Annotated in this window: 155 protein-coding genes, 6 tRNA genes and 1 other annotated feature; of the genes, 134 read left to right on the top strand and 27 right to left on the bottom strand. The window is 50.3% G+C overall.

Going from position 1 to position 181,204, the window contains the following annotated elements:
• Positions 1-212 precede the first annotated feature (212 nt).
• Complete coding sequence (locus HMPREF1493_RS00885) at positions 213-1,577, bottom strand: PFL family protein (RefSeq protein ID WP_035427056.1); 1,365 nt, start codon at positions 1,575-1,577, stop codon at positions 213-215.
• Positions 1,578-1,766: 189 nt separating this feature from the next.
• Between HMPREF1493_RS00885 and HMPREF1493_RS00880 the strand changes: the two genes are divergently transcribed.
• Positions 1,767-2,864 carry a LacI family DNA-binding transcriptional regulator gene (locus tag HMPREF1493_RS00880; protein ID WP_035427053.1) on the top strand — a complete coding sequence of 366 codons (1,098 nt, stop codon included), beginning with the start codon at positions 1,767-1,769 and terminating at the stop codon, positions 2,862-2,864.
• A gap of 645 nt (positions 2,865-3,509) precedes the next feature.
• Positions 3,510-5,981, top strand: coding sequence for a phosphoketolase (locus HMPREF1493_RS00875; protein WP_035427052.1), 2,472 nt, complete (start codon positions 3,510-3,512; stop codon positions 5,979-5,981).
• Positions 5,982-6,831: 850 nt separating this feature from the next.
• Here HMPREF1493_RS00875 and HMPREF1493_RS00870 read toward each other — a convergent pair.
• Positions 6,832-8,376 (bottom strand): Mur ligase family protein, encoded by a 1,545-nt coding sequence (locus tag HMPREF1493_RS00870; RefSeq protein WP_051485200.1) that lies wholly within the window; start codon positions 8,374-8,376, stop codon positions 6,832-6,834.
• Positions 8,377-8,592: 216 nt separating this feature from the next.
• Between HMPREF1493_RS00870 and HMPREF1493_RS00865 the strand changes: the two genes are divergently transcribed.
• Positions 8,593-8,669 (top strand) — tRNA-Met (locus tag HMPREF1493_RS00865).
• A gap of 120 nt (positions 8,670-8,789) precedes the next feature.
• Here the strand turns inward: HMPREF1493_RS00865 and HMPREF1493_RS00860 are convergent.
• Positions 8,790-9,476: an alpha/beta hydrolase gene (locus HMPREF1493_RS00860; protein WP_035427050.1), complete on the bottom strand. Its 687-nt coding sequence runs from the start codon at positions 9,474-9,476 to the stop codon at positions 8,790-8,792.
• Positions 9,477-9,723: 247 nt separating this feature from the next.
• Here HMPREF1493_RS00860 and HMPREF1493_RS00855 point away from each other — a divergent pair, with 247 nt between their 5' ends.
• The 3 genes from HMPREF1493_RS00855 to HMPREF1493_RS00845 are packed head-to-tail and all read left to right on the top strand — an operon-like array spanning position 9,724 to position 12,650.
• Complete coding sequence (locus tag HMPREF1493_RS00855) at positions 9,724-10,785, top strand: FecCD family ABC transporter permease (protein WP_035427047.1); 1,062 nt, start codon at positions 9,724-9,726, stop codon at positions 10,783-10,785.
• Position 10,786: 1 nt separating this feature from the next.
• Positions 10,787-11,548 carry an ABC transporter ATP-binding protein gene (locus HMPREF1493_RS00850; RefSeq protein WP_035427046.1) on the top strand — a complete coding sequence of 254 codons (762 nt, stop codon included), beginning with the start codon at positions 10,787-10,789 and terminating at the stop codon, positions 11,546-11,548.
• Positions 11,549-11,588: 40 nt separating this feature from the next.
• Positions 11,589-12,650, top strand: coding sequence for an ABC transporter substrate-binding protein (locus tag HMPREF1493_RS00845; protein ID WP_198013745.1), 1,062 nt, complete (start codon positions 11,589-11,591; stop codon positions 12,648-12,650).
• 87 nt (positions 12,651-12,737) lie between these two features.
• Here HMPREF1493_RS00845 and HMPREF1493_RS00840 read toward each other — a convergent pair whose 3' ends face one another.
• Positions 12,738-13,178 carry a hypothetical protein gene (locus tag HMPREF1493_RS00840; protein ID WP_035427043.1) on the bottom strand — a complete coding sequence of 147 codons (441 nt, stop codon included), beginning with the start codon at positions 13,176-13,178 and terminating at the stop codon, positions 12,738-12,740.
• A complete protein-coding gene (locus HMPREF1493_RS00835) occupies positions 13,168-13,560 on the bottom strand; it encodes a hypothetical protein (RefSeq protein WP_035427041.1) in 393 nt (130 codons plus the stop codon). The genes HMPREF1493_RS00840 and HMPREF1493_RS00835 overlap by 11 nt, the downstream gene beginning before the upstream one ends.
• Before the next feature lie 191 nt (positions 13,561-13,751).
• On the opposite strand from HMPREF1493_RS00835, the gene HMPREF1493_RS00830 reads away from it, so the two are divergent.
• Positions 13,752-14,687: a TDT family transporter gene (locus HMPREF1493_RS00830; RefSeq protein ID WP_035427039.1), complete on the top strand. Its 936-nt coding sequence runs from the start codon at positions 13,752-13,754 to the stop codon at positions 14,685-14,687.
• Between the two features lie 136 nt (positions 14,688-14,823).
• On the opposite strand, the gene HMPREF1493_RS00825 is transcribed toward HMPREF1493_RS00830, so the two are convergent.
• Entirely contained in the window at positions 14,824-16,272 is a 1,449-nt protein-coding gene (locus HMPREF1493_RS00825; protein WP_035427037.1) for a HEPN domain-containing protein, read from the bottom strand.
• 898 nt (positions 16,273-17,170) lie between these two features.
• On the opposite strand from HMPREF1493_RS00825, the gene HMPREF1493_RS06805 reads away from it, so the two are divergent.
• From HMPREF1493_RS06805 to HMPREF1493_RS00800, 3 genes are read left to right on the top strand one after another with little or no spacing between them, the layout of a single operon-like run.
• Positions 17,171-20,200 carry a hypothetical protein gene (locus HMPREF1493_RS06805; protein WP_051485199.1) on the top strand — a complete coding sequence of 1,010 codons (3,030 nt, stop codon included), beginning with the start codon at positions 17,171-17,173 and terminating at the stop codon, positions 20,198-20,200.
• Positions 20,201-20,202: 2 nt separating this feature from the next.
• Complete coding sequence (locus tag HMPREF1493_RS00805) at positions 20,203-25,452, top strand: DEAD/DEAH box helicase family protein (protein WP_035427029.1); 5,250 nt, start codon at positions 20,203-20,205, stop codon at positions 25,450-25,452.
• A gap of 2 nt (positions 25,453-25,454) precedes the next feature.
• Positions 25,455-27,260: a nuclease-related domain-containing DEAD/DEAH box helicase gene (locus HMPREF1493_RS00800; RefSeq protein ID WP_035427027.1), complete on the top strand. Its 1,806-nt coding sequence runs from the start codon at positions 25,455-25,457 to the stop codon at positions 27,258-27,260.
• 513 nt (positions 27,261-27,773) lie between these two features.
• Here HMPREF1493_RS00800 and HMPREF1493_RS00795 read toward each other — a convergent pair.
• Positions 27,774-28,565, bottom strand: a complete 792-nt coding sequence (locus tag HMPREF1493_RS00795) for an alpha/beta fold hydrolase (protein WP_232215475.1) — start codon at positions 28,563-28,565, stop codon at positions 27,774-27,776.
• A gap of 213 nt (positions 28,566-28,778) precedes the next feature.
• On the opposite strand from HMPREF1493_RS00795, the gene pepF reads away from it, so the two are divergent.
• The 4 genes from pepF (at position 28,779) to HMPREF1493_RS00775 (ending at position 32,296) form a co-directional block, all read left to right on the top strand.
• Complete coding sequence (gene pepF / locus HMPREF1493_RS00790; RefSeq protein WP_035427024.1) at positions 28,779-30,572, top strand: oligoendopeptidase F; 1,794 nt, start codon at positions 28,779-28,781, stop codon at positions 30,570-30,572.
• 140 nt (positions 30,573-30,712) lie between these two features.
• Entirely contained in the window at positions 30,713-31,081 is a 369-nt protein-coding gene (locus HMPREF1493_RS00785) for a VOC family protein (protein ID WP_035427021.1), read from the top strand.
• Between the two features lie 2 nt (positions 31,082-31,083).
• Positions 31,084-31,647, top strand: a complete 564-nt coding sequence (msrC, locus tag HMPREF1493_RS00780) for a free L-methionine (R)-S-oxide reductase MsrC (RefSeq protein WP_035427019.1) — start codon at positions 31,084-31,086, stop codon at positions 31,645-31,647.
• Positions 31,648-31,747: 100 nt separating this feature from the next.
• Positions 31,748-32,296 (top strand): NADPH-dependent FMN reductase, encoded by a 549-nt coding sequence (locus HMPREF1493_RS00775; protein WP_035427017.1) that lies wholly within the window; start codon positions 31,748-31,750, stop codon positions 32,294-32,296.
• A 420-nt stretch (positions 32,297-32,716) separates the two neighbouring features.
• Here the strand turns inward: HMPREF1493_RS00775 and pbp4b are convergent, their stop codons facing one another.
• A complete protein-coding gene (gene pbp4b / locus HMPREF1493_RS00770; RefSeq protein WP_035427015.1) occupies positions 32,717-34,714 on the bottom strand; it encodes a penicillin binding protein PBP4B in 1,998 nt (665 codons plus the stop codon).
• Between the two features lie 487 nt (positions 34,715-35,201).
• Between pbp4b and HMPREF1493_RS00765 the strand changes: the two genes are divergently transcribed.
• The 4 genes from HMPREF1493_RS00765 to HMPREF1493_RS00750 all read left to right on the top strand — a co-directional run bounded on the left by HMPREF1493_RS00765 (position 35,202) and on the right by HMPREF1493_RS00750 (position 40,079).
• Entirely contained in the window at positions 35,202-36,116 is a 915-nt protein-coding gene (locus tag HMPREF1493_RS00765; protein WP_035427014.1) for a MurR/RpiR family transcriptional regulator, read from the top strand.
• A gap of 35 nt (positions 36,117-36,151) precedes the next feature.
• Entirely contained in the window at positions 36,152-37,042 is an 891-nt protein-coding gene (gene murQ, locus HMPREF1493_RS00760; RefSeq protein ID WP_035427013.1) for an N-acetylmuramic acid 6-phosphate etherase, read from the top strand.
• A 256-nt stretch (positions 37,043-37,298) separates the two neighbouring features.
• A complete protein-coding gene (locus HMPREF1493_RS00755) occupies positions 37,299-38,786 on the top strand; it encodes a PTS transporter subunit EIIC (RefSeq protein ID WP_035427012.1) in 1,488 nt (495 codons plus the stop codon).
• Positions 38,787-39,023: 237 nt separating this feature from the next.
• Positions 39,024-40,079 carry a MupG family TIM beta-alpha barrel fold protein gene (locus HMPREF1493_RS00750; RefSeq protein WP_035427010.1) on the top strand — a complete coding sequence of 352 codons (1,056 nt, stop codon included), beginning with the start codon at positions 39,024-39,026 and terminating at the stop codon, positions 40,077-40,079.
• Between the two features lie 610 nt (positions 40,080-40,689).
• Here HMPREF1493_RS00750 and HMPREF1493_RS00745 read toward each other — a convergent pair.
• From HMPREF1493_RS00745 to mgtA, 3 genes are all read right to left on the bottom strand, one after another.
• A complete protein-coding gene (locus tag HMPREF1493_RS00745; protein ID WP_035427009.1) occupies positions 40,690-41,397 on the bottom strand; it encodes an NAD(P)H-dependent oxidoreductase in 708 nt (235 codons plus the stop codon).
• A gap of 107 nt (positions 41,398-41,504) precedes the next feature.
• The gene (locus HMPREF1493_RS00740; RefSeq protein ID WP_035427008.1) at positions 41,505-42,275 is read right to left on the bottom strand and encodes a nitroreductase family protein; all 771 of its coding nucleotides are present in this window, start codon (positions 42,273-42,275) and stop codon (positions 41,505-41,507) included.
• 22 nt (positions 42,276-42,297) lie between these two features.
• Positions 42,298-45,222: a magnesium-translocating P-type ATPase gene (gene mgtA, locus HMPREF1493_RS00735; protein WP_035427006.1), complete on the bottom strand. Its 2,925-nt coding sequence runs from the start codon at positions 45,220-45,222 to the stop codon at positions 42,298-42,300.
• 602 nt (positions 45,223-45,824) lie between these two features.
• Here mgtA and HMPREF1493_RS00730 point away from each other — a divergent pair.
• Together HMPREF1493_RS00730 and rihC are read left to right on the top strand one after the other, a co-directional pair.
• Complete coding sequence (locus HMPREF1493_RS00730) at positions 45,825-46,745, top strand: ribokinase (RefSeq protein WP_035427005.1); 921 nt, start codon at positions 45,825-45,827, stop codon at positions 46,743-46,745.
• Between the two features lie 70 nt (positions 46,746-46,815).
• A complete protein-coding gene (gene rihC, locus HMPREF1493_RS00725) occupies positions 46,816-47,802 on the top strand; it encodes a ribonucleoside hydrolase RihC (RefSeq protein WP_035427004.1) in 987 nt (328 codons plus the stop codon).
• Between the two features lie 122 nt (positions 47,803-47,924).
• Here rihC and HMPREF1493_RS00720 read toward each other — a convergent pair whose 3' ends face one another.
• The 3 genes from HMPREF1493_RS00720 to HMPREF1493_RS00710 all read right to left on the bottom strand — a co-directional run bounded on the left by HMPREF1493_RS00720 (position 47,925) and on the right by HMPREF1493_RS00710 (position 51,998).
• Complete coding sequence (locus tag HMPREF1493_RS00720; protein WP_035427003.1) at positions 47,925-48,899, bottom strand: AEC family transporter; 975 nt, start codon at positions 48,897-48,899, stop codon at positions 47,925-47,927.
• A gap of 1 nt (position 48,900) precedes the next feature.
• Positions 48,901-50,541 carry a malolactic enzyme gene (locus tag HMPREF1493_RS00715; RefSeq protein WP_035427001.1) on the bottom strand — a complete coding sequence of 547 codons (1,641 nt, stop codon included), beginning with the start codon at positions 50,539-50,541 and terminating at the stop codon, positions 48,901-48,903.
• A 737-nt stretch (positions 50,542-51,278) separates the two neighbouring features.
• A complete protein-coding gene (locus tag HMPREF1493_RS00710; RefSeq protein WP_232215474.1) occupies positions 51,279-51,998 on the bottom strand; it encodes a spermidine synthase in 720 nt (239 codons plus the stop codon).
• A gap of 207 nt (positions 51,999-52,205) precedes the next feature.
• Here HMPREF1493_RS00710 and tatA point away from each other — a divergent pair, with 207 nt between their 5' ends.
• From tatA to ispF, 7 genes are all read left to right on the top strand, one after another.
• Complete coding sequence (tatA, locus tag HMPREF1493_RS00705) at positions 52,206-52,415, top strand: twin-arginine translocase TatA/TatE family subunit (RefSeq protein WP_035426996.1); 210 nt, start codon at positions 52,206-52,208, stop codon at positions 52,413-52,415.
• Between the two features lie 50 nt (positions 52,416-52,465).
• Positions 52,466-52,945: a transcription elongation factor GreA gene (gene greA / locus HMPREF1493_RS00700; protein ID WP_035426995.1), complete on the top strand. Its 480-nt coding sequence runs from the start codon at positions 52,466-52,468 to the stop codon at positions 52,943-52,945.
• Positions 52,946-53,011: 66 nt separating this feature from the next.
• The gene (lysS, locus tag HMPREF1493_RS00695; protein WP_035426994.1) at positions 53,012-54,592 is read left to right on the top strand and encodes a lysine--tRNA ligase; all 1,581 of its coding nucleotides are present in this window, start codon (positions 53,012-53,014) and stop codon (positions 54,590-54,592) included.
• Positions 54,593-54,779: 187 nt separating this feature from the next.
• Positions 54,780-57,410 carry an ATP-dependent Clp protease ATP-binding subunit gene (locus tag HMPREF1493_RS00690; protein ID WP_035427085.1) on the top strand — a complete coding sequence of 877 codons (2,631 nt, stop codon included), beginning with the start codon at positions 54,780-54,782 and terminating at the stop codon, positions 57,408-57,410.
• A gap of 244 nt (positions 57,411-57,654) precedes the next feature.
• Positions 57,655-58,734: a DNA integrity scanning diadenylate cyclase DisA gene (gene disA / locus HMPREF1493_RS00685; protein ID WP_035426993.1), complete on the top strand. Its 1,080-nt coding sequence runs from the start codon at positions 57,655-57,657 to the stop codon at positions 58,732-58,734.
• Positions 58,734-59,537, top strand: a complete 804-nt coding sequence (gene ispD, locus HMPREF1493_RS00680; RefSeq protein ID WP_051485198.1) for a 2-C-methyl-D-erythritol 4-phosphate cytidylyltransferase — start codon at positions 58,734-58,736, stop codon at positions 59,535-59,537. The genes disA and ispD overlap by 1 nt, the downstream gene beginning before the upstream one ends.
• Positions 59,538-59,539: 2 nt before the next feature.
• Positions 59,540-60,028, top strand: coding sequence for a 2-C-methyl-D-erythritol 2,4-cyclodiphosphate synthase (ispF, locus tag HMPREF1493_RS00675; protein WP_035427083.1), 489 nt, complete (start codon positions 59,540-59,542; stop codon positions 60,026-60,028).
• 1 nt (position 60,029) lies between these two features.
• Here ispF and HMPREF1493_RS00670 read toward each other — a convergent pair whose 3' ends face one another.
• On the bottom strand, positions 60,030-61,586 hold the full coding sequence (locus HMPREF1493_RS00670; protein ID WP_286127384.1) for an ATP-binding cassette domain-containing protein: 1,557 nt from the start codon (positions 61,584-61,586) through the stop codon (positions 60,030-60,032).
• 327 nt (positions 61,587-61,913) lie between these two features.
• Between HMPREF1493_RS00670 and cysS the strand changes: the two genes are divergently transcribed.
• The 62 genes from cysS to HMPREF1493_RS00360 all read left to right on the top strand — a co-directional run bounded on the left by cysS (position 61,914) and on the right by HMPREF1493_RS00360 (position 111,754).
• On the top strand, positions 61,914-63,395 hold the full coding sequence (gene cysS / locus HMPREF1493_RS00665) for a cysteine--tRNA ligase (protein ID WP_035426987.1): 1,482 nt from the start codon (positions 61,914-61,916) through the stop codon (positions 63,393-63,395).
• Positions 63,396-63,397: 2 nt separating this feature from the next.
• On the top strand, positions 63,398-64,438 hold the full coding sequence (gene rlmB / locus HMPREF1493_RS00660) for a 23S rRNA (guanosine(2251)-2'-O)-methyltransferase RlmB (protein WP_035426985.1): 1,041 nt from the start codon (positions 63,398-63,400) through the stop codon (positions 64,436-64,438).
• A gap of 51 nt (positions 64,439-64,489) precedes the next feature.
• Positions 64,490-65,068 (top strand): NYN domain-containing protein, encoded by a 579-nt coding sequence (locus HMPREF1493_RS00655; RefSeq protein WP_035426983.1) that lies wholly within the window; start codon positions 64,490-64,492, stop codon positions 65,066-65,068.
• 519 nt (positions 65,069-65,587) lie between these two features.
• Positions 65,588-65,663 (top strand) — tRNA-Thr (locus HMPREF1493_RS00650).
• Positions 65,664-66,045: 382 nt separating this feature from the next.
• Positions 66,046-66,129: transfer RNA gene (locus HMPREF1493_RS00645), tRNA-Tyr, on the top strand.
• 1 nt (position 66,130) lies between these two features.
• Positions 66,131-66,206: transfer RNA gene (locus HMPREF1493_RS00640), tRNA-Thr, on the top strand.
• A 19-nt stretch (positions 66,207-66,225) separates the two neighbouring features.
• Positions 66,226-66,302, top strand: a tRNA-Met gene (locus tag HMPREF1493_RS00635).
• 106 nt (positions 66,303-66,408) lie between these two features.
• Positions 66,409-67,614, top strand: coding sequence for an elongation factor Tu (tuf, locus tag HMPREF1493_RS00630; protein WP_035426981.1), 1,206 nt, complete (start codon positions 66,409-66,411; stop codon positions 67,612-67,614).
• Between the two features lie 184 nt (positions 67,615-67,798).
• Positions 67,799-67,948 (top strand): 50S ribosomal protein L33, encoded by a 150-nt coding sequence (gene rpmG / locus HMPREF1493_RS00625; protein ID WP_012809261.1) that lies wholly within the window; start codon positions 67,799-67,801, stop codon positions 67,946-67,948.
• 18 nt (positions 67,949-67,966) lie between these two features.
• Positions 67,967-68,042 (top strand) — tRNA-Trp (locus HMPREF1493_RS00620).
• 71 nt (positions 68,043-68,113) lie between these two features.
• Positions 68,114-68,476 (top strand): preprotein translocase subunit SecE, encoded by a 363-nt coding sequence (gene secE, locus HMPREF1493_RS00615; RefSeq protein WP_035426979.1) that lies wholly within the window; start codon positions 68,114-68,116, stop codon positions 68,474-68,476.
• A 3-nt stretch (positions 68,477-68,479) separates the two neighbouring features.
• Positions 68,480-69,025 (top strand): transcription termination/antitermination protein NusG, encoded by a 546-nt coding sequence (gene nusG / locus HMPREF1493_RS00610; RefSeq protein ID WP_012809259.1) that lies wholly within the window; start codon positions 68,480-68,482, stop codon positions 69,023-69,025.
• Positions 69,026-69,121: 96 nt separating this feature from the next.
• Entirely contained in the window at positions 69,122-69,550 is a 429-nt protein-coding gene (rplK, locus tag HMPREF1493_RS00605) for a 50S ribosomal protein L11 (RefSeq protein WP_012809258.1), read from the top strand.
• Between the two features lie 157 nt (positions 69,551-69,707).
• Positions 69,708-70,415: a 50S ribosomal protein L1 gene (gene rplA / locus HMPREF1493_RS00600; RefSeq protein ID WP_035426977.1), complete on the top strand. Its 708-nt coding sequence runs from the start codon at positions 69,708-69,710 to the stop codon at positions 70,413-70,415.
• 224 nt (positions 70,416-70,639) lie between these two features.
• Positions 70,640-70,779, top strand: a sequence feature (ribosomal protein L10 leader region).
• 51 nt (positions 70,780-70,830) lie between these two features.
• Complete coding sequence (gene rplJ / locus HMPREF1493_RS00595) at positions 70,831-71,352, top strand: 50S ribosomal protein L10 (RefSeq protein WP_035426975.1); 522 nt, start codon at positions 70,831-70,833, stop codon at positions 71,350-71,352.
• Positions 71,353-71,484: 132 nt separating this feature from the next.
• Positions 71,485-71,865 (top strand): 50S ribosomal protein L7/L12, encoded by a 381-nt coding sequence (gene rplL / locus HMPREF1493_RS00590; protein ID WP_035426972.1) that lies wholly within the window; start codon positions 71,485-71,487, stop codon positions 71,863-71,865.
• 882 nt (positions 71,866-72,747) lie between these two features.
• Positions 72,748-76,263 (top strand): DNA-directed RNA polymerase subunit beta, encoded by a 3,516-nt coding sequence (gene rpoB / locus HMPREF1493_RS00585; RefSeq protein ID WP_035426970.1) that lies wholly within the window; start codon positions 72,748-72,750, stop codon positions 76,261-76,263.
• Between the two features lie 5 nt (positions 76,264-76,268).
• The gene (locus HMPREF1493_RS00580) at positions 76,269-80,699 is read left to right on the top strand and encodes a DNA-directed RNA polymerase subunit beta' (RefSeq protein ID WP_035426968.1); all 4,431 of its coding nucleotides are present in this window, start codon (positions 76,269-76,271) and stop codon (positions 80,697-80,699) included.
• Positions 80,700-80,884: 185 nt separating this feature from the next.
• A complete protein-coding gene (locus tag HMPREF1493_RS00575) occupies positions 80,885-81,268 on the top strand; it encodes an ArsR/SmtB family transcription factor (RefSeq protein ID WP_035426967.1) in 384 nt (127 codons plus the stop codon).
• Between the two features lie 29 nt (positions 81,269-81,297).
• Positions 81,298-81,972 (top strand): hydrogenase nickel incorporation protein HypB, encoded by a 675-nt coding sequence (gene hypB / locus HMPREF1493_RS00570; protein WP_035426962.1) that lies wholly within the window; start codon positions 81,298-81,300, stop codon positions 81,970-81,972.
• A gap of 47 nt (positions 81,973-82,019) precedes the next feature.
• Positions 82,020-85,025, top strand: coding sequence for an FAD-dependent oxidoreductase (locus tag HMPREF1493_RS00565; protein WP_035426961.1), 3,006 nt, complete (start codon positions 82,020-82,022; stop codon positions 85,023-85,025).
• A gap of 23 nt (positions 85,026-85,048) precedes the next feature.
• Entirely contained in the window at positions 85,049-85,393 is a 345-nt protein-coding gene (locus tag HMPREF1493_RS00560; protein ID WP_035426960.1) for a hydrogenase maturation nickel metallochaperone HypA, read from the top strand.
• A 165-nt stretch (positions 85,394-85,558) separates the two neighbouring features.
• Positions 85,559-85,930 (top strand): 30S ribosomal protein S12, encoded by a 372-nt coding sequence (gene rpsL, locus HMPREF1493_RS00555; RefSeq protein ID WP_035427082.1) that lies wholly within the window; start codon positions 85,559-85,561, stop codon positions 85,928-85,930.
• Between the two features lie 38 nt (positions 85,931-85,968).
• Positions 85,969-86,439 carry a 30S ribosomal protein S7 gene (gene rpsG / locus HMPREF1493_RS00550; RefSeq protein WP_012809249.1) on the top strand — a complete coding sequence of 157 codons (471 nt, stop codon included), beginning with the start codon at positions 85,969-85,971 and terminating at the stop codon, positions 86,437-86,439.
• 24 nt (positions 86,440-86,463) lie between these two features.
• Complete coding sequence (fusA, locus tag HMPREF1493_RS00545) at positions 86,464-88,560, top strand: elongation factor G (RefSeq protein ID WP_035426958.1); 2,097 nt, start codon at positions 86,464-86,466, stop codon at positions 88,558-88,560.
• A 43-nt stretch (positions 88,561-88,603) separates the two neighbouring features.
• A complete protein-coding gene (gene rpsJ / locus HMPREF1493_RS00540) occupies positions 88,604-88,912 on the top strand; it encodes a 30S ribosomal protein S10 (RefSeq protein ID WP_012809247.1) in 309 nt (102 codons plus the stop codon).
• A 465-nt stretch (positions 88,913-89,377) separates the two neighbouring features.
• Positions 89,378-89,911: a low molecular weight protein-tyrosine-phosphatase gene (locus tag HMPREF1493_RS00535; protein WP_502685346.1), complete on the top strand. Its 534-nt coding sequence runs from the start codon at positions 89,378-89,380 to the stop codon at positions 89,909-89,911.
• Between the two features lie 357 nt (positions 89,912-90,268).
• Positions 90,269-90,889 (top strand): 50S ribosomal protein L3, encoded by a 621-nt coding sequence (gene rplC / locus HMPREF1493_RS00530; protein ID WP_035426957.1) that lies wholly within the window; start codon positions 90,269-90,271, stop codon positions 90,887-90,889.
• Positions 90,890-90,928: 39 nt separating this feature from the next.
• Positions 90,929-91,555, top strand: a complete 627-nt coding sequence (rplD, locus tag HMPREF1493_RS00525) for a 50S ribosomal protein L4 (protein WP_035426955.1) — start codon at positions 90,929-90,931, stop codon at positions 91,553-91,555.
• Positions 91,555-91,854, top strand: coding sequence for a 50S ribosomal protein L23 (rplW, locus tag HMPREF1493_RS00520; protein WP_035426953.1), 300 nt, complete (start codon positions 91,555-91,557; stop codon positions 91,852-91,854). The genes rplD and rplW overlap by 1 nt, the downstream gene beginning before the upstream one ends.
• A gap of 138 nt (positions 91,855-91,992) precedes the next feature.
• A complete protein-coding gene (gene rplB, locus HMPREF1493_RS00515; RefSeq protein ID WP_035426950.1) occupies positions 91,993-92,829 on the top strand; it encodes a 50S ribosomal protein L2 in 837 nt (278 codons plus the stop codon).
• Positions 92,830-92,850: 21 nt separating this feature from the next.
• A complete protein-coding gene (gene rpsS, locus HMPREF1493_RS00510) occupies positions 92,851-93,111 on the top strand; it encodes a 30S ribosomal protein S19 (RefSeq protein ID WP_035426948.1) in 261 nt (86 codons plus the stop codon).
• 14 nt (positions 93,112-93,125) lie between these two features.
• Positions 93,126-93,488 carry a 50S ribosomal protein L22 gene (rplV, locus tag HMPREF1493_RS00505; RefSeq protein WP_012809240.1) on the top strand — a complete coding sequence of 121 codons (363 nt, stop codon included), beginning with the start codon at positions 93,126-93,128 and terminating at the stop codon, positions 93,486-93,488.
• A gap of 2 nt (positions 93,489-93,490) precedes the next feature.
• Positions 93,491-94,201: a 30S ribosomal protein S3 gene (gene rpsC / locus HMPREF1493_RS00500; protein WP_035426947.1), complete on the top strand. Its 711-nt coding sequence runs from the start codon at positions 93,491-93,493 to the stop codon at positions 94,199-94,201.
• Positions 94,201-94,626 (top strand): 50S ribosomal protein L16, encoded by a 426-nt coding sequence (gene rplP / locus HMPREF1493_RS00495; protein WP_035426946.1) that lies wholly within the window; start codon positions 94,201-94,203, stop codon positions 94,624-94,626. Before rpsC ends, rplP begins: the two co-directional genes overlap by 1 nt.
• Positions 94,626-94,841 (top strand): 50S ribosomal protein L29, encoded by a 216-nt coding sequence (gene rpmC, locus HMPREF1493_RS00490; protein ID WP_035426945.1) that lies wholly within the window; start codon positions 94,626-94,628, stop codon positions 94,839-94,841. The genes rplP and rpmC overlap by 1 nt, the downstream gene beginning before the upstream one ends.
• A 17-nt stretch (positions 94,842-94,858) precedes the next feature.
• Positions 94,859-95,125 (top strand): 30S ribosomal protein S17, encoded by a 267-nt coding sequence (gene rpsQ / locus HMPREF1493_RS00485; RefSeq protein WP_012809236.1) that lies wholly within the window; start codon positions 94,859-94,861, stop codon positions 95,123-95,125.
• A 110-nt stretch (positions 95,126-95,235) separates the two neighbouring features.
• On the top strand, positions 95,236-95,604 hold the full coding sequence (rplN, locus tag HMPREF1493_RS00480; RefSeq protein ID WP_012809235.1) for a 50S ribosomal protein L14: 369 nt from the start codon (positions 95,236-95,238) through the stop codon (positions 95,602-95,604).
• 11 nt (positions 95,605-95,615) lie between these two features.
• Positions 95,616-95,933 (top strand): 50S ribosomal protein L24, encoded by a 318-nt coding sequence (gene rplX / locus HMPREF1493_RS00475; protein ID WP_035426943.1) that lies wholly within the window; start codon positions 95,616-95,618, stop codon positions 95,931-95,933.
• Positions 95,934-96,237: 304 nt separating this feature from the next.
• Positions 96,238-96,798, top strand: coding sequence for a 50S ribosomal protein L5 (rplE, locus tag HMPREF1493_RS00470; RefSeq protein ID WP_035426941.1), 561 nt, complete (start codon positions 96,238-96,240; stop codon positions 96,796-96,798).
• A gap of 125 nt (positions 96,799-96,923) precedes the next feature.
• A complete protein-coding gene (locus HMPREF1493_RS00465; RefSeq protein WP_012809232.1) occupies positions 96,924-97,109 on the top strand; it encodes a type Z 30S ribosomal protein S14 in 186 nt (61 codons plus the stop codon).
• An 89-nt stretch (positions 97,110-97,198) separates the two neighbouring features.
• Positions 97,199-97,597 carry a 30S ribosomal protein S8 gene (gene rpsH / locus HMPREF1493_RS00460; RefSeq protein WP_035426940.1) on the top strand — a complete coding sequence of 133 codons (399 nt, stop codon included), beginning with the start codon at positions 97,199-97,201 and terminating at the stop codon, positions 97,595-97,597.
• Positions 97,598-97,624: 27 nt separating this feature from the next.
• Positions 97,625-98,161, top strand: a complete 537-nt coding sequence (gene rplF / locus HMPREF1493_RS00455) for a 50S ribosomal protein L6 (RefSeq protein WP_035426938.1) — start codon at positions 97,625-97,627, stop codon at positions 98,159-98,161.
• A 68-nt stretch (positions 98,162-98,229) separates the two neighbouring features.
• On the top strand, positions 98,230-98,598 hold the full coding sequence (rplR, locus tag HMPREF1493_RS00450; RefSeq protein ID WP_035426936.1) for a 50S ribosomal protein L18: 369 nt from the start codon (positions 98,230-98,232) through the stop codon (positions 98,596-98,598).
• Positions 98,599-98,607: 9 nt separating this feature from the next.
• Positions 98,608-99,129 carry a 30S ribosomal protein S5 gene (gene rpsE / locus HMPREF1493_RS00445; protein ID WP_035426935.1) on the top strand — a complete coding sequence of 174 codons (522 nt, stop codon included), beginning with the start codon at positions 98,608-98,610 and terminating at the stop codon, positions 99,127-99,129.
• Positions 99,130-99,131: 2 nt separating this feature from the next.
• A complete protein-coding gene (gene rpmD, locus HMPREF1493_RS00440) occupies positions 99,132-99,317 on the top strand; it encodes a 50S ribosomal protein L30 (RefSeq protein WP_012809227.1) in 186 nt (61 codons plus the stop codon).
• A gap of 11 nt (positions 99,318-99,328) precedes the next feature.
• Positions 99,329-99,775, top strand: a complete 447-nt coding sequence (gene rplO / locus HMPREF1493_RS00435; RefSeq protein WP_035426932.1) for a 50S ribosomal protein L15 — start codon at positions 99,329-99,331, stop codon at positions 99,773-99,775.
• Positions 99,775-101,055, top strand: a complete 1,281-nt coding sequence (gene secY, locus HMPREF1493_RS00430) for a preprotein translocase subunit SecY (RefSeq protein WP_035426931.1) — start codon at positions 99,775-99,777, stop codon at positions 101,053-101,055. Before rplO ends, secY begins: the two co-directional genes overlap by 1 nt.
• Positions 101,056-101,122: 67 nt before the next feature.
• Entirely contained in the window at positions 101,123-101,749 is a 627-nt protein-coding gene (locus HMPREF1493_RS00425) for an adenylate kinase (protein ID WP_035426929.1), read from the top strand.
• Complete coding sequence (gene map / locus HMPREF1493_RS00420) at positions 101,746-102,534, top strand: type I methionyl aminopeptidase (protein WP_035426927.1); 789 nt, start codon at positions 101,746-101,748, stop codon at positions 102,532-102,534. The genes HMPREF1493_RS00425 and map overlap by 4 nt, the downstream gene beginning before the upstream one ends.
• Before the next feature lie 113 nt (positions 102,535-102,647).
• Entirely contained in the window at positions 102,648-102,866 is a 219-nt protein-coding gene (gene infA / locus HMPREF1493_RS00415) for a translation initiation factor IF-1 (protein ID WP_012809222.1), read from the top strand.
• Positions 102,867-103,012: 146 nt separating this feature from the next.
• The gene (gene rpmJ / locus HMPREF1493_RS00410) at positions 103,013-103,126 is read left to right on the top strand and encodes a 50S ribosomal protein L36 (protein ID WP_002563183.1); all 114 of its coding nucleotides are present in this window, start codon (positions 103,013-103,015) and stop codon (positions 103,124-103,126) included.
• Positions 103,127-103,141: 15 nt separating this feature from the next.
• Positions 103,142-103,510, top strand: coding sequence for a 30S ribosomal protein S13 (gene rpsM / locus HMPREF1493_RS00405; RefSeq protein ID WP_035426925.1), 369 nt, complete (start codon positions 103,142-103,144; stop codon positions 103,508-103,510).
• A gap of 14 nt (positions 103,511-103,524) precedes the next feature.
• Complete coding sequence (rpsK, locus tag HMPREF1493_RS00400; protein WP_012809220.1) at positions 103,525-103,926, top strand: 30S ribosomal protein S11; 402 nt, start codon at positions 103,525-103,527, stop codon at positions 103,924-103,926.
• A 17-nt stretch (positions 103,927-103,943) separates the two neighbouring features.
• A complete protein-coding gene (rpsD, locus tag HMPREF1493_RS00395) occupies positions 103,944-104,537 on the top strand; it encodes a 30S ribosomal protein S4 (protein WP_012809219.1) in 594 nt (197 codons plus the stop codon).
• Between the two features lie 24 nt (positions 104,538-104,561).
• Positions 104,562-105,503, top strand: a complete 942-nt coding sequence (locus tag HMPREF1493_RS00390) for a DNA-directed RNA polymerase subunit alpha (protein WP_035426922.1) — start codon at positions 104,562-104,564, stop codon at positions 105,501-105,503.
• 33 nt (positions 105,504-105,536) lie between these two features.
• Positions 105,537-106,022: a 50S ribosomal protein L17 gene (rplQ, locus tag HMPREF1493_RS00385; RefSeq protein ID WP_035426920.1), complete on the top strand. Its 486-nt coding sequence runs from the start codon at positions 105,537-105,539 to the stop codon at positions 106,020-106,022.
• A gap of 73 nt (positions 106,023-106,095) precedes the next feature.
• Complete coding sequence (locus HMPREF1493_RS00380) at positions 106,096-107,808, top strand: ABC transporter ATP-binding protein (protein WP_051485197.1); 1,713 nt, start codon at positions 106,096-106,098, stop codon at positions 107,806-107,808.
• Positions 107,801-108,577 (top strand): energy-coupling factor transporter transmembrane component T family protein, encoded by a 777-nt coding sequence (locus HMPREF1493_RS00375; RefSeq protein ID WP_051485196.1) that lies wholly within the window; start codon positions 107,801-107,803, stop codon positions 108,575-108,577. The genes HMPREF1493_RS00380 and HMPREF1493_RS00375 overlap by 8 nt, the downstream gene beginning before the upstream one ends.
• Positions 108,578-108,705: 128 nt before the next feature.
• Entirely contained in the window at positions 108,706-109,602 is an 897-nt protein-coding gene (truA, locus tag HMPREF1493_RS00370; protein WP_035426919.1) for a tRNA pseudouridine(38-40) synthase TruA, read from the top strand.
• Between the two features lie 198 nt (positions 109,603-109,800).
• Positions 109,801-110,541 carry a hypothetical protein gene (locus HMPREF1493_RS00365; protein WP_035426918.1) on the top strand — a complete coding sequence of 247 codons (741 nt, stop codon included), beginning with the start codon at positions 109,801-109,803 and terminating at the stop codon, positions 110,539-110,541.
• A gap of 172 nt (positions 110,542-110,713) precedes the next feature.
• Entirely contained in the window at positions 110,714-111,754 is a 1,041-nt protein-coding gene (locus tag HMPREF1493_RS00360) for a glycosyltransferase family 2 protein (protein ID WP_035426917.1), read from the top strand.
• A gap of 107 nt (positions 111,755-111,861) precedes the next feature.
• Here HMPREF1493_RS00360 and HMPREF1493_RS00355 read toward each other — a convergent pair whose 3' ends face one another.
• Positions 111,862-113,028 carry a glycosyltransferase family 2 protein gene (locus HMPREF1493_RS00355; RefSeq protein ID WP_035426916.1) on the bottom strand — a complete coding sequence of 389 codons (1,167 nt, stop codon included), beginning with the start codon at positions 113,026-113,028 and terminating at the stop codon, positions 111,862-111,864.
• A gap of 73 nt (positions 113,029-113,101) precedes the next feature.
• Between HMPREF1493_RS00355 and HMPREF1493_RS00350 the strand changes: the two genes are divergently transcribed.
• The 3 genes from HMPREF1493_RS00350 to nrdG all read left to right on the top strand — a co-directional run bounded on the left by HMPREF1493_RS00350 (position 113,102) and on the right by nrdG (position 117,393).
• Positions 113,102-114,091, top strand: a complete 990-nt coding sequence (locus HMPREF1493_RS00350) for a glycosyltransferase (RefSeq protein WP_035426915.1) — start codon at positions 113,102-113,104, stop codon at positions 114,089-114,091.
• Between the two features lie 423 nt (positions 114,092-114,514).
• Entirely contained in the window at positions 114,515-116,737 is a 2,223-nt protein-coding gene (gene nrdD, locus HMPREF1493_RS00345) for an anaerobic ribonucleoside-triphosphate reductase (protein ID WP_035426914.1), read from the top strand.
• A gap of 113 nt (positions 116,738-116,850) precedes the next feature.
• Positions 116,851-117,393 (top strand): anaerobic ribonucleoside-triphosphate reductase activating protein, encoded by a 543-nt coding sequence (gene nrdG, locus HMPREF1493_RS00340; RefSeq protein ID WP_035426913.1) that lies wholly within the window; start codon positions 116,851-116,853, stop codon positions 117,391-117,393.
• 69 nt (positions 117,394-117,462) lie between these two features.
• Here nrdG and HMPREF1493_RS00335 read toward each other — a convergent pair whose 3' ends face one another.
• A complete protein-coding gene (locus HMPREF1493_RS00335) occupies positions 117,463-118,410 on the bottom strand; it encodes a DMT family transporter (RefSeq protein ID WP_035426912.1) in 948 nt (315 codons plus the stop codon).
• Between the two features lie 201 nt (positions 118,411-118,611).
• Between HMPREF1493_RS00335 and HMPREF1493_RS00330 the strand changes: the two genes are divergently transcribed.
• The 12 genes from HMPREF1493_RS00330 to HMPREF1493_RS00270 all read left to right on the top strand — a co-directional run bounded on the left by HMPREF1493_RS00330 (position 118,612) and on the right by HMPREF1493_RS00270 (position 134,262).
• Complete coding sequence (locus tag HMPREF1493_RS00330; RefSeq protein WP_035426911.1) at positions 118,612-119,496, top strand: DegV family protein; 885 nt, start codon at positions 118,612-118,614, stop codon at positions 119,494-119,496.
• 35 nt (positions 119,497-119,531) lie between these two features.
• Entirely contained in the window at positions 119,532-120,725 is a 1,194-nt protein-coding gene (locus HMPREF1493_RS00325; RefSeq protein ID WP_035426910.1) for an iron-containing alcohol dehydrogenase, read from the top strand.
• Positions 120,726-120,818: 93 nt separating this feature from the next.
• A complete protein-coding gene (locus HMPREF1493_RS00320) occupies positions 120,819-121,277 on the top strand; it encodes a PTS sugar transporter subunit IIA (RefSeq protein WP_035426909.1) in 459 nt (152 codons plus the stop codon).
• 150 nt (positions 121,278-121,427) lie between these two features.
• Positions 121,428-122,000, top strand: coding sequence for a DJ-1 family glyoxalase III (locus tag HMPREF1493_RS00315; RefSeq protein WP_035426908.1), 573 nt, complete (start codon positions 121,428-121,430; stop codon positions 121,998-122,000).
• Positions 122,001-122,003: 3 nt separating this feature from the next.
• On the top strand, positions 122,004-123,347 hold the full coding sequence (locus tag HMPREF1493_RS00310) for a Y-family DNA polymerase (RefSeq protein WP_035426907.1): 1,344 nt from the start codon (positions 122,004-122,006) through the stop codon (positions 123,345-123,347).
• Positions 123,322-123,558, top strand: coding sequence for a hypothetical protein (locus HMPREF1493_RS00305; RefSeq protein ID WP_156921365.1), 237 nt, complete (start codon positions 123,322-123,324; stop codon positions 123,556-123,558). Before HMPREF1493_RS00310 ends, HMPREF1493_RS00305 begins: the two co-directional genes overlap by 26 nt.
• A 49-nt stretch (positions 123,559-123,607) precedes the next feature.
• Positions 123,608-124,231: a hypothetical protein gene (locus HMPREF1493_RS07070; protein WP_035426905.1), complete on the top strand. Its 624-nt coding sequence runs from the start codon at positions 123,608-123,610 to the stop codon at positions 124,229-124,231.
• 54 nt (positions 124,232-124,285) lie between these two features.
• Positions 124,286-124,987 (top strand): ABC transporter ATP-binding protein, encoded by a 702-nt coding sequence (locus tag HMPREF1493_RS00295; RefSeq protein ID WP_035426904.1) that lies wholly within the window; start codon positions 124,286-124,288, stop codon positions 124,985-124,987.
• A gap of 2 nt (positions 124,988-124,989) precedes the next feature.
• Positions 124,990-128,322, top strand: a complete 3,333-nt coding sequence (locus tag HMPREF1493_RS00290; protein WP_035426903.1) for an FtsX-like permease family protein — start codon at positions 124,990-124,992, stop codon at positions 128,320-128,322.
• Between the two features lie 80 nt (positions 128,323-128,402).
• Positions 128,403-131,447 carry a DUF4422 domain-containing protein gene (locus HMPREF1493_RS06800; protein WP_051485195.1) on the top strand — a complete coding sequence of 1,015 codons (3,045 nt, stop codon included), beginning with the start codon at positions 128,403-128,405 and terminating at the stop codon, positions 131,445-131,447.
• 54 nt (positions 131,448-131,501) lie between these two features.
• Complete coding sequence (gene ligA / locus HMPREF1493_RS00280) at positions 131,502-133,619, top strand: NAD-dependent DNA ligase LigA (RefSeq protein ID WP_035426902.1); 2,118 nt, start codon at positions 131,502-131,504, stop codon at positions 133,617-133,619.
• A 274-nt stretch (positions 133,620-133,893) separates the two neighbouring features.
• On the top strand, positions 133,894-134,262 hold the full coding sequence (locus HMPREF1493_RS00270) for an arsenate reductase family protein (RefSeq protein WP_035426900.1): 369 nt from the start codon (positions 133,894-133,896) through the stop codon (positions 134,260-134,262).
• 150 nt (positions 134,263-134,412) lie between these two features.
• On the opposite strand, the gene HMPREF1493_RS00265 is transcribed toward HMPREF1493_RS00270, so the two are convergent.
• Positions 134,413-135,378: a zinc dependent phospholipase C family protein gene (locus HMPREF1493_RS00265; RefSeq protein WP_035426899.1), complete on the bottom strand. Its 966-nt coding sequence runs from the start codon at positions 135,376-135,378 to the stop codon at positions 134,413-134,415.
• A 105-nt stretch (positions 135,379-135,483) separates the two neighbouring features.
• Between HMPREF1493_RS00265 and HMPREF1493_RS00260 the strand changes: the two genes are divergently transcribed.
• On the top strand, positions 135,484-136,062 hold the full coding sequence (locus tag HMPREF1493_RS00260; protein ID WP_035426898.1) for a manganese efflux pump MntP: 579 nt from the start codon (positions 135,484-135,486) through the stop codon (positions 136,060-136,062).
• Between the two features lie 44 nt (positions 136,063-136,106).
• Positions 136,107-137,393 (top strand): ABC transporter substrate-binding protein, encoded by a 1,287-nt coding sequence (locus tag HMPREF1493_RS00255; RefSeq protein WP_035426897.1) that lies wholly within the window; start codon positions 136,107-136,109, stop codon positions 137,391-137,393.
• Between the two features lie 117 nt (positions 137,394-137,510).
• Here HMPREF1493_RS00255 and HMPREF1493_RS00250 read toward each other — a convergent pair whose 3' ends face one another.
• Positions 137,511-139,604 carry a glutamine synthetase III family protein gene (locus HMPREF1493_RS00250; RefSeq protein ID WP_035426896.1) on the bottom strand — a complete coding sequence of 698 codons (2,094 nt, stop codon included), beginning with the start codon at positions 139,602-139,604 and terminating at the stop codon, positions 137,511-137,513.
• A gap of 260 nt (positions 139,605-139,864) precedes the next feature.
• Between HMPREF1493_RS00250 and polA the strand changes: the two genes are divergently transcribed.
• Both polA and rnhA read left to right on the top strand, forming a co-directional pair.
• Entirely contained in the window at positions 139,865-142,588 is a 2,724-nt protein-coding gene (gene polA / locus HMPREF1493_RS00245; RefSeq protein ID WP_035427073.1) for a DNA polymerase I, read from the top strand.
• 34 nt (positions 142,589-142,622) lie between these two features.
• The gene (rnhA, locus tag HMPREF1493_RS00240; RefSeq protein WP_084058256.1) at positions 142,623-143,135 is read left to right on the top strand and encodes a ribonuclease HI; all 513 of its coding nucleotides are present in this window, start codon (positions 142,623-142,625) and stop codon (positions 143,133-143,135) included.
• 101 nt (positions 143,136-143,236) lie between these two features.
• Here the strand turns inward: rnhA and HMPREF1493_RS00235 are convergent, their stop codons facing one another.
• Positions 143,237-144,094 (bottom strand): DegV family protein, encoded by an 858-nt coding sequence (locus HMPREF1493_RS00235; protein ID WP_035426894.1) that lies wholly within the window; start codon positions 144,092-144,094, stop codon positions 143,237-143,239.
• 204 nt (positions 144,095-144,298) lie between these two features.
• Here HMPREF1493_RS00235 and nhaA point away from each other — a divergent pair, with 204 nt between their 5' ends.
• Positions 144,299-145,666: a Na+/H+ antiporter NhaA gene (gene nhaA / locus HMPREF1493_RS00230; RefSeq protein WP_035426892.1), complete on the top strand. Its 1,368-nt coding sequence runs from the start codon at positions 144,299-144,301 to the stop codon at positions 145,664-145,666.
• Between the two features lie 37 nt (positions 145,667-145,703).
• On the opposite strand, the gene HMPREF1493_RS00225 is transcribed toward nhaA, so the two are convergent.
• Positions 145,704-145,973, bottom strand: a complete 270-nt coding sequence (locus HMPREF1493_RS00225; RefSeq protein ID WP_012809184.1) for a hypothetical protein — start codon at positions 145,971-145,973, stop codon at positions 145,704-145,706.
• 72 nt (positions 145,974-146,045) lie between these two features.
• Here HMPREF1493_RS00225 and HMPREF1493_RS00220 point away from each other — a divergent pair, with 72 nt between their 5' ends.
• From HMPREF1493_RS00220 to HMPREF1493_RS00135, 18 genes are all read left to right on the top strand, one after another.
• Positions 146,046-147,437, top strand: a complete 1,392-nt coding sequence (locus HMPREF1493_RS00220; RefSeq protein ID WP_051485194.1) for an aspartate aminotransferase type Ic — start codon at positions 146,046-146,048, stop codon at positions 147,435-147,437.
• Between the two features lie 88 nt (positions 147,438-147,525).
• Positions 147,526-148,302, top strand: coding sequence for a tetratricopeptide repeat protein (locus HMPREF1493_RS00215; RefSeq protein ID WP_051485193.1), 777 nt, complete (start codon positions 147,526-147,528; stop codon positions 148,300-148,302).
• Between the two features lie 9 nt (positions 148,303-148,311).
• Complete coding sequence (locus tag HMPREF1493_RS00210; RefSeq protein ID WP_035426890.1) at positions 148,312-148,623, top strand: STAS domain-containing protein; 312 nt, start codon at positions 148,312-148,314, stop codon at positions 148,621-148,623.
• 74 nt (positions 148,624-148,697) lie between these two features.
• Positions 148,698-149,321 (top strand): Sec-independent protein translocase subunit TatA/TatB, encoded by a 624-nt coding sequence (locus HMPREF1493_RS00205; RefSeq protein WP_035427065.1) that lies wholly within the window; start codon positions 148,698-148,700, stop codon positions 149,319-149,321.
• Positions 149,322-149,339: 18 nt separating this feature from the next.
• Complete coding sequence (gene tatC, locus HMPREF1493_RS00200) at positions 149,340-150,128, top strand: twin-arginine translocase subunit TatC (RefSeq protein ID WP_035426889.1); 789 nt, start codon at positions 149,340-149,342, stop codon at positions 150,126-150,128.
• Between the two features lie 33 nt (positions 150,129-150,161).
• Positions 150,162-152,675 (top strand): DNA topoisomerase I, encoded by a 2,514-nt coding sequence (locus HMPREF1493_RS00195; protein ID WP_035426888.1) that lies wholly within the window; start codon positions 150,162-150,164, stop codon positions 152,673-152,675.
• Positions 152,676-152,863: 188 nt separating this feature from the next.
• The gene (gene tmk, locus HMPREF1493_RS00190) at positions 152,864-153,523 is read left to right on the top strand and encodes a dTMP kinase (protein ID WP_035426887.1); all 660 of its coding nucleotides are present in this window, start codon (positions 152,864-152,866) and stop codon (positions 153,521-153,523) included.
• 7 nt (positions 153,524-153,530) lie between these two features.
• Entirely contained in the window at positions 153,531-154,700 is a 1,170-nt protein-coding gene (locus tag HMPREF1493_RS00185) for a DNA polymerase III subunit (RefSeq protein WP_035426885.1), read from the top strand.
• Positions 154,679-156,232, top strand: a complete 1,554-nt coding sequence (locus HMPREF1493_RS00180; RefSeq protein WP_035426884.1) for a PSP1 domain-containing protein — start codon at positions 154,679-154,681, stop codon at positions 156,230-156,232. The genes HMPREF1493_RS00185 and HMPREF1493_RS00180 overlap by 22 nt, the downstream gene beginning before the upstream one ends.
• A complete protein-coding gene (locus tag HMPREF1493_RS00175) occupies positions 156,232-156,660 on the top strand; it encodes a 6-pyruvoyl trahydropterin synthase family protein (RefSeq protein ID WP_035426883.1) in 429 nt (142 codons plus the stop codon). The genes HMPREF1493_RS00180 and HMPREF1493_RS00175 overlap by 1 nt, the downstream gene beginning before the upstream one ends.
• A 93-nt stretch (positions 156,661-156,753) precedes the next feature.
• Complete coding sequence (locus tag HMPREF1493_RS00170; RefSeq protein WP_035426882.1) at positions 156,754-157,794, top strand: glycoside hydrolase family 5 protein; 1,041 nt, start codon at positions 156,754-156,756, stop codon at positions 157,792-157,794.
• A complete protein-coding gene (gene rsmI / locus HMPREF1493_RS00165; protein WP_035426881.1) occupies positions 157,794-158,669 on the top strand; it encodes a 16S rRNA (cytidine(1402)-2'-O)-methyltransferase in 876 nt (291 codons plus the stop codon). The genes HMPREF1493_RS00170 and rsmI overlap by 1 nt, the downstream gene beginning before the upstream one ends.
• Positions 158,670-158,748: 79 nt before the next feature.
• The gene (gene metG / locus HMPREF1493_RS00160; RefSeq protein WP_035426880.1) at positions 158,749-160,359 is read left to right on the top strand and encodes a methionine--tRNA ligase; all 1,611 of its coding nucleotides are present in this window, start codon (positions 158,749-158,751) and stop codon (positions 160,357-160,359) included.
• A gap of 2 nt (positions 160,360-160,361) precedes the next feature.
• A complete protein-coding gene (gene rsmA, locus HMPREF1493_RS00155; protein ID WP_035426879.1) occupies positions 160,362-161,306 on the top strand; it encodes a 16S rRNA (adenine(1518)-N(6)/adenine(1519)-N(6))-dimethyltransferase RsmA in 945 nt (314 codons plus the stop codon).
• The gene (locus HMPREF1493_RS00150; protein WP_035426878.1) at positions 161,299-162,318 is read left to right on the top strand and encodes a TatD family hydrolase; all 1,020 of its coding nucleotides are present in this window, start codon (positions 161,299-161,301) and stop codon (positions 162,316-162,318) included. The genes rsmA and HMPREF1493_RS00150 overlap by 8 nt, the downstream gene beginning before the upstream one ends.
• A 21-nt stretch (positions 162,319-162,339) precedes the next feature.
• Positions 162,340-163,011, top strand: coding sequence for a response regulator transcription factor (locus HMPREF1493_RS00145; RefSeq protein WP_035426877.1), 672 nt, complete (start codon positions 162,340-162,342; stop codon positions 163,009-163,011).
• An 84-nt stretch (positions 163,012-163,095) separates the two neighbouring features.
• Positions 163,096-164,058, top strand: a complete 963-nt coding sequence (locus HMPREF1493_RS00140; protein ID WP_232215473.1) for a sensor histidine kinase — start codon at positions 163,096-163,098, stop codon at positions 164,056-164,058.
• Positions 164,055-164,303, top strand: coding sequence for a hypothetical protein (locus HMPREF1493_RS00135; RefSeq protein ID WP_035426875.1), 249 nt, complete (start codon positions 164,055-164,057; stop codon positions 164,301-164,303). The genes HMPREF1493_RS00140 and HMPREF1493_RS00135 overlap by 4 nt, the downstream gene beginning before the upstream one ends.
• Here HMPREF1493_RS00135 and HMPREF1493_RS06925 read toward each other — a convergent pair.
• Positions 164,289-165,290: a GNAT family N-acetyltransferase gene (locus HMPREF1493_RS06925; protein ID WP_084058253.1), complete on the bottom strand. Its 1,002-nt coding sequence runs from the start codon at positions 165,288-165,290 to the stop codon at positions 164,289-164,291. The two genes, HMPREF1493_RS00135 and HMPREF1493_RS06925, sit on opposite strands and share 15 nt — an antisense overlap.
• A 152-nt stretch (positions 165,291-165,442) precedes the next feature.
• On the opposite strand from HMPREF1493_RS06925, the gene HMPREF1493_RS00125 reads away from it, so the two are divergent.
• The 5 genes from HMPREF1493_RS00125 (at position 165,443) to HMPREF1493_RS00105 (ending at position 171,569) form a co-directional block, all read left to right on the top strand.
• Complete coding sequence (locus HMPREF1493_RS00125; RefSeq protein WP_232215472.1) at positions 165,443-166,273, top strand: ABC transporter ATP-binding protein; 831 nt, start codon at positions 165,443-165,445, stop codon at positions 166,271-166,273.
• The gene (locus HMPREF1493_RS00120; protein ID WP_035426874.1) at positions 166,263-168,368 is read left to right on the top strand and encodes an ABC transporter permease; all 2,106 of its coding nucleotides are present in this window, start codon (positions 166,263-166,265) and stop codon (positions 168,366-168,368) included. The genes HMPREF1493_RS00125 and HMPREF1493_RS00120 overlap by 11 nt, the downstream gene beginning before the upstream one ends.
• Before the next feature lie 135 nt (positions 168,369-168,503).
• Entirely contained in the window at positions 168,504-169,067 is a 564-nt protein-coding gene (locus HMPREF1493_RS00115; RefSeq protein WP_035426873.1) for a PTS sugar transporter subunit IIA, read from the top strand.
• Between the two features lie 42 nt (positions 169,068-169,109).
• Entirely contained in the window at positions 169,110-170,171 is a 1,062-nt protein-coding gene (locus HMPREF1493_RS00110) for a nucleoid-associated protein (protein WP_035426872.1), read from the top strand.
• A gap of 156 nt (positions 170,172-170,327) precedes the next feature.
• The gene (locus tag HMPREF1493_RS00105; RefSeq protein WP_051485192.1) at positions 170,328-171,569 is read left to right on the top strand and encodes a coiled-coil domain-containing protein; all 1,242 of its coding nucleotides are present in this window, start codon (positions 170,328-170,330) and stop codon (positions 171,567-171,569) included.
• A gap of 368 nt (positions 171,570-171,937) precedes the next feature.
• Here the strand turns inward: HMPREF1493_RS00105 and HMPREF1493_RS00100 are convergent, their stop codons facing one another.
• From HMPREF1493_RS00100 to HMPREF1493_RS00080, 5 genes are all read right to left on the bottom strand, one after another.
• Entirely contained in the window at positions 171,938-173,686 is a 1,749-nt protein-coding gene (locus HMPREF1493_RS00100; protein ID WP_035426871.1) for an ABC transporter ATP-binding protein, read from the bottom strand.
• Positions 173,674-175,374 (bottom strand): ABC transporter ATP-binding protein, encoded by a 1,701-nt coding sequence (locus tag HMPREF1493_RS00095; protein ID WP_198013747.1) that lies wholly within the window; start codon positions 175,372-175,374, stop codon positions 173,674-173,676. The genes HMPREF1493_RS00100 and HMPREF1493_RS00095 overlap by 13 nt, the downstream gene beginning before the upstream one ends.
• Before the next feature lie 94 nt (positions 175,375-175,468).
• The gene (locus HMPREF1493_RS00090; RefSeq protein WP_035426869.1) at positions 175,469-176,950 is read right to left on the bottom strand and encodes an ABC transporter ATP-binding protein; all 1,482 of its coding nucleotides are present in this window, start codon (positions 176,948-176,950) and stop codon (positions 175,469-175,471) included.
• Positions 176,947-177,654 (bottom strand): energy-coupling factor transporter transmembrane component T family protein, encoded by a 708-nt coding sequence (locus tag HMPREF1493_RS00085; RefSeq protein WP_232215470.1) that lies wholly within the window; start codon positions 177,652-177,654, stop codon positions 176,947-176,949. Before HMPREF1493_RS00085 ends, HMPREF1493_RS00090 begins: the two co-directional genes overlap by 4 nt.
• Positions 177,651-178,274 (bottom strand): MptD family putative ECF transporter S component, encoded by a 624-nt coding sequence (locus HMPREF1493_RS00080; protein WP_035426868.1) that lies wholly within the window; start codon positions 178,272-178,274, stop codon positions 177,651-177,653. The genes HMPREF1493_RS00085 and HMPREF1493_RS00080 overlap by 4 nt, the downstream gene beginning before the upstream one ends.
• 204 nt (positions 178,275-178,478) lie before the next feature.
• Here HMPREF1493_RS00080 and HMPREF1493_RS00075 point away from each other — a divergent pair, with 204 nt between their 5' ends.
• Positions 178,479-179,450: a helix-turn-helix domain-containing protein gene (locus HMPREF1493_RS00075; RefSeq protein ID WP_035426867.1), complete on the top strand. Its 972-nt coding sequence runs from the start codon at positions 178,479-178,481 to the stop codon at positions 179,448-179,450.
• Between the two features lie 166 nt (positions 179,451-179,616).
• Positions 179,617-180,903 (top strand): ATP-binding protein, encoded by a 1,287-nt coding sequence (locus HMPREF1493_RS00070; RefSeq protein ID WP_035426866.1) that lies wholly within the window; start codon positions 179,617-179,619, stop codon positions 180,901-180,903.
• Positions 180,904-181,204 lie beyond the last annotated feature (301 nt).

Below are 181,204 nucleotides of genomic sequence, written 5' to 3'. Positions count from 1 at the left end.
ATAAATTTAGTATCTACGGAACACACCTAAGTCGGATATTCTGCTCATTGCGGGCATATTACACACCTAATGACGATAATCTGCATGTTTGTGGCTTTCTGCGTCATGTATACGTCTTTTTAACAGATTATCCGACTTAGGTGTGTTTTGAACTGCCTCCTATTTCTCGTGTCCAAGAAATGGGAGGCAGTTCAGAAGTGGAGGCTCTCTTTCTAGTTCTTGAGTGAATTAAGCGGAGCGGGAAAGCGACCGCCTCGGTGGGCAAGCACCGTACCCGCAAACTGGTTGACCGGCATGATGGGCGCGGATCCAAAGAGGCCACCAAACTCCAGGACGTCGCCCTCGTTGTAACCGATAGCTGGGATAACACGGACCGCCGTGGTCTTGGTGTTGATGACGCCAATAGCCATCTCATCTGCGATGATGCCCGCAATGGTTTCCACGGAGGAATCGCCAGGAATAGCAATCATGTCCAAGCCAACGGAGCACACTGAGGTCATTGCCTCGAGTTTCTCGAGCGAGAGCGCACCGTCTTGAGCTGCGCGAATCATGCCTGCATCCTCGGAGACCGGGATGAATGCGCCGGACAGGCCGCCAACGCTTGACGACGCCATGACGCCGCCCTTTTTGACAGCGTCATTGAGCAGGGCAAGTGCGCAGGTGGTTCCGGGGCCGCCGCATTCGCCAACGCCGATGAGCTCCAGAATCTTAGCGACGGAATCGCCAGCTGCAGGGGTAGGTGCAAGACTCAGGTCTACGATGCCCTTCTCGACACCTAGACGCCTTGAAGCCTCGCGGCTCATCAGCTCGCCTGCGCGGGTAATCTTAAATGCGGTCTGCTTGATCTTCTCGGCAACGTCCATGAGGTTTGCGGAGTCGGGAAGTTCAGCGAGGGCTGCAGCCATGACACCAGGACCAGAAACACCCACGTTAATGACGGCGTCTGCCTCTCCGCTGCCGTGGACCGCGCCGGCCATGAAGGGGGAGTCCTCCACCATGTTGGCAAAAACGACCAGCTTAGCGGCACCGTAGCACTGAATGTCGGTGGTGCGACGAGCGGCTTCGAGCACGGTTTTGGCCATGAGCAGGACAGCGTCCATGTTGATGCCCGCGCGCGTAGAAGCGACGTTTACCGAGGAACAGACGCGCGACGTGGTGGCCAACGCCTCGGGGATGGATGCGATGAGTCGGCGGTCGGCGTCGCCAAGGCCCTTGTGGACCAGTGCCGAGAAGCCACCCAAAAAGTCGATACCTAGTGTCTCGGCCGCACGGTCCAGTGTGTGGGCCAGCGGGGTCAGGTCTTGCGCCGAGGTACATGCCGCAATCTGTGCGATTGGCGTGACGGAAACGCGCTTGTTGGCAATAGGGATGCCGTACTCGCGCTCCAGGTCCTCGGCCACGGACACCAGGTGTTCGGCCTTGCGCGTGATGCGGTCGTAGACCTTCTGGCACATGCGATCCAGGTCCTCGTCTGCGCAGCTATTGAGCGAGATGCCCATCGTGATGGTGCGCAGGTCAAGGTTTTGCTCGCTGACCATGGCGAGGGTTTCGGCGATTTCCTGTGGAGTAATGTTCATGCGCGTCCTCTCGGAATGCGGTTGTCGTGCGAGCGCCGGGGCGCAGGTGCAGCTTGCGTGCGGTATCGGGGTCCAGGTGCGGTTGTCGTGTGGAGACAAGGCTTGGCTTTTGGCGGACGACCAGCCGCAGGGGTTTCTCGACTATTATACTTAAGCAACAACGACAAACGGGGCAAGTTGCGAGGTAACGTGGCAGAAAAAGTCACCCTAAAAACGATTGCGCGCGAGGTGGGGCTGTCGCCCGCCACGGTTTCGCTGGTGCTGAACGGCCGGCCGGTGCGCGTGAGCGACGAGAACCGCCGTCGCATCCTCGACGTTGCCCGTCGCGAGCACTACATTCCCAACCAGATCGCACGAAGCCTGGTCACGCAGCATACGCAGACGCTGGGGCTGATCGTGCCGAATATCGAGAGCCGGTTTTTCTCGTCGTTTGCAAAGATGCTGGAGATGAAGTGCCGCCGTCGCGGATACGCGCTGTTCATCACTAACTCGGATAACAGCACGTCAAACGATGCGGACCTTGTGCGACTGCTGGTCAATCGCGGCGCCGACGGCATCTTTATCATCACGTCCGACGAGGTAGAAGCCTCAAAGCAGCTCATCGCCGACTTGGAGCAGCTGCCCGTGCCGTACGTCATGGTGGACCGAACCATCGACGCGCTCGACTGCGACAAAGTCACGTTCAACAACGAGCTTGGCGGCTATCTGGCCACAAAATACCTGCTAGATCACGGTCATCGCCGGATCGCGTGCATGGTCAACACCGCCTCCAACACCGGCTGCGCGCGCCTCAATGGTTACGTTCGCGCTCTTGGCGAGAAGGGCCTGGAGCTGGATCAGTCGCTTGTACTGACCAGTGATTATTACATTCCTGATGCGTATCTTGCAGCTCAGCAGCTGATTCGCGTGAAAGCTACCGCGGTTGTTGCGACGTCGGACAACATTGCGTTGGGCTTGCTGCGCTATCTTTACGAGCGTGGCTTGCATGTTCCCCGCGACTATTCTGTTGTCGGATACGATAACAGCATTTCAGACGCACTGTTTGAGCCAGCGCTGACCTCGATTGAGCAAAATGTTGATGAGCTTTCTGACGCCGCGCTTTCGATTATGTTTCGTCGTCTGGGCGAGCATGGGGCGGATGTTGGCGCCGCAGGTTATGTTGCTGCGAAGGGTGACGAAGCAGGTCAGAAAAACGCAGATGATACGGTGGACGATAGCACTTCAATCCAAATAATCCTTGAGCCGCGCATGATTGAGAAGAATAGCGTGCGTGTTTTGGGTCGCTAATCAAAATTCTGCATAATTACACTATTAAATTCATTTCTATGAATACGTAATTTTTGGCCTCAAAATTATGTGCCGAAAAAGGTAAAAAACCCGTTTAGTTGGAAATGAAAAATGAAAATTAGCTGATTTATCTCCAACTAAGACGATTTTTTACCGCACCAAAAACTTTTATCTGGCCAAACGTTGTATGCAGAAAAATGAAATCTCCAACTAAACGCATTTTTTACCACTTGGGCACCATTTTGGGCAAATTTCGGCATCGTGGGTACTGTTGGGTACTGTTGGGGGATCGTTTTGCTGATCGAAAGACGCCTTAAAAGCCTCCCCAGAAAGAATTTTCCAGAAATCTCATCTTGATAAAACGTTTTATCACTTAGAGTAGTATTTGAAACATAGCCGAAGCATCATACTGTTATGTATGTGTTGTTATGTTCGCTCTAGCTCTCGTCGCAAGGCGGGAATGTCCGCTCTAAAAGCGGTGTACCTGCGCAGAAATGCGCACGTACTTTGCGTGCACAGCACAAAATGTGGCTACACGTACGCTTTCACGGACGGCGAACAAAACAAACGCTCAGGTGATGGAAGCAACGAGGTTGCCTAACCTGCGTAAACGCGCAGGCGGCAGCCCAAGAAAAGGAGGAGCACATGGCTCAGCCCGTGTACGGCACACCTTGGCAGACCCTGAATCAGCCTGTATCTGAGGACGAGCTTGCCGGCGTCGATAGGTATTGGCGCGCAGCTAACTACCTGTCTGTTGGTCAGATTTATCTTCGCAGCAACCCTCTTATGAAGGACGGTTTCTCTCGCGAGGACGTTAAGCATCGCCTGGTTGGCCACTGGGGAACCACCCCAGGCCTGAACTTCCTGTTTGGCCACGTCAACCGCTTCATCCGCGACCATAACCAGAACACCATCTTCCTCATGGGCCCTGGTCACGGTGGACCTGCAGGTACCGCACAGTCCCTGCTCGACGGCACTTATCGCGAGACCTACCCATTCATCACCGACGATGAAGAGGGCCTCCAGAAGTTCTTCCGCCGCTTCTCTTACCCAGGCGGAATTCCTTCCCACTACGCACCTGAGACTCCAGGCTCCATCCATGAGGGCGGCGAGCTGGGCTACACTCTGTCCCACGCTTACGGCGCTGTCCTGGACAACCCATCCCTGCTGGCAGTCGCTGTTGTCGGCGACGGCGAGGCAGAGACCGGCCCACTTGCAACTTCTTGGCAGACCAACAAGTTCATGGACCCACTGACCGATGGTATCGTTCTTCCAATCTTGCACCTCAACGGCTACAAGATTGCTAACCCAACCATCCTTGCTCGTATTTCCGACGGTGAGCGCGACGAGTTCTTCCGCGGCATGGGCTACCACCCTTACAACTTTGTTGCAGGCTTTGACGATGAGGACCACGCATCCATCCACCGTCGTTTCGCAGCTCTTCTCGAGGCTGTCTTCAACGAGATCTGCGCTATCAAGAGTCGCGCAGCCGCAGGTGACGCATCCCGTCCTTACTACCCAATGATCATCTTCCGCACCCCTAAGGGTTGGACTTGCCCTCCTTACATTGACGGCAAGAAGACCGAGGGCTCTTGGCGCGCACACCAGGTTCCACTGGCATCCGCTCGCGACACCGAGGCTCACTTCCAGGTCCTTCGCGACTGGATGGGCTCCTACAAGCCAGAGACTCTCTTCACCGAGAAGGGCGCAATCCGTCCAGAGGTTACCGCTTTCATGCCTAAGGGTGACCTCCGCCTCGGCGCTAACCCTAACGCAAACGGTGGCGCAATCCGCCGCAACCTCGTCCTTCCTGACGCAAAGAAGTACGAGATCCCAGTTGCCGAGAAGGGCCACGGCTTTGGTGCCACTGAGGCAACGCGCGTTCTTGGCGAGTACACCGCTGAGCTCATCAACAGCAACCGCTCCGAGTTCCGTATCTTTGGACCTGACGAGACCGCTTCCAACCGTCTGCAGCCTTCCTTCCAGGTAACCGACAAGCAGTGGTTCGGCGGCTTCAACGACGACTTTGAGAACGACGAGCACATCTCCCCAGTTGGTAACGTTATCGAGCAGCTTTCCGAGCACCAGTGTGAGGGCCTGCTTGAGGGCTACACTCTGACCGGCCGCCACGGTATCTGGTCCAGCTACGAGTCATTCGTTCACATCATTGACTCCATGATCAACCAGCACGCTAAGTGGCTTGAGGCTACCGTCCGCCACATTCCATGGCGCAAGCCTATCTCCGCTCTCAACCTGGTCCTTTCCAGCCACGTTTGGCGCCAGGACCACAACGGATTCTCTCACCAGGATCCTGGTTTTGTTGACATCATGCTCAACAAGAGCTTCAACAACGATCACATCACCAACATCTACTTCCCAGCAGACGCTAACCTCCTGCTTGCGGTTGGCGAGAAGTGCTACACCTCCACAAACTGCATCAACGCAATCTTCGCTGGTAAGCAGCCTGCTCCAACGTGGGTAACCCTCGACGAGGCTCGTGAGGAGCTTGCAGCTGGTGCTAAGGAGTGGAAGTGGGCTTCCAACGCTGAGGCTGGCGAGGAGGACATTGTTCTCGCGTCCTGCGGCGACGTCCCAACTCAGGAGCTCCTGGCAGCCCTTGACATGCTTGGCAAGCTGGGCATCAAGGCCCGCTTCGTCAACGTTGTTGACCTGCTCAAGATTCAGAACGCTTCCGAGAACGACGAGGCTCTCTCCGATGAGGAGTTCACCAAGCTCTTCTCCGCAGACAAGCCAGTTCTCTTCGCGTTCCACGCTTACGCTGGTTCTGTCCGCCGCCTGATTTGGGACCGTCCAAACCACGACAACTTCAACGTTCATGGCTACGAGGAGCAGGGTTCCACCACAACTCCTTACGACATGCTGCGCCTGAACAACATGGACCGTTGGGCACTTGCTGCTGACGCTCTCCGCATGATTGACGCTCAGAAGTGGGCAGATCAGATTGACGAGTGGGAGAAGTTCCGCACCGAGGCCTTCGAGTTTGCTGTCGAGAAGGGCTATGATCACCCAGCATTCACCGACTGGTCTTGGCCAGACGCTTCCGATGCTGATCAGGCTATCTCCGCAACTCAGGCAACCGCCGGCGACAACGAGTAACACGTCGCGACCGCGAGCGCCGCACGGCGCAACCGCGCTAGCTGCGAGCGACGTGCGTGCTACGTACGAGCCGCGAGCGCCGCGCGTGCTAGCTGCGCAAACGTGCCTTCCGCCCGGTATCCACTTCGTGTGGGTACCGGGTTTTCTTGTGCAAAAGCGCTGCTAGCAGACGGGGTTTCTCGCCAGGCGGGCGGCGCGCGCGGTGTGCGTTCAATGCGCCCGGGTATGCGCTCGACGCGCGCCTGATTTCTGCAAAGAATCTGTAAATTCTGCCTGAAAACGTAAAAGAAACTGTGGATTTGCCTGATTTCGTCAAAGAATCTGTATCTGAAATACAGATTCTTTGCACTTTTCAGGCGCGCTTTGAAGTATGTCCGAAGCTGATTTCGAAAGCCCCTTCATGAGAGCTCTCATGGAGCCTGATTCTCTCGCCTTGTTTGAGTAATTTGGGACGTAACTGCGCCCGCGCACCCAGGTGGTAAAAAATGCGTTTAGTTGGGGAATACAGGTTTCTGCATACAACGTTTCCCCAGATAAAAGTTTTTGAGGCGGTAAAAAATCGTCTTAGTTGGGGATAAATCGACCAATTTTAAGTTTTCATCCCCAACTAAACGCATTTTTTACCTTTTTCGGCACATAATTTTGAGGTCAAAAATTACGTATTCATAAGAATGCATTTTATTACACAAATATGCAGAAATCTGATTAGCGAACTAAAGAACGCACACTATTCTTCTCAATCATGCGCGGCTCAAGGATTATCTGGATCGAAGCACCATCGTCCACCAACTCACCTGCGCTTTTCTGACCCGCTCCGTCAACCTTTGCAGCGACACCCGCGTCGCCGCCGTTACTCGCGGTCCGTACGGCCAGCACGCTCGTCCAGCTTGGCGCGGACAGCGGCCTTGAACGCGGCAGCATCCGTCATCCACGGAACGTGCTTGCCGCCGATAATGTTGAACGGCTCGTCTCCCTTAGCCAGCAGATACACCAGCACCGGGCGAGGGTCGTCGTAAGCTGCGGAAACTGCCTCGTAAATGGCGTCATAGCGGTCAAGGATAATCTTGTGCGCGGCGCCCTCAGGCGTGGCCTCGGCCATCTGCGCGCAAATCACCGCAGGATCTTCCATGTTGCAGTCCTCGGTGGTGTAAATCATCAGGTCCGCCCACTTGGCCGCTTCTTCAGGCAGCTCCTGGCGACGGTTGTACGCCTTACCGCCTACGGCTCCCATGACTACATAGCGGCCATAACCAGGGAATTCCTTGGACGTTGACGAGAAAAGCTTCTGGTAGGAAAGCTTGTTGTGGGCGTAGTCGACCAAGCCCGTGACCTTGTTATCGGGCGAGCTCAGCAGCTCCATGCGACCTGGCACCTTAACGTTCATCAAAGGAAGCACAGCGTCCTTCTCGCGAATGCCCAGGTAGTCGGCAACGGTGATTGCCGCAAGAGCATTCTCCACGTTAAAGAGGCCGGACATAGGCAGCGCGGCGGCGCTGGTCCAGGTTGGCGCGTGTACGGTAAACGTGACCATGCCCTGGTGAGGGGTAATGTCGTCCGCCCAAACGGTAGCGTCGGAATCGGTTGTAGAGAAAGTTAAGACCTTCTCGCACCTCTGTGCCCGCTTCATGACCTGGTCAAACATCATGGTGTTCTTGTTGATGACGGCCACGCGAGCAAGATCAAAAATCTTCAACTTGCTCTCAAAGTAATCTTCAAAAGTAGGGTGTTCAACAGGGGAAATGTGATCGGTTCCAATGTTTAGGAACACCGCGACGCTCAGATTGAGGCCAACCGTACGGTCGTACTTGAGTCCCTGGCTGGAAATCTCCATGTCAACGTAGGGGAGGCCAGCGTCCGCGGCGTGCTTGAGATGGCGCCACAGCTCAGGAGCCTCGGGCGTGGTGTTGTGCGCCGGCTGAGTGTCTTTGCCGTCAAACACCTCAATACCGCCAATCACGCCGCACTTGGAGTACGGCTCGTCGCCGTCAAGAATAGCGCGCAGCATATACGAGCAGGTAGACTTGCCTTTTGTACCCGTAATGCCGATGGTGGTGAGCTTCTTGTCGGGATGTCCCGCAACGCCTGCGGCCGCGTAGGCCATGGCAAGGCGCACGTCATGCACGCAAATAGCGGCTACGTTTGGCGCCACTGACTGCAGATCTTCCGCAAGCGACTGCTGGCAGAGGTACGCAACAGCCCCAGCCTCCACCGCGCTTGCCAGATACGCTGGCGAGAAGTGCGCACCCTTGCAGACAAACAGCGAGCCAGGGGTGACCTCACGAGAATCGCTTGCAACATCGGTAAGCTGTACGTTTTGATCCACCGCGTCAAGATTCGCGGTGGTGTACTCGATGTTCTTGCTGGTAAAGAGCGCCAGGAGCTCGTGTAATGTCATCCTCAAAAGTCCTTCTATAGCTGTTTGGCGCAAGCACAGCGCCCCAAAGACAGTATAAATAGTTTAGCCGTCTGACCCCACTTGTGCTGGCGACAGTGCAACTTTCTTGGCTTTTGTACGCAAGCCTTATACCTTTATGGCGAGAAAATCGTCAATCTTGCTTGACGTAGAGAGTGCTGCGAGGTATAGTACTTGTTCGCGCATAAGCGCATGCATTGCGGGGTGGAGCAGTCTGGTAGCTCGTCGGGCTCATAACCCGAAGGTCGTAGGTTCAAATCCTGCCCCCGCGACCATAAGAATTTCAAGCCCGCCCTCGGCGGGTTTTTTGTTAGCAATCACCACCGCTCAGACGGCTGTTTTAGCAGGCAGTTGGGCAAGCCATCAACGCTGCATCCGCACAGGAAAACGGTCCTTTACGCATCAAATCCAAACTGCAGCAATCGTTGCAACCTCAGCTCAAGACCCTTGTGATGATCGTAAGAATCCAGCATACGTTGATACTTCGGGGCAGTAGGAGCCAGCTTTTCTACCAGCACATCTGTTGTCTGCCTCACTGAGCGCAGGGGCTCAGGATGGTTTTTACCTTCGTTTTCACCACTAGCAATACACCAGCGAATGTCCGAACGCACATGGCTTGTATTAAAAGTTTCAACAAAATTAGGGAACCACGTGCTTGGGCTTGCCAGAAGATACTGGTCAAAGCGGCAGGTAGTCTGCATCTCAAAGAGGCTGCACAGACCCGACAAAGAGTAGCCTAGCAAGGTAAGAGGACATGTATCCTCTGCGGTATGAGTAGCAAGAGCAGCGTACTTCTCGACAGCAGGAAGTACAACGTCAGAAAGAAATTCTCTTCCAAATCCTCCAAAATTAGGAGCTTCTGTTCGCACGCTTGCCGCTGGCCAAGGGGAATAGCAATCTTGATTAGACGGCGCGGTAATGACAAGGCATTGGGGGAGCTTGGTCGCGTCAAGTTTCCCGGAAGCAAGAAGCGCAGCTATCTTGGGCATCAGCAGGGAACCATGGAGAACAACAAGGAGACCAGGAACCGCGGAGCGTTCTCCGATAGTGATTGTATTGTCTGGCAGAGCTGATAAATCCATGAAGTTCCTCGTCTGACCTCGTCTGTTATTGCCTGTTGGTGCCGGCGTCGTCTCGCAGTAGCCGCCTCGCGGAGAGCATCCCACAGAGGGATGTAGGTATTTTAAGCATTTCTCAACTCGCAGTCTTCTCACAACTCAAAATGTAAGATATAGTTAACTTTCAAAAAAATTCCGCTGCTTCTGTGTAACGTGCATTGTACGTTGTACGTTGCGCGCAAAAAGCAGCGTCACTTTAGAGGGGTATCGTATGATAAGAAAAGCCGGGCCGTTCCGTCTTTTCATGGGAGTTCTCGTCGCAATTCTGGCGGCGAGCATCGTAATAACTTCAACGATGGGTGCCATCGGCGTGTCTTTGCAAGACGCATACGCCGTTTTGATGCATCATCTTTTTAACATGCCACTGCCGGAGGCTCTAGCAGCCGGAGGACCTGTCGAGAAGGTCGTCTGGTCGCTACGTTTTCCTCGCATCATCTTGGGAGTGGTAGCCGGAGCTGGCCTTGCGCTTGCGGGCGTTGTCATGCAGGCATCAGTTCAAAACACCTTGGCGGAACCGTATATTTTGGGCATTTCATCAGGAGCTTCGTGTGGAGCAACCTGTGCCATCATGCTTGGAGCTGGCGCGGTAAACATTGTGGGACTTTCTTCGGTTCCGCTGTTCTCGTTTATTGGCTCAACAATTGCCACGATTGGCGTTCTGTTGCTGGCATCTACCGGCGGACATATGACATCATCAAAGCTTGTCCTCTCGGGCATGATTTTGAACGCCCTGTTCACGGCGCTGTCTAATTTCATCATTACAATCGCAGCCAACGCCGAGGGCATGATGGATCTGAAGTTTTGGACCATGGGTTCCTTGGCACGAGCAAGCTGGGGAAATGTTGGCGTTTCTGTTGTCGTAGTACTTCTCGTCAGCGTGTTTTTCCTCACGCAGTTCCGCTCCCTTAACGTGTTGTTGATGGGAGACGAGGCCGCTACAACGCTTGGTCTCAACACCAATTTGTGCAGGTGGGCATACTTGACCATTTCCGCACTCATGGTTGGCACGCTTGTTTCATCAGTGGGAACCATCGGTTTTGTTGGCCTTATCATTCCGCATATTGCGCGCTCGTTTGTTGGGTCCGATCACCGAAGACTGGTGCCAACTGCGCTGGTACTGGGAGCTATTTTTATTCTCTGGGCAGATGCCTGTGCTCGTACCGTCCTAGGCAACGCCGAAGTTCCTATTGGCATTCTGACCGCTGTTGTAGGCGCACCATTCTTTGTCTACATCATGGTTGCCCGCAACTACAGCTTTAGGGATGGTGAGTAACATGCGTCTTGAAGTGCAAAATGTTTCGGTCACCATTCACAACAAGCCGATTGTAAAGGACGTCTCGCTTAACGTGGCAGACGGCGAGTTTGTGGGCATTCTGGGTCCCAATGGATCGGGCAAGTCCACGCTTTTGCGTGCGATTTACGGCCTTGGTCGGAGCTATGATGGCCAGATTTTGTGGGACGGACGAGACGCCACTGAGATATCGCGACGTGACTTTGCCCGCAAAGTTGCAGTTGTAAGCCAGTTTAACTCGCTGTCCTTTGACTTTACCGTTCGCGAGATTGTGTCGCTGGGACGCAGTCCTCATCAGTCGGCGCTGTCAAAAGAATCCGATCACGACGAGTCAATCGTTTCTGACGTTATTCAGAAAGTTGGCCTTTCTCGCTTTGAAGACCGCTCTTTTGCCACGCTTTCAGGTGGCGAGAAACAACGTGTCATGTTGGCTCGTGCGTTGGCTCAAGAACCAGAGTTTCTGGTGCTTGATGAGCCTACTAATCACCTGGATATTACGTACCAGATTGATATTTTGCGCCTTGTTCGCAATCTTGGTATCAGCTGCCTGGCTGTTTTGCATGACATTGTGATGGCAGCTCATTATGTCGACCGCCTGTATTTCTTAAAAGAGGGGACTATTGTTTCTGAGGGAACACCTGAGGACATTGTGACCCCTGAGCTGCTTGCTGATGTGTATGGCGTTGAGGGTGCAGTGAGGCCATCAACTGCTGGAAACGGTATCAGCATTGATTACGTGTATTAATCGCCTGTTGAGTATCAACAGATGAATGAAAGGATATCCGATGGATTCTCGTGTAAGTTCAAATCTCTTTACGAGAAGGAATTTTTTGAGCATTGCGGCAGGGTTTGCTGCAACTGCTGCTGGACTGAGTCTTACTGCGTGCAACAATGCACCGTCTAGCCCATCTACCCCTGCTACAGAAGAAAAGAAATCAGCCAATACAAGCTATCCCGTATCGTTCAAGCTCTATGACGGTGACGGCAATGAGTTTGAGGCAAAGTTTGATAAGGCTCCTGAGAGTGTTGTTACCTTGACAGACTCCGCAGCCGAGATTCTGCTGCGTCTGGGCCTTGGTTCCAAGATTATTGGCACTATCAAGCCTGATGCGCCAATGCCTTCAGACATTGCTGACGAGTATGCGAAAATCAAGCAGCTGGGCGATAAGAAGAGCCTCTCGCGCGAGGTTGTTGTTGCCGCTAATCCAAACCTTATTGTGGGACGCTCACGCCTCTTTACTTCAAAGGACCAGACTTCTCCAAAGGACTACGCTGACCTGGGAATTTCTGTCTATACACAGCTGGCATCTTCTGAGCAGGGCGATCCAACGCTTGCCGGAATTATCTCTGATATTAAGAACCTCGGATCTATTTTTGACGTTCAGAGCAATGCCGACACCTATACCGCTGACCTGCAGAAGCGCCTTGATGCCATTAACGAGCGCGTTAAAGCACACGAGAAAGACGCAAAGAAGACCGTGCTGGTTATGGCTAACCTCAAGGACGGCACGTTTGGTCTCTTTGGCGGTAGCGAGAAGAGCCTTGAGTTTACTATCATCGACCAGCTTGGAGCTACTCCTGCTACAACCCAGTCTGCAAACGGCCTGACGTATGAGAATCTGATTAAGTTCAACCCTGACGTCATTATTTACGTCACCGCAGAGCGCAACAAGGCAACTGACGCCGCAGCTAAAGACACCCTCCTGGGCGAGAGCTCCCTGCAGAACGTCCCAGCTATTGCCAACAAGAGCATCGTAGAGATTCCATACTCAGAGTACATCGATTACTCGCCACGCGCATTCGATTCTGCCGAGAAGATCCTTGAGGCTCTGTATCCACAGAAATAGACGTATTTAAAGATACGGCACCATTTGAACATGCGTACTGCAGAGACCAAGCAGGAACTTTGTTTCCTGCTTGGTCTTTTCAAAGTTTTAGTTGCCTGATATGTTACTAAAGATTAAAGCACCACCAACCGCTGCAATTCCTGCAATTCGTAGAACTGGAACCTGGATCTCAATCCAAATACATCCGAAAAGAAAAAGCACCAAGACTATAGGAAGAATAAAGACTAGAAGTCGATGACATCTTTCGACTTCATATGTCCCCCAAATTAAGCGAAAGATTCCATATAAGATAACAGCGCAGAGAATCGTCAATATGACAAACCATATGAAGTATTGAGTCCAATCGCCTTGTAATAGGATGTCGACGTATTTCTGTCCTACTACGCTTTGGTTAAATGTACGTAGGGTTATCAGGTAGATTATCGCAATGATTGCGTATACTATCACACCACCTATTGCGAATTTTACTTGATTATCTTCCCACTGTTCTTTCAGTATTTCTGATACTTCTGAGAGCTTACTTTCCATGTTTCTCCTCATTGACATCCATCTGGGTTTTTTTGTTCTCACAGTAGTCATCATAGATAATATGTTTTTCGATAACTGAGTTATAGGCGTCCCAAAGAATAAAAAAAACTCCGACGGCAATGATTAAATAGCCTAAAAGAATGGTAAGGACAATCGTGCAAATAGTTGATATTTCGAAAAATTCAACAGCTCTATTCATGAACTGCAATAAACCGCCTACAATACCGCTGGTTAAAGTGACAAAGACCCACCAATAGAGTTTTGATGCAATCATTTCGAGTGTGCGATCTGCTGAACGTATTTTACGCCCTTCAGTCAGCAAGTCGTCATCGTTAAGTGTCCGTAGGTGTTCAAGGTATTTTAGGTATCCGTAATCTTTCATTTCACTACCTTCTAAAAATACTATGATTCTTTAAAAGTATAATATATTCATAATTATTTATAAATCATAGTAATTGATACTTCATAATTTCTTGATAGATATATGTATGTATCATTTTGTTTCCTGCTTGGTCTTATCTATATACTATTGAAAGCGGCAAAAGAAATTCCTAAACAGACAGAAGAGTCCTTATGAACTATGTCCAAAAAGTTCCCGTTGCTATTTGTGGTGTTGCATTAGGTTTTGCGGCACTTGGAAATCTTTTTAAGGCTTCTTTTGAAGGTCTTTATCTCGCCTGCGGCATACTCTCTATTGCTCTTTTGGCTCTCTATACCCTCAAATTTATGGTGTCGACCAAAGTTGTATTGCGAGAGCTTTCAGATCCAATTGGACTTTCAGTTGCTGCAACATATCCGATGGCAGTTATGCTGATTTCGGTGTATTTGAAGGCTGATATTGGTGATGCAGCACAATTATTTTGGTTTGCAGGAATTGCGTTGCATATACTGTGCATAGCTTTCTTTACTTCTCGATATATTGCAAAATTTAATTGGGAGAATGTGCACGCCAGCTGGTTCATTGTGTATGTAGGCATTGTTGTTGCAAGTGTTACAGCGCCGGCGTTCAACTTTGAAACAAGTGTTGGCACGGTTGCATTTTGGTTTGGATTTATCTGCCTTGTGGTGCTTTTGATAGTTGTAAGCATAAAGTATGTTAAATATGGACCAGTACCTGATTCTGTTGAGTCACTCGCTTGCATTTATGCAGCTCCAACAAGTCTTTGTGTTGCAGGATATATTCAATCTATTACGCCAAAGTCTGTACCGTTTCTTTTGGTTATGCTGGCAATCGCTTCAATTATTTATGTAGTTTCTTTTGTGTGGTGCATCAGGTGTCTTACAAAACCATTCTTTCCCAGTCATGCCGCGTTTACTTTCCCTTTTGTAATTTGTATCGTTGCGCGTACGCAGACGTCAGCATACCTGACTGAACTCGGTCAGCCTCTTCAATGGCTCGACGGAATAGCTACTGTTGAAACGGTACTTGCAGCAGGACTTTGTATTGTTGTGCTTGTACGCTTACTTGCATTTGTGCGTAATCAGACTTTGGTGTGCTGCCATAAATAGCGTTGTGTCAATAGTTTTACGCCCTCAACTATTTATATAAGGTCTGCTTTGTACAAAACAAATTCGATATTTTGACGTTTTCCTGTTTAACTTTATGTATGTACCTATTTGGTGCAAAGTCGTTTAATTCTTTTACTTAGTTGGGTTTGTTTTGATTAACCGAGTACATTTTTCTTGCATATTGATGAATTTCTGTATGACAGAAAAGAGATGTTTGGAAGCACTTGAGGATGGTTTCTGGAGCTATACCCAAGTGCAGCATAATTGCGCCGTAGCAAAGAACCTTAGTTGCCATGATAAGGGAATAAAGTTCTTCATCAGAAATCATATTTGATTTTTCCAATTCTGATGTTTGATGTATATAGGCATTGCGACTTCTGCGAAGATCTTTAAGGAAACGAGTTTTATCAGGAATAATGTAGTCGGCAAATGGACCTAGTTTTTTTACGAGAGAGTTTGCATAGTAGTTAGCTGGAGGGATGTTGTTATTAACCTTTTGAAGAATCCAGCGGATATCTTCATCATCCTCAAAGCACTTCTCTATCTGAGCTTTAATTCTTTGAAGCCGATTATTTGCTATATCTTGAGTCTTTTCTCCTACGCGGGAAATGGCTTCAAAGGCACCTGAAACCGTAGTAAACATTGGATTAAGCCAGTTGATTTTACTATTGTTGTGGATGCCAATTAGTGTTAGCGCAGCACGCTTTGCATCACCATCTAGGTGTAGCCAACTTTCTAAGAAGTTTGTATGCAATTGTGAAACAAAGCTATAGGGTAGAGGCATGTGATCCAATTGGGCTTCACTAGGTTTTTCCTCTCCTATTATCAAAGGGAGGTAGTAGAGTGCATTTAAACCATCCTCTGTTTTAATTTCTATCTCGTCGATAGAGCATCTAAATCCCATACAAAAAGTGAGCATTTGCCACACTGGATAAACCCACCGATTCATAGCGGTATTAAGTGGTGTTGTGTGATCAGCGAGTTCAATGTGCAGATACACATCACTTCTTATACTAAATTCCTGTAAAGGGATATGACCACCTTTTTCGATCAGTACTGGTTGTAGGGATATGTCTACGTTTTCGTTTTTAAATAGGGGCAATTTCTCAAAATCATTGATGCACCAAGTTCCGCTGGTGCTTATCCATTCATTATTTTCGAATGTGCTTGTGATGTTGTTAAAGTCTGCTCCTGTCCAGTTCCAGAGACCAGAGACTTGAAGTGTTAAACTCTGGACATTTGGATTTGGTGAAATAAAGTCAGTCTTACATACCAATGCAGAGGTGGCTGTCAGATTTTCCCGTTTGGTCCCTGGTGATGAAAATCCGGGACCAGGTGTTGATAATTCTGTAAGGGTAATTCGTTCACCCGTTTGACAAAGACCAAAGGCCTCGGGTGCCTCGATTGGATCAGTTCCGTATGTGATCACCCCATTAACGGGAGGTTTTTCAAGAAGGCATCCTATAGGAATAGTGAGTTCAAGCCTTTTTCCGGTAAAGCGGGCGGTTCCTTGAACTCCTTCGTCGGGAGAGCTGGTGTTTTTGTTCAATATCCAAAGTGCTGATGAAAAATCCCTACTCTTCAATTTGCCTTAGCATCTCCTGTCATCTGAGCTAATGTATCGTTTTTCTAATGGTGAAATCTATATATATATTTAGTTATATTTACCCATAAACTAGGTATATAAGCTGGAGTTCTTAGAGTCATATACATAAGTATGCTCGAGAAAATTAAGAAGAAAGAGCAGTTAACAGTGGAATCCAATGGACAGCATACTATATGTTCTGGCTTTATCGAGAGCTTTGACTTACGGTATCCAACACGGATTCTAGAGACACTTCTTCAAGATTGTACTACCGGTCGCAATATTATCTGGGTAGATAACGAATATGAAGTACTCGGTGAAGGATATATGGGTGACGACGAGATTACTGTCGCGAAGATCACCGGTCTCTCCTCAGGTTTTCTAAAGCTACGCACAATTATTCTTTCCATAAGTGATAAGACGACAATAATACGACCTACAATTTCATACCGCACATACTAGTCACTCATAGAAACTCCTCTGGAATTGTCGCAAGCGACTTGCATGTTTTCGGCATTAAGGGAAGGTTTCCAACCTCTCTACCCACTCCATTTTTAAGCGCCCAATGTCAAAATCATCAGCTGAAATGCATTAATTTATCGACCATTCCAATGGAAGTACATCGGCGGCGAGATGCTTTGGTCGTAAAATGTTTATATTGCATTTTGATACCTACCGAAAGGGTAGATCATGGAATACAGCGAGCTCGTCACCCAGGATGCATCAGAGGCGGAGATTCAGCGATTTCTTTTAGATAGAGAGCAGATCGCCTTTACGGTTCGTATTTCGAAAAACCTAAAAAGGCTGCTTCTGATGTCGCCAGCATGAGAGGTATGAGTTTTTCAGCGTTTGTTCGCAATTGTATGATCAAAGAACTCTCAAAAAGAAGCTGATAGCGATGGAAAACTTGCGAAACAAGGCGAAGCAGCTTGCAGAAATGCCGCTCGATGACACGAATATAAGCGTCCGACTCACCCGGTCCCTGTCAAGAGCCGGCTACAAGACGCTTGAAGAGGCTTTCGACGAAGACGAGTCTATAATTAAAGACGTTGTTGGCAAGGCCTTCAGCGAGTTCACAAAACTCGCCGATGCCTACTTTGACGATCCTATGCGCTTCGTGTCGCTCATGTCTCAGGAACGCCAAAAGCCTGTAGAACACTCTATCCAATCCGCACCGGAGAAAACAAACAAGACAGCGCCTAAACGGGTTGACAGAAAATCGTGGGATTGCAGGTACAACTACGTCCATGAGTCTTCTTTAAGTACTCCTCATGGCGAATTTCTGAAGTCGAACCAGCAAAAAGCAAAGGCTGTGTTTGACGACTTATGCGACCGCTACGATACAGTACTGGTCCACCAAGCGTTCCCGGCATTCTCAGTCGAGCTCGAGGATATTAGAGAATCATTCCTGAAGCTCTTTTCGGGTTACAAAGCCCATCCCGGAAAGGTCCTCGACATTTCCGAGCAGTTCCTCCCCGATCTCTTCCTTATCTTTGTGGCAGATCTCGCCAGGGACTCCTTCGCTGATGACAACCTGTGGGGCAACTTCTCAAAAACTTTGCCCTTGAGCCAAAACATCCTAAACGACTTAAAGAGACGATTTGTCTACTTACTCAAAAAACGAGGCATGCCCTTGTACGCCCAAGGAGAAGCTGCTGCCTACTACTTCTACACGGCACTGCTGCACGGCGGTCTTTCTGGAGAGTCTTGGGAAGACCTGTGGAAGTGTTCCCTCATGCCCCTGGCAAAAGAATTGAGGAGCGGCTCCGTCGGGTTCGGTGGTGAAATCGACGGAAACGCAATTTTAAAAGAGCTGAAGCGTGATGGCGGTAAGTACGCCCCGAAAAAAGAATCCGTAATCAGAATCTTACAGAAGGCTCCCGACTTCACAATCGCCCCTCTTTTTGAAGCCGCGCTTAAGGCGGCAGCGCAGATCGAGACAAACAGGCTCTCCAGGAGCGAATATGTCCTCATGGAAAGCTTTAACCTCCCAGAGGCCGCAATCGTCACGCTACACGAAGTGGCAGAGAAGAAATCTAGTAGCAGCTCAAGTGCAGCTCGCGGTGCCAGCAGAGGACAAGCAAATACTCTGAAACAGTATGTCAGCCTGCCTTCCGCCGACCTCTGCCTCAATCTCGAGCAAGGTGTCGTCTCGGTTAAGTGGGCGAAGAAGCAATACCCACCCACCTTCCTTGGAGACAAAATCGACTTCTACATCGGCGGCGTCAAGCTCCACGAGCAGCGCTTCGAGATGAAGCTGAACAAGTGCATCCTCGACGACGTGGAAATCGTAGTTCAGCCCCAGGCAAGATATGATCTCGAGCTGCGACTCATGAAGCGAACTGAGGGGGATGGGTGCTCCTTCGAGCAGAAGAGCTCGCTTGAGCAGTCCTTCCAGCAAAGTAAGCCTGGATGCTTTGAGTTCATCCGCGGCATCGATGGAACTTACCACCTCCGAAGCCGAAACGACAAAATCACGAGATGCAGGCGCATCGCCTACGTGTTGAAAGACGGCTTTTACATCGTCTCGGGAACGGGAATGACCCCGGTTGAAAAGTATGAGTCTGGCGAAGACTGGAGCGGAACGTCCGTATTCGTTTACGACGTCGATCCGGGAGCTTCGGGCTCAATCTTCAAGAAGATGTGCGCAAAGGACGACGAAGAGGTCGCCGTCTGGAAGGAGTCCTACCGCGTCCACATCAACAAGCACCGAATCATCGGCGAGACGCTCGGAGGCCTCGACCTGTTCGGCTACGTGTATTGCAGAGACGGAGACAACGCCGGCTTGCCTAAAATCACCATCGAGGCCGCCGACGGCGAGACTGCATTCAGGGACCTTGACATCATATGCACTTGCAACGGAGAACCTTTCTACGTACCACGCGAAGTGGTTTGGGAAGACGACTTCGGCGCCTCGAGGACTAGAAAGATTGCTCTGCCTCTTGAGCGCGCTTCAAGGATTAACTGGCATTCGGAGGAGGTTGAGATTGTCGCCCGACAAATCTCGGATGGCGGCAAGGTCGTATTTAGGTACCGTTTCGCGATTGTTCCGATACAACAGTTCAGACTCGTTGAGGCGCATGCCGAAAATGGCATCGTGGTCGCTAGCTACTCCTTCAACTCAAGGCTCAACATCAGGGTCACTGATCCCGATGGAACAGTGACGGAAGTTCGCGCTCGAGGGGACTACTCCAAGAGGATGCTGCTCAAAGACGAGTTCCTTCCCCTCACGATTGAGTCCGAGGACGGATCGCGCCGCGTAGACGCAAAACTCGCGCTCGCCGCTTTAGACGTGAGCATCCCCGAGGAAATTGCCGCAATCTCGCGGAAACGTCCCGTCTGCCTTGCTGACGCCATCTCGCTAGGAACTAGCAAGGGGGAAATCACCATTCGGGCTACCGGATGGAGATACAACAGGGTCATCTACGTTCTTGCCGGCCTCAATGCGATATGCATCAAGGAGTTGAAGCAGCCAGCCGTGATTTCCTTCAACCTGTTCGCTGCCCCAAAGATGTTCGTCCCTAACAGCACCGAACCAAGGGACATTAACATGATGCTCTCAGTAGGCTACGGAGACAAGGAGACTCCCGGCGGTGTCGCGTTGGCTTGGACCGACGCGCAGTTGCTCAGGTGCATGGAGGGCATAGGCGTTAAGGACTACCAACTGGTGTCCAGGGACGGGTCCCTCTACCTCAGATTCGACAAGCCGGTCCTTAGCAATGCTAGTGTTCTGTTTAAGCGCACCGGGCGTCGTGCGAAGGACTTGGTTGAGGTTCTGCTCGCCAAGGACTCATCCGAGCTGACGATTCCGGATGAAGTCGCGTATTTGATTCGCACCCAAAAAGAAGTCACAGCGGTCTTCGCTCCCAAGCCGAGAATGGGAAAACCGCGCTATGAGTATTCATTTGAAGTTCCACTGAAAGGTTAGCCATGTCAGAGAAGAAGCAGTTCAATCCCATTAAAACTGCGAGGACCATAGAGGATCTGTATCGCGAGTACATAGCGACCACGATCCATTTCGCAGACCCTGACCTTCAGTCCCAGCTGGAGACAATCCTCGGAAAAAGGAGATTTCTCGCCAAAGGCCCGTTTCTCGAGGCCGCTCCTCCGTACAGGCTTGCGTCTAGCGTGAGACAGCTCGTCGACGAAGGCGTACTTTGCGAGAGCATGCTAAAGCTCGGCGGCTTCGACGCGGACAGGCCTCTCTACGTACATCAGGAGCGCGCGATCAGGAAGGCCGTCAGCGGTCGAAACTATGCAGTGGTCACCGGTACCGGTTCAGGCAAGACCGAGTCCTTCCTGTTTCCTATTGTGAACGACATTTTAGCGGAGTTCGAGGAAAAGGGACCATCCAGCGGCATCAGGGCCATGATTCTCTATCCCATGAATGCCTTGGCAAACGACCAGCTCAAGCGACTGAGGCAGCTTCTTGCCGGTACGGACATCACCTTCGGTCGCTACACCGGAGACACGGAAACCTCTCCGGAAAAGGCAATCAAGAAGTGGGAGAGCGAGAACCCTGGCCAGGAAAAGCTCCGCAACGAGATCATCTCGCGTGAGTCAATTCGTGAAAACCCGCCCAACATCCTCCTGACCAACTACTCGATGCTCGAGTACTTGCTCCTGCGTCCCGATGATGCCCCTCTGTTCGGAAGCGTTTTCGGTGCCAACTGGCGCCATATCGCAATCGACGAGGCCCATATCTACACCGGCGCGCTTGGTACCGAGATCGCGTACCTTATCAGAAGGCTCAAAGCCCGAATTGCGTCCGAGGTTGGATCTATGCCGAAGCTCCATTGCTACGCCACATCTGCGACCATCGGCTCCGACGAGGATGTGCCGAACGTGGCGAAATTCGCCCAAGAACTGTTCGGCGAGCCGTTCTCGTCGGACCCGTCCAACCTTGATGTCATTACCAGTGAGAAGGACTCTCCCGTGTCCGCGCTCGACGACTCCCCGTGGGGAGCCCTGCCCCTTCAAGTCTGGAAGCAGCTCCGCGAATGCATAGGATACAATCCTGACGAAATGAGAAGCCTTCTTACCGACGTGTTGAAGTCGGCCATCCCGTCCGAGAAACTGCAGATTTTGGCCGACTTCGAGTCACCTCTGCTAGGCCTAGGCAAAATACTCCTTGGCGAGGCCTCCACCATGGCGCTCGTAAGAACTATGTCCGAGGCCCTTCTCGACCTTACGGATATCGACGAGATGAAAAGCATAGGGATTAAGGGGATGAACGGGTCGGACGACGACATCGAGGTCCTGTCCTCGATGGTGGAGGTTCTCTCCTGGGCGCAAAGGTCAGAAGACGTCCCCATTCTGACAAGCCGCTACCACTCATTCCTGAGGGCGCCCGAGGGCATATTCCTGAACCTGAGGGACAGGAAGCTCATCGAACATAAAACGACGGTCGAAAGGTCGCCCGAGGGCTACGAGGTCCCAGTCTACGAGACGTCGGTATGCCGTCATTGTGGCCAGGCTTACGTCCTGGGACAGGAGGCATCCATAAGCGATACCAACCCGAACCCATGGCTCAATCCGAAGCATCAGGGGACGAACGCTGACGATGAGTTTATTCCCCGTGACTACTATCGATTGATTCCACAAGGCGAAGAGGCGGACCCGGACGAGACCGTCCAGTGGCTCTGCCCTACCTGCGGCTCCATCGGCATGGAAAAAGACGATATCGGGCATAGGTTCGAACACGAAGCATGCGAACGAATCCCCATCGCTTACAACAGCGCCAGCGAAGATGACGCGAGATGCAATCATTGCGGCTACACGAGCCGTGTCGCGATTCAGCCAATGAGAGTGTCGCCCGAAGCGGCTGGAAGCGTCGTGTGCTACGACCTCGTCAGAGACATCCCGTCCTTCAAGGCCGGATCCGAGCCCAAGCAGAAAGGAAGGTTTGCCAAAGCCGAAAAGAAGCATGGCGGAAACGTCATCTGCTTCTCCGACAAGCGCCAAGACGCTGCGTTCTTCGCGCCTGCTATGAAGCGTACTTACGGAAACATCACCATCCGACAGCTTATCCGCGAGGCCGTCGAAGCCAAGTCTCCGTCTGGCGAGGGCTGCTCTCCTACCCAGGTGTGCAACTGGATTGCCGAAACGGGCTTCAAGCGATACTCCGGCTTCATGGGCGTCGGCTCAAAGGAAGACCAGGCCTTGGCCTGGGTAATCGACGAGCTGATGGCTGAGGATTCCAGGAACAGTCTGGAAGGCCTCGGCGTCGTGAGAGTCGAGCCAACCTCTTTTGTCGACGACCTCGAGGATGAAAACATTGCAGGAGTACTCGAGGAGGATGTCTTCAATCTCTCCGGCGAGTTCCCATGGCTCACCATCTTCGACTACAGGCTTTTCCTGGTCATGAGCCTGGAAACGCTTCGCGAGAGGGGTGCCATCGAGGTGCCCGTCGGAGTCAACAAGTATCGCACTAACCACCTCGCCCGCGCGAACGACGTCGTTTACGGCGGTGAAGGCGCCGGCAAAAACGACATCAAGTTCGTGGGAAGCACCTCTGCCACCATCGACAACAAGAGGGCGACTTTCATCAGGAAGTATGCGCGCAGGGTCTATGGCGTCGAAGTCTCTAGAGAGCAGGTTCGAACGATACTGAAGAAACTCTTCGATTTCCTGACCGATTACCTCTCCTTACACTTCGAAGCAGAGGGATACATGGTCGGAAACAAAGATCGATTCCAGCTGAACAAGGACATCTGGAAGATGTATCCGCACAAGGACAGCGACGTGGTTTTCCGATGCGACACCTGCGGCTGCGAGTCGCATTTCGACACGAACGGCGTGTGCATGACGAACAAGTGTGAAGGGCGCCTGGAGAGGATGACTTTCGCCGAGGCTAAGGCAAAGGACCGTTTCTACAAGGAGGTCTACTGCGAGGAAGCTCTTCCAATCGAGATTGAAGAGCACACTGCACAGCTCTCGTCCGAGAGAGCGAGGCTTGTCCAGAGCAGGTTCATCGAGGGCGACGTGAACGTTCTCTCCTGCACTACCACTTTCGAACTCGGCGTCGACGTCGGTGACTTGAGGGCCATCTTCATGAGGAACGTTCCGCCGTCTACCGCGAACTACACTCAGAGGGCCGGTCGAGTGGGACGTCGCGCGGGAATGCCAGGCTACGCCCTCACCTTCTGCAGGCTCCGTCCGCACGACATCGCTCATTTCAACGATCCGAGGAGAATCATCGCCGGAGACACCTGGGTTCCGTACTGCTACATGGAGAACACGGAGATCGCCATCAGGCACATCTTCGCAGTGGCCATGTCCGAGTTCTTCCGCCACATGCGAGATGATGAGGGTCAGGACTACTCTCTCGTTTACGATGACTTTATGTCCCTCAAGGATGACGAGCCTCGCGGTCTCAAGCAGCTCTCAAGCTTTCTGGAGGACCACCCGGAGACCATCTCCCGCCAGTTGGAAGTCATCTTCCCTTCTGGTGGAAGCGTTTCCGAAAGCCTGGGCGTCAACGATTGGAGTTGGATCAAGGAGCTCGTCTCCGCCGAGTTTGGCCGACTAACCAGGACCCACGGCATCAAAAGGTCGGACTTCTTGCGCATTGAGGATGCTCTTGGAAAATCCACCGACAGCTTCGAGCGCAGCAAGCTCGAAAAGTCCAAGGGAGCTCTCGAGAAGGAGAAGACCATCTCCATACTCGCGGAGAACGGTATCCTCCCGAAATATGGTTTTCCGACCGATTTGGTAGAGCTTCACCTCGGAGAGTTTGATCATAGTAAAAAGGAGGAGAGTCTCCGGCTTCAAAGGGGTCTCAGGCAAGCGATTAGCGAGTACGCCCCTGGTTCGGAGATCGTCGCAGGCGGCAAGCTTTGGCGTTCTACCGGAATCCGCAAGAAGAAGGGGCACGAGCTGATCACGCGCTCCTTCGGAAAATGCGAATGCGGCGCTTTCGTATGGCCAATCGACAACCTCAGTTACGAGGGCGAGTGCCCCGTATGCCACAAGACTGTCCAATTGCGCAAGAAAATGCTCATCCCTTCGCTTGGCTTCGAAGGGGAGGAGATGGAGAAAGGTATCGGACTCAGGAAGCCTCGATTCACGGGCTACTCAAAGATCTATTTTAGCCAGCACTCCATCAACGAGGTCTCACCCTCAAGCTACTCTTTCCCCGGCGGAACCGTCGAGGCCAGGTTTTCAGGCAATGGACAGCTTTGTGCGGTGAACAGTAATGGCAAAGCCGGATTCCAAATCTGCCAGTACTGCGGCGCAGCAGCAGGTTTCAAGGAAGACGTCGTACACGCGACGTATTGCAAGAAGGACAATCCCGTCCCTTCGTATAACCGCATAGACGCCCTCGGAACCGCTTTCGTTAGCGATGTGATTGAACTGGTGCTCGACATCGACGGCGCTCCTGCTGCCGACGAATATGGCTGGGAGTCAGTCATGTGGGCCATCTTCACAGCTGCTGCCAAGCTGCTAGACATTCCTCAGACGGAGCTCGGCGGAACCCTGTACGAGAACGACCACGGAACGATGTCTCTGCTCATCTACGATGACGTCCCGGGAGGAGCGGGCCATGCAAGGCAGTTGAGTGAGATGGTCGAAAAGCTCATCCAAGCAGCTTACGATGTCGTGGACGGACATTGCGGTTGCGGAGAGGAGACCTGCTGCTACGGATGTATCGCGAACTACTACAACCAATCGAAGCAGGCTGACCTGTCTCGCGGCGCTGCAAAGCAAATCCTCGGCACACTACTTTCGAGTCGAGGGGGTCAAGTAGAGGCAAGCACCAAAGATGAACGCCCCTCGGACGCAGAGGAAAAATCTCTAGATGTCATTGAGAGCCGAGGGATTGAAGTGTGCCCGGAGTTCACTAACGTCGACTACTCCTCTACTGGAATGCAACGCATCTGCGAAGATGCCCAAGCGGGATCCGAGGACGGGCAGCGATTGCTGGCAGAGCTTGCCAAGATTTGTGGTGACGAGTTCGAGGAGCTTCCAGAGCCCAATGTCGTTTTCGGCTTCTTGGATGACGAGTTCGTCGCACTGCTCGCTTGGGAGGGCCGTCGAGTCGCGGTAATCGAACAGTCGGAGTTCGACCACATCCTCGAAGTGACTGGCAGAAAGTCCGCAGAGATATCTGGATGGACTCTCGCGCTGGCCGAGCAAACGACATCAAACGAACTGATTGAAATACTTAAGGAAGGATAGACATGACCGCAAGGATATATCCAACCGACGGTCCAAGGGATTTTGAGGACAGCAGCCACGAGGACGAGATTTACTACGCGCTAAGGGACAGGCTGTCCGAAGACTACATCGTCATCCATTCGTTTAAATACAGGAAGAAGTTCAACCGCGGCTTCGAAGAGAGGGAGAGCGATTTCGTCGTCTATCACAGGGAACTGGGAATTCTGTGCATCGAGGCCAAGGCCGGCAGGAATATCGTATATCGCGATTCCGAGTGGTTCTACAATGGTGGAAGAACCAAGTTCAACCACGACCCATACGACCAGGCCGCTGACGCAATGTACCGAATGAGGGAACGAATCAACTCAGAGAAGGACGGCGGCCTCGGCATCAAAGAGTGCTCCATCCTCTCTGCCGTCTGGTTCCCCGATATGAACAGCTCGCAGCTGAGTTCCCTCAATCTTCCTCCGCATGCGCTTGCGGACTTCACGCTCACGCACGAGGACACCCTCAATCCCGATAAGAAAATCAAGGAGATCTTCGGCGCCTGCTCTAATGGGAAATGGAACTCTTACCGACACGACTATTGTCCCGCAAGCTCCACCAGACTCTCCGAAGCTGAGGAAAAGTCCATACTGGACAAAGTCTTGCTTCCCAGCTTCAACATCGTGGAGATGCCTTCCGTTAGGTTTGACAGGACAGAGAGAAAGTTCTTGCAGCTGCTGGACTCCCAGGCACGCATCCTTGATTTCCTTGTCGACCAAAGAAGTGCTGTCATTAACGGAGCGGCCGGCACCGGCAAGACCTTGCTAGCGATCGAGCGAGCCAATCAACTTGCCTCCGAAGGCAAAAAGTCACTCTTCTTGTGCGTCAACAGGCTTCTCAAGGAGGATGTAGCCAAGAGAATCCGAGAGAAGGGCCTTTCGGACTACGTGGACGTCATGACGGTATCGGGTCTTGCCAAGGCAAAAACAGGCTCTTTCGATGACTACAGGGGCTTGTCCAAATGGCTCGACACATGCCCGGACGAGTCAAAGATTCGAAGCAGGCATATCATCATCGATGAAGGACAGGACTTCGGCATGAGGGCGATTGCGGATGCCGGCGTACTTGAGTCTCTGTACTTGCTGAACTCCATGCACGAAGACGGTTCCTTCTACGTGTTCTATGACGAAAGACAGCTTATTCAGGGAGTGGACCTCCCCGATCTGATTCGCGAAGCTGACTGCAAGATGACCCTGTACGTCAACTGCAGGAACACCAGAAGCATCTCCGACTGCTCCATCAATGGACTTAACAGAAAGATTAAACATAGGCTCAGGGACGAAGCCGTCTCGGGAGAGCCTCCGAGATTCATATTTGAAACTGACCCAAAAAAAGTTGAGGACCAGATAGACAAGATGATCCAATCCTCAAAGCAGGATGGCATCAAGGCCGAAGACATGGTCGTCTTGACGTGTTCAACCATCCGCAATTCCAAGCACAAAGCAAAGATCAGAGTCGACCGCAGTGATAATCAAATGAAAGCCTGGGGAACCTCCAAGGTTCCCGTCTATACCTGCAGGGAGTTCAAGGGTCTCGAGGCTGATGTAGTGTTCCTGATCGACGTCGACAAGGCTGTTTGGGAGCAAGACAGCGAATATCAAGCTCCTCCAGGATTGCTTTTCTACACTGGCGCGTCGAGAGCGAAGTTTCAACTGGTCATTGCGGTTGAAATGACCGAGGGGGAAGCTGCGGACGTGGCCGACATCTTGGACGGTGTAGACAATCGTCACAGAAGAAGACCATACCTTAAGCTGGAGAACATTTTGAAAAAGAGCTTAGGTTGATAGCCTGTAGAGGAGGGTTTGTAGAGACTGTTCTACCCTGCCTCGCTCAGGATTTATAACGTGGCTTGGAAGCGCAATCACACCTCCAAGCTACGTTGCGAAAATTCGTTGCCTGTCACGCCTTCTAAATGGAAAAAACGAAACTCAATCTGGCTGAGTTTAGTTTGACTTTCGTTTTTTTGTCCCAGTGTTGTCCCAGTAACGTGTCGCCATGTACCATAATATGCCGTCACGTCCAAATGGCGATACAAACTAGAGCAATCTATGAACCAGGTGAAAAAGTTGATTTATTGAGTGGGAATAGCGGAAACTGGCTTCTGAACTCGCGTTTTGATGCTGCTGAGTACCGCCTGATGCTGTTTCGACATCGCCATAGAGTAAAGCCACCAGCGAAATAACGGGAATAATAGCCTCCGAACCCTCTGGTTCGGAAGCTTTCTTTTCGAGGCTTTAGCCTGTTGAGCGCGTGCAACGCGCGAAACACAAAACCACCCGCTATGCGAGTGGAGAATATTAAACCACAAGTTCCCTTAGCATCTGGCCATACGCTGCTGAATCGCTGGTCATGCGTTCACAGTGATCATAGCCTTGCCAGATAGTTAACGTGGCCTCGGGATACACCTTAGGCAGAACCTTCCTTGCGCGTTTCAAGTCAAAGTCCTTCTCGCCATACGTGAAGATGCAGCGGCGTTGTACGTCGGGACTAAGAGCGGGCGGGTCAACGTTGCTGCAGTCATGAATGATGTTTTGGATGCTTTGGTCGCTCATCGCAATAAAGTGCTCTGACATAGGTTTAGCTGCAACTTTTCCGTAAAGTTGTTCCATCTTTTGTACGGAAAGTTCGGGGTCTGCAATGGCTTTGCGGTGCTTGGCAAGGAACACTTTCTTGAGCACAAGCTCAAGCGCGGAGGCAAGAAATCCTCCTGTCCAGAAGCTTGTTCCTTCAAAGAAGAGGTGGTCAAAGACTAAATCGGAGAACTTGAGAAGCTCAGATAGAACTACTCCGCCAAGGGACGCGCCAAAACCCAGGGAGAGATGGGTTATGTCGTGCTCCAGCAGCCAGTCATGAATCTGCGCAGCTTCTTGAGAGGCTGAGACATATTCCGTTGCATCTTCTTCCCCGTGGGCAGCAAGATCTGGGACTAGAAAACGCAGGTCATTGCCTATATTACTCACAAGAACTGTTTTCATTCCCTCTGCTGACGAGAGCATGGGATGAATTAGCAACACGGTAGGTGTGGTCTGGGTGTGAGCGTCGGGCTCAATGAGGTGCATCTTCATGACAATCCTCCATCCGTTGTTCACCTGCGATTATATCCCTGATGGATATAAGGATTTGCTGTTTGTTCACCAAAGCTGACATTTTCTGCGAACGGTATGGGTGGAGACGTGAAGGTTTTGCTCGATTGACGATTTGTATCAAATGGGTTCATTTTTTCTTGTTATCAGCATGAAATCAGCGTGTATGTGGGACACTAAATACCAGTGAATACTGACCCGGTCAAGAAAGGAAGGCTCATGGCATACGAGTCTCGCGAAGAAATTGACAGCAAATATAAGTGGGACCTGTCCTCAATGTTCCCTAGTGATGAGGCATTTGAGGCTGGGCTCGAGGAGCTCAAGGCTTATTGCCCAAAGCTGCTTGCGTTTAAGGGCAAGATTTCCACCTCAGCACAGGCTCTTCTGGAGTTTCTGCAGCTTGAGGACCAGATGAACCTTCTGCTCTACAAGATTATCAACTACGCTGAGCGCAAGAGCGACGAGGATACTCGCGTGGCCAAGTACCAGGCATACGTTGCAAACGCTACCAGCGCATATACCCAGGTTGGTGAGGCAACTTCTTGGTTTGCCGCAGAGCTTCTGGCCATTCCAGCAGAATCTGTCGAGAAGTTCTATGCAGAGGTTCCAGCTCTTGAGTTTTATCGTCGTAAGCTCAACAAGATCTTGAACCAGCGTGAGCACACCCTTTCTGCTGAGGAAGAGGCTCTTTTGGCACGTGCTGAAGAGCTTGCTGTTCAGCCAACCAATATCTTCTCCATGTTTGATGATGCAGATCTTACCTTTGACGACGCTGTTGACTCTGAGGGCAAGACCCATAAGCTGACCAGCGGCTCATTTGTTCCTCTGCTGATGGATGCTGACCGCGTCCTGCGCGAGTCTGCATTCAAGCAGCTCTACAGCCGCTTTGGTGAGTTCCGCAACACTTCCGCTGCAATTCTGACCAGCCAGGTTAAGAACCTGCAGTTCTTCTCGTCATCTAGAAAATATGCAAGCTCCCTTGAGGCCGCTCTTGCAGAGAACGAGATTCCTGTTAAGGTCTACAACAACCTGATTGACGCCGTTCACCAGAACTTCCCAGCGTTCTACAAGTACGTTGACCTGCGTAAGCGCGTTATGGGCTTGGATGAGCTGCACTTCTGGGACGTCTACACTCCTCTTGTTGACGACGTTGACATGAAGTTTACCTACGAGGAGGCGTGCGATCTTATTGTTAAGGCGCTGGCACCTATGGGTGAGGAGTACGTTGGTCTGGTCAAGAAGGGTCTTGAGAGCCGCTGGGTTGACGTGTACGAGACTCCAGGTAAGCGCTCCGGCGCTTATTCCGCAGGTGGCAAGGGTATGAACCCTGTCATGCTCCTCAACTTCCAGGGCGGTCTTGACGATGTTTACACCCTTATCCACGAGATGGGCCATTCTCTGCACACGTACTTCTCGTCCCACAACCAGGAGATTACCTACTCCGATTACTCCATCTTTGTTGCAGAGGTTGCATCTACCTGCAACGAGGCGCTGCTCTCGCACTACCTGCTTGAGCACGAGACCGATCCTGCGCGCCACGCATACATCCTCAACCACTTCCTTGAGGGCTTCCGTGGCACCATCTATCGCCAGTGTATGTTTGCCGAGTTTGAGCGCGACATCAGCCAGATGAACGCTGATGGCGTGGCTCTGAACGCCGAGGTTCTCTCCGAGCGCTACGGCAAGCTCTGCGCCGAGTACTTTGGACCTGGCATTGAGCTGGACGAAGAGATCAAGCTGGAGTGGTCGCGCATCCCTCACTTCTACTATAACTTCTACGTCTACCAGTACTGCATTGGTTTCTCGGCAGCTATTGCCCTGTCCCAGCGCATCCTTTCCGAGGGTGAGCCTGCGGTCAAGGACTACATTGGCTACCTGTCCGGCGGTTGCTCCAAGACCCCAATTGAGCTGCTCCGCGGCGCTGGCGTTGACATGGCCACTCCAGACCCCGTTAACGCTGCGCTCAAGTACTTCGGCGAGCTTGTCGATCAGCTTGAGCAGGAGCTCAACTAGCGCGCGACGGCTACGGGCACGATTGGGTACGACCGCGCAGTCGGACGCGATTTCCGCTGGCAGTCCATCTACCAGCACGTAGTTCATATGGCGAGAAACCCCGTCTAGTAGCGGGGTTTCTCGATATCAAAGGAGGATTTATGCAGGCACGATTTGTTCACCGCTGCACCCACGTTTTGGATAACGAGAAAACCGTCGAGTTCTACAAGAAGGCTCTGGGATTTCGCGTTGACCGCGTTAAGGGACCAGAGGACGGCTCTTGGACCAACACGTTTTTGGTAAACGACTGGTCTCCATTTGAGCTGGAGCTCACGTGGAACCGTGGTTGGGTAGACCCCTACGACAACGGCGGAAAAGACACTCACATTGCGTTCCGCGTTGACGATTTTGATGCGTTCCACGCGCTTCACGAGGAGATGGGCTGCATTGTTAAAGAGAACCCAAAGATGGGTCTCTACTTTATCGCAGACCCTGATGGCTGCTGGATTGAGATTCTGCCAGAGAAGTAAGCATGATTGACTACGGTTTACTTGCAAAACAGATTGTCTCGCTTGCCGAGGTTGACGCTCACTGGCTGCCGGTGTTGTCCAACGCTGCTGCTCTTCTATGGGACGCGCTTGACGACATCAACTGGGCAGGGTTCTATCTGGTAGATCCTGTGACGGTGACGGGAGTGGAGCCGGACGCGGGTTTGGGCGTGGAGTCGGATTTAGACTTGGAATCGGGTGCAGCCCTAAGCGCCCACGAGCCGCGCACTCCTGAGCTGCGCCTAGGACCGTTCCAGGGCAAAGTTGCCTGTGTGCGCATTCCGTTTGGTCGGGGAGTGTGCGGTACGGCTGCGGCAACAAAGACGAGCCAGCTGGTAGAGGACGTGCATCAGTTCCCAGGACATATTGCGTGCGACTCTGCATCCAACTCCGAGGTGGTCGTTCCTATCGTCAAGGATAACCAGGTAGTTGGCGTACTGGATATTGATAGTCCGAGCGTGGCTCGATTCACCCAGGAAGACCTCGCAGGTCTTGAGCAGGTGGTAAAAGTGCTTGAGAGCTGTGCGAATTTCTCGGACTTCTGTTAACTACGACTACAGAGTTATCATTTGGGTACACAAATCATGTACGGGCCGGTTTGCTCGTGCATGATTTTTATTTACACAGCATTCGCGGAGAGGTCTGCTTATGAAGAAAATTGTATTTATCATCGGTTCTGGCCGTAAGAATTCGTTCAATAAGACGCTGAGCCAGGTTGCAGCAAAGGCACTCGAAGGCAAGGCGGAGATTGAGGTCGTTGACGTTTTGGACGTCCCTCTGCTCAACCAGGACGAGGAATTCCCAGCTCCTGAAGGTGTCCAAAAGGTTAGGGACGCAGTCATGGCTGCCGACGGAGTGTGGCTCTTTACTCCGGAGTACAACTACAGCATTCCCGGTACTGTCAAGAATATCCTGGATTGGCTGAGCCGTCCGCTCACTTCCGATTACGAGAAGAAGTCCGAGACCGCAATTGCTGGCAAGGTTGTCACTGCAAGTGGCGTTGGCGGCCGAAACAAGACTGCAGGATCGCTCGCCGTGGTAAAGCAGCAGTTCCTGGCCCTGCACACCAAGCCGGTTGAGCCGTTCAATGGCTTCTCGCTTCCTGTTACCGCTTGGACTGAGGGAACTTGGGAGCCAGAACCCGAGGTTCATGAGGCAATTGCTCAGCAAGCAGAGGATTTTCTCGCCGCACTGTAAGTTGCGAGTCCGGCGAACGCACCTGCAAGCTCGTGACCGCAAAGCGTGCCTGATTTCTGCAAAGAATCTGTAAATTCTGCCTGAAAACGTTAAAGAAACTGTGGATTTGCCTGATTTTGACAAAGAATCGGTGGCTCAAATACAGATTCTTTGCACTTTTCAGGCTCGCGGCGCGCCCGACCCGCGCACTCAAAAGCCCAGCGTGCGCGCACGCACAAAAAGAGCCCGGATGCCGCGCAATAGCATCCGGGCTTTGGTGTGTCTAGACGGAGGAGAGGGCCGTTGCTAGACAAGATGTGTATCGTACCTTGTTCGTGTACTGCGTTTATTCCCGCTTCGCAGCTTGTTTACACGAGCTTTACGTAAGGAGTCACTTCTCACTGTTGAGCGAAACCTCTGTCGGTAAGCGGTTTCCGCGTGCTACTTACCAACAAACTCCGAAATGGTCTTATACAAATCGCTTGCCTGGAAGTCTTTGATAACCTTGGAGTCTTTCCTCTGGTCGCAGACCTCAAGCAATGCCTTCAGGGAAGCCTTATCGGGGTCAGTCTGATAATCTGCCTCGGCCTGAATGAGCTTGTACTTGGCAATGACCATGTCCATGAGCTTGGCGTTGTTGCCCTCGGCGTTTGCGTCGTCGAGGCCATCAAATGCCAGCGTAGAAACAACGCCGTAGCCACCGGTCAGGAAGTGGTTGCCTACAAAGTCGTTAGGGTTGACCTTGTTGTCAATGACAGGTGAATTCTTAGTGTTGGTGAGCAGCACCAAGCTGGTGTTGTTGTAGACGTCAATGACGGTAAGTGTGCCGGTCCAGCCGGTGTGACCAACAGTTGAAGCATTTGCAATTGGCGAGAAGGCCCACTGGTAGCCAATGTGACCTTTACGCCTCCAGCCCAAACCGTAGGTGACGTTGGTGTCCTTTGGCTTGATGAACTGGTCGTGAACGTCCTCGCTGAAGAGCATGGTGTTGCCATAACCACCACGGTTCATAACGGTCTGGACAAGAACAGCCAGGTCGGAAGCATTGGCAAACAGACCAGCGTGACCAGAGATGCCACCCATGGCGTAGTAGGCCTTCTCGTCATGGACCGTACCCTGAATGGTGTCGGTACGCATGTTGTCAAAGGTAATCAGGCCGTCACGAGTATTGCCGTTAAGCTCGGTAGCTGCGATTCCGTCAGCCTTAAAGCCGTTGTCCAGTGGGTTAAACGTGACGTTCTTGAGTCCCAGTGGCTCATAAAGAGCTTCTTTAACGTACTGGTCAAGGCGCTTGTTGGTGATCTTCTCGATGATAAAACCAAGCAGCATGTAGTCTACGTCGGAATAGGCAGTCTTGGTACCTGGGACGTACTGCAGAGGGGTCTCGATGATCTTCTGCAGAATCTCATCGCGATTCTGAGAGTACAGCTTCTGGTTTGCGTTTGGCTGTGGATCGTCAGGCTTCTCTGGGTTGTAGTTGCGGTTGTGGTACTGAGGATCTGGTGGGAATCCAGCCTGGTGCTCTAGGATTTCACGAACGGTGAGCTCGTTCTTGCCCAGGATCTTATCGCCCTCCTGGTCCTTGAAGTCTGGAATGTACTCCTGAACCTTCTTGGAAACGTCCAGCTGACCGTCGGTAACCAGCTTCTCAATTGCCAGGTTAGTGGCATACATCTTTGTGTTAGAAGCCAGGTCGTAGAGGGTATTGTCGTCAACAGCCTTGCCATCTTTGATGCGAGAGCCGTCTTTGTTGTAAGAATTGACGTTACCGTAGTTGGTCTTCTTGATAACCTTGCCGTACCTGGTAACTACCAGCTGGGCAGAGGTGAAGCCGTTGGCAATCTCTGCGTTGATAATCTGGTCAATCAGCTTGAAGTTGTCGTTGTCGGCGTAATCTTTGGTGCCGTCAATAAGCGTTGGGTAGCCAATCTTGACCTCAAAGGTTGCCTGGGTCTCTTTAACGGTGCTGACCTGCAGGCGGTTATCGCCGTTGACGGTTACATCAGAGATGTCAATCTGGTTCCAGGAGGAGCCGTCAAGCTTGTCGGTTGGAACCTGGTGACCGTTTACAAAGAGCGCAAAGCTCTGAGGCTCGGAGCTCTTTACATAGACGGTGCCCTGACCAGCAAAGCAAACAAAGCTGTTGAGCTGGTTGGTAACAAGAGAGTCGTCAAATGCCTCGTTGTCGTTTAGAACAGGGAAGACCTTCTCGTACTGGAAGGTTCCGTCTACGGAGTCAACTTTCTTTGCGGTTCCCTTAGCAGCAGTTGCGCCACCCTTTGTCTGGCAGGCGGTAAGGCCAAGACCTGCTAGAGCGGCTAGACCAAGAGCGCTTCTGCTCAAAAATTGCCTTCTGGTCTGTCCGGCAGGGGAGCCTGCGTTAGATGAGTGCTCAGAGTGAGCGTTTTGATTCTGGTGCAAATCTTCGTTGGTGCGCATATCGTCTCCTTCGGTTTTGCCTTAGGTGAAACACCTGCTATCTCAATTGGCTGAGATAATTTGCGCTTATGATGACGTGCGTTTCATCAAAATTGCAGCTAGTTTGTCCAAGATGAAATAATGGGTACGTTAACGTACTGCGAGTGGTATCAAAAAAGCTGTCAATGGTATCTAAATTTGAATTTTTTAGGCAAAGATGAAATATTTTAATCAGGTTTTACGTGGTCAAATGTCTACTCAGTAGTAAAAGTTTTTATGAAGTGATAGTAACGTACCCAAAATAGGGCTCAGTTTTTGTGATAATTGTCCCCGCATTACGCTGGGAAAACATGAGCAGTCGCGCATGCAACGCGCATTGAGCGCGCTTACACTTGCGCATGCAATACTACCGTTTACGGCACTGCCTACTTTACAGATGAAATTTTTATGGCATCGTGAAACAATATAGTCAAACGTTTTAGTCAACTGGACGGCCGGAGGTGATTGCGTGAGAGGTGTTCGTCTACGTCTGGAAGAGTATCGCAAGAATGCTAGTTCGGCTGAACGCGATATTGTCGACTATATTCTGTCGGATCCAGAGGCGGCAGTTGGTCAATCAATCCATAAACTAGCAGCTCAAACGTATACATCTGCATCAACGGTTGTCAGGCTTTGCAAGAAGCTTGGCTGCGGTGGCTATAAAGAGTTCCAGCAGGCGCTCATTTACGAGCTGGCAGTAAGCAACAAAAGCAACGATATTGCTGTCGGCGGCGTTATCGCAGGTGACACCACTGATGTGATCATCGAAAAAGTTACGGCAAAGAACATTTCTTCGCTGGAGCTTACCAGGCAATTGCTTGATGCTCAGGTTGTTGACTCAGTAGTTTCACTTATGATGCAGGCTCATTCCATCTGCCTCTTTGGCATGGGAGCTTCTCTTCTGGTTGCAAGAGACCTGCAGCTCAAACTCATGCGCCTTAACATCAACTGCAATTTGAGTGACGATTACCACTCTCAGATGCTCTACGCCAAAAACATGGGGCGAGAAGATCTTGCTATTGTGGTCAGCTACTCAGGCCTTACGCGAGAAGCCATTGAGTGTGCCTGGATTGCAAAGGCAAACGGCGCCAAGGTGGTTGCCATTACCCGCGGCGGCATTGATTCAGAGCTCATTCACCGTTCCGACTACGTTTTAGGCGTTGCAGAAACAGAGCACATCATGAGAAGCGGCGCCATGTCTTCAAGAATTGCCCAGCTCAACGTTGTAGATGCACTCTTTGCAGCATATGTAAACAGAAATTACGAGAAGAGCGTTAAGCGTTTCTCGACAAACTATATTGGTAAGTTGGATTCAGCTGAACGTGTCAACACGCTTTCTTCTGACCAAGATTTGCCTGGTACAGCCAACGACGTTATTGCGTAATATTGCGTAAAAATCACAACACAGAAGGTGAAAACGTGATTGATTTAACAAAGCTTGTCACCGAGACAAGAAACCCCAACACCATGGACCTGGATCAGATGACCCCGCTTGAGCTGGTTAGCGTTATGAACCAGGAAGATCTCAACGTGGTAGCTGGCGTAAAAGAGGTTCTTCCCCAGGTAGCACAGGCAGTTGAGTGGGCAGTTTCCTCGCTAGAAGCTGGCGGCAGGATTGTCTACTTTGGCGCTGGAACCTCCGGCCGCCTGGGCGTTTTGGACGCGGTTGAGTGTCCGCCTACTTTTGGCGTTTCTCCTGACGTGGTTGTTGGTCTTATCGCTGGTGGCGAGAAGGCCTTTGTACGTGCAGTTGAAGGCGCGGAAGATTCTCTTGAGCTTTGCGAAGAAGAGTTCAAGAAGATTGGCCTGAACAAGAACGACATTGCTATTGGAATTGCAGCTAGTGGTCGCACACCTTACGTTATTGGCGGCCTGCGCTATGCTCGTTCGTTGGGCTGCAAGACCGTTGCTATTGCCTGCAATAAGGGTTCTGAAGTGGGCAAAGAGGCAGAGCTTGCTATTGAGCCTTCCTGTGGTCCTGAGGTTCTTACAGGTTCCACACGCCTTAAGTCTGGTACCGCTCAGAAGATGATTCTGAACATGATTTCAACCGGTTCTATGGTTGGCGTGGGCAAGGCATATCAGAATCTTATGGTTGACGTGCAGCAGACCAATAAGAAGCTGATAGTTCGCGCGCAAAATATCACCATGGCAGCAACTGGTTGCACCCGTGAAGAGGCAGCTCAGGCGCTTGAGCAGGCTGACGGTAACGCAAAACTTGCTATTGTCATGCTGCTGACTCAGATGCCTGTTGACGAGGCTAAAGCTAAGCTCGAGGCAGCTCATGGTCATGTCAGAGGTGCACTGTAGTAATTACAGTTGCAACAAATGACACACGCGTGAGCATTTTGTTTCAGTTACATCGGTCAGTGGTATCAGTATGACGCGTAAGCGTAGGGTAAGTTTTGAAAAACACTCAGTTTACCTGCAGTAACAGGGTGTTCAAATTAGGTCAAAACATGAAACAATGAACCACAGGTATGGATTCTTGTACCGATAAGTTCATTTTTTATGTATTCTTGATAAGTATTTGTTGCAACATCGCAACGAGAGAAAGAAGGAAAGTATGGATTACACCAAGCTTTCAGAGCAGATTCTTGCTGCCGTCGGTGGCAAAGAAAATGTTCAGAGCAACATGGTCTGCATGACCAGGCTCCGCATTAAGACCGCAGATCCTGCAAAGGTTGACTCCGAGGCCATCAAGGCTATCGACGGTGTCATGGGTCTGGTCGAGGATGCAGAGTACCTTGAGGTTGTTCTTGGTCCTGGCGTTGTCAACAAGGTTATTGTTGAGTTCTCCAAGCTTACCGGCGTTGCTGCTGGTGACGCATCTGAGGACGACGTTGTATCCGCAGCTAAGGATAACAAGGCAGCTCAGAAGGCTAAGTACGAGAACAAGCCTGTTCAGCGCTTCCTCAAGAAGATTGCTAACATCTTTGTTCCACTGCTTCCTGGCATCATTTCTGCAGGTCTGATTAACGGTATCATCAACGTTATCAACTTCTCCACTGGTAAGGCTTTTGCTAACGAGTGGTGGTTCGCAGCTATCTGGACCATGGGCTGGGCACTTTTCGCTTACTTGCCAGTTCTTGCTGGCGAGAACGCTGCCAAGGAGTTTGGCGGTTCTCGCGTTCTTGGTGCTATGGCTGGTGCACTCTCCATTGCTAACGCTGGTATGCCTCTTCTTGCTTCCAAGACTGTTGACGGCGTTGCAACTCGTCTGGTTCACCTTCCATTCAGCCTCCCAACTGTTGCTTTCAAGGAGGGCGCATTTATCGTCGCTTCCTCTGATCTATTTAACGCAGCAGCAGGCGGCATGATTGGTGCAATCATCTGCGCAATCTTCTTCGCATTCCTGGAGAAGAACCTGCACAAGGTTATGCCAAGCGTTCTTGACACCTTCCTGACTCCACTTTGCACCGTTATCATCGGTGTTATTGGTTCTGTCCTGATTCTTCAGCCTGCAGGCGCATGGCTCACTCAGGCAATCTTCTTTGTCCTTCAGTTCTTCTATGACAAGCTTGGCGTCTTTGGTGCTTACCTGCTTGGTTCTACCTTCCTGCCACTGGTTTCCGTTGGTCTTCACCAGGCACTTACCCCAATCCACGTTATGCTTAACAACCCAGAGGGCCCAACTCAGGGCATCAACTACCTGCTTCCTCTGCTGATGATGGCAGGCGGCGGCCAGGTTGGTGCTGGTCTTGCAATCCTCTTCAAGACCAAGAACAAGCGTGTCAAGAAGTACCTGACCGAGTCCATCCCAGTTGGTATGCTTGGCATCGGCGAGCCTCTTATGTACGCAGTTACCCTGCCTCTTGGTAAGCCATTCATCACCGCATGCCTTGGCTCCGGTATTGGCTCCGTAGTTGCTTACCTCTTCCACCTTGGTACCGTTTCCCAGGGCGTCTCCGGCCTCTTTGGTTTGCTGATTGTCCAGCCTGGTAACCAGGTCTTCTACCTGCTTGCAATGCTTCTTGCTTACGCTGCAGGCTTTGCACTTACTTGGTTCTTCGGCGTTGACGAGGATCGTATTAACGACGTTTTCGGCGAGTAAAAACCGTACGTTCTAGAAACGTTTATCCCTCTTCTTAGGTATCCTAGGAAGAGGGATTTTTCTTCTCGCCCGACGCCCGACTGGCCGTCCGAAAGACCGACCGCCTGGCTGCTCGTCGGTCTTCTCGCCCGGCGCTCGGCTGGCCGCCCGACTGTCGCCCGACTGGCTGCTCGTCGGTCTTCTCGCCTGGCGAGAAACCCGTCTTCTAGAAGCGTTTGCAATTTACTTGGAGGATTTATGCGCACCGGAATTTCACTGTATTTTGCCAGTGGATATGAAGCTAATGCTGAGGTTGTAGCAAAAGCGCAGGCAGCCGGATGCCACTACGCCTTTACTTCTCTCCAGATTCCAGAGGAAGAGGGGATTGATTATCGCACCGAGGCTCGTAAGCTCTTGGAACTTTGCAGGAAGGCGGAGATTAACCTTATTGCAGATGTTTCTCCTGCTACTCTTTCCAAACTTGGCGTTCAGAAGTTTGACGAGCTTGCTGAGCTGGGCATTACGTATGTGCGTCTTGACTTTGGGTTTGACGCGGCGGAGACCGTAGAGCTCTCTCGCAAGTTCCACGTGGTCTTTAACGCTTCGACCATCACTAAGGACGACATTTCAGCATGGCGAGCAGCTGGTGCCGACTTCACTCGTTTTGCCGCCTGCCACAATTATTATCCCAAGAGCTACACGGGCCTTTCGCTGGAGCGCGTCGCACAGATTAACGCACGCCTTTCGGCGCTTGGATTCCAGATTTTCTCGTTTGTTCCTGGCGAGATTTTCCGCGGTCCTCTCTACGAGGGACTGCCAACTGTCGAGGAACACCGTGGACTTTCGAGCGATGCGCTTATTCAGGCGATGCTTGCTCTCTACGACGCTGACTCTGACGTGGTGCTTATTGGCGACCCAGATGTTACTGAGTCTACGTGGAAGCGCATTGGTCAGCTTGAGCAAAACTGCATTGAGCTAAAGACGGAGCTCAAGCCTGATTTTGAGTATCTGTATGATCGCTTGCAGACCGATCGACCTGATTCCAGCTCGTACATTATTCGCTCGCAGGAGTCCAGGCTCTGGAAAGACACTCCAGTGTACGACGCAAAGCCTTCTACCTGGGAAACTGTTGCAACTGGCGCCATCTTGGTGAGTAGCAAGGCTTATGGCCGTTATGCAGGGGAGCTTTCGATTGCTCGAGGCCTTTTGGAGCTTGATGCTCGCGACAACGTTGCAGGAAGTATCTGCGAAGAGGATCGAGCTTTCTTGCCGTACATTCACTCCGGCCGCGGCTTTAGGTTTATCCGCAGGTAATTAGGCGTTTTCTGCTGGTTGAGCTGCTCGTGCGAGCGCGCCATATGCGTCGTGGTTATGCGACGACATGGATGGCGCGCTGGAGCACGGGGTGCACGAGGCGCACGAGGACACCTCGGCGTGCATAAAGACTGTCTAATATGCACGAAAATTAATCAAGAAATTGATATGTCATTCAGAGGGTACTGTTTTGGGTAAAAAACCCGTTTAGTTGGAAGTAATTTTTGTGTTTTGTCGTTTTGGCATTTACGTTTGAGCAGTTCAGAAATAATGTGAATGTTCATGAAAAATTCGTCCAATAAAAAGCGCTGGTAAATCGCTTGCATAGAAATTAGTCAATCCTGTATTTTCCAACTAAACGCATTTTTTACCACTTCGCACTGAAATGGGCCATTTTTGGATCAGAGAAAGTCACTTCACACCACAAAAGACCAGTTGGCGACAAAATGGTGTGCGATCAAGCTATGTATGACTGAGTTTCGCATGAGCAATAAACTCTTACAAAGCAAAGACTTTCTCTCTCAGCAAAGAATTGCCTGCTAAACAAACTGCCTCCTATCTCCCGGTGCTGGGAAATAAGAGGCAGCTCAAAAGTTAGTGTAACAACGCTTTACAGCTTGACGATAACATCCTCAGCTGGTTGGCGACGCTTCTGGACAGGATCCATATCACGATAGCCGAGGCTAAGCATGCAGGAAACGCCAAAGTCGTTGTACTGACCGCCGTCGAGAAGACCCTCTTCTTTCAAAATCTTATCGACAGCCTCGCGGTTAAAGCCCTCGATTGGGCAGCTATCAACACCAATCATAGCGGCCATGGTAAGCATGTTTGAAAGCGCAATGTAGGTCTGCTTGCAAGCCCAGTCAAAGGTCGCACGCTCGTTGCCTACCAGGTTAAACATGTTTTCCTGGAAGTTTTTGAAAGCAGCCGCATAGGTTGGTTCAAAGTCTGCAGGAAGTTGCTTGATGTCGTGCATCATGTGCTTGACGTAAGCTGACTCTGCGTTGACGTTCTTGCGAGCAAGAAGAATAACCAGGTAGTGAGCACCGTTAAGGGACGCGCGAGCACCATAGCATGGCTCGTAAAGTTTTTCTTTAAGGCGAAGTGACTGCTCAGAGGCCTGATTCTCTCGCAGATTAACAACTAGGAAGCGCCAGGGTTCCAGGCCGTAGGAGCTTGGTGCCAGACGACCAGCCTCGAGAATTGCCTCAAGGTCCTCGTCAGAGACGTTTTTGGTAGGGTCGTACTTTTTGGTTGCAAGTCTCCACTGGTAGGACGAGAGAACTTTGTTTGCAACGTGTTGTGCGGAACAGGCCATATGTGGTCCTTTCTTGTTGGTGGTGCTGCGGTGAGCTGGGAAGTGCGCTGTTGGGCGGCTGTGAGCAGAGATGCTGCGGTGAGCTGAGTCGTTACTCGGAGAGCGCGCTACTCAGAAACGATAAAGCGACCAGGCTGTCCAAGCTCCCACGTACCTTTGAGGTCAGCGGCAAGCTCAAAGTGTAGCTTGGAGATACCCAGGTCATAGTCTTGGACGAGGTGGCGCTGGTTAGGCATAGATGCGCTTACCACGCCATCTGTCAGGTCAAATACAACGGGAAGTTTGTTAATAGCGGTTGGACATGCCAAAACCGCATTAATGCCGCGGTTAAACCACTCGGGCATCTTCTCTGGTTCAGTTGGCTGGCCGTTCGCAGTCATAATCTGCGTAGGCTTCTTGGTGCGCAGGCGAATTGCAGTACGAATGCCCTCCTGCTTGAGCGGAATCTTCTCCGGAGCGTATCCGATGGAGATAATAATGCCCAGCTTAAGGCCGTTATACTCGTCGCGAGCCAGGGTCTTCCAGTCCATGGTCTCGGCAATCCAGCACGAGCCAATGCCCAGCTGTGTGGCGAGAAGAACGATCTTCTCGCCACAGTAACCGATGAGCTCACGGGCAATTGCGTCTTCACAATAACCTGCTACGTAGTGGTAAATGGGGCCGACAATAGACCTGTTCTTCATGTGGACGGAGGTGCCGTCCTCGAGGTGAGGACCTTCGATGGTAAGGATTGCGGGGTGATCGGGTGCAACCTCTGCCATCTGGGCATTTGTGACGTCAATAGCTTCCTGAAGCTGAGAGAGTTTCTCTTGCTCAATAGGCTTTTGGTCGTAGGCGCGCAGAGAAATGCGCTGGTCCATGGCTTCTTTTACGTCCATCGTGGTCCTTCCTGGAGCAAGGTTAGAGCAGAGAGCCAAATCGCTTAACGTAGAGGCTCTTGATTATGGTGATAAGAACCATATACCCGCTCATGAGTGCCACTAACCACCCAAAGAACGACAAAGGCAGAGCAACAAGGCTTAAAGGCTGGGCAAACATGGGCAGATACGGAAGAGCGCTAACCACAATGATTCCCGCGGTTGTGAGGGCAAACAGTGAGGTAGAAGGCATGCTCTGAACAAACGGAATCTTGTTGGTTCTAAGTGCGTGAAGAACAAAGGTCTGGGTCCACATGGATTCGATGAACCAGCCTGTTTGGAAAGACAGGATAAAGAGTGCCTGAGCTGCGGTATTTCCGGCTGCGACAAGTTCTGCCCAGGTTCCTCCGGCAAGGGCGGGAGAGACCACAAAGAACATAAGCGCAAAGGTCAGTACATCAAAGATTGAACTGACTGGTCCAATCCAAAGCATAAAGTTTGTAATCGAATGAGCATCCCAAGAGCGAGGGCTTGAAAGGAACGAATCATCAACGTTGTCCCATGGAATTGCGATGCAGGTAACGGTATATGCCAATCCCAAAAGGAGCAGCTGGAGGGCGCTCATAGGCAAGAACGGCAGGAAGAAGCTGGCCACCAAAACGGACAGCACGTTACCAAAGTTGGAGCTTGCGGTTGCCTTGATGTACTTGATGGTGTTGCCGTAGGTTCTGCGACCCTCTTCGACACCGTGTTCAAGTACCAGCAGATCTTTCTGCAGCAAGATGATGTCTGCGGACTCTTTTGCCACGTCAACGGCGGTATCGACGGAGATTCCTACGTCGGAAGAGCGCATGGCGGCAGCGTCGTTAATGCCGTCGCCCATGAAGCCGACCACGTGGTTGTTGGACCTGAGCGCAGAGACAACGCGAGCCTTTTGCATAGGGGAAAGCTTTGCAAAAAGCTGGGTCTTCTCGACACGCTCTTTGAGCTGCTCATCGTTGAGATTCTCTACGTCGCTTCCAAGTAAGAGCTCGTCAACGTGGATGCCCACCTTCTTGCAGACGGCAGCAGCAACGCCCTCGTTGTCACCGGTGAGCACTTTGACCTGCACGCCTCTCTGGTTGAGCTTGGCAATTGCCTCGCGAGCGCTCTCTTTTGGCGGATCCAAGAAGGCCAGGTAGCCAATAAGCACCATGTCGCGCTCATCGTCTACGCCAAACTCGCCGACGCCACGAGGGTCGCTCTTCTGAGCAACGCCAACCACGCGCATACCCTCCTGATTGAGCTGGTAGACGCGGTCCATAACGCTCTTACGCTGGGCGGGAGTGAGCGGCTTAATCTCAGAGTCCAGGTCAACAAAGGAGCATGCGTTCAGAACTTCCTCGACGGCGCCCTTGGTGATCATCTGCGTTTTGTCAGTTTTTGTGTTTCTCACCACAACACTCATGCGACGACGTTCAAAGTCAAACGGAACCTCGTCGATCTTCTCGTACTCAATGCTCAGCAGGTTGGTGGGCAGTTCGTCGTTTGAGGTCTTGATAATTGCGTTGTCAATGAGGTTGCGAAGGCCGGTCTGGAAGTAGCTGTTCAGATACGCGTGACGGAGCACGCGAGGATCCTCTTCGCCCAGAATGTTGAGGTGACGCTCAAGAACAACCTCGTCTGCGGTGATGGTACCGGTTTTGTCGGTGCACAGGATGTCCATGGCGCCCAGGTTTTGGATTGCGGCCGGATTCTTAACAATGACGTCCTGCTTGGCCATTTGCGTTCCACCGCGAGAAAGGCAAGTGGTCACAATAACAGGCAGCATCTGAGGGGTAATGCCGACGGCAACAGAAACGCTGAAGAGCAGAGCGTCAAACCAGTCACCCTTGAGGAAACCGTTTGCAAAGAACACGATAGGGCACATGATCAGCATAAATGAGACAAGTACTTTGGAGACGGATTTAAGGCCCTCGTCAAAGCTGGTCTCGCCAGCGGGCTGCTGGAGCAGTTCAGACATGGTGCCTACGTAGGATTTGTTGCCGGTTGCAACTACCACTACCGTTGCACTTCCGGACTGAACCGTAGTGCCTGCGAACAGCAGGTTTGTGCACTCGGAGAGCGAGAGAGGGTAGCGCGTTCCATCGGCGCGGCGGCGGGCGTGGACTACACCAGCGGTTTTCTCGACAGGCTCTGATTCTCCGGTGAGTGCTGTTTCGTTAACAAAGAGGTCCTTGGCGTCCAGAACGCGGCAGTCCGCGGGGATCATGTCGCCCGAGGCAAGGCGGATGATGTCGCCAATAACTACCTGTTCAAAGGGGATTTCTTGACCCAGCGCTGAGGCAAGTTTGGGCTCTTCTGGAGCGTCGGTCGCGGCTTCGTCGGCGGCGTCTTCGACTTCGTCGGCGGCTTCATCTGCGGCGTATTCGTCCTCGAAGTCCACGGCGGCGTTTACGGCGCCATCCGAGTTCTGGTCGAAGTCCTGGTCGCCGCCCTGGTCCACACCCGTGTCATCAAAGTCGATAGGACGGCGGATAACTCTTGTGGTGGAGGTTACCATTTTTGAGAGCGCAGCCGCTGCTGAAGCTCCCTTGGAGCTCTGGACAAAGTCAATGATGCCGGAGATGAGCACCATTGCGGTAATGATGACGACGGTTGACGGGTCCTTCTCGCCATCCGCGGCAAGAGCCACATTAGTGATGTAAGAAATGCCAGCGAGGGCAATCAAAATGAAGGTGAAAGGGCTTGCAAAGCTCTTGAGCAAGCGGATGATAGAGGGCTCTTCGGCGGCGCTGGTAATGACGTTTGGCCCATCGAGGTCGTATTTTGCCTGCGCAATGTCAAGGGCAAGACCGTCCGGAGTGGTATGGAATTTTCTACAGACGCTCTTCACCGAGTGAGTTGCGGCAAAGGTCAAGGACTGCCCAAGCTCTCCCGAGGTGGTCTGAGTTGTCTTTGGTTGGTCTGTGCGCTTCATGATTGCCATGTGCACCTCCGATGATTAGTGGGGACGAATGACTAATTGGTTGGTGTATGACGCAAGCTGAAAGCGTTCTGTTATGTGCGAGATTTGAAACCAAATGGTCTGAAACCGGGGCATAGGTTCATATATCTACAGAATCGAAATAGTTACAAACGAGCAGGTAAATCTGTAAATGTATAAGCTTATAAGAGCTCTTTTAGTTTCAATTCAGTTGAAATCAAATCTAAAACTTTTTATGAGAGGTTTCTTTATATCCCATACGCACATGAACAGAATCATCGTCGGCTGTCATACGTAAGCCGCTACTTCGACCAGGCATATAAAGCACCTCCTTAAAATTAGGTGTTTTGCAAGAGCAACGTCACTTAAAAAATGAATGTCCGTCCTCAAGCACTCTAAGAGTAGTTGGGTTGACGAGATTGGTCAAGTAATTACTATATACCCTATAAACAGGACATTTATTTAATACATACTGTCGAGAAGAACGTTGGGCTGCAACGTCGAGAAGACTGTTGCACATCGCGGTGAGTGCCGAACCGAACTGTTGACCAGCAACGTCGAGCAGCAACGCCGAGCGCGGTACTCTTGCAAAGAAGGGACCTCACATGGGCAAAGTGATTGTATTTGGAAGCCTGAACATGGATATATCCATCGAGGCAGATAAGATGCCTCAGCAGGGTGAGACCATCGGCGGCAAAAATCTTGTCACCAGCCCAGGTGGAAAGGGTGCCAATCAAGCAGTCGCCGCAGCTCAAATGGGCGCGGACGTTCACATGATTGGCGCGGTTGGCGCTGACTCGTTCGGACAGGACCTCAAGCAGTCGCTTATTGGCTACGGAGTCAATGCAGAGCAGGTAAATGAGCTGTCTGGAGTCTCCACTGGTGTTGCTGTGATCGTGCGCGTTGGCGGCGATAACCGTATCATTTTGGACCACGGCGCTAATCATGCACGTACAGCTAACGACGTAAAAGCGGTGCTCGATTGCATTGCAAAGCCAGGAGATGTGTTCTTGACGCAGTTCGAGTGCGAGTTGTCGACCACGTTTGAGCTTATCAGGTACGCGCATGAGCTGGGGCTCTATACGATGGTGAACCCATCGCCAGCGGCAACTATGACCACCGGTCTTCTCGCCAGCGTGGACTTGCTCTGCCTGAACGAGATTGAGTTTGCGGACCTGTTTGGCGAGGGCAAGATTAGCCCGCTGGCAGATCCCGAGGCCGCAGTACAGAAGGTGCTTGAAAGCGGCGTGGCTACTGCGGTGTTAACGCTGGGGTCTAAGGGTTCGATTGCCGCCGACACACACGGCATCTACCAGCAGGAATGCTATCGCGTGGACACTGTGGACACTACCTGCGCGGGTGACACATTCATGGGCACGCTCGCCGCCTTCCAGGCATCGGGGCAGCTGGAGGGCCACGATATCAAGCAGGCGCTCGACGTGGCTGCGAAGGCCGCGGCGCTCGCTACTACAAAGGTTGGCGCTCAGCAATCAATTCCAACGTATCAGCAGGTAGTTGAGTTTTAGGTTAAAATTACCGTGATTGTTGTTTCATAACTCGCAGTCCACACGCAGCTCAAACGTACAAAGGAGACTTATGACAACGCTTTCAACTAAGACGCGCGTCATCATCGACACAGATCCAGGCATCGACGACGCTATCGCCCTGGGTTTTGCCCTGGCCGCAAAGGCGCTGGATATCAAGCTTATTACTACTGTCAGCGGAAATGTTGGCATCGAGAACGTCACCAACAATACCCTCAAGCTGCTCAAATTCTGGAACCAGCACGTGCCTGTTGCGCGCGGTGCTGCCGAGCCGCTGCTCAGAAAGCCTATGGACGCAAGCGACGTCCACGGTGCGTCTGGCATGAGGGGCTACGAGTTCGACGGCATTCAGCCGGACTGTCTTCTTGAAGAAACCGCACTTGAGGCACAGCGTCGCGTCATTATGGAAGGCGCTTCCGCTGGCGAGAAAACCACGCTGGTGACGCTTGGTCCTCTGACTAACATCGCACTGTTGCTGAAAGCATATCCACAGGTCAAAGAGCATATCGAGCGCATTGTTATGATGGGCGGCGCTCTGACCCGCGGAAATCTTGGCGTCATGTCCGAGTTTAACGTGGGCGTTGATCCCGAGGCAGCAAAAATTGTCTTCGCATCTGGCGTTCACGTGGCCATGGTTGGCCTTGAGGTGGGTGACGCTGCTCGTGTTATGCCCGAGGACATCGAGAACATCCAGAACTCAGGCAAGAGCGGCGACATGCTGGTCAAGCTGCTGCTCAACTACCGCGTTCATTACCAGGAGGAGGGCTTCAGCATGTACGACCCAACGGCCGTGGCCTACCTGCTGGCGCCCCAGATGTTTGAGACCAAGGATGTGTTTGTGGATGTCGAGTGCGCCGGTGCTCTGACAAGTGGTTGCACCGTTGTTGACCTGGCCGGATATCTTGGCGAGAAACCCAACGCAACCGTCTGTGTGGGCGTCGACCAAAAGGCATTCCGTACTTGGTTTGTTCACCAGATCCAAAAGTGCAACGTCCTCGACGGCTCTGCCTCTGCAGTTGAAGGCGTGCTGCTGGACTAAGGTGCCGTTGCACCAATTTGCCGCCGGGGTAGCGCGCTGCATCAAAACTCACAAGAAAAAAGCCTCTTCTCGCCATTGAGAAGAGGCTTTGTTGTGCGTAAAAGTGCTGTTTACAGCGCCAGTTAGCCGATGATAGTCATTACGATAGGGATGACAATCGCAAAAAGCACTGTTGAAGTTGCAACAACGTTAGTTGCAAATTTGACGTCAGCCTTACCTTCGTTTGCCAAAATTGGCAGGACGGTCAGTGCTGGAACTGCAGCTTGGATGATAAACGTCCTCGTTTCAAGAACGTTCTGTGCACCAAATACGCCGGTAAATGCTGTAATTACGCCGACCATAATAAGTGGGGCAATGACAAATTTACCAATGAGCGTGACTGCTGTGTCACGATCAATTCGAATGCTTGAAAGTCCTGTCTCCTGCAAAATAATGCCAATGTAAATCAGCGAAAGTGGCGTTACCAGATTGCCTAAATAGGTGAGGCCAGTGTTTAGAACTGCTGGAACAGGAATGCTGAACACGAGAAAAACGAGGGCAACCAAGAAACCAATCAATGGTGGTGGCAACAATTTGCTGATGTTAAATTTGTGCTCCACTGCACTGTTTTTCTCGCCGTCATTTTCTGTTGGCAGTGGATCACCGTAAATGAAGAAGATTCCAATTGCCCAGGTAGAAATGGTGTTCATGATGTAGTACACCAAAAAGTACGGCACAGCGTGCTCGCCAAAAAGCGCAAGATTCAGTGGCATACCAATGAAGATGGTGTTGGCATTTGCAAAGGTATTGAGCATCAAGCCTCGGCGACCTGGCTGGACGCGGAAAACGTTGATAACCAAAAATCCTGCAACATATGACAAAGCAAAACTAACAGCAGCAATGAGCACTGATGGACCAAGCTGGAGTAGCTGGTTGAGGGACAAGTTTTTTAGGACCGCTACAAAAATTGATGCAGGAAGTGCCACATTCATGATGAGCTTTGACGCCTGACCAGCAAATGTTTCATTGAGCCAGTTAATCTTCCTAAGAATATAGCCAAGCACAATAATCAAAATGATAGGCAGCACATTCTGTAATGATGTCAAAAAGACAGACATACTATGCCTCTAACTCCTTGTAGACAGGGAACCACTTAAGGGCGTCAACTGCCTCTTTTGCATCGGCAATTGGCTCGCGGTTCAGACCCTGCCTAATTGCCTCCTCTGCAACGCCAACAGCAATACGCTCGGAGAACTCGGTAATCTTGGAGACTGGAGGAAGAATTGCAGCTCCAGGCTTTGTGGTGTCGACGATTCCGCCAAGCGAGTGAGCTGCGAGGGAAATCATCTGGTCCGTGAGCAGGCGAGCCTTTGATGCGAGAGTGCCTAGACCAAGACCTGGGTAGATCAGAGCGTTGTTAGCCTGACCAATCTGGTAGGTTACGCCGTTCAGCTCCACGTCATCGGATGGAACGCCGCAGGCCACAAGTGCACGACCATCAGTCCAGGTAAGCAGGTCCTGGGCGGTTGCCTCCGCAAGCTTAGTTGGGTTGGACAGAGGGAAGACCATTGGACGCTTACAATGAGCTGCCATTTCGCGGATAATCTCCTCGGTGAAGGCACCGTGAACGGTAGAGGTACCAACCATGATTGTTGGGTGGACTGTTTTTACAACCGCTGCCAGGTTAGTGAGCTCATCAGCGTTTGCGAACTCAGAACGCTTGCGCGCAAAAGGCTTTTGCTGTGGAGTGAGGTTGTCCATGTCGTCAAAGAGCAGGCCCTGGCGATCTACCAGGTAGAAGCGCTTGCGAGCCTCCTCGCGATCCATTCCCTGGTCAACAAACTCCTGCAGTACACGCTCAGCAATGCCGCAACCAGCAGTTCCTGCACCAAAGCAGAGGTATACCTGGTCGACGAGTTTCTCGCCAGAAATGTTGAGGCCACCGAGGATGCCTGCGAGGGTGACAATGCCAGTGCCCTCAACGTCGTCGTTGAAGACGGGGTAGGTGTTCTTGTAGCGGTCCAGGATTGCGGCGGCATGCGAGCGGCCGAAGTCCTCGAAGTGCAGGTAGAGGTTAGGGAAGAGCTTCTCGACGGTGGATACAAAGTTGTCAATGAAGGCGTTGTAGTGGTCCTCGTCGACACGCTTGTGGCGCTCGCCCAGGTACAGTGGGTCATCGAGCAACTCCTGGCGGTTGGTACCGGCGTCGATAACAACAGGCATGATGCGGTTTGGATCAACGCCAGCTGCAGCGGTGTAGACCATGAGCTTACCGACGGAAATCTCAACGCCGTTAGTGCCCCAGTCGCCGATGCCCAAAATGGCTTCTGCGTCGGTAACAACAATCAGGTCAATGTCTCTACCTGCGGCTGCGTTCTTCAGTGAGGTCTCAAGGTCCTCAGGACGATCGGCGGATAGGAAGCATGCGTACTGCGAGTCAACGTAGCGCTGGGAGTACTGCTCAATGTCAGGCGCGATGGTTGGATCGTAGACGATAGGCATGAACTCTTCGACATGCTTTGAGAACAGGTTATAGAACAACGTGCGGTTCTCGGAGAAAAGCCTCATCAGGTAGTGACGCTTAGTTTCGAGGTCAGGGTACTGCTGGAAGAGTACGTATGCCTGCTCTGCCTGCTCCTCAATGGTCTGGATGTTAGGAGGAAGAAGGCCTACCAGGCCATATTTTTGGCGCTCCTCCTGCGTAAAAGCGGTTCCCTTGTTCAAAAACGGATCATTCAGTAGTTCAAAACCTGTCTTCATGATGCCTCCTTAGTGCATCGATTTACTTTAGAGTTGAAACACAGCACAGAGGTTGGCGTGGAAGTGCTTAACACTTGAGGACTCGAGGCATAGGAAGCACATATTCCTGTAGCAAAACAGCAGCTATGAAATAAGCTCGAGAGCAATTCGTGTGGATTGTGTTCTGCTCTATTTGTGATAACAATACCCATATCCTGTTATGTATTTACGAGAATTAGAAGAAATTTCCTTCTTTTTAGAAAAAATTTTCTTGTAGAACATATATGTTCACCTGTGCATATATAAATTTTGCTAATCCGACAAGGCGACGTTTTCAAATCCCAAGGCCGTACTTTCAAATTCTTTTGTGAGGATCGTTTTAACGGAGAAAAGTAAGACAGAATTAACGCCAACTGCGGTTTTGTTGAGCGCTCGAGGTGCAAGTGGTAAAAAATGCGTTTAGTTGGAATATGCAGCGGCGGTTGATTTTTATGCACACCATTTACCTGCGGTTTTTCGTTGGACAAAAATAGTGAAATCTGGACACTTTTTGCCACCTGCGCAAACGCAAGTCAAGAATTTCCACAATCGTGATTTGACTTCCAACTAAACGGATTTTTTACCCAAAAGAGGGGGTCAGATTTTGTGGGTTGAAATTTTGATACAAAACTCCGCATAAACAAGGCGGAATATGCGATTTCCTCGGGTGATTGGAAGTTGCTCGGTCAACTGGAGAGCGGTCAGCCCTCAAAGTGATGCTATTTCACTACAACAGCGCCTTCGGGCAGCGCAATGTTCGCATCGGTTGCAATTAAGAGATTGTTACCTGGGGTTTTAGGAGTATCGGGCCACTCGGGCACATACGCGACATGCGCAAATTCGTGTGCGAACACGTCCGCAACCTGGGGAAGTAGCGCAGATCCGCGGCCTTCCAGCGGACAGCGAACATCGGCCAGATAAACTCCGCCAGACGCAAGCTTTTCCTTAACCACTTGCGCGCCAGCCGCTGTTCCCAGGGGTCCAAGCGACTTCCGACCAGCAAACACCTCGTTTACCAGCACGGCAATACTGCCGGCTTCTGCATTCTGCAGAACCTTCCATGCGTCGTCCTCGACAATACACAGTTCACTTGAAGCCGCAGCTTGAGCTTCGTCCAAAAAGAAATGCTCGCGCGCAAGCGAAACAATCTTTGGATCAATCTCAATCGCCTCAATGGTAGCGCCGCTCATGTGCGTAGCCAGGTACTTTGGCAGCGAGAAACCTCCGCCTCCCATAACTACAACGTGACCCTCTGGTGCCACCTGCTGGATAACCTTCGCCATCATGCGGTGATAGTGGACGCAGGGCTCAAAGCGCAGCTCAGGTGCAATGTAGCTCACGGACTGGAAGGTGCCATTAACGTTGAGCAGCCTAATGGGCGTACCGTCGGCGTCCTCGGAGTCAAAGATCATCGTGAGGCCAAATTTGGTACGAGTCACAAAAACGCCTCGAGCGCGTAGAATTAACAGAAATAGCTGGTAAATGCCAATAACGGCAAGCCCCGCTACGGTCGACCAGATAAAAAATGTCCAAAAATCATGTAAGACCATGTTAATTCCTTGTTAGTAAGGTTTCCCTCGGTTATACTAGCCGATACGGCGTTTTTTCTGAACGCTTTTACAGGAAAAGATTTTCTGGGGGTTTATATGATTTTAGGACTTGGTATTCCTGAGCTTCTGATTATTGTTGTTATCGTCATGGTTCTCTTTGGACCTAAGAACCTTCCAAAGCTCGGCAAGGCTGTCGGCGAGACCGTCAAGAGCGTTCGTGAGGGCATGGAGTCTGAGACCAAGGAAGAAGCCAAGGAGCCAGAGGCTGAGCTCGTTGAGGACGAAGAGTCCAAAAAGGCTGAGTAACCCCATCTCACACGTATAGACCTACTTGACCCATCAACAGAAAGAACACGATGGACACTACTAAAGAGATTGTACTTACCCCAGAAGGCCGTCAGAAGCTTGTCGATGAGCTGGCTTATCGTGAGGGCGAGAAACACGACGAGATTGTTGAGCGCATCAAAGAGGCCCGTGGTTTTGGTGACCTTTCTGAGAACTCCGAGTATGACGCTGCAAAAGAAGAGCAGTCTCACAACGAGTCCCGCATCAACGAAATTCGCCAGATTCTCTCCGTCGCAAAGGTTGTCGAGGGCGGCAGCAAGCGCAACGTCACCGTTGCAATCGGCACAACCGTCGAGCTTGCTGATGCAAAAGGCAAGACAACTAAATATGTAATTGTTGGTACTACTGAGACTAACTCCCTTGAGCACAAGATCTCTAACGAGTCCCCAGCTGGCGAGGCTCTTATTGGTCATAAGAAGGGCGACGAGGTTGAGTTCACCACGCCAAACGGCAAGGTGAAGAAGTACACCATTACCTCTATTACTCGCTAGACTGGCACAAAAGATTTTGGTCGCCCCGTGTCCGTCTGGCGCGGGGCGTTTTTACGTGGAGGATACATGTCCGAAGTAGAGAACAACATCGCTGGTAGCTCGGCCGCCGCTGACGTAACCGCCGCCGAGAACGTCGACGCAACCGAGGTCACCCCAGAGGCTTCCATCAACGACGAGCGCGCCCAGCGCAAAGCCCGCCGCCAGGCACTGCTTGACGCCGGCGTTGACCCATACCCAATCAAGTCCACCGTCACCGCTCACGTCGCTGAGCTGGAGGAGCGCTACGCTGACCTCGAGGATGGCCAGACTGGCGAGGAAGTCTATTCCGTCGCCGGCCGCGTCCGCGCCATCCGCAACCAGGGCAAGATCGCGTTTGTCGTGGTAGAGGACTATACCGGCCAGATTCAGCTCTTCTGCCGCATCAACAACCTTGACGAGAAGAACTGGGAGCTCCTGGGTCTTCTCGACCTTGGCGACATCATTGGCGCAACCGGCGCTATCATGCGTACGCGCCGTGGCCAGCTTTCCCTGGCAGTCACCTCGCTGGAGGTCCTCTCCAAGTCGCTGCGTCCTCTGCCTGAGAAGTTCCACGGCCTCACCGACCGCGAGGTTCGTTATCGCCAGCGCTACGTTGACCTCATTATGAACCCCGAGGTCCGCGACGTATTCCGCAAGCGCTCCCAGATCATCTCCATCATCCGCCAGTTCATGGAGGCAGACGGTTACATGGAGGTTGAGACCCCTGTTCTCCAGGAGATTCTTGGCGGCGCAAACGCAAAGCCGTTCATTACGCATTACAACGCGCTGAACACCGAGAACTACCTGCGTATTGCAACCGAGCTTCCGCTGAAGCGCCTGCTTGTTGGCGGACTTGAGCGCGTTTACGAGCTTGGTCGTCAGTTCAGAAACGAGGGCACCGACCTCACGCACAACCCAGAGTTCACCTCTATGGAGGCATACGCCGCCTACTCTGACCTGGCCGGCATGCGCGAGCTTTCCCAGAACCTCTTCCAGGAGATTGCTCGCAAGGCTTGCGGCTGCGAGGAGGGCCACGAGGTCATCACCTACCAGGGCACCGAGGTTGACCTCTCCGGCAACTGGCGCGTTGCGTCCCTGGCAGAGATTGCGTCCGAGGTCACCGGCGAGGAGCTCTCCATTGACACCCCTGTCGAGAAACTCCGTGCAGTCCTGGACCGCTATGAGATTGAGTGGAACCCAGAGTGGCAGGCCGGCAAGCTGTTGTTTGAGATCTACGATGAGCTTGGCGAGAAGAGCATCGTAAACCCAACCTTTGTCTGCGATTATCCTGCAGAGGTTTCTCCGCTCACCAAACGCAAGGCAGACGATCCTCGCCTGACCGACCGCTTTGAGCTCATTATCTGCGGCGCAGAGTACGCAAACGCATACTCCGAGCTCAACGACCCTGTTGACCAAGAGGAGCGCTTTGCTGCTCAGATGGAGGCTAAGCGTCAGGGTGACGAGGAGGCCATGGAGTACGATTACGACTTCATCCGCGCACTTGAGTACGGCATGCCACCAGCGGGCGGTATCGGCTACGGTATCGACCGCATGATGATGCTCTTCTGCGATCAGCCTTCTATCCGCGACGTCCTTCTCTTCCCACAGCTCAAGCCCGAGAAACGCTAAGAGCTTGGAACTTTAGCTGCCCCACGCAGCACACAAACACATCAGCCCGGTATCCGCTCGTTGCAGGTACCGGGCTTTTTGTGTGGTTCGTACGAAGGAGAAAAATCCAACGCGAGTCGTATGTTTGCAGAGCCTTCTGATGGGTATAAATCAGAAATATATAGAGAGTTTTGAGAGGTTTCAGCACATGTTTGATAAATTCACTGACAGAGCGCGTAAAGTCATGAGCTTGGCTCAGGACGAGGCTCGCGGTCTTGGCCAGATGTATGTCGGTACCGAGCACCTGCTACTTGCTCTCATCAAAGAGGGGGAGGGCATTGCTGCTCAGGCTTTGGCTAAGCTAGAGGTCTCGTATGACGAGGCTCTGGCAACCGTAAAAGAGCTCACCACGGGCGCAGGAGACCCTATTCCTGGCGGCCACATTCCGTTTACTCCGCGCGCAAAACGCGTGCTAGAGGACGCGTATAGAGAAACCATGACCCACGGTCAGAGCTATATTGCAACTGAGCACCTACTTTTGGGTATTGTATCCGAGGGTAACGGTCGTGCTATGGATGCCCTGCGTACCATGGGTGTCTCGGGCGACGCCGTAAGAAACGCCGTTGATGAGCTGGTTGCCCAGACTCCAGAAGATGCACCTGCTGGTCCTCGTATGGCAGAGCCTCGTATTGAGGGTGGCATCTTTGGCATGCCTGTTGGCGCTGGTCAGATGCGTCCTAATGCAAATGACGACGCTTCCATGTTGGAGCAGTTTGGCCGCAACCTTACTAAGCTTGCCGCAGATAAAAAGCTTGACCCTGTCATCGGTCGTGACCGCGAGATTGAGCGTGTCATGCAGGTTCTTGCCCGCCGCCAGAAGAACAACCCACTTATCCTGGGCGATCCCGGCGTTGGTAAGACCGCCATTGTTGAGGGCTTGGCTCAGCTCATTGCATCCGGCAACGTCCCTGACATCCTGCGCGGAAAGCAGGTTTGGACGCTTGACCTGGCAAGTCTGGTAGCTGGTTCCAAGTATCGCGGTGAGTTTGAGGACCGCATGAAGAAGGTTGTTGCTGAGCTGGAGAAATCCAAGAATGACATCCTCTTCATTGACGAGATTCACACCGTCATTGGCGCCGGCTCCGCAGAGGGCTCCATTGACGCTGCGTCCATCCTTAAGCCGCCGCTGTCTCGTGGAGAAATCCAGGTCATCGGCGCAACTACGGCAGAAGAGTACCGTAAACATGTCGAGAAGGACGCTGCATTTGAGAGGCGTTTCCAGCCTGTCAACATCGGCGAGCCAAACAACGACGACACCATTTCTATTATTCACGGACTTCAGGACCGCTACGAGAAGCACCACCACGTCCACTACACCGAGGCTGCTATTAAGGCTGCTGTTGTGCTTTCGAGCCGCTATATCCAGGATCGCTTCCTGCCAGACAAGGCAATTGACGTCCTCGATGAAGCTGGCGCCCGCGCACGCATCCACAAGATGAGCCTTCCACCAGAGATTGCCCAGGTAGACGCAGATCTTCTCCGCGTTCGTACCCAGAAATCCGAGGCAGCAAGCGCTCAGGAGTTTGAGCAGGCAGCTCGTCTTCGTGACCAGGAGAAATCCTTGGTAGCAGAGAGGGATCGCCTGGAGACTGAGTGGCGTGAGCAGCTGGACAAGAACATTGTTACCGTTGACGAGGACGATATTGCAAAGGTTGTCTCTGGCATCACCGGCGTTCCTGTTTCTAACCTCACCGAGACTGAGGCTTCAAGGCTGCTTCGTACAGAAGACATCCTTCACCAGCGCGTTGTTGGTCAGGATGAGGCTGTTGTTAAGGTTGCAAAGGCAATCCGCAGAAGCCGTAGTCCTCTCAAAGACCCTAAGCGCCCTGGCGGCTCCTTTATCTTCCTAGGCCCTTCCGGTGTAGGTAAGACTGAGCTTGCAAAAGCCCTGGCAGAGTTCCTGTTTGGCTCTGAAGATGCCCTGCTTTCATACGACATGTCCGAGTACATGGAGCGTCACACCGTAGCTAAGCTGGTTGGCGCACCTCCAGGATACGTGGGCTACGATGAGGGTGGCGAGCTCACCAAGGCTGTCCGCAGGCGTCCATATTCTGTCCTGCTCTTTGATGAGATTGAGAAGGCACATCCAGACGTCTTCAACATCTTGTTGCAGATTCTGGACGAGGGCCGCCTGACTGACGGTCAAGGTCGTCACGTGGACTTCTCTAATACGGTTGTCATCATGACATCCAACATTGGTGCTCGCGAGATTGCCCGTACCAATACCATGGGCTTCTCGTCAGAAGGCTCTAAGGGACTCTCCGACAAAGAGATTACCAGCCGTGTTATGTCCGAGCTCAAGCGCGGATTCCGTCCAGAGTTCTTGAACCGCGTGGACGAGATTGTTGTCTTCAAGTCGCTCTCTACCGAGCAGCTTCGTGGCATTGTTGACCTCATGGTTCTTGAGCTGCGCGATCGCTTGATTGCCAACGGCATGTCCATTGAGCTCACCGAGGCCGCAAAGGATCTGATTGCCAAAGACGGAACCGACCCTGTCTACGGTGCTCGTCCGCTGCGCCGCACCATTCAGTCGATGATTGAAGATCCACTGTCTGAGGAGCTTCTCTCTGGCCAGTGGAACGCAGGCGACATTGTTGCTGTTGATGTTGATGCTGAGGGTAAGAAGCTTGTGTTCACCAAGACCACGGGCGTCATTCCTGAGCCTCGCAAGAAAGAGACCATGGCACAGCTTGACCAGATGGATGTCAGCATGGGCCCATCCTCGCTGCCACAAGGTAGTGCAGGCGGTTCGTCCGACCTGATGTCCTCCGCCGAGTAAGACACTCCGACCCGAGGTTCTGCCTCGGGTCTTTTTGTATCGCAGCTAAAACGCTCAGTTCTCTTGTCGAGAAACCCGTCGAGCAGCTCACCCAGTCGCCCGGCGAGAAACCCGTCTTCTCCAAACCGTCACTACACGCGCCGGCAACAAAACCGTATACTTGAAATGTTGAAACAAACTGAAGCCGTAAACGTACCAGATCGCAAAACGCAGCTCGTAAGCTGCAAGTAATTGAGGGAGAGCCATGGAGCCAACGCAACTTGATCCAAGCGCAACAGAAAACGAGGACCGTATTGCCACCGCTCTGAAGATGACTGCCCCTGGTACAGCGCTCCGCGTTGCACTGGACATGATTATCGCTGGCCGCTTGGGCGCCCTCATTTGTGTGGGAGATACAGAAAACGTCCTTGCTGCGGGCGGAGATGGTTTCAAACTTGATGTTTCCTTCACGGCAAATCGATTGTTTGAGCTCTGCAAGATGGACGGCGCTGTGGTGGTGGACAAAGACCTCACCAGAATTTTGCGTGCCAACTTCCACCTCAATCCTGATGCAACGCTTCCAACTGCAGAGACAGGCACTCGTCACCGTACTGCTGCTCGCATGAGCTTGCTCACCAAGTCTATTGTGATTGCAGTGTCTTCTCGCCGTTCGTTGATTACGGTCTACGTTAATGGTCACGTTATTCCGCTGAAGTCAGTACCAGCCATTATGTCTACCGTCAACCAGCTTTCGGTTGCTATGCAAAATACACGCCAGCAGCTTGATCGTGCGCTTCTGCGCCTGACTGCTCTTGAGCTTGATAACTATGTCACCCTAGGCGATGTAGCAGGCATCTTCTACCTGTTTGAGGTGCTTTTGAGTGCCGCTGACCAGCTTGATTCTTGTCTTTTGGAGCTAGGTAGCGAGGGAAAAACCACCGCTATGCAGCGTGAGGAATATTTGGGCGGTATCGACGAGGCTTACAACCTGATGATTCGCGACTACGCTGTAGATTCTTCCGCTGAAGAAGCGCGTGCTATTCGCCGCCGCTTCCACGAGACGGCCAACACCGAGCTCCGCTCCGCAGAAAGCGTTGGCCAGATTCTTGGCTACTCCGATGGCCGCGGAGAAGATGCGTCCATGGAGCCTCTGGGCCTGCGCACGCTTTCCCGCGTTCATGTGGTCAACGATGAGATTGCGGCCAGAATTGTTGACGCCTACGACAACCTGCAGCAGCTGCTTCACGTTGCAGAAAACGATACATCAAGCCTCAAATCTCTGGGTGTCGAGAACCCCGGTGCACTTGCTAACAGTCTCCGCAGAATGTGGGGTAAGTCAGAATAATGGCTGCAAGCAGCACCTGTGCAAAGGTCGTGTCAAAGCCACGTCCTTCTCGCCTCACAACTCATGGAGCAAAATCCGATACCGTTGCCGTCATTGTGGCCGGCGGCATTGGCGAGCGCTTTGGGTATCCTGACGGCAAGCAGTTTATTTCTGTCTGCGGACTTCCGCTGATGAGCTGGTCAATCCTTGCGTTTGATCACGCACCCAGCGTGGCTCACATTGTGATTGCTTGCTCTGACGAGAAACGCGCTGCAGTTCAAGAGGGTGTTTTGGGCAAGCTTGTACTCCACAAGCCTGTTCACTTTGCAACGTCTGGTGCCACCAGACAGGAATCGGTTTACAATGCGCTCCAGGTAGTGCCTGCCGGATATGATTTTGTTTCTGTTCATGACGCGGTTCGTCCGCTCATTGAGGTAGAGACTATTGAGCAGGTCATTGGTACAGTTCGCAAGTCGCCTAAGATTGCGGGAGCAATTTTGGCTCACCGCGCAACTGATACGCTAAAGCGCGTAGATGGTGCAACCATTGTAGATACGCCTGACCGCTCAACGTTCTGGGCTGCTCAAACCCCTCAGGTGTTCAAGACACGCACGCTTCTTGAAGCCCACGAGGTAGCTCGTCAGGAAGGCTACCAGGGAACCGATGACTCGTCGTTAGTTGAGCGACTTGGTCTTACGGTGTTGTGCGTTGAGTCACAACGAGAAAACGTGAAGGTCACGTACCCGTCTGACCTTGCAATTGTTGAGGCTACGCTCAGCCGTCGCCTGGTAGAAGGCGCAACCGGAAGTGGGGCTGTAGAGTGAGCATACCAGAGCTTAAAATTGGCCACGGATACGATGTTCATCGCCTGGTAGAGGGTAGAGATCTTATCTTAGGTGGCATCAAAATTGAGCACACCAAAGGTCTTCTCGGCCACTCCGATGCCGATGTTTTGGCTCATGCACTTATGGATGCCCTGTTAGGAGCCGTGCGTGCCGGCGACATTGGCCAGCTTTTCCCCGATACAGACCCTGCTTATGAGGGTGCTGATTCTATGGTGCTCCTGTCCCATGTTATGCATCTTGTTCGTAATGAGGGCTTTGAGCTTCTGGATTGTGACTGCACTGTTGCAGCTCAAGCACCTAAGTTGCTTCCTCATCGCGACGCTATGAGAAACCGCATGGCTGAGGTCATGGGTGTCTCGCCAGATAAAGTTGGTGTAAAAGCAACCACCACCGAAGGCCTTGGCTTTGTGGGCACTCAAGAAGGCATTGCTGCCTGGGCAGTTGTACTGCTGGGACGTAGCGCGCAATAAGTTATAGCTCTACGATATGGTCGGCTGCCTCCACCACTTTAGGGTCATGAGATATGAGAAGTATTATGTGGTCCTGCTTGACCTTCTTGAGAAGATTAAGAAGAACATCAACACTGTTTTGATCTAATGCAGAAGTTGGCTCGTCAAGCAACATAACACTTGGATTCATAAGCATCATGCGGATAATTGCAATCTTTTGCTTTTCTCCACCAGAGATAGCAGAGCTTCGTTCAACAAGGCGGACATCAAGATTTTGATCGTCTCCAAGCAGCAATTTTTCCAAATTGAACAGCTTGATATAGCTGATTATCTCTTCATCTGTTGGCTGCTTTTTGCAGAGTAGGGTCAGATTATTTCTTACCGTATCGTCAACAATGCTTGGCTCTTGTTCGGTAAATCCAAGAGTATTTTTTCGGAGTTCATATTGATTAATTTGAGCTAGTAAGTCCTCGTTAATAGCAATAGTGCCCGATAAGTGAGAAGACCACTCTCCATTAATGAGCTTCAGAAATGTTGATTTGCCTGTACCGTTTCCACCGGTGATGGCATATATATTTCCTTTTGCAAAACTACAAGACAAGTTGTTCATCAGCACTTTATTTGAATGTGGATAAGAGAAAGATACATTTGTGCAGGTAATTTGATTGACGTCCTCTGATGGAACGATGTTACCAACGGATTCTTGAGGTAAATCAAGAATCTGCTCAATTCGATCAAGACTTACCGTAATACTCTGATAAGCCATGCCAAATTCCATAAGAAGCGTAATAGAGCCCAAAAGCGATACAAAATAGCTTGAAATGGTTGCAATATAGCCAGGCTGCAGTGCTCCAAGGAAAATTTGATATGCACAGGTAATAAACACAATGGCTTGAAATACGGCAATCACAGCATTGTTTAATTCTTGTACGCCAATTTCCAATTTGTACTGCTCATGAATAGCACTACGAAGTTTTTGATTGACGGCATAGTGCTGATTAAAGAAACGCTCAAAGAGAGAATGACGCCTGATAAAATCTACGTCTGTGAATTGGGAAAGCTCAATAGATCCATACTGTGATTTCAGTTCTTTGGATTCTTTGTATCTTTTATAAGCCGCATCTTGGATTTGCTTATAGATAATAAAACTCACCAACAACAGAACAACTGTTACAAGAGCGGTTAATGGGTTCAAATATAAAATAATTGCCAGTGTGCCTAAGACAGAGACCATAGTTGTTACAAAGCTCACACATTGTGTAAGTATAAAAATCGAAACGTCATTAGAATCGTTATTTACTGTCTGGCGGTAATGTCCAGAATCATATGACGAGAAAAATGATGAATCTGCATGTTGAATCTTGTCAATCAGCTGTCGCTCAATAGTAAACGAAGAATCAATTTGTAACTGACAATAGCGTGTTTTAGCAAGATAGGAACAGCCGGCAATAAGGATTCCTAGTGCGGCAACTACAGCGCAATAGAAAAGTATTTCGTTCCAAGTTGTTCCTGCAATAAATAGATTAATCACAAATCCAACAAGAAGCGGTTGAATCACCGTAAGCGCTGTGAAAAAAATGCCAGAAAGAGATAAATCGCAAGACTGCCCTTATCCAGAATGGTAGATATACAGTAGCGGGTAATGTTAAAAAACTTACTCATTCGAATCACCTTCTGAAGTTGTTAAGAGCAAGATTTTTTTGCCTTCTAGTTCTTTGCAGTTTTGATTCAAATATAAATTCTTTAAATTTTTTGTTCATCAAGTTTAATAAAACAAAAAAAACAATCCAGTACTAATCCGTGAACGGTAACAAAATTGAATCTTGATTAGTAAGGTATGGAACTTAAAGGTTTTCCATAAACCGTTTATACTTACACCAATACACAATGGTTGCGAGGAGTATGCATGCTTGTCTATAACACTCAGACGCATAAAAAAGAAGAGTTCAAGCCAATCGACGAGGGTAAAATCCGCATGTACGTGTGCGGTCCTACGGTTTACGATCAGATTCACATCGGAAACGCCCGTACCTTCCTCTCGTTTGACGTTATTCGCCGTTATCTGATGCATAAGGGTTTTGAGGTTACTTTCGCCCAGAATCTGACCGATGTTGACGACAAGATTATTCAGCGCGCCATTGAGCAGGGAAGGACTGCTCAAGAGGTTTCTGAAGAGTTTTCTCAGGCGTTTATCGAGCAGATGCATCGCTTCAATATTCTAGATCCAGATATTCGTCCTCGTGCAACGCACGAGATTGAAGCCATGCTACAGATGATTCAATCTTTGATTGAGCAGGGCCATGCTTACGCGGTGCCTTCGGGCGACGTGTATTTCTCGGTTCGTTCTGACCATGGTTATGGCGTACTTTCTGGCCGCGATCTTGATCAGCTTCGTGCAGGTGAGCGCGTTGAGGTTAATGACGAGAAACGCGACCCATTTGACTTTGCACTCTGGAAGGCTGCTAAGCCTGGTGAGCCTAGCTGGCCAAGCCCTTGGGGAGAAGGTCGTCCAGGTTGGCACAGTGAGTGCTGTGCGATGATTCATCGCTACCTGGGCACTCCAATTGACATTCACGGCGGTGGCTCTGACCTGGTATTCCCTCACCATGAGAACGAGACCGCTCAGGCATCTTGCGCTTGGCACGCTCCTCTCGCCAATTATTGGATGCACACCGGAATGCTTCGCGTTGACGGTGAGAAGATGTCCAAGTCGTTGGGCAACTTCTACACACTCAAGGAAGTTTTGGACAAGTACCCTGCAGATGCAGTAAGACTTTTGATGCTTCAAACGCACTATCGTGCACCACTTGATTTCTCGTTTGAGCGCCTTGAGGGCACCGTTGGTACGCTTGAGCGTATGAAGACCTGCGTTGCAAATCTCCGCTGGGCTTTCAAGCAGTCTTCTGCTCAGCACGAACTCTCCGACGCTGATAGCACGCTTGCCGAGGCAATCAATACAGCTCAGAGCGAGTTTGACGCTCAGATGGATGATGATTTCAACACCGCAGGAGCACTCGCTGCTATCTTTGCCCTGGTAACTGCTGCAAATACGTATCTTGCAGAGGTTGGCCAGAACGTTGGTGCAAGTCCTGTTCTCCGTGCAGCAGATATGTTGTGCGAGCTCACGGGAGCTTTGGGAATTGATTTGACTCAGGCAGCCTCTACCTCTGATTTACCAGAAGAGCTTGTGACGCTTGCCGCCCAGGTGGCAGGCTATGAGGGCGCGTCAGCTGACGAGGCTGCAGAGGCTTTGCTTGCTGCTCGTCAGGAGGCTCGTTCCCAGAAAAACTGGGCAGTTGCTGATCAAATTAGAGACGGCATTGCCGAGCTTGGACTTTTGATTGAAGATACCGCCGCTGGCGCTCGACTCAAGCGTAAGGCAGACTAACTATGGCAAGAAATCAGCGTTCTACCTCTAAAAATATACGCTCCGAGGGCGCTACTGGTCGCGGTGGAGCTGCAGGTCGCGGTGGAGCTTCGGGACGCAGCGGCGCAGGTCGCAGCGGCACAGGTCGCGGCTCCAAGAAGGCTGCCGACTGGGGCGGTTATTTCGGCACCAAGAATGGCCAGAGCTCAAAGGGCGGCCGCTCCGCACAAGGCACACGTGCAGCTCAAGGCACTCGCGGTCAACGAGGTGCTGGTGCTGGTGGACAGCGAGGCGCTGGCGCTGGACGTCCCGGCAACAAGAAGCCTGCAACCGATCTTATCGAAGGTCGTCGCGCAGTAGCAGAGGCGCTGACCGTTGGTATCCCTTTGAAGAATGCGCTGGTACAGGCTGCAAGTGGACAGAAAGACCAAGAAATTGAGGCGCTTGCACGTCAGCTTGAGCAGGAGGGTATTCCTGTCGAGCGTGTTGCAAAGCCCGTACTTGACTCGCTTTCAAGCCACGGCGCTCACCAGGGCGTTATTGTCCGTACGCAGCCGTTTGCTTACGCTGACCTCTCTGAAATCATCCAGCGCGCTGGTTCAGAAAACGCTCTGGTTGTGGTCTTGGATCACGTCACTGACGAGGGAAACTTTGGTGCAATTGTAAGAAGTGCCGAGGTAGTTGGCGCGGCCGGCGTTGTCATTGCAAACGCTCGCGCTGCCCGAGTCGGCGTTGGAGCATATAAGACATCCGCAGGAGCCGTGCTTCACCTGCCAATTGCTCAGGTTTCTAATCTGCCACGCGCTCTTGAAGAGCTCAAAGCTGCAGGTTTTTGGACATGTGGTTCTACCGAGCATGCCACTCAGTCCGTGTGGGAGGCTCCTATGGGAGGTCGCCTTGCACTTGTCATGGGCTCTGAAGGTTCAGGAATTTCTCGCCTTATGCTCGAGAAGTGCGATTTTACGTGCAAACTTCCTCAGTTTGGCCAGGTAGAGTCCCTGAACGTTGCTCAGGCGACGACGGTCATGTGCTACGAGTGGCTCCGCAGGACTCAGGAAGCGTAAGCCCAGGAAGCCTAGGAAGCGTAAGCCCAGGAAGCCCAGGAAGCGTAAGGTATGGCTCAGAAAAAATCGCTGCTTGTAGTCGATGGCTATAACGTCATGTTGGCAACTCCTCGCTATGAGGCGTTGCTGGATGAGCGTGGCTCTTCTGCACAAGAAACCGCTGCTGAGAGAGCCTATCACCTCAACACCGATCCGTTTTATCGCGCCCGTTTGGCGCTCATTTCTGACGTTGCCACGTTTGCGCAGGGCACTTACGAGGCCGTTATTGTGTTCGACGGAAAGGGAAACGTAAACGACGAGCGCCCGGAGCGCACCCACGCTGGCGTGCAGCTGGTTTTTTCCGAGACGGGGGAGTCCGCGGATAGCGTCATCGAGCGCCTGGTCACGGACGCGCGAGAGGCTGGTCGCAAGGTGTTTCTGGTCACGTCGGACAGGGACATTCGTGCCACAGCCGGCTTTGGCCCCGGCGAGGTCACGCGCATTGCAAGCGCATCTCTGGTCCACGAGATTTCCCAGGCAGATAACGTTGTCGAAGAGATGCGTCGCGATCAGGTCAGTACGCGCATGACGCTTGAAGACCGCATTTCTCCAGAACAACGTGAGAAACTCTGGAAGCTTCTGGGCAAATAGGTGACCAGGTCAGCGTCTCACGCACGCGATGCGCTAACGTGCTCGACCGCACCAATACGTCCGGCGCGCCTGGGCGCAATCAGCGCGCCTGATTTCTGCAAAGAATCTGTAAAATTTGCCTGATAACAGCAAAGAATCGGTGGATTTGCCTGATTTCATCAAAGAATCGGTGGCTCAAATACAGATTCTTTGCACTTTTCAGGCGGACTTTGAAGCGCGCGCGAGATTGCCCCTCCATGGAGCCTGATTTTCTCGCCATATCTGAATGATTTGCCGGAAAAGCGCACCAAGTCTGAGTTATTTGCCTTATTTTCTCGCCATGTCTGAGCTGTTTCACTCAGACATGATGTGGTTTTCAGGCTGAACAAACTTGACCAGACAGCATATTTGCGCAAAGTTCACCCCACAAAAGGGAAGTGCTCCTACATGCTGCATCGACCAGTTTGTGGAGAAAAATTTCTCGAAAATTGAGACTAGACCAAAGTCAGAAAAGTCTATAGAATAGCCTCTGCACTTGATGCCGCTATAGCTCAGCTGGTAGAGCAACTGACTTGTAATCAGTAGGTCCCGGGTTCGAAGCCTGGTGGCGGCACCACTTGAATTTTCAGCCAGGCATTGCCTGGCTTTTTTCGTGCAAATTTTAGGGCATTCGCGACGTATCGCGTACGGCTCCTATAGACAACCGTAAAAGCCCGTATGCGTCTGGCAAGAAACCCGCTTGGAGTGTGACGAGAAAATCGGTGGAGTTGTGGCAAGAAACCCGCTTGAAGTTGTGGCGAGAAAATCGCTTGGAATTGTGGAAAATATTTGATAAGATACGCCCGGTTGGGTGGATTACGTTGACAAGATTTTTATTCAATCGTAATATTTTCCCGCTTACGAGGTAATACAGAAGTTCAACTAGACTTCCTGCGTACGTTAAACCGCAAGGTAAACAGCGTACACAATTGCTTCAAGAGTGCTTGAAAACGGTATTTGGGGATATGGCACAGCGGCAACTGCGGCGGACTGTAAATCCGCTCCCTCTGGGTTCCTTGGTTCGAGTCCAAGTATCCCCACCACGCCCGTGTAGCTCAGTAGGTAGAGCACTTCGTTGGTAACGAAGAGGTCACCGGTTCAAATCCGGTCGCGGGCTCCATTTTTCAAGCGGCATTTATGCCGGCGTAGCTCAGCTGGTTAGAGCACACGGCTCATACCCGTGACGTCACTGGTTCGAATCCAGTCGCCGGTACCAGACTCTTTACGGCGTACATGTCCTAGACATTTGCGCCGTTGAGTATAAACAGACGTTTTTTCACCACGGTCTAGCCCGAGGGTTAGTTCCAGAAGGAGGATTGGCAATGGCCAAGGAAAAGTTTGACCGCACAAAGCCACACGTAAACATCGGTACCATTGGTCACGTCGACCACGGTAAGACTACCCTTACCGCAGCAATCACCAAGGTTCTCTCTGAGACCGAGGGCTGCAAGGCAGACTATACCGCCTTCGAGAACATCGATAAGGCACCAGAGGAGCGTCAGCGTGGTATTACCATTTCCGTTGCTCACGTTGAGTACGAGACTTGGGAGCGCCATTACGCTCACGTCGACTGCCCTGGCCACGCAGACTACATCAAGAACATGATTTCTGGTGCAGCTCAGATGGACGGCGCAATCCTCGTTATTGCTGCAACCGATGGTCCTATGGCTCAGACTCGTGAGCACATCCTTCTTGCACGTCAGGTCGGCGTTCCTTACATCGTCGTCTTCCTGAACAAGTGCGACATGGTCGACGATGACGAGCTCATCGACCTCGTCGAGATGGAGACCCGTGACCTTCTCTCTGAGTACGACTTCCCAGGCGATGACCTTCCAATCATCCGTGGTTCCGCTCTCGGCGCTCTTAACGGCGAGGAGAAGTGGGTTGAGTCCATCCGTGAGCTCATGCACACTGTTGACTCCTACATCCCAACACCAGCTCGTGACAACGAGAAGCCATTCCTGATGGCAATCGAGGACGTCATGACCATTTCTGGTCGTGGTACCGTTGCTACCGGCCGTGTTGAGCGTGGTGAGCTCAAGCTCAACGATCCAGTCGAGATCGTTGGTATTAAGCCAACTCAGAACTCTGTTGCTACTGGCATTGAGATGTTCCGTAAGACCATGGACTTCTGCGAGGCTGGCGACAACGTTGGTATTCTTCTTCGTGGTGTTAAGCGCGAGGACATCGAGCGCGGTCAGGTTCTCTGCAAGCCTGGTACCGTTACTCCACACAAGAAGTTCACCGGTGAGGTTTACGTTCTTACTAAGGAAGAGGGCGGCCGTCACACCCCATTCTTCTCTGGTTACCGTCCACAGTTCTACTTCCGTACAACTGACGTAACCGGCGACATCTACGAGCTCACCGATGCAAACGGTGGCAAGGTAGAGATGGCTATGCCTGGCGACCACATCACCGTTGGTTGCGAGCTCATTCACCCAATCGCTCTTGAGCAGGGTCTGAAGTTCGCTATCCGCGAGGGTGGCCACACCGTCGGCGATGGCCGTGTTTCCACCGTCATCGAGTAACTTCTTTTAAAGTTGCTAACTTGCCCGGCGTGCTTTTTGCGCGCCGGGTTTTTTGTCGAGAAAAAATATGTGAACGCCTAGAGTAATTAGAGAAAAGTATTGACATCTCTGGGTAGTGGGTGCTAACCTAAGCAACCGCGTCACATTTCGAGAATACATCTCGTGACCGTGTTCAGGAGGATCAATGCGTACACTCGTTACTCTCGCCTGCACTGAGTGCAAGCGTCGTAATTACACTACGGACAAGAATAAGTCCAACAACCCAGATCGTATGGAGTTGAAGAAGTACTGCCCATGGTGCCACAAGCACACGGTACATCGCGAGACCCGCTAGGCTAGGTGGGTTCGTTCTAGGCCAGTAGCTCCAATGGTAGAGCGGCGGTCTCCAAAACCGTTTGTTGAGGGTTCGAGTCCTTCCTGGCCTGCCAGATAACTTCACCGGCCTTCCCATAAGGGTTGGCCGGTTTGTATGTAGGTATAACATCCAAGGGAGCGTAGGATGGCAAATAAGGAGCGCAATAAGAGGAGCGCACGTAAGGCTCGCGCAGAAGAGCGCGCCCAGCGTGAGGCCCTTCAGGCTGAAGCTACTCCTGAAGCTTCTGCTAAGGCCACTAAGGTCGAGGCAAAGAAGCAGGAGAAGTCCATTCAGCGTAACGCTAACCCTGGCTTCTTTGGCCGCCTGGGTGCTTATTTTGCAGGCGTTCGTACAGAAATGCACCGCGTTGTGTGGCCTTCAAGCTCTGAGCTTGCTGGTTTCTCTGTAGCCGTAATTGCAACAATCATTTTCTTTGGCTTGGTAACTTGGCTGGTTGATACTGGCATTGTTGCTGGTCTCGTCGCCTTTACTGGACTGAGGGGATAATCAATGGCTAAGCGCTGGTATGTAGTTCACACCTATTCAGGTTATGAGAACAAGGTAAAGACAGACCTTGAGCACCGTATTGAGACCTATGGCCTTGAGCGTGCTGTTGTTGATATTCAGATTCCTACTGAGGAAGTTACTGAGGTCAAGGACGGCGGCAAGCGCGAGACCAAAGAGTCTAAGGTTTTTCCAGGTTACGTTCTTGTTCGCATGGAGCTGGATGACAATACTTGGGCTGTTGTTCGCAACACCCCAGGCGTAACTGGTTTTGTTGGCATTGACGGCAAGCCAGTTCCTCTGCGTCGTGATGAGTTCGATAAGATCATGCGTCGCGGCGGTATGAAGACGGGTAGCCCTGTACCTAAGCGTACAGCAACCAATATTGAGGTCGGTCAGGCAATTCACGTTCTTTCTGGTCCTCTCGCTGACTTCGACGGAACTGTTTCTGAGGTCAACGCAGAGTCCGGCAAGATCAAGGTTATGCTCACCATCTTTGGTCGCGAGACTCCGGTTGAGCTCACCATGGATCAGATTTCCCTGATAGACTAGTAACTAACGGCTTATCCCGCACTTCTCGTCCCTTGTGGATTGCTTCTCGGGAGTGCGCGAGAATAGACTCAAACGTATTCAAACAGGAGGCTTAACATGCCCGCAAAGAAGGTTGTTAACTTTATTAAGCTGCAGATTCCTGCAGGCCAGGCAAACCCAGCTCCTCCAGTAGGACCAGCTCTGGGTGCTGCACAGGTCAACATTATGCAGTTCTGCCAGGCATTCAACGCTGCAACTCAGGACAAGGCTGGCGACATCATCCCAGTCGAGATTTCTGTTTACGAGGATCGTTCCTTTGACTTCGTAACCAAGACTCCTCCAGCAGCTCAGCTCATCAAGAAGGAGCTTCACCTCAAGGGTGGTTCCGGTGTTCCTCAGCGCGATAAGGTTGGCCAGCTCTCCCAGGAGCAGCTCACCAAGATTGCTGAGATCAAGATGCCTGACCTCAACGCAAACGACATTGAGGCTGCAAAGAAGATCGTCGCTGGTACCGCTCGTTCCATGGGTGTAACCATCGCCGAGTAGTGTTTACTCCCGTCAGCCATTTGTGTGGCTGACGGTTGTTTTGTCAGAGCATCCGACGTTAGTGCACATAGTTGGGTTTCTCGCCAAGAGGGCGTAACTATGGACGGAAGATGCAGGAGTGGGAGGGCAGACGCCCGCTAACCACAGGAGGTACATAATGCCTAAGCACGGAAAGAACTACAAGAATGCAGTTGCCAAGGTAGACGGTGCAAACCTCTACAGCCCAAAAGAGGCAGTAACCCTGTCTAAGGAGCTTGCAACTGCTAAGTTTGACGAGACCATTGAGGTAGCAATTCGCCTTGGTGTCGATACTCGTAAGGCTGACCAGAACGTTCGCGGTTCTATCTCTCTGCCTCACGGCACTGGTAAGACCGTTCGCGTTGCAGTCTTCGCAGAGGGCGAGAAGGCCCGCGAGGCTGAGGCAGCTGGCGCTGACATCGTCGGTGGCGACGAGCTCATCGCAGAGGTCGAGAAGGGCATGCTTGACTTTGACGCAGCAATCGCAACCCCTCAGATGATGGGTAAGGTTGGCCGTCTTGGTCGTGTTCTTGGTCCTCGTGGCCTTATGCCTAACCCTAAGCTCGGCACCGTTACCATGGATGTTGCAAAGATGGTTAACGAGCTCAAGGCTGGTCGTGTTGAGTATCGTGCAGACCGTTTTGGTATCTGCCACGTTGCAATCGGCAAGGCTTCTTTTGAGGTCCAGCAGCTTGTTGAGAACTATGGCGCACTGATCTCCGAGATTATTCGCGTCAAGCCATCCAGCGCTAAGGGTAAGTACGTCAAGACCGTTTCTATTTCCTCTACTATGGGCCCTGGCATCAAGGTTGATCCAACCAAGGTTCGTAACCTCATGGAGGACTAAGCTAATCACTTAGAAGTACCTAGCATGTTTAATCCGGTATCTGCTTGCAGGTACCGGATTTTTCTTGTGGCGAGCGTGCGGCAGCACACGGTGTGCATGCGGCTTATACGTAGCAGCTCGGCCGCCCTTCTCGTCAAATTTTTGTGAAGAGAAAGAAATTGTGCACTCAACCTTGACTCGCGTTGATTTTTGCTGCACAATATCCAACGCAAGACAGACGTCTTGTAGTTGCACGTTCGCTGCCAAAGACAGCCGGCGCCTTGAATCCAAGGCTTAATGGGAATTCCCGCCTGCCGAGGTGGTCTTGAGATTAGTACATCCAGACCCCGCTTTGGTTGCCAAAGTGGGGTCTTTTCATGTGAGGGCCGCACCTGTTGGCGCTCGTGCCCGAGACATGATAAAGGAGGTGTACTACATGCCAGCTCAGTCTAAACTTGATTTGCTCGAGAAGGTTTCCGCTTCTCTCGACAACTCCAAGGGCCTGTTTGTTATCGACTATCGTGGTCTCTCCGTAAAGGAGACTCAGGAGCTTCGCCGCGCACTTACCGCAGCAGGCGCTCACATGAAGGTCTATAAGAACAACATCGTCAAGATTGCTCTTAAGAATGCTGGTATGCCAGAGATTGACGAGATGCTCGCCGGTACCTGCGCATACGTTTTCTATGAGAATGATCCTGTCGAGGCCGCTAAGGTCATCAAGGATCAGGCCAAGAAGCTCAAGAAAGTTGAGTTCATTGGTGGTATCGCTGATGGTCAGGCACTTACTGCTGACGAGGCAAAGGCTTACGCAGATCTTCCTTCTCGCGAGGAGCTCATTGCAAAGCTCGTCTTCGTTGTTGCAAGCCCACTTACCGGTATTGCACAGGTTTGCGCTGGTCCAGCTCGTGGACTCGCAACCGCTCTTTCTGCAGTCGCAGATCAGAAGAACGCTGCATAAGCAACGTTTTGTTGTACCCGCGCATTGGCGCAAACCGCGCGAGAGTGTAGACGCACTTAAACGCACACATACAAGCCGGGCTTTTGCCCAGATGCAGTACAAAGGCTGCATCGTTTAAAAAGGAGAATTGACATGGCTGTCACTAAAGATGAGATCATTGAGGCCCTTAAAGAGATGCCAGCACTCGAGCTTTCTGAGCTCGTTCACGAGCTTGAGGACGTCTTTGGCGTTTCCGCTGCTGCTCCTGTAGCTGTCGCTGCTGCTCCTGCAGCTGGTGGCGCTGCTGAGGAGGCAGAGGAGAAGACCAACTTTGACGTTGTCCTCGAGGGCTTCGGCGACAACAAGATCGGCGTCATCAAGGTTGTCCGCGCTCTTACCAACCTTGGCCTCAAGGAGGCAAAGGAGGTCGTCGAGGGTGCTCCTAAGGCAGTCCTCGAGGGCGCTAAGAAGGAGGACGCTGAGGCTGCTAAGGCTCAGCTCGAGGAGGCTGGCGCTACCGTCACCCTTAAGTAAGTCCATCCTACATTGCTTACTGGAGAGGTCAGACTTCGGTCTGACCTCTTTTTATTTGCCTGGCGAGAAACCCGGCGTGCTTGGAGTGCATGGAGCTTGGGTGCGTTTGCTGCAGCCTGAAAAGTGCATCAAGCATGGCGCTTTTGCAGCAGCCTGAAAAGTGCATCAAGTCTGAGTGATTTGCCGGATTTTCTCGCCATGTCTGAGTGATTTGCCTGTTCTTCTTGCCTTATCTGAGTGCTTTTGCTCAGACTTGGTATGCATTTCAGGCTTATAAATCCGGTGTGATTGCTCTATCTTTCTGCGTGACTTACCCCAGCTTCCTCGCGCCTGATTTCTACAAAGAATCTGTAACTTTTGCCTAAAATTGCAAAAGAATCTGTGGATTTGCCTGATTTTGCAAAAGAATCGGTGGCTCAAATACAGATTCTTTGCACTTTTTAGGCGCGTGCAGCAAAAAGCCGGCGTACCTGGCGAGAAACCCGTGCGCTCGCAGCCGCGCTCGTACCCGCGCCCGGCGAGAAACCCGCGCGCTTGCAGCCACGCTCGCACTCGCGCCTGGCGAGAAACCCGCGTGCTTGGAGTGCATGGACCCCGCATGGGGCGCCATGCGAAGTGACGTGGCGGGGGAGCGCCGCTCACCGAAAGCTATTTCTGCCTCCGTGGACCTTCTCCACAAAATCTTCACAACTAGAAAAGACGAGTTAGTTAAGGATTTACCTGCAACATAACGTTTGTGCAGTTGAAAAACATAAACGCGATAATATAGTCAAAACGTCTTAAAAAATCAAGTGTTTTTCTGTTGACGCGCATTAAAATCTTGACTAAATTACTAGGTTGCGACAATTGCCACCTTCCACCCTTTTGAAGGAGGACAACCTGGTGTCTACCGCTAAAAAGACTTCCCTCACCACGCCTCAGGCGCATACTGGACGCAGGACGTTCAGTAAGATTCCCGCAGCTATGGAGCTGCCAAATCTGATTTCTGTACAGAAGGAATCATTTGAGCGCTTTATGGGAGAGGGCCTTGCAGAGTCCTTCGCTGAGTTCTCGCCAATTGAGAACAGCGCTGGAACCATGCAGGTCACCTTTGGTGACCATCAGTTCGGCGACCCTGCCAATTCAATGGCTGAGTGTCGTGCAAAAGACATTTCATATCAAGCACCTCTTTTTGTTGACGTCCGTTTTGTCAACAAAGAGACTGGTGAGATGAAGGAGCAGCTTGTCTTCATGGGTGATTTCCCACTGATGACTGAGCGCGGTACCTTCATCATCAACGGTTCTGAGCGCGTTGTGGTTTCACAGCTCGTTCGTTCACCTGGCGTGTACTTCTCGTCAGAGATGGACAACGGTGTTCTGGTCCACAAGTCTCAGTTCATTCCTGCACGTGGTGCATGGCTTGAGTTTGAGGTTGATAAGCGCGGCCACCTGGTCGTCTCCATTGACCGCAAGCGTCGCCAGAGCGCTACCGTCTTCCTCCGTGCACTTGGCATTGCTGTTACCGATGACGAGATCCTCTCGCTCCTTGGTGATTCCGATGTTGTTCGCAACACACTTGAGCGTGACGTTGCAACCACACGTGAGGATGCTCTTATCGAGATTTATCGTCGTCAGCGTCCAGGCGAGCCACCAACTGTTGACTCCGCCCGTTCTCTGCTTGACGGCCTCTTCTTCAACGAGCAACGCTATGACCTTGCTCGCGTTGGTCGTTACAAGATCAACAAGAAGCTTGAGGAAGAGATTCCTGCAGATGTTCGTGTCCTTACCAAAGAGGACATTGTCGCAGCTCTTCAGTACCTTCTTGCAGTGCATGCAGGTGATGAGTCTAAGCACCTTGATGACATTGACCACTTTGGCAACCGCCGCGTCCGTACCGTAGGCGAGCTGGTCCAGAACCAGTTCCGCATTGGTATGAGCCGCATGGAGCGCGTTGTTCGTGAGCGCATGGCATCTCAGGACGCAGACGACATCACCCCACAGTCTCTGATTAACATCCGTCCAATTGTTGCTGCAATCAAGGAGTTCTTCGGTTCTTCTCAGCTTTCGCAGTTCATGGACCAGGCAAACCCACTTGCTGGTTTGACCCACAAGCGTCGTCTTTCTGCTCTGGGACCTGGCGGTCTTGCAGGACACAAGTCCGGCTCCAGCCGTCGTACCAACGTTCCTACCGCAGTCCGCGACGTTCACAACTCGCACTACTCCCGTATGTGCCCAATCGAGACTCCTGAGGGACCAAACATTGGTCTTATCGGCTCCTTGGCACTGTATGCTCACGTAAATGAGTACGGCTTTATCGAGGCTCCTTATCGTAAGGTCACAGGCGGTGTTGTCTCTGATGACATTGTCTGGATGACTGCAGACGAGGAGGAGAATCACATTATTGCTCCTGCTAACACCCCAATCGACCCTAAGTCTAAGAAGTTTGTTGAGGTTGACGCAGACGGCAAGATTGTTGATGCAGACCGCGTTATCGCACGTACCCGCGACTTCGACGGTTCCTTCGGCGCACCTGCACAGGTTCCTGTTGAGGACGTTGACTACATGGACGTTTCTCCACGTCAGCTTCTCTCCGTTGCAGCTAACCTCATTCCATTCCTTGAGCACGACGACGCAAAGCGTACCCTCATGGGTGCAAACATGCAGCGTCAGGCAGTACCTCTGATCCAGTCCCACGCTCCATTTGTTGGAACTGGCATGGAGGGTCGCGCAGCTCAGGACTCTGGTGAGCTTATTTGTGCAGAGTTTGCCGGCGAGGTCACCGAGGTAGACGCAGCTCACGTTGTCATCTACTCCGATGAGCACGGTTCTCAGCGCTACGATCTTCCTAAGTACGAGCGCTCCAACCAGTCCACTTGCATTAACCACCGTCCAATCGTCACCGTTGGACAGCAGGTCGAGAAAGGCCAGCCAATCGCAGACGGTCCATCTGTTGACCACTCTGAGCTGGCACTTGGTGCAAACCTTACCGTTGCTTACATGCCATGGGAAGGCTACAACTACGAGGACGGTATTATCGTCTCCGAACGTGTTGTTCAGGAAGACCTTCTGACCTCCGTTAACATTTCCCGCCACGAGATTGATGCTCGTGACACCAAGCTTGGTGCTGAGGAGATTACCCGCGAGATTCCAAACCTTGGTGAGGACATGCTTGCAAACCTCGACGATGACGGTATCATCCGCATCGGCGCTGAGGTTGGCCCTGGCGATATTCTGGTTGGTAAGGTCACTCCTAAGGGCGAGACTGCTCTGACCGCAGAAGAGCGCCTGCTTCGCGCAATCTTCGGTGCTAAGGCACACGATGTTCGTGATACGTCCCTTAAGATGCCACACGGCTCCTATGGCCGCGTTGTTGACGTTGTCCGCTTCAGCCGTGAGGCTGGAGACGACCTGCCTCCAGGAGTAAACGACCTGGTCCGCGTCTTTGTTGCTCAGCGCAGAAAGATCCAGCAGGGCGATAAGATCGCTGGTCGTCACGGTAACAAGGGTGTTATTTGTAAGGTTCTTCCTGTTGAGGACATGCCTTACATGGCAGACGGTACCCCAGTAGACGTTATTCTCGACCCACTGGGCGTTCCTTCTCGTATGAACGTTGGTCAGCTGCTTGAGTGCCACCTTGGTTGGGGCGCTGCACACGGTTGGGATGACGATGACGCAGATTCTAAGCGTTACGTTGAGGGCCCAATTCCTGTTGCAACACCACTCTTTGACGGTGCTACTGATGAGTCCGTTGCAGAGATTGTTCGCCGCACCAACATCAACATGATCAACAAGGCTCTCAAGGAGTACGGCGAGGACATGCGTGAGGAGTTTGTTCCACAGCTCAACGAGCGTGGTAAGACTACCCTCTACGATGGTCGTACCGGCGAGGCATTCAAGAGCCCAATTACCGTTGGTGTTTCTTACATCCTGAAGCTCGGCCACATGGTTGACGATAAGATTCACGCACGTTCAACTGGTCCTTACTCTCTTGTTACCCAGCAGCCTCTGGGTGGTAAGGCACAGTTCGGCGGTCAGCGCTTTGGTGAGATGGAGGTTTGGGCACTGTATGCATACGGTGCTGCTAACGTCCTCCAGGAGATCCTCACCGTTAAGTCTGACGATACCAACGGCCGTGTTAAGACCTACGAGTCCATTGTTAAGGGCGAGAACATTCCTACTGCAGGAATTCCTGAGTCCTTCAAGGTTCTGGTCAAAGAGATTCGCTCCCTGGCACTTGACATTGAGCCAATCTCCTATCGTAAGCGTGCAAATACCGCAAAGGTCACAGATCCTGAGGAGAAGAACGCTGTTGAGATCCTCAACGACCTTGGCTTCACTGAGGTAACCGCTTCCGACCTGTCCCAAGACGCTGAGGGTGCATCCGCACTTGTAGGCGACGCGACCACCGATAAGGAGTAGCGACTGTGGCAGATTTCGATTCCACTGAATTTGACGCTATTAAAATTTCTCTAGCGTCTGCTGATGATATCCGCGGTTGGTCCTATGGCGAGGTAAAGAAGCCTGAGACCATCAACTACCGTACCCTTAAGCCAGAAAAGGACGGTCTTTTCTGCGAGAAGATCTTTGGACCTGTAAGGGACTGGGAGTGCGCCTGCGGTAAGTACAAAGGCATTCGCTTCAAGGGCATTACCTGCGAGCGCTGCGGTGTTGAAGTAACCACCGCAAAGGTTCGTCGTGACCGCATGGGCCACATCGAGCTTGCTGCTCCTGTAAGCCACATCTGGTACTTCAAGAGCCCAACCAGCTTCCCTCTGGCACGTCTTCTTGATATCAAGAGCAAGGACCTCGAGAAAGTCCTCTACTTTGCATCTTACGTAATCACCAGTGTTGACACTGAGGCACGTGAGGCTGACGTAGACGATCTTCGTGAGGAGCTTGCAGCAGACCTCGAAGAGCTTGACGCAGAGCGTGACGATCAGATTGCACGTCTTCGCGAGCAGGGCCAGCCACAGGATGACGAGTTTGGCGATTTTGAGCCTCTATCTGAGGACGAGATTCGTGCAGGCGTCGCTGATCTTGAGGAAGAGTACGAGGAAGAGAAGACGCTTCGTCGTGAGGCTTTCGAGAAGTTCATGCAGCTTGAGACCAGAGAGCTCATCTCCGATGAGGGTCTGTTCTCCGAGCTTAAGCGCTACTATGGCATCTACTTCAAGGGTGGCATGGGCGCAGAGGCAGTACGTGACCTTCTCTCCAACATTGACCTTGAGAAAGAGGCTAAGGAGCTCCGCGCTATTATTGCCAATGAGGATGCTCAGAAGCAGAAGCGCGAGAAGGCCATTAAGCGCCTTGAGATTGTTGACGCTTTCCTTAAGGGCGGCAACGATCCAGCTAACATGATCCTTGACGTTGTACCAGTTATTCCACCTGATCTTCGTCCTATGGTTCAGCTTGATGGTGGCCGTTTTGCAGCTTCCGACTTAAACGATTTGTATCGTCGTGTTATTAACCGTAACAATCGTCTTAAGCGCCTGCTTGACCTTGAGGCACCTTCCATCATTGTTAACAACGAGAAGCGCATGCTTCAGGAGTCCGTTGACGCTCTGTTTGACAACGGTCGCCGTGGTCGTCCAGTCACTGGTCGTGGTGGACGTCCTCTGAAGTCTCTTGCTGAGGCCCTTAAGGGTAAGCAGGGTCGCTTCCGTCAGAACCTTCTGGGTAAGCGTGTTGACTACTCTGGCCGTTCCGTCATTGTTGTTGACCCACACCTGAAGCTGCACCAGTGCGGCCTTCCATCTGCTATGGCACTTGAGCTCTTCAAGCCTTTTGTCATGCGTCGTTTGGTTGAGCTCCGCAAGGTTGAAAACATTAAGGGCGCAAAGCGCGCTATTGACCGTGGTACTCCAGTTGTTTGGGACGTTCTGGATGAGGTCATTCAGGACCGCCTCGTTCTTCTCAACCGCGCACCTACCCTTCACCGTCTGTCTATCCAGGCATTTGAGCCAGTCCTTATCGAGGGTAAGGCAATCCACCTGCACCCTCTGGTCTGCGCACCATTCAACGCAGACTTCGACGGCGACCAGATGTCTGTCCACGTGCCACTTTCTACTCAGGCACAGACAGAGGCTCGCATTCTGATGCTCTCCAGCAACAACCTCAGAAGCCCTGCTTCTGGTAAGGTTCTGACCGTTCCTTCTCAGGATATGGTCTTTGGTGTCTACTACCTCACTTCCGAGAAGACCGGTGAAGACGCTAAGACTCTTACCTTTGCAAGCTTTGAGGATGCTCTTCTGGCTATTGAGGCTAACCGTGACCTTGATCTTCAGGCAAAGGTTGTTGTCCGCGTAAGCTCCAAGGATGCAAACGTTGCTGATAGCGATCGTGCTATCTTCCGCGTTATGACTGGCCGCGGTCAGTATGAGGATCTGGACGTTACTGAGGGTACTAAGCGTTTTGAGACCACTGTTGGTCGCATTATCTTCAACCGTCAGTGCCTGCCAGAGGATTACCCATACATCAACTACAAGATGGTTAAGTCCGACATTGGTGTTCTGGTCAACGATTGCTGCGACCGTTATCCAATGGCTGATGTTGAACCAATTCTGGACAACATCAAGAAGACTGGTTTCCACTACGCAACTCTTGCTGGTCTGACTGTTTCTGTTTGGGACGCTGTCATTCCTCCACACAAGCCACAGCTGCTTCAGGAGGCACAGGACCGCGTTGACCAGATCAACGAGTACTACGAGGATGGCTTCCTCTCCGAGCGAGAGCGTCACGTTGAGGTTGTTAACGCATGGACCGAGTGCACCGATCTTCTCGGCTCTGAGATGCTTACAGGCTTTGCAGAGAACAACCCAATTTACATGATGGCTGACTCTGGAGCTCGTGGTTCTAAGACACAGCTTCGCCAGCTTGCTGGTATGCGAGGCCTGATGGCGGATATGTCCGGTGAAACCATCGACCTTCCAATTAAGGCAAACTTCCGCGAGGGTCTTGAGCCTCTCGAGTACTTCATTTCTACCTACGGCGCTCGTAAGGGTCTGGTAGATACCGCATCCCACACCTCCGACTCTGGTTACCTGACTCGTCGACTCGTCGACGTTGCACAGGACGTCATTGTCCGCGAGGAGGACTGCGGCACTGATGAGGCAGTTACCTATCCTCTGATTAAGCCTGGTCAGACTTCTGTTGATACTGACCTGATTGGCCGCTGCACCCTTGAGGATGTCTGCGATCCAAACACTGGCGAGGTTCTTATCCCTGCTGGTGGCTATGTTGAGTCCAAGCAGGATCTTGAGCGTCTTGTTGAGCACGGCCTTGCTAAGGTTCAGCTCCGCGCACTTCTGACCTGTAAGTCTAAGTACGGCGTCTGCCAGAAGTGCTACGGCTGGGATCTTTCCACCCGTCGTCCTGTCAACATTGGTACTGCAGTTGGTATTATCGCAGCTCAGTCCATTGGTGAGCCTGGTACTCAGTTGACTATGCGTACCATTCACTCCGGTGGTGTTGCAGGCGCAGACGATATTACGCAGGGTCTTCCTACCGTTGCCCGTATGTTCGACGTCGTCGGCAACGTCAACGAGAAGATTCTTGGTCGCGAGGCTGACCTGGCTCCTGTTTCTGGTGTTCTTCACATTACCCCAGAGACCACCGAGTACCTGCTGCGTATTGTTGATGCAGACGATGCTTCCCGTGTCATCGAGGAGTGGCGTGTACCTGCATCTGTCCGCTTCATGCCTGGCATTGAGGATGGCGTTGTTGTCCGTGCTGGTGACCAGATTACCCGCGGCTTCGTCAACTTCCGTATGCTCCGTCGACTCACTGACATTGAGTCCACTATGCACACCTTCGTTGAGTCCGTTAAGGACGTCTATACCTCCCAGGGTGTAGAACTCAACGATAAGCACATCGAGGTTATCGCACGTCAGATGCTTCGTCGTGTTCAGGTTACCAACCCAGGTGACTCTTCGTACCTGCTTGGTCAGTATGTGGACCGCTATGTCTTTGCAGAGACTGTCCAGAACATTGCCCTTGCTGGTGGTACTCCACCAGAGGCAGAGCCAGCAATCCTTGGTACTCTGAAGGTTGCAAGCTCTATCGATTCTTGGCTCTCCAGCGCATCGTTCATCCGTACTGCAGGCGTTCTTACCTCTGCAGCTATCGAGGGCGACGTTGACCACCTGCTTGACCTCAAGTCCAACGTTATTGTTGGTAAGCAGATTCCTGCAGGTACTGGTCTCTCCGCATACAACGATGTTGAGCTTACCTACCACGGCACCAAGATTGATGGCCCAACCTCTTCTCTTGCTAAGTCTCTTCCAGACTGGGCACCAGCAGAGCTTAAGGATATCGAGGAGCAGCTTCCTAAGCAGCTTGACTGGGTCAACGAGGATTACAACGGTGGCGTTTATTCCAAGAATGGCCGCACGCTTTCAAGCGAGGACGCAAAGCTGTACCTCTTTGACGATCTTGGCGTATCACAGCGTTGGACCAATAAGTTCAGCGAGGTTGGCATTGAGACCGTAGGCGATCTTATCGGTAAGACCGAGGAAGACCTGCTTCGCATCGATGGTATTGGTGCAAAGGCAATCGAGGAGCTCCGCGATGGCCTTGAGGCTCGTAACCTCCTCTACATCCTTGAGCCAGAAGAGGATGAGGCAGATTCTGAGGATCTTTCTCAGCTGCTCAACATGGTCTTCTCGCCAGAAGGCGATGGCGGCTTGATGCTGGGCTCTGCAGCTCCATCCACGCACTCTGATTACACTGAGACACTCATCGGTTCTTCTTCCGACGAGGTTAGCCCTGATGTAATTAACGAGGACCTTGGTTCTCTGGATGACCTTCTCAATCAGGTTGTCCGCATGGACGCTGAGGCAGACGGCGAAGACGAGTAAGTAATCTCGCCTGATACATCAAACTTTTTCGGAGATTGACTCCGATACAGAAGAGGACTTCAGCCGTTAGCTGGAGTCCTCTTTTAGTTACGCTTACAGAAGCGAGTATCGGTATATACTAATCTTTTATGAATTACGTTTGGTAAGCCATTTATTTTGCGGCTCTTAAAGGATAGGAATAGCAAATGGATAGTCACTCCCACGATTCCGAAAAATGCGAGCATACTCATTCTACGTGCGATTATGTTTCTGATCAGAAGCTGAATGAATACCTGGTAAACGATGACATTATCTACGATGCAACCCAGATTTTTGATGCACTGTCTGATTTCACTCGATTCCAGATTTTGGGTGCTCTAGTAAATGGCGAGAAAAGCGTAACAGAGCTGCAAGAAATGCTTTCGGTATCTCAGTCAGCAACCTCTCACCAGTTGCGTCTTTTGCGCGACCGCGGTCTTGTCAATGCAAAAAGAGATGGCAGAAAAGTTATCTATTCACTTGCAGATGAGCACGTCACAACGCTAATCCGCGTTGGCCTTGCACATGCAGCTCATCTGTTGGGTCATTAACATACGTATCGGAACTGTGGAGAGAACTTATGGGTGAGTATCGCATCATTGAAGTTAAGCAGAGTGTTTTTGCAGCTAACGAGAAAAGCGCCGATCAACTAAGAGAAGAAATGAAGAAAAAGGGAACTCTGCTGGTAAACCTTATGTCTTCTCCAGGTTCGGGCAAAACTACCACTCTTAAAAAGACCATTGCTGCCCTGAAAGATAAGGTTTCCATTGCTGTTATGGAAGCTGATATTGATTCAGATGTTGATGCAGCTGCTATTTCTGAAACGGGCGTGAAAGCCATTCAGCTGCACACTGGCGGTATGTGCCACCTCGATGCGCATATGTGCGCTCAGGGTCTTGAAGGTCTTAATGCAGGTGATGTGGACCTTATCTTTTTGGAGAACGTTGGAAACTTGGTATGTCCGGCAGAGTTTGACACCGGTGCCGGCGTAAACGTCACTATTCTTTCTGTTCCCGAAGGCGACGATAAGCCGTTGAAATACCCTTTGATGTATCAGGTCTGTGATGTGGTGCTTGTTAACAAAATAGACGTAGCACCGTATTTTGATTTTGACCTGGAAAAACTCAAGAAAAATGTGGCCCTTAGAAATCCAAAGGCTGTTGTTATTCCTTTCTCTGCCAAAACTGGGGAAGGATTAGACGCTTGGACTGAATGGCTTTCTTGCAAAGTTGCTGAGTGGAAAAGCAGTCAGTAACCAATGGCTAGCTCTTAAAGAATGTCTTATGCCTGATAGGAGAGGTCATGGCAGAGGAAGTACCAGCACGTAAGACTCCAAAAGGTGAAAATGCCATGCGCGGTAGTCTTACTGATGAAGAAATTGCACGCAGAAATGTATTGCCAACTACTAACCCTGCTGGCGGCCCTATTCACATACTCGCTCAAAATCACATTACTGAAAATGACGAGGTAGTTCATTACAAAACTGTAGATCCAAATGAGCCTGGACCAGCTTCTTCTGAGCAATTTAAGCCTCTTGTAAGAGATGAAGTTCAAAAAATTACGAGCCGCCTCGGTCACAAAATTGTAAAAGATGACCCAGAATATTGGGGCATAGCAGCAATTATGACTGAGGAAGAAGCTGCGGTAACCAAATACATGAAGGTTCGCCAGCCAGTTACTTTAGAGGAGCTTTGCAAGCGTACTGGTAAAACTGCGGGGGAGCTTCAACCTATCCTAGACACCCTGTCTGTAAAGGGCATGATTGAGTACAACTGGGAAAATAAGAGCAAGCAAAAGCAGTATGTTCTTCCTATGTTTGTTCCTGGCTCCGCAGAGTTTACCGTGATGAATGAGCGTCAACTCGAAGAACATCCCGAGATGGGTTCTTTGTTTGAGCGTATGACCTACCTACCGCTCAAAAATGTCACCAAGTTAGTTCCTGAAGGTGGCGCGGGCGTTGGTATGCATGTCATTCCTGTTGAACGTTCTATTGAGCAGGTAAATCATACAGTTACCGTTGAGCATATTTCGCATTGGCTCAAGAAATACGATAGATATGCTGCAACTCCCTGTTCTTGTCGCCTTGCTGAGCGAGTTCGTGGCGACGGCTGTGCTGACGATCCAGAAGATTGGTGTCTTGCCATTGGAGATATGGCTGATTACTGCGTAGAAACAGGAAAAGGCCACTACATCACCTACGATGAGGTTATCGATATCTGTACAAAGGCCGAGAAAAACGGTTTTGTTCATCAGATTACCAACATTGACGGTGAAGATAAGATCTTTGCTATTTGCAACTGCAACGTAAATGTTTGCTATGCACTCAGAACTTCTCAGCTGTTTAATACGCCTAATTTGTCTCGTTCCGCTTTTGTGGCTCACGTTGATGAAGAAAAATGTGTTGCTTGTGGTGGATGTGTTGAGGTTTGCCCAGCTGGAGCCCCTCAATTGGGTCAGAAACTTCCTACTAGGAAGGGCAAAATTTCCTACCCAACTCAGGATCTTCCAGATGATAAGTTCTGGGGAGAGCCTGACTGGGATTGGAATTATAAAAATAACAACCGTATTGAGTGCCACGATACCGGTACCGCTCCTTGTAAGGTTGCCTGTCCAGCGCATATTTCTGTTCAGGGTTATCTGCGTATGGCTGCTGAAGGTCGCTATCGAGATGCGCTTGAGCTCATCAAAAAAGAAAATCCATTCCCTGCTGTTTGTGGTCGCGTTTGCAATAAACGTTGCGAGGCAGCGTGTACGCGAGGAACTATTGACCAGGCAGTAGCCATTGATGACGTTAAGAAATTTATTGCTCAAAAAGATCTTGAGGCAGAACATCGCTTTATTCCAGAGCCAGTTATCCCGTCAAATAGAGGCCGATTCAACCAGAAAATTGCCATTATTGGTGCAGGTCCAGCCGGCCTGTCCTGTGCATATTACCTGGCAGAACGCGGTTACAACCCCGTTGTTTTTGAGAAGAACCTTCTTCCTGGCGGAATGATGGTATATGGCATCCCTTCTTACAAGCTCGAGAAAAACGTTGTTGCCGCAGAGATTGACGTTCTTAAAGAAATGGGCGTTGAGATTCGCTGTGGTGTTGAGGTAGGAAAAGACATAACCCTTGATGAACTGCGTGCTCAAGGCTTTATTGGTTTTTATGTTGCCATTGGTTGCCAGGGCGGTAGAAAGGCCAATATTGCTGGAGAAGACGCCGATGGGGTTATTTCTGCTGTTGATTTCTTGCATTTTGTAACCGAACATCCTCTGCATGAAGTACCTGGTAAGACAGTGGTCATTGGCGGCGGTAATGTTGCTATTGATGCGGCTCGAGTTTCTGCGCGTTGTGGCTCAGAGTCAGTTACTATGGTGTGCCTAGAGCAGCCAGAAGAGATGCCTGCACTACCAGAAGAAATCACAGAAGCGCAGGAAGATGGTGTGTCAATCAAGAATGGTTGGGGACCTGCTTTTATTGCCACAGATGAGCAAGGACACGTTTGCGGCGTGACGTTTAAACGCTGTACTCGTGTTTTCGACAATGACAAGCGTTTCTCGCCTTGTTTTGATGACGAGCAAACAATGTATCTTGAGGCAGATGCAGTGGTCTTGTCTATTGGACAAACCGTTGAGTGGGGAAGTCTTTTGGAGGGAGAGGCGGTTGAGCTTACGCGAGGCAATCTTGCGTGCGCTGATTCCCAGACGTATCAGACTGCTCAGCCCGATGTCTTTGTGGGTGGAGACGTGTACACGGGTCCTCGCTTTGTTATCGATGCTATTGCCGCAGGTCATGAAGCTGCTGTTTCCTTGCATCGTTTTGTGCAAAAGGGCTCTTCTTTGACTATTGGTCGCAACCAGCGCCATTATGTTGAGCTTGATAAATCTGACGCAGCAGTTGAGTCTTGTGGATACGATCACGCAGGTCGTCAGTGTCCCGCATGCGATACGGTCAAAAACATTAGACACAACTGGACAGACCCTAGCCATACCTTTACGCCAGAGCAAATCAGAATCGAGACCGCTCGCTGCTTGAAGTGCGGCGCTTCAATTGTTGATGCAAATAAGTGTATTGGTTGTGGTCTCTGTACTACACGCTGTGAGTTTGATGCAATTCACCTGTTCCGCGACAATCCTCACTGTTCAGATATGGTTGCCGCAGAGCATAAGGCAGGAAAGATTCTCTCGTATGTTGGAAAACGTGCGGTAAAGATTATTAAGAACCCCGCGAGAAAAACAAAGACTCCTAAGCCTCAGTCACACGTAACAACCGATGAGCTTGGTAATCCCGTTTCTGCGGGTAGTACTGGTATTTCAAGCTAGCGTGCTCACAGAAATCAATTGACATGCATGAGCTGGGAATTGCGTTTTACCTCATAGATATGGTTGAGGACCTGGGAAAACAGAACAACCTCACCTCTGTTGCACGCGTAAAGTTGCAGCTAGGGGAGGTATCTGGAGTTGTTCCAACGTATTTGTTGGATGTTTGGCGCTGGGCAGCTGATCGCACGGAGCTGCTACACGGAGCTCAGCTAGAAATTGAAGAAGTACCAGCTCTAACACAGTGTTTATCGTGCAATAAAACGTACGCTACGGTAACGTATGGTCGCACATGCCCTTACTGTTCTAGCGAGAAAACAGAACTCATCCAAGGCTTAGAAATTGAGCTTGCTGAAATTGAGGCTACCTAGCATTTGTATTTTCTATGAAGTATAGATACGCCCGGCACAGTGGCTTGTTGACATGTGGCTTTCATCAGCGTAAAGTACTTCCCTGCGTAATTCCAAGGGGACAGTGCTGTGTCGCCTTTCGAATATGTAAAACTGCAGGTAGATAGGTATAAGAAGGAGAAGATCTTGCCTACTATTAACCAGCTCGTACGTAAGGGCCGCGTGAGCGTCAAGTCAAAGTCTAAGAACGCCGCTCTTCAGCACAACCCACAGAAGCGTGGTGTTTGCACCCGCGTTTTCACCACTACGCCAAAGAAGCCTAACTCAGCACTCCGTAAGGTTGCTCGTGTTCGTCTTGTTAACGGCATTGAGGTAACCGCTTACATTCCTGGTGAGGGCCACAACCTCCAGGAGCACTCCATTGTTCTGGTTCGTGGCGGCCGTGTCCGTGACCTTCCTGGTGTTCGTTACAAGGTTGTTCGCGGTGCATTCGACTGCGCAGCAGTTCAGAATCGTGCTCAGGGCCGTTCCCGTTACGGCACTAAGCGTGCTAAGTAATCACGTCCACTACTCGAACTAGTTCTTAGGAGATTAATATGCCGCGTCGCGCAGCAGCAGTACGTCGTGAGGTTATGCCTGACGCCGTCTACAACAATCGTCTGGTAACCCAGCTTATTAACAAGGTCCTTCTCGACGGCAAGAAAGCAACCGCAGAGCGCATTGTCTACGGTGCATTTGACATCGTCGCAGAGAAGACTGGCGAGGATGCTCTCACTGTCTTCAAGAAGGCTATGGATAACATTCGCCCAACACTTGAGGTTAAGCCTAAGCGTGTTGGTGGCGCTACTTACCAGGTCCCAATGGAGGTCAACTCCCGCCGTGCAACTACTCTTGCTATCCGCTGGATGGTCACTTTCAGCCGTAGCCGTAAAGAGAAGACCATGGCAGAGCGTCTTGCAAACGAGATCATCGACGCAACTAATGGCGTAGGTGCATCCGTCAAGCGCCGTGAGGACCTGTACAAGATGGCTGAGGCCAACCGCGCCTTCTCCCACTACCGCTTCTAGTCGGAATTCAGGAGTAGCAAACAAATGGCTAAGACTAAGTACAATCTTAAAGACCTCCGCAACATCGGCATCATGGCTCACATCGATGCTGGTAAGACCACCACTACGGAGCGTATTCTTTACTACACCGGTAAGACCCACAAGATTGGTGAGGTCCACGACGGTGCAGCAACTATGGACTGGATGGTTCAGGAGCAGGAGCGCGGCGTAACCATTACTTCCGCAGCTACCACTTGCTTCTGGAAAGACCACGTCATCCAGATCATTGACACCCCAGGTCACGTTGACTTTACCGCTGAGGTTGAGCGTTCTCTTCGTGTTCTGGACGGCGCAGTTGCAGTCTTCGACGCAGTTGCAGGCGTTCAGCCACAGTCCGAGACCGTTTGGCGTCAGGCAACCAAGTACGGCGTACCTCGTATTGCATTCATCAACAAGTTTGACCGCGTAGGCGCAGACTTCTTCCGTGCAATCCAGACCATGCGTGACCGCCTTGGCGCAAACGCAATTGCAGCTCAGGTCCCAATGGGCGCTGAGTCCAACTTCTGGGGTCTTATCGACCTTGTCACCAACACTGCATGGGACTTCAAAGAGGATGCTAAGGGCATGATTTACCCTGAGCCACTCGATGAGATTCCTGCAGAGTTTGTAGAGATTGCAGCTGAGAAGCGTGAAGAGCTTCTTGAGGCAGCTTCTGACTTCTCTGAGGACGTCATGATGGCTGTTCTCGAGGGTGAAGAGGTTGACGTTGAGACCCTTAAGGGTGCTCTTCGTGCTGGCGTTCTTGCTGGTCAGATTAACCCTGTCTTTGTTGGTTCCGCTTACAAGAACAAGGGTATCCAGGAGCTTTTGGACGCAGTTATCGACTTCCTTCCAAGCCCTCTGGATGTTCCAGAGATTGATGGCGTCACTCCTAAGGGTGACGAGGCTGTCCGTCACGCAGACGTTAAGGAGCCATTCTCCGCTCTTGCATTCAAGATCATGACTGACCCTTATGTTGGTAAGCTTACCTACATTCGTGTTTACTCTGGTCAGGCTGAGGCAGGTTCTTACGTCTACAACTCCGTCAAGGACAACCGTGAGCGCTTTGGCCGCATCCTCGAGATGAACGCAAACGACCGTGTTGACCGTGAAGAGTGCTCCGCAGGCGACATCGTTGCATGCGTTGGTCTGAAGAACACCACTACTGGTGACACCCTTTGTGACGAGAAGAACCCAATCATCCTTGAGTCCATCAGCTTCGCAGATCCTGTTATCGACGTTGCTGTTGAGCCTAAGACCAAGGCTGAGCAGGAGAAGATGTCCATCGGCCTTTCTAAGCTGGCTGAAGAGGACCCAACCTTCCAGGTTCACACTGATCACGAGACTGGCCAGACCATCATTGCTGGTATGGGCGAGCTTCACCTTGAGATTATTGTTGACCGTCTCCGTCGTGAGTTTAAGGTTGACTGCAACGTTGGTAAGCCACAGGTTGCTTACCGCGAGACTGCTGGTAAGGCAGTAAGCCACGCTGAGGGCAAGTTTGTCCGTCAGTCCGGTGGTAAGGGTCAGTATGGCCACGCAGTCATCGACCTTGAGCCACAGGAAGAGGGCAAGGGTTACGAGTTTGTCAACGCTATCGTCGGTGGTGTTATTCCTAAGGAGTACATCCCATCTATCGATAAGGGCATTCGTGAGGCTCTTGAGAACGGCGTTATTGCTGGTTACCCAGTAGTCGACATCAAGGTCACTCTTGTTGATGGTTCTTACCACGAGGTCGACTCTTCTGAGGCAGCATTCAAGATTGCTGGTTCTATGGCAATTAAGGATGCTCTCAAGAAGTCCAACCCAGTCCTTCTCGAGCCTGTTGAGTCTGTTGAGGTTGAGACACCTGAGCAGTACATGGGCGACGTTATGGGCAACCTTTCTTCCCGTCGTGGCAAGATTGAGGGCATGGACGATCGTATGGACGCCAAGGTCATCCGCGCTAAGGTGCCTCTTGGTGAGATGTTCGGTTACGCAACCGACCTTCGTTCCCAGACCCAGGGCCGTGCGAGCTACACCATGCAGTTCGATTCTTACGAGCCCGTTCCTAACGCTGTACGCGAAGAGATTGTCGCCAAAAACGGCGGCTCTGCATCCTAAGTAAACGACCACGAGCTCTAGCTCATTTATGGAGGTACCCAAAGTGTCAAGCCAGAAGATCAGGATTCGCCTCAAGGGCTATGATCACGAGGTCATTGATCAGTCCGCTAAGCTGATTGTTGACACCGCACAGAAGACAGGTGCGCGTGTTTCCGGTCCTATCCCTCTGCCAACCGAGCGCAACCTTTACACCGTTATCCGCTCACCACACAAGGATAAGGATTCCCGTGATCAGTTTGAGATGCGCACCCACAAGCGTCTCATCGATATTCTCGACCCAAGCGCTTCTACCGTTGATTCGCTTATGCGTCTCGACCTTCCAGCTGGTGTCGATATCGAGATCAAGCTCTAAGCATACGGCTTAATCCAACTTTGAAACCCTCCTGCGCATCTTCGCGCGGGAGGGTTTTTGCGTGGATGGCGTTGAACCACGTGCGAAGGACCACGTACGAAGGACCACGAGCGTAGGGCCACGTGCGAAGACCGTGCGAACACGGGTCGCAAGCGAGTTCAACTCGGCATCCATTTCGTTTGGATACCGGGTTTCTTGTGCGCATATGCTGGAAGTGGACGGGTTTCTCGCCAGGTGGGCGGCGCGAGCCTGACGTGCGCCTGATTTCTTCAAAGAATCTGTAACTTTTGCCTAAATACATCAAAGAATCTGTGGATTTGCCTGATTTTGTTAAAGAATCGGTGGCGCAAATACAGATTCTTTGTACTTTTCAGGCAGACTTTTCTAGACGTAACTCACATCTACACTTGGCGAGAAACCCGTAGAATTAGAAAGCGAATACTCGCACAAAGCGCAGGAGAAATGATGAAACATATCCAGCAGAATGCAAGTAACCAGCTAAATATCGGCTGCTCGGTAAACGCTCGCCCAAATTACTCCCGCATGATAAAAATACTCTTCGTCTGCCACGGAAATATCTGCAGGTCAACAATGGCACAGTACGTCATGCAAGATCTTGTCGAGAAAAACGGTCTGGCAGACTCGTTTGTCATCGACTCAGCCGCAACCTCTACAGAGGAGATTGGCAATCCAGTTGATCCTCGCACGCGCCGAAAGTTACAGCAAGAGGGAATTCATTGCGGCAATCATCGTGCGAGGCAGATGACTCGTGCAGATTACGATAACTTTGATTACCTCATAGGCATGGACCATAATAACCTGCGCAACATGATGCGCATACTTAAGGATGATTCGCTTGGAAAGGTTTCGTTGCTTCTTGATAGGACAGAGAAGCCTCGCGACATTGCGGACCCATGGTACTCAGGTAATTTTGATCTGACGTATGAGGATGTTACTGAAGGTTGCGAAGCATTGCTCAAGAAACTTTTGGCAAGGTAATTTTGGCGGCATGATTTTACAAAGTTATTATCGTGGATTGTTTTTACAAAATTTTTGAAAAAACTTTTCAAAATTCCTTGGGTTTCTTGCCAATGGATACGCCCGGGTCAGCGGTTTGACCTCGCAAAATAGGCGAGAAGAAAGATCTCGCAGCTAGAAGGTATCAAACGCTCTTCACAAAGCGTTCATCTTTTAGAGATTTTAGGCTTGTTTCTTGTCAAAAATGAGTGTAAAGTAGACGGGCTGCTCAAACAGGACAATTATGTCTAAAGGCAGTATGTACAGGACGTGGTCCGCTGGGGAAGAGTACCCGATGTGCTCTCAAGGTCCCATGACCACCGAAGGTTAGGAAAGAGCATGGTTAATACCATCCTCGGCCGCAAGCTGGGCATGACCCAGGTATGGGACGAGAACGACAACGTCGTTCCTGTTACCGTCGTTCTTGCTGGCCCCTGCACCGTTTCACAGGTAAAGACTGTTGAGACGGACGGCTACAATGCCGTACAGATTGGCTTCGGCGACATCTCCGAGAAGCATGTCAACAAGCCAATGGCTGGTCACTTCAAGGCACAGGGCGTCGAGCCAATGCGTTACCTCCGCGAGGTTCGCGTTGAGGATGCTTCTGAGCACAAGACCGGCGATGTTGTCACAGTTGCTGACTTCTCTGAGGTCACCGCTGTTGACGTAACAGGCACTTCTAAGGGTAAGGGTTTCCAGGGTACCGTTAAGCGCTGGAACTTCTCTCGCGGTCCAATGACTCACGGTTCTCGTAACCAGCGTCGTCCAGGTTCCATTGGTCAGTGCGCATACCCTGCACGCGTTCGTAAGGGCCTTCACATGTATGGTCACATGGGCGCAGAGCGCGTTACGGTCAAGAACCTTAAGCTTGTCCGCGTTGATGCTGAGCAGAACCTCATGCTTATCAAGGGTGCTGTTCCTGGCGGCAAGAATGCCCTCGTCCAGGTCCGCATGGCCTAAGGGCCTTTAGGCAAACACTTAGGCTAACAAGGAGACAACATGTCCAAGTATGAGATTAAGAACGTAGAGGGAAAGAAGGTCGGCGACGCCGAGCTCTCCTCTGACGTCTATGGCATTGAGCCAAACATCCCTGTTGTGCACCAGGTTGTAGTCTGCCAGGACGCATCCGCACGTCAGGGTACCCACTCTACAAAGAACCGTCACGAGGTATCCGGCGGTGGCGTTAAGCCTTACCGTCAGAAGGGTACTGGTCGTGCTCGCCAGGGTTCTATTCGTGCTGGTCAGTGGACTGGTGGTGGCGTCATCTTTGGACCTACCCCTCGTTCCCACGCACGTCGTATTAACAACAAGATGGTCAAGCTTGCTATGAGGTCCGTCCTCTCCGGCAAGGTTGCAGACTCCGAGCTTGTCCTCGTTGACTCTCTCGAGTTTGCTCAGCCTTCCACCAAGCAGGCAAAGGCTGCACTTCAGAACCTCGGTATTGAGGGTAAGCGCGTTACCGTCATCGTCCCAGACGACGACGTCAACACCTACCTCTCTTTCCGCAACCTTCCTAAGGTTTCGATCTTTGGTGTTTCTGAGGTTACTACTCGTTTCCTGATCGACAACGGCGCACTTGTTATGTCCGCTGATGTCGCTAAGCAGCTTGGGGAGGTGCTCGCATAATGAACTCTCCTTATGAGGTCATCATTCGTCCTATCGTTTCAGAGCGTGCTTTCGATCTGATGGAGCAGGGCAAGTACACTTTTGAGGTTGCTCGTAACGCAGGTAAAGAAGAGATTGCTGCAGCTGTAGAGAAGCTCTTCTCTGTACACGTCACCAAGGTAAACACACTTTCTGTTAAGCCAAAGAACAAGCGTGTACGTTATCAGCAGGCAGGCAAGACCCGCCAGTGGAAGAAGGCTATTGTTACCCTCGCTGCTGGTGAGACTATCGAGATCTTCGGTAATAACTCTGCTGAGTAAGGTTTTTCTCCCGTGCCTCTTTTGAGGTACGGGTTCGTATGCCGCGCATAGTAGATACGCGCGGTACCGTGGTAATCCGGTGTTAGCTCGACTTTCCCTTAAGCGGGCTAGCCAACGGAGAAGAAAGGGATACTGTTTATGGCAGTTAGGCATCTAAAGCCAACAAGCGCAGGCAGGCGCTTCCAGACAATCTCAGACTTTGCTGAGATTACAACTGATAAGCCCGAGAAGTCCCTTCTCGAGCCTCTGCCAAAGAAGGCTGGCCGCAACAACAATGGCCGCATCACTACCCGTCACCAGGGTGGTGGCCACAAGCGCCAGTACCGTCGTATCGACTTCAAGCGTCGCAAGGATGATATCCCAGCTAAGGTCGCTACTGTTGAGTACGATCCTAACCGTTCCGCTCGTATTGCTCTTCTGCACTATGCAGACGGCGCAAAGGCATACATCCTTTGCCCAGAGGGCCTGAGCGTCGGTGACACCGTTCTTTCTGGTACCAAGGACATCGACATCAAGCCTGGTAACTGCACCACTCTTGAGCAGATTCCAGTAGGTACTCTTGTTCACGCAGTTGAGTTCCAGCCTGGCAAGGGTGCTGCAATGGCACGTGCTGCTGGTACTTCCGTCCAGCTCATGGGTAAGGACAACGGCTATGCAGTTCTGCGTATGCCTTCCTCCGAGCTCCGTCGTGTTCTTCTGACCTGCCGTGCAACCATTGGCGAGGTTGGTAACGCTGAGCACTCCAACATTGTTGTTGGTAAGGCTGGTCGTTCCCGTTGGGCAGGCGTCCGTCCTACCGTCCGTGGTACTGTCATGAACCCTGTTGACCACCCACACGGCGGTGGTGAAGGTAAGAACCACACTTCTGGTCGTCCTTCCGTCACCCCATGGGGTAAGCCAACCAAGGGTTATAAGACCCGCGACCCGAAGAAGGCTTCTAACCGCCTGATCATTCGCCGTCGTAAGTCCAAGTAAGACACGAGTAGGAGTAGATAAATGAGCAGAAGTCTCAAAAAAGGCCCCTTTGTGGAGACTCGCCTCCTTGCGCGTGTCGCTGCAATGAACGAGGCTGGCAAGAAGGACGTTATCAAGACTTGGTCACGTTCCTCAACCATCTTCCCTGAGATGGTCGGTCACACCATCGCTGTTCACGATGGTCGTAAGCATGTACCTGTGTACGTCACCGAGTCCATGGTTGGTCACAAGTTGGGCGAGTTCTCCCCATCCCGTACCTTCCGCGGTCACAAGGCCAAATAGGGGGAGTGTAGTAAATGGCTAAGAACACCGATTCTATTGAGGTTCGCGCAACAGCTAAGTATGTTCGCGTTGCTCCTCGTAAGGCTCGCGCAGTTGTCGCGCTTGTCCGCGGTAAGTCTGTCGAGAAGGCCCTTGAGGTTCTTCAGTTCTCGACTCGCGCTGCCGCTACTGATGTTGCTAAGGTTCTGCGTTCTGCAGTTGCTAACGCTGAGAACAACAATGGACTCCGCGCTAACAACCTGGTAGTCAAGACCGCTTTTGTTGACGAAGGCCCAACGCTTAAGCGTATTCGCCCTCGTGCAAAGGGTTCGGCTTCCCGCATTAACAAGCGCATGAGCCACATTACCGTTGTCGTTGCACCTCGAAAGGAGGCGTAGGAATGGGTCAGAAAGTACAGCCTACAGGCTTCCGTCTTGGTGTAACCGAGAGCTGGCGTTCTCGTTGGTACGCCGATAAGGACTACGCCGAGCAGCTCGGCAACGATCTTGCTATCCGCAAGTATCTCGAGAAGCGCCTTGAGAAGGCAGCTGTTGCTCGTATTGATATCGAGCGCGCTGGCGATAAGGTCAAGGTAACTATTTTCTCCGCACGTCCTGGTATTGTCATTGGCAAGAAGGGTGCAGAGATTGACGGCCTCCGTGCAGATCTTGAGCGTGTTGCTAAGGTCGGCAAGGGTCAGGTCAACGTAGATGTCGTCGAGGTTAAGCGTCCTGAGCTTGACGCAAACCTTGTTGCTCAGTCCATCGCAGAGCAGCTTGAGCAGCGTGTCGCTTTCCGTCGCGCTATGCGTAAGGCTGTTCAGTCCGCTCGTAAGGCTGGCGCTAAGGGTATTCGTATCCAGTGCTCCGGTCGTCTGAACGGTGCTGAGATGGGCCGCCGTGAGTGGTACCGTGAGGGTCGCGTGCCTCTGCACACCCTTCGTGCTGCAATCGGCTATGGTACCGCTACAGGTCGCACCACCATGGGCGCTGTTGGTATCAAGGTTTGGATTTATTACGGCGAGAAGATGCCTGGACAGCCAACACCTAACCCAGCTCTTGAGGGCTCCGCTCGTCCTCGTCGTGCTCGCAATGAGAGGAGGGGCCGTTAATGCTTGCTCCAAAGCGTGTATTGCACCGTAAGGTACAGCGCGGTTCCATGAAGGGCCAGGCAAAGGGTAATACCCAGCTGCATTTTGGTTCCTGGGGCATCCGTGCAGAGGAGGCTCACTGGATTACTAACCGCCAGATTGAGGCTGCTCGTATTGCTCTCACCCGTGAGATGAAGCGTGGCGGTAAGGTTTGGATTACTATCTTCCCAGATAAGCCAATCACCAAGAAGCCTGCAGAGACTCGCATGGGTTCCGGTAAGGGTAACCCAGAAGAGTGGGTAGCAGTTGTTAAGCCTGGTCGTATCATGTTCGAGATTGATGGCGTACCAGAGGAAGTTGCTCGTGAGGCTCTCCGTCTTGCTCAGCACAAGCTTCCAATCAAGACCAAGATTGTCTCCAAGGCCGATCAGGACGGTGAGAACTAATGAAGTACACCGAAATCAAGGCTATGAGCGATGCAGACCTCGCTAAGAAACTCGAGGAAGGCCGCGCAGAGCTCTTTAATCTTCGTTTCCAGATGGCAACCAGCCAGCTGGACAACACCGCTCGTGTCAAGGCTGTTAAGCGTGACATTGCTCGCGTTCAGACCGAGATGCGCACCCGTCAAATTGCTGCGGAAGCTTCCGCAGAGCAGAACTAGATCGCAGGAGATAAGTTATGGCAGAGACCGAAAGCAGAAATGCGCGTAAGGTTCGTACCGGACTCGTCGTCTCCATCTCTGGCGAGAAGACGATTACGGTAGAGATTACGTACCGTAAGCACCACCCTAAGTATGGCAAGATGATGACCATCGGCAAGAAGCTTCACGTTCACGATGAGAACAACGAGGCTGGTCTGGGCGATACCGTCCGCGTCATGGAGACTCGTCCTCTTTCCAAGACCAAGCGTTGGCGTCTCGCAGAGATTGTTGAGCGCGCTAAGTAATTAGCACCTAGGAAACAGCTTTTAGCTCAACCTAGTTTTGTATCTATCATTATTTCTCATGTGCGCAAATACGCGCACCTCTGAGAAATTAGGTTCCGGAGGAACGTCACATGATTCAGATGGAGACCATTCTCAACGTCGCTGACAACAGCGGCGCAAGGCGCGTAAAGTGCGTCAAGGTCCTTGGTGGCTCCAAGCGTCGTTACGCCGGCCTTGCCGACGTCATCATTGGCGCTGTCCAGGAGGCTACTCCAGGTGGTTCGGTGAAGAAGGGCGACATTGTTCGCTGCGTCATCGTTCGTACCGCTAAGGACACCCGTCGCAAGGACGGTAGCTACATCCGCTTTGACCAGAACGCATGCGTTCTTGTTAACAAAGAGGGTGAGCCCAAGGGTACTCGTATCTTTGGACCAGTCGCTCGCGAGCTGCGCGACCACAAGTACATGAAGATTGTCTCACTTGCACCTGAGACCCTTTAAGGAGGAACGACATGCCTAAGATGAAGATCAAGAAGGGCGACAAGGTCGAGGTCCTCACTGGTAAGGACAAGGGTAAGCGCGGCGAGGTACTTCGCGTATATCCAGAGAAGAACAAGGTTGTCGTTGAGGGCGTTGCAATTGCAAAGCGCCATGTCAAGCCAAACGCAGCTAACCAGCAGGGTGGCATCGTTGAGGCAGAGGCAGCAATCGACGCTTCCAATGTTGCTCTTATCGACCCTAAGACCGACAAGCCAACTCGTGTTGGCTACCTGATCAAGGAGGACGGCACCAAGGTCCGCGTCTCCAAGAAGTCAGGCGCTGAGCTCTAAGTTATACGTGTTTCTCGCTTTGTAGAAGCATCTCAGAGCTACTTCAAACCCCGTTATCATCAGATAGCGGGGTTTTCTTTTTGGGCGAGAAGTGCGGTGTCATGTGGAAGTCGTGTGATGACACGAAAAAATATCAGCTAGCTTGAAATTCTCGTCCCATTTTTGCTCAATAAGGTCTAATATTGTTCATTGCGTCTTTCTATGGGATACGTATGTCTCGAGGACGCAGATGGCTCCTAGTTCGCCAAACTAGGAGGTGCGAGGCGATCCCCGCACTTAAAACCCCAAGAGTTAAGGAGAAACCATGGCAGACGAGAAGTACACACCTCGCCTTAAAGAGCTTTACTACGCATCTGTGCGTGATGCTCTGAAGGAGAAATTTGGTTACACCAACGTTAACCAGATTCCTAAGTTTGAGAAGATTGTTGTCAACATGGGTGTTGGCGAGGCAGCTACAGACGCTAAGGCAATTGACGGCGCTGTAAATGACCTCCGTACCATTACTGGTCAGCAGCCACTTGTTACACACGCTCGCAAATCTATCGCAACCTTTAAGCTTCGCCAGGGTATGCCAATCGGCGCTAAAGTAACCCTTCGTGGCGATCGTATGTGGGAGTTCCTGGATCGTCTGATCGCAGTTGCAATTCCTCGTATCCGCGACTTCCGTGGTATCTCTGCTAAGAGCTTCGACGGCCGTGGTAACTTCTCCATGGGCGTAACCGAGCAGCTCATCTTCCCAGAGATTGACTTTGACAAGATGGACCACACCCGCGGTATGGACATCACCATTGTCACCACTGCTAAGACCAATGAGGAGGGCAAGGCACTTCTCGACGCCTTCCACTTCCCATTCAAGCAGGACTAACTTTTACCTGCGCTTTAAGTTAAGCGCATTCCTGTTGGCATCATTGATGCCGGGTGACATAGTCACCAGCACTATTGTTTGAAGTCATCTTGGCGTTCGCCAAGTTGCATTTTGAAGGAGGATTTGTGGCTAAGACTTCGATGATCGTCAAAGCCTCGCGTGAGCCGAAGTACTCTACGCGCACACAGAACCGTTGCCAGCGTTGTGGACGTCCCCACTCCGTTTACCGCAAGTTTGGTCTGTGCCGTGTGTGCTTCCGTGAGCTAGCGAGCAAGGGCGAGCTTCCTGGTGTCCGCAAGGCAAGCTGGTAGGACTCAGGGCTCTGGCGTCAAGGCATCTGCGCCATGGGTGTAGATGAACCAGACACGCAGTTTCATCATTAACGAAGGAGAAGGATCAAATGAAAATTACCGATCCCATTTCAGACATGCTGACGCGTATTCGTAACGCAAACTCAGCTGGCAAGGATTCCGTATCCATGCCATCGAGCAAGGTGCTCGTTGAGATTGCTCGCGTCATCACCGAAGAGGGCTATGTCGAGGGTTACACCGTTGAGGATACTAAGCCTCAGAAGACTCTTCACATCACCCTTAAGTATGGTAAGAAGCGCGCTAAGGTTATTCGCGGCATCCGTCGCATTTCCAAGCCTGGTCTGCGCATTTACTCCACCGCTGAGAAGCTTCCACGCGTTCTTGGTGGTCTTGGTACTGCAGTGGTTTCCACTTCTAAGGGCATGATGTGCGACCGCGACGCTCGTAAGAACGGCGTTGGCGGCGAGGTCATCGCTTACGTTTGGTAAATCTGACAGGAATGAAAGGAGACAGCCGTGTCTCGTATTGGTAAGAAGCCTGTCCAGATTCCTGCTGGAGTCACTGTGACAGTTGATAACACCACCGTTACCGTTAAGGGTTCTAAGGGCGAGCTGACTCGTACTTTCTCTGAGCTGGTTGCTATCGCTCAGGAGGGCGAGGAGATTCTCGTTACTCGCGTTGACGAGTCCTCTGAGTCCAATGCTCAGCAGGGTCTTGTCCGTACCCTTATTCACAACATGGTTGTTGGTGTCTCTGAGGGCTTCGAGAAGAAGCTTGAGCTCACCGGCGTTGGTTACCGTGTAGCACTTAAGGGCAAGGATCTTGACCTTTCCCTTGGTTATTCTCACCCAGTTCTCTATGTTGCACCTGAGGGCATTAGCTTTGAGGTACCTGATAACACTCACCTTACTGTTAAGGGTATTTCTAAGGAGAAGGTTGGCCAGGTTGCAGCTGAGATTCGTATGAAGCGTCCACCAGAGCCTTACAAGGGCAAGGGCATTCACTACGAAGGTGAGCACATCCGCAGGAAGCTCGGTAAGGCTGCTAAGTAAAGCAACCCTACTTTTAGGCTAAAAGACCATCACCCCGTTAGGTGATGGCATGTCTCTAAGGAGAAGGAATGAACAAGCAGCAGGCGAAAAAGGCGGGTCTTGAACGCCGCAAGCGCCGCGTACGTGCCAAGGTCTTTGGTACACCTGAGCGTCCGCGTCTTGCAGTTCACCGCACAAACGCAAACATTTATGCACAGCTTATTGACGACGCTTCTGGAAGAACTCTCTGCTCTGCCTCTACGCTTGACCCAGAGTTCCGTTCTACTGGCAAGGTTGGCTCCAACAAGGAGGCAGCTGAGTTCGTAGGTGAGCTTATCGGTAAGCGCGCTGCCGAGAAGAACGTCACTGAGGTCACTTTTGACCGTGGTGGCCGTCTCTATCACGGCCGCGTCAAGGCTTTGGCAGATGGCGCCCGCAACGCGGGCCTGAAGTTCTAGGAGGATTCAATGGCACGTGATCGTAAGCGCCAGCAGGATACGGATCTTCAGGAGCGCGTCGTTTATATTCACCGCGTTTCCAAGACCGTTAAGGGTGGCCGCCGTATGTCACTCGTTGCTCTGGTAGTCGTTGGCGACGGTAAGGGTAACGTTGGTATTGGCCAGGGTCGTTCCGCTGAGGTACCTCTGGCAATTCAGAAGGGCGTCGAGGACGCAAAGAGAAACATGTTCAAGGTCCCACTGACCGAGACTGGTTCCGTACCACACGCAGTCACTGGTCACTATGGTGCAGGTTCTGTTCTTATTAAGCCTGCATTCGAGGGTACTGGTGTTATTGCTGGCGGTCCTATTCGTCCACTCTTCGAGCTTGCAGGTATCACCAATGTACTTTCTAAGTCCCTTGGTACCGACAACGCTCTGAACATGATTAAGGCAGCAGCTGAGGGTCTGAAGGAGCTTTCCAGCCCAGAAGAAGCAGCTGAGCGTCGTGGCCTAACCGTCGGCGATATGTTCGTCGGAAAGGAGAACTAACGATGGCTAAGAACCTTAGCATCAAGCTTGTCCGTGGCGCCGTTGCAGGCGTCAAGAAGGACCAGACTGCTACGGTGAAGGCCCTCGGCCTCCACAAGATCGGCGATACCGTCGAGCAGCCTGACAACCCAAGCATTCGTGGAATGATCTTCAAGGTTAAGCACCTTGTCGAGGTTGAAGAGAACTAGAGGTAGTAATAATGCAGCTCAATGATCTTCGCCCCGCAGTGGGTTCGCGCAAAAATCGTAAGCGCGTAGGTCGCGGTAATTCTTCAGGCAATGGTACTTTTGCCGGCCGCGGTATGAATGGTCAGCTCTCCCGCTCTGGTGGCGGTAAGGGCGCTGGCTTCGAGGGTGGACAGCAGCCACTGGCTATGCGTCTTCCTAAGCTTCCTGGTTTCACTAACCACAACCGTGTTGAGTACGCTCCAGTCAACGTTGCTCGTCTGAATGCACTCTTTGCAGATGGCGAGACCGTAGACGCAGAGGCTCTGGTTGCTAAGGGAGTTATTAAGTACAACTTCATCCCAGTCAAGGTTCTGGGTGATGGCGAGCTTTCTAAGAAGCTCACTGTTAAGGTCGACAAGGTTTCCGCCTCCGCAAAGGCTAAGATCGAGGCGGCCGGTGGAAAGGTTGAGGCCGAGTAGTGAGTAAAGGAATCGCCAACGCATTTCGTGTTCCGGAACTAAGGGGAAAGATTCTCCTTACGGTACTGATTCTTCTTCTGTACCGTTTTGGTGCGTATCTTCCTGTGCCCGGTGCTCCATTCCAGCAGATGCTTTCTGTTTATCAGAATGGTCTTTCTCAGAATGGCGCAATGGCCGTGCTTAACCTATTTTCGGGTGGCGCTCTTTCTCGCATGTCTGTTTTCAGTCTGGGCATCATGCCTTACATTACGGCTCAGATCATCTTCCAGATGATGCAGTCCGTTATTCCATCTCTTGGCGAGCTTGCTAAAGATGGTGAGAGCGGCCAGCGTAAGATTACGCAGTACACGCGTTATCTTACGGTTGGCTTAGCTCTGCTCAATGCAGTTGGTTACCTGTTCTTGTTTAAGAGCTATGGTGTATCTTTTGCATCTATGGAGGGCGTGCCTGAGGCACTTGAAAACTTCCTGGTAGTCTTTACCATGCTAGTTGGTGCCATCATTATTATGTGGCTCGGTGAGGTTATTACCCAGCAGGGTGTTGGCAACGGAATGAGTCTTATCATCTTTGCAAACATCATGGCTGGACTTCCAACAGCCCTTATTTCTTCAGTAGCTACTCGTGGAAACATTGTTCTTACCGTTGTTACTGTTGTGGTTATGCTCGCTATTATTCCGCTCATTGTTTACATTGAGCGTGGTCAGCGTCGTATTCCTATCAACTATGCCAAGCGCGTTGTTGGTCGTCGTATGATGGGTGGTCAGTCAACGTACCTTCCAATTAAGGTAAACACTGCAGGCGTTGTACCAATCATCTTTGCATCTGCAATCCTGTACCTTCCTGCTCAGGTTGCTGTGTTCTTCCCAGGAGTAGAGTGGATTCAAAATCTTGCTACTTCACTTTCTTCTGGATGGGTTAACTGGGTTCTCTCAGTTATGTTCATTGTCTTCTTTGCATACTTCTACACCTCAATGGTGTTCAATCCAGAGGAGACAGCAGATCAGCTTAAGAAGCAGGGTGGTTTTATTCCTGGTGTTCGTCCAGGTACTGCTACTTCAACGTATATCAAGACTGTTATTGACAGAGTCACCCTCCCCGGTGCTATCTTTATGGCAGTTCTTGCAATCGTTCCAACCATTATTTTCTGGTTCACAGGCGATTCGTTGATACAGGCGTTTGGTGGAACTTCCGTCCTGATTATGGTCGGTGTTGCAATGGATACACTCTCTTCCATTGAGTCCCACCTTAAGATGCACAACTATGAGGGCTTCTTTAAGTAGTTCTTAATACGTAGCATAAAGGGGCCTGGAAACAGGCCCCTTTTATTATTTGAAAGGAAGGCGAAGCATGAACATTGTTCTTCTCGGCGCACCTGGCGCTGGCAAGGGTACACAGGCTCAGAAGCTCGTTGCAGAGTATGGACTTGCTCACATCTCAACCGGTGACCTTCTTCGTGCTGCTGTTAAAGCTCAGTCTGAGCTTGGCATTAAGGCAAAAGAGTATATGGATGCTGGTCAGCTTGTTCCAGATCAGCTTGTCATTGACCTGGTAAAAGAGCGTCTTTCTGCAGATGACGCAAAAGCAGGCTTTATTCTTGACGGCTTCCCACGCAACACCGCTCAGGCAGTAACCCTTGATTCTGAGCTTCAGAACATGGGCCTCAAGCTTGATGCAGCTCTACTTGTTGCTGTTGAGCCAGAGGTTATTGTTGAGCGTCTTTCTTCTCGCCGTACGTGCAAAGAGTGTGGTTATACTGCACCTGCTGGTACAGAGACTTGCCCAAATTGCTCTGGTGAGATGTATCAGCGTGATGACGATAAGCCAGAGACAATTCGTAAGCGTCTTGATGTATACGAGAACCAGACTTCTCCTTTGATCGAGTACTACAAGGGTCATGGAATTCTGAAGGAGGTCAACGGAGATCGTCCTGTTGACGAGGTATTCGCCGACGTAAAGACACTCCTCGCACTATGATTACGATAAAAACACCTGAACAAATCGAGGCAATGAAGGTGTCGGGCGCCCTTTCAAAGGCAGTTCTTCGCCGTGCTGGATCTATGATTAGACCTGGTGTTTCAACGCTCGAGATTGACCGCGCTGTTGAAGCTTTTATTAGACTTCATGGCGGAACCCCTACCTTTAAAGGCTACGGTGGATTCCCTGGATCTGTTTGCTCTTCTATTAACGAGCAGATTGTTCACGGTATTCCATCAGCAAATGTCATTTTGCAAGATGGCGATATTCTGACCATTGATACGGGTGCTACCGTTAACGGTTGGGCAGGAGACAACGCTTGGACGTTTTACTGCGGAACAGTTGACGAGAAAACCCAGGCACTTTGTGAGGTTACGCGCGACTGCCTTAAGGCAGGTATTGCAGCTGCAGTTCCTGGTGCTCGCCTTGGCGATGTTGGACATGCAGTTCAGAAGCTTGCTGAGGATAATGGCTACGGTGTCATTCGTGATTTTGTTGGCCATGGTATTGGTCGCAATCTTCACGAGGATCCAGAGGTCAGAAACTATGGCCGTGCAGGTAATGGTATTGTTCTTCGTGAGGGAATGGTAATTGCAATCGAGCCAATGATTGCCATGGGCACCTACGATTGCACCGTTCTTGAAAATGGTTGGACCGTTGTTACCGATGATGGCCTGCCATCAGCACATTATGAGAACACCGTTGCTATTACTGCCGATGGTCCTGTTATCGTCTCCGAAGACGAAGTTGGTCCATGGTGCGAGATGCAAGGTGGCATAGAGTAACTAATACATAGTTCTTCTCGCTATCTAATTGTGTTGAAAAAATAAGTGATAGACGAGTGGCACATTTTTATGTATTATTGATAACCGCTGTCGATGTGTCGAGAGGATGAAAGTTGGCTAAACAAGACGCGATTGAGCTTGAAGGCAAGGTACTAGAACCCCTGCCAAACGCTATGTTTAACGTTGAGTTAGAGAACGGCAAGACCATCCTTTGCACCATCTCAGGTAAGATTCGAATGAACTACATTCGAATTCTCCCTGGTGACAAGGTTGTAGTAGAGATTTCTCCTTACGATCTTACCAGGGGTCGCATTACTTACCGATATAAGTAAGTAACGCAAAAGCCTTGTGCCATGCATGAGGCTATCTGTGTCTTTGCGCATGTTGCAAGGACATATGTACGCAAGTACAGTCGGTATTTCACGCCAGCGGCTGGGCGAGTATATAGTTCGTATCAGCAGAACCGAAAGGAAGACACATGAAGGTACGTCCTTCGGTAAAGAAGATGTGCGACAAGTGCAAAGTCATCCGTCGCCACGGTAAGGTTTACGTGATTTGCGAGAACCCGCGCCACAAGCAGCGTCAGGGCTAAGGAAGGAGCACCAAGTTGGCCCGTATTAACGGCGTCGACCTGCCACGCGATAAGCGTGTTGAGGTCGGACTCACCTATCTTTACGGCATTGGTCAGACTCGTGCAACCAAGATTTGCAACGAGACTGGTATCGATGTAAATACTCGCGTCAAGGACCTCACAGAGGAAGAAGTCACCAAGATTCGTGACTTTATTGACGCAAATTACACCACCGAGGGCGATCTTCGCCGCGAGGTGCGTCAGAATGTTGCCCGCCTGATGGAGATTGGCTGCTACCGCGGCCTCCGTCACCGCAAGGGCCTCCCTGTCCACGGTCAGCGTACCCACACTAACGCTCGTACTCGTAAGGGTAAGAAGCGTCAGGTGGGCGGCAAGAAGAAGTAGGCGAGGAGTAGCTAATGGCACAGAAAAAGAACGCTCGCACTACACGCGTCCGCCGCTCCGAGCGTAAAAACATTGCAGTGGGCCAGGCCCACATCAAGAGCACATTCAATAACACGATTGTCTCTATTTCCGATCCCCAGGGTAATGTAATTTCCTGGCAGTCCGGTGGTACCGTCGGCTTCAAGGGCTCTCGTAAGTCCACTCCTTTTGCTGCACAGCTTGCAGCAGAGGCAGCAGCAAAGGCAGCAATGGAGCACGGTCTCCACAAGGTAGCTGTTTTTGTTAAGGGCCCAGGCTCTGGTCGCGAGACCGCAATCCGTTCCCTTCAGGCAGCAGGCCTCGAGGTTTCGGGTATTCAGGATAAGACACCTATTGCACACAACGGCTGCCGTCCTAAAAAGCGCCGTCGCAACTAGCACGAAAGGACAAGCAAATGGCAATTGATAGGACCCCGGTCCTTAAAAGATGTCGTCAGCTTGGCATCGATCCCGTTGTGATGGGGATCAATAAGACTTCTAACCGTGAGCCACGTCGCCGTCGTCGCCAGGAGAGCGAGTACGGTATGCAGCTCCGTGAGAAGCAGAAGGCTAAGTTCATTTACGGCGTCCTTGAGAACCAGTTCCACGGTTACTATGAGATGGCTAAGAAGAACCCAGGCATTACTGGTGACAACCTGATGAGCATCCTTGAGACTCGTCTTGACAACGTCATCTTCCGCCTTGGCTTTGCTCGTACACGTAAAGAGGCTCGTCAGACTGTCCGTCACGGTCACATCACCGTTAACGGTCAGCGCGTTGACATTCCTTCTTATCGTGTAAAGAGTGGCGATGTTATCGCTGTTGCTTCCAAGGCAAAGGATCTTCTTCCAATCAAGGAAGCTCTCATTTCCTCCGAGCACATGGCAGTTCCTGCATGGCTTGAGGTTGACATTGAGAAGCTGCAGGGCACTGTTCTTCAGCTTCCAACCCGCGATCAGATCGACCTTGAGATTGACGCACAGCTGATCGTCGAGCTCTACTCCAAGTAAGCCCGACCCGTTTTGGAGGTAGCAATGTCCGAATTTATCCGACCAAACGTGTCGGTAGATGAAATCGGCGCAAACGTCGCTCGTGTGAGCGTAGAGCCGCTTGAGCGTGGCTATGGTGACACGCTTGGCAACTCCCTCCGCCGCGTACTGCTTTCCTCTCTTGAGGGAGCTGCGGTTGAGGCCATCCAGATTGATGGCGTTCAGCATGAGTTCACTACGGTTGAAGGCGTCTATGAGGACGTTACTGACATCGTTCTGAACGTTAAGGGCCTAGTTTTCCGCAACACCAACAACTCTGATGAGGCTGAGGCTTCCATCTCTGTTGATGGTCCTTGCAAAGTTACTGGTGCTGATCTTGATGTTCCTATGGGCTACGAGCTGGTTAACCCAGCTCAGCACATTTGCACTCTTGCTGAGGGAGCTCATCTTTCCATGAGGCTTCGCCTTGGTAATGGTCGCGGTTATGTTTCCGGTGAGGATAACGAGCGCGAGAGCGATCCAATTGGATTTATTCACGTTGACTCGATCTTCTCGCCAGTTCGCCGCTGCGCTAAGGCTGTTGAGCCTTGCCGTGTTGGCCGTCACACCGACTATGATCGTCTGGTGCTTGAGGTTGAGACCAATGGTGCAATCAGCCCTCGCGAGGCTGTCGTTGAGGCTGCAAACATCATTAACCAGCACATGAGCGCATTCATGGGACTTACTGATTTTGACGAGACTCAGGAAGAGGCTTCGATTTTTGCTAAGGCAGACGTCGAGGACGATTCCGAGCTTGAGAAGCAGGTTGAGGACCTGGACCTTTCCGTCCGTTCTTACAACTGCCTCAAGCGTGCAGGAATTCACTCTGTCCGTCAGCTCGTTGATTTCTCTGAGAACGATCTTCTCAACATCAGAAACTTTGGTGTTAAGTCTATTGAAGAAGTCAAGGAAAAGCTCGAGAGCATGGGCCTGTCCCTTAAGGCTTAGTCGCGCCTTGTCACGCATAGGAGAATGTAAATTATGAGGCACAATAAGAAGAGGGGCATGAAGCTTGGTACTGATGCTAGCCACACCAAGGCCATCAAGAAGAGCCTGATCCAAGCCCTTTTCACTAACGATCGTATTAAGACTCTTGACGTCCGCGCTAAGGCAGTTCGCGGCGAGGTCGACAAGGTCATCACTTGGGCAAAGCGCGGCGACCTTCACGCTCGTCGTCTTGCTATGGCCAAGGTTGGTAACGCAGAGCTTGTCCGTGAGGTATTTGACAAGGCTGCTCAGGGTATGTGGGCTGACCGCAACGGCGGTTACACCCGTATCATGAAGCTTGGTCCTCGTAAGGGCGACGCTTCTGAGGTTGTTATCCTTGAGCTTGTTACCGAGCCAGTTCAGCCAAAGGCTTCTAACAAGAAGGCTAAGGCAACCAAGGTTGCTCCTGCTCCTGTAAAGGAAGAGGAGACCGAGGCTCCAGCAGAGGAGACCGAGCAGACCGAAGAGGCTGCAGAGTAACTTCTGTCAAAGTGAATCTAAAGAGGTCCTGGCTTTTTGCTGGGACCTCTTTTTCAAATGAAGGAGGGTTGTCATGATTGAGTTCAAAAACGTTTCATTTGCATACGGTTCTTCAGCTGCTACACAATCTATGACCGACTCTGCTTCTAAAGACTCCATGGGAGCCACTGAGAGCCAATCTCCGCACCCAATGGTACTAACCCTTGATAACGTTTCATTTACCCTAAGGCCGGGCTCTAGAACGGTTGTGCTTGGCCACAATGGTTCAGGCAAGTCAACGCTTGCAAATCTTTGTAATGCATCACTTTTTCCTCTATCTGGAGAGGTTTTAGTAGACGGCAATTTAGTGACCGTAGTGCCGTCTACTCAGATTTCTTCTGTTGTGGGAATGGTTCGTCAAGATCCAACAGCGCAGCTTGTTTGTGCAACTGTCTTTGATGAAGTTGCCTTTGGCCCTGCTAATCTTGGTTTGCCAAAAGAAGAGATAGTTTCTCGCGTTACTCAAACACTGGAGCTTTGTGGCATTCCCGATTTGATTGATGCGTCTACCCATACGCTTTCTGGAGGCCAACAGCAGCTTGTTTCTATTGCAGCAGCGCTTTCAGTGCATCCACGTTATCTGGTGCTTGATGAGGCGTTTGCTCAGCTTGATACTCGATTCAGAAATCACCTTTCTAAGCTGGTAAATACCCTTGTTACAAACGGAATGGGTATGCTTGAGATTTCTCATTCGTTTGAGTCTCTTCCCGGGGCTGACCAGGTACTTGTTTTGGAGAAAGGCCAGCTAGTTTGGTCGGGAACTCCCACAGAGTTTCTCTTGGATGCAAATGCAATCGCAAACGCTGGTTTTGATGATGCACTCACAGCAACAGCGCATATAGCTGCACAGGCTGGCTATAAGTTTGATGTGTCTTTTAACGCATCAGAGTTTGTTGCGTTTCTTGTTGAGAACAACCTTGCGTTTGATGCTTTGGATACCCTTGTGTATCAGCGTGCCCTTGAGGTGGTGCGAGCAAACAACTATGACGGAATCCAAGCGCTTGGCGAGGAACACGAGCTGGCAGTTTGTGGCGTGTCTCACGCGTTTGACAGGCCCGTTCTGCATGACGTAACTATTTCCTCTACGGGAGAGCTTGTTGTTATGGTAGGCGCTTCTGGCTCTGGAAAAACAACCTGCGCCCGCATAGCTGCTGGCCTCATAGAGGCTGATACCGGGCACGCAACAATCGATGCGCGACTGGTGTGCCCTGGAGATGTTGGCATGTGTTTTCAGCGCCCTCAGGATCAACTCTTTGCCCAAAGTGTTGCTGAAGATATCGCGTTTGGTCCAACTAACAAGGGATTCTCGCCAGACGATGTTGAGTCGCTTGTCGCGTATGCGGTAGCACGTGTGGGGCTTGACCAGCAGGTCATGAACGCGTCTCCGCTGACGCTTTCTGGTGGCCAGGCTCGTCGCGCGGCGCTTGCAGGAACGCTGGCCTGCGCAACGTACGCGGTAGTGTTTGATGAGGCAACGTCTGGACTTGATGGCGAGGCGCGCTCGCAGGTGCTGCATCTTGCTCGTGAGCTGGCAAACGAAGGTAAGGCGGTTCTTGCAATTACCCATGATGTAAGCGAATGGCTTCCTTTTGCTGACAGAGTAGTGTTTCTCGAGAAGGGCTGTGTTGTTGCAGACGTCAATGTGCAAGAAGCACAGACAACCCCAGAGATATACGAGGCTGCGCAGCTTGATTGCCCGCTGTTTGTAAGCGTATTGCATGAGCTTTTGGAGGCCTGCTATGTCTAAGTGCCCCTGTGCTCTGCTTAAGCACTTCTCGCTTGCTTCATTGACAGCGCAGACAAAAATCGTTGCCACTTTTGTGGGCATTGTTACTCTTTTCTCAGTTCAACAGCCACTTGCCTTTGCGGTGTTCGCCTTGATTTGCGTGAGCCTTTTGTGGAGTGCTCGTGTAAGCTTGCCGGAGTTTTTGCGCGTAGCAAAGCCTGCAGCGTTCATTTTGCTTATATCATTTGTGGCTAATACGCTGGTATTTATTGGACATCCCGATATTATTTTCTCCGGATCAGTCGGTCTTTCTGTGGCGGGTTTTTACAGAAGCACCGTAGCTATTGCCCGCGTGTTGCTTGCTTTGGCGCTGGTTTTATCGGTTGCGTCAACAACTACACCTACGCAGCTTGCTGATGGCTTTTCTGTACTATTGCTGCCGTTGCGTCTTATTCGTGTTGACGTTGATGGTTTGAGCATTGTGCTCTCAATTGCCCTGAGGGCAATTCCGCTTACCTTAGAAGAACTCGACAGAATTAGAGCTGCTCAGAGGGCACGTGGATTCAATTTTGAATCGGGCGGTATTGTTGAGCGCATTAAAAAGTGGTTTACGCTTTTGGTACCGCTGACCGTCTCGCTCTTTCAGCGCGCAGATCAGATGGCGCAAACAATGACAGATCGCTGTCTTGGTGCAGCAAAACGTACGCGTATCTCCGCGAAAATGCAGCTTGTTGACTGGGTAGTGTTGCTGCTGTGGGTTGCACTGTGCTTTGGTCTTACAACGCTGTAGTGATCTTGCATTGCTAAACAACCTTGCATTGCTGTAGCGGTCTTGTGTCCAGCAGCTGCAATGAGTGCGTCAACTTTGAGCCTACGATACAATCACTCTAGTGGGCACAAGTCATTTCAGGGAGCTTCATGAACTCAGAAACATCACAAAATATTGCATCAAATTGCAGTTTTGATGCATGCGAGGAGTCTTCGGCTGAGCCTTCAGCTCCTGAGACTCTCGCTGAAGCTCCTTCTGAGCCTGAAGCTACGCTTGTTATCCAGCTGGGCTACCGCGGCGCTGCATTCTGCGGCTTTGCCGAGCAGCCAACCCAGCGCACCGTGGCAGGAGACCTTCGTCGCGCGCTTCAGACCGTTTTGCGCAGAGAGGTCGAGCTCACCTGCGCGGGCAGAACCGACGCCGGCGTGCACGCCCAGGCTCAGTACGTGAGCCTTCCCGTATACGGCGCTGAGCTGGCGCTGTCTGGCGAGAAACTCGTCCGCTCGCTCACCGCTCTGACCGACGATGACATCTCTATCCGACAACTCTTCCGCGCCCCACAGGGTTTCTCGGCACGCTTTGATGCCCAGGCTCGCTCGTACCGCTATCGCATTTGTGCAGATAGCGCTCGTCCCGTGCTGGGCTGGGACCACGTGTGGTGGTACAACGGTCACTTGGATGCAGAGCTTATGGACAAGGCGGCGCAGGCGCTGGTGGGAGAGCACGATTTCAAGAGCTTCTGCAAGGCAATTTCTGCCGAGGGCAAGCCAACGCATCGTTTTGTGGAGCGCCTTACCGTTGAAGAAATTGAAGAGGCTGGCGAGAAACTCATTGCAGTTGATATTACGGGTAACGCCTTCTTGCATAACATGGTGCGCACGATTGTGGGCACACTGGTTGAGATTGGCCGAGGTCACAGGCCTGTTGAGTGGATCGACGAGGTTCTAGCTGCTCAGAATAGAATTGCTGCTGGCAGTTGTGCACCTGCTCAGGGCCTCACGTTTGAGAGCGTTCGCTATCCAGAGGGTGTTTTGCAACCCTGGTAGCGCTTTCGGTTCCTTGATTGCGTCGTAGTTTCTGTGTGCCAATCCAGCTCCATCGGTCTTCTCGCGCCGTTTACGAAGTCTTTTCTACCACTTGTATTGTGTGCGGTGGTTTCCCTCGCAAAGAAATAGCATCATAGAAGAGAGCGTCTTTTTTAGGAGCTCTTGCAGAACTGATGAACAGTGAGGCAGGGAGCCGCTATGTTTAGGAAAAGAGAAAGATTCGAGCGCAGTGATGTTCCGCGTGAGAATCCCTATACCAACGTGATTGGCCTTGCCGTAATTGCCATTGTTGCAGTTCTTGTAGGCATTGTTGTTGTAACTCTTTGGGATCGCGCGCAGCTTGAGTCTCACTTGGGAGATCATGGGCTTAACAAGGCTGTAAAGAGCCAAAGTGTTTCAGGCAATCCGGATGGCACTACACAATCTGATGATGACTTTCTTACCTATGCCGTTATCAGCACAAATTCGCTTAAGGCAGGGGAGTCGACGCTTCAGTCTGTACGGCTTTTGGTCATTGATCGCACGCAGGGAACCGGCCATATAGTGTCTATTCCTACTGATGTGTATGCAGAAGTAGACTCAAACGCTAAAACACTGGCAGATATTTACAAAGATGACGGTCAGATCGCTTTTGTTAGCGCACTTGCTTCTGTCACCAACATTAAGATTACACACGTTATCATTGCCACAGATGATGTGTGGGAGAAAATCTCGGCACTTTCTGGTTCGGGCGCTCGTTCACTGGTAAGCAATGCTTCTAGTTTGTTGTCTTCAATGATTACCGATATGAAGCCCAATCAGCTTCTTGAGCTTGTAGAGATTGTGCAGCCAATTGGCGTGTCTAATCTTGAGCATGATGAAGCTCCTGTTGTTGAAGGTTCAAGTGGCACTACCGTTGACCCTACGGCCTTAGGAAAGCTTGTTGGTATGCTCGTATAGACGTTATGGGCGTTGTGTGTAGCGCCGCTCCTACAAAACAGGTCAGATGTCCACATAACAGCAGTTAAACACGATATGTGGAGAGATTTTGATAGAATAAAAATGTCTTTTTAATTCACTTTTTATGGGTAAACTGGTATCTAAAATTTAGGACCAGTTTGGGGGATGTGGAATGCACGAGCGCTCATACAATCCACATATGATTTCGGTTCTCATGGCCGCTGATAATGATGCTGATGCTATTAGAACGGTAATTAGGCAACTTCAAGAGCAGACATACCCTCATTGGGAGCTCATCATCGTTGACAATAGCTCCGATCCCCAGATTGCTCGCATGTTAGATAACCTTGCCAATCAAGAGCCTCGTCTAGATGTCTTGTGCCAATCGGGCATTAGCCATTTTGTTGCACTTGAGATTGCTCAGGGTCGTGCTCGCGGAGCCTATACGCTTACCACTGAGCCTTCTTATAGGTTTAACTCCCACCTTTTGCAGGAGCTTTATTCTGCAGCTACCGCTTTGGGTCCTGTTGGTTCACCTAAAGCGGCTGATATTGTTATTGCGCATATGAAAACTGCCAATTCACCTATGGAATGCAAAAAGGTTTTTGGCTCAAAAGCTTCTTCATTGTTGCAGGTATTTGAGGAGTCGCAGCTTCCTTATTTGACGTCTATGAGCGGAAAGCTGTGTTCAACGCGTATTCTGACCGAGATTAAGCATGAGCCAGAGACTGATGGCGAGTGCAATTTTGTTGGCTACTGTTTTGAGATTGCAAAACATGTTACGTACGCCCCAGAAGCAATTTTTGTTGATGTACCAGCGGAATCTTCTGAGGAAGAAAAAACTATTGCTGCTTCTATGGACAAGCTTACTCAGGAGCGTCAGGCGCTCATGGCCCTTGCCAAACATCTTGGCTTTGCAAACTCTAAAAAAGTTCAAAAGTTGATTAGCCGCTACCTGATTAGCAAACTTCTTATGAATATGTATCCTGTATTCAACGAAGAATCCCAGCTCAGCCATGAGGAAAAAGAAAACTTTATTGTCAAGATTCTTTCTAATCCTGTAGCGCACCTTATTGTCACTGAAGCAACTTCTCCGCGACTGGTAGCTCATGCCTTGCTTGGTGCTATTTTGTCTACTACAACACGAGCTCGTTATGCCTATGTACGCAGAGCCGTATGGTATGCACGTTTTATGCGCATTCCACTTGTATAAGCTGCAGCGATACATAAGCAGCATCAATATTTAAAGTGTGCGATTCTAGAGTAGCCTGGCGATTTGTGTTTAGAGCCAGTCTTTAGAGCCAGTCTTTAGGGCCAGTCTTAACGCCTGTCCATGAGCGCTTTAAACGTCTGTGCTATGCCGTCATTTTTGACACGGAAAAATCCCTCTTTGGCTAGATATGCATAGCGTGCAAACTTGTTATCTTTTGGCAGAGCAATACCTCTCACCTGCGCAAAGAAAGCTTTTCCAGAGCCTGAGATTGCTGGGTTTTCAAACACGCGCTTTGCGTCCATGCGCTCAAAGCTCTTGGCGAGAAGATCGTGCACTTCTGAGTCAGTCTCACCTGCAGCATCATGTTCTTCTCGCCAGGTAAGCGCGTCTTTTGTAAGCAGCGCGTAGTTGATGCCGCGTAGCGTGAGCGCGTTGAGTACCACGTCTGAGGTAATGTTGCGCTCGTCCACAACATCCATCATGTCGTTCCAGCGCTCAAGTGGGATTTTAGGCTGACGCTGCGCAAAGGTAGCGGCTTCTGCATAGCCATTCTCGCGATAGTTGTAGAGCGCAGAGTCTGCGTACACTATGCGAGCTCCGCAGCAATGCGAGGCAATGAGGAAGGGATTGTCCACCCAGCCTGCACCTGGGACTTCTTTGAAGTTGATGTGGTTTTGGGTCAAGAATTCCTTGCGATAGAGCGCCGTCCAAATGGCAGGATGGTGCAGCAGAAGCTGTGCCATTTGATCAATTGGACAAGGCTGCTGCTTGGGTTTGACGCGGCCCTTATATGCGCAGGGAACTCTGTACTCGGCAGCGCCGGCAGCAGCTCTAAACTGCGACTTTGCTCCTGCTCGACCATTTTTCTGATTGCCAAATACGCGCCAATAGGCAGAGCGGGCAATATCTACCTTGTCTTCTCCGCCGTTTGCCTGGATAAGATCAACAAGCTCTTGAACCATGGTTGGCTCAAGGTAATCGTCAGGCTCAACAATACCCACCCATGAGCCGTGAGCTGCGGCAATGCCACGATTGCACGTTGCTCCGTAACCCTCATTTTCTTTGTCGATGATGACAATGCGACCATCACGGGCAGCGTATGCTTCCAAAAGAGCTAGAGACGAGTCAGTTGAGCCATCGTTGAGGCAGATAATCTCCAGGTTTGTGTAGCTCTGTGATTGAATACTTGCCAGGCATTGCTCCAGATAGTCTGCAACGTTGTATATGGGCACAACAAGAGAAACCAAAGGTTGGTGGTTTTGAGCGTGACTCATCTAAACTCCTTTTGATTGCTGCTTTATACTATATAGGCATCAACTCACTCACGAAGTCACATTTTGAGGAAATATGAAGCGCACCGCCCTTGTCATAGTCACCTTTAAACGCCAGGAATTGCTTTCCAACCTGCTCAATTCCATTACGCAGCTCACGCAGGCTCCATGGCGCATCATTGTTGTGGACAACGAAAACTCCTCTGAGACAGCCTCTCTTGTGTCGGAGTTTTCGGAGAAGGTCAAAACCACGTGGGGAGAAACCACTGATGATCCCGACGCTCATGGTGGCACTAATCGCGTGTGTTACGTCCCTATGGAGCAAAACACTGGAGGCTCCGGCGGCTTCTCTGAGGGTGTGCGCGTAGGTTATGAGCTGGGTGCCGAGTGGTTCTGGGTTATGGACGATGACGTAGCTGTGCTGCCTGATGGTCTTGATAAGCTTGACGCATGGTCAGATAAGGCTGAGGTTATCCAAGGTCAGCGCTACGACTTTGATGGTGGTCCTTTCTTCTGGCAGTATCGCTTTAGCACCGCCCTGGGCATCTACAATCCGCTGGCAAAGGCTGGCTTTGACGGTGTGCCTTATCGCGAGTGCAATGTGATGTGCTTTGAGGGCGCCTGCTTTAAGCGCTCTGTAGTGCAGAAGATTGGTCTACCTGACGCGCGCTTCTTTATCTATTGGGATGACGCCTTATATGGCTATTTGGCCAGCAAGGTAACGCAGCCTATTTTGATTCCAGACTTTGTTCTTTCAAGATGTCGAGAAGTTCCTGGTCAGAGTATTGGTTCTGTGCGCCAGCTTAATTCAACCTCTGATATGACGCGCTATTACATCACACGTAACCGCGGCTATATTGCCCGTTACTTCCAGGTTCACGGTGATTACAACCCTGTGCTCTTTGGTGTTGGTACCGCTCTGACCTTTGCAAAAGAGATTATTCGACTCATTTTGGTAGACAGAGCGCACTTCTCGTCTGGCCTTTCTCGCCTTATAAAGGGCTGGAAGGATGCACGCCTTATCTATAAAGACGCAACCTGGCGCCCACAGCCTCCACTAGACTAGCCATCAAAGCCGGCATTTTGTGTCGGCTTTTTTAGTCCCCAAATGCTTAACACAAGTGAGCACTGAGGGACGAATTGTGGCGCATTTGTGAAAGGCGACGAATGCCTACTTACAAAAAATCGAATTATTTTATGACCATTAATAAATTTTGTAATTAGCGAAGTTTCTAGCTAATTTTCTACCTGCAGAGATATTGGCTGCCGCAACGTGTCAATACATAATTTTGTATTCGTGTGGAAATTTCACAATATATTGTTATAGTTCTCGAACCCAAACACTATAACTTGTGGCATAGTAGTTTCCATCACACAAGCGGGTTCCCAACTACTTCGCTTAGGCAAAAGCTTAGAAACCGCAGTGATAATCCAATTAAACACGCATGAAAGCGTTGCTTTCACCAACGTTTGTTCAAGGAGTTTGCACATGAAGATTATCAAGCGCAATGGCTCAGAGGTCACCTTCGAGGTTGAGAAGATTGTTAACGCAATTGCTAAGGCTAACGCAGAGGTCCCTGAGGATCAGCGCCTGACTGAGCGTGAGATTCAGTTTGCTTCTCTCAACGTTACCGATGAGTGCGAGAAGGCTGGACACACCGTCACCGTCGAGGAGGTCCAGGACCTTGTCGAGGATCAGCTCATGGCTCTTGACCGCTTTGAGGTTGCTCGTAAGTACATCATTTACCGCTACATCCAGAACCAGAAGCGTCACAAGAACACCACCGATGACAAGATTCTGTCTCTGATTGAGTGCAACAACGAGGAAGTCAAGCAGGAGAACTCCAACAAGAATCCTACTGTTGTTTCTGTTCAGCGTGACTACATGGCTGGTGAGGTTTCTAAGGACCTCGTTCAGCGTGAGCTTCTTCCAGAGGATATTGTTGCTGCTCACAACGAGGGTCTCATCCACTTCCACGATTCTGATTACTTTGCACAGCACATGCACAACTGTGACCTCATCAACCTTGATGACATGCTGCAGAACGGCACTGTTATCTCTGGTACTCTGATTGAGCGTCCACACAGCTTCTCCACTGCATGCAACATTGCAACTCAGATCATTGCTCAGGTAGCATCCTGCCAGTACGGTGGTCAGTCCATCTCCTTGGCTCACCTTGCTCCTTTTGTTGATGTCTCTCGTAAGAAGATTCGCAAGACCGTTATGGAGGAGATGAACTCCGTCGGTGTTGAGCTCTCTGCTGAGCAGCTCAACGAGATGGTTGAGAAGCGCCTTCGCGATGAGGTTTCTCGTGGTGTTCAGACCATTCAGTACCAGGTTGTCACTTTGATGACCACCAACGGCCAGGCTCCTTTCATTACCGTCTTTATGTACCTCAACGAGGCAAAGAATGAGCAGGAGAAGCAGGACCTTGCACTCATCATTGAGGAGATGCTCCGTCAGCGTTACCAGGGCGTAAAGAACGAGGAGGGTGTCTGGATTACTCCTGCATTCCCTAAGCTCATTTACGTTCTTGAAGAGGACAACGTTTACGAGGATTCCAAGTACTACTACCTCACTCAGATGGCTGCAAAGTGCACCGCTCGCCGCCTTGTTCCTGACTACATCTCTGAGAAGAAGATGAAGGAGTACAAGCTTTCTAAGGGCGAGAAGGAAGGCGAGGGCGATACCTTCACTTGCATGGGCTGCCGTTCCTTCCTGACTCCAGACCGTTCTGGTAATGGCTTCGACAACGTTGCTCGCGCAAAGAACTATGAGCCAAACAAGCCTAAGTATTACGGCCGCTTCAACCAGGGTGTTGTAACCATCAACCTTCCTGACGTTGCTCTTTCTGCTGGTCGCGATATGGACAAGTTCTGGAAGATCTTTGATGAGCGTCTTGAGCTTTGCCACCGTGCACTCCGTGCTCGTCACGATCGCCTGAAGGGCACCCTGTCCGATGCTGCTCCTATCCTTTGGCAGTACGGCGCACTTGCTCGCCTGGACAAGGGTGAGGTTATCGATCCTTTGCTTTACGGCGGATATTCCACTATCTCCCTTGGTTATGCAGGCCTATACGAGTGCGTTAAGGCTATGACTGGTCACAGCCACACTGACAAAGAGGCAACTCCATTTGCACTCCAGGTTATGCAGCACATGAACGATAAGTGCACCGAGTGGAAGGAAGCAGAGGATATCGATTACTCCCTCTACGGAACTCCTCTTGAGTCCACTACCTACAAGTTTGCTAAGGCACTTCAGCGTCGCTTTGGTGTTATCCCAGGCATTACCGACAAGGGCTACATCACCAACAGCTACCACGTCCACGTTGCAGAAGAGATTGACGCATTCCAGAAGCTCCAGTTTGAGTCTGAGTTCCAGCGTCTTTCCCCAGGTGGAGCAATCTCTTACGTTGAGGTTCCTAACATGCAGGACAACATCGAGGCTGTTCTCAGCGTCATGCAGTTCATCTATGACCACATCATGTATGCAGAGCTCAACACCAAGTCTGACTTCTGCCAGGAGTGCGGTTATGACGGTGAGATTCATATTGTCGAGGAGGACGGTAAGCTGGTTTGGGAGTGCCCACACTGCGGCAACCGTGACCAGACCAAGATGAATGTTGCTCGTCGTACCTGCGGCTACATTGGTACCCAGTTCTGGAACCAGGGCCGTACCCAGGAGATCAAGGACCGCGTCCTTCACCTCTAAGATTTATGTGCTAGACAAACGAGCAGAAGAGCGCCTTGGCCCTTCTGCTCGTTTTTATTATCTCTATCAGGTAACATCCACAATATGTGGAAGTTACCCATCAAAGGTTATGTATGAACTATTCAAATATTAAGTTTTCAGATATTGCAAATGGTGTTGGCGTAAGAACAACTCTGTTTGTTTCAGGCTGCCGTCTGCACTGTGAAGGCTGCTTTAATTACGAGGCGTGGGACTTCAAGAGCGGCGGAGAGTTTACTCCAGAAGTTGAGCAAGAGATTATTGACTCTCTTGCACCTGTCTATATCAACGGTCTTTCCATCCTTGGTGGAGAGCCTTTTGAGCCGGAAAACCAAGAAGGTCTTGTTGAGTTTGTCGAGAAGGTCAGAGCTACCTATCCACAAAAGAGCATTTGGATGTATTCGGGTCACACCTGGGATCAGCTGACCGAGGGAAAGTGGCACACAGAGTACACTGATCGCATTCTGTCTTGTATTGATGTTCTGGTAGATGGTCCATGGGTTCAGAGTCTTCACGATATTACGCTGCGCTTTAGAGGCTCTTCCAACCAGCGTCTTATTGATGTCCCTAAAACACTGGCCTCAGGAGAGGTTACCCTTTGGTCCGACGGACCAATGCTGAGCTCTCGAGAGATGTAAAAGCTGCTTATCGCATTAAAAAGCCCGCGTCTGCGGGCTTTTTCTTAAGTACATTTTATGGAGTGAGCCTTAGCTTTCTGAAGGGGTTTGGGGCTCTGCGGGTTTCTCGCCAAGCTCGCTGATAAAGATTGCAACAAAGATAACAATAAAGCCAAGGAAGATTGTGGGGGTAATAACCTCAGCAAGGAAGATCACGCCAAAAACTGCTGCAAAAATACTGTCCAGAGAAATTATTAGTGAGGCCTGAACAGGAGTAACTGACTTCTGTGCGCGGTTCTGCAAAACACCAGTCAGTGCGGTTGCAATAAGAGTGATGTAGGCGAGGGCAACCCAGGCATTTATGGGCAGTGCTGCAAAATTGGGAACCGTTTCAAAGCAAAGCGCGTAGGCAAGGCAGGGAAGGGCGCTCACGCCAAGCTGCACCACCGTAAGTGTGATGATGTCGTATTTGTGAGCAAGCTCGGCAGTAAGCACAAAAACGAAGGCAAAAATAATGGCTGAGAGCAATGTCATCTGCTCGCCCAAGCCAAACGAGAACGAAAAATCAGTGCCCAGTGAGATAAGACCAATGCCAGCTACGCATAAAAAGGCTGCAAAAATACTGGTTCCATGAGGTTTTTTCTTTGCAATGAGCCAGTTTACAAACGGAATCATCGCGCAATAAATTGATGCAATAAAAGCGGCTTTACCTGCAGTGGTATAAGCAAGAGCTCCATTTTGGAAAAGATATCCTAAACCGTTAAGAACGCCTAAAAGCACGCCGTATTTGATATGTGTGGCATCCAAGTGTTCTTTAAGGTTTTTTCTAAAGATGATGGCAACAATACCTACGGCAAAGACAAAACGTAAGGTCATAAGCCAAGCTGCCGAGATGTAACTAATTGCATCTTTGATAACGACAAAAGATCCGCCCCAGATAAGTGCGCAGACAAGAAGAGCAAACTTCCATACAAGCGTAGAAGAAGTATCTAGTGTGAGTCTGGAAGAGTTTCTAGTAGAAAGATCTGATAATGCCACGCGCTATCCATTCCCGTCGAAGATAAAAGTTAAGGTATAGGTAGTGTTCTGAGAAAATCAAACGCGTGCAAGTATACGTGATTTTGCACTTGGAACGCCCCACAAGCAGCATAAAAATGAGATTAGAAGTATACTCACATCTGCAAGAAAAATAAGTGTGTGCGATTGTTTTATGCAAGAAGATATTTCAAGGAGACTTGTATGTCCAACTACGTTTTGACCTGTTGTTCTACGGCCGATGTAAGTGAGAAGTACCTTCAGTCACGAGATGTGAAATACGTATATTTCAACTACGAACTTGATGGTGTTCAGTGCAAGGATGACTTTGGTCGCACTAATGCACCAGCTGATCTCTTTAAAAAGATGCTTGCAGGTGCTGAGTGCCGCACTTCACAGGTATCAATTGGTGAGTACATGGCCTTCTGGCGTCCTTTCCTGGAAGAGGGCAAAGATGTTCTTCATGTTTCGTTGAGTTCGGGCGTTTCTGGAACATACGAGTCTGCTTGCCAGGCAAAGGTAGAGATTGAGCAGGAGTTCCCTGACAGAAAGATTGAGGTTGTTGACTCTCTGCAGGCATCTTCTGGTTATGGTCTCTTGGTAGATGGTCTTGCCGATAAACGCGATGAAGGCCTGTCTTTTGACGAGGCAGTTGCATGGGCTAAAGAAGCACGTCATCGTGTGTATGGCTGGTTCTTCTCTACAGATTTGACCTTCTTTGTTCGCGGCGGTCGCATTTCTAAGACAGCTGGCCTGCTTGGCGGCATGCTTAACATTTGTCCTGTTATGGATGTCGAGGCCGACGGCTCTTTGGCTGTTAAAGAGAAGGCACGTGGCAAAAAGAAGGCAACTGCTCGCGTTGTTGAGATTATGACTCAGACTGCTGAGCGGGGAAACGCTTATGCGCGTAAGGTGTTTATCTCTAACTCCGAGTGCGCTTCTGATGCTCAGGCTGTTAAAGAGCTTATTCAAGAAAAACTTCCTCAGACAGGCGATATCAACATCTTTACTATTGGTGCAACAATTGGTGTTCATACTGGTCCTGGAACTGTTGCAACATTCTGGTGGGGAGAAGAGCCTCGCGCTTAAGATGTTGCTCGAGTAGGTAAGAAAGGTCTTTAGTTATGGTTAATTTTGAGTACGTTGTACCTACTCAGGTGGTTTTTGGAAAAGATACTCAACTTCGTGCGGCAGAGCTTATCTCTGCTCACAGAGGCAACAAGGTGCTGGTGCATTTTGGTGGCAATCATGTGGTAAAGAGCGGCTTGCTTGACCAGATTCACCAGCTTTTAAGCGATGCTGGAATTGCTTATGTCGACTGTGGTGGAGTTGTTCCTAACCCTCGTTTAGAGCTTGCAGAAGAAGCTGTAGGGCTGGGTAAACGCGAGGGTGTTGACTTCATTTTGGCTATTGGCGGCGGATCTGTCATGGATTCCGCTAAGGCTATTGCATATGGCTTAGCCAATGACGTCTCTCTTGAAGACCTCTATTTGCATAAGGTTAGTGTTTCAAAGGCAGCTCCTATTGGTGTCATTTCTACTATCGCAGGAACTGGCTCTGAGACCTCAGATTCTTCTGTCATGAACATTACGCTGGCCGACGGTCACGTGCTTAAACGTTCTTATCACCATCAGAGCGGTCGTCCTTGTTTTGCCATCATGAATCCAGAGCTCACCTATTCTGTAAGCGCTTATCAGACGGCGTCAACAGGCGCAGATATCATGATGCACACCATGGAGCGCTACTTTACGCTCGAGAAGGACGTGGCACTCACCGACGAGCTTGCCGAGGGACTCTTGCGTACCGTAAAAGAAGCTGTTCTGGTTGCTGTCAAAGAACCAGAGAACTACGCTGCACGAGCAGATTTGCTCTGGGCCTCGTCGCTTTCTCACTGCGGACTTACCGGAACCGGTCGCGTGAGTGATTTTGCTTCTCACGCAATTGAACATGAGCTCAGTGCAAAGTACGACGTAGCTCACGGTGCTGGCCTCACGGCTATTTGGGCAAGTTGGGCAAAATACGTTATGAGTCAAGATCCAGAGCGCTTTGCACAGTTTGCCGTCAATGTTTTTGGAGTTCAAAACAACTTCCACAACGCAACAGCTACAGGCCTTGCAGGAATTGAAGCTTGGAACCAGTGGTGTCATGCAATTGGTATGCCAACCTCCCTTGCAGAGCTTGGAGTTGCCCCTTCTGAAGAGGATATTCTTCAGATGGCTGAGGGCACTATTGACGCTCGCGGCGGAGATCATGCAGGTAACTTTATGCAGCTTAAAACAGCAGATGTTCAACAGATTTTGAGGATGGCTCTAAAGTAAAGTTTCTCAAGGTAAATTTTGTTTCATTGCGGGTATTATTACTACATACGAAGTTACTGAGCCACAAAGCTCAAACATACGGAAGGAAGATTCATGAGCGGTTTTGTTAAAGCAGACAACGTTTTTGTTAATCAGAACGCAGCGAGCCGTAATGATGTCCTGCGTTTTATTGCCAATAAGGCTCAGGAGGCTGGCGTAACTGATAATGCAGACGCTGTTTACAATGCTTTCCTAGCTCGAGAGGAAATGGGCGAGACCGGCATGACTGACGGCTTTGCAGTTCCTCACGCAAAAGATGCTGCCATCAAGGATGCAGCTGTCTTTGTCTTCAAGAACAACGCCCCTCTTGAGTGGCCTTCTTTTGACGAGAAACCCGTTGATGTTGCTATTGCACTGCTTGTTCCAGATGGAGAGGCTGGCACCACTCACATCAAGCTTCTTTCTAAGACCGCTGTTCTTCTGATGAGAGATGAGTTTAAGTCTTTGCTCCGTGGTTCTAATGATCAGGAAGTTATTGCTCAGGCTATTAACGAGGGCATTAGCGAGGAGTAGGGTTTCTCGCCAGGCTATAGGGGGCTTGAAGGGTACTTTCTGTAACAGTTTAACTGGGTAAAATTTTGGACACTCAAGCACAAACTTGAGTGTCCTTTTTTGTGTAAAAAGGCGTACACTTGTACTAGTTTTAGTCGAGAAGGGAGTCAGATGTTTACACCATGTACTGACAAGCGCGTTGCTGTCTTTTTTGCTGATGGTTGTGAAGAGATTGAGGGACTGAGCGTTGTTGACGTCCTGTATCGTGCAGGTGTTCCCTGTGACAAAGTGTCTATATCTGATTCTTTGAGCGTGACTTCTTCTCACCAGGTTACTTTTTTAACAGACAAGCTGCTCAGTCAGGTCTCGTTTGATGATTACAGCATGTTGGTGCTTCCTGGTGGTCTTCCCGGAACCACTAATCTTGAGGCTTGTGAGCCACTTATGCAGGCAGTTGATGCGTTTGCCGCAGATGGTCGTGCGCTTGCTGCAATTTGTGCAGCTCCTTCAATTTATGCAAAGCGTGGATTACTTACGGGTAAGAAGGCTACGTCTAATCCAGGTTTCCAGCATTTTCTCTCAGAGAATGGCGCCAATCTTTCGCAAGATGCGGTTTGTGTTGATGGCTCTTTCATTACCAGCCAAGGTGCAGGAACCGCTCTTAAGTTTGGCCTAGAGATTGTCCGTTATCTTGTAGGCAATGACGTGGCAGAAAAAGTTTCTCAAGGTATTGTGCTTATCTAAGCCATGACACCTTCTCAAAAACAGTACCTGGTCATTGATTTAAAGAGTTTCTACGCATCGGTTGAATGTGTTGAGCGAGGTCTTGATCCCATGAAGGCCAAGCTTGTTGTGGCAGATCTTACCAGGACAGAAAAGACAATTTGTTTGGCGGTTTCACCGGCGCTTCGTGCGTTGGGTGTTCCTGGGCGTTGTCGCGTTTTTGAGATTCCCAAAAACCTTACTTACGAGGTAGCACCTCCTCGCATGGCTTTGTATGTGGAGCGCTCTGCAGACGTTTATTCGGTGTACCTCAAATACATTGCCCCAGAAGACATCCACGTTTACTCCATTGACGAGGCATTTATCGATGTAACACCGTACTTATCGCTTTACGGATGCACAGCAAGAGAGCTAGGCGAGAAGATCCGTGCAGACGTAGCAAAAACTACTGGTATCCCTGCTACTTGTGGTTTGGGCCCAAATTTGTATCTGGCAAAAATTGCGCTTGATATTACGGCAAAGCACAGCCCAAATTTCTTTGGTGAGCTTGATGAAGAGTCGTACAAACTTAAACTTTGGAACCATAAACCTTTGACTGATTTTTGGCATATTGGTGCAGGTATTCAAAAGCGTCTTGCGGCAATGAATATTCACACCATGGGGCAGCTTGCCATGGCTCCTACGGAACCTCTATATAAAGAATTTGGCGTTGATGCAGAAATTCTTATTGATCATGCATGGGGCATTGAGCCAACTACCATTGCAGATATTAAGTCCTATAAGTCTCAAAGCCATTCAGTTTCAACAGCACAGGTCTTTGATCACAACAGAGATACAGAAGGTGCACGCCTCATCTTTAAAGAGATGGTCGAGGCGTTGACGTTAGAGCTTGTAACGCAAAAGCTGGTTTGCTCTTCTATTGGTATCTATATTGGCTACTCGGCAACAGAGAGCCAGATGGAAGAGCTGAGGCAAACAGGAGATTATAGAAGTTGGAGAAGACATATTCCCTCCAGTAGTGGCACTAAGAAGCTCTCTTACCCCACTAACTCTAGAGATGAGCTTATGGCAGAGGTTTTGTCTTTCTTTGACGAGCGAGTAATACCTTCAGAAAGCGTGCATCGCGTTGGCCTTACCTTTGGAAACACTCAAGAAGAAACGGGCTCAGGTATTCAGACATCGCTTTTCCAGGACAATACCGTTTTAGAGAAAGAGCGCCAGCGCCAAGACACTATCAACGCCATAAAGAAGAAGTTTGGAAAGAACTCTTTGCTCAAAGCTATGGACCTACTTCCCGAAGCAACTGCACGGCAGAGAAATGCTCAGATTGGAGGACACCGTAGTGGAGAAGAAACCAATGAAGCCTAGACAGGGTTTCTCGCCAGCGGAAGATAGTGCAAAAGAGGACGTGTTTGCAGCACAGATGCACTACGGACACCCCCGCATGTCACGAGCAAACAGGGCAAAAATATTCATGCCCTTTGATGCATTGAAGGGTTTAAGAGAGGCTTTAGCAGAAAGAGAACAAGAAGCTCAAGACCATATAAAAGACTTTCATGACTTACCGCACTGGTCATAGGTTTATACGATAAAATAGACAGGTCGTATAAAGAAATCGAGGAGGTTTCATGAACCCCAAAGCAAAAATTGCCATCCCAGCAATTGCGGCTCTCATTTTTATCGTCATTGATTTTGTTGCACCTGTTCAGTATCTCAGCTATTTCCACACGGTATTTAACTTTGCAACTCGTCAGACAAGCCCTATCTCTCTGATACTTGCACGTATTACCTACATTATTTTCCTGAGCTACCTTTTTGCTGCAGTTTCAAATCTTTTGAGGGGCTTCCGTCCTCGTCTTAGATGGGGTCTTTCCATTCTCTCTGTAGTTGGTTTAACTTCCGCACTTACAGAGCTCTCTGTGATGATTTCTATCAGCCAGGCAGTGAACTTCACCACCCTTATTCTTAACATCATGATTGTTGCCTTCCTGCTCCTTACCGCTCTTCTTGCGCTTCTCATTTGGGTTCGTGCCAAGAAAGAGTTTGACCAGCGTCAGGCTGATCTTGAGGAGGAAGAGGTTGTTGTTGCTCCAATGCCTCTTGCTACTGAGGGCGCAGAGGTTGCTCCTGTTGTCCCTGTAACTACAGAGGCTACAGCAGCACCTGCTCCAGAAGCAACCGTCACAACCGTCGCACCAGAGGCTCCTGCAGCTCCAGAAGCTCCTGCGGCACCAGAGGCTCCACAGGAGTAGCTCCTCACGCACACCTCCTCTTGTTCAGGAGAATTTTTCTCATAGGAGAAACGTATGTCTTTTGTTGAATTTAAAGAGGTAACAAAGACGTATACCATGGGCTCCGTCAAGGTACATGCTGTCCATGACATGAACTTCTCCATAGAAGAAGGAGAGCTTTGCGTAATTGTAGGCCCATCAGGTGCTGGTAAAACAACTGTCTTAAATATGCTCGGAGGTATGGATACCTGTACCTCCGGGTCTATTTATTTAGACGGAAAAGAAATTGGTGGGCTTTCAGAAAAAGAAAGAACGCTCTATCGTCGTCATGATATTGGCTTTGTTTTCCAGTTTTACAATCTAGTTCCTAACCTCACTGCAAAAGAGAACGTTGAGCTTGCGTCGCAGATTTGTCTTGACCCCATGCAGCCAGAAGACGCGCTTCGCGCTGTTGGTCTTGAGCATCGTATGGATAACTTCCCAGCTCAACTTTCTGGTGGAGAGCAGCAGCGCGTCTCTATTGCGCGCGCTTTGGCAAAAAATCCACGCCTTTTGCTTTGCGATGAGCCAACAGGTGCGCTGGATTATAAAACAGGAAAGCAAATTCTTAAGCTCCTGCAAGATATGTGCAAAGAGCAGCATAAGACCGTGGCTATTGTCACGCATAACTTTGCGTTTACTCAAATTGCTCATAGGGTTATCCACGTTAAAGAAGGCCAGGCTCAATCGGTAGAAATTAATCAGCACCCAGCTGACGCGCTTACTGTCGAGTGGTAGTTATGCCACACGCTCTTTTTACCGAGATTACTCGGACCATCAAAGGGTCTCTCGCCAGATTTCTTGCAATTGCAGGAATTGTTGCTTTAGGCTGCGGCTTCTTTGCAGGCCTCAAAATGGCAAGCCCTGACATGCAAGAGGCGGCTCATACGTTTTACGCAAACCAGCATCTCTATGACCTTCGCGTCATCTCAACACTTGGGTTAAGCGAGAAGGACGTTTCCGCCCTGGCGTCAGTTGAAGGTGTTGAAACGGTTATGCCTTCTCGGACGGTAGACGTTATGGCTACGTTGACGTCATCGCAATCTACTGCTCGCGTGAGTTCTTTTAGATCCGGTGAGCTTAACCAGCCAATAGTTGTTGAGGGAAGGCTTCCTCAAGGGCCTTATGAGTGCGTGATGAGCGCTGATCCCAAGAAACGCGCTGATATCAGCCTTGGTCAACAGATTGAGCTACCAGATACTTCAAACGGCGTTCATTTAAAGGGCGGCTCGTACACGGTTGTTGGTTTTGTAAATGCGCCAACCTATCCGTATGTCAGCAATTTTGGCACCACATCGTTAGGCAATGGCATTGTGCAGCAATTTGTGTATGTCACTGAAGATGCTTTTGCAGACGATGACCCTTATACCGAAGTGTATCTGACGGTTCAGGGTGCTACCAGGTATAAGAGCGGCTCATCGGCGTATCAGAGTGCAGTTGATAGCGTTGCAGAACGAATTACACAAATGAATCCGTCACTTGCTTCACTTCGTTTGCAAGAGCTCAAAGATGACGCTCAAACTCAGGTTGATGAGGCTCGTCAAAAACTGGAGCAATCAAGACAAGAGGCCGCAGATAAACTAGGGGATGCCCAAAAGAAGCTTGATGATGCGGAAGCACAGATTTCCGCTCAACAGCAAAAACTGGCTGATGGTCAGCGCCAATATGATGCGGGACGTCAGCAGCTTACAGCTTCTCGCTACAGTGCTGAGCGGCAATTTGCACAAGCGGAAGCTCAGATTACTGCCTCAGAGGCTCAGATAGCTCAGGGTACAGCTGAGCTCAGTGCAGGAGAGGCCCAGTATCAGGCTGGTCTTGCTGCCTATAATGCAGGACAAGCAACGTTTACACAGCAAAAGAGTGCGTTTGAAGCGGGTAGAGATGCGTATCTTGCGGGGCTTGCTGCGCAAGGCATCACCGCTTCAAGTCTTGAAGAAGCGCAGCAACGGCTCAGTGCTTTAGGCCTGTCAACTACGCAAGTAGACGCTCTTCTCGCCACACAAGCGCAGATTACGGCTGCAGAGACAGAATTGGCTACCCAGCAGCAGACTCTTGCGGCTGCGAGGGAAGAGCTTGATCAGCGCACAGCTCAACTACATGAGGCAGAGTCACAAGTAGCTCAGGCGCGTCAGGATTTGAGTGAGGCGAGAAGTGCTACTGCAGATCAGCTGTCTGCGGCTCAAGAAAAACTTGCTGCGTCGCTTAGTCGCCTGAGCGCAGGACAAACAGCCCTCCAAAGTGCAGAAGCTCAGACTAACGAGGGAAGACAGAGTCTTGAGGAGCAACGCACTGAGGTCGAGAAACAACTTGCTGACGGTCAGAAAGAGCTTGATGAAGCTCAGAAGAAGATTGATGAGCTTAAAGAGCCCGATGTGTATGTACTTGATCGTACAAAAGAGATTGGCGTTGCAGCTTACCAAGCCGACTCAGAGCGTATTAACGACATTGCTAATGTATTTCCCCTGATGTTCTTCTTAGTTGCAGCACTGGTATCGCTTACCAGTATGACGCGTATGGTTTCTGAAGAGCGTACGCTTATTGGTGTTCATAAGGCGCTTGGTTATTCAACCGCTCAGATTGCGGCAAAGTACCTGTTATATGCCTTGCTCGCCTCACTTTTGGGTGCCGTTATTGGCATAGCATGTTTAAGTCAAGTGTTGCCAGGCGTTATTATCTCTGCATACGGGTCAATTTATACCATCCCAAATGGGGGAGCTCCTTATCCTATTCAGCTTGATAGTGCGTTACTCTCTGGACTTTCCGGTATAGGCATTACGCTTCTTTCAACCATGGCTGCCGTTTTATCCTCATTGAAAGAAGAGCCATCTAGCCTCATGCTTCCAAAAGCTCCAAAAGCGGGTTCAAAGATTTTTCTTGAGCGTGTTGAGCCTCTATGGTCCAGATTGTCTTTCTCGTGGAAAGTTACAATCAGAAACCTTGTCCGTTATAAGCGACGCTTGATTATGACGCTGGTAGGAATTGCTGGATGTACTGCGCTTTTGTTGGTTGCTTTTGGTCTTAGAGATTCCATTAGCGACATCATTGATAACCAATGGCCAGCTATCTCGCATTATGACTACATAGTGGGAATGACTTCTGATGTTTCTGAGGAAGAAGCAGATCAAATTAATGCAGAGCTTAATCAGGTGGGCGCAACAAATATTCATCGCATAACCAGAGAAAACGTTCTTCTTGAGTCTTTTACACAAAAGGCAGGCTCACTGACAAGAACAACTATTATGACCAGCAATTCTCTTCAAGACCTCACGGGCTTAGCTACCCTGCGCAATCGTCTTTCTGGTCAAGCAATAGAGCTTGGAGAAGATTCGGTTGTCATTACAGAAAAGCTTGCAAAACGGCTTGGGGTAGGCGTGGGAGATACCATTCAGGTCTATGCTCAAGACAGAATCGGAAACGCTTCTGGCGAGCCACGTACGCTTACTGTTACAGGAGTTGCCGAGAATTACGTTGGGTCGTATCTGTATCTGGGACCTTCAGCATGGCATTCTCTAGGTATTCAAGATCAAGCAGCGGACGGCTGGTATGCAACGCTTCCCGAAGATCAGGCAACGAGAGATGCATTTGGAGAAAAGCTTATTAACCAGACAGGAGTTGCAACTGTTGATGACGTCAATGAAGCTATCCGCACTTATAGAGAATCACTTGCCGTAGTTAACCGTGTTGTAGCTATTCTTATTGTGGCTGCAGCCCTGCTGGCATTTATCGTCCTGTATAACCTCACCAATATCAATATTGAAGAGCGCGTTAGAGAAATTGCAAGCCTCAAAGTACTTGGATTTACGCGTCATGAAGTTGATGCCTATGTCTTTAGAGAGATTGCTTTGTTGGCCATCTTTGGAGCGCTCTTTGGACTTGTTCTAGGAACATACCTTGAGGGATTTGTAGTTCAAACTGCCGAGATTGACCTTGTTATGTTTGGTCGAGCTATCCATGCACCAAGCTATTGGTTTGCCTTTGGACTTACGCTTGTCTTCTCGCTGTTGGTATATGTTGCCATGCGACCTAAACTCAAAAATATTGATATGGTTGAGAGCTTGAAGAGCATCGAGTAGACATCTTTTGCCCGCCCAAGAGAGGCATATTTTAGATAAGATAGAAGATAGTTGAGATTGCTTATTTATAAGGAGTTGGTATGCCTAAGGTTTCTTTTGTAATTCCTGCATACAACATCGAATCATACATTGGGCGTTGTATTCAAAGTGTAAAGAATCAGACGTTTGGTGATTTTGAAGCAATTATTGTTGATGATGCCTCAACAGATTCCACTCCAGAGAAAATTGTTACGGCAGTAGGTGATGACTCAAGGTTTAAGGTTGTCACTCATCCAACCAATCAGGGCCTCCATCTGGCACGTAAAACTGCTGCAGCTCATACAAAAGGCGAGTGGGTCTTTTGCCTAGACGGTGATGATGAGGTTACTGCTGATTTTCTTGAGCAGGTAGTTGCTCGTATTGATCAGAACCCTGTTGATATTCTCCACCTTGGCATTACTGTTATTCCAGAAAATGGCGTTGACCCAACTGATGCAAAGTCTTTTGAGAGCTACATTAACCAACAATCAGACTTTACTCAGGGTGACGATATCCTTCGCATTATTTATGATGAAGGCTATGGACAGAAGCTTGATTGGCGAGCTACGCAACGCCTGTATCGCGGAGAACTTTTCCGCTCTGCCTTTGCAGAGATGACTTCGGAGCGCCTGGTAAGAGCAGAAGATGCCTATGAGGTATTTATCCTGGCAGATAAGGCTCAGACCGCTGATGGCTTTGAGTCTTGCAGAGGTTTTTTGTACCACTATGGTATTGGTGTAACTGGCGCTTCTCGTATTTCTTTAGATAAATTTGGAGAGTTCTGCTATCAGTTCTTGGACAACATTGATCAGGTAGAACTCTATATTGGCAAATCAGATAACATTGCGCATCTCAACTCCTTTAAGGGAATGAAGCATAGACTGTTGGAGCTTCTGAGTGCTGAGTGGAGATTCCGTCTTGCTCCTGAAGATCAAGAAGCAGCCCTTGAGCCGTTTGCCATTCTCTTTGGACCAGCGGTAGCTGCTCGAGAGCTCTATCGCTTTGTAAGGGATATTGCTTACGAGGCCATTGCTACTGGAACCGAGCTTCCAGAAGACAGTGATGCATATCGCTACAGGACGTATGCAAAGAAATATGCTGCTCTCATGCATCAGGATGAGGGACTGTCGTTTGATAGGGCAGTTCGCATGAAACAGATTGCCGATGAGCACATGGAATATCTAGAAAGAAAGCACATGGTAAAGATGTTTGAGCAGCAGCCTATTCGCATTCTTATCACTTCTCATAAAGATGTTGATGTTCCCGCAAGCAACTACCTTCAGCCTATTCAGGTAGGACCAGGTCAGAAGAGTAATCGCTTTACGTATATGCTCCATGACGATGAGGGCGATACCATTACCGAGAAAAACCCAATGTACTGTGAGATGACTACACAGTATTGGGCATGGAAGAACATCACCAATGCTCGCTATGTTGGCTTTGGTCATTATCGTCGCTACTTCAACTTTACCGATACGGTTTATCCAGAAAATCCGTTTGGTGAGGTCATGGATGATTTCATTGATGAGGACGCCATCAAGAAATATGGTCTTGATGATCAGACCATTGCTCAGTGCATTGAGGGCTATGACCTCATTACTACTGGGGTAAAGGATATTCGCAAATTCCCTGGAAGCGCTAATACACCTCTTGAGCAGTACCATTCCGCTCCGCTGCTTCATCCAAAGGATATGGATACTATGGCTGCGCTTATTATTGAGCGTCACCCAGAGTATACAGAGGATGTAAACGCTTTTCTCAACGGCCATCAGCAGTGCTTCTGCAACATGTACATCATGCGCAAAGAGCTCTTTGACCGCTATGCTGCATGGGTGTTCCCACTTGTTGACGAGTGGACTGCCCGTACTGATATGTCTACGTACAGCAAAGAGGCCCTAAGAACTCCAGGTCATCTGACTGAGCGTCTCTTTAATATCTGGCGTATGCATATGCTGCGTACAGAGGGCAAAAACTGGAAGGTAAAAGAGCTTCAGTGCATTCACTTTACCAATCCAGAGCCTCGTCAGAAGTTCATTCCTCTCTTTGAAGAGAAGCCTGAGATTGCAAGCCAGAACGTTGTTCCTGTTGTCTTTGCAGCAGATAACAACTACGTTCCAATTCTTACCTGCGCTATGGGTTCAATGCTTGAAAACGCCGACCCTAGCCGCTTCTACGACGTGGTTGTCCTTAACACCAATATCGGCGGCTCAAAGCAGGAGATGGTTAAGAAGTACTTCTCGCGTTATAAGAATGCTCGTATTACGTTCTATAACGTGTGGCGCATGGTCAAAGACTACAAGCTAGACACTAATAACGCGCACATTAGTGTGGAGACATACTTCCGTTTCTTGGCTCAAGACATTCTTTCTGCTTACGATAAGGTTGTCTATCTTGACTCTGACCTTGTGGTTAACGGTAATGTTGCTGAACTTTTTGATGTAAGAATGGGCAACAATCTTATTGCCGCAACGCTTGATATTGATTATCTGGCAAACCTTAACGTTCGCGGTGGAGATCGTATGAAGTACAGCCTTGACGTCCTTAACCTTAAGAATCCTTATGCGTACTTCCAGGCGGGAGTTATGGTCTTTAATACCGCTGAACTGCGCCGCTATCACACTGTTCCAGAATGGTTGCGCATTGCGTCCAATCCGATTTTTATCTACAACGATCAAGATATTCTGAACAGCGAGTGCCAGGGTCGCGTTGTCTATCTCCCTGCTGACTGGAACGTGACGCATAACATTTTTGGACGTGCCGAGAAACTCTATCCAATGGCACCAAATAGCGTATTTGATGACTATCAGGCAGCACGTCGTGCTCCAAAGATTGTTCACTTTGCTGGTGCTATTAAGCCTTGGCAGAATGCCAGCTGCGACATGGCTTCCTATTTCTGGAAGTACGCGCGCAACACTCCGTTCTACGAGGTTATTATTCAGGACATGGTGCCAGGCGCTAGAAATGACGCCGATGTCACAGAGTTCCACGAGCGCGCGCTTTCTGATGCAAGCCCTCTGCGCAAGATTATTGACCCCATTGCACCATATGGCAGCGCAAGGCGAGAAGCCCTTAAGGCCCTTGGTAGAACCTTAAGAGGACGCAAATAAATACCTGGTAGGTGCAAGATTTCTTGCACCTACGTTTTTATGTTTGGAGTAGTAATGGCAGCCCTTTCGCCAAAAGATATCGCTCGTGCGGCAGAACTCAATAGAATCTTGAATCATGCGGCATATGCTTACTATGCCCTTGATAATCCAGAGCTTACTGACGCTGAGTTTGACCGCCTTCTTATTGAGCTTCAGCAGCTTGAGGCAGCATATCCAGAGCTTGTAACTGAGGATAGCTATACCCAGCGCGTAGGTGGATACGTTTCTGAGCAGTTTGAGCCTGTCCAGCATGCCGCGCGCATGTATTCTATGGACGATGCCATGAACCTAGAAGAGCTGGATGCATGGCTTTCCAGAACTGATGAGGCTCTTGGTGCATCACCTGCAAACCCAGTGGCATATACCTGTGAGCTTAAGATTGACGGCTTAGGTGTTGCATTAACGTATCGTGACGGACAGTTTGTTCGCGCTGCTACACGAGGTGACGGCAGCACGGGAGAAAACGTTACAGCAAACGTTTTGACTATCTCTGACGTACCAAGAGAACTTGCACTTGCAGGACTTGAGCAGGTTGAAAATAGGGGTCTTAACCAGAGCATTGAGGTGCGTGGTGAGGTCTATATGCCCAAGCATTCCTTTATTCGTTTGAATGAAGATGCGGATGCTGCAGGTAAACAGCCTTTTGCTAACCCAAGAAATGCGGCCGCTGGATCTTTGCGTCAGAAGGATCCAAAGATTACCGCTCATCGAGACCTCGAGACCTTTATCTACGCAGTGGCCGATGAGGGTCCTCTTGACGTTCACAGTCAGTGGGAGTTCTTAAACTGGCTTCGTAGCTGCGGCTTTAATGTTAATCCTCATGCTCGTCGTTGCTTGAGCGCTCAGGAAGTTCACGATTTTTGTGCGCAAGCTCTTGAGCAGCGAGGAGACCTTAACTACGACATTGATGGCGTGGTGGTAAAGGTTGACTCTTTTGCCAGCCAGGAAGCTCTAGGATTTACTTCTCGCGCTCCTCGTTGGGCTATTGCATTTAAGTTCCCACCAGAGGAAAAGCAGACCGTTTTGCGAGAAATTCGTATTCAGGTTGGTCGTACGGGCGTGCTTACTCCTGTTGCTGAGTTTGATCCCGTTACTGTTGCGGGTTCTACCATTGCGCGCGCAACCCTCCACAACCTTGATGAGATTCGTCGTAAAAATGTGCGCGAGGGCGACACCATCATTGTCCACAAGGCAGGAGATGTTATTCCAGAGGTTGTAGGACCAGTTTTGAGTCTTCGACCTGCAGATGCTGTTGAGTTTCAGATGCCAACTACCTGCCCAAGCTGCGGCAGCCCTGTTATTCAGGAAGAAGGAGAAGTGGCTTTCCGCTGCGTCTCTATTGATTGCCCTGCTCAGGCAGTTGAGCGCCTGATTCACTGGGGTAGCCGTAAGGCTATGGACATTGACGGCCTTGGTGACGAGCTTATTAACCGTATGGTTGAAGAAGGCGTCCTCTCTGACGTTGCTGATTTCTACGACAAACTCACTGAAGAAACGCTGGCAAACATGCCTACAGGTCGTGTCTACGATACTGATACTGCAGATCACCTTTCTGGCGACAGCATTCCAGTGGGTCACACAATTGCCAAGAAGGTTATGGCAAAGGTTGAGGAATCAAAGACGCGTGGTCTTGGACGCGTGCTCTTTGGTATTGGCATGAGGCACGTTGGCGCTAACGTCGCAGAGCTACTTGCTCAGGAGTTTGGCTCTATCCAGGCTCTTGCTACAGCACCTGTCGAGAAGATCGCTGAAATCCCAGGTATTGGCCCTAAGATTGCAGAATCTGTACACGAGTTCTTCTCGATACCAGAAAATGTTGCCGTTATTGAGCGTCTTCGTCAGGCAGGCGTAGTGCTAGAGGAAGAGAAGTCAGAAAACGAGCTTCCTCAGACACTTGCTGGGCTTACGTTTGTTTTAACGGGAACTCTTGAACACTTCACACGTGATGAGGCTGGTGCCCAGCTTAAAGCTATGGGAGCAAAGGTTTCCGGCTCTGTATCTAAGAAGACAAGCTTTGTAGTAGCAGGAGAAGCCGCGGGATCTAAGCTTACTAAGGCTGAGGGCTTGGGTGTTCCTGTACTTGATGAGGCTGCGCTCCAGCAAATTCTTGAAACAGGTCAGGCACCTGCATAAATGTGCATGGTTAGTTACAAAGTGGAGTGTTAAACTATCTTGTTACAATCAGGAAAATAGGAGGTAAACAGATGAACCTACTAAAAAGCAAGTACATTTCTCTTGGAATGATGTTTTTGATTTTAGCAATCATCCTGAGCGCAGTATCAAACGTTAATGACCTCTTTATCGGTATGATTTATGGCATTTCTTTAGGAATATTGATTTTAGGATTGCTTGTAAATCAAAAAAGTTTGCGTTTATGTAATCGATAATTGATCCAAAAGGCACAGCCATGGCAGATAAAAACATTTTGGTTCTTTGCTATTCTCGCTGCACTACCTGTAAGAGAGCTCTTAAATGGCTTGATGAGCACGGCGTTTCTTATACACTGCGCGATATTAAAGAGGAGAACCCAACTGCAGAAGAGCTTGCCGAGTGGCACAAACTGAGCGGTCTTTCCATCAGGAAATTCTTCAATACTTCAGGCATGGTGTATCGCGATAATAACATCAAGGAGCAGCTTGATGCAGGCATGAGCGATAGCGATGCCTATAATTTGCTTGCCACCACAGGCATGCTGGTTAAGCGCCCCTTGGTTGTTGCAGGCAATACTATCTTGCTTGGATTCAAGGAGCCTGCGTGGGAAGAAGCACTTCTGTAGAGTCAACCTCTAGGTATGTGCCTGTACAGTATGCGCTTTACAGCATGCGTCAGATTGTAGATAAGCGTTAGTAAAAAAGGCAGCTACCAAGGTAGTTGCCTTTTTTCTTACGTATTCGAATATGCATCGTCTTTGGTGTTTTGTTGCAAGTTAGTCCTCGTCATCAACCATTTCTACAACGGGTTTACCCATGTAATTGATGCCGTCGACCAGCTCTTCCAAGGTAATTCTCTGACCCAAAATAGTTGCCTGAACAAGCTCTTTGTAGAACTCACGAGCTTCATCCATAAGATCAAGAATGCTTTCAGTCTTGATCTCTCCTGTGTAAGGCTCTTTCCAAGGTAGACGCTTGAGGTTTGCCGTAGGGAAGTCCTCGGTTTTAACAATACGATGGGCCATCGCCGCAACGTATGAATTGTTTGAAGGACGCATGAACTTCTCGGTCTTATACAAAACGTCAGGAAGCTTGGTGGTGTACTTAGGATCAGTACGCTCTACCGTGTGGTAGATGCGAGCGTAATCCTGAAGGGCCTTCTCGTACTCACCAACGCCAACATTAAGGTCAAATACCTGAAGAGCTACCTGCGAGAAGAGTGCACCACCAACGTGCTTGGTTGATTCGATTGCTTCAAGCACCTCAGCTGGGGGAAACGTTTCAACGGTAGTATGGCGCAAGTGCCAGAGAAGGTATGAGTCTAAATCTGTCTCGATAATAGGGTGGAGTTCTCTGTAGGCATTCTTGAGAGATGGTTCCGCCTCAATCAATGCATCTTGCTGGGAATACACAAATGGATGGACAATTCTATCCAGGGCGTAGTGTGCTAAGAGGCCAAGTGCAAACGCACGACCAGCGGGCATGTCGCTCTGCGGTAGGCGAGAAACACCATCGCGAATAGAGAGAAACGCGTCAACAATATGACCCGCATGCATACGACGATGTAGTCTATTGCAGGCAAGCGAGTGGTTTGGCCAGGCAAGATGACGTGCTAGGAAGGGATCAGGACCCTGGTTTCCAAGCAGGAATGCATTGACCTCTGCATCAGTTGCAACAAGTTCTTGCGGTAAATCATGAACCACTTCTGCGCCAAACAGATAGTGAGTTATTAAAGCAGGCATAAGACTCCTCGTAGTTTTTCAATATAAGAGTAGCCTAAAACAGCTTACAGGCGTTAAAATTTCTCCTTCGTGTTACAAGATTTAATGATACCTGGGAACTGACACATGGGTCTACTTGAAATTTTAATGCTGGGTATGGCGCTTGCAACAGATGCGTTCTCTGTCACTATCTCTAACACCTTTGCCTTTGATGACCATAGGTTTTCTCGTCTTATGCGTATGCCTCTTTTCTTTGGTCTCTTTCAGTTTGGCATGCCTCTTGCTGGTTATTTTGTGGGTGGCATTGCAGCAGAGTTGATCGAGAAGTACGCAGGTATTGTCTCTTTAGTTATTCTTGGCTTCATTGGTTTAAACATGCTGTACAGCGGCTATAAGGCGCTCAAAGAAGATGCTTCTGAAGAAGATGAGGAAGAAGCTCAGCAAGGCGCTACAACACTCTCTTATGGCAAGTTGGTATTTCAAGCTGTTGCTACGGCAATTGATGCATTTGCTGTTGGTGTAAGTTTTAGGGCACATAGCGTAGACATTTTGGTTGCCTCGACACTCTTTGGCATTATTACCGCTATCCTCTGCACCATTGCATTGTTCGTTGGTAAAAAACTCGGCTCGCTTTTGGGTGATCGCGCCGAGATGGTCGGTGGTGTAGTGCTCATCCTGATTGGACTAAAAGCCTTTTTTGGATAAAATTTGTTTGACCAGATGGACTGAGTAGCAGGTAAGGAGGTAGCGTGAAGTTTATCCCAGATTGTCTGCGCCAGAAGCTGCATAAAACTTTTGGACCAAAAGACCCTGACGAGAAGATCACTCCACCAACTGCCACTTCTGTTACACGAACCTCATTTATCATCCTGGCTGTCTCAGCGGTTGCTGCGCCCGTAATAGCTACGGTAGCAAACGTTTTAAGTCCAGGAATTTCTTATGTTCAGCAGGAACTTCTTCCTCCACAGCTTAATTCAAAAGTTCCAGGCTACGCTCGAGCGCTTATTCAACTTGCGCAACGAGAGGGCTCCCTCAATCTTTTATGTACTTCAAAAGAAGCGGTAAAGTCCCTGGTAGAAACATATTCAAGAATGTTTTCTATGCCTGTTACGGTGGGTGAGGCAACAGAGGAAGAAATTCAGGAGTTTATTCAGCAAACATATACTTCTGGTAAGAGTTCGGAGTCTGAAACTTCTGATACCAAATCTGGTACTGATTGGGGTTTTGAGAAACCCGATGTCATTTTCTTGGCAAGCGAAGCTCTCATGCAAAATTTTGAGACTTCCGCATATTGTCAACCGTTTGAAGTTTCTTCAACAGACCAGTATGTGCGCCCTGAGTTTTTTGACGCCAACGGACACTGGTATGCCTACGCTGCAGATCCATTGGTTTTACTGGTAAATCAAGAACGCCTTAATGAGAAAAAGATTTTGCGTCCTCACGAATGGACCGATCTTCTTACAGATGGCCTGCGTGGAAGGTATGTTATTCCTGACCCCGCACTTACGTATACGGGCAAGAAGTTTGAATCGCTCTTTTTAGGCCAGTATGGTCTGGATAAAGGCGCTCAAATTATCCAAAGTTTGTTTGAAAATGTTGACGCATTTTCTGAGAGTACCCATCAAGCTATTAGAGACACAGGATTTGGCAGGTACAGGGCTTGTGTTTGTCCGCTGAGCGCTGCTTATAGGGCAATTACTAAAGACGATTTTGATAATCTTTCAGTTATTCTGCCAGGCACTTCTTATTTCTCTACGATAAGGTCATTTGTATGCCAGGGGTCAAAACATACGTATTCAGCGTATTTATGGCAGGAATTTATTACCAAACGAGATTCTGCTGAACACATGGGAGAAATGGACTCGTTCTTCTCGCCAGTTATTGAGGGAACACCAACGCCTTGGTATGCGGATCGTCTGAATTTGACAGCAGTAAGTGAATCAATGCAGATAGCTCCTGCTCCAACCGATGCAGAAGGCAATCTCATCAAGCTTGAAGACGTCCACGCTACCTACAGTAAGTTGGCCAATGCATAGTTTTTCCATACGTTAAGCATTTGGACACCAAAAACGGCCCAGGTAACTGAGCCGTTTTGCTTTAAAGGTGTAGTGACGAGAAGACCGATCTTCTCGCCAAGAAGCTCTGATGAAGAACTAGACGTAGAAGAGCATCTTGTTGTAGCTAGGAACTGGCCACCAGTCGTGTCCGCAGATGAGCTCCATGGAGTCAACGGCGCTGCGCAGGCGGGCCATAGCAGGAAGAACTTCATTGCAGTAGTATTCGCACTGCTCCTGAGGTTGATCTTTCATCTGGTGAGCTGTGGTGTTGATCTCATCAAGACTGTTGGTAGCTGCGTAAATCTCGTCAATACCTGCGGTGAGTTTCTCGACAATCTCTGTCTCTGCTGCACTCTTGATGCCAATGGCCTGCTTAGCAGCAACTGAAGAGGCAACATCACTTGAGTAGGTAAAGAGGGCAGGCAGGTACATGTGGCGCGTCATATACAGCATGGTACGAGCCTCGATGTTAAGGACCTTGGTGTACTGCTCAGCCTTTGCAATGTAGCGAGCCTGTGCTTCTGCCTGAGAGAGAACGCCGTAGCGCTCAAAGAGCTCAATGTTTTCTGGAGCAACCATTGCAGGGAGTGCCTCAGGAGTGGTGCGGAGGTTTGGAAGGCCGCGCTCTTCGGCAAGTTTCTCCCAATCGCCTGAGTAACCATTACCCTCAAAGAGGATGCGCTCATGAGCCTTAAAGGTGTCAATAACCCAGCTCAAAGCCTCCTTAGTGAAGTTCTCCCCAGAAACGTCTTCAAGGTCATTTGCAAAGCGGTCGCACTGCTCGGCGACAATGGTGTTCAAAATAACATTAGGGTCAGAAAGATTCTGCTGGCTGCCACACATGCGGAACTCAAACTTGTTACCAGTAAACGCAAAGGGGCTGGTACGGTTTCTGTCTGTGTTGTCCCTAAGGACTGCAGGTAGTGTTGGTACACCAAGGTCCATACGAGTGCGCTTTGCACCGTGAACATCGGAGCCAGTAATAAGATCATCAACAATTACAGAAAGCGCGGCGCCTAGGAAGACGGAAACAATCGCAGGTGGAGCCTCGTTTGCGCCAAGACGGTGATCGTTTCCAGCAGATGCAACAGACATGCGGAGAAGGTCTGCATGAGAGTCAACAGCGGCAACAAGGCACGCAAGGAAGACCAGGAAGCGAAGGTTCTCGCCAGGTTTATCGCCAGGTTCGAGCAGGTTCTCGTTGTCTGCGGAGAGTGACCAGTTGTCGTGCTTACCAGAGCCATTGACGTACTCAAAGGGCTTCTCGTGCTCAAGGCAGGCAAGGCCGTGATGCGGTGCAAGAAGCTTGAGCTTCTCCATGGTCAGGAGGTTGTTGTCAATAGCGAGTGCGCCCTGCTCAAAGACAGGTGCAAGCTCATGCTGGCAAGGAGCAACCTCGTTATGCTTGGTCTTTGCAGGGATGCCCAGCTTCCAGAGTTCGTCATCAAGCTCTTTCATGAAGTTGTTGACGGTTGGACGAATGGCACCAAAGTAGTGCTCGTCAAGCTCCTGACCTTTGCTTGGTTCGCAACCAAAGAGGGTACGACCACACAGAATAAGGTCAGGGCGCTGCTCAAAATCTTCCTCTTTGATAAGGAAGTACTCCTGCTCAGGACCAATGTTTGTAACAACGCGAGAAGGCTCTTGTCCAAAGAGCGCAAGAACACGCTTAGCCTGCTTCTCAAGGGCAACCTGAGAGCGAAGTAGCGGAGTACGCTTGTCTAGAGCTTCTCCGGTGTATGAAATAAATGCTGTTGGAATGCAGAGGACTTCATCTTTGATGAAAGTTGGGCTTGCAGGATCCCAAACCGTGTAACCACGAGCCTCAAACGTGGCACGCAGACCGCCAGAAGGGAAGCTTGATGCGTCAGGCTCGCCCTGTACCAGCTCTTTTCCCGAGAAGGACATCAAAATTGTGCCGTTTCCCTGAGGAGTCATAAAGCTGTCGTGCTTCTCGGAAGTAATACCTGTGAGAGGCTGGAACCAGTGGGTGAAGTGAGTGGCACCTTTTTCTAGCGCCCACTCTTTCATGGCATGCGCGACCTCGTTTGCAATGTCGAGGTCAAGCGGCTTGCCGTCCTGGATGACACTACGAAGTTTCTTGTACGTTGGCCTTGGCAGGCGTTCTTGCATGTCTGCGTCGGTAAAGAGAAGTGAGCCAAATTCTTGAGAAACTTTGTCGTGAGCCACAGCCCCTCCTTGTGGGTAAATGCTGGCAGTTAGTCTGTTTTCTCGCGTGCAATGCACATTATATCGCTTGTATTTTCGCACGAATGACACAGCAGGGATATATAGGATACAAACAGAAACAGAACGCTTACAAAAAATTTTAGCTGCCGCCAGAAGAGATGCGGGCTTTGTTTCCGTGGGCTCTGGCGCACATAAGCGGAGGAAGACTTAGTACAATAGAGGCACACAAACTAAGAGGAGCAGGTATGTCTGATACTACTATGCCAGTTGATACTACAAATCAAAATAATGCTGCGTCATCTAAAGAAGATGCAGCTAAACCGCGCAGAACTATTGCTGTTATTGACGGAAACTCGCTCATGCATCGAGCGTTCCATGCAATCCGTCAGCCTATGGCAGCACCAGATGGAACGCCAACCGGAGCGCTCTTTGGCTTCTTCAACATGTTTATCAAGCTTGTTGAGTCCTTCTCGCCAGATGGTGTCATTTGTGCCTTTGATAAGGGCAAGCCACAGGTTCGCATTGATATGCTGCCTCAGTACAAGGCTCAGCGTCCTCCTATGGATCCTGCTTTGCACGCGCAGTTCCCTGTAGTCAAAGAGCTGCTCAAAACGCTGGACGTTCCTGTTTGCCAGCTTGAAGGCTGGGAGGGCGACGACATCTTGGGCACCCTTGCTCGCCGTGGTGAGGCTGAGGGTTACCAGATGCTACTCTTCACGGGTGACCGCGATATGTACCAGCTTTCCACAGAAAACGTCAAGATTGTTTCTACGCGCAAAGGCGTCTCTGACGTCTCAATTATGACGCCAGAGACCGTGGCAGATCTCTATGCAGGTATTACGCCAGAGCTTGTTCCAGACTTTTATGGCCTCAAGGGAGACTCTTCCGATAACATTCCGGGTGTTCCTGGAATTGGCCCTAAGAAAGCCGCTGCTCTGATTGTTGAGTATGGCTCGCTTGACGAGGTTATTGCCCATGCTGACGAGGTCAAGGGTAAGGTGGGAGAAAACCTTCGCGCTCATATTGATGACGCGCTGCTCTCCCGTAAGGTTGCTACTATTCGCACTGATGCGCCGCTTGATATCAACCTGGAAGATGCTCAGTTCCCAACGTTTGATCCAAATGACGTGGTCAAGGCTTTCTCGGCTTTGGGCTTTACGGGCATGACCTCAAGGCTTGCTCGCATGGCTGGTGGCTCTGCCGCTGGTTCAGTTGCACAAACCGCCTCTGCGACACCTGCGCTTCCTATTCCGTCAGAGTATTTGCAGGCAGGAGACGCATCTGCTGCTCTGACCGCTGCACTTGAGAACCAGGAATGGATCGGCGTTGCAGAAGACTCTGCCGCCGATGCTGGCGCGCTCTTTAGCCTTTCTCGTACACTTTGGGTGTCTACAGAAAAGGCACTCCTCAAATTTGAGGGTGAAAACGCCACCGCAGCACTTTTGCGTATTTTGCGAGAAGCCCATGTAGCTGCAGACGATGCCAAGGCGTTGCTGCACGAGGTAAGCCCTGTTGATTCGTCTGAGCCACAGAAGATGGATATTGAAACCATTGATTCTGATCGACTCTTTGATACGGGTGTTGCCGCGTATCTGCTTGAGTCTGATCGTTCAAGTTTTGATATCAATGGCTTGGTTGAACTGTACTTTGGCTCTGAGCTTCCTGAGCCTACAGATGAGATTCCTGCAGCAGCATTAAGAGCAGTAGCTGCAAGAAACCTTGTTCCTGTACTGACTAAAAAGCTTGAAGACGATGGCTCATATGAGCTGTTTGCTGCGCTTGAAATGCAGCTTCTACCGGTCCTTGCCGCAATGGAGCGTCGTGGTCTCTACGTTGATCCTCAAGAACTTGCTCAGCAGTCTGCCCAGCTAGCGGAAGATATTGCGCAGCGCGTGGCAAGCATTCACCAGACAGCAGGTGAAGATTTCAACTTGGATTCTCCAAGCCAGCTTTCTCATATCTTGTTTGACGTGCTCAAGCTTCCAACCTATGGCCTCAAAAAGACACGTTCTGGTTTCTACTCCACCAACGCAAAGGTGCTTGGAGACCTGGCGCAGGAGTACCAGATTGTTGCTGATGTTCTTGAGTATCGTGAGCGTGCCAAGATCAAATCAACTTATCTCGATGCGCTTCCTGCGCTTATTCGTGGCGATAAGCGCATCCACACCACATTCAATCAGACCGTTGCTGCAACAGGAAGGCTTTCCAGCTCTGATCCAAACCTGCAGAACATTCCTACCCGCTCTGAGCTGGGACATCGTGTCCGTACTGCCTTTACCGTTCCCGAGGGCAGCGTTTTTCTCGCCTGCGACTACTCCCAGATTGAGCTGCGCTTGCTGGCACATCTTTCAGCTGACGAGCACCTGGTAGCAGCATTTAACTCTGGTGCCGATTTCCACGCCGCAACTGCCGCACGCGTCTTTGGCGTGCCTGTTGAAGAGGTCACGCCAGCACTTCGTAGCCGTGCTAAGGCAGTTAACTTTGGCATTGTCTATGGTCAGCAGGCCTTTGGTCTGGCAACGTCTCTGAAGATTTCCCGCAAGGAAGCGCAAGAGATGATTGACCGCTATTTTGACGCATATCCTGGAGTCCGTGCATACCTTGACGATTCCGTCCGTACTGCTCACGAGACTGGTTATGCGATTACCATGTACGGTCGTAAGCGCCACATTAGAGAGTTCAATCAGTCAAATCGCCAGCTCATTGCCTTTGGCGAGCGTACTGCTATGAATCACCCTATGCAGGGAAGTGCTGCAGACATTATCAAAATTGCAATGATTAATGTCGAGAAACGCCTGCGTGATGAGGGTCTTGCATCAAAGCTGATTCTTCAGATTCACGACGAACTTGACTTGGAAGTTCCAGAGTCAGAGATTGAGACAGTCTCTAAACTGGTAAAAGAGACCATGGAAGACGTTGTTACCCTGCGTGTTCCTCTCATTGCCGATGTCAGCTATGGTTCCAATTGGGCTGAGGCAAAGTAAACACGTAAGAGGCGCGTTCTAGAGGAGATTTGGTATGGAGGCAGCGACCTCATACATGCACGTCACGGTCTATACAGACGGTGCGTCTCGAGGAAACCCTGGTCCTGGTGGCTATGGGGCCGTGCTTCTGTACACCGATCCCTCCGGCCAGCAGCACACCAAAGAGTTCAGCCAGGGTTATAAAACTACTACGAATAATCGCATGGAGCTCCTCGGCGTCATCGTTGCACTTGAGGCTCTTAAGCGCCCCTGCCAGGTAGAGCTTTATTCCGATTCTAAGTACGTTGTTGATGCGTTTAATCAAAAATGGGTCTCGGGATGGATTAGAAAAGGCTGGAAGACAGCATCAAAAGAGCCTGTCAAAAACGTTGATCTTTGGAAGCGTTTGCTTTCCGCCATGGAAGACCATGAGGTAAGTTTCAAGTGGGTCAAGGGCCACGCAGGTCATCCGCTTAACGAGCGCTGCGATCAGCTGGCAACTGAGGCTGCAGACGGCTCCAATCTTCTTGACGACCAAGGTTTCTTCGTGGATCAGCCATTGCTGTAACCCCAGACGCGTAGGGCGAGAAGCCCTTCTCGCCCTACGTGCTCTCTACAAGAAAACAGCCGCCTGAGTAGACGGCTGTTCTTAGTTGGGTGGAGTACTGGTTAGTAGCCAAATACGGCATAGCCAACAAGACCTGGACCTGTGTGGACAACAAGGTCCGAGCCAGCCTCGACATACCTAAAGTCAGTGACATTAGGGATTGCCTCTTTAATCATGGTTTCCATTTCGGAGTAAATGATATTAGGCGCGGAGCAGCAAATTCCTACATGGACGCGATCAAATTTCTGCGCAAAAGCTGATCCAAGAGCAATTTGTCCTGCAAGAGACTTCTGCCAACCGCGAGTTTTCTTGGCAATGGTGTATTTGCCATTTTCATCGCAGGTAAGAACAGGTTTGATGTTCAACATGGAGCCAATGCGATAGATTGCCTCAGAAATGCGGCCACCCTTACGTAGATACTCAAGACTTGGGACGGAGAAGTATACGCGTGTGTTCAGAGAAGCCTGATCAAGTTTGGCGCCAATCTCCTCAAGAGAAAGACCCTGATCAATAAGACGTTGAGCTTCAATAACAATAAGGCCGGAAGCAATGCCAATGTTTTTGGTATCAACAACATAAATAGGGAAGTCTGTAATGGACTCTGCAATCATGCGAGCAGTATCGCAGGTAGCGGAAAGTCCAGAAGAGATAGCAACGTAAACAGCACCCTCGTACCCTGCTGCTTTTGCATCATCAAAGGCAGCCTTAATGCCCTCAGGAGAAGGAAGCGAAGTCTTTGGAACCTCTTCTTCAAAGCGAGCAACAAGCTCAGCTGGCGTGATGGTAATACCAGACTCATAGGAAGAGCCATCAGAATAGTTAATGCGAAGTGGGGTGATACGAATATTGTGTTCAGCAACAAAATCAGGTGGGACATTAGTTCCTGAGTCTGTGATGATGGCAATTCGTTTAGTGTCCATTATCCGCTCCAAATATATACGTGCTACAAGTAGCTAAACGTTGACTTTCTATTACCCACATTTTACATAGAGATATACCCCGTTTTCTTGAGATATGACAAGTTGCCCTCAACGGTAGGTAGACGGTACACTAGGCATATACATCGAGAAAAACTTTCATAGCTAACGGTCAATACCATTTAGATAAAGAGAGAACGGCAGATAATGTCTAGTATTTATAGAGAGCCCGCAGTTGTAAGAAGAATTAGTCAGCGCTCTTCTCTAAAGAAAATCACCTCTAACAGCACTATTGCGGCAGCAGTCATGGTACTTGCAGCTCTTATTGCGCTTGTAGTTGCCAACTCACCTGCTCATGAGGTGGTTCGAGAAATTCTTGAAGTGCAAATGAGTTTCTCGCTTGGAATGATTCATGCACATATGGATCTAGAAACCTTTGTGAATGATTTCCTTATGGCAATCTTCTTCTTGCTGGTAGGTATTGAGCTCAAGTATGAAGTAACTGTTGGCCAGCTTAGAAAGCCAAGACAGGCAATGCTTCCTATGCTTGCGGCTGTTGGTGGCGTTGCAGTTCCTGCTCTTATTTATCTGGCGCTTAACGCAAGCACTGCCCCTCATGGATGGGCAACACCAATTGCAACCGATATTGCCTTTGCGCTTGGCGTTATGTCGCTCTTAGGAAACAGAATTAGTCCGCAGACTAAGGTGTTCTTCCAGACACTTGCTATTGCCGACGATATCCTGGCTATTGTGGTCATTGCGCTTTTCTATGGTCACACGCCAAATATTGCCTGGTTAGCAGCTTCTCTTGGTATTCTTGTTATTTTGTGGGGAATGAATCGCCTGAAGATTTATTCTTCTGGTCCTTATTTGCTTGTTGGTTTGGTTCTCTGGGTCTGCATGTACCACTCGGGAATTCATGCAACCCTTGCAGGCGTTCTTCTTGCCTTCTTCTTGCCATCTCACTCTGATGTTCGCTTGAGCAAGCTGGGAAGCTGGCTTTCAAGACGCGCTCGTGAGCTTGACGATCACTACGACGATGAGCATCACGTTTTGGGTCAGCATGACTTTACACATGGTGCTAACTCTATTGAGCAGGTCATGCACCACGTAACTCCACCGCTTCAGCGTGTTGAGCACTATATTTCCGTCTTTGTAAACTTTGTTGTTCTGCCTATTTTTGCGTTTGTAAACGCGCAGATTACGTTGGTGGGAGCAGATTTCGTTGCTCTATTGAGCAGCTCTATTGCACATGGCGTTTTCTTTGGTGCCGTTCTTGGTAAGCCACTAGGAATTATTTTTGTAACGTTGTTGCTGGTCAAATGTAAGATTTGCAAGCTTCCTGCAAAAGTTGATTGGATTCAGATTACTGCCGTAGGTCTTATGGGCGGCCTTGGCTTTACCATGTCAATTCTTATCTCTAATCTTGCATTCCCCGATGCAGAGGAGATTCTTGCAGCTAAAGTAGCTGTTCTCGCTGCTTCGTTTGCTTCTGCAATCTTGGGTCTACTTTTTGTACACATCGCAGAGTTCTATAAGCATCGCAAGAACAGCATGCGAAAAGACAGCGAGTAAAAAAACTTAATGAGACGTACTAACCGATTAACTATGGTTATTCGACGGTACCGTAGGTAAAACCCCAACCATGTGCCGTAACAATTGAGTTAATCTGATCGCAGAGACGAGCGCGGACATAGGTGCCTGACGGAATCAGCTCAATAACTTCTTGCAAATCCTCTTCAAGATCGTCTACTTCAGCTTGAATCAGCACGTCAACCTTAGTGACTGTGCCCGAAGGTTTACGCTTATAAAGGTTGTCAACAAGGTGCTGGAGTTCGCCGTATGCCTCCGAGCGCATGCCAGGCTGTGCAGAATTTGCCATGATTCTCCTTGTCGCGTCGATTTTCAAATCACCTATACTTTGTATCACGCAGAGACCGAAAAGGGGAGTGTTATGTTTGAGCTAGTTTCTCGCGAGCTGTTCCAGCCAAAATCAACCTCTGAGCAAAACGCTTATCAGAAGATGAGCGACGCTGAGCTTAACCAGGTCCTTGAGCTTATTGGACAAGAAGCCCGTGCACTTGGCGAGAAAAACCTCAAGCTTGATATGGCTCGCGGAAAGCCAAGCCCTGCACAGACGGCGCTGTCTAAGCCTATGCTTGATGAGCTGGACTCCACTTCTGACCTGACTGACAACGGCTCTTTTGCAGACAACTACGGAGACCCCTGGGGCCTTCCTTCTGCGCGAGCCTTTGCCGCGGAGCTCACAGGTGTACCTGCTGATCAGGTCATCGTAAATGGCTCCTCAAGCCTCAACCTTATGCACGACATTATTTCTCATGCCGTTACCCACGGTCTTGCTGGTCAGCCTTCTTGGGCAGAGCAGATGGCGGCTGCAAGGGCTCAGGGCACCACGCTCAAGTTCCTGTGCCCTGCTCCAGGCTATGACCGCCATTTTGCTATTACACAGCATTACGGACTTGAAAACGTTGCCGTACCTATGACTGAAGATGGTCCAAATATGGACGTGGTCAAGGAGCTTGTTGAGAACGACAGCTCTGTTAAGGGAATTTGGTGCGTACCACGTTTTGCAAACCCTACCGGTATCACCTATTCTGATGAGGTTGTCCGTGCGTTTGCAAACCTCAAACCTGCAGCCCCTGACTTTAGAATCTTCTGGGATAACGCCTACGCAATTCACGCCTTTGTACCAGAATCTGAGGCTCCTCAGCTCCTCAATATCTTTGATGCACTTGCAGAGGTTGCTGCAGATGATGCTCAAAAGAACCTGGTGATTGCTTTTGCCTCAACGGCAAAGGTAACCTTCCCAAGCTCAGGCATGGCATGGGTTGCCGCAAGCCCTGCGGACATTAAAGAAATCCAGAGCGCTTTCAAGGTTGCTCGTGTTTCTCCCGAGAAAATCTCGCAGCTGGCGCATGTACGTTTCCTCAAAGATGCGTACGGCATTGAAGCTCATATGCAAAAGCATGCTGAGCTGCTCCGACCACGTTTTGATCTGGTGGAACGCAAACTGCAGGAAGGACTGGGCGATTTAGCTGTTGCAACCTGGTCTCGTCCTAAGGGCGGCTACTTTGTCTCGTTTGACGGTCCTGTTGGGTCTGCGCGCGCAATTGTTTCTCGCGCCAATGAACTGGGCGTTACCATGACACCTGCAGGTGCTACGTGGCCAAGTGGCAAGGATCCCTTTGATACTAATATCAGAATTGCTCCAAGTTATCCAACGTTGGAAGAGCTTGATGCAGCGCTTGATGTCTTTATTGTTGCTGTTAAACAGGTAAGTGCTCGACTTGCAAAAGTTGATCGTGGTCAGAGCATCTGGGGATAGCTTGTGTAACTTTGGTATTTACTTTGAAAGTAAGCCCATTCTGCCGTATCTTGATTAACTATGTTTAGAAAAAGCGATTGGATGTTGAATGCCAACTAATACTTCAAAGCCAGAACTTACACCAGAACAGAAGGCAGAAAAAGAGCTGGTTGCTATGGCAAACCAGACCGCAAAAAAGAAGGCAAAGGACCGCAAGCCCGATGAGGCTCCTAAAAAACCAGGTCCTTCTACAGGCATGAAGATTGCTATTGGCGTATTCTCGCTCTTTATTGCTATTTCTATGATGCTGCCTTCCCTGGCCAGCATTTTCTCTAACTCTCAAAAGCAGAATCAGACTCAGCAGAATTCTCCTGAGGCTATTAACCAGGTCTATCAGAAACAGGCAGAAGAAAAAGAGTCTGCTATTCAGTCCAATCCAGATAATCTACCAGCACATCTTGATTTGGCTCGTACGTATCTAGGCTGGGGAATGGCACTTAAGAGCTCCTCTCAAGACGATTCTGTTCAGAAGCAGTCTTTACAGCTGATTAACAAGGCAATTGCCGAGTACGATACGTATCTTGCTTCAAATGATTCTGATGAGGTTCGTGTTGACAGGGCTATTGCGCAGTTCTATGCAGGAGACCAAACGGGTGCCGTTGAGGCGCTTAAAGCAGTAACAGATCGCTCTCCAGACTATGCTAACGGTTGGCTTAATTTGGGAATGATGTATCGTGTTACTGATCAAGTAGATCTTGCAAAAGAGGCACTGCAGAAGGCAATTGAAAAGGATTCCGATAATAGCGCCGGTGTGAGGGATAATGCACAGAAAGTTCTTGATGCATTAAACGGAAACACCTCTACCTCTTCAAATAACACCAAGTAAGGAGGAGTTATGGCACTAGAGATAAGCTCTGAAATTACAGATACAAAGGCCATTATTCGCATTGAGGGCGAGGTAGACGTATCAAACGCCTCTGAGCTTCGTGATGCTTTGGATACTGCGCTCGCCGATGGAGCAAAAGAAGTTGAAGCTGATTTTGCTGAGGTAGCTTATATTGATTCGACGGGCATTGGCGTTTTAGTGGGTGCCGCACATCGAGCACAAGAGAGTGGTTCTGTGCTTGTTGTTGCAAATCCTCAGAAAAACGTGGAGCGTGTCTTTTCGCTTCTTGGGGTCGATAAAGACCTTAACGTTCGCAAGTAGGTTTGGTAACTTGCAAGCTCTTTGAGAAACGGTTCAAAGAGCTTGTTTATGTTTGTTCCAGAAAGGTATTGCTTGTGTTTGGCATTGGAGAAACAGAGCTCGTACTAATTTTGCTCTTTGCATTTTTAGTATTTGGTCCTGATAAATTACCTGGTATGGGTCGCACGCTTGGCCGTGCTCTTAGACAGTTCCAGAACGCGCAAGAAGGCTTTAATAAAGTTGTCCGTGCAGACTTACTTGACCCTGCAGCGGATGCACTTCACGAGAAGCCCAAGCGCTCCGAGCAGCTCAAAAATGCTGCATCTGATGCTGACCGCGAGGATACTGACCATCAGGAGACCTTTGCTGAGCGTCGTGCTCGTCTCAAGGAGGAGCGCGAGGCAGCTGAGAAGGCTGCCGCTGAGGCTGCTGAGCAGAGTAAGCAAGCTGAGCAGACCCAGGAGGCTGAGCAGCCAGAGGCCGCTTCTGCTGAAGAAGCTCCTGCTGCTGCACCACAAGCTACGTCTTCTGTTGCTTTCTCCGATGATTCTACAGAGGTAACTAAACACGTGGCACCTAAGGCTGCAGAAGAAACTTCTGTTGCAGCTCCATCTGCAAAAGACCTCTATAACCTTGGATCTGCACGTTCTTCTCGCTCTATGGCAGAAGACAAGAAAGAAGAAGTTGCTGGAGAGGAGGGAGAAAGCCAGGACGCATAAGTCCAGCTTTCGTGTGTAATGCCTATTACTCCAGCTCGTATGCCACTTTTTGATCACCTGGGAGAACTCCGTCGCCGCGTGACCATTGTGGTGGTTTCGCTTTTTGTTACTGCAATCATTATTTATTTTGCAACACCTGCATTGATTGAGATCTTGATTGACCCTATCAGGGAGTTTTTGACCGATGGTAAGCTTACGGTTATCTCGGTCCTTGGCGGCTTTAGTATCAGGTTTAAGGTAGCTTTCTTCTTCTCGGTGATTATCTGCACACCTATTATCATCTGGGAGATTATGGCTTTCTTCTTGCCTGCGCTCAATGCTAAAGAGCGCAAGTGGGTTGTACCTACCGTAGCCGCTATGATCACCCTTTTCTTCTTGGGTATGCTGTTTTGCTACTTCATCATTTTGAACACTGCAATTGGTTGGATGATTGGCCAGTCGCAGGAGTTTGCAGGAACCATTAACGAAGCAAGCGATTATCTCAACATTATTATGATGTTTGAGATTGGCTTTGGCGTTGCGTTCCAGCTTCCACTGGTCATCTTCTACCTGGCTATTCTTCACCTTGTTCCTTACAAGGACATGCGTGAGCAGTGGCGCTACGTCTATGTTGGTCTGATGATTCTTTCTGCAGTAGTCACTCCTGATGCATCGCCTGTCACCATGATTTTGATGTTTGCAGCTCTTATCCTGCTGTACGAAGTTGCTCTGGCAGTTGCTCGTTACGTCATTATTGCCCGTGATGGCAAGGCTGCTCTTAAGTGGAGCCGCGAGGACTACGAGCAGCATGAGCTGGACAAAATCTAGTAATTTCGCCTTTACTTTGGAGAGTGTTGTTCTTTGATTCTAGTTGTTACCGAGAAAAACGACGCAGCGCAGCAGATTGCTCGCCTTTTGTCTGAATCGGGTAAACCTGAGGCAGACAAGGTATACAACACTCCTGTTTATCGTTTTAGACGCGGCGGAGAAGACCATGTTGCTATTGGTCTTCGCGGTCATATTCTGCAGCCGGATTTTCCTTTGGCTCTCAAGTTTGACAAGGAAGAGGGCTGGTACGGAGAAACTGCAGAAGGGGAGCATCTTCCTGCAGATGTTCCAGATGGTCTTGAGCGCCCCCCGTACAAGGTTAAGCGCAAGCCTTTTATGGCAGATGGCGTTGACCTTAAGGGCTGGAAAATCCCAAGCTTGCCCTATTTGATTTGGGCTCCTGTAGATAAACAACCTGCAGAAAAAGAGATTATTCGCGCCCTCAAGAACCTTGCTAAGAAGGCAGAGTCTGTCATTATTGGTACAGACTTTGACCGCGAGGGAGAGCTTATTGGCTCTGATGCATTGGCACAAGTCCTCTCGGTTAATCCTAATCTGGCGGTATTTCGTGCTCGCTACTCTGCCTTTACCAAGACAGAGATTGAGACCGCCTTCAATAACCTGGTGGACCTTGATTACAACTTGGCTGCAGCAGGTGAGTCCAGACAGTATATCGACCTTATTTGGGGTGCCGTACTGACCCGTTATCTGACCACCGCTCGCTTTGGCGGTTTGGGTAATACACGCTCTGCTGGTCGTGTTCAGACTCCTACGCTGGCACTTGTTGTTGAGCGCGAGCGTGAGCGCCTGGCATTTAAGCCAGAAGACTATTGGGTTATTTCTGGTGTTGCTGCCCCTGAAGATGATGCGGAAGCAACCTTTAAGATGGTTCACCAGACCGCAAGGTTTTGGGATCAAGTGGAAGCAGACGCAGCTTACGCAGTTGTTAAAGATCAGACGCAGGCAACGGTTGTCCAGATTGAGTCCCGTAGCAGAAAGCAGCAGCCACCAGCTCCATTTAACACCACGTCGCTCCAGGCAGCTGCAGCTGCAGAGGGTATCTCGCCAGCTAGAACTATGCGTTTGGCAGAGTCTCTTTACATGGACGGTTTGATTTCATACCCGCGTGTTGATAACACCGTCTATCCAAGTTCGCTTGACTTGAAGGATTGTGTCCGTACGCTGTCTGCAGTTCCTCAGTATGCTCCTACCTGCAAAAAGCTTTTGGGTCAGCCAAAGCTTCACGCTACTCGTGGCAAGCAGGAGTCTACTGACCACCCACCAATTTATCCAACGGCAGCAGCAAATCCAGATGCTTTGCAGCCTGCAGCTTGGAAGCTTTATAACTTAATTGCTCGTAGATTCCTTGCAACTCTTATGGGTCCGGCTACTATGAGTGGCACCAAGATTACGCTTGATGTTGCTGGTCAGCCCTTTGTTGCAAATGGAACCGTACTGGCAGAGCCAGGCTTTAGAGAGATTTATCCCTTTGGCCTTAAGAAAGACGATCAAATTCCTGATGTCGGCGAGGGAGAGATTGTCTCCATTCAGTCTTTGTCGCTTGATGCAAAGCAGACAGAGCCACCTGCTCGCTACAGCCAGGGTAAGCTTATTCAAGAGATGGAGAAGCGCGGTCTTGGCACAAAGTCCACGCGTGCTTCTATTATTGATACGCTCTACCAGCGTAAATATCTCAAGAATGATCCTGTTGAGCCAAGTCAGCTTGGTATGGCAATTGTTGATGCGCTCTCGCAGTTTGCACCACACATTACCTCGCCTGATATGACGGCAGAGCTTGAGTCCGATATGACAAGCGTTGCTGAGGGTAAAGATACACGTGATGGCGTTGTTACCCACTCAAGAGCCCTGCTTGCAGGCATGATTGATACGCTCATTGACCACAAAGAAGATCTGTCTGAGGCCATTGCTGATGCAGTTACTGCTGACGCAAAGGTGGGAACCTGCCCTAAGTGCGGCAAAGACTTGGTTGCTAAGAGCTCCCTGAAGACTCGTGGAAGCTTTGTTGGCTGTATGGGTTGGCCAGATTGCGATGTTACTTATCCACTGCCTCAGGGACGCGTTGAGCCGCTTGAGGGAGAGGCCGGTGTTTGCCCAGAGTGCGGTGCTCCTCGCGTAAAGGTTCAGCCGTTTAGACAGCGTGCGTATGAGACTTGCATTAATCCTGCTTGTCCTACAAACGCAGAGCCAGATCTTATTGTGGGCGAGTGCCCAACCTGCAAGGCCAATGGCAAGCATGGGGACCTGGTGGCCCACAAGTCAGAGCGTACGGGTAAGCGCTTTATTCGCTGCACCAACTACGAGGAGTGTGAGACCAGCTATCCTCTGCCTGCTCGTGGAAAGCTCGAGAAGACCGATGAAGTCTGTCCAGATTGCGGCGCTCCTATGGTGGTTGTTACTACTCAGCGTGGTCCTTGGAAGCTCTGTCCAAACTACGATTGCCCTGGTAAAGAAAAGAAAACTGCCTCGCGTAGAGGCGCTCGTAAGAGTACTAAGAGCACCAAATCCACCAAGGCAGCAAAAAAGTAAACGTATGACGGTGCATCGAGAGGTGCACCGTTTTCGGAAGAACGAGCGTCCCTCTCCAACGCCCGCTCCATACGTATTTTTACCCATTTTTGAGCACTCTTCATGTGGAAATGCGCAAAACCTTTAGAATATTCATGGCGAGAAACACAATCTGCCTGTATCGTGAGATAGTTAAGAGGGAGGGAAGCATGAACAAAGACGCACGTACATCACAGGGCTTGTTTATCACGCTTGAAGGCGTTGATGGCTGTGGCAAGTCAACACAAGCTTCTCTTCTGCGAGAAGATCTTGAAGCTCTTGGCTTTGATGTGGTTTTTGTTCGTGAGCCTGGCGGCACTGCTATTTCTGAGCAGATTAGAGGCGTGGTGCTTAATCCAGAAAACGGCATGATGTGCGATGAGTGTGAGCTGTTGCTCTATGAAGCAAGTCGTGCCCAGCTGGTAGGAGAGGTTATCCGACCAGCTCTAGCTGCGGGCAAAGTTGTCTTGTGTGATCGCTTCTATGACTCCACCTTTGCCTATCAAGCAGCTGGTCGCGGTCTTGATACAGACCTCGTGCACCGTGCAAATCGCTTGGGAAGCTGTGGGGTTTCTCCTGATAGAACCCTTGTCTTTATGCTTGAGCCAACGGTTGCTCATGCGCGTGCTACGCAAAATGACGCCGATAGACTAGAAGCAGAAGGTGTTGCCTTCCAGGAGCGAGTTTTTGCTGGTTATAAGCAACTTCTGCAAAATGAGCCAGAGCGTGTAAAAGCTGTAGATGCAGATGGAAGCATTGATGAGGTTCGCGCACGTACTCGTCAGCTATTAGCAGATCTTATTCCTGGTATTTGTGAGCTTGGTGAGTGATGCGTTTATGACTCAAGAGAGCACACATACTACTCATAGCACCTATCCACTTCCTCAGGCACTTACCCGTCTTCAGGATCAACCTCAAGTTCAAAATCTGCTTGCACGCGCACTTCATGAGCACAAGCTTGGCCACGCCTATCTGTTTGTAGGAGCTCCTGGCTCTGGAAAAGGTCTTGCAGCCAAAGCTCTGGCGCAGTGTGTTCTCTGTGCTCAGGGCGGTGACGCTGCCTGTGACGACTGCATTCGTATTTCTCGCGGTACTCACCCTGACGTTCACGTACTTGCCCCAGCCTCCGCAAATGGCTACCTCATTGAGCAGATTCGTCAGCTCATCGCTGATGTTAGTCTGGCGCCCATGCGCTCGACTCATAAGATTTACGTGATTGACCGCGCTGATTTGCTCAGAGAAAATTCTGCAAATGCACTGCTCAAAACTATTGAAGAGCCACCTGCAGACACCATCTTTATTCTGTCTGCACGTTCTTCTTCTGCGGTGCTTCCCACCATTGTTTCTCGTTGTCAGGTAGTTGCGTTTAGAACACTCACTGACGCTGCTGCTAAAGCCGCTATTATGCGAGAGATTTCCGCTACAGAGCAGGAAGCTCGTATTGCGCTTGCAGCAACAGGAACCCCTGGTAGAGCTGTGGAGTTTTTGCAGTCTTCTACGCGAAAAAACATTCGCAGACAGCTCATTGATGTTTTTGGCAATCTGCTCAGAAATGACTCGTGGGATGTACTCACTTCCGCAAAAGAGCTGATAGAAGCTGCAAAAATTCCTCTTGGTGACGTAAGACGTGCCCAAGAAGAGGCGCTTGCTCAAAATGAAGACTTTCTTACCAGCGCTGCGTTAAAGCAGGTTGAGGCGGCAAATAAGCGAGAACTCACAGCGCGCGAGCGTTCGGGTATCATAGAAATGTTGGCAATTCTGGAATCGCTTCTTCGCGACGTACTTTTATGTTGCGAAGCGGTTGATGAAGAAATAGTAAATACGGATGCAGCAGGCATTATTGACCGCGTTGCATCTCAAACTCATACCCAGGGTGTTTTGGGGGCTCTTACTGCGGTGCAAGAGGCTCAATACAACCTGGACCGCTCTGTTTCTCCCCAGCTAACCCTTGAGGTTATGCTGCTGCATATCAAGGAGGCACTTACATGCCCACCGTTGTCCCGGTGAAATTTGAATACGCCGCGCGCGACCTTTGGTTTGATCCAAAGGAGTCCGGCGTTCTTGAAGGTGACCACGTTATCTGCCAGACCGAGCGCGGTCTAGAGATTGGTCTTGCTGTTGCTGATCCTCGTGAGATTTCTCAGGAGGAGTTTGAGTACAAGACAAACAAAGCCGAGCTCAAAGACGTTGTTCGTGTAGCAACTGACGAGGACCTATCTCGCGCAGAAGAGCTTGCCGCTAAGGGCGAGGCTGCGCTTCCTGTGTTCAGGAAGTTTGCTGTTCAAGAAGAACTTGAAATGAAGCCCATTGGCGTCGAGTACCTTTTTGATGGCGAGAAGGTCGTGTGTTACTTCTCGGCTGATGACCGTGTGGACTTTAGACAGCTTGTTCGCGAGCTTTCTCATGAGCTTCACGAGCGCATTGACATGCGTCAGATTGGCGTCAGGGAAGAAGCAGCGGTTATTGGCGGCTATGGTCATTGTGGACAAGAGCTCTGCTGTAGAAGGTTTGGTCTCTCTTTTGAGCCAGTTTCCATCCGTATGGCAAAAGAGCAGGATTTGCCTCTGAACTCCACTAAGATTTCTGGTGCGTGTGGCCGCTTAATGTGCTGCTTGCGCTATGAGTTTGAAGCCTATCGCGACTTTAAGAACCGTGCTCCAAAGCGCAACGCTGTCATTGAGACTCCTCTGGGTATGGCAAAAATTGTTGAGTACAACACGCCAAAAGAGGAGATTGCACTTCGTCTTGAGAGTGGCAAGGTGGTACGTATTCCTCTTGCTGACATGGACACATCTCCTGCGGCTCAGCAGAAGTCGGAAGACCTTGGCTGTTCTTGCAGGCCAGACAGCGTTTCTCGCGCTGCACTTGAGCGTCTTGAATCTGTTGAGGTTCAGATGGCTCTGGCAGAACTTGATAGGGCAAATGGTTTGATTGTTGATGAAGAACCAGAGATTAACCCTGATCTCTTTGTGACTGAGGCTCCAAGGCGCAAGCGTGAACGCTTTGAGCAGAACTCTGCAAATAAGCAGGAAAACACTAGGAACTCTGGAGCAAGAAACGCTCGAGAAGAACAAGGCGCTCAAAGTTCTTCTCGCACCCGTCGTGTAAGAACTTCAAAGAACGCTCAGGTAAATCCTGGTTCTAGTACTTTTGATGCTTCAACAGATACGCTGCGTCGCACCCGTCGCCGTCATCACGCAACGGATGAAGGTGTTGCAAATACTCAGGCTCCTCAGAAGAATGAGCAGGGTTCAGCTTCTGCACAGAAGCAGCCACAGGGTAAGCGCTTTAGAAGGACAGATGCTCCTCAGGCACCACAGAAAGCTGATGAGGCACAGGCACCAGTTCGTGCAAAAAGGACTCGTCGTCCAGGTGATAGGGCGGGCATGAAGACCCAGAGCGCTTCACAGAATACTTCTGGTTCTAACGGTGCGCCTAACGGTGCATCTAGAGATGCTCAGCCACAAAATGCTACGCGTCGTAGACATAGAAGAACTGGACGCGATGATCGCGGTCGCGGCTCGAAGGACAACGAGTAATGTATACGCTTAAGACTGAATATGCCTTTGACTCAGCGCATTTTCTTACCAACTACTACGGCAAGTGTGAGAATCTGCATGGTCATCGCTGGCATGTGACTGCCTGCATTTCAACTGCAGAGCTTGGTGAGTCTGGTACAGAAAAAGATATGGTTATGGACTTTGGTGTCTTTAAGCGCAAGGTCCGCGCGCTATGTGATTCCCTTGATCATACGTTTTTGATTGAGGAGGGTTCTCTTTCTGAAAAGACGCTGACCTGTCTTAAAGAAGAGGGTTTCTCGCTCACTATTTTGCCGTTTAGAACAACCGCAGAAAATCTGGCAAAGTATCTCTTTGAGCAACTTGAGGCAGAAGGTTTGCCCGTCTCTTCCGTTGAGGTTGATGAGACCCCCAACAATTGCGCCATATATTCAAAAAATATGAAGTAACCTGTTGTTTTTTAAAGCTCGTGCGAGCAACGTAACCTCGATGGGTATACTCTACGTATGTAGAGGTTTTATCTTTTGGCGAGGTGGAATTTCATGGCTCACGGAGCGTTGCGGGGTGTCAATTTAACTGGTTGGCTTACGCTTGAACCGTGGGTAACTCCTGAGCCGTTTGCACGCACAGGGTGCGTTGATGAGGCTCAGCTCATTAAAGCGCTGGGCGTTGAGGACTACCACAATCTTGTTAAAGCGCATCGTTCTTCATTTATCCAGAGTTCTGACTTTGTCAGTATTGCTGCACGTGGTTTTAATGCGGTAAGAATTTCTGTACCTTGGTACGTTTTTGATGAAGAAGCTGCAGGGACTCCATATGTTAGCTGCATTACCGAGCTTGATAGAGCCCTTGAATGGGCAGAAGAACTTGGCCTGCACGTTATTTTTGTACTGGCAGTAAATCCAGGTTTGCCTGATGGCTTGAATGACCAGCCAGGTGGTGCTCCGCGCACGAGAATTTCTGGGGAGAAATCTCTTTCTATTCTGCATAAGCTTGCCCTTCACTACGCTCACCGCAGCGGTTTTTATGGCATTGAGGTAGCCGATGAGGTTAAACCTCGTGTGCGCAAGGGCTTTAAGCTCACAGATGGTATTCCTGGTCACTCGCTTAGAAACTATTATCGCCGTGCTTATGAGACCATTAGATCTGTGGCAGGAGAAGAGCCTGTGGTCATTCTTCCAGATGGTGGCTGGCCTCAGGGATTTAGGCGTTTTATGAGCCAGCAGGCCTATCAAAACGTTTGGCTCGACGCTCACCTTGATAAACCCTGCGAGGGAATTGATTGTTCGGGTCCTCGCGGTGTACAGCAGCTTATTGATAAAAACGAAGCGTATTTGAAGACTTCTGCTTCAGGCGGTCTGCCGGTCATGGTGGGTAAGTGGTCAGCATCACTTCCAAGCATTGACGGCGCTATGACGGCAGAGGGAAGAATTGCGCTTGAGCGCATTTACACTTCCGGCCAGCTCAAAGTGTACAATACGTGTCCTGCATGGTTCTTCCAGACCTGGAAGACCTCCGCATTTTTGGCTGCATGGGACGCACGCGTTGCGCTTGCAACGTTTGAGAGGGGAATGCTCGAGTAATGACAGGATCTACTCTTTTAGCAGGTAAACTGTCTATTGTGGGCACGCCTATTGGTAACCTTTCGGACGCGTCACCGCGCGTTAAAGAAACGCTTGCAACAGCAGATGTCATTTTATGTGAGGACACGCGCGTGACCTCAAAGCTCCTCTCGGCATTTGATATTCATGTGCCATTGCAGCGCTGTGATCAAAACATTATTGAGTCGCAAATTGAGCCAACACTTGAGAGGCTTCGTACAGGTCAGCGTGTTGCGTTTGTATCAGATGCGGGCATGCCAGGCATCTCTGACCCGGGTCAGCATTTGGTTGATGCAGCGCTTTCAGAGGGGCTTGCTACGGAGGTTATTCCGGGACCTTCTGCGGTGACCTGCGCGCTTGTTGCATCGGGCCTGGCAAGTGACCATTTCTTTTTTGAAGGCTTTTTGCCTAGAAAGCACGGGCAGATTGTTCAGCGCTTGCAACAGCTTGCAGCAATTCCCGGCACTATTGTGCTGTATGAATCTCCGTTTAGGGTGCTTGCAACCGTTGAGGCCATAGCCGAGGTGTTTCCAACCAGGCAGGTGGCTCTTGTCAGAGAGCTCACTAAGCTACACGAAGAAGTGGTGCGCGATGTGGCTCCTTGCCTTGTTGAGACTCTTGCAGCAAAAGAAAACCTCAAAGGCGAGTGTGTTTTGGTCATCGCAGCTCCCACAGAAGAAGAGCTTGCCTCTACATCGTTGCAGGCAGCGGGCGAGTCTCAGCTCTCGCTTGAAGACGCAATAGAGGCGGGTCTTGCTGCGGGTACCAGAAAATCAGCACTGGCCAAAGAGCTTGCTCAGAAGTTTGGTATCGCGCGCGATGAGGCATACCAGGCAATTCTTGCTCACGAGGCATAATCACTATACCAACGCAAAGAAAGCCCAGCATTTGCTCTATACTGGATAAGTTATTGCAACTTATACAAAGGGAGTCATTATGCCCGAGGCCAAGCCGTCATACTTTATCACCACCCCAATTTACTACGTCAACGCAAAGCCACACCTAGGAACTGCGTACTGCACCTTGCTTTGCGATATCCAGGCTCGCTTTAGACGCGCTGCCGGCTACGACGTCTTCTTCCTTACCGGTATGGACGAGCATGGCGAGAAGGTCGCTCTTGCTGCAGCTGATCACGGTTTGTCTCCACAAGCATGGTGTGACTCGCAGGTTCCTTTCTTCAAGGGACTTTATGAAGAGCTCAACATCTCATATGACGACTTTATCCGTACTACCGATGAGCGCCACGTAAAAGCTGTCCAGTATCTGTGGGAGCGCATGCGTGAGGCTGGCTTCATCTACAAAGGATCCTACGATGGTTGGTACTGCATTCACGAGGAGACCTTCTTCACCGAGACTCAGGTAGAGAAAGCAGACGAAGAGGCTGGTTGCAAGGGTGCACACCTCTGCCCAGATTGCCATCGTGAGCTTGAGCGTGTTTCTGAGGAGTCTTGGTTCTTTAAGCTTTCCGCATTCCAGGACAAGCTGCTTGAGCTCTATGCTGAGCATCCAGATTTCATTGAGCCAGATTTCCGCGCCAACGAGGTCCGCAGCTTTGTTGAATCTGGTCTCCAGGATATTTCTGTATCCCGTACCAGCTTTGACTGGGGCGTTCCAGTTCCTTTTGATGAGTCTCACGTAACCTACGTTTGGTTTGACGCTCTTCTCAACTACTACACCGCTGTTGGCTACGGTGATGACAGTCCAGAGGCTGCTGCCATGAGAAAGCGCTTCTGGCCAGCTCAGATGCACGTTGTTGGTAAGGACATCATCCGCTTCCACTGCGTCATTTGGCCTGCAATGCTCATGGCCCTTGGCGAGGCAGTTCCTGAGCACATCTTTGCTCACGGCTTCTTGAACGTCCGTAACTCTGAGACCGGTGTTGTTGAGAAGATGAGCAAATCTCGCGGAAACGCCATTGCACCTAAGGACGTTTTGGACCTGCTGGGTGTTGAGGGTTACCGCTACTACTTCATGACCGACGTTACCCCTGGTGAGGACTCAGGCATTTCCTTCGAGCGCATGGAGCAGGTCTATAACGCTGACCTGGCAAATAGCTGGGGCAATTTGGTTTCTCGCGCCCTTAACATGAGCGATAAGTACTTTGAGGGTGTCACTCCAACGTTTGATGGTTCTACTGTTGCTGCAGATCACCCACTGCGCAAGCTGGCTGAGGGCATCTATGACCGCTACGCCGCTTGCATGGAGAAGATGGACTACGTAGGCGCTAAGAACATCATCATGGAGCTTGTCCACGCAGCTAACCACTATATTGAGGACGCTGCACCTTGGACAGTGGCAAAAGACCCTGAGCGCGCATCAGAGCTTGCAGAGATTATCTATACGCTGCTTGAGTCTATCCGCATCTGCGCACATCTCTTTATGCCATTCATGCCTACTACGTCTGCAGAGGTTCTGCGCCGTATGAGCCTTGACGAGGCAGAGATTACCTCTACCGATACCCGCAGCGAGTGCGTATGGGGCAAGCTTCAGGGCGGCCTGGCTGTCTCTAAGGGAGACGCTCTGTTCCCACGTCTTGCAAGCAAGTAATCGTGTCGGAGCACGCATCGCATCAAACATCGTGGCTTGCTAATCAACGCGCCACTAAAGAAACGCTGGAACGTTTTGGCCTTGCTACCAAATACAGGCTGGGCCAAAACTTCCTGGTACAAGACCACGTTATCGAGAAGATCGTCCAGCTTGCAGAGGTTCAGTCTACCGATGTGGTCGTTGAGGTTGGACCCGGTCTGGGTACCCTCACGGTGGCTTTGCTCGACAACGCCTGTGCGGTCTGCTCACTTGAAGCAGACTCTGAGCTGGAGCAAGTCTTAGCAGAAACCTGCAAGGAGCCTCATCCAGACTCATTTGTGCTGGTCATGGGTGACGCGCTGGCAATCACACCACAGAAGCTTGCCGAGGCCTACGGCACGCTTCCGGCCGTTACCCAGAGTGCAGCGCCAAGCGCCCCGATGCCAACAAAGTTTGTATCCAACCTGCCGTATCAGGTGGCAGCTACGTTGATCCTTAAGTTCTTCCAGGAGCTTCCGTCTCTTGAGCGAGCGGTAGTCATGGTGCAGGCAGAGGTGGCCGACAGAATTGCTGCCAAGCCTTCTACCAAAGCATATGGCGCCTATACGGCAAAGCTGTCCTTGTTTGCGCAGGTTACTGGCAGGTTTGAGGTGGGTCCTGGCAACTTTATGCCTCCACCACGCGTCAACTCTGCAGTGGTTCGCCTTGATCGCACCCAGGCGAGAAACCCGGTGACCTCCAAGCTTCTTTCTGAAGAAGAGCTCTTGCATACCATGAGGGTTATTGACGCTGCCTTTGCTCAGCGCAGAAAGACCATTCGTAACTCAATGAGTGCCTCTGGCTTTGATAAAGACAAGCTAGACCAGGCGTTTCTCGCCACAGGAATTGCACCAACGGTGCGCGCAGAAGTTTTGACCAGCCAAGACTTTATTTGTCTTGCAGCTGCTTTGGAGCCTTTGAGTGAGTAAGAAAAAGCATCATCTACCAGCAGAAGAAGTGGACGCACTTTCGTTTTCTGACGGTCAGTTATTCCACGACATTTACGGCACACCTCGTCCAGCTCCGCGCGTTTTAGCGCCTGTTGCTGATACTCATGGTCATTTGGGTAGCCTTCACGAGCACAGTGCTGCAGAGTCTCTTGCTCGCGCTGCCGCGGCGGGTGTTCGTATGCTTATTGTTCCCGTAGATATTGCTACGGAGTTTCCTCGTAAGTGGGCAGATACCAGCGCTTTTATCACATGGTTTGAGGATACTCTTAGCGCGGCTCGCCACGCTTTTACAAAGCTGGCTGAGGTAGATCTCTGTGTACCCTGTGATCTACCTGCAGAGTATTTGTTTGAGCACACGTATTTTGTAGTGGGCGCTCACCCATACAGCGCACCTGACTATAACCAAGAAGCTGAACAGCGTCTGTTTGAGTTGCTTGAGCACCCTCTTTGTGTTGGTGTAGGAGAGATTGGTCTTGATTTTGGACCGTACTGCGAGGTTTCAGAAGAGGTCCAGCGTCAAGCATTTGAGCGCCAGCTTTCCATTGCACATGAGCGCAATCAACGCGTTGAGCTGCACCTGCGTGATGGTGCTGATGATACACACGCTCATGATTTGGCGCTTGAAATTCTGAATCGTATGGGCGTGCCTAAGGCAGGCTGTGACCTGCACTGTTACACCGATGGACCAGAGGTCATGAAGCCTTTTGCAGACCTTGGTTGCTTTGTGGCCTTTGGTGGCGCAGCAACGTTTAAGCGCTCAGATGATATTCGAGCCGCAATGATCTCCTGTCCAGAGGCACAACTACTTTCAGAGACGGACTTCCCCTACATGGCGCCAGAGCCTTTACGTGGAGGGGAGTGCACGCCAGCAATGGTGGTACACACGGTTGAGCGCTTGGCAGAGCTTCGTTGGCAGCGACTTGATATCCCCAAAGAGAAGACGTATACCATACTCTGGGAAAACGCCAAACGCTTTGTGGGACTTGCGTAGCGTAGTGGGAGGTGAGCACGCATGACAAAAATTCTGGTTGTAGAAGATGACCATCAGATTCAGCAAGAGTTGGTGCTGCTGCTGCAAAGAAATGGCTTTGAGGCTCAGGCTCTCTCGTCTTTTGAGTCTGCACCTCAACAAATTGTTGCCGCGCATCCAGACCTGGTTTTGCTTGACCTCAACCTTCCTGGCATTGACGGACAACAGATTTGTCGAGAAGTACGACAGCTCTCAAACGTTCCCATCATTGTAGTTACCAGCAGAAATACTGACCTTGATGAGCTTATGGTGCTCTCGTTAGGAGCGGACGATTTTATCGCTAAGCCCTATAACACCCAGATTTTGCTTATGCACATAACCTCGGTTTTGAGGCGTGCAAATAGCGATGTCACAACAGGAACAAAGCTTTCACATGCAGGCGTGACACTTGATTCTTCTTCTTGCAAGGTCTCTGCAAATCAGAAAAGTGTTGAGCTGACTAAAAACGAGCTCAGGATACTTTCACTTTTGATGCAAAATGCAGGAACGGTTGTTTCTCGCCAGCGTATTCAAGAGGAGCTGTGGCAGTCGGATGAGTTTGTTGATGACAATACGTTGACGGTAAACATTAGCCACCTCAGAAATACCCTTGCAAGCATTGGTGTTGAAGACTTTGTGATGACACGCCGCGGACTTGGCTACGTTATTGAGTAGGCTCTCATGACGTTTTTTAAGTATCTAAAAAATCGAACTATATTCTTTCTTGCGCTTATAGCTAGCAGCACGTTAATTGGCTTTATGCTTAAGGGTGTTGGGCTTAACGCGTTTGCTATTGCCTACTGTATCCTGGTCTTGTGGGTAGTAGGAGTGGCGGCACTTCTAGCCGATTATTTTCATCGTCGTTGGTTCTACCAGCAGCTTGCTGAGAATTTAGCGGCAACGGATAAAGAGAGCTATCTGGTTCCTACCATGCTGGACACACCTTCAACGCTGGAGGAGAAGCTTTTTAAGGACGCTCTTTCTAGTATGTCCAAGTCTATGATGGACCAGCTTGCTGATGAGCATATGCGATCAAAGGAATATCGCGAGTACATTGAGATGTGGGTGCATGAGATTAAGACTCCCATCGCCGCAGCTCATTTGGTTGCTCAGAATAATCCATCGCTTCCCATGGATGACGTGCAAACGCAACTTACCAAGATTGAAACTCTGGTAGAGCAGGCGCTCTTTTATGCACGCAGCGCATCTGTAGATCGAGATTTTTCTATCAGAGACGTTAATTTGCAGTCCATCGTAAAAGATGCTCTTAAAAATAACGCACGCGTCTTCATTGACGCTGGTGTTTCTCCACATTTTGATGACTTGGCCCACGTGGTCAAGGCTGACCCAAAGTGGCTTGAGTTTATTTTGCGACAGCTCCTCATTAACGCTGCAAAGTATTCAAATCCAGAGCTTTCACCTGGCGAGAAGAACGTTTGGATTTCTGCCTCTGTCTCAGAGCCACGTGAGGGAACTACTTCAACCACTCTCTTCATTAAGGATAATGGCATTGGTATTCCTGAAGAGGATCTTTCTCGAATTTTTGATAAGGGTTTTACCGGTCAAAATGGACGCAAGTACGCAAAATCTACCGGTATGGGTCTCTATCTCTGCTATGAGCTCTGTAAGAAAATGGGCCTTAAGCTGGCTGTGAGCAGTACCATTGGTAAAGGTTCAACCTTTTCCATTACGTTCAACCAGTCTTTTACGGATTTAAAATGAAACTAATTAATAATGAAAATACGAGCAAAGCAGACTACATCGTAGCTGCTTTGCTCGTACTGAATACAGCAATTCATTTTTATCCAGAAGCATTCCCTTATGCACAGCAGATAAGTGCATGTATTTTTGCTTTTATCTTTCTCTTGCAAATTTTTAGGATAGTCAAATTTAGAGAAAGAAAAGTAATTACCTATGTACTTTTGGCTATGAGTCTTTTAGCAGCAATTGTGCTAGTTCTGTATTAGAAGTTCCCACAATTCATCCGTTTGAGGATCGCTTCCTACTGGGAAGGTATGCTGACTAAAACGCTTGAATCCCCAATGTGAATAAAATGCCTTAGCAGGCTCATTGTGTTCCCAAACACCCAGCCACACGCGCTTCTTACCCTTCTCTTTTGCTAAATCAAGGGCAAATTTCATGAGCTTTGATCCAAGGTGTAGGCCTTTGTAACGCGGAAGGATATACAGGCGTTCAATTTCAAGTGAGTCATCGCGCTGACCCTCGGTTTGCTCATAACGCGTATTGAGCTTCAGGTAACCAGCTACTTGACCTTCTACCTCAACAAAATAGAAATATGAGTGTTTAGCAGCAAGCTCACGGGTAAGCTTTTCTGTGTTGTAGAGCGAGTCAATGCAACTTGCTAAATCATCTGCCGTATTTGAGTCAATAAAAGTGTCTACAAATGTCTCAACGCTAAGCTTCTGCAGTGTGCGCAAATCGGCTGTTTCAAGCGGTCTGATTGAAACGTGAATGTCATCAATGCTGATTGTGTTTCTCGTCTGACGATATGCATCAAGATCAAAGGAGAGCACATGGTGGAGGACGCCAAAGTGATCAAGCACCTTAGAAGATTCCTGCGTAAACCCAGCGCGCTCGTAGAAAGACTGAGCTTTGAGTTGCGACTCAACTAACACCTTGGAAGCACTACTTTCTTGTGCCAGGTAATCAAGGGTATCGTGCAGTAGTTTTGAACCAATACCAGCGCCTTTGTTGCTAACACATACGCGACCAATAAGAGGGGAGTTGTATGACTGTCCCGCATCAATGATGCGCAAATATGCAGCTACCGAGTCAGTATCTTGATAAAAGACATGGGTAGAAACTTGATCAACGTTATCAAGATCGTTGTACATAATCTGCTGATCAACAATAAACGTTTCTGCTCTTAGAGAAAGAATTTGATATAACTCTTTAGCGGTAAGCTGCCCAAATCTTTTAATTACTAACTTCATAGCATGCCCCTCCCGTATGCTTGATAGTGATATTTTGACACATCAAAGTGAGAAAAGCGTAAGGTTTCTGTAAGGTCAATCGATGGCAACGTAAACGGTAGTGCGGGAGTATATATCTCAAGATTTACTCGCTCCCAACGAAAGGACGCAACATGGCAACCGCTCAAGTAACTCCAACTCAGCCAACTGTTGTGGCTGGACAATCTTCAGCACTTACCCCTCACACTGTTTTGGTTTGTCAAAACCTCGAGAAGTACTACGGAACTCGTGGAAATATTACAAAGGCACTGGACGGCATTAATCTTTCTGTAGCTCGCGGTGAGTTCATTGCCATCATGGGTCCTTCCGGTTCTGGTAAAACCACGCTTTTGAACTGCATCTCAACCATTGACCAAGCATCTGCAGGCCACATCTTTATTGATGACCAAGAGCTTTCCAGCCTGCGTGGAGCAGAGCTTTCTGCCTTTAGGCGTGACCGTCTGGGCTTTATTTTCCAGGACGCAAACTTGCTTGACAGCCTTACTGCTCGCGAGAATATCGCGCTCTCTTTAACCATTGGTCATGTCCGCGCGCAGGAAGTTTTGGAGCGCGTAGAAAACGTTGCCAAGCTGCTTCAGATTTCTGAGGTACTTGATAAGTTCCCTTACGAGATGTCCGGTGGCCAGCGTCAACGCGTTGCTGCAGCTCGAGCAATTGTCACTAATCCTTCGCTGGTCCTTGCAGACGAGCCAACCGGCGCACTTGACTCAAAGAACGCCCGCACACTTCTTGAGAGCTTTGAGAACCTCAACCGTAATGGCGCAACTATTGCCATGGTTACTCACGATTCATATGCAGCTTCTTACGCTCATCGCGTCATTTTCATTAAAGATGGTCGCATCTTTAACGAGATAGTTCGTGGCGAGAAACCCCGTAAGCAGTTCTTTGACCAGATCATGGACGTTGTTTCATTCCTGGGAGGAGAGGGTGCTGATGTACAGTAAAATCGCGCTTGGTAACGTCAAGAAATCACTGCGCGATTTCAGCATTTACTTTCTGACATTGGCAGTAGGCGTTGCACTGTTTTATTCCTTCAATTCAATCACTCAGCAGTCCATGGTGTTGGATCTTTCTGAAGACCAGAGACGCATTGTTCAGCTCTTAAGTAATACCATCTCTGGAGTAAGCGTTTTTCTCGCCGTTATTATGGGATTTCTTGTTGTCTACGCTAATCAATTTCTGATTCGCCGTAGAAAAAAAGAATTTGGTATGTACCAGATACTGGGTATGACCAAGAGAAATGTCTCTAAGATTATGAGTATTGAGACACTGCTTGTTGGTTTTCTCGCCCTGGTAGTTGGACTTGTTGCAGGTATTTTTATCTCTCAATTTATGATGTTTGCAACGGCCCATATGTTCAATACGACTCTTGATTCATTCAAATTTGTCTTCTCGCAAGCTGCGTTGATTCAAACGGTTATTTACTTTGTGGTCATGTTTGTGGTTGCGCTGATTTTTAACGTCACCACGGTGTCCCGCTATAAGCTTATTGACCTTCTTAACGCAGACAAAGTAACTCAGACCGTCAAGGTAAGAAACCTTACCGTTTCAGTACTGCTCTTCTTGGCCTCTCTTGGAATCATTGCTTATTCCTATATCCTGCTTCAGCACAATGGTTTAAAACAGATAGATGACGAGTTTGCCATGGCCACTGCTTTGGTATCGGTGGGCACAGCACTCTTCTTCTTCTCAATCTCTGGTTTTTTGCTCAGATTTATGCAGATGCAGAAGGGCTTCTACTACAAGGGTCTTCACTCATTTATCCTGCGTCAGTTTAACGCCCGCGTTAATACTGCTTGGGTTTCTATCTCTCTAGTCTGCGCTATGCTCTTTGTGGCAGTCTGTGGACTTGGTACGGGCTTCTCGCTTGTTGACTCTATGAACGCCAGTTTCTCTAAGCTTAAAACGTACGATGTTTCTGTATCAATCAATCCAGGCTCAGAGCGCAGTTATACTCCTGGTCCAGCAGATTCGTACGACTACCTTTCTGTAGTGCAGAAGCTAGATCCAGAGTGGGATAAAACTATCAAAAACGCCTTCCAGGTAGATACGTACTACGCTCAAAGTGATCCAACAACGCCTAGTTTTACGTATGGCTCTATTGATGCTGTAACAGGCAAGCGCTTTAGTGATTACTTTACCGGCTATAGTGGCCAGGAAGATCCTGCGCAGAAAAACGTAACTTTGATGCGAGCTTCTCAGTACAACAAACTGCGCGTTGCATCTGGGCTTGAGCCTGTTGACTTTGGTACTGACGGCTATATGGTTTGGACGCTAGATACTAATCTCACAAAATACTGGCAGGATTCTCTTGCAAACAATCCCGAGCTCACCATTGAGGGCCACAAGCTTCATGCTGTTGGCGGAACGCTCGACATTGCGCAGACACAAGGCGGTCCTGCACTTATGCCAGCAGCTGGAATTGTGGTTGTTGCTGATCAAAGTTTCCCTTCAAGCACCGTTTTGACCAACTCTTATATCTTAGGTAACTACCAAACTCCAGGCGATGCTACTGAAGCTCAGTTCCGAAATCAGATGAAGCAGTACTTTGACGATGGTGGCCTAACTGGCAACGATTCCGACCCATATTCTTTAATGTTTGTGGTCACTGCTTCTCAGTACATTCAATCTACTGTTGGACTCTCTGGTATTGTGACGTATTTGGCACTGTATATTGGTTTGGTACTCTTCATTGCGTGCGCTGCTATTCTGGCACTTCAACAGCTCTCCGAGGCATCGGATAACGCCCGTGCCTACCAAGTCCTGGCAGAGCTAGGTGCCGAGAAGGGCCTTGCAAGTCGCGCGCTCTTTGTTCAGATTGGCGTGTACTTCCTGTTCCCACTGCTTATGGCAGCTGCGCACGCAACATGCGCAATGACTATTATGGTTTCTGTCATCAAGTCGATTGGCAACTTTGATGTAGCTAGCAGTATTGGTGGAGTAGTTGCAGTCGTAGCTGCTTTGTATGGTGGATACTTCCTGGTTACTTATTTTGCTGCACGTTCAATCATCTTCAGGGGAGCAAAGAGGATGCAGTAAATTGCACTTTCGTGTTGTAAATTCGTGAAAGAAGGACGGATGTTCCTCTGTGGGGCATTCGTCCTTCTCGCTTAGGTAAAATAGAAACGTTATGTCAGATGGTATCTGTGCAGAGCACATACTCAAGGAGGCATTATGGGTCTTTGGTCAAAGGTTAAAAATGTGTTTGTTCCTTCTAACGGAGCAGAGCAGCCTCAGAAGGCTACATTTGCTACCAGGGAAGACACTATCTATGCACCAGTTTCTGGTGTTCTGGTAAGCGTACAAGAGGTTCACGACGAGGTAATCTCAAGCGGTCTCTTTGGCCAAGGCTATGGCATTTTGCCTGTTGGCCTTGATTGCGTCTATGCTCCTTGCAATGCTCGCGTTACCGCAACTAACGTAACAAATCACTCAATTGGCCTTACCACAGACACTGGTATTGAGATTTTGATTCACATTGGTGTTGGCACCATCGAGATGAACGGCAAGGGCTTTACCCGTTACGTTCACGCTAACGATGAGGTCAAGGCCGGTACTCCACTGATTTCATTTGATGCTGCTGCCATTGAAGAAGCAGGATATGAGAACGTTGTAGTTGTTACCGTTGTTAATGCAGATCAGTATGAGCGCATTGACCTCATTGGTGAGTCCGGAACACTGATTGGTGGTCGTCCACTGGTTAAGATTGGCGACCCTCTGATGTGCGTCAAGCACTAGGGTTTCTCGCCAGCTAAACATCTGCAATAAACGAGGTTTTACATGCTTAGAGTTACTAAGGCAATTCTTCACGTCTTTGATTTTGAGACGGGAACTAAATACTTCTCTCAATCTACCTTGGATTTAGAGGACCGTCAGACAAAGTCATATGTGCAGCGTAGACTGCGTAAAATTACGGCAAACCCGGAGTCTAGACATGGAGAGTTTGCTCCTACCAGCAATTTTGCTGGGGGTCTTCAGGAGTATGCTCACGGAGACGTTGAGTTTGTAGAGTTTTCTCACCAGATTGCTCAGTGGTTCTGGGAAGAGCTTCGTCGTGCAGATGACGTTGAGCAGTGTGATCTTCTTGTAGCGGACTACATTGATACCGATGCAGGTCAGGCGCTTGCCAGTGCTGCTGCAGATGACGAGGATGCTCAGGCTGAGGCCTTTGAGGGAGAGGGAAGACGTCTTTTTGCTATTGTGCTTCTCCCACGTAAGCAGGCCTTTATCCATGATGTGAATGGCTCAGCAAACGAGATTTTGCGCCAAGACGCAACGCTGCCGTCTCCAACGCAAAAAGTTGATTCATATGCAGTCATTGACCTGGATACAGGCGCCATTGACTTCCACGACCATGACCGCTCTGTAGCGGGAGAGGGAAAGTTCATCATCCCAGAGCTTTTCCTTGAGTGCACGTCAGAGGCATCAAGCCATGAGGTTATTGGCGAGGTAACCGTTATTGTCCAAGACTTGGCTGAAGAGTATGGTCTTGAGCCTGCTGTTGAGGTGTCTCGTGCAAAAGCGGCTGTTGCAGAAGCAGCAGAGGTAGAAGAGGTAGTAGACCCCATCAAGGTTGGTAAGCGTATCTTTGAGGAGCGTCCTGAGATTCAGGAAAAGTACGAGGCTCAGGTGGCAAGTAGAGAGCTCCCCGAAGAAGTTCCTGTTAAACGCGGTGTTGCTAACAGAATTGCAAAGAATCATAAAATCCGCACCGATACGGGAATTGAGATTTCATTTCCCTCAAACCTAACGGATCGTCCAGGTTACCTAGAATTTTCTCACGAGTCTGACGGTAGGATTACCATATCAATAAAAAATGTTACACATATTGAAAACCGCTAAATCCTATCTCTGACCTCACAATTTAGAGCCAAAACTCCCCGAAATTCGTTTTGGGAAGTTTGTAAATTACGTATCTTTTTGAATATCATCGTGTATCTCGGGTAGAATAGTCTCTCAAAGGTCACACCGTACTACTAAACGTTCTAGGAGACCCTTATGAGTTTAAAGAAACAGCAAAGCACAACCATTGAGGAGCAGAGCGCTGCTCTTTTCAACCGTCGTGATGCTCTTAAGATTTTTGCCGGCATGGGCATTGCTGCCGCTGCCGTTACTGCATCCCTGATTAATACCCGTCCTGCTTTTGGTGTTACCCAGGCTCAGATTGATGCTGCTCGTAGCGATTACGATGCTGCTCAGAAGCTGCTTGATGAGATTTCTAATGAGGTCTCTAGCATGCAAGCAAGCCTCAATGACACTAACTCTCAGATTGGCGCTATTTCTGATCAGATTGCAGATAAGCAGAATCAGATTGATGCTAAGCAGAAAGAGATTTCTGAAAAGGAAACTCAGATTGCCGAGAAGAGAAAAGAACTTGGCGCTCGTATGTCCAGCAACTACAAGGCTGGCCCAGCTGGTGCTTTGGAGATGATTCTTTCTTCTGCAAGCTTTGAGGAGCTCACTTCTAATATTTACTACCTCGACAAGATTTCTGAGTCCGATCAGAAGATGATTGAGGAAGTTAAGAACCTGAAGGCCGCTCTTGAGTCTGATAAGGCTGCTCTTCAGTCCGAGAAGACCGAGCTAGAGAATAAGAAGGCTGAACTTGAGAATCTCCGTGCTTCTCAGGAGTCTCAGCTTAATGATATTTCTGCTCGTCAGGCGGACGCTGCAAACGTTGTTGCAAATCTTGATGACAACGTCAAAGAACTTATCGCTCAGCGTGATTCTGAACTTCTTGCCGCTCAGCAGGAGGCAGAGCGTGTTGCTGCTCAACGTGCTGCTGCATCAAGCGACAGCGGTGGTGGTAGTAGCTACTCTGGTGGCGGTGGCGGAGGAGGAACCTCTTCTGCTGGTTCCGGTTCTGCTGCTGCAGTTGTTAATGCTGCAGGCTATACCGGATCTACCGGTGCTGGCTTCTGTGCTGCTTGGGTTTCTAATGTCTTCTCAAACGCAGGTGTTGGCACCTTCTATGGCAACGCTTGTGATATGTACTACTCCTGGTGCTATTCTACTGATCAGAGCGCTATTGAGCCTGGCATGATTATTGCCGTTCCAACCCTTGGTGGTTCTGCTGCAGCTCTGATTTACGGCCACGTTGGCATTTACATTGGTGGCGGCATGGTCAGGCACTGCCTCTCTGGTATTGTAAGAAGCCAGAGCTTGAGTTCTTGGATTTCTCAGCTTGGTGCTTTAAGTACTCCAAGGTGGGGCTGGCTTGGCGGCGTTGTCCTAAGCTAAGGTATTGGCCCCTCATAACTTGTTATGTAAAAGAGCTTGGTTGCATGCAACCAAGCTCTTTTGTTGTCTATTTGGCGCAAAAAAGCAGGGTAAAAACCTTGAAAAGCTTGAGAAAATTCTTGAGAAGCTTGTATGTAGAGAAGAACTTCCAAAATTTCACTACGTACGGCACATGATGATGCTTTCTCAATGCACCTTAAGGCGTCAGCCATGGTAATGTACTGGGTTGAAACCTTGTGCGAATGGTCTCGCCGTGGAGGTGCCAAAGCAGACCGTGCACTCTTACAGACAGTTGCTGGAGAGACGGATGCGGCAATTGCCACTGTGACGAAAAGTTATAAGTGACAATAGAGTTGTAGCCATGAAGTTTAAGAGCGTATGATACGCCATCCAGCAGCTTCCCGGCGCATCTCGATAAAGCGCCGGTAGATACCAGCCTCCTTCATTAGCTCATTATGTGTACCACGCTGAACGATGCGCCCGCCGTCGATCACAAGGATCTGGTCAGCATCGCGCACCGTGTTCAGGCGATGTGCAATGGTAACAAGGGTCTTTCCTCGTGTCAGTTCCGTTACTGCCTGCATAAGCAGGTGCTCGTTTTCCGGGTCGACCGAGCTCGTAGCCTCGTCAAGGATGACAATCGGCGCATCCTTCATGATGGCGCGTGCAATGGATACTCTCTGGCGCTCTCCACCGGAAAGGTTTGCCCCACCTTCCTCAAGCACCGTGTCGTATCCGTCAGGAAGTTCCATGATGAAATCATGGCAGCGTGCGCGTTTGGCCACAGCGATGACCTCTTCGCGCGATGCATCGGGGCGACCAAAGCGAATGTTATTCTCGACGGTGTCATTGAACAGGTATACGCTCTGGAACACCATCGATATGTTTGCAAGCAGGCTTTCCGCCGTTCCCTCGCGGACATCAATGCCACCGATGGTAACGTGGCCCTTCTCGACATCCCAAAAGCGCGCAAGCAGATTCACCAGCGTTGTTTTACCCGAGCCGCTCGGGCCGACAAGCGCGCAGGTTGAGCCTTCGGGAATAAAGAGTGTTACTCCTTCTATGACACGACGGCCGTCACCGTAACCGAATGAGACATCCTCCATGGCTAGGGCAAATCCGTCGGGCGAGAGCGTCTCATCCGTAAGGTCTTGCTTTGGCACCGAGCATACCTCGTCAATGCGGTTAAGCTCTCCTTCGATCTTCTTGGTGAGAAACGCACTGTTGTTCGCGCTGATAAGCTCTCCGTAGATCATAAAAGCGGCAACCAGCAGCGTGAGCGCCCACGAGAGAGACAGAGCGCCTGTCAGATACAGTGTGCATGCGGCGAGAAGAACTCCGCAGCTTGCAAGGTTGAACACGAGCGCATAGAGCTTGAGGATACCTTGTGCCGCCTGCTCTTGATCGTAATCTGCCTGGCGTTTCCGCTCAAAGGATGCCTTTGCTGCGGCAAGTGCGTCATCGGGTGTCGCGAATGCCCGCAATACAGCCATGCCGCGGGCGTATTCGATCACCTTGTCAGTCATTTCCTCCTGTGCGGCAGTGACCTCCCGTGTGACGGCGGTCGAGCGTCTTCTCAGCCAATCCAAAACAATAAGGCCTACGGCAATGCCGACAAAGGTAATGAAGGCAACCGGTGGCGCTTGAAACAGGAAGAACAGACTCATGATCACTGCCATGGCTACGCCGCCCGAGAGTCCCGTGAGACAGATGGTCATGAACTCTTCGAGTTGGTGCACCGTGGTAGTGAGCGTGGTGGTTATCGCCGAGAGACGCTGCTCTGAGAAGTAGCCCATGGGAGCGCCTTTTAAGCGGTCGCCCACCCGTAGCCGCAGATCACGGAAGATGTGGAACCCCTCGGCGTCCATCTGTATGTCCACGAGATATTGGAAGGCAAACTGACCCGCTACGCTGATGGCGAGGATCCCTAAACATTGCAGGGCAACTCCGGCGCTCAGGTGACTTCGCATCTCAAGGGCCCACCATACCGCTATGAGCATTCCGGACATGAAGAACGCTTTAATGACATTACAGACCATGCCTGCCATGAGGCTGCGGCGTGATGCCGGTGAGAAGCTTCCGGCCAAGTCAAGGATGCGTTTCATTATTGCAAACATGAGGGCTCCTCTTCTGCGTTGACGGTAGAGCTCATATGTTCTTTCCACATGCGAGCATACAAAGGACAGGTTTTCAGCAATTCACCGTGACGTCCGCGCGCAACGATGCGTCCGCCGTCCATGACGAGGATCTGGTCGGCGCCTGTGATCGTTGATAGGCGGTGGGCGATAGTAACAAGTGTTTTTCCTGCTACAAGCTTGCTCAAGGCTCGCTCTACCAGAGCTTCGTTTTCAGGATCGGCATAGGCAGTGGCCTCATCAAGAATGACGATGGAAGCATCTTTTAAGATGGCGCGGGCAATGGTGATGCGTTGGCGCTCGCCGCCGGAAAGCCTTGCACCTGCCTCACCGGCAGGAGTGCGATACCCTTGAGGAAGCCGGCTGATGAACTCATGAGCGCCGGCTGCACGTGCAGCAGTCTCGACCTCTTCATCGGTTGCATCCGGCATGCCCATGCGGATGTTGTCGGCGATGGTCCTATCAAACAAAAACGTGTCCTGTGCCACATACGAGACGTGCTCCATAAGCTGCTCGAAGGGAATGTCTCGCACATCGGTACCGCCGAATGAAATGCATCCGGAACGTACATCCCAGAAACCGGCCATAAGCTTAGCTACCGTTGATTTGCCCGATCCGCTGGGTCCTACGATAGCCGTGATCTGCCCCGGCTCCGTCTTAAAGTTGATATCGTGCAACACCTCCGTACCCTCATGATAAGAAAAAGAGACGTTCTCAAAAGTGAATGACTTGCCGTCAAGCATTACGCGCTCACTTGGCCGTGAGAGCTCAGGCTCTCCTAAAAAGTCCCAGACTACGTTCAGGCAGGTATCCATACGTGAAATTTGGCCTGCCGCCTGGGAGAACTTGAGTATTCCTCCGATGAATCCCAATGGGATGGTGATGCACACCATGAAGGCAGGCAATGCGATCCGTCCGACCGAAAGCAGCCAAACGCCGAGCGGTAGCGAGAAGAGCAGCGTACAGGGGACGATAGCCCGTATCGCCGCCATCCATATCCAGCTTTGGCGAAACCATGCAAGCGTGGAGTCGTGATACTCGGCTACTGCCTCGGAAAACGAGCCGTATGAGGATGCGGTGCGTCCGAACGCTTTGATCACCTGGATACCGTTGACATACTCTACCAGCGTTGAGTTCATCCGCTGTTCACTCGCAATATAGCGGGCCATTTTGGGCTTATAGTCCCGCATCATGCCAAGATAGAAGAGCAGGCATAAGGGGATCGTGGCAATCCCGGCAAGTCCCATACGCCAGTTGATGGCGAATACGATGATCATTGCCAAAAGCGGCGCAAATACCGTGCTTGGAAGCTCGGGCATGAAGTGCGCAATGGCGTCCTCAAGTTGGTTCACGTTGTCTACGAACCGGTTCTTGAACGTGCCCGTCGGCGTGTCGACGATGGTCCCCATGGGCACACGAGCCATCTTCTCTGCCATCTGCTCACGCATGGTGCGTAGAGCCTTGAAGGCGATCCCGTGGCTGATCATGGAAGAGCGCCAGGTGAACAGGAACTTTGCAATCTGGGCCGCTGCTGCTGCGGCTGATAGGAGAGCAGCTGACTCAAGCGTGAGCGTCCCTTCCGCCAATCCCGCGGCAAGTAAGGCAACGACAATATAAGGAACCATGCCTGCCGCCTCGCCTATGCATGCTAGAAGAAGCGAGAAGAGCATTCGATTCCTGTCGGGCCGCATAAAATAGAAAAGCTTTGAAAATGCACTGGGACGTGCCGTCCGGTTTTTTGGCGTAATGTGACTCATGGAGACATCAATCTCTTTTCTGCAATGACAAGTCAACGATGTAATCGCCTGCCAGTTGCGCCAACAGTTCGTCGTGCGTTATAACCACAACTGCTTTTTTCTCGGATGCGAGTTTGCGGCACCAATGCACCACCTCGTGCATCCCGTGTCCGTCAAGTCCGCTTGTGGGCTCGTCAAGTACAATAAGCTCGGCATCTGAGCAGTATGCCGTCGCAAGTATGACGCGCTGCTTCTGCCCGCCGGAAAGACTGGCCGGATGTCGGTCGGCCAAATCCGTCAGACCAAAAGCTGCCAGTGCCTCCCAGGCGCGTGCCTTGAGTGCATCATCCACCTGTCGGCCAAGCACCACTTCGTCCGCTACGCTGCCGGCATACAGCTGATAGTCAACGTCCTGCATGACAAAGTAGCTGAGGAGGCGGCGTTCTTTACGGGAAAGATGTTTCCCGTTTCTGGCGACGATGCCTCTCTGCTCTCGAGCGGCTCCTACAAGGACTTTTGCGAGCGTAGTTTTGCCTGTTCCGTTTTCACCACATATGACCGTTACGGATCCGAATGGAAATTCAGCGGTAATGCCCTTGATTCCGCGTTTTGTTGAAGGGTATAGATAGGTCACATCTGTCATGTGCCAACCGTCCGCATCCTTTGCGGGATAGGACTTGATTTCAGAGTCGGATTTCATGTCGGGGTGTCGAAGCCCAAACTTTGCCGTTTCGTGTTCGGAAAGAGACGTGAACTTCTCGACATCCCACCGAGCGGCTATGCGTCCTTCCTGAAGATATACAAACTCATCGGCTACAGGCAAAAATTGATGGAGTCTATGCTCGGAGATGATCAGTGCCACGCCGTTTCTTTTAAGCTCTCCGAGGATCTTGATAAGCGACTGAGACCCCTCTGCATCCAAATTCGAGGTGGGTTCGTCAAGTATCAGGATCTGCGGACGGTTGGCTATTGCAGCCGCAAGAGCGACGCGCTGTTTTTGTCCGCTTGAGAGCTCGGTGAGCTTCTCGGCAAGAAGTCGGCTGACACCGCTGAGTGTTGCCGCCTCTTGGACGAACTTGATCGTATCTGAGGGATCAGTACCCAGATTTTCCAGGGAAAATGCAATTTCGTCGCCTACCGTCCCCATGAAGAATTGACTTCTCGGATCTTGTGTGACTACGCCTATGCTTTTCGTGCGATTGCGCGGGGACAGATCAAACACGTCCGTTCCGTGTACAAGGACCACTCCGCTCTTCTCGCCGGGAAAGAAGGTTCCTGCGAGGCCGTCGATCAGGCGCAGAACCGTTGATTTTCCGCTGCCGGAGCGTCCGCAGAGTACGGTGCATGAGCCTGCCGGGATGTTGAGGCAGATATCCTGTACACAGCTTTCCGTAGATTCGTATCTGCCGGCTGATACCTCACTATCAGCTGATGTTTCATCTGAAAGCTCAGACTCGTCGAGGTAGTAAAACGAAACGTTCTTCAAAGCGACGGTTTCCGTACCTCTCACAAAACCGCCTCCAACGCATATATGCCGGCGACGGCTGCAGTTACAACAAGAGCGCACATTGCGTCGCGCAAGGTGAATCCCACGTGATATACCGACGTTCGTCCTGTACCTATCCCAATCCCTCGCAGTTCGGCCGATGCGGCGAGTTCGTTTGAGAGTCTCAGCGAGCGCATGACAAGCGGCGTGTAAAAGCATTCGTATGCGAGCGCGGGGTGTCTCACAATACCCAGTAAGCTGGGGAAGATGCCCCGCATGCGGATTCCGCGAAGTATTGAGCGCATCTCAAACGGAAGGATCGAGGCAAATCTGAATATCATGCAGATCCCAACGAGGAATTTTTGCGGGAGATGCCACCGGTCGAGTGCGCACATGATCGCCGAAGGAGAAAGCGAGAAGAACGCGCAGCCGGTCGTAAACGGGGGAATCATGTGCAGCATGCTTACAAAAAGAACTCCGTACAGCCCTGGGAGGGGAAGGAAGCTCAGGCCGCATATGACTGTGAAGCTCACACAGGTCCTTGTCGCACTTCTCGTCCGTCCGTTTGCGGTGAGATAAGCTGTAGCGAATGCCTGTAAAAGCACCGTCTCAAGGAGGTTCACTATCAGCATGGATACGATCCCCACAAGAAAGAACGACAACAGATGTGTTCTTGGATCAAGGCCGAGAAGACCGCACTTGATGTCCGTCTCTTCCATGTCGTTCATGCGATTTTCGCTTTACGGACGTGTTTTTTCAAGAATTTTGATCCAATAAGGCCGCCAACGATCGTTCCCGCTGCAAACAAAGCCATCATCAGAAGGATCCAGGGGAGTTCGGTATATTGGGCGATCATCGCGGTAACGTCGGCGGCATTGTAGTAGGTTTCCAACTGTTTCATGTAGGCTTCTCTGAACAGTACATACGGTATGATTCCATAAAAACCAAACGTCACCCAATAGACGATATAGCCGCCGATGACGCGTTTGATATCGTGATAAGAATCTTTACCCCACATAACCAGCTCGCCTATGACTGCGCCCACAATAGCGACCGGTGCACAGTAGGGTCCGCCCATGAAGGTGTAGAGGACACCAAATATGAGGATCGATCCGGAAAGTACGCCACGTTTGCCGATGCGATCGGCCATGACGAGATAGAACGGTGTTGCCAGTAACGGAAACAGCCATGATCCGACGAAGAACGTATTTTGTGGTGCCAACAGCATGTCTTCGACTACTTTTGCCACCGTGATAAGTATCATGATGATGAGATTGAATATTACAAATGTAAGGACGTCGCGCATGACCCACCTGGTATTTTTGGAGCTTTCAACTTCTGCTTTCATAGATGATCCTCCTTACTGTCGACTCTTTATATCGATGCACATCGATCGATTCGCCGATCAATTGTTAGCTATAGGAAACTCTGCTTTATAATGGATAAACAGCATGTTCCTGACAACTGCATTGATGAGATGCGTCCCTATACGGAATGAGAAGGCCTGATCAAGGAAGAAGCCTGGGAACCGGACGAGCGGAAAGGAAGGAAGATGAAAAGTATTGAGACAGATCTTTACCGTGGGGCGTTTCAGGGATGGGATCTCAAGCCTTTGAAGGAAGTTCGTGGTTATGGCCCTGAAGGCGTCCTACACACCTTTGAAAATGAGCTGGGATCCGGTGAGTACTGGGCGTACTTTCGCGGAAGTCTTTTTGCCGTGAATGCATTCAGGATGAACTTTGCAAAAAGCGGGATCATGCGGTACCGCTGTACCGAGCACATCTGCCTGGGATGCTACGATGATGTCAAGGGTATGGTGCAACGTCAGGGTGCGCCGCTCGCTCCGGGGGCCATCATGGTATATCTTGGGGGTGAGAATGAAGAATATGAGATGCGATTCTCAAAAGGGGCCGTAGCAAGGGCTTCGTCTATCACTATTTCTCCCGACTACTATCGGGATTATCTACAAAGCAGGTTTGGGGATATCAGAGATGTCCGGGAAGCCTTTATCAAAGTTGACGGAAAACATGATCTTCCCGAACTTGTCGATCTGCTCCGCAAGGCACGTGCGTATCAGGGCAAGGGAATTGCCGCGGTGCTGTTCTATGAGGGCGTGATTGCAGAGGCTGTCGCTCTTGTTATGGAATACGCTACCCGAGAAGATGGAAGCGAAGAACATAAGGCTCTGTCTCAGGATGATACACGCGCTATCTGCCATATCAGTGCCTACATTGCCGACAACCTGAGTGGAGACCTCTCCTGTGCACGGCTTGCCTCAGAGCTGTACATCGGGCAAACCAAGCTGAAAAGGCTGTTCAAAACCGCGACGGGGCTTTCACCTTCTGCGTATGTCATACGGGAACGAATGGAAGAGGCTGTTCGGCTGCTCAAGGAAACCGATCTTCCGATTGCAAGCGTCGGTAAGGCGGTCGGTTACCGCAAACCGGGTGCGTTCACGGAAGCATTTCGAAGGAACAAGGGCTTCTCGCCGGTGGACTTTAGAAAGAGCAATGGTGTTCAGTGAACCCTCACTGCGGTTAATCCTTCGAAAATCATCAATGTAATGGCTCGAAAAACATAGTTGAGTTAGCTCGAAAATCATAAATGGAAATCCTCGAAAATCATAAATGAAGAGTTGAATTTGTGCTATCATCAGGCATTACAATAGTTCTTACGAGGAAGGGGGTCTTATGAGATATTCAAAGTTTAAGCCGGAAACATACATTCCTCGTATTATTGATTCACAGGTGCAGGTCCTTCTGGATACCTTTGGTGGTATAGAACTTTGTGGTCCTCGTTGGTCGGGGAAATCCTGGACGGCACAGTCATTTGGCGAGAGTGTGACACGTGTGGATGAATCCGAACAGATTTATATGGATGATCCACAGCTTGCTCTTGTTGGTGATACCCCTCATGTTATTGACGAGTGGCAAGATATACCTGCTATATGGAATATTGTACGTCATAGGATTGATGATAGTGCAAATAAGCCGGGACAGTTTATTTTGACAGGCTCCTCCACCCCTCCCGAGGATGAAAAAAGACATAGTGGAGCAGGACGCATTGCACGGTTGCGTATGCATACTATGAGTCTTGCAGAGACTGGAGATTCTACGGGAGCAGTATCTCTTTTGGGACTCTTTGAAGATTCCTTCCAGCCGGCGCAATCTCATATTGATCTCGCCGATTTAGCCAATATTGTATGCCGCGGTGGGTGGCCGGCTCTTCAAACAAAAAAATTGGCGGATCCAAGGGCCGTTACCGATGAATATCTTAATGCACTTTTTGATGTAAGCATGCCTCGCGCGGGGAAAAGTCCACTTCTGTCCCGCCGCATAGCTGCATCTCTTGCACGAAATGTAGCAACGAGTGCAACGCTGGGTACCATGAGAGATGATATTGCTGCCTTTGACAATATAGCTCCGGTGGATGGGACCATATCCTCATACCTTGAAGAGTTTAGACGCAACTATTTTATTGAGGAGCTCTCGGGCTGGGATGCGCCAATCAGGTCAAAGTCAAGGCTGCGCACGAAACCAAAACGATATTTCTGCGATACGTCTCTCGTGGCCAGTTTATTAGGTGTCGACTCTTCACGCTTACTTAAAGACGGACAGCTTTTTGGTTTATTGATTGAGTCACTCTGCATTCATGATTTGTCCGTTTACGTTTCCGCTTTGCCTAAGTCGTATGGGGGATCTTTACGATATTATGCGGACGCCGATGGGCTTGAGGTTGACGCCATTATTGAATTGACAGATGGTCGATGGGCAGCCATTGAAATCAAGATGGGGGAATCTAAAGTGGAAGATGCGGCTGCGAATCTCATAAGAGTTGCGAGAAAGGTGGCTGCTAATCCTGCAGCAAGAAATCCTAAGCCTAGCTTTATGGCTGTACTGCTCGGTAAAGGGACGATGGCGCGTAGACGGCGCTCGGATGGGATATATGTTATTCCGATCGATACCTTGGGGGCATAAGCGATTGTGGAGAGGAATATTCGAGTAAAGTGCATTTAAACTCCAACTTCTCCATCTTACGTGTGTCCTTCAACTGATTCTAAATAAAGCTGTCTTGTATATAATGAAATTCATGCGACACTTGCTTGACCCTTCTATACGGGATACGAATCGGAGAAGATGTGACACTCTTTGGAAAATCAGTTTCTAAAAAACTGGCCGATAAGGGCTTTTCAGTCTTGAATTCTCAAAGCAAGTGCAACGTTTGGTGATGGTAGACTTCCCAAGGGCACTTCCAACCCAGACGCTTACGTGGCCTTAA

Source organism: Atopobium sp. ICM42b (genome assembly GCA_000564995.1).
Classification (GTDB): Bacteria; Actinomycetota; Coriobacteriia; order Coriobacteriales; family Atopobiaceae; genus Lancefieldella.
The sequence above is the reverse complement of the archived record's forward strand: the minus strand, read 5'-3'. Positions and strand labels throughout refer to the sequence as shown.

Bases quoted from the DNA above. Each gene is read 5' to 3' on its own strand.
- HMPREF1493_RS00885 (WP_035427056.1), bottom strand. From the start codon at position 1,577: ATGAACATTACTCCACAGGAAATCGCCGAAACCCTCGCCATGGTCAGC.
- HMPREF1493_RS00875 (WP_035427052.1), top strand. From the start codon at position 3,510: ATGGCTCAGCCCGTGTACGGCACACCTTGGCAGACCCTGAATCAGCCT.
- HMPREF1493_RS00870 (WP_051485200.1), bottom strand. From the start codon at position 8,376: ATGACATTACACGAGCTCCTGGCGCTCTTTACCAGCAAGAACATCGAG.
- HMPREF1493_RS00860 (WP_035427050.1), bottom strand. From the start codon at position 9,476: ATGGATTTATCAGCTCTGCCAGACAATACAATCACTATCGGAGAACGC.
- HMPREF1493_RS00855 (WP_035427047.1), top strand. From the start codon at position 9,724: ATGATAAGAAAAGCCGGGCCGTTCCGTCTTTTCATGGGAGTTCTCGTC.
- HMPREF1493_RS00850 (WP_035427046.1), top strand. From the start codon at position 10,787: ATGCGTCTTGAAGTGCAAAATGTTTCGGTCACCATTCACAACAAGCCG.
- HMPREF1493_RS00845 (WP_198013745.1), top strand. From the start codon at position 11,589: ATGGATTCTCGTGTAAGTTCAAATCTCTTTACGAGAAGGAATTTTTTG.
- HMPREF1493_RS00840 (WP_035427043.1), bottom strand. From the start codon at position 13,178: ATGGAAAGTAAGCTCTCAGAAGTATCAGAAATACTGAAAGAACAGTGG.
- HMPREF1493_RS00835 (WP_035427041.1), bottom strand. From the start codon at position 13,560: ATGAAAGATTACGGATACCTAAAATACCTTGAACACCTACGGACACTT.
- HMPREF1493_RS00830 (WP_035427039.1), top strand. From the start codon at position 13,752: ATGAACTATGTCCAAAAAGTTCCCGTTGCTATTTGTGGTGTTGCATTA.
- HMPREF1493_RS06805 (WP_051485199.1), top strand. From the start codon at position 17,171: ATGGAAAACTTGCGAAACAAGGCGAAGCAGCTTGCAGAAATGCCGCTC.
- HMPREF1493_RS00805 (WP_035427029.1), top strand. From the start codon at position 20,203: ATGTCAGAGAAGAAGCAGTTCAATCCCATTAAAACTGCGAGGACCATA.
- HMPREF1493_RS00800 (WP_035427027.1), top strand. From the start codon at position 25,455: ATGACCGCAAGGATATATCCAACCGACGGTCCAAGGGATTTTGAGGAC.
- pepF (WP_035427024.1), top strand. From the start codon at position 28,779: ATGGCATACGAGTCTCGCGAAGAAATTGACAGCAAATATAAGTGGGAC.
- HMPREF1493_RS00785 (WP_035427021.1), top strand. From the start codon at position 30,713: ATGCAGGCACGATTTGTTCACCGCTGCACCCACGTTTTGGATAACGAG.
- msrC (WP_035427019.1), top strand. From the start codon at position 31,084: ATGATTGACTACGGTTTACTTGCAAAACAGATTGTCTCGCTTGCCGAG.
- HMPREF1493_RS00775 (WP_035427017.1), top strand. From the start codon at position 31,748: ATGAAGAAAATTGTATTTATCATCGGTTCTGGCCGTAAGAATTCGTTC.
- pbp4b (WP_035427015.1), bottom strand. From the start codon at position 34,714: ATGCGCACCAACGAAGATTTGCACCAGAATCAAAACGCTCACTCTGAG.
- HMPREF1493_RS00755 (WP_035427012.1), top strand. From the start codon at position 37,299: ATGGATTACACCAAGCTTTCAGAGCAGATTCTTGCTGCCGTCGGTGGC.
- HMPREF1493_RS00750 (WP_035427010.1), top strand. From the start codon at position 39,024: ATGCGCACCGGAATTTCACTGTATTTTGCCAGTGGATATGAAGCTAAT.
- HMPREF1493_RS00745 (WP_035427009.1), bottom strand. From the start codon at position 41,397: ATGGCCTGTTCCGCACAACACGTTGCAAACAAAGTTCTCTCGTCCTAC.
- HMPREF1493_RS00740 (WP_035427008.1), bottom strand. From the start codon at position 42,275: ATGGACGTAAAAGAAGCCATGGACCAGCGCATTTCTCTGCGCGCCTAC.
- mgtA (WP_035427006.1), bottom strand. From the start codon at position 45,222: ATGGCAATCATGAAGCGCACAGACCAACCAAAGACAACTCAGACCACC.
- HMPREF1493_RS00730 (WP_035427005.1), top strand. From the start codon at position 45,825: ATGGGCAAAGTGATTGTATTTGGAAGCCTGAACATGGATATATCCATC.
- rihC (WP_035427004.1), top strand. From the start codon at position 46,816: ATGACAACGCTTTCAACTAAGACGCGCGTCATCATCGACACAGATCCA.
- HMPREF1493_RS00720 (WP_035427003.1), bottom strand. From the start codon at position 48,899: ATGTCTGTCTTTTTGACATCATTACAGAATGTGCTGCCTATCATTTTG.
- HMPREF1493_RS00715 (WP_035427001.1), bottom strand. From the start codon at position 50,541: ATGAAGACAGGTTTTGAACTACTGAATGATCCGTTTTTGAACAAGGGA.
- tatA (WP_035426996.1), top strand. From the start codon at position 52,206: ATGATTTTAGGACTTGGTATTCCTGAGCTTCTGATTATTGTTGTTATC.
- greA (WP_035426995.1), top strand. From the start codon at position 52,466: ATGGACACTACTAAAGAGATTGTACTTACCCCAGAAGGCCGTCAGAAG.
- lysS (WP_035426994.1), top strand. From the start codon at position 53,012: ATGTCCGAAGTAGAGAACAACATCGCTGGTAGCTCGGCCGCCGCTGAC.
- HMPREF1493_RS00690 (WP_035427085.1), top strand. From the start codon at position 54,780: ATGTTTGATAAATTCACTGACAGAGCGCGTAAAGTCATGAGCTTGGCT.
- disA (WP_035426993.1), top strand. From the start codon at position 57,655: ATGGAGCCAACGCAACTTGATCCAAGCGCAACAGAAAACGAGGACCGT.
- ispD (WP_051485198.1), top strand. From the start codon at position 58,734: ATGGCTGCAAGCAGCACCTGTGCAAAGGTCGTGTCAAAGCCACGTCCT.
- cysS (WP_035426987.1), top strand. From the start codon at position 61,914: ATGCTTGTCTATAACACTCAGACGCATAAAAAAGAAGAGTTCAAGCCA.
- rlmB (WP_035426985.1), top strand. From the start codon at position 63,398: ATGGCAAGAAATCAGCGTTCTACCTCTAAAAATATACGCTCCGAGGGC.
- HMPREF1493_RS00655 (WP_035426983.1), top strand. From the start codon at position 64,490: ATGGCTCAGAAAAAATCGCTGCTTGTAGTCGATGGCTATAACGTCATG.
- tuf (WP_035426981.1), top strand. From the start codon at position 66,409: ATGGCCAAGGAAAAGTTTGACCGCACAAAGCCACACGTAAACATCGGT.
- rpmG (WP_012809261.1), top strand. From the start codon at position 67,799: ATGCGTACACTCGTTACTCTCGCCTGCACTGAGTGCAAGCGTCGTAAT.
- secE (WP_035426979.1), top strand. From the start codon at position 68,114: ATGGCAAATAAGGAGCGCAATAAGAGGAGCGCACGTAAGGCTCGCGCA.
- nusG (WP_012809259.1), top strand. From the start codon at position 68,480: ATGGCTAAGCGCTGGTATGTAGTTCACACCTATTCAGGTTATGAGAAC.
- rplK (WP_012809258.1), top strand. From the start codon at position 69,122: ATGCCCGCAAAGAAGGTTGTTAACTTTATTAAGCTGCAGATTCCTGCA.
- rplA (WP_035426977.1), top strand. From the start codon at position 69,708: ATGCCTAAGCACGGAAAGAACTACAAGAATGCAGTTGCCAAGGTAGAC.
- rplJ (WP_035426975.1), top strand. From the start codon at position 70,831: ATGCCAGCTCAGTCTAAACTTGATTTGCTCGAGAAGGTTTCCGCTTCT.
- rplL (WP_035426972.1), top strand. From the start codon at position 71,485: ATGGCTGTCACTAAAGATGAGATCATTGAGGCCCTTAAAGAGATGCCA.
- HMPREF1493_RS00575 (WP_035426967.1), top strand. From the start codon at position 80,885: ATGGATAGTCACTCCCACGATTCCGAAAAATGCGAGCATACTCATTCT.
- hypB (WP_035426962.1), top strand. From the start codon at position 81,298: ATGGGTGAGTATCGCATCATTGAAGTTAAGCAGAGTGTTTTTGCAGCT.
- HMPREF1493_RS00565 (WP_035426961.1), top strand. From the start codon at position 82,020: ATGGCAGAGGAAGTACCAGCACGTAAGACTCCAAAAGGTGAAAATGCC.
- HMPREF1493_RS00560 (WP_035426960.1), top strand. From the start codon at position 85,049: ATGCATGAGCTGGGAATTGCGTTTTACCTCATAGATATGGTTGAGGAC.
- rpsG (WP_012809249.1), top strand. From the start codon at position 85,969: ATGCCGCGTCGCGCAGCAGCAGTACGTCGTGAGGTTATGCCTGACGCC.
- fusA (WP_035426958.1), top strand. From the start codon at position 86,464: ATGGCTAAGACTAAGTACAATCTTAAAGACCTCCGCAACATCGGCATC.
- HMPREF1493_RS00535 (WP_502685346.1), top strand. From the start codon at position 89,378: ATGAAACATATCCAGCAGAATGCAAGTAACCAGCTAAATATCGGCTGC.
- rplC (WP_035426957.1), top strand. From the start codon at position 90,269: ATGGTTAATACCATCCTCGGCCGCAAGCTGGGCATGACCCAGGTATGG.
- rplD (WP_035426955.1), top strand. From the start codon at position 90,929: ATGTCCAAGTATGAGATTAAGAACGTAGAGGGAAAGAAGGTCGGCGAC.
- rplW (WP_035426953.1), top strand. From the start codon at position 91,555: ATGAACTCTCCTTATGAGGTCATCATTCGTCCTATCGTTTCAGAGCGT.
- rplB (WP_035426950.1), top strand. From the start codon at position 91,993: ATGGCAGTTAGGCATCTAAAGCCAACAAGCGCAGGCAGGCGCTTCCAG.
- rpsS (WP_035426948.1), top strand. From the start codon at position 92,851: ATGAGCAGAAGTCTCAAAAAAGGCCCCTTTGTGGAGACTCGCCTCCTT.
- rplV (WP_012809240.1), top strand. From the start codon at position 93,126: ATGGCTAAGAACACCGATTCTATTGAGGTTCGCGCAACAGCTAAGTAT.
- rpsC (WP_035426947.1), top strand. From the start codon at position 93,491: ATGGGTCAGAAAGTACAGCCTACAGGCTTCCGTCTTGGTGTAACCGAG.
- rplP (WP_035426946.1), top strand. From the start codon at position 94,201: ATGCTTGCTCCAAAGCGTGTATTGCACCGTAAGGTACAGCGCGGTTCC.
- rpmC (WP_035426945.1), top strand. From the start codon at position 94,626: ATGAAGTACACCGAAATCAAGGCTATGAGCGATGCAGACCTCGCTAAG.
- rpsQ (WP_012809236.1), top strand. From the start codon at position 94,859: ATGGCAGAGACCGAAAGCAGAAATGCGCGTAAGGTTCGTACCGGACTC.
- rplN (WP_012809235.1), top strand. From the start codon at position 95,236: ATGATTCAGATGGAGACCATTCTCAACGTCGCTGACAACAGCGGCGCA.
- rplX (WP_035426943.1), top strand. From the start codon at position 95,616: ATGCCTAAGATGAAGATCAAGAAGGGCGACAAGGTCGAGGTCCTCACT.
- rplE (WP_035426941.1), top strand. From the start codon at position 96,238: ATGGCAGACGAGAAGTACACACCTCGCCTTAAAGAGCTTTACTACGCA.
- rpsH (WP_035426940.1), top strand. From the start codon at position 97,199: ATGAAAATTACCGATCCCATTTCAGACATGCTGACGCGTATTCGTAAC.
- rplR (WP_035426936.1), top strand. From the start codon at position 98,230: ATGAACAAGCAGCAGGCGAAAAAGGCGGGTCTTGAACGCCGCAAGCGC.
- rpsE (WP_035426935.1), top strand. From the start codon at position 98,608: ATGGCACGTGATCGTAAGCGCCAGCAGGATACGGATCTTCAGGAGCGC.
- rpmD (WP_012809227.1), top strand. From the start codon at position 99,132: ATGGCTAAGAACCTTAGCATCAAGCTTGTCCGTGGCGCCGTTGCAGGC.
- rplO (WP_035426932.1), top strand. From the start codon at position 99,329: ATGCAGCTCAATGATCTTCGCCCCGCAGTGGGTTCGCGCAAAAATCGT.
- HMPREF1493_RS00425 (WP_035426929.1), top strand. From the start codon at position 101,123: ATGAACATTGTTCTTCTCGGCGCACCTGGCGCTGGCAAGGGTACACAG.
- map (WP_035426927.1), top strand. From the start codon at position 101,746: ATGATTACGATAAAAACACCTGAACAAATCGAGGCAATGAAGGTGTCG.
- rpmJ (WP_002563183.1), top strand. From the start codon at position 103,013: ATGAAGGTACGTCCTTCGGTAAAGAAGATGTGCGACAAGTGCAAAGTC.
- rpsK (WP_012809220.1), top strand. From the start codon at position 103,525: ATGGCACAGAAAAAGAACGCTCGCACTACACGCGTCCGCCGCTCCGAG.
- rpsD (WP_012809219.1), top strand. From the start codon at position 103,944: ATGGCAATTGATAGGACCCCGGTCCTTAAAAGATGTCGTCAGCTTGGC.
- HMPREF1493_RS00390 (WP_035426922.1), top strand. From the start codon at position 104,562: ATGTCCGAATTTATCCGACCAAACGTGTCGGTAGATGAAATCGGCGCA.
- rplQ (WP_035426920.1), top strand. From the start codon at position 105,537: ATGAGGCACAATAAGAAGAGGGGCATGAAGCTTGGTACTGATGCTAGC.
- HMPREF1493_RS00380 (WP_051485197.1), top strand. From the start codon at position 106,096: ATGATTGAGTTCAAAAACGTTTCATTTGCATACGGTTCTTCAGCTGCT.
- HMPREF1493_RS00375 (WP_051485196.1), top strand. From the start codon at position 107,801: ATGTCTAAGTGCCCCTGTGCTCTGCTTAAGCACTTCTCGCTTGCTTCA.
- truA (WP_035426919.1), top strand. From the start codon at position 108,706: ATGAACTCAGAAACATCACAAAATATTGCATCAAATTGCAGTTTTGAT.
- HMPREF1493_RS00365 (WP_035426918.1), top strand. From the start codon at position 109,801: ATGTTTAGGAAAAGAGAAAGATTCGAGCGCAGTGATGTTCCGCGTGAG.
- HMPREF1493_RS00360 (WP_035426917.1), top strand. From the start codon at position 110,714: ATGCACGAGCGCTCATACAATCCACATATGATTTCGGTTCTCATGGCC.
- HMPREF1493_RS00355 (WP_035426916.1), bottom strand. From the start codon at position 113,028: ATGAGTCACGCTCAAAACCACCAACCTTTGGTTTCTCTTGTTGTGCCC.
- HMPREF1493_RS00350 (WP_035426915.1), top strand. From the start codon at position 113,102: ATGAAGCGCACCGCCCTTGTCATAGTCACCTTTAAACGCCAGGAATTG.
- nrdD (WP_035426914.1), top strand. From the start codon at position 114,515: ATGAAGATTATCAAGCGCAATGGCTCAGAGGTCACCTTCGAGGTTGAG.
- nrdG (WP_035426913.1), top strand. From the start codon at position 116,851: ATGAACTATTCAAATATTAAGTTTTCAGATATTGCAAATGGTGTTGGC.
- HMPREF1493_RS00330 (WP_035426911.1), top strand. From the start codon at position 118,612: ATGTCCAACTACGTTTTGACCTGTTGTTCTACGGCCGATGTAAGTGAG.
- HMPREF1493_RS00325 (WP_035426910.1), top strand. From the start codon at position 119,532: ATGGTTAATTTTGAGTACGTTGTACCTACTCAGGTGGTTTTTGGAAAA.
- HMPREF1493_RS00320 (WP_035426909.1), top strand. From the start codon at position 120,819: ATGAGCGGTTTTGTTAAAGCAGACAACGTTTTTGTTAATCAGAACGCA.
- HMPREF1493_RS00315 (WP_035426908.1), top strand. From the start codon at position 121,428: ATGTTTACACCATGTACTGACAAGCGCGTTGCTGTCTTTTTTGCTGAT.
- HMPREF1493_RS00310 (WP_035426907.1), top strand. From the start codon at position 122,004: ATGACACCTTCTCAAAAACAGTACCTGGTCATTGATTTAAAGAGTTTC.
- HMPREF1493_RS07070 (WP_035426905.1), top strand. From the start codon at position 123,608: ATGAACCCCAAAGCAAAAATTGCCATCCCAGCAATTGCGGCTCTCATT.
- HMPREF1493_RS00295 (WP_035426904.1), top strand. From the start codon at position 124,286: ATGTCTTTTGTTGAATTTAAAGAGGTAACAAAGACGTATACCATGGGC.
- HMPREF1493_RS00290 (WP_035426903.1), top strand. From the start codon at position 124,990: ATGCCACACGCTCTTTTTACCGAGATTACTCGGACCATCAAAGGGTCT.
- HMPREF1493_RS06800 (WP_051485195.1), top strand. From the start codon at position 128,403: ATGCCTAAGGTTTCTTTTGTAATTCCTGCATACAACATCGAATCATAC.
- ligA (WP_035426902.1), top strand. From the start codon at position 131,502: ATGGCAGCCCTTTCGCCAAAAGATATCGCTCGTGCGGCAGAACTCAAT.
- HMPREF1493_RS00270 (WP_035426900.1), top strand. From the start codon at position 133,894: ATGGCAGATAAAAACATTTTGGTTCTTTGCTATTCTCGCTGCACTACC.
- HMPREF1493_RS00265 (WP_035426899.1), bottom strand. From the start codon at position 135,378: ATGCCTGCTTTAATAACTCACTATCTGTTTGGCGCAGAAGTGGTTCAT.
- HMPREF1493_RS00260 (WP_035426898.1), top strand. From the start codon at position 135,484: ATGGGTCTACTTGAAATTTTAATGCTGGGTATGGCGCTTGCAACAGAT.
- polA (WP_035427073.1), top strand. From the start codon at position 139,865: ATGCCAGTTGATACTACAAATCAAAATAATGCTGCGTCATCTAAAGAA.
- rnhA (WP_084058256.1), top strand. From the start codon at position 142,623: ATGGAGGCAGCGACCTCATACATGCACGTCACGGTCTATACAGACGGT.
- HMPREF1493_RS00235 (WP_035426894.1), bottom strand. From the start codon at position 144,094: ATGGACACTAAACGAATTGCCATCATCACAGACTCAGGAACTAATGTC.
- nhaA (WP_035426892.1), top strand. From the start codon at position 144,299: ATGTCTAGTATTTATAGAGAGCCCGCAGTTGTAAGAAGAATTAGTCAG.
- HMPREF1493_RS00225 (WP_012809184.1), bottom strand. From the start codon at position 145,973: ATGGCAAATTCTGCACAGCCTGGCATGCGCTCGGAGGCATACGGCGAA.
- HMPREF1493_RS00220 (WP_051485194.1), top strand. From the start codon at position 146,046: ATGTTTGAGCTAGTTTCTCGCGAGCTGTTCCAGCCAAAATCAACCTCT.
- HMPREF1493_RS00215 (WP_051485193.1), top strand. From the start codon at position 147,526: ATGCCAACTAATACTTCAAAGCCAGAACTTACACCAGAACAGAAGGCA.
- HMPREF1493_RS00210 (WP_035426890.1), top strand. From the start codon at position 148,312: ATGGCACTAGAGATAAGCTCTGAAATTACAGATACAAAGGCCATTATT.
- tatC (WP_035426889.1), top strand. From the start codon at position 149,340: ATGCCTATTACTCCAGCTCGTATGCCACTTTTTGATCACCTGGGAGAA.
- tmk (WP_035426887.1), top strand. From the start codon at position 152,864: ATGAACAAAGACGCACGTACATCACAGGGCTTGTTTATCACGCTTGAA.
- HMPREF1493_RS00185 (WP_035426885.1), top strand. From the start codon at position 153,531: ATGACTCAAGAGAGCACACATACTACTCATAGCACCTATCCACTTCCT.
- HMPREF1493_RS00180 (WP_035426884.1), top strand. From the start codon at position 154,679: ATGCCCACCGTTGTCCCGGTGAAATTTGAATACGCCGCGCGCGACCTT.
- HMPREF1493_RS00175 (WP_035426883.1), top strand. From the start codon at position 156,232: ATGTATACGCTTAAGACTGAATATGCCTTTGACTCAGCGCATTTTCTT.
- HMPREF1493_RS00170 (WP_035426882.1), top strand. From the start codon at position 156,754: ATGGCTCACGGAGCGTTGCGGGGTGTCAATTTAACTGGTTGGCTTACG.
- rsmI (WP_035426881.1), top strand. From the start codon at position 157,794: ATGACAGGATCTACTCTTTTAGCAGGTAAACTGTCTATTGTGGGCACG.
- metG (WP_035426880.1), top strand. From the start codon at position 158,749: ATGCCCGAGGCCAAGCCGTCATACTTTATCACCACCCCAATTTACTAC.
- HMPREF1493_RS00145 (WP_035426877.1), top strand. From the start codon at position 162,340: ATGACAAAAATTCTGGTTGTAGAAGATGACCATCAGATTCAGCAAGAG.
- HMPREF1493_RS00140 (WP_232215473.1), top strand. From the start codon at position 163,096: ATGCTTAAGGGTGTTGGGCTTAACGCGTTTGCTATTGCCTACTGTATC.
- HMPREF1493_RS00135 (WP_035426875.1), top strand. From the start codon at position 164,055: ATGAAACTAATTAATAATGAAAATACGAGCAAAGCAGACTACATCGTA.
- HMPREF1493_RS06925 (WP_084058253.1), bottom strand. From the start codon at position 165,290: ATGAAGTTAGTAATTAAAAGATTTGGGCAGCTTACCGCTAAAGAGTTA.
- HMPREF1493_RS00125 (WP_232215472.1), top strand. From the start codon at position 165,443: ATGGCAACCGCTCAAGTAACTCCAACTCAGCCAACTGTTGTGGCTGGA.
- HMPREF1493_RS00120 (WP_035426874.1), top strand. From the start codon at position 166,263: ATGTACAGTAAAATCGCGCTTGGTAACGTCAAGAAATCACTGCGCGAT.
- HMPREF1493_RS00115 (WP_035426873.1), top strand. From the start codon at position 168,504: ATGGGTCTTTGGTCAAAGGTTAAAAATGTGTTTGTTCCTTCTAACGGA.
- HMPREF1493_RS00110 (WP_035426872.1), top strand. From the start codon at position 169,110: ATGCTTAGAGTTACTAAGGCAATTCTTCACGTCTTTGATTTTGAGACG.
- HMPREF1493_RS00105 (WP_051485192.1), top strand. From the start codon at position 170,328: ATGAGTTTAAAGAAACAGCAAAGCACAACCATTGAGGAGCAGAGCGCT.
- HMPREF1493_RS00100 (WP_035426871.1), bottom strand. From the start codon at position 173,686: ATGTTTGCAATAATGAAACGCATCCTTGACTTGGCCGGAAGCTTCTCA.
- HMPREF1493_RS00095 (WP_198013747.1), bottom strand. From the start codon at position 175,374: ATGCTCTTCTCGCTTCTTCTAGCATGCATAGGCGAGGCGGCAGGCATG.
- HMPREF1493_RS00085 (WP_232215470.1), bottom strand. From the start codon at position 177,654: ATGAACGACATGGAAGAGACGGACATCAAGTGCGGTCTTCTCGGCCTT.
- HMPREF1493_RS00080 (WP_035426868.1), bottom strand. From the start codon at position 178,274: ATGAAAGCAGAAGTTGAAAGCTCCAAAAATACCAGGTGGGTCATGCGC.
- HMPREF1493_RS00075 (WP_035426867.1), top strand. From the start codon at position 178,479: ATGAAAAGTATTGAGACAGATCTTTACCGTGGGGCGTTTCAGGGATGG.
- HMPREF1493_RS00070 (WP_035426866.1), top strand. From the start codon at position 179,617: ATGAGATATTCAAAGTTTAAGCCGGAAACATACATTCCTCGTATTATT.